Here is a 230,686-nt window from a genome sequence, read left to right as displayed (position 1 = left end):
CAAAACACACTGTCTAACTCGTCTGAGGAGTTTCCAGATAATGCAGAGATAGGTCCTCACGGTCTTTTATCTTTTATAGATTATGAAGCAGGTATGGCCTATGCGCGTCAAGAAAATAAACCTGTTTTACTTGACTTTACAGGTAAGGCGTGTGTAAATTGTCGTCGTATGGAGGAGCTGGTGTGGTCTAAGCCTGAGGTGCTTAACTTGCTAAAGAACGATGTTGTGCTTATCTCTCTCTATGGAGACTCACAAGAGGAGTTACCAAAAGAGGAGCAAGGCGTGAGTGCTTCTGGCCGCCGTATTAAAACGGTAGGTAATAAGTGGAGCAACTTCCAGATAGAGCGTTATAACATTGTTGCTGCGCCTTATTACGTAATGCTAGATCACGACGAAACACTCCTAAATAAACCTGTTGGGTACACACCTAATGCAAAAAAATATGAAAAGTGGCTAGAAAAAGCCATCATAACTTTTAACAACCAATAAATGAATAACATCTTCAAACTACTTTGTGTAGTATGCTTTTTTGCTTTCGCGAAAGCGTCATCTGCACAATCACGAGAAACTATTTTAGACACTACTTATCAGGTTTCTGAGCATTATAATAAACAAGAAGTACGCATCAAAATGAGAGATGGCGTGCATCTTCATACTACTATTTACTCGCCAAAGGATACTTCAAAAACGTATCCTATTTTAATGCAGCGCACGCCTTATAGCTCTAAACCTTATGGAGAAGGAAAGATGCGTACGGCGATAGCGCCTAATGCTTATTTAATGCAAGAGGGTAATATTATTGTGTATCAAGATGTACGTGGTCGCTGGATGAGTGAGGGTAAGTATGATAATATGCGTGCTTTTATACCTAATAAAACAGGTACTCAGGTAGATGAGGCAAGTGATACTTATGATACTATAGAATGGCTTGTTAATAATGTAGAAAATAATAATGGTAATGTAGGTACTTGGGGAATTTCTTACCCAGGTTTTTATGCAACCTACTCGCTCTTGAGTGGACACCCTGCGCTTAAAGCAGCGTCACCACAAGCGTGTATAGGTGATTTCTTTTTTGATGATTTTCACCATAACGGAGCTTACTTGTTAAGTTACTGGAGAGTTACGGCGGTTTTTGGTTATCAAAAAGATGAGCCTACTACAGAGTCTTGGTATGATTTTCCAAAGCTTGATAGTGATGATCAGTTTGACTTTTTCTTAAAAACAGGTCCTTTGTCAAACTTAGATAAATATTATGATGAGACTAATGAGTTCTGGACGCAATTAAAAGAACACCCTAACTATGATGAGTTTTGGCAATCTAGAGGGCTTATACAGCACCTAGAAAATATAGAGCCAGCCGTAATGGTTGTAGGAGGACTATATGATGCCGAAGATTTATACGGACCTTGGGAGACGTACAAAAACATCGAGAAACGTAGTAATAATTACAATACGGTTGTTTTCGGACCTTGGAGTCACGGAGACTGGGCACGTAACAAAAAGAGACAGGCTGTAGGTAATGTTTATTTTGGCGACAATATTTCAGACTATTTTCAAAGAGATATTGAGACAAAATTCTTTAATCACTTCTTAAAAGGAGGTGATAAAGGTGGAGCAACAGGATTACCAGAAGCACACGTTTTTGACTCAGGAAGTAAAGAATGGAAGTCTTTTGAGCAATGGCCACCTAAAAAGGCAATGAAAGCTTCTTTCTTTTTAGGAAAAGATAATGCACTTACGGGAAGTCCTTCTACAAAGTATGATGCAGAAAAGTTTGTAAGTGATCCAGCAAACCCAGTACCATATGCAGAAGGTAAAAAGATGGTATTTACACCACGTAAATATATGTCTGACGATCAAAGATTTGCTGCGGCTCGTGAGGACGTACTTGTGTATGAAACGCCTGTGCTAGAAGATGATCTTACTCTTGTAGGTGATATAATGGCAAAGCTTAATGTAGCTACCACCGGAACATCTGCAGACTGGATTGTAAAAATTATAGATGTTTATCCAGATGATGTACCTAACACTGAAGAAACAGAGGAAGGAGTAGAGATGGCTGGTTACCACCAGATGGTGCGTAGCGAGGTGATGCGTGGTCGTTTTAGAAAAAGCTTTGAGCGTCCTCAACCTTTTGTAGCCGGAAAAAAAGATGAGGTTTTTGTTAAGTTACAAGATGTGCTTCACACTTTTAAAAAGGGACACAAGTTACAGGTGCAGATACAGAGTACTTGGTTTCCACTTATTGATTTGAATCCTCAAACCTATGTAGATAATATTTTTAAGGCAGAGGAGAAGGATTTCACAAAGCAGACACACTCAGTATTTCATAATTCTAAGATTGAGTTTAGTATTTTAGTGGAATAGTATAGACGAGTTATTACATAAAAAAAGGTCTGAGATAAAATATATCTCAGACCTTTTTTTATGTAATAATAATTTACTTGTAAAAAAGAAAAACACCCCTGCTAAGCAGGGATGCCTTTCACCCCTAAATTTATGATAGCTAAATAAATAGCTCCCAAGCCTTAATGTCTTAAGGTGGGCCAAATATAGCTTTGTTTTTTTTAAAATAAAATGTTAATAAGTTAATTTTTAACTTGTAAAAAAGAAAAACACCCTTGCAAAGCAAGGATGCCTTTCACCCCTAAATTTGTAAGTTTAAAATCTTCATTGTGACCTAAGCAATAAGACAAATGAAACGCAAACTCTAAAAAAAACTTACTATAACAAATCGTAGTTTTAATTTATAGTAAATGTAATATGCTATACATTCCCAAAGTAGGGGTGTTTGCCCCTATATGTATGACTAAGTCTAAAAATTTGTTCTATTAAGAATTATAAAACAAATTTCAAGTAAAGTAAAAGCTATCCCTGTAGTTTATACTTGTATAATTTGAGTTTTAATAATGTAACGAAGAAATTTCCTTACTCGTATTACTTCATTAGAAATACTCAGCCTTTAATGTTAAGAAACTTGTGGATATAGATGAGAAAGACATTTTAGCAAGTAAGCAGTATTTGCTAGTTAATTCTAAAGAATAGCTGTATCCCAGATTAATATTATAATCACGATAAGGAGATAGTGCTTTAAGCTTTCAATCTACTTTCCTATATTTAAGCAAATTATAAAGCTAATGCTCACAAAAGTTTATGGAAGCGCCGTTTTTGGTGTGGATGCTACAACTATTACTATTGAGGTAAATGTAGATAAAGGTGTAGGATACCATCTAGTAGGACTTCCGGATAATGCTATAAAAGAAAGTAGCTATCGTATTGCCGCAGCACTTCAAAATAACGGCTATAAAATACCAGGAAAAAAACTTATTCTTAATATGTCACCGGCAGATCTTCGCAAGGAAGGATCTGCATATGATCTTTCACTCGCAATAGGAATTCTCATCGCAACAGAGCAAATAAAAGGTGACGAGGTAGATAAGTATGTGATAATGGGAGAGCTATCTCTTGATGGCGGACTACAACCTATAAAAGGAGCATTACCTATCGCAATAAAAGCCCGTGAAGAGGGCTTTAAAGGATTTATACTTCCATCGCAGAATGCAAAAGAAGCAGCCATAGTAGATGGTCTTGAGGTTTATGGAGTAGAGAACATAAGCGAGGTGATACAATTTTTTGATAAAGATGTACCCCTTGAAGCAACCGTAATAGATACCCGCGCCGAATTTTATAAAAGTCTAGAACATCCAGAATTTGACTTTGCAGATGTAAAAGGCCAGGAGTCTATAAAACGTTGTATGGAAATCGCTGCTGCTGGAGGTCATAACATTATTCTTATAGGCCCTCCAGGATCTGGTAAAACAATGTTGAGTAAGCGATTACCCAGTATTTTACCACCTATGTCATTGCGAGAAGCGCTGGAGACTACAAAAATACATTCGGTAGTAGGTAGGGTAAAAGATAATCAAGGTTTAATGAGCGAGCGACCCTTTAGAAGCCCGCACCATACTATATCTGATGTAGCGCTAGTAGGGGGCGGTGCTTACCCTCAGCCTGGTGAGATATCGTTATCTCATAATGGTGTTTTATTTTTGGATGAATTGCCAGAGTTTAAAAGGTCTGTTCTTGAAGTGATGAGACAACCGCTAGAAGATCGAGAAGTAACGATATCAAGAGCACGATTTACGGTTACATATCCATCTAGTTTTATGCTTGTGGCAAGTATGAACCCTAGCCCAGGAGGTTATTTTAATGATCCAGACGCACCGGTAACAAGCAGTCCTGCAGAGATGCAACGATATTTGAGTAAAATATCTGGACCATTATTAGACCGTATTGACATTCATATTGAAGTGACACCAGTTCCTTTTGAAAAACTGAGTGATGAGACTAAGGCAGAGTCTAGTGCAGATATACGTAAACGTGTGACAGCTGCGAGAGAGTTGCAGGTAGACCGCTTTCGCGAAAGCGAGAAAATAAACTATAACGCACAGATGAATGTGAAGCAAATACGTAAATATTGTGCACTAGATGACGCATCTAAAGATTTACTTAAAACGGCTATGGAGCGATTAAATCTTTCTGCACGAGCATATGATCGTATTTTAAAAGTTGCAAGAACGATTGCAGATCTTGAAGCTTCAAAAGTCGTAACGGGTACTCATATATCTGAGGCAATACAATACAGAAGTTTAGATAGAGATGGCTGGTTAGGATAGTTTTAACAAACGTTAAAATCTCAAAACAAGCTTTTTATCGATAAAATACGTAATTTTGTCGATGTTTTTGATGGTTTGTGTGATCTGTAAGTAAATCAGATGTAAAGCCAAAAATTAAGAGTAATTTGACCTAAACTTGCACCCCCTATGTTTCAAAAAATAAACACCCAGAATCTTGATGAGACCTCTAATGAGTCTCAGCAAAGTTTAGAAAAATATTTGAATCATTTAGAAGGCTTCTTTTTTGATTTAAATTTTAATCACATTACTAAGGAATTCAATTTTCCTTATGTAAGTCATAATGCTATGGAGCTTTATGACTTAAATGTTCCCGATCTTTTGAAAGATGGTAGATCTGCCTATGTAAGTATACATCCAGAAGATCAAAAATTACTTCGGTCAAAAGGAAGAAAGTCTTTTGAAGAATTAACTCCACTTAAACTTGAGTGTAGATATACTCTCAAATCTGGTAGAAGTGGCTGGATAAAAATTCTTGCAACACCTGAGCGTTCTTCTGAGTTTAGCACAAACTGGATAGGTCACGTATCTGATATCACAGATGTAAAGGCTACAGAAGAGGAGTATGCTATAATGAAGGAGCGTTATGAGTTTGCTATAAAAGGTTCAGATTTAGGGTTATGGGATTGGGATATTGAAAAAGGGAGTGTATTTTATTCTGACAAGTCATTGAGTCTTTTAGAAAAAACTCGTGAGAGTATAGATCCTCACGAAGATACCTGGAACAATCAAGTTCACCCTGATGACAAGGAGATGTATTATAAAGATATAGAAGATCACTTTAAAGGTGAGGTTCCTTATTATTTTAATGAGCATCGAGTATTTACTACTAGTGGCAGTTATAAATGGATACAAGATAGAGGTAAGGTAGTAAAGTGGGATGATTCTGGTAACCCGATGCGAGTTATAGGTACACATACAGATGTTACAGAGTCAAAACATAGGGAGCAACTTATTTTAGAAAAAAATAAGCTTATAGAAAGTCATAACAGTAGGCTCAAAAATTTTGCGCTTATTGTCTCTCATAACTTAATTACCCACGCCGGCAACCTTAAGAATATATTGCAGCTTATGGATATGGCAGAGTCACAAGAGGAGAAAATTGAGCTGTCTAACTACCTTAATGATGTTTCTGCTGGCTTGAGCAATACAATAAGCAATCTGAACGAGATTGCAACGTCAAATAGAAATCTTGAAGAGACTCCAAAACTTCTTTTTTTAAATGATTATGTAAACGGTGCATTAAATAACCTTAAAACCCAAATTAAGGAGAAGGATGTAGTTATTGTAAATGATATTCCAGACGATATACAGATTAATTATAATGCAGCTTATCTTGAGAGTATCTTATTTAATTTGATTTCAAATGCTATAAAGTACAGTGATAAAGAAAGACAGTCTAAAGTCTTCATATCTGCAGAGATTACCTCAGCAAGTGATATTACATTATCTGTAATGGATAATGGAGTAGGTATAGATTTAGAGAAATATGGAGACAAACTCTTCGGGATGTACAAGACTTTTCATCAGAATGAGGACGCTCAAGGTCTGGGACTTTTTATGACAAAGAATCAAATAGAAGATATGGGTGACCAGATTTCTGTAGATAGTAAAAAGGATGAGGGTACGATATTTAGAGTGCGTTTTATTAATAAACTCCCATAGTTCATTATCTTGACGCAGTATATATACTGCAAATAATGAAAATTAAAAGAAAGACAATATCAGGCCCAGGAGTGCTTGTTGCTGCTGCATTTATTGGTCCTGGTACGGTAACTGTTTGTACTATAACTGGAGCAACATATGGATTTACACTCTTATGGGCTATGCTTCTCTCAATTATTGCTACCATCATACTACAGGAGATGGCTGCGCGTATAGGTCTTGTAACTGGTAAAGGACTAGCAGGAGTAATAAGAGAAACAATTTCAAATAAAACATTTAAAGCTTTTGCCATAGGGCTTATGTTATCTGCTATAACACTGGGTAATGCTGCTTATGAAGCAGGAAACCTTAGTGGTGGAGTTTTAGGTATTGAAGCTCTAGGAATTTCAGGATGGTTTACTGTAGGTAACTTAACCTTTAATGCTTGGAGTATCTCACTTGGTATACTTGCTGCTATTATTTTATTTATAGGTAATTATAAGGTGCTAGAAAAAATACTCGTAACGCTTGTAATTATTATGAGTTTGGCTTTTTTAATCACAGCTGTGATGACTAAGCCAGATGTAATAGCACTTTTAAAAGGAAGTTTTACTCCTTCATTTCCAGAGGGGAGTTTATTAACTATTGTTGCTTTAATAGGTACTACTGTAGTGCCTTATAATTTATTTTTACACGCTTCTCTTGTGTCAGAAAAGTGGAGTGGTAAAGAAGCAATACCTGCTGCTCGTAGAGATACTATTGTGGCAGTAGTTGTAGGAGGGCTGGTGAGTATGGCTATTATAGTTTGTGCAGCTGCTATACAAGCAGGAGAGGTAAAAAATGCTGGTGATCTTGCAAGAAGTTTAGAGCCCCTGTTTGGCGATTATGCAAGATATTTTATAGGTTTGGGGTTAGGAGCTGCAGGGTTAACCTCTGCAATTACAGCACCTCTTGCCGCAGCATATGTTGTGCAAGGTTGTATGGGGTGGGAGTCTAATCTTAAGGCTACCAGATTTAGAGTAATATGGATCTCTATATTGGTGCTGGGGGTCTTCTTTTCGTCTGTAGGCTATAGCCCAGTTGAGATTATACAATTTGCCCAAGTGGCAAATGGAGTTTTATTACCGATAATTGCTGCATATTTAATTTGGATAGTAAATAAACGTTCGGTGATGGGGCGTGATACAAATTCTCTTGTACAGAATGTTATTTCTGTCATTATCTGGTGTGTGGTTTTTATGCTAGGAGCACGCACAATTCTCAAAGTTTTTGGTATACTATGAAAACGATAGACATAAATAGTGATGTAGGAGAGGGAGTAGGTAATGAGGCTCTTTTAATGCCCTTATTAAGCTCTTGTAATATAGCCTGCGGTGGTCACGCTGGTGATGAGGATATAATGAGAGAGGTGCTCGCTTTCGCGAAAGCGTATAATGTAAAAATAGGTGCACATCCCAGTTATCCAGACAAGGACAATTTTGGTAGATCTATAATGGAAATCTCAGATAATGTACTTAAAGAATCTATAATTGATCAGATTTCAAAACTCAAACACCTTGCCGAAGAAAATGGCCAGCATTTACATCACGTAAAACCGCACGGGGCATTGTATAATCAAGCAGCAATAGACAAAAGGGTAGCAATGCTCATCATTGAAGCGATACGTAGTGTAGATGAAAATCTCGCAATTTATGTGCCTTATAAATCTGTCATTGCAAAACTTGCAAAACCCTATTTGACCACCATTATTGAAGGCTTTGCAGACAGATCATACCATCAAGATTATACCCTTGTGTCACGCACCCACGCAGAGGGGGTCTTAAATAATGCGCAAGATGTGGTTGCTCACGTTTTACCTATGATTATGAAAGATAATTTGATATCACTAGAGGGTCACATACTACCCTTTAAAGTTGATACATTATGTGTACACGGTGATACAGAAAATGCCATAGATATTGTGCGTGCACTTCGCTCGCAACTACATTCAGAAGGGATACAAATCATATAAGTGATGTATAACTTTACCATATCAAGACTAGGAGAATATGCTATGTTAATACAAGTAGCAGAAAAACCTTCACAAGATTTATTACAATGGCTTGTGTGTAAAAAAGAACAACTACAATCCTTACCAGCGGTTGAGGTTGTGTTTACCTATAATGAGATATTGGTAAAGTTTCTTTTACCTTTAGAAGGTCGATATGACACCATTAGAGCTAGTGTAGAAGAAATATTAGAGTCATCTATAGAGAGTATAGGCGTTAATGGAGTATTACATAAAGTGCCGGTGTGTTACAATAGTCAAGTAGCTCCAGATCTTGAAGAATATGCATCACAAGTAAACCTTAGAGTAGACCAAGTTGTAGCCTTACATACATCACCAGTATATCCGGTATATTTTATAGGCTTTTTACCAGGATTCCCATATTTAGATGGGCTTGATAGTAAACTTTATTTAGAAAGAAAGGCTACACCATCACAATTTATACAACCGGGTAGTGTGGCTATAGGTGGTACACAAACGGGTATTTACCCTCAACGAAGTCCAGGAGGGTGGCACGTAATAGGAAGTACGCCGGTTCAATTATTTGATATTAATAAAAACCCGCAATCACTTTTTAAAGCTGGAGACTCCATAAAGTTTTATGCAATCACATTAGAAGAGTATAAAGTTTATGAACGCTAGAGTAGAGATAATTAATAAAGGTTTCTTTACGACTGTGCAAGATGGTGGTCGTATTGGCTATGCTGCTATGGGGGTGCCAGAAAGTGGAGCTATGGATAGGCACTCTTTTTTTCAGGCAAATGCACTCCTTAACAATACTAAAGATGCGGCGATGCTAGAATGCACGCTAGTAGGGCCTACTATAAAGTATTATCAAAACACATATTTTGTAATTACAGGTGCTCACGTTAAAGCTACGCTCGAAGGGGAGCCTGTAAAAATAGGTGTACCAACTCTCGCACGTGCGTCACAAACTCTTATTACCTCAAAAATAAGCCAGGGAACTAGGTGCTATATAGCCTTTGGCGGTGGTATAGAATCTGCAATCACTCTTAACAGTAAGAGTTGGTATACACCCATAACTCCTAATAATCATATTAGAAATGGGGATACATTCTCGTTGGGTATTAGTACGTATGATATTTCAAAAGGGGCGCATATAAAATATAAATATGCATATGCCAGTGCGGGTAGGGTTCACACCATTAAAGCGTATAAGGGGCCAGAGTATACATTACTGGATTACAACCAGCAGCAACTCTTACAACAGCCATTTACCGTTTCAAAACTCTGGAACAGAATGGCCATCCAGCTCCAAGAGCCAGTATATAATAAACTAGAGGGCATAATGACGAGCCCTGTAATTCCAGGAACGGTGCAACTCACTCCCTCAGGTAAAATAATAGTATTAATGCGTGATTGCCAGACTACAGGAGGGTATCCTCGTATTCTTCAGATTGCACAACCTAGCATTGATACTCTTGCACAGCTACAACAAGGCGATACTGTTTTATTGTCCGTTACTTGATTGACGATGTTCCATAACGATATCGCTTAGTATTTGTACAGCATCACCTGTACCTAGCATTTCTTCTAGTTTTAAAGCTTCCTCCTTCAGGGCTTTATGCTTGAGCATTGTGGCCCATAGATTATTAATATAATCTGCATAATCTTGGTCTTCGTTCCAGTGCGTGAGTTGTAATCTTCTACTACGTGCATAAAGCTTTTGTAAATTTAATTTGCAAAAGGTCAATGTTGATTGCATAATAAGAGGTCTAGCACTTTTTAAACGTTCTGTTTTTGACGGTCTACCCATAATACTGTGATTATAAGGGGGAAGTTAAACATACGTAAAGATAGCAGGAAGGGGAGCATTTCGCTAGGGGTAAATGCCCCATTTTTATAGCTTTACAGCCAGTTCATAAATTTTTTAAGAAGGCTCAATTTACCCTTATATGGAGCATATCTTACTGGCACATCGAGCCAGGTGCCTCTTTTTACCACAGACTTTGCGTGACTAAATGTGTAGAAGCTCTTCTCACCGTGATAGCTACCTATACCAGAGTGTCCCACACCACCAAAGGCGAGCTTGTCATTTATAAAATGAATAAGTGTATCATTCATAGCACCGCCTCCATAAGAAAAAGTTGTGTTAAACCAACTCTTAAAAGAACGCTTTCGCGAAAAAACGTACGCACTCAGCGGTTTTTCCATAGCGTTGATAACTAGCGCGATATCTTCCTTTTTATCATAAGTAAGTACTGGAAGTATAGGGCCAAAGATTTCATCTTGCATTACAGTATCTGTTACAGACACATCATTAAGTACAGTAGGAGCAATATATAGGTCGTTTTTATCTGTTTGCCCACCTTTATAAATAGTTGCATTCTCAAGCATCTCAGAGAGTCTTTCAAAATTTTTCTCATTGATTATGCGAGCAAAATCTTTCGAAATCTTTGGGTCTGCTCCATAAGCCTTAGTAATTTCTATATCTATAGCTTTGAGCAAAGCATCTTTAACAGAGGAGTGCACCAGTATATAATCTGGAGCAATACAGGTTTGTCCTGCATTTACAAATTTACCCCATACAATGCGTCTTGCTGTTTGTTGTATACGCGCTGTCTCGTCTACCACACAAGGACTTTTACCACCTAGTTCTAGGGTAACTGGTGTAAGATGTTCTGCGGCTGCTTTGTAAATTATTTTTCCTACGGGTACACTACCAGTAAAGAATATGTAATCCCAGCGTTGTTTGAGAAGTTCTTGGGCAACCTCTTTATCACCTTGTACAATGTTTACATAAGCCGGGTCAAACACTTCGGTAATTATTTTTTCTAAGAGATTTGCCGTGTTAGGTGTAAGTTCGCTAGGTTTTAAGACTACTGTATTTCCTGCAGCAATAGCGCCTATCATAGGTCCTACGGCAAGTTGAAAGGGATAGTTCCAAGGAGCAATGATTAATGCAGTACCATAGGGCTCATAATGTACGGCGGCACTAGAGGGAAAATTAAGTAAAGAAGCCTTTACTTTTTTTGGCATCTGCCATTTCCAGATTTCCTTTATGGCGAGATTTATTTCTTTAATAACAACACTTATCTCGGTAGCGACTGTTTCAAATGCTGGTTTTTTAAAATCGGCTGCCAGTGCATCTATAATATCTTGCTCGTGATTTTTTATGCTTTCGCGAAAGCGTACTAAAGCAGCTTTCCTATATGCGATATCCTTAGTTTGACCCGTCGCAAAAAAGGCACGCTGATTTTCAAGAATGGATGGAATTTTCAAAATATGTGTGTTTTCTATAAAAATAAGCTGTTTTTACGGCATCTCTTCTTCATTGACAAAGTTTTAGGAATTTTTATGGTACGTGATAAATAAGATCACAGCACATAACTCAGATTATGAAATATTTAAAATCTCACAGTTTATACTGTGATAATTAGCGTTATGATAAAAATGCTAAGACTAGAATTAGGGTAGGATTCCATTTTAAATTGATTTAAAAAACTGATTTGCAGCATTTTAAATGTTTTAAGTGCACGTTGGTTGTCGGGTGTAGTTTATACTGAGTCTGTAGGTGCCGCAAGAGAGTAATAATTTTAACCAGTCAAAACCACAAACCATTGAAAGAACTTAATAAATATAGTAAAGCGGTAACTCAAGATCCTACGCAGCCAGCTGCTCAGGCAATGTTGCACGCTATAGGACTTACAGATGAAGATTTTAAAAAGCCACTTGTAGGTATTGCAAGTACAGGTTATGAGGGTAATCCTTGTAATATGCACTTAAATAACCTTGCACTAGATATTAAAAAAGGAGTACAAACTTCTGATCTGGTAGGTCTTATTTATAATACCATAGGTGTAAGTGACGGTATCTCAATGGGTACTCCTGGTATGCGGTACTCACTACCTAGTAGAGATATTATTGCAGACTCAATGGAGACTGTAGTACAAGCTATGTCTTATGATGCACTGGTTACAGTGGTAGGTTGTGATAAAAATATGCCGGGTGCTCTTATGGCACAGCTTAGGCTAGATAGACCATCTATACTCGTCTATGGGGGAACTATAGCACCAGGATTTCACGAAGATAAAAAGCTAGATGTAGTGTCTGCTTTTGAAGCTTGGGGAGAAAAAGTAGCTGGTAGTATTACAGAGCAAGAGTTTAAAACGGTGGTAAAAAAAGCCTGTCCAGGTGCTGGTGCGTGTGGTGGTATGTATACTGCAAACACGATGGCAAGCGCGATTGAGGCACTAGGGATGAGCTTACCCTATACAAGTTCTAACCCTGCAGTGTCACCTAATAAAACTGCGGAGTGTGCTAGAGTAGGAGCTGCTTTAAGAAACCTAATAGAAAAAGACATAAAACCCTCAGACATTGTTACTCGCAAGTCACTAGAGAATGCGGTGAGACTTGTAACCGTACTTGGAGGATCTACTAATGCTGTGCTGCACTTTCTCGCTATAGCAAAGGCTGCACAAGTATCATTTACACTAGAAGATTTTCAAAAAATAAGCGACACCACACCTTTTCTAGCAGATCTTAAACCATCAGGAAAATACCTTATGGAAGATTTACATAATGTAGGAGGAGTGCCGGGCGTATTAAAGTATATGCTAGAGCAAGGTATGTTGCACGGTGACTGTATGACCGTAACTGGTAAAACTATTGCAGAGAATCTAGCAGTTGTAGACCATCTTCAGGCACATCAAGATGTTATTCATTCGGTTGAGAATCCTATTAAAGAGACGGGACACATTCGTATTCTTTATGGAAATATTGCAAGTGAAGGATCTGTGGCAAAAATTACAGGTAAAGAGGGATTACATTTTCGCGGAAGCGCAAGAGTTTACAACGGTGAGTATGCTGCAAACGCGGGTATAGGTGCAGGAGAGGTGAAAAAGGGTGATGTAGTAGTTATACGCTACGAAGGGCCACAAGGAGGACCGGGTATGCCAGAAATGCTCAAACCTACAGCGGCTATTATGGGTGCTGGCTTAGGTAAGGATGTGGCACTTATTACAGATGGACGTTTTTCTGGAGGTACACACGGCTTTGTTGTGGGGCACATTACTCCAGAGGCTCAAGTAGGTGGTGGGATTGCGCTTATAGAAAATGGAGATACCATTGTGATTAACGCTGAGACTAACACAATTAATGTTGAGATAAGTGAGAGCGAACTAGAAGCACGTAAAAAGAACTGGGTAGCTCCAGAGCTTAAAGTAAAACGTGGCTCACTTTATAAATATGCTCGTATGGTCTCATCTGCGAGTGAGGGATGCGTGACAGACGAGTTCTAGCACAACACAAGCACAATAAACAGACGCCTAGCGAGCGTGATAGAATAGAAATAACATTTAAAGCGTACAACCTATGGACGTGAAGACACAAAATACATCAGACACTACAACTACCACAATGAGCGGTAGTGAGGCATTGATACACTGTCTTGTAGCAGAGGGAGCAGACCTTATTTATGGGTATCCTGGCGGAGCTATAATGCCATTTTATGATGAGCTACACAAGCATCAAGATAAAATCAAGCACGTGCTTACCAGACACGAGCAAGGAGCGACACACGCTGCACAGGGATTTGCCCGTGCGACGGGTAAAGTAGGAGTTGCCATTGCCACTTCTGGTCCTGGAGCGACTAACTTGATTACGGGTATTGCAGATGCTCAGATAGACAGTACACCTATGGTTTGTATCACAGGTCAAGTAGGGTCTCACTTATTGGGTAGCGATGCTTTTCAAGAGACAGATATCATAGGTATCTCTACACCAGTCACAAAGTGGAATCATCAAATAACCAGGGCAGAGGAGATACCAGAGGTACTTGCAAAGGCATTTTATATAGCGAGATCTGGAAGACCAGGACCCGTACTTATTGATATTACAAAAGATGCACAGTTTACAGAGTTTGATTTTGCTTACGCGAAATGTGAATACATACGCAGTTATACGCCCACTCCGGCAATTAATGAAACAGAAATAGCTCGCGCTGCTCAACTTATAAATGAGGCCAAAAAGCCAATGATAGTATGGGGGCAAGGCGTGATACTAGGTGAAGCCGAAAATGAGTTTAAAGCCTTTGTTGAGAAATCTGGTATACCAGCTGCTTGGACTATTTTAGGTGTCTCTGCAATTCCTACAGAGCATCCTCTTAACGTAGGTATGGTAGGTATGCACGGTAATTATGCACCGAATGTGTTGACAAATGATTGTGATGTTCTTATTGCTATTGGGATGCGTTTTGACGACCGTGTTACGGGTAATCTCGCGACCTATGCAAAGCAAGCTAAGGTCATACACTTTGAGATCGACCCGGCAGAGGTAAATAAAAATGTAAAGGCAGATATTGCAGTACTAGGTAACTCAAAAGAGACACTGGCAAAAATCTTACCTCATATAGAACAAAAGAGCCATAAGGCGTGGCACCAAAAATTTAAAGATCTCTATGCTATCGAGTATGAGAAGGTCATAAAGAATGACATTTTACCTACTAAGGAAGGCCTCACAATGGGTGAGGTTGTAAACCTTATCAATAAACAAACTAATGGTGAAGCTATTATTGTAACAGATGTAGGACAGCACCAGATGGTAGGTATACGCTATGCAGACTTTAAAAAGTCTAAGAGTAATATCACTTCTGGAGGGCTAGGTACAATGGGATTTGCATTACCAGCAGCCATAGGGGCAAAAATGGGAGCGCCAGAGCGAGAAGTCGTGGCCATTATAGGTGACGGTGGTTACCAGATGACTATACAAGAGCTAGGTGTCATCTTTCAGGCAGAGGTGCCGGTTAAGATAGTTGTGCTTAACAATGAATTTTTAGGAATGGTGCGCCAGTGGCAACAGCTATTTTTTGATAAGCGATACGCTAGCACCACTATGAAAAATCCTAACTTCTGTAAAATAGCAGAAGCTTATGATATAGATAACCAGAAGGTAAGTACTAGAGAAGAACTAGGGCCAGCTGTAGAGAAGATGATTGCCTCAAAAGACAGTTTCTTCTTAGAAGTAATGGTAGAGAAGGAAGATAACGTTTTCCCTATGATACCTACAGGAGCATCTGTATCAGATATAAGATTAGAATAATAACCAGTATATACAGCAGTACAAAGTATACATAAACAGGTTACCTATGAGTGAAGTAAAAACATTTACCGTAAACATATATACCGAAAATAATATTGGGTTATTAAACCGTATTTCGGCAATATTTCAGCGCCGTAAGATTAATATAGAAAGCCTTTCTGCCTCAGAAAGTGAGATAGATGATGTGTTTAAATTTATCATCGTAGTAAATGTCACAGAAGAGCAAATGGCAAAAATACAGGGACAGATAGAACGTCAAGTTGAGGTGATAAAGGCATTTTATCATACAGATGAGGAAACTGTCTTTACAGAAAGTGCGCTATTTAAAATTAAGTCAAATTTACTTTTTGACGAACCTCAAATTCAGAATATTATTAAAGAAAGTCAGGCGCGTATTGTGACTGTAAATAAAGACTTCTTTGTGCTTGAAAAAGCAGGAAGACGCTCAGAGATTGAGCTTGTACATAGAGAGCTTAAACCTTTTGGGATAATGCAATTTACACGCTCTGGTAGAATAGCAGTCACAAAAACAGAGATGCCTATTTCTACATTATTACAACGTATAGAAGAGAGCAATGAGGTCGCCTTTAGCAAAGACCAAGCTTAGATAACTTATATAAACGAACTAATCCAACAACCTAGGAGGGTAAGACCGCTTTCGCGAAAGCAAAAAAAGAATTCTCCGCAATGTAATTACAATGAAAAATTATTTTAACACATTACCACTAAGGGATCAATTATCACAACTGGGAAAATGCCGCTTTATGGATGCCAGTGAGTTTGAAGATGGTATTGCTGCCATTGCAGATAAGAAAATCGTGATTGTAGGGTGCGGTGCACAAGGACTTAACCAAGGTCTCAATATGAGAGATAGCGGATGTGATATTTCTTATGCATTAAGAGAAGGAGCAATTACAGAAAAGCGCCAGTCTTATAAAAATGCAACCTCAAATGGTTTTACGGTAGGAACTTATGAAGAATTAATCCCTAAGGCAGATCTAGTTTTAAACCTTACTCCAGACAAGCAGCACACGGCCGTAGTAAAAGCAGTTATGCCACTTATGAAGCAAGGAGCAACACTTGCCTACTCGCACGGTTTTAATATTGTAGAAGAAGGGATGCAGGTACGTGAGGACCTTACGGTAATTATGGTAGCGCCTAAGTGTCCAGGGTCTGAGGTACGTGAGGAATATAAAAGAGGTTTTGGAGTACCTACACTTATTGCAGTACACCCAGATAATGATCCAGAAGGAAAGGGGCTTGCTCAAGCTAAGGCATATGCAGCGGCTACAGGTGGTCACAGAGCAGGAGTACTAGAATCTTCTTTTGTGGCAGAGGTAAAGTCTGACCTTATGGGCGAGCAAACCATCTTATGTGGTGTGTTACAAACGGGATCGATACTCTGTTTTGATAAAATGGTAGAGAAGGGTGTAGACCCGGCATATGCAGGTAAACTCATTCAGTATGGCTGGGAGACTATTACAGAAGCACTCAAGCACGGTGGTATTACAAATATGATGGATCGTCTAGACAACCCGTCTAAGATTAAAGCATATAACCTCTCAGAAGAGCTTAAGGATATAATGAGACCGCTTTTTGAGAAGCATATGGATGATATTATCTCTGGTCACTTCTCAAAAACTATGATGGAAGACTGGGCTGCAGATGATAAAAATCTTCACACTTGGAGAGCTGCCACTGGAGAAACAAACTTTGAAAAACAAGAAATCACATCGCAAGAGATAAGTGAGCAAGAGTATTTTGACCACGGTGTGCTTATGGTAGCAATGGTAAAGGCTGGTGTAGAGCTAGCGTTTGAAACGATGACAGCAGCAGGTATTATAGAAGAAAGTGCTTATTATGAGTCACTACACGAGACACCACTTATTGCAAATACCATCGCAAGAAAGAAGCTTTTTGAGATGAATCGTATTATTTCTGACACGGCAGAGTATGGTTGTTATCTTTTTGATCACGCTTGTAAGCCGCTCCTTACAGACTTTATGAAAACGGTAGATACAGATATTATAGGCGCTGCTTATGCTCACGATAATGGAGTAGATAATCAAGAGCTTATTGCTGTAAATGATGCCATACGTAACCACCCTGTAGAAGAAATAGGAGCAACCCTACGTAAAGCAATGGTTGCAATGAAAAAGGTAAAAACCGAAGAGCAAGAAGCTGTTCTAAGCTAGTACTTATTGCCACCTCGCGGTGGACACTTATGGAAGAAACGCTCAAAACATACATACCCACACTCAAATCTGTAACAGATGCGGCAAACAGGGTGCGCAAAGTGGTCTCAAAGACACCGTTTATGCGCAGTTTTACATACTCAAAAAGGTATAAGGCAGAGGTATTTTTAAAGCGAGAGGACTTACAACAGGTACGTAGCTATAAAATACGTGGTGCGTTTAATAAAATAAGTACGCTTACAGATGAGCAGCAGCAAGCAGGTATTGTTTGTGCAAGCGCTGGTAACCACGCACAAGGTGTAGCCCTAAGTTGTGCAAAACTTCATATAAAGGGGACCATCTATATGCCTGCAACTACCCCAAAACAAAAGGTAGAGCAGGTACAAATGTTTGGTGACACTTGGGTTGAGGTTGTACTCACTGGTGACACCTTTGACGATGCTTATGCAAAAGCAAGTGAAGCTTGCATATCGCAAAACAAAACCTTTGTACACCCCTTTGATGATGAAAAAATTATAGAAGGACAGGCAACTGTAGGTCTTGAGATGGTAACTCAGTCAGAAAAGCCTCTGGATTATGTGTTTGTACCAGTAGGTGGCGGTGGCCTTATCGCGGGATTATCTAGTGTGTTTCATCATCTTTCTCCCAAAACAAAAATTATAGGTGTAGAGCCTGGAGGAGCACCTGCGATGATGAATTCTCTTTTACAAAAAGAGAATATCACCTTAACAGAGATAGACAAGTTTGTAGATGGTGCCGCTGTACAACGAGTAGGGGAGCGCAACTTTAGTATCGTCCAGCAGCTAGTAGATCAAGTTGTGAGCGTGCCAGAGGGTAAAATATGCCAGACTATACTAGATCTTTACAACAGAGATGCCATTGTAGTAGAACCTGCAGGAGCACTTACGCTCGCAGTTTTAGATCAATTTAAAGAGGAGATACGTGGTAAGAATATAGCCTGTGTAGTAAGTGGTAGTAATAATGACATTACCAGAACTCCAGAGATTAAAGAACGAGCACTCTTATATCAAGGGTTAAAGCATTACTTTATTATTAAATTCCCGCAGCGAGCGGGTGCTCTTAAAGAGTTTGTGGCAGATGTACTCGGTAATACAGATGATATCACTTATTTTGAATATTCAAAAAAGACCAGTAGGGAGCAAGGGCCAGCTATTGTGGGTATTGAGATAAAATCTCCAGAAGATCTGGAATCTCTAGTAGAGAGAATGCATAAGCGTAAGTTCTTTGGTGAATATCTTAATGATAAACCCGAGTTGTTTCAATTATTGGTTTGAGTTATGCTTTCGCGAAAGCGTAATTATCTATAAAAATAAAAAGCCCTCATTAATAATAATGAGGGCTTTTTTTAATACATCGTACTTATGCTGCTTGTGGTAAACTACGTGTTAACCAGCCGCTTTTACCTGCGGTGGCAATGGCATATGGAGTTATCCAGAATAAACCAAAGGTATAGACAAGACTGTAAGTATATGCCCAGAATGATTCAGATGGCGTGTACTTTCTTGCATAAAATAATGCGGGAAAGGTGGTGACAATTAAAATGCTTACAAGAGTTGACGTTAAAAATAAAATGGGATGTGTTGCTACAAATAGGAGCATAAATATAAGAAACGGGTAGCTCATTAAAATAGTTAAAAACTGATTTACAAATAACAATCTTGCGCCTACTTTAGACTCTTTTCTAAAGTTTGTAAACACATACTTTGCCATAGCTAGGTTTTCTCTTACGTTGCTACGTCCCCATCTTATGTACATTTTATAAAGACCTTTATACTTTTCTGGAACATTAGTATAGGCATATGCATTTTTTTGGAAAAGCACGTGCAGTCCTTGTTTTAAGATCATATTAGTAAGCGCTCTGTCTTCTCCTATATCTGAAGATTTGCCCATAAACTTTTGATCAATCCATTCATCTAGGCAAGCAAATACTGCATCTCTTCTGTATGCTGCCAGTGCTCCTGGTGTACATAATACTGCATTTACGTTACTCTCTGCGCTTCTCACAAACTCAAAACTAAGGGTGAAGCTCACATCTAGCATTTTTGGTAATAGAGCTCTTTCTTTATTGAGCACGCGTATGTTTCCTGCTACAGCTCCACACTTTTTATTACCTATAAAAGGGCTTACTAATAGTCTTAAGGTATTTGCATCTACTATAGAGTCACTATCTACTGTGATGAAGATGTCACCTTTGCCTTCATTAAAACCTCTGTATAAGGCGTGACGTTTCCCCATATTTTTAGGCTGCTGGCAGATAGAAACTCGATCACCTAGCTCTTTTTTTGCTTTTTGCATCCAGTACCAAGTGTCGTCTTGACTACCATCGTCTATAGAAAGTAGTTCTAGTTTGTGCATAGGGTAATCACTAGCTGCAAGACTTTTGAGGGTTGCATATACTTGTTTTCCTTCGTTGTATGCAGGGACAATAACTGTACAAGTAGGTAGCTCTTGATCACTTACTGATGCTACAGGTTTGTATTTAAAATAGTGATATAAAGTATAGATAAAGAAGCCACTTTTAAAAACGAGTAGGGTAGAAGCAAAGGTCATAAAGCCATAACCAATTATCGAGCTCTTACGCTCAAAGTCTAATTGTGAAAAATCATAACGAAGCATATATGCGATATATGCCGAAACGGCTAGAAGTAAAAAAGTTGCTAGAAGTACAAATACTCCCCAAGGGTTTTTTGAGTTTTTCTGTAAAGAGTTTTGTGGGTTATGTTCTTTATTATGGGATACAGTTTTGGGAATTTCTCTTGATGGATTGGTTGTTATATTCATATCTGGATTCATTCAAGTTTAACAATGGTTTGAATGGTTTTACGCCAGTTGAGAATCTTTGGACTACCGAATGAATGTTATTTAACATCTATATACTGTAATTAACTTTACCCTAAGATTTATGAGTGCTAGATGTTAAATAATGAAGACAGCATAAAAAAAATAAAGGCTTCCAGATGGAAGCCTTTATAATACCTTGCTTATATAAGCAATGCTAGTGAATAATTAATTTTTGAGTCTCCATAGTTTGTGGCTTTTCTATATTAAGAATATATGCCCCTGGAGCGACGTCTAGAACAGGGAGTTCTATATGTGTAGCTTCATTATCTGGAGTCCAATCTTTTATAAGTTGCCCTAGAATATTGAACAACTGCAGCGATTTTATTTCGTAATCTTGCGATTTGTCAATTATGATTGCTTGTGAATCTGTATTAAAATACACACTAATAGAGTCAGATTCAAAAGTGTCTTCTATTACGACTTCTTCTTCTACATCTGTATCTTGAGCTACTTCGTCATCTTCTGTAGTTTCCTCATCAGTTTGATCTTGCTCTTCTTCATCTGTAGTTTCTTCTTCCTCTTGGTCTTCACTTTCTGCTCTTTGGAAAACGATGTAAAATCTATCTTCATAAGTGCCAGCAGAGAGTGTTATGGTATACTTGTCTTGAAGATTTGTAATTTCTGTTGTAGTACCTAAAAGTTCATCAAGAACATAAACAGATACATTATCTGTATTAACATTTTCTAAGTCATCTAGTCCTATTGATATCTCACCATCTATAGGTAAAGTAACTCTTACCGGAAATTGACGATCGTTTTCTATAGCAGGTACTCCTAGTATGATAGCCATTTCATCTTCGAGCATCCAAGTCATATCCTCAGTAGGATTTGATGTGATAACACCATCATAAGCTCTGTCATAGTCAAAAGTTGTGTTTTCATCAATTGTCATAAGCAATTGTCTATGGAATTGACTAGGTGAATCAAATCCTATTCTAAACTTTTCTCTAAGATCTTCTTCTTGTACTACGGCATCCTCAATGTTACTATCATCTGTATCTTCTTCTTGATCAGAATTAAAGAAGAATGTAGAAGAAGTACTCTCTTTTGCAAACGCTCTCTGTGTGTTGTTAAAAGTAGTAGTGCCGGTTGATACAGCCTCAACAAAGAACCCTTGGCCAACTGCTATAAAACGAGTTGGTGTTTTAGTTCCAGATCCAGTTTGACTCACAGCTGGATGGCTTACTGCTGGTGTACCACCACTTAAGGTATATAAAGCATACCCTGCTTGATAATCTGACAGGTAGTGACTTCCGCCTCCCCAGTGCTCCCAGAAAAGTAAGGTTCCAGTAAGATGAGGGTTATCGTTTATAAATGTATTTGCATCTATAGCCGATGGGAATGGATTACCAACAAGATATTGATTACCTGCATTAATTGTTTTGTTTATAGGCTGTGCTGTTGTTCCATTATTAGGTTTTCCTATAAATGTATAGTTCTGTGGGTCTGGTACTGCTCCAGTTCCTGGTCCCTTCATCGTGAATCCATCACCCGCAACTAAGTTCCCGGCGTTACCTATATGCTCCCAAGCACTGTAGGTATTTGCAAGATTGTTTCGGTATGTAAATAACCAAAAGTCACTTATTGTTACAGGAGAGGTTGGTGCTCCATTATATCCAGTTGCAAAAGTCATTGCTGCTGGGCTATTAGGGTCTGTACCATCATTCATTATAGTAGAAATAGAATGACCTTGATTTATAGTGCTTGTATTTACAAGACCAACAGGCGAAGACCAGACGTTATATGAGTAGGTGTCTGATGTTCCTTGTTGATCTCTTTCTAGCCTACCAGAACTAGCTAAGTCAAGGTCACTATTTTCTGTTTGGATAAGTTGAGACTCGCCAACTAAATCCATTAAACCATCTAGTTTTAAATAGTGAGAGACTTCAATTTTACTATCGTTCTCAATACTTAATTCATTTGCTATAACATCTAGGCCTAAGACTGTGTTATTTTCATTAGTAGTTACATTATGTGAAGTTTGAACAATGTTCCAGTCTATAGTCTCATTAGAATCTACTATGGAAACAGCGCCAGGTATCTGTTGTGTACTACCATTCTCCCAAGTGTTGCTATTAGTCCAGTCCCCATTAGTTTCAGAAACATATGGTAGAGGAGCTGTTTGAAAATCTACAGTTTCTAGATTTTTTATAGCAGCCACGTGGTTGTTGTCAGACTCATCTTTAACATTTGTAAACGTGTACCTATTCATAGGTAGGTATAATTCTAGGTTACTCCAAGGAATAGTAGCTACTTCATTTTTAGAAATATTTTGAGGTATAATTTTCCCTACTACAGAGGCATCTGTAAACCTTTCAATTTCTTGGTTCATAATGAACTGTAATTGCTGTTGCGTAAGGTCATCATTCCATATCCTTACTTCGTCTATGGTTCCATCAAAAAAGTTTGAAGGACTTGCGTGGTCTGTAGCCGCTATAAGGAGATGTTGATTTGAAGCAACAGGTGATGGTAAATTACGACCTGTATCTTCAACTCCATCTATATAAAATGTAACTCTAGTACCATTGTAGATTACTGCTATATGGTGCCATTCATCTTGAGGGAGTGCTGTAGAAGCATTATGCACGCGAGTTGTGCCACCTGTATCTTCCCACAATATACGTGGTATGAAAGCTCCATCTAAACCTAGAGAATAACCTTCTGTTAAAGAAGTATTACTTTTTGAAATAATCTCTCTGTTACCGGAGTTGGGTCCTCTTTTTACCCAAGCGGATATAGTAAAAGGTCCTGACAGATCTGCAACATCTTCTGCATCCATATAATTTTGTACTCCATCAAAGGTGATAGAACGTTCATAGTAGTATTCTGGAGCATAACCGAAGGTTATATATTTAGTACCATCAAAATCGTAAGTCGTCTCAAGATTATCTCCATTGATAGCTAAAATTCTATATTCAGATGTTGGGCTAAATGAAGGTGTGTCAGATACAAACATTAAATAGTTCCCTGGAGGAGTTAATGTTGCTGAAAGGCTAACCTCAGGAATAGAAATTTTCACATCTCCTACAGAGCCTGTTTCTACAACTTTCCACGTTTTTCTCACAGAGGTAAAATCTACCAAGGTAGATAGTCCAGCAATCCCATTACTAAGATCAACAGAAATTGGAGATGCAGCTGCGAGGGAGCGATTATCGTTACCCCACATAAGAAAGTTTTTATCTGCTATTCCTGTTGGATTTGCGGCAACATTATCTGAGTTTGTAGCATATAAATCTTCTATGCCTATAGATAAAATAGTGTCAGAATTACTACTTATTGATTGATTTTGAGTTAATCCAGATGCATCATCTCTACCTATACCAGCTATATCAAAATTAAAGCCAGTGTGCAGTGCAGTATTCCATATAATGTTTCCATCTGTATCTATGTAGTTTTCGTCACCCTCCCTAGAAATTGTGGTACTAGTGTAATTATGTAATGTAACTCCATTTTTTATTGCTAAGTATGATTGTATTCTTTTTTGATCATATGTAGAGTTAGGAGTAGAAAAACTAATAACTTCTGTTATTTTTCCATTCATCCAAGTAGAGATATCATTTCTGTTTAAACCAGCTCTACTAACTCCAAGAGCAAAAGGTGAATTAGTTAATTCAGCATAGGGAAGATCTTCAAGACTGCTTGAAGATCTAGCAGTAACATTATCTACTTTAATACCATTTTTATAAATTTCAGTAACATCGCCTGCATTATTTGCTTTCACATTAATGATAATTACTTCATTTGTATAAGAATCTGTAGGACTGGAATAAGCCCTTCCATAAGATTCCCTTGTACTTGCGGTAACTGTTCCTGGTGTTGTACCTATCATATGCGAAAGCATATTGTCAGTGCCATTAAATCTTAGGGAAATTTTACCCGTCCAAAAGCCACTTCCATCTTCAGAGAACTGAGTATCCCCGGCACGACCTGCTAAAATGCCCTCATAAACCCCAGTGGTAGTTCCATTAATAGTACCTTCTTGCTGCATTACGACCCAATAATCAGTACTATAAAGACCTCCCTTTCCTTTGAGTTGGGTCTTATCTGCTTCTGAAAATTTTAATACTGGATTGTAATTTATATTTTCATCTGTAGAGTTGAAAAAGATAGGTGCATTTTCATTACTTATCTTGGCATCATTATCTGCCGCTTGGTCTTCCCAAGTTGTAGCCTGGGTGCCATTAGTAGAAGTAATTCCTTCATCAGATTTCAGCCATAATTTTAAATTTGATGCTACATCACCGGGACCTAGGGCTGGATCTGTAGGTAATGTTAAGGGGTTTCCAGTAACGATTACATTATCAAAGTTTGCACCATCATCTACAGTTGTATCACCATCAGATGCAAAACGCACTCTAAATCGTACCTGAGGGTTATTGTACAAGGTTGAAGGTAGATTAATAAATGATCTAGAAAATCTAGATTTAGAGGTTACCGTACTCGTACTATTATTACCGGCCCATCCATCTACATTGTTTCCTAAACCATCTGCGTCTGTCTCATTATACCAAAGGTTTTCAGTAGCCTCACCAGTTGTACCTAAAATTGTCCAAGATGTTCCTCCATTAGTAGAATATTCTACATTCATCGCATCATCTACATCATTGTTTAGGTCATAGCGTACATCTAGTTGTAACTTTAAATCTGTGTATCCCGAACAATCTATGACAGGGCTAATGGCATAGGTGTCACTATTTCTCTGGTAATTATTATAATTATCTGTATACCAGAAATTCCCTTCACCTGCAGGTTCATCGGCATTCTGGCCGTAAGTCCAGACTGTTCTATTACCGGGGTTTGTAACTGTCCAGCCTCCATCTGAGGCGTCAAAATTTTCATTATAAATAGTATATTGTTGTATAAGTGGGTTGACAGAATTACCCCTTATGTTAAAATTATAAGTTGCTTCAGTTGTATCATCACTTGTGACAGTTACTACAGCATTGTGAGTACCCAGAACTAGTGGTTTATATCTTATTTGAAAAATGGTACTTTCGCCAGCTACTACGGTGTTACTAGTTGGAAAAGTTTCAAGTATAAACTGTCCAGCGTCTGCACCAGTAATTGTTACATACGGACTTCCTCCTGTTAATGTTAAGGGACCCGTTCCAGAGTTTGTAATGGTAAAATCGTTTACATTGGAGTTACCTAACTCAATAGTATTAAAATCTGTGTCATCATTAATAGAGGGGGTTGGATCACCATCAACTATCGTTACACCTTGTCCTGTAATATCTATTTCTGGCAATAAGGCTACAGCTGCAAGACCTTCTATATCAAAGGTGTAACTACCCTCATTAGAATCATTGTTATTAATAGTAACGGTAGCCGTATGTGTTCCTACTAAAAGTGGATCATACGTTATACTAAAAGTGGTAGAGCCCCCACTGGATGGGATAGTTCCACTTGGAGTTGTGGTAAGTGTAAAGTAAGGAGATCCTGTTATTGTTACATATGGAGATCCATCTGTAAGTAGTAAATCGGCTGTTCCTGTGTTTGCTATAAGAAATGTTCTTGTAACTGTATCTGTGAGTAATATATTTCCAAAATCTGTCCCATCATATATGCTTGGTGTTGTGTCACCATCATTTATATTATTCCCTAGGCCAGAGATGCCTATTTCTGGTTGTGCTCCTACACCATTTGCAATTATGTCAAAGTTATATACACTCTCATTTGCATCATTATTAAGAATGGTTATTGTTGCTGTATGCGTTGCAACGGCAGGGGGAGTATATAGTATGGCAAAGGTTGTTGAAGAAAAACCAGCAATGGTTTGATCTGGAACAACAGATACACTAAAGTATGCAGCATCAGGCCCCGTAATAGCGACATAAGGTGCTGTATCAGTGAGTGATAAAGGTTGTGAGCCCAGGTTTTGGATAGTAAAAAAACTCGCACTGTTAAGACCTACAACAACATCACCAAAATCTGTACCGTCATCAGTATTTGGTGTGATATCACCATCTAGAATATTAAAACTATTTCCCGTTATGTTAATTTCTGGTACAGGAAGCAAATCTGCAGTAATCCTAAAATTATCAACAGCCATATCACTACGGAAATTGAAACCCCTTGTTGAATTAAATCTTAACTGAATGTTTTGGCCATCATAAGCACTTAAATCAATAAAAGCATTGTTCCAAACATCACCCTTATTTCCTATTTCATCAAACAGTGTAGTCCAAGTGGCCCCATTATCATCACTAATTTCTAATCTCAGTCTTCCCATTAGATCACCATACATATGATAGTCAAACGTAAGTGCAGCATTCTGATAGTTTCCAAAATCAAAACAAGGGCTTGTCATAATAGCCGTATCATTGAAGACTTGCGGATTTGAGGATTCGGTATACATATAAAAGAAGCCCTCACTAGCAACAGATGGCCCTGTGTTTCCAGATGGGGTTCCATTTGAGTCTCTTGTCCAGTCAAAATTATCATCTGTATTCTGTGTCCAGTCAGATGCAGCTGCTTCCCAACTTTCAAAATAGGGAAAGGCATCTATCACAGGTCCAGTACAAGCAAAAGAGGCTGGTTTTGTTTCTTCAGAAGCAAATGAAGACATTATTGATACTAAGGATAGTACAATAAATAAAAGCGTATTAACGCTTGTGAGGGTATTTTTTTTCATCTTACAATATTGTCTTTTAAAGGGGCCTTAGGATCTTTAAAAATAGTTGGGATCGCTAAATTACTAATTTTCATCATTAAAACAGTTAAAAAGTGTTAAAATTGCGTAATTCAACTATAATTTGTGTATTTCATCGATGTTTTTTGAGAAATTACCACTTAATTTATACTTGTTTATTTTAGATAAGGTGCATTTTATCATCGATGAAATACATATGTATTCCAATAAATTTTACAATTAGAGTGTTTACGCTTTCGCGAAAGCGCAAAAAAAAAAGGAGAAGTTATACTAAGATAACCTCTCCTTTTTTATAATAATAAATAACATTAATCTTTAAATCTTTTCCGTAAACCTAGGAATGCTCCAGCTACAATACCTACGGTTACAAAACCGTCTATAGGTGCAACAGGTGCTTGATCATTTACATCATTTGCAAATGTTATCTGAGCAGAAGCACTTGTTGATATACAAACGATAAACAAGGTGCTTAACATATATTTTTTGAATATTGAATTTTTCATTATTGTAAGTTTAAGTTGGTGTTTTTATTGAATTACAATTCTGTGCGATATAGCTACATCTTGACTTGTAATGGATAAGATATAAACACCCGCTTTTAGGTTATGTAAATTAGTTAAGGTAGCGGTAGCGCCAGTAAATGAAACTGGTTGTGCAATGACTTGCTGCCCTAAGAGATTTGTAATGGTAACATCTACAGTTAATCCTGCAAGTTTTGTGGCTGTAAGAGACAATGTTCCATCTGTTACTGGGTTAGGGTACATTGCAAAATCTATGGCATCATTACCTTCTGTAGATAGCGCTTGAGCTTGATAAACTATTTTAAATCGAGTAGCGTCTATACTTGCATCTATAGTTTCATCTACAGAAAAAGTTATCGTGTTAAGACCATTATCTAGCATTGTAAGCTCCCCTGTGTAGGTATCCTCTAGATAAGGTGTAACTTCATTAAAACCGTTTACTGTAATATCTAATGTATAATTAGATACTCTGTATAAGGCATTATAGAGTTGTACTTCATCATTTTCTGTAGGCATAGCAAGTTTATCTACACTAAGTAGGGTACCTTCCTTTAAGATTCCCATATTTTCATCGATGTTATAAAGCTTTGATACATCTTCATTAGTTAACTCATTACTGTAATTGTTATCATAAAGAATTACAAAATTGTCTTGTAAACCTGCATCGGTACCGTACCTGTCAGTTCTATAAAGTTTTGCGATAAGCTGTGACGAGCTAGCAAACGTCGTTGCATTATTGTTGAAAACAGTTACATCGTTACCAACAGCTTTGTCTGTCTCATTAAACACAATAGAGGTAGAGTTATCGCCTACAGTATTTTCAGTAGCTGTAAAGAATGACTGTCCTGGCTGTATGTAATGGTAGCTTTTTGAAGTAGCACCATTGCTAGAGCCAGTTCCATCTAGTAATACGGTTACATACTGTCCTCTAGCACCAAGGGTTGCGTCCCATACCCATACTTCACTTGCCTTTATGTTATTAGATCCAGCAAGTACATCGTTTACGTTTACAGATGCCTGATATGGATTACCAATAAAGTTAAAAGCTCCTGCATTATGGTTTAGGTCTGCTCCAGTGGTTTGGATAGTTGCAGTTGCCAGCGTTCCAGTGCTTCTAAGTGTCGTGTTAGAAGGTGTAGCAGCATTAGTTGTTAGGTCTATACTTCTATCACCTCGTACCATAAGTCGTAATGGAGTTCCCGCTGTAAGTGTCGTTACATCCGTATTTGTAATAGCCTCCCAAACTTGTGCTCCATTATTAAGAGCAAAGAGTGAAGGGTTACCAGAACCTGTAGCGTCAAAACCATTTTCTCCAGTGGTAGAGCCTGTAATGTGGGTACCATAACCTGGATTAGGATCTACATTATCTGCTGGGTAGTTAATACCTGTGTTGTTACTACCTTCTTGCCAGTTTGTATTAATACTTGATGAAGAAGTAACAGGGCTTGATAGTAATCTAAAGGCTCTTCTTGCTGGTATATAACGTTCTGTTGTCACGTTACCTACAATGCTTCCTCCAGTAATAACATCTACCATAGCCGTACCATTTACATCACTGCCTAGCGTAAGTAGGTTACTTGTGTTAAGTTGACCATTTGTAAGTGTTAGTAACGTTGTAAGTTTTAAGGGTGCAGAAAGTATAGCGCCTGCTGGATTATTTAGCGTAAGTGAACCTAGTTCAAACTCATTACCAAAAATACTTTGAGCGCCTGTACCATTTAGTTCTACAGTTGCATCGCTAGCTGTAAGCGCACCGGTATTTGTGATATTACCCGTTGTAGATAAGGTAGTAGTGCCTAGATCAAGTGTTGCACCTGGGCTTACAGTTACATTATTTATAAAAGTATTTGCCGTTAGGACTGTGGTTCCAGATAGGACTTGAATGTTATGATCTATAGTAGATAAGCCACTGGGGTCAAAAGGAGACCAAGTACCTGCATCATAAATAAAATCATTACTCACACTAATTATAATATTATCTACAGCAATATCACTAGCAAATGAGTCTCCTGTTTCTCCTATGATACGCACTTTAATAATCTCTCCTACGTAAGCGTTTAGGCTCACATCTACTGTTGTAAACGGATCTGCATTTGCAGTTTGTTCTTGAGCTCCTGTTCTAGTTAATACTGTATTCCAATTTGCTCCTCCATCTGCACTAATGTCTATTTTTAAATTTCCTATATCTGCACCAAATCTGTGATAATCAAATGTTAAAGTCGCACTCGCTGGAGTAAGCAAGTTTATACAAGGAGATTCTAATGTTGCGGTCTTGTTATTATCACCACCAGATGCTTCTGTGTAGATATATACACTACCATCAGATGCTTGATCCGGTCCTGTAGTATCTGCAGGGTTTCCTCCAGTGTTTGATGGGGTAAGTCCAGATATGCGCGTCCAGTCTATATCTATTGCAGCATTACTTTCATTTATTTGTGTCCAGTCTCCAAATCCTGTTTCAAAACTTTCGGTATACGGTGTAGCCTCTGTAGGTGTAACTTCTGTCCCAGGGCAAATAGAGCTTGTAGTAAAGTTTACTGTATCACTGTACGGAGAATTCCCACCCGCACAGTTTGTTCTTACCTGCACATCGTAGGTAGTGACACCGGTTAAGCCTGTTAGGTCTATAGAGTTTGTTGTGACATCACTTGCTGTCCAGGTAGTTGTTCCGCTTTCGCGAAAGCGTACTCTATATGAACCACTTTCTGCTTGAAACCAGCTTATTGTTGCTGTAGTCTCAAAAATATTACTTGCGATTATATCTATAGGAGCCTCGTCATTAACCACTGTTACTGTAGCTGTACAAGTATCTGTATTTCCTTTAAAATCAGTAACCGTTAGTGTGACTGTGTTAGTGCCAATATTTGAACAATCAAAAGTATCTATGTCTAAGGAATAAGTCTCAATTCCAATATTATCTGTAGAACCATTCTCAATTTGATTTGCTTGAAGCACCGCTATTCCATCATACCCTAAACCGATAGTAACATCCTGGCAAACAGCAGTGGGGCTAGTAGTGTCATTAGGGTCAATTCTCAAATTATCTATAGCAATATCACTAAGGGCACCATTTCCAGTGATAATTCTAAATCGTAATTGAAATACTTGGTTTGTGTATGCATTAAGGTTAACAGACCCGTTTTTCCAATCTGTACCATTTGCACTTTGTGCACCATTTCTTGAGAACACAGTTGTCCAGTTATTACTAGTACTTGGTTTTGCTTCGACTATAAGAGATCCTGTGTTTGAACCTCGCATATGATAGTCAAAATCAAATGTACCAGTAAGGCCGCCATTCCAATCTATACAAGGGCTTGTTATAATAACCTCTGCATTAGCTCCTACACCTATCGTATTATCAGTAGCCTCAGCAAAGTAATAGTAAGTGCCTTGCGAGGCGACAGATGGTCCTGTATTATCAGAAGGAGTGTTTCCAGAACCTCTTGAGAGGTTACCGTCATCTCCTACGTTTTGAGTCCACGCACCGAGACCTACTTCAAAGTCTTCGTGATTAACAGGTGAGGTACCTGCAATACAAGATCTATCATTATCTATGCTAAGTATTTTAAATTCGTCAAAAGAAAATCCAGCAAATGATGTTGTATAACCATCATCATTGTTTGAAGAGTCACTATCAAACACAAAACGTAATTGTAAATCTTGAGCTCCAGATAAAAATGTATTTGCAGCTGGGCTTATTTCAATTTCTTCAAAAACCCACTTTTCACCTTTAAATCCTTCAAAAACCGGTTCTAATCCTGGTTGGTTTTCTCTATCTGCAGTTGATTTTGTAGTTCCTCCAGAGCCGCTTGCAGGACTATACCTATTTGAACCAAGCGTGGTTCCTGGTTTTGTGTACTTGCCGCTTAGAGCCATCCATTGCCCTGTATTACCATCTCGACCTTGCAATTGTACGTAGTCAAAACTACGCTCTAAATCCCATTTAGCAAAAAACTGAATAAGAGTAGTTTTAGAAAGGTCTGATATATCGAAACTTTGATTAAGAGCTAGATTTACATTCTTATTATTTGCATAAGGAGGCGTCGCGTCAAAGGTTATTCCCCTTGAGTTTTCAAAACCACTTGTAGATGTAGTTACCCACTCTCCTGTTGTTCCAGAGCTTGTCCAGTTATTTAAGCTTGTCGGATTTAAATCTTCTGCAAAGAGAGTTGTGGTTTGATATGTTTTTTGAATCGTTGCTTGATAAATGATATGAGTATCATTACTCAAAGTAACCTCATACTCAATGGTGTCTCCACTTGCTATACTATTGTCTAAAGTGTAAGTCACGGTAACATCAGATTGTTCTTGTTTATTGATGTTCAGAGTAGGTACTGTGCCTATTGAAGTAATATTACTTGATACTGGTGTAACTGTTAAGGTTACAGGGCTGGCTGTCATTCCTAAATACTCGATTCCAAATTTAAGGTCTCCCGTAGTGCTTGTAATATTAGAAGGCGTTTCATCGTGTAGTTGAGCTAGTTTACCCGCATATAAAGCATTTACTAAGTTCATACGTGTTGCTCTAGCTGCAATAGACACAATTTGTGAAGGTAATGGCCAGAAGCCTGTTCCATATTGTGAATCTGCCTCAGCACCAGTAGGATCACCGTTTTCTGGAGCTAGTGCTAGTATGCCCTTACCAGATCCTACAGAGTTACTGTTAAGTGGGTCTGGTGCTCCACCCAGCATCCAGTCGCTCATATCTCCATTTGCAACTGTAAGAATATTTGGCGCTTCACCATATATGTACCTATTAAAGTGTGTTAGGTCGTGGCAAAATTTTACATAATCGTCTTCACGCCCAGAAGATGGAGACCCTGGGTATGCATTGTAAGCGTGTGGTAATAGGTTTGAGGTCGCGTGATGATTTAATGCTGTCTTGGTCTCGTGATTTGCTGTAAAGGCTCTAACTATTTGAGTTTCTGGTTCAGAAAAAGGCGTTGCTCCTCGGTATACATTTGAAGAAGGCGTGCCACTAGAACCCGCACCATTACCAGTATAAGTAGTATTTGACCCCCAGAAGTACTCATAGTTTCTATTAAGGTCTACACCTCTTGAAGAGTTATTACCTGTATTTGCAGAAGGATTGAGATTCTTACGTTGTAGACCACCACCATTAGGGTTAGTTTGCTCATTCCATAAGAGACCATCAGGATTTGCTACTGGTACAAAATACATCTCGTGATTATCTACGAGGTTTTTAATATCTGCATCAGATTCATAGTTTTCTAGTACATACCACATATAGTATATGATATTCATCATACTACTTACCTCACGAGAGTGAGTCATACCACTATAAAAAGATTCTGGCTCATTAGGTTCGTCTGTATTAGGATTATCAGAAATACGGACATAGTAAATAGTTTGGGGTTCCCAAGTATCGTATTGCCCACCATTAGTAAACTGGTTACCGTGAGTTTTTATAGGTGTTCCTGAGCCATCTTCGGCAAGTGACGCATCTTTACGTACAGATATGAGGTGTGGGTATAGTTGTCTCATTCTGTCAAGTTCGGCAAGCATCTCATTATAAGTAAGACATCCATTCATAGAGCCTAACTCAAAATTTTGGGGCGTTTGCCAGTTTACTTCAGATTCTCCTTCGTACTGTATAATATTTGAGATAGAAGTTTCTACCGTGCTTACAGAACGCGATACATCTTGAGACGCACCTTTTGCCTTTAAAAGTTCAAGCTCCTGCTTAGCCTTAGGGAGATCTACTTCATTAAGTTCTTGATAGTAGGCTCTTGTATCTTCTATAATGGTTGTAAATGGAACGCCTTGACTTTCTATTTCGGCAACCTCACTATTAGAAAGTTCTAAAATAAGATCGGTTCCCATAAAACTAGCGCCACATTTTAAATCAATACCAGTGGTTGCTATAGTTTGTAATTGAGTTTGGGAGGGGTTTATAATTTTAATGCGCTTACCATTATGCTCAAGAGCACTATGATTATGACTTTGTGAAGGTGAATGAACTTCTTGTGCTTTACTATAAGTAGTTGTAATTATGAGTAAAGAAAAAAGGGTTAAAACCTTGAGGTAGGTTTGTTTCATAATTTAAGTAGGTTTAGTTTTTAATTTGGGTTGTTTAAAATCTTGGGAATTTTAGACGCGTAAAACTAGTTAAATATCTTAACGATACATTAAGATAAATGTTAAAATTGTGTATTTGGCGGATGCTTTGGTGTATTTCGTCGATTAGACGAGTGTTTGGATGTATGATTTTTTTTGTTTGTAGTATAATATCAAAAAATTGTAACTATTTGATAATTAGCGTGTTGATTTTAGTGGTATTGACATAATAACGGATATATGAACTTTAATAATGTAGCTTCACAATTGTCAAATTAAAGTGAGTAAAGGACTATATTTACCTTACTTTAGAAGTATAATTGGATCTTTTTATTAAAATTTAGATAATTTTAGTCCAGCAATAAGTAATATAGAAAGTATGAAATTAAGAATCTTTGGTGCGGTAGTGCTTGTGTTTTTGACCTTGCAATCTTGTTCTGATGATGAGGTGACGTTACCTGAGGTGCTAGAACCCTCAGACATTGCTTTTAATCAAATTACAGTAAGTAATCCCACAACACAACTTGTTTCAGATTGGACTAACCTTTGGCTAGAGATTGATCAATATGCATACGGGATGAGACCTACCGCCACCTCTAGAGCACTCGCATATATACATCTTGCAGGCTACGAGACGGCCGTATTTAGTATGGATGGTTATGTATCAAATGCTAGTAACTTAAATGGTCTCACCATAAACAATTCAGAAAGAGCTAGTAATGTATCTCTCAATGTGGCACTCAACACGTGTTACAGTCTTGTTTTTGACCATTTTATGTATAATGTACAAGCAGATTATGATGCTAAAATTACTCAGTATAGAGATGCACAGGAAGAACAGCTAGTAGAAGGTCTTAGTGCAGAGACCATTGCAAATTCAAAAAGCTGGGGAGCCTACGTGGCACAACAAATTATTGCATATAGTCAAACAGATACAGCTGCCGAATCTCAAATAACAGACCCGCAGCCCTTTAGTTATGAACCTCCAGTAGGAGAAGGGTACTGGACCTATAGTGCAGATGAGGAAAGAGCTTGGTTTCCATATTGGGATCAAGCAAGAACTTTTATAATCTCTTCAGAAGAGACTACTACAGTTGCACCACCGGTAGCATATAGTACAGAAGTTGGGAGTGAGTTTTATACTCAAATGATGGATGTATACACTACTAATAATACAGCTAGAGAAGATAATAATGAAGATTTATGGATTGCAGAGTTTTGGTCTGATGATGTAGAGGGACTTATGACAAGTCCTCCCGGACACCAAGTGTCTATAGCAAACCAGCTCATAGGGCAGTATGATACTAGCCCTACAGCATCTCTTGTACTATTACTCAAATTAGGTTTTTCCCTTAATGATGCCGCGGTATCTACTTGGGCAGATAAGTATGAGTATATGGTAATGCGACCTAGTGTTTATATACAAGAATATATCGACCCCACTTATGAAACTAACCTTTACAGATTTATAAACTGGCCTAACCCGTCATTTCCAGGGTATCCCTCAGGACACTCAGCATTTGCATCTGCAGCGGCAGGAGTTTTTATAGGTGCATTTGGTAACGATATAAACTTTACAGATAGATCTCACGAGGGGAGGACAGAGTTTAGAGGAGCACCTAGACAGTTTACATCTTTTACAGATATGGCACAAGAAAATGGCTACTCTAGAATACCGCTAGGTGTGCATATAGAGATGGACTGTACAGAAGGATTGCGACTGGGTTATGAAGTCTCAGATGCGGTTAACGCCTATAATTTGACTAACTAGGGAGCATTGTTATAAAGGGGCCTTTGTACGCTTTCGCGAAAGCGTAATACCCACTCACATTATAAATTTACTTACAATATAGCTTAGACCAGTAAAAAAATTATCTCCTCGGGGCTGATTAATATCATAGTTTCAATAAAAAGTTGCCATTAGATTTGGCCTTGTAAAACGGATACTATGAAAAATATTCTCCTTCTCACAGACTTTACACTTAAGTCAGATAATGCACATCACTTTGCTTTTCAATTTTTTAAAGGTCAAGATTGTACCTTTCACCTGCTTAGTATTCAAAAAGTGTGGGACTTTACAATGGACGACCTTATGGCTGCAAATCCCAAAAGCAGTGTAGATGTAGCCTTACTTAAAGACAACCGAAGCGAACTTACAACACAACTTCAAACCTATAAAAGCACCTTTAAAGACAGTACTTTTACCTTTGAGAGTCACGTAGATTATGATGTGTTTACAGATGCTGTCACTCAGGCAGTTCAAAATCATAATATAGACATCATAGTATGTGGTACAGATGGAAACTCTGGAATTCTGGAAGCTATTTTTAGTTCACATACAATACGCATTATAAATAAGGTAAATTGTCCCGTACTGGTCATTCCAGAGCATTATAATTATCAAGAACTTGAGCATATACAATACCTGCTTGATTATGATGATACGTTTGAGAGCTGTGGCAAACAATTATTTGATGAGGTGATTACACGTTATAGCCCTAAAGTAAGTGTACATAGATTAACCTTTGCGTTAGAAATGCAGCCCGAGGCTTGTGATGCAGAGAGTGAAGTGATACAGCAATTATATCCCGAAGTATCATTACATTATCACGTAATTACTAGTGATGACCCTATAAAGGAGTTAAATGCTTTTATAAAAGAAGAAGGCATACAGCTCCAAATACTTTCGGCAAGGAGGCAAACGTTTTTAGAGCGTTTCTTCTCACACTCTCATCTTTCTAAAATTGTAAATTCAACAGAAGTGCCTTTGCTTATTTTATGCGACTGTAGTGATGAATAGGTGTTTATTTACGCTTTCGCGAAAGCGGTACACAATACATTAAAACATCATATATATTAAGACACTGTAAAATGCTTCTCAAGCTCCTTGCAAGCAGACTCATATCCTATTTGAAAAATACGCTCAACATTGCGCATACTAAAAGTGCCAAATTTGGAGAGCTCATCTGGGCAAACAAGAATATCGCACATATCAAACTTGTTTTTTACACGATGATGTAGATTTATCTCATAAGCTCTGTTAAGTACTTGGTATGAGTGCTTTAGGGAAGTGATGCTCATAGCACTGAGAGGATTTACATAACTCCCTATAATGTAATCACAATTTTGAACTAGCGGCTCTACAGGAAAATCATCTATCACACCGCCGTCAAAGTATAAAGTCCCATCTATATCTATAGGAGTAAACACTCCAGGAAAAGATGCCGATGCGATAATAGGTTTAATGAGGCTACCACTATTAAAAATATGTTGCTCCCCAGATATGACTGTGGTTGCTGTTATAGAGAGTGGCAATTGCAAGGTTTCAAAACTATCTTCTGGAAAATATGTGGCAAGATCATTTGCAAACTTTAAGGAGTCAAGTATTCCGGGTTTACTACGAGCATAGCGGCTTAGTTTAAAAATAGAAGTTTTTCTAAAAAAGTCTAAGATAATCTCCCAGTCATAACCTGCAGCATAAAGGCCACCTACAATGGCACCAGCACTTGTACCCGTTACAAACGCGGGTTTAATGTTATACTCATCAAAAGCTTTGAGGAGACCCACGTGAGCAACTCCTTTTATACCACCTCCAGATAATGCAAGTCCTATTTTCATAATATATGGTATTGAGTATGCAAGATAGTAGATTATGGTTGAAACTACGGGGTCACTAGGAGATCTTAACTATGATAAATATCATTTGCTTATAGCGCAACACCGTTTAGATTTGAGTATGAAAATATCACGTCATCGTCTCGCTATAAAAATTGGGTTTTTAATGTTATGTAATCTTATTGCATTAAAAACTTATGGGCAACAGTATAATGTAGAGTTACGTCCTACACTTCATTTTTCTACACGTACTGTACTAGATCAAAACTTACGTATAGGTAATGGTATAGAACTCACTGGTGTCTATAATGTAAGTAATCGTACAGATGTATATGCAGGTGTATTATGGAGTCGTTTTGATACCGATGAGTCTCGCAATGAAGAAGATATAGAGTATACTCAAAAGGGGATTGTCTTAGGTACACTTTTCAACTTTAAAATTATAGAGAAGCAGAAGCATTTGTTTTATGTAAGAACAGGATTTTCCTACTCAAATATTGCTTCTAGTAGCGTTATTGAAACTGCAAATTTTGAATCAAAAAATGCCATAGGTACGCAATTAGGTTTAGGTATGAGTATTAAGAGTCTCGGGTATTGGTCCATACTTCCAGAGTTGAGGTACAGTAGTTCTTCTCACCGCATAGATGTTACTTCTGGAAATGATTTTTTATCGTTTAATACAGTCGCCATTACAGTAGCTATACGAAGATCATTGTAGCTGATATATATCATATTATACCTTATAAATGAGCCGTACTTTTAACTCATAACCTTTTAAAATTAAGTAAATATGGATGTACAGATAGCATATGTTAAGATAGATAGAAGTGAAGCACTCACAACATATATAGAAGATAAACTAGTCAAACTTTTTAAGAGGTATGACTGGCTCATAAAGGCAAACGTTATTATCAAAAAAGAAACCGCACAAACGCATCATAACGCTATATGTGAGATAGAATTAAGCGTGCCTGGGCCCCGCATATTTGCTCAATCACAAGAGAAAAATTTTGAGGTGGCTGTAAAGGAAACCATTTCAGATCTGGATGTGCAGCTCAAAAAACGAAAAGCACAATTTACTAACCAAAACATAAGCTCATAATGAAAAAGATTTTAGTTCCAGTTGATTTTTCAACTCAGTCAGAAAATGCACTTGAGACGGCTTCCGCTTTCGCGAAAGCGTACAACGCAGAGATTTTAGTTCTTCATATGATGGGCTTATCTGATGCTGTACTCACTCACGGCGAAGGTGATAGTATTGCTCAAGGAGTGTACCATATGAAACTAGCCGAAAAGCAGTTTGAAACCTTTCTTGATAAACCTTATTTGGAGGGCGTAAAGGTCACAGAAGTTGTTCAAAATTATAAGATATTTCAAGAAGTTAATACACTCGCTCAAGAACAAGATGTAGACCTCATTGTAATGGGTTCACACGGAGCAAAGGGATTGCGAGAAGAGTTTGTAGGTTCAAACACAGAAAAAGTAGTAAGAAGCTCAGAGATACCTGTGCTGGTAATAAAAGATAGAGAAGGGGAGTACATACCACAAAATATAGTGTTTGCTTGTGATTTTAAAACAGAAAATGTGACAGCATACAGAGAAGCTATCCCATTATTTGAAAAGCTGGGAGCAAGGGTACACCTGGTGTATATAAATCTACCTGCAGATCGTTTTAGAAGCTCTAAAGAGATAGAAGAAGATATGACATCGTTTATGCGTATTGCAGAATTTGGAAAACCGTTACATCAAGAAGACCTTGTGATTATAAATGGATACTCTATAGAAAGTGGTCTTTATGAATATGCAGAAAAAGTTAATGCAGATGCGCTGGCTATACCTACTCACGGTCGTAAGGGCTTGTCTCACTTTTTTAGAGGTAGCGTTGCAGAGGCATTAGTTAATCACTCTAAAATGCCAGTGTTTACGTTTAAAATGTAATTGTAAACTATCTATTCTAATAAAAGGCTCTCAATCGAGAGCCTTTTTAGATTTTAATATAATTAATAGCTCTATGCTTAATGGGAGCCATATTACCATTTATGTAAAAGTGTCCTAAGGTCTATAGTTGTAATTAATTCTTTGTGTAATTAGATTCCATATTTCTTAATGATACCTATTTGCCCCGCGTGATAAGCTGTATGGGATACAATGCGACCCAGTGCTTCTGCCTTGGTTTTGATACCAAACTCGGTAGTTTCTATCTCAGTCTCCCAGTCTTCTTCGGTTTGCGATTCTATAATAGCACCAAGGTCATACCTAGCTTGTGCTAGTAATTTTGTGATACTCTCAAGGTTTGTCCACTCACCCGTGTCACGTTTTGCAATAACTGTTTTTGCAATAATTTTTATGCTACTTGCACCAAAAACGTTTTTTGCAAACAGCAGTTCTACCTCTGCTATATGGCGCAATAAAAACCCAATAGAATTTTTTGAGGGAGTTAAAGCCTTTGTAAGGTCTTCTGGGGTAATATATTTTATTTTTTCTTCTAGTCTCGAGCGAGCTTCCAGCCATAACTCATATAGGAGTTGTGTTTTTGTATCCATAACAATATTTATTTTGATAACGCTTTCGCGAAAGCGTGTTCACCCATTTCTTAAGAATTAGAAAAAAGTTTGTTTAACTTTAAGCAGCCTCACTAAGGGCTATTTCTAACTTACCTAGCATTATTAATTCTGACTTATTTACGCCTGAAAATGAACGAGCAAGTTCCCATCCCGTTTGTAAAATAATGTTCTTAATCTCAATAGTAAAAAAATGAGGATGCTCATCTTTATAATCTAGAAAGTCACTGAACATTTTTTGAGGGTCTTCATTAAAAGCTTCGACTCCTTCAAATACAATCTCGATGAGATATGCCGCATCAGTTCCAAAGGCATCTTGTAAATCATCTATTTCTAGCCAATAATTTAAAACACAATATTGTAATCTAGAAAACTCTTCATCCCGCACGACCTTATCTGCAGCAGCGATGGCATAAAAAAGTTTGCCTAGGTTATGATAGAAAGTAACATCTTTATTATTAGTTGTTTCCATAATATTAGTTTTAAGAATCAAAAATAGTCTTGAGCCTGACCGCCATCTATGATATATATCATTTACAAGACTTTTTTTAAGTAATAAAATAGGAAACAGCTGATTGTTTTAATAGTTGTATTTTTAGTTTATGAAATTTTTAGAAGAGAGTATAGAAGAGGCATTTTTTATTCTATTTGAAGGCGCTTCAGAGGGTATTGTAGTAGTAGATTCCTCCCAGATTATAGTCGCTACAAATGAGTCTGCTAGAACTATTTTTGGGTATGAGTCAAATGAGCTAGAAGGTAGCAAGCTAGAGACTCTTATACCTATGCGTTATCACGGATCACACGGTGGTCATTTTAAAAAATTTATGGACCATAGTGACAAGCGGGAGATGGGTACTGGGAGAGACTTGTACGGCTTGCGTAAAGATGGGTCACAAATCCCTGTAGAGGCTGGGCTCAATCCATTTGTACTGCACGATAAGCAATATGTGATGGCGCTCGTTACAGATATTACAGTACGTAAATCACAAGAGGAGCAAATCTTAAACCTAAATAGCACTCTAGAAGAAAAAATTGCATTAAGAACAGAATCTCTTAGAGATGCTGTAAGTAAGCTTAAAGAAGAGGTGCAACTGCGAGTAGAAGCAGAGAATAATGCAAAAGAAGCACTTCAAAAAGAGAAAGAGCTCAATGAACTTAAAACTAAGTTTTTATCACTAGTATCTCACGAGTTTAAAACCCCTATAAGCGGTATACTTACCTCTGCCACACTAGCCGGAAAATATACAAGAGAAGACCAGCAAGATAAGAGAGAAAAACATCTCAATATTATAAAGAGTAAGGTTAAATATCTTAATACTATAATTGATGATTTCTTGTCTGTAGAGCGATTAGATACTGGTAAAACTAACTATAAGTTTACAGAAGTTTATTTAAGTAAAGTGCTAAGTGAGGTGATTTATGATGCAAATATGCACCTTAAAGATGGACAGCAAATACATTACCCAAAAAAGGCAGATGATGTTGTTATTGAGTTTGATGAAAAAATACTAGAACTTGCTCTTACAAATCTGGTTCATAATGCTGTAAAATATTCTGGCGAAAACACAAACGTCTATATAGATATACAACAGGATGAAAAGCAGCTTTTTATAACAATAAGAGATCAAGGAATAGGAATACCAGAGCACGAACAAAAGTTTATATTCAACCGTTATTTTAGAGCAGAAAATGCGTTACTTAACGCGGGTACAGGTATAGGACTCAATATTGTAAAAAGCCATATAGAAAACCTAGGAGGTAGCCTTGTCTTTAAAAGTATTTTAAATCAAGGTTCTACCTTTACCATTATGATACCTACCACTCAAAACTGATTTTATGAAAAGAGTACTTATTATAGAAGATGATGCCGCTTTACGCGAAAACACAGCAGAGCTGCTTGAGTTATCAAACTATGATGTAACCGCTGCGCCCAATGGGCGCGTGGGTATTGAGTATGCAAAATCATCACCACCAGATGTGATTGTCTGTGATATTATGATGCCAGAGGTAGATGGTTATGGCGTGTTAGAGGCACTCTCTAGTGATACTACTACAAGTCACATTCCATTCATATTTCTCTCTGCCAAAACTGAGCACAAAGAGATAAGAAAAGGAATGGATATGGGTGCAGATGATTATCTCACCAAACCTTTTGAGGAGGAAGAATTGATAAGCGCTATAGAGAGTCGTATAGCAAAAGCCACTATACTTAATGCAAAAAACCAAGAACAATCTCAAATAGGAGATGATGAGTCACTAAGAAGTCTTAATGAGCTCAAAAACTTTTTTGATGATGAGGGTGAAGAGTTTACATTTAAAAAAGGAAAAGAAATTTATAAGGAAGGAGGACATTCTAATATGGTGTACCTCATACTTAAGGGCATAGTTAAGACTCATAAAATGGATGAGAGTGGTAAAGAACTCATTACAGCTCTCTTTAAGGCAGACGATTTTTTAGGCTTTACTTCATTTTTAGATAACCTTGCATATCAAGAGTCTGCCACGGCAATGGAGGAAGTGACAGTAGTAGGAGTGAGTAAAAAAGAACTCAAAGCCATTCTAGAAAAAAGTAAAAATGTCTCACTAGAGCTTATGGAGCTCCTCACAGATAATCTTGCAGATATTAAAGACCAGCTTTTACAAATGGCATATAGCTCTGTGCGCAAAAAAACGGCTCAAACCATTTTACAGTTTGCAGAGATTCTCAATAAAACACCTCAAGAAGGTATAAAAATAGCGAGAAATGATCTCGCAAGTGTCGCAGGTATTGCTACAGAGAGTTTAATAAGAACGCTGTCTGGATTTAAAAAAGACGGACTCATAGCCATAGAGGGTCGTAATATCAGGCTACTTGATGTAGATGGTTTACAGAGTGTAGAGTAATTTATTCTAAAACTGATTTTTATCATTCTTTAACCACTTTTCATAAAATACATTTGTCCCACTCAATGTATTTATGATGAAGCATATTCTTATTCCTGTTGATTTTTCTGAGCAATCTTGGCAAGCTGCCTTGTGCGCGCTCAATCTATATAAAAATGCGGGAGTACGATTTTATTTGTTTTTTTCTGAAGAGCACGACTATTGTAAAGGTGATAGTGATGTGATTACTCAAGCACCATTAGTAAGACTTTCTTCTTGGGTTAAGAAGTTAGAACTTAAGAAAGCTAGTGGTCAGGTATTAATACCTCTTAAATGGGAGGGTGAGTTTATAGCAGATGTACGATCTGCCGTGTCAGAAAATCAAATAGATCTTATAGTAATGAGCACAAGGTATCCTAATATATTTTGTGAGGAGTTGAGCGATAGTCACGTGCGTCACATTATTGCTCGAGTAAAATGTCCAGTACTTATCGTACCTAGGGATTTTAGTTGTTTTATTCCACAGCAAGTTGTCTTACTCACTGACTATAATTTTAAGCACCGCACAGAGGCTACAAATCATATAAAAGAATTTGTAAACCGCACAAGAGCACATCTTAATGTGCTTCAATTATCAAAAAAAGGTAATGCCCTTACAACGGCACAACAGGCTAATAAGTCTATTCTTAAAGGAGCATTAGATAGTATACAGCATAGTTTTCACTTTGTGATTCAAAAAACTATGGATGAGGCACTACAGTTTTTTATAGATGTACAGCAGGTAGATATGGTTATTTTATTTGCAAAAAATATAAACCTATCAGAAAATATACTTTTCTCTCCCTCACTTCATACAGAAATGGACTATCATAAAAATATTCCCTTTCTCATCGTACACGAGTAGATCTGTGAGGTGACATAAGTCATAGTTTAAGGCTAGTAAAGCGCATAGATTTGAGTATCAAAAAAGGATACATTATGCGAGTAATTATAGTACCAACAGATTTTTCAGAAAATGCTTTTAATGCACTTACCTGTGCGATGGAATACTTTAAGTATGAGAGGAGCAAGTTTATTTTATTACATACGTATGCAGATGAGGTGTATGAAAATAAAGCCGTAATCTCTAGAGATATACTTGATGAGTATAAGGAGATTAAACGCAAAGAAAGTGAGGTAAAACTGAGCACTACCCTTGAAAATGCACGCCAAGTATCTCCAAACCCAAACCACACTTTTGAGACTCTTGCGCTTTTTGGGACGCTACTAGATGAGGTTAACACACTTGTTAATAAAGAAAATGCAGACCTCGTTGTTATGGGTACACAGGGTAAAACTGCAGACAGAAATATCACCTACGGCAGTAATACATTACAAGTAATACGATATGTAAAGTGTCCGGTTTTAGGAATTCCACTTGATTATAAGTACCAGAGACCAGATCGTATATTATTCCCTTCGGCACTTATAATTCCTTATAAAAATAGAGAACTCAAGCTTGTGAGTTGCCTAGCACGTAGTTTCAGGTCAACGGTAGATTTACTTTATGTCTCAAACTATGATAGACTCTCCCTACGACAAGAAGATGTAAAAACGTTGTGGGAATACCGCTTTCGCGAAAGCGTAATAAACTACACTAGAAAAGACGAGGGTAATGTCGCTTCTATTATAAATGAGTACATCAAAGACCAAGGTGTAAACCTACTGGTTATGGTAAACTCAAAGCATACGTATATGGAAACCTTACTTCATACATCTGCCATAGATACAGTGGGGCTTAATACCAAAATACCCTTCCTTATTTTACAAAACTTACCTAGATAAAACGCTATGAAACATATCTTACTACCTACCGACTTTTCTGATACTTCATATGAAGCAATAACGTATGCGGTTCAATTATTTATTAATGAAGAGTGTACATTTTATGTGCTTAACACATACACACCTGTAGCACTATATACGACTACAATTTATGACCACCAGTCATCACTTAATGTAGATATAGGTGAGCTTTATAAAAATAGCTCGAAGAGTAATCTAACTCAAATTATAGAAAAAGTGACAGATGCATACCCTAATAAATTGCACACTTTTGAAGCTATCTCCAGTTATAATATCCTCAGTCAAGAAATAGCACATCTGGTAGAGAGTCGTCATATAGACTGTATAATTATGGGTACAAAAGGCGCTTCTGGTCTTAAAGAAGTATTTATAGGCTCACAAACTATGCAGGTTATAAAAAGTGCTACTGTACCCGTTATAGGTGTGCCTTCGGGATATAAGTATACTCAACTTAAAGACATACTCTTTGCAACAGATTATAGGTCTGGAGTTACCCAACCAGGTCTCAAATTACTAGAAGAAATCTGTCGTACGCATATATCTCGTTTAATATTTCTTAATGCATATTATGGAGTTGAGTTAGATACTGAACAATTAAGTAATAAAACGGCGTTAGATACCTATTTTGAAAGAGATGCTCATATCAATGAGATGGCAAATGGTATGGATGTGCTGGAGGCTATAGATGATTTTCAATCTAGGCATAAAGTAGATTTACTAGCGCTGGTTCATAACAAACATAACTTTTTTGAAAACTTATTATTTACTCCTGTAGTAAGTAAGATTGTGCACCATACTACAACACCTTTTATGATACTTCCACCTCAGAAATAACAGTTATGATACGAGTTTTAATACCTACAGATTTTAGTGTAAACAGTCTCAATGCATTGACTTATGCACATATGCTTTTTCAAGAAGAGCCTGTAACTTTTACACTATTGCACGCTTATGAACCTACTGCGCTACAAATATTAGGACACCAGACGCCTGTAAGGCTAGCATCTTTATATCATAGTCTCAAAGTACAAGCTATAGAAGAGCTTGAGTCGCTTAAAGAAGAGATATTAATTAAAAATGAAATAGCACATCACAGCTATGAGGTAGTGGCATATGGTGGTCATCTCAATGATGCAATTAAGAGTATGAGTGATCAAAAAATTGATTACATCGTTATGGGAAGTAAAGGCGCAACAGGGCTTAAGGAGATGTTTATAGGGACAATAACTCATAGTGTGATAAGTCATCGCCATAACATACCATTGCTTGTTGTGCCAGAGAAGGTAACATTTGTCATTCCTAAAAGTATAGGCTTTGCGACAGATTTTGAAAAACCGTATCACAAAGAAGAGTTTGAGCCTTTATTATTACTCACTCGATTATGGCAGGCCACTATAAGAATGGTTGAGGTTTATGAAGAACATAACCTTAATCAAAACCAGAAAGAACATATACAAGATCTTGAGTCCTTATTGCAGGAAATGAAATATCGTTTTCACGTAATTCCAAAGTTTTCAACGCTCGAAAACTGCATTCATATTTTTGATGAAGAATTGCAAATAGACTTACTTGTGATGATAGACTACCCAAAATCATTTTTTGAAAAGTTAATGAGAGAGCCTGTTATTAAAAAAATGTCCTTTCATATATCTCTACCTTTTTTAGTACTTCCTTCTCATAGCTGATTAATGTCATAGAATGGGTAGATATATGCGCGTAGTTTTATCACATAAAATAAATAATAATGGCACATATACTAGTACCCACAGATTTTTCAGACTATGCTTATAATGCATTATACTATGCAACTCGATTGTATCCAAATGAGAAATGCGAGATTACATTAGTACATACGTTTGAAGATCAATTTTCTACATCTACCAGTCGTATTGATATAGGTCGTAATGAAAAACTTTATGACGAGTTAGAACATAAAGCACTGGACAAGCTTAAATCTCAGAAAGAAAAAATTATAAGAGATCGGGATGATATAGATCTTGATGTACATATACTAGCAAGTGCACAACCATTATTTAAAATGGTAAATAGACTTATAACTCAATCCTCTATAGATTTTATAGTTATGGGCACAAAAGGCGCTTCTGGTCTTAAAGAAGTTTTTGTAGGAAGTCAAGCTGTAAAACTTATTAATAAAGTAAAACCTATACCATTATTTTTAGTGCCAGTAGCCTCAGAGCTGGGCGAGCCTTCAAATATTGCTTATGCCACAGACCTCAAGATAGACTATGCACAATATCCTCTAGAAATTGTAAAAGAGGTAATGCGAGCTCACAAGGCAAAGCTGCACATCACACACATTTATAATCAAATAAGTCCAGGTAACACGGTAGAGAATAATTACAGAAAACTCAAAGATAAACTGGCAGATGTAGAGTACAACACACACTGGTTGTCTAGTGAGACTGGTATGGAAACAGCGGTAGCAACCTTTGTTGCAGAGCATAAAATTAATCTCTTAGTACTTATGTTCCATAAAAGAGGTTTTCTTAAAAAACTATTTAAAAAGTCATTTGTAGAGACAAGCTGCTTTCATACAGATATACCACTCCTTGTATTACCAGAGAGCTACTAATAGTTATCAAAGTAGCGATATACTTCTTAAACTACATTAATCATATAATTTAATACCCATTGTGATGAAAAAGAAAATACTTATTCCAACAGATTTTTCAAAAAATGCCTGGAATGCACTTACCTATGCTTCAGATCTTTTTGAGCACGTAGAGTGTATGTTTTATGTGCTTAATGCATATGATGCAAAACCTTACAGTATAGGAGACTTAATGGTGCCAGAGCCAGGATCTCCATCTTACGAGAGTGCAAAAGATCAAGCCGTAAATGGACTCGCAAAAATTATGGATATGCTAGACTTTAGGGAAACTAATCATAAACATACATACGAGTTTATAGCAGAGCTTAATGACCCACTTACTGCTATGAAAAACTTTATAGAGCAGCGTGATATAGAACTTGTCGTAATGGGTACAAAAGGCGCTTCAAACTCACGCGGATCATTATTTGGCAGTAATACCATAATGGCGATGGAAAAACTAAGAGCTTGCCCAGTAATGGGAGTCCCGCTAGATGCGAGAGTGGCTTATGTAAAGGAAATTGTATTACCTACCAGTTATAAAACATATTATAAAAGAAGAGAACTTACGCACCTCGTAGAGATTGCTAGATTGCACGATGCAACCATCTCTGTCATACACGTAAATACCACAGAGGTTCTGACAGAAAAACAAGAAAAAAGTAAAACATTACTAGAGGAGTGTCTTGAAGGGGCTACCTATAGCTTTCATCACGTGCACGGCACAGACGTTGCTGCTGGCGTGCGTGATTTTACAGAGAGTCGTGATAGTGATATGCTTGCTATCATAAATAGAAAGCACGCATTCTTTGGCAGTGTCTTTACTACGCCTATGGTAAAAGAGCTAGGGCTTTTTAGCAAAGTGCCCTTACTGGTTATGCACGATGTACGTGTTTAATTTTTTTTGGATGCGCTTTCGCGAAAGCGTAAAACACTCACCCTAATTTTTTTGATGAATTAAAAATGTATAGTACTGATAATTGTCATAGTCTACCATTATATCTGGGCTTACATTTATAGTGTAATTAATTAAAAATCAGTTTTATGGAAACTTCATTGCCACTCTCAATAGATCTTTATCACAATGATGTAAAGGTATGGAAATCTAATATTTCTCTCATCAATCACGAGATAGCCTTTATTGAAAACCTAACTAATTCATACATTTTTGAGCCTCGTACACCTAACTTATTTGAAAAGTTAGAGCACTTTAAAACTCATATAAGAAAAATTAAAAATAGACTTGATACTCTCGTGCAATCACTTACAAAACACGATGCAGAACTAAGCGGAATGTTAGAATGTGATACCGTGTCTTGTGATGTGTTTTTTGAGACAAAACATCTATCTATAAAAGAAGAGTATCGCGATTTTATAGATACTTATAGTGAAATCAAAACTGAGATTTTTAACTATTGTGGCGCTATTTTGAAAAGCAATAAGTGTCAAGATAATAAGTAATGTAAGTCTTAATGAGTTTATACAGTTGGACTCATTAAGCATTTGCTGGCATTACTAATTCTTTATGTAATGTCTTATACAACTCCCATTAGAGAGGGTAATGGGAGTTGTTTTTTTTATTAAATAACCTAATATGTAAGCAATGAAATACTTCTACACTTTATGCATACTGGCAACTACATTACTACTTGGGAGTTGCAATAGCTCAGAACTTATAGAAAACTGGAAAAATCCAGATATAGAGACTTTTGAAGCACAAAAAGTGCTCGTACTAGCTATGACTAGCGATGTCAAAAATAGAGAGCTCTTTGAAAAAAAGCTTGTTGACAAGCTGCAAGAAAAAGGAGTAAACGCATATAACAGCTCAGCATTTTTTAATTCAGAGTTTACCTCAAGGCCTAGAACAGAAGAGGAACTCGATAATCTAGAAAGAGAGATGCTCACAGAAGGCTACGATGCCATACTGGTGTCAAAAGTACTAGGAGCAGAAGATAAGGTGACACTCGTGCAGTCTTATCGTAACTGGGATAAAAGATTCAACGGTTTTGAAGACGATTACTACACAAGTCAAAACATCTATGTAGAAGACGAGAGGGTAGAGAAGTTTACCGTCTATCACGCAGAAAGCGCACTCTATTGTATTTGCCCTACAAAGGATAGGGAGATTATCTGGAAAGGCTCTATAGATGTGACTGAGCCAGATAGTGATCGCAAGGCTATAAAGGACTACATAAACCTTCTGGTGTGGGTTCTTGAGGAGCAAGATGTACTTGTGTCTATGGAGTAGTAAATGTTTTTTATTACGCTTTCGCGAAAGCGTAATCCCTAGCAACTATTATCATAAAGCTGACATATGTCATAGTAAAAGCACTTACATAATCACACATTTGCTATAAGTATAATGGCTGTAAAGCCTGTATAAATTAATAGTATATATGTCAAGTTGTTATCATTGTGGCGATGTTTGTGAGACAGAAATAATACATCAAGAAAAATCTTTTTGCTGTCACGGCTGTAAGACTGTCTTTGATATCTTAAATGATAATGACCTTACCTACTATTATGATATTGAGCGTGCTCCAGGTATATCTCCATTAGATCAAGAAGCAAAGTTTGACTTTTTAGGCAATAAAGATATAGTAACAAAGCTCATAGAATTTGATGAGCAAGATACTCAGGTTGTCTCTTTATTAATACCTTCTATACACTGCAGTTCTTGCATATGGGTTCTTGAGAATCTCAATAAACTTAATGCGGCAGTAAAGACGGCACAAGTAAATTTTCCAGAAAAGACCGTTCGTATTACATATAACTCATCAGAGATTACACTTAAAGATCTGGCCATACTTTTATCAAGAATAGGGTATGAGCCATATATCTCGCTAGAGGACGCAACAGAGAAGAAGATAACGGTAGATAGAAGTCTTATCTATAAACTTGGTGTTGCTGGCTTTGCCTTTGGTAATATTATGTTCTTATCCTTTCCAGAGTATTTTGAGGTAGGTGAGTTCTGGTTAGATAAGTTTAAGTACGTTTTTAGATGGTTGATGTTTCTCTTTGCTCTGCCCGTAGTTTTTTATTCTGGTCGTGATTATTTTATATCTGCATATAAAGGATTACGATCTAAAGTTTTAAATATAGATGTACCTATAGCCATAGGTATTACCGTACTATTTGTAAGGTCAAGTGTTGAGATTATGATGGACTGGGGTACTGGCTTTTTTGATAGTATGGCCGGGCTCGTTTTCTTTTTATTATTGGGAAGATTTTTCCAGCAGAAAACGTATGCCTTTCTATCATTTGAGAGAGATTATAAATCTTACTTTCCTATTGCTGTTACTAGACTTATAAAACAAGTTCAAGATAAAACCAAAAATTCAGCTACTCACAATCTTAACGAGCAAGAGCAGTCTAAGGTTATAGAAGAGCAAGCACAAGTCTATGAGCTCAAGACTAAGGATCGCATACTTATAAGAAATGGAGAGCTTTTACCGGTAGATGCTATCCTTATTAAAGGAAATGCTCTAATAGACTATAGTTTTGTGACGGGGGAAGCAGCTCCGGTTACAAAGCAATCTGGTGATCAACTTTTTGCTGGAGGGAGACAGCAAGCAGGTCCTATCGAGGTTGAGGTGCTCAAGCCTGTAGAGCAGAGCTACCTTACCCAGTTATGGTCGAATGAAATCTTTAGTTCAAAAAATCAAAGTCCGTTTGAAAATCTAACAGACCGTATAAGTAGGAGGTTCACCATATCACTGCTTGCTATAGCTGTTATTGCAACTTTAGTTTGGGTTTTTATAGATATAAGTACAGCGCTTAATGTGTTTACAGCAGTGCTCATTGTTGCCTGCCCTTGTGCGATAGCTCTTGCTGCACCCTTTACACTAGGTAATTTACTGCGCATTTTTGGGCGTCATAAGCTATATATGAAAGATAGCTCAGTCATAGAACGTATGTCACACATAGACACCGTTGTTTTTGATAAGACAGGTACGCTTACAACAAGTGTAAAGAACACAATAACCTATGAAGGTATTGCACTTACTACACAAGAAAAATCACTTCTCACCAGCACACTTAGAGCTTCAAACCACCCTTTAAGTAGATCACTATATGAACTATTAAATACTCACAATATCCAAACGCTGGATGAATATACAGAAGATGTAGGCCAGGGTATCACAGGGACTATAAACAACCACCAGATTAAGATAGGGTCTTACGGTTTTGTAAGTGATAATGCGGCTCATAAAACTGCACAACCACATACCCGTACTGCGGTTCATATAAGTACAGACAGTATGTATAAGGGGTGTTATTTATTTTATAATGACTACAGGTCTGGTGTACAAACCGTTTTTGATCAAATAGGTAAAAAAGCTAAGGTTATTATTCTCTCTGGTGATAATGATGGAGAGCGTGAGCATCTTGCAGAATTATTGCCACAAGATGCTACGTTACTATTTAATCAAAAGCCAGAAGACAAGTTACAATTCATAAAGTCCCTTCAAGATAGTAATCGCAAAGTATTGATGATAGGAGACGGTCTTAATGACGCAGGAGCTCTAGCACAAAGTGATGTAGGTATTTCTATATCAGAAAATGTAAATGTCTTTTCTCCTGCTTGTGATGGTATACTAGACGCACAAAGATTTAAAGATATACCCACTTTTATGAGCTTATCACGTAAGGGAGTAGAGGTCATTAAATACGCCTTTATTTTCTCAATATTTTATAACCTCATAGGTCTAGGTTTTGCTGTGACAGGTAATCTAGCACCAGTGGTGGCAGCTATATTAATGCCGCTTAGTTCTATAAGTATCGTTGTATTTACGACGATAGCCACCTCAATTTTGGGTAACAAACTTAAAACAATATGATTACACATTTACACATCCCTTCGGTAGTAGGGTCGTCTCATAATATAGCAGTATTACCTGTGTATACAGAGAGACAGCTTATAACTATGTTTTACAAATCTGTGCACCACAATGAGCCACAAGAAGGTTTTGATAGCTGGTTAAGCGCTGTGCAAAATCAACTCTCAGTAGTAGAGCAATTACCATCTAGAGATCAATCTTTTTATCTAGAGGCTCACGGTGTCATTTTACAAGAATTTAAAACCACATTGCAAGCCATTACAAGATTTGAGCATCAGTTTATGATGAGTTGTCCTTGTGCTGTACAAGGGGCTGGAGTGCTGCTTTCATCGCTACAGAAAGTATCAAAAAGACTTCAAAAAGTGATTGTGTAAAAGGTGTGTGTATGAGTTGTTTTACGCTTTCGCGAAAGCGCATTTAAAACTATTTAACAGTAACTGACATTTGTCATATTTCACCTTGAAGTTCACACGTAGTTTTACACCATAATCCTATCAGGTATGAGTATTATTTATATGCTTCTTGCAATAAGTGTGGTTGTCGCACTCATCTTTTTTGCAGCTTTTATACTGTCTGTAAAAAAAGGGCAATATGACGACACTTATACGCCATCTGTGCGTATGCTTTTTGAAGATGAGGTAATAACAACTAAGGCTTCTGAGAGTGATAATAAAGATCAAGCAAATTCAACCAATTTAAAACAGTAACCCATTTTTTTTATGGAAATACAAAAATTCTATTACGATAATAAAATCGTACGTAAGTTTATAATCGCGACGATGTTTTGGGGCATTATAGGGATGAGTGTGGGGCTTCTTCTAGCTTTTATGTTTCTTTTTCCTAACCTTACAGACGGCATCTCTTGGTTAAGTTTTGGTCGTTTGCGTCCGCTGCATACTAATGCTGTGATTTTTGCCTTTGTAGGTAACGCTATTTTTGCGGGTGTTTATTACTCTACACAACGACTTCTCAAGGCTCGTATGTGGAAAGACTGGCTTAGTAATCTTAACTTCTGGGGATGGCAGGCTATCATTGTAGGTGCTGCAATCACGCTACCTTTAGGTTTTACTACCTCAAAGGAGTATGCTGAGCTAGAGTGGCCTTTTGACATTGCTATCGCATTAATTTGGGTCGCTTTTGGGGCAAACTTAATAGGTACTATTCTTAAAAGAAGGCAGCGACACCTTTATGTGGCAATCTGGTTTTATTTAGGAACATTTGTAACAGTAGCGGTATTACATATTGTAAACAGTATGGAGCTGCCAGTAAGCGCGCTTAAGAGTTATTCTATGTATGCTGGGGTGCAAGATGCACTGGTACAGTGGTGGTATGGTCACAATGCGGTGGCTTTCTTTTTAACAACACCATTTTTAGGTCTTATGTACTACTTTGTGCCTAAGGCGGCAAATAGACCGGTATACTCATACAGATTATCTATTGTACACTTCTGGTCTCTTATTTTTATTTACATCTGGGCAGGGCCACACCACTTGTTATATTCTGCACTACCAGACTGGGCACAAAACTTAGGAGTAGCCTTCTCTATTATGCTTATTGCTCCATCTTGGGGAGGTATGATTAATGGACTACTCACACTAAGAGGGGCTTGGGATAAAGTACGTACAGACCCTGTTCTTAAGTTTATGGTAGTAGCAATTACAGGCTACGGTATGGCAACCTTTGAGGGGCCTATGTTATCGCTTAAAAATGTAAACGCAATCGCTCACTTTAGTGACTGGGTTATCGCACACGTGCACGTAGGAGCACTTGCTTGGAATGGCTTCTTAACATTTGGTATGGTATACTGGATGGTACCTAGATTATTTAAAACTACACTCTGGTCTACTAAGCTTGCAAACGTACACTTCTGGGTAGGTACATTGGGTATCATACTTTATGCTTTACCTATGTATGTTGCTGGTTTTGTACAAGCATCTATGTGGAAACAATTTAATCCAGATGGTACACTTACGTACGGTAACTTTCTTGAGACAGTGAGTGAGATCATCCCGATGTACTGGATGCGTGCTATAGGAGGAAGTATGTTTATAGTAGGAGCGCTTATAGGAGTGTATAACTTAATAATGACAGCACGCTCGGGTAATGAAGTAACAGATGAGCTTGCAGAGGCTGCGCCACTGCAAAAAGTAACTAGAAAACGTACCTCAAAAGAGGGATACCACACTTGGTTAGAAAGACGCCCGGTAAAGCTTACCATTTTTGCAACTATTGCCATCCTTATAGGTGGTATGGTACAAATTATACCGTCACTTATGGTAGATGATTATGTACCTGTAATCTCAAGTGTAAAACCATATACACCACTAGAACTCGAGGGGAGAGATATTTATATACGAGAGAGCTGTGTATCGTGTCACTCACAAATGATACGACCTTTTAGAAGTGAGGTAGAGCGTTATGGTGAGTACTCAAAGGCAGGAGAGTACGTATATGATCATCCATTTTTATGGGGAAGTAAACGTACGGGACCAGACCTTATGCGTGTAGGTGGTAAGTATAGTGACAACTGGCACTTAAACCACTTTTACGACCCGCAGAGTACATCGTCTGGTTCAATAATGCCATCTTATAAATGGCTTATTAAAAATGAGTTAGATAAAGATCTTACAGAAAAGAAAATGGAAGCAATGGTCACGCTAGGTGTACCCTATACTCAAGAGGAGATAGATAATGCACAAGAGCTTATGACAGCACAAGGAACGCAAATAGAGAAAAATCTTTATGCAGATCCAGACTTTGCAAACACCTATGAAGCAGATAAAAAATATGCCGAAGAGAATGGGCTAGATTTTATCGAGATGCGTAATCGTGAAGTGGTAGCTCTTATAGCTTACATACAACGATTAGGAACAGATATAAAAGTTAAAAACACAGACGGTACAACAACCATCATAAACGACTAAGCGATGTTAAAATTTGTAAAAGGAAATCTAGAAAATATTGATGGGGTTGAAATATACCCTATCATCTCACTACTTATATTCTTTGTCTTCTTTGCAGCCCTTTTCTGGTGGGTGTTTACAGCAAAGAAGAGCCACATAGCAGAGGTGAGCAACATACCACTTAACGACAATACACTTAATTCAAATAATTAAATCTATGAGAACAGTAGCATCATTTTTAAGAATCTTAGGCTTCTCGATACTGGGTTATTTTATCATAGATATTGCAGGGTCTACTGGAGAGATATCTATTTTTTTACAAGAACCTTGGATCTGGGCAGTACTGGGAGTAATCATTCTTTTTTATACCGCTGGTGAGATAAGCATAGAAGCCCTAAGAAGTATTCTCTATAAAAGCCTCAAGCCAGACGCACAAAAAGTATATGATCAAGAGGCAGCTCTCGCAAAAGAAAACCAGTTTAAGTGGTTTAAGGAGAAGTACAAAGCCTCTCTAGGAAGTAAAGCAGTAGAGGATGAGCACGAGATCATACTTGACCATAATTATGATGGGATCAAGGAGCTTGATAATAATTTACCGCCTTGGTGGGTATATATGTTTTATGCAACGATTGTCTTTGCGGTAATATACCTAGTGCGATTTGAAGTGCTTAACGACTATGATCAAGAAGAAGAATATCAAGTTGCGGTTGCAGAGGCAAAAGCAGAAATAGAAGAATGGAAAAAAACAGCTAAGGATCTTGTAGATATTAATACAGTAACACTACTTACAGATGCTAGTGATATCAATGCTGGTAAAGCCATTTTTACAAATAACTGTATTGCCTGCCATAAAGCAGATGGTGGAGGAGGTATAGGTCCTAACCTTACAGATCAACACTGGATTCTAGGTGGAGGTATAAAAAATGTATTTAAAACCATTTCAGAAGGTGGTCGTGATGGTAAGGGTATGATCTCTTGGAAATCTGAACTTAAACCTGCAGAAATGGCTCAAGTAGCCAGCTTTGTACTCTCATTACAGGGTACTACTCCGGCAGAGCCTAAGCAAGCAGAAGGTGAGATCTGGATAGACCCAGACGCAGCACCTGTACCTGTACAAGAAGTAGACTCTCTAGTGGTAGAAGAGATTACAGTAGCAGCAAGTAATTAGAAAAAACAAGCACCTCATAATACCCAGTATGGCAGAGCAAGGACAAGATAACTTTAGAGACACTATAGGTACTCTTAATGAGGAGGGTAAACGTGCTTGGGTTTTTCCTAAAAAGCCAGACGGTAAGTGGTATGAGTACCGCAAGTATGTAAGCTATGTATTGCTCTTATTTTTATTTAGTGCGCCTTTTATTAAAATAGGTGGTAACCAGTTTTTGATGTTTAATGTATTAGAGCGTCGCTTTAATATTTTTGGCTACCCATTTTGGCCACAAGATTTTCACCTGTTTGTAATAATGATGATTATTGGGGTGGTTTTTGTGATTTTGTTTACCGTTGCCTTTGGTAGATTATTTTGTGGCTGGGTATGCCCACAGACCATATTTATGGAAATGGTTTTTCGTCGTATTGAGTACTGGATAGATGGTGATAGAGGGAAACAAATACGACTTAAAAAAATGCCGTGGACAAAGGAGAAAATAAAAAAAAGAGCCCTTAAGTGGTCTATATTTTTTCTCATCTCTTTTCTTATAGCAAATGTATTTCTTGCCTATCTCATAGGTAGTGACCAGCTTATAAGATATATCACAGATGGACCGTCTAAGCACATAAGCACACTAGTATCATTACTTATTTTTACAGGTGTATTCTATTTCATATTTGCGTGGTTTAGAGAGCAAGTATGTATTATCGCTTGTCCTTATGGTCGTCTACAAGGTGTGCTGCTAGATAATAAATCTATTGTTGTGGCTTATGATCACAAACGAGGAGAAAAGGAAGAAGGTCGCGCAAAATTTAAAAAAAATGAAGAACGCGCCACTACAGGTAAAGGTGATTGTATAGACTGTTTTGCCTGTGTGCACGTATGTCCTACAGGTATAGATATACGAAATGGTACCCAGCTAGAGTGTGTAAATTGTACTGCTTGTATAGACGCCTGTGACCATATGATGGAGGCTGTAAATCTTCCCACAGGGCTTATACGCTATGCGAGTGAAGATAATATTGAGAAAAAAGAAAAGTTCAAATTTACACCTAGGCTCAAAGGCTATACAGCTGTACTAGGTATTCTTATAGCGGTGCTTATAGGGATGCTCTTTTTACGTAACGATGTAGAGGCGCGTATCTTAAGATTACCAGGGCAACTTTATGAGCACAAGGCAGATAATATGATAAGCAATGTGTACACCTTTAAGCTAGTTAATAAAACCATAGAAGATATAAATGATGTGCACTTTAAACTTGCTTCTCACAAAGGGACTATAGAGGTTGTCTCAGGCAATTTTTTTGATATAAGCGGTCAAGGTCTTGCAGAAGGTACATTGTTTATTGAGATAAATGCAAGCGCTATTAAGAGTGATAAAGAACAACTAGAGGTTGAGGTGTATAGCGGTGATGAGCTTATAGAGACAACGGTTACCTCATTTTTAGGACCAAGAACGTATAGATAGTATAACGCTTTCGCGAAAGCAAAAAAAGAACAATTATGAAGTGGAACTGGGGAAAAGGTATTGTAGTGGGAATGATCTCATTTATGGCTTTCATACTATATATGGTCATCACAATGAGCACAGATAAGAAGTATAGTCACGATCTGGTAACCGAAGAGTATTATGCAAAAGAAATGAAGTATCAAACCGAAATAGATGCCGAAACTAATGCAAATCTTCTTGAAGGTAAAATTAATGGAATACTTACTCCAGAGGGGTGGTTACTTACATTTCCAGCATCTATAGATGCTAGTTCTATAAAGGGTACTGTCTTCTTATATAGACCGTCTAATGAGCTGTTAGATTTTGAAATGCCGCTTGCTATCACAGATGGTAAACAGCTTATACCCGATCATAAACTCATTGCTGGAAGATGGAATATCACAATCACCTGGAGTGACGGTGATCAAGAGTATATGTATAAAAAATCAATAAGTTATTAAATGCTTTGGTCTGCACTCATATTCGGCTTATTAGGGAGTTTTCACTGTGTAGGGATGTGTGGGCCTATTGCGTTTATGTTACCTGTAGATCGTAAAAACCCCGTAAAGCGCTTTTTTCAATTATCAAGTTATCACGCTGGAAGAATTCTCACCTACAGCGTGATAGGTCTCATTTTTGGGGTAGTGGGGAAGAGTCTTAACCTCTTTGGTTTTCAGCAAAACTTGTCTATTGCTATAGGTGTTTTAATGATTGCTGTAATACTTATTCCTTCACGATTTTTAAGTAAGTATAGCATTTCAAAACCCATATATAAACTAGTGGGAAAAGTAAAAAGTAATATGGGAGCTGCGCTTAAAAAGAAAGATCCAGCAACGTTTTTTACCATCGGGTATCTTAATGGGTTGTTGCCTTGTGGACTTGTGTATATGGCAGTTTTTGGAGCGCTGGCTTCTGGAGATGCTTTACAGGGTGGTCTTTATATGGCCATTTTTGGACTAGGGACCATACCACTTATGACAACAGCTATTTACTTAGGTAACTTTTTAAAAGGAACGATTAAACAGCGCATAGTAAAAGCGATTCCTGTATTTGTAGTTATAATAGGAGTGCTGTTTATACTGCGTGGTATGGGCTTAGGGATTCCTTATATATCTCCCTCAGAAAATGTGCGTATAGAAAAAATAGCCGCGCAGCACGCGTGTCACTAAGAGATATTACTAAACATAGATTTTTTTACAACCTCTAAACTTTAAACTTATGAAAAATTCATTATTACTACTCGTAGACTGGGGAATGGGAGCAATGTTAATAGGCGTTTTTGCCGTGGTGTGTATTGCGATGGTACTTATCGTATATAGTATGTCTCGCAACGGTAAATCTGCTACAAACCAAGAAGAAGATGATGCAAATAATAGCTAGTATAGTGGGCGCTTTATGTACCCGGGTAGTCTATAAAGTGATAGATATACGCATTGCTTTAATGTTTATTAAAGTGCAAAGAGGAGCTTAGGTTTAGACCGCTTTCGCGAAAGCGTTGTTTAAAAAAACAAAAAAGGAGGAATCATCTTAATAGGTGATTCCTCCTTTTTTTATTGTTGTGACTTTTAGATTATACGGTCATAGAGAATAATTGTGTCTCTGGCTTTTTGCGCTGTAGGCGTAGGTCAAATGGTAGGCATATGTTACGCACAAAAGGTCTTCCTTTTTCTGTAATTTCAATACCAGTTGCATCTATTAGTACTAAACCATCATTTTCTAACTCTTTAAGTTTTATAAGTACATCTGGTATTTCTGGAAAGTGTAGTTTTTGATCTGTCCACGAGGTTTTAAACTCACACATTAAGTTAAGAATATGCTGTCTTATGGTGAGGTCTTCTTCTGTAAGTAAATGCCCTCTAAAGATAGGAAGAATACCGTCTTCTACTAGCTGCTGGTACTCCTCAATATTTTTTACATTTTGAGCAAAGCTGTACCAGCTATCACTTATAGCAGATACACCTAGACCTACCATTACTTGTGTCTTACTGGAGGTGTACCCCATAAAATTGCGATGTATTTTACCTTCTTGTTGTGCAGTGTGTAAGCTGTCATTTTTTAAAGCAAAATGATCCATACCTATCTCTACATAACCTGCCTCTACAAGCATTTTTTTACCTATCTCATATTGCTTTCTCTTTTGCTCTGCAGAGGGTAAATCTTGATCAGAAAAGCCACGCTGGCCGTTACCTTTCATCCACGGTACATGCGCATAGCTATAAAAAGCGATGCGGTCTGGACGTAAGCGTGTGGTCTGTGAGATGGTAAAAATCACATCATCTTGCGTTTGGAATGGTAAGCCATATATAATATCGTGACCTACAGAGCTGTATCCTACTTCTCTTGCGGCTGTGGTTGCCGTTTTTACATTATGATATGGCTGTACTCTGTTTATTGCTTTTTGTACATTTTGGTTATAATCTTGTACACCGTAGCAAACTCTGGCAAAGCCTTGTTTATAGAGCGTTTCAAGATGTTTTTTTGTGGTATTGTTAGGGTGTCCTTCAAAACTTAGCTCAAACTCTGTGGCTTTGTTGGTGAGGCTGAAGACACCATCTAGAAGTCTATCTAGGTGCTCTGGAGAGAAGAAAGTAGGAGTTCCACCACCTAGATGTAATTGCTTAACTAGGGGAGTGCTACCTAAAAGCTTTACATAAAGTGTGAGCTCTTTGAGTACAGATTGTATGTAAGGAATCTCCACACTGTGATTTTTTGTAATACGTTTATTACAGCCACAAAAGGTGCACATACTCTCGCAGTAGGGTAAATGTATATAAAGACTTATACCTTCTATAGTGTTACTTTCATTAAAACTTTTTACTAAGGTTTCTTTCCACCCTTTAAGGGTAAATAGCTCTTTATCCCAGTAAGGAACCGTAGGGTAACTCGTATATCTGGGTCCAGCAACGTTGTATTTTGATATAAGTGTGCACATAAAAATTTTTTTTTCAAAAATAATATGTGAGCAAGATCTAGTTTATGACAATTGTCATATGGAGAAAATAGTAAATGGCTTTAGTGAGGAACAAGTAGGGATAAAAAAAGGCTTCACATAATTGTGAAGCCTTCATATTTAAGTAGCGAGAGGGGGGCACGATCCCCCGACCTCCGGGTTATGAATCCGACGCTCTAACCAACTGAGCTACCTCGCCATCTTACTTAGATTTTTAAATTACTGGTTAAGTAAATTTATGTTTTTAAAGATAAAACTATAAAAGCATCTGTCTAAGCGGGTGCAAATATAAAATATAATAGCGGTAGTGCAAACCTCTTTCTCAAATAAAATTAATTTAATTGCTTTGTTGTAGACTTTAATATCAATATATTGTCGTTTATAATTATAAGTTTATATGAGCGATAAAAAGAAATATGTGATAGAGTTTGTTGTAAGAGCGTCTCCTTCACTATTATACCAATATATGGCAACACCATCAGGAATGAGTGAGTGGTTTGCAGATAACGTAAATTCTAGAGGTGAGTTTTACACTTTTATCTGGGATGGAAGTGAAGAAAAAGCTAAGCTTTTAAGTAAAAAGAGCGGAGAGTACATAAAATTTCAATGGCTAGATGACGAGGGAGAGGAGTATTTCTTCCAGTTGCGTATTCAAGTAGACGAGATTACAAAAGATGTATCTCTTATGATTACAGATTATGCCGAAGAAGATGAAATAGATGAAGGTAAAATGTTTTGGGAAAATCAAATTTCAGAACTGAAACAAGTAATAGGCTCAGTTTAACTAGTGTCTAATTAATATCTTTGCACCGCCTTACAATAGGCGGTTTTTTTATGATTAATCACAACGGAACAATATCGGCAGTAACAGAAGCTAGGCTTGACCCATTTAATAGAGGTTTTCTCTATGGTGATGGACTCTTTGAAACTATAAAAGCAGTAAATGGTAAACTTCTCTTTTGGGAAGATCATTACTTCAGGCTTATGGCCTCTATGCGCATCTTACGTATGGATATCCCTATGGAGTTTACACCAGAGTACCTAGAGGAGCAGCTCAAAAGCACGATAGACGCCGCCGGATTACTCAATGAGACTGCGCGAGTACGTATTACAGTCTATAGATCTGGAGGCGGCACTTATCTCCCAGAAGAGAGAGGTGTGGGGTTTTACGCTTTCGCGAAAGCGCACTCAGAACCATTTTATCTTCTCAAAGATGCTCCATATGAAGTAGAGCTATACAAAGATCACTATATAAGCGCAGATCTTATTTCTACACTTAAAACGACTAATAAAATCGTGCACGTGACAGGTAGTATTTATGCGCAAGAAAATGGTTATGATAACTGCCTGCTTGTAAATAGTGATAAAAATATTGCAGAGGCATTACAGGGTAATCTCTTTCTTGTAAAAGGTACAACTATAAAAACTCCACCGCTTGCCGATGGTTGTTTACGAGGTATTATAAGAAAACAGTTAATGGGTATTATAGAACTTATGGATGAGTATACGCTAGAAGAAGCGTCTATCTCTCCTTTTGAACTGCAAAAGGCAGATGAGCTCTTTATAACAAATACGATTAAGGGTATACAGCCTATAACAAAGTACCGTAAGAAACAGTATACAACAAATACTGCAGCGGCATTGCTTAAAAAATTAAACGTAAAAGCTCGCTTAGGCTAGTTATATTGAGGATTTGCAGGAGCATTAGACCATAATGCATAAGATCCACCCAGTTCTCTCAACTTATCACTCCATAATGCAAGGTGATCGCTCTTAAGGAGTTCTTTACATAAATCATTGTTTGTGATAACCCAACTGTGCTCACTTATTTCTTGATCAAGTTGTTTACTTCCCCAGCCACTGTAACCTAAAAAGAATTTTATGTTATCGCAGCTTATTTTTTTTGCGAGTATAAGATCTACAGCACGTTGAAAGTCACCTCCCCAGTATATTCCAGAAGAGATCTCTTGACTTCCTTCTATAAGCTCTGGCGCTGTGTGTAGAAAGTATAAATTTTCTTGCTCTACAGGACCTCCATTATAGATGGGCATCTCGCAATCTTCCATTCCTTCTATTAAATCTGCTAGGGTAACATCTAGAGGTTTGTTAAGTATAAAACCTACAGATCCCTCTTCATTATGGTCTGCTAGTAAAATTACAGATCTGGTGAAAGAAACATCTCCAAGTACGGATGGCTCGGCAACTAATAATTGTCCTTTTGTCGGTAGTTTAGTCATATTTATCGCCTTTTGTATACTAAAGCTACCTATTTTTTATAGCAATACAAATTATTTATCATTAAAAAATAGTTACATAAAATTTCTTTTTAACATATTGAAAATCAATAAAATACAATTTTTAGAGTCAATAATTTGTTCTTGATAACTATTTATTAAACTATGCACACATAGGATAATGGTGTTAAAAGAGCGATTTTTAATAGTTAAAAACCTAATAATGTCTGCACATACTAGCGTTAAGAGTGGACTGCAATAGCTATTTTTACGATAAAAATTGACTTTTGAAAGCAAGTTATAAAAAACATATACTAGAGTTTAAAAGACCTAGTGGCACCTCTAGAGGTGTATTACGCACAAAAGAGACCTGGTATTTAATTATACAAGATGGCAAGAATTATGGTGTAGGGGAGTGCGGTATTTTACGGGGTCTTAGTTATGATGATGTTCCAGAGTATGAGTCTATGCTTAAATGGACGTGTGATCACATCTCACAGGGTCCAGATAAATTATGGGAAGCACTAAGAGATTTTCCCAGTATACAAGCTGGTGTAGAAATGGCATTTATGTCACTTAAAGCAAAAGATCCTTACCATATATATTCTTCTGAATTTACAACAGGCAAAGATGCAATTTCCATTAATGGATTGGTATGGATGGGAGACGAGTCCTTTATGCGTGAGCAAGTCTCAGAAAAATTAATGCAAGGCTTTAATTGCATTAAAATGAAAATAGGAGCCATAGACTTTAAAGAAGAGCTTGCCATATTATCTTCTATACGTAAAGATCACGACGCTAGTAAACTCACGTTGCGTGTAGATGCAAATGGAGGTTTTACAAAGGAAACTGTCCAAAGCGTATTAAAAGAACTTGCAGCTCTTGATATACACTCTATTGAGCAACCTATCGCTACAAAGCAGTGGGATGATATGGCTGCACTCTGTGCGAGTACTCCAGTACCTATCGCGCTAGATGAAGAGTTAATAGGTGTAACAAACCTGGAAGATAAGCGTAAGGTACTAGACAGTATTAAACCACAATATATAATTTTAAAACCTAGCTTTGTAGGAGGTTTTAAAGGAAGTGAGGAGTGGATAGAAGAGGCAAAAAAGCGCGACATAGGCTGGTGGATAACCTCTGCTCTTGAGAGTAATGTAGGGCTTAATGCCATAGCCCAGTGGACGTATAAGCTAGGTGCGCAAGGACCTCAAGGTCTAGGCACGGGGAGCCTATTTACAAATAATATATCTTCGCCACTAGAAGTAACAAACGGAACCTTAAAAATGAACCCTGAGCTATCTTGGGATTTTAAAATATAATTTATGTTTATAGAACAAGCCTATAAAGGAGAAAACGAAACTTGGAAATTTGTCATAACCTGCATACTTACAATGGGTATTTTTATTTCAAACCTGTTGTTTTTCCTTTTCGTAGATGTAGACCCACAAGCTGCGATGGATGATATGATGCGACTTTTTAAGTCAAAAAACTTATTGCTCGCATTTAATCTTGCCGTATTTATACCTATCCTAGCAGTATTGTTTTTACTCGTCTGGGCACTACATAAACGCAGTATATTAAGCTTAACAACAGCAAGAAAGAAAGTAGACTGGAGTCGCATTTTCTTTAGTTTTATGATGGTGTTTATTTATACAGTGGTAAGTTTTGGGATTGTCTATTATATGACACCAGAAGATTATGTACTACAGTTTGATAGTTCTAAGTTTGGTATACTTGTTCTTATAGGTTTAGTGTTTTTTCCTTTTCAGATAGGTCTAGAGGAGTACCTTTTTAGGGGGTATGTGATGCAACAAGTAGGTATAATGGCGCGCAATAGGTGGTTCCCACTTGTATTGACATCGGTACTTTTTGGTATTTTTCATTGGGCAAATCCAGAAGTGGCAGAGCTGGGGGCAATCACTATGGTCTTCTACATAGGTACTGGCTTACTATTAGGTATAATGACACTTATGGATGATGGTATGGAGTTAGCTCTAGGTTTTCATTTTGGTAATAACTTACTAGCAGCAACATTACTTACCTATGAGTACTCAGCATTGCAAACAGATGCTATTTTTAAATCTGTAGGTCAGGCAGATACGGGTGTGGAGCTCGTACTACCAGTACTTATAGTCTACCCTATATTTCTTTTTATACTAGCCAAAAAATATAAATGGTCTAACTGGAAAGAAAAATTAACAGGTGCAGTACACCCACCAGCCACTACTATTTCATAATTTAATACAAGGTTTACATCTTACTAACTTATATTTTACAAGTAAGACTTATTTTTAATGCATATGTTATATGCAACAGATAGACATAAATTTTTGCACCCTAAGTTTAAACTTAACGGATCTTCTCATACAAAGGCCACGCTCAAGGCGCAGGCCTATGGTTTTATAAAAGAAGGAGAACCTTATGAGGAGTCTGTAGGCGAGTTTTTACTAGAGTGGCTTGATAAAAAGAAGTACGTAACCGTACAAACTTCTGGTTCTACCGGTGACCCTAAGCCTATTAAAATAGATAAGCTTCATATGATTAATAGTGCTAGAGCTACGGCAAAGCACTTTGATGTGTATGAAAAAACCACAGCTCTTTTATGTTTGCCAGCACATTATATAGCAGGTAAAATGATGCTTGTACGAGCAATGGTTTTAGGCTGGCGTATTGATATGGCACAACCTAAGTCAAATCCACTAGATAATATATATAGGAGATACGACTTTTGTGCTATGACACCTTTTCAACTAGATAACTCCCTGTCTAGATTGCATCTGCTCTCTAAACTCATTGTAGGTGGAGGAGCAATTTCACCAGCGCTTAAAAGTAGAGTGCAGGGACTCGCAACTAAGATTTATGAAACTTACGGAATGACAGAAACCGTAACTCATATAGCCGCGAGGCGTGTCAACTCAAAAAAGAATAAAGACAGCCTTATACCTTTTAAAGTACTAGATAAAGTAACTATAGAGGCAGATGAGCGCAGTTGCTTAGTAATAAAAGCACCTTACGTGAGCTCAGATCCTGTGGTGACTAATGATATTGTAAAAATTATAACCTATAAAAAATTTATCTGGCTAGGCCGCATAGATAATGTCATTAACAGTGGTGGTGTTAAATTACATCCAGAGCAAGTAGAAGGAAAACTAGCTACCTATATAGATGTACCTTACTTCATTACAGGTATGCCAGATGATCGTCTGGGAGAACAGTTAGTTCTCTTTGTAGAGCAAGAAGAACCATACGATTTTCACATTAGTGAAGAAGATATGAAGGTGTTTAAGCCTTATGAGTTTCCTCGTAAAATTATTTCGGTTCCTCAATTTCAGCGCACTAGTACTGGTAAAATTCAGCGAGGTCAGACCTTAACAAAATACCTAGATACGATATAGGTTTTAAGTACGCTTTCGCGAAAGCGTAATCACATTCATACCACTTTACTCAACACCAAGGCTCGTTTACTCATTACTAATAGGGTGTAAATCACATTTGAGATAAGTTTATACTAAATTTAAAACCAAGCAAGTATGAAATATCTAGCACAGGCAGTAGTCCTTTTTGTAATGATGCAAATGACTGCGCAGACTCAAGATCAAACCCAAACAACTGTACTCAAAGCCGAACAATTAATCACCTATGCGGCAGATAATTATCCGGCAGATGATCCGGTTCAGATTTATATACTAGTAGAGACAGGCAGTGCAGGTATACATCAAGATCACAAATTTTATATTGAGCAAGGTGTAAAACTACTCACAAAGAGACTTGAGCCAGAAGATAAAATTGCTATAGGAACTTATGGTGCTGTAAGTGCAGTTGTATTACCGTTTACAGAGGTAAGCGTAGGCAAAGTGATAGAGGAAGGAGTAGAGAAGCTGTTTTCTGGCTCATTTAAAGAGGTTAGTAAGGCAGATGGTATAGCTCTGGCATATGATCTTACAGAAGCAAATTATGATGAAGATGTAGTGAGTAATGTGATAATGATACGTGGTAGTGGCGTACATCAAGAGCCAGCGCAAGCAAAATCTGTTACTAGCGTTTATAAAAAAGTAAGTGAGACAAATCTTGTAGTACAAGAAGTTGAGGTAGCCAAAGTTCCAACAACCCCAAAAGAGGAGAGACAAGCACAAAGAGCACAACGCAAGCAAGCAAAAGCCGCAGAGCACAAAAATCTAGGGGGTGCTATTGCACTCACGGCACTTACTATTTTACCAGAAATTTTAGATGTAATTAAGGATTAGAAATAGTTAGGCACCATTATTGAAAAGAGAAAAGAAAAAATAAATATGCATATTTGCAAAAAATATAGAACAATGAATTTTCGTTTATTCGCACTTATCTTTTTAATCGCTGGCTCGTCTACCATATACGCGCAAAACCTCGGGAGCATACAGAGAGGACAACGTGGATACTCACCACCCGCAAGACAGCAAGACGCTGGAGAACCAGAAAAACCAGACGTAAATTTACTTAGTATAGAGCGTGCAGATATGTATCAAGAAATACTAGATATAGATGTCTTTACAAAAGAAGTACTTAAAAGTTACCTCAAAGATTATTATACAGCTACTGTAAATATAGGGTATGATGAGAATCTCAAATTTGATGCAAAAAGAGAGCTTATTAATGCAGAACGCAAAAAATTTGAAACGTCTTTAAAAGAAGTATTTACAGAAGAGCAAGTAGAAAAAATCCTTACCGAAGAGGAGTTTGGTAAAGAAAAAAAGAAATACGATAAAGAGAAAAGACAAGAGAAGCGCAAAAAGAAAAAGCGTAAAAAGAATAAAGATGACGATGGTAAATAGCATTTATTGATCTAAGTTTATAAAAAGGAGCATTTTTTTTAAAATGCTCCTTTTTGTTTTTAGTACATTTAAGTCCATAAAACAGATCACCTTATGAGAAGATTAATAGTACTAGCGCTTTTATTTATAACAACCATTAGCACCAGTCAGGTTTTATCAGAAAGAGATAGAGCAACTGTAATAGATGAGGTGCTGGCAGATAGGTTTAATAACTTACTCCCTAAGCTTATGGATCGTGTAGATATAGATATGTGGGTGGTTATCTCTAGGGAGTATAATGAAGATCCAGTACTTAAGACGATGTTACCATCTACCTGGCTCAACGCCCGTAGGAGGACAATCTTAGTTTTTTACAGAGATAAAAAGGCAAACACGATAGAAAAACTAGCAGTAGCTCGTTATAATGTGGGTAAAAATATTATCTCTGCCTGGGATAAAGAAAAGCAACCAGACCAGTGGCAGCGACTACTAGAGATTATAGAAAAACATAGCCCTTCTAAAATAGGTCTTAACTACTCAGATAATTATGGACTTGCAGATGGTGTTGTAAAAACAGATTATGATGCTTTCATAAGTAGACTAACTCCTGCACAACAAGCAAAAGTTGTCTCTGCAGAGCAGCTTGCCGTAGGCTGGTTAGAAACTCGTACTGCTCTAGAGGTAGGCTACTTTGAGCAGCTAGTAGATATCACCCACGATATTATTAAAGATGCCTTTAGTGCAAAGGTCATAACGCCAGACGTAACTAGTACAGATGATGTGGTGTGGTATTTAAGACAGCGCGTAACAGATATGGGACTTGAGACCTGGTTTCACCCTACGGTAGATATACAACGCTCAGAAGAGAAGCTAGAGAGTCACATCGTTTCTTTCTCAAACAGGCCAGAGGGTAAGATTATACAAAAGGGAGATTTAATACACTGTGATTTTGGGATCACTTACTTACGTCTTAATACAGACTGCCAGCAGCACGCTTATGTGCCAAAAGATGGTGAGACAAAAGCGCCAGATTTCTTAATTAAAGCTTTTAAAGACGGTAATAAGATACAAGACATACTCACTTCTAATTTTGAGACGGGTAGATCTGGTAACGAGATTTTACTCGCCGCACTTAAAGAAGGTAAAGAAGCAGGCTTGAGACCATCTATTTATACGCATCCGCTAGGGATGTATGGTCACGCTGCGGGCCCTACTATAGGTATGTGGGATTCTCAAGGAGGTGTGCCAGGTACGGGTGATTATCCGCTTTATGAAAATACGGGCTACGCCATAGAGCTTAATACGACGGTAAAAATACCAGAGTGGAATAAAGACATACGTATTATGCTAGAAGAAGCAGGCTTTTGGGGCGAAAACGGTTTTAGATACGTGTCTGGACGACAAGAAGAACTTATGCTTGTAGACTAGTTGTAAGTACGCTTTCGCGAAAGCGTAATAAAACCTCTTTCATACCATATAACTGCTAAGTCTAGCTATTATTTACCACGTGGGTGAAATTTTGCCATCTCACGGGCGAGGTCATTACGGTCTACGTGCATATAGATTTCTGTGGTGGTGATACTCTCGTGACCTAGCATTTGCTGTATGCTTCTCAAGTCGGCGCCATTTTGTAACAAGTGTGTAGCAAAACTGTGTCTAAACGTATGCGGACTTATATTTTTCTTTATATCTGCCTTGATCGCAAGATCTTTTATAATTGTAAAAATCATTGCCCTGGTGAGCTGTCTCCCACGTCTATTTAAAAATAAAATATCTACGTGCTCTGGTTTTACATCTATGTGATTGCGCAATTCATTACGATAGATATTAATATACTTCTGGGTATGCTCGCTTATGGGGACAAAACGTTGCTTATCTCCTTTACCTACAACGTTTATAAAACCTTCTTCAAAGTATAGATCAGAAAGTTTAAGAGAGATAAGCTCTGTTACACGTAGCCCGCAAGAATAGAGTGTCTCTAGCATTGCTCTATTGCGTTCTCCTTGAGGTTTACCTAGGTCTATGGCATCTATAAGGGCATCTATTTCTTCTTCAGATAAGGTATCTGGTAGCTTGCGACCTATTTTTGGCGATTCTATAAGATCTATAGGGTTATCTGTGCGATAATCTTCAAAAACTAGATAATTAAAAAAACCTTTAAGACCAGAGATAACACGTGCTTGTGATCTTGCTTGAACTTCTTTTGCGATAGTATAAATAAACTCTTGAAGGTCTTCGCGAGTAATTTGCAACGGGTTTATGGAGTTTTCTAGTTGCTCAAGGTAGCGCGTGAGCTTTTTTAGATCACGGGCATAATTGTCTATAGTATTGTCAGACAGGCCACGCTCTATGCGTAGATAATTCTTATAATTAGTTATTGCGGTCTCCCATTTCACGTAAGTGAAAATACAACCTCAATGTATAATTTAAAACCTCTCTTCACTTTTTGTGCTAGTAAAATTCATTTAACAACTGTTTACAATGGGCGTAACACCATATTAACAACTCGCTGGGTAGCTTTGTATAAAATTTTAAAAAAGAAATCAAATGAAAAAATTAATTGTAGCAGCAAGTGCCATTTTATTATCTGTAACAGCAGTACAGGCCCAAGAAGAGGTGTCGTTTGGAGCAAAAGGAGGCGTTAACTTTGCAACCGTAGGAGGTGATGATTTTGATGATCCAGATGCAAGAACGAGTTTTCATATAGGAGGCTTTGTAGAGGTGCCGTTAACAGACAAATTTTCACTTCAACCAGAGGTGTATTATTCAGGGCAAGGGTATGATATCCAAAGCAATGAAGATGCAGATGATGTAGAGTTTCAACTAGATTATATTAACGTGCCTGTGCTTGCAAAATATTATTTTGTAGATGGGTTTTATGGTGAGGTAGGACCACAAATAGGTTTTAACATAAACAGCGAGATTGATTCTAATCCTGATGGAGACTCTGGCGATATAAACTTTAATAGTGATGCCATAAACACTGTAGACTTTGGTGTTGTAGGAGGTTTAGGTTATAAGTTAAACAATGGTTTGTTTTTTAATGCACGTTACAACTTAGGACTCTCTGACGTTTTTAGTAGTGAAGATCTAGGAGGTTTTGACATAGACGCACGTAATAGAGTATTTATGATAGGAGCTGGATTTGCGTTTTAAAAACTTGAAAAGACAAAATGTAGAAGAGCGCCTCGATATGAGGCGCTTTTTTTATGCGTGAGATTACTGTATTTTTATGCTTTCGCGAAAGCGTACATCAACCATACTTTATGAAAATTCTTATAATAAACGGTCCTAATCTTAATATGCTAGGGAAGCGCGAACCAGAAATTTACGGTTCTGAAACTTTTGAAGATTATTTTACCCGGTTACAGTTTAAGTATAAAGATACTGAGCTTAGTTATTATCAAAGTAATATAGAGGGTGAGCTTATCTCAAAATTGCACGAGGCAAATGAAAGCTTTGATGGGGTAGTGCTTAATGGAGCGGCTTATACACATACTTCTGTGGGCCTAGGAGATGCTGTGGCGTCTATCTCGATACCGGTGATAGAGGTACATATCTCAAATACTTTTGCAAGAGAGGAGTTTAGACATCACTCATACTTATCTAAGTATGCAAAGGGTATCATTGTAGGTTTTGGGCTTAAAAGCTACAATCTTGCAATAGAGAATTTCTTAATGGAGCAATAACAATCCAGTTAGTATAGCATAAAAAAAGCCTCGCAATGCGAAGCTTTTTTTATGTTCTTAATGTAAGAAGCTTATAGGTGAATTACTTCATCATAAGCATCTGCCACGGCTTCCATCACAGCCTCACTCATAGTAGGGTGTGGGTGAATGGTTTTAAGTACTTCGTGACCTGTAGTTTCTAGTTTACGACCTAGTACAGCCTCTGCAATCATATCTGTTACACCAGCTCCTATCATATGGCATCCTAGCCACTCTCCATACTTTGCGTCAAAGATTACTTTTACAAACCCATCTTTTGCACCAGAAGCACTTGCTTTACCAGAAGCAGAGAATGGGAATTTACCCACTTTAAGTTCGTAACCAGCTTCTTTTGCTTGCTTTTCTGTCATTCCTACAGATGCAATCTCTGGTGATGCATAAGTACATCCTGGAATGTTTGAGTAGTCTATTTTTTCGGCGTGCATACCTGCGATTTTCTCTACACAAGTAATCCCTTCTGCAGAGGCAACGTGTGCGAGTGCAGGTCCAGGAGTTACATCACCTATTGCGTAGTAACCTGGCATATTAGTCTGGTACCAGTCGTTTACAATGATCTTATCTTTATCTGTAACGATGCCTACATCTTCTAGTCCTATATTCTCGATATTAGTTTTAATACCTACAGCACTAAGAACGATATCTGCCTCTAGTGTCTCTTCTCCTTTTTTAGTTTTTACAGTTGCTTTTACTCCAGATTTAGTTTTTTCTACCTTCTCTACAGATGATCCTGTCATTACTTTTACACCCGCTTTTTTAAGAGAGCGTTCAAATTGTTTTGACACATCCTCATCCTCTACTGGTACAACGTGAGGCATATACTCTACAATGGTAACCTCTGTACCCATTGAGTTATAAAAGCTTGCAAACTCAATACCTATTGCTCCAGAACCTACAACAATCATAGATTTAGGCTGCTCCTTAAGCGTCATTGCTTCGCGGTATCCTATTACCGTCTCACCATCTTGTTTAAGGTTAGGTAACTCACGTGAGCGAGCTCCCGTTGCGATAATAATATGGTCTGCGCTATATTCTTTACCGTCTACATCTATCTTTTTACCTGGCTTTATTTTTCCAAAACCATTGATGACGTCTATCTTATTTTTCTTCATTAAGAACTGAACACCTTTGCTCATTCCTTCTGCAACACCACGACTACGTTTTACAACTGCTGTAAAGTCTTTATCAACACCTGTTGCTTTAAGACCATAATCTTCTGCGTGATTTAGGTATTCAAAAACCTGAGCACTTTTAAGAAGTGCTTTTGTAGGGATACATCCCCAGTTCAAACAAACGCCTCCTAGGCTTTCTTTTTCAACAACCGCCGTTTTTAAGCCTAACTGGCTTGCACGTATTGCTGTTACATATCCGCCTGGACCACTTCCTAAAACGATTACATCATATTTGCTCATATCTAGAATTTTTTAAGTCTAATTATTGGAGATCAAAAATACGGATTATCCCGTCATATATAAAACACAAAAACCGAAGCTTTTACCTTCGGTTTTTTATTAATTTAAGTTCATTTACTTAGAGTACTATTTTTCAAAATCTATGCTTAATGAGTTTACACAATAGCGCTGCCCGCTTGCTGTAGGTCCATCATCAAAAACGTGACCTAGGTGTGAGCCACAGTTTGAACATAAAATCTCTGTACGTATCATACCGTGTGTGGTATCACGTACATACTCTACCGTACCAGGTATAGACTCATCAAAACTAGGCCACCCACAACCACTGTCAAATTTACTTGCACTTTCAAATAGCTTCTGGTCACAAGCACCACAGTGATAGGCACCTTCTTCATTATGTAAATTATAGGTGCCCGTAAAAGGACGTTCTGTGCCCTTCTCTCGTAATATTTTATAGCGTTCTGGACCTAATTCTTCAAGCCACTCTGCTTCGGTTTTTTGTATAGAATATGCCATTATTCTTATTTTGAAGATGGTACAAATACAAGTGCATCACCGTTTATGCAGTGTCTTTTTCCGGTAGTTGCTTTTGGACCATCGTTAAAAACGTGACCTAAGTGACCTCCACAGGTAGCACAGTGCTCTTCTGTTCTGGTATACCCTAGATTGCGATCTGTACTGTAAGCTATGTTACCTTCTATACCTCTATCAAAACTTGGCCAGCCTGTACCACTGTCAAATTTATGTGCTGTTTTAAAAAGTGGTGTGTCACAACCAGCACAGTGAAAGGTGCCTGCCTCCTTTATATAGTTAAGTGGGCTAGAGCCTGGACGTTCTGTACCCGCCTGGCGTAGCACATAATATTGTTCTTGGGTGAGTTGCGCTTTCCACTCAGCATCTGTTTTTGTTACCTCAAAAGTTTCTTTTTTAGTCTCTTGAGCAGATCCTTTACAGCTGGTAAATAGTGCTGCAAATGCCATTAAAATAAATACCTTTTTCATTGTATGTTCTTTTTTATGTAAAGTTACTGTAAAGCTATAAAGTGAGTCGTTAATGAACTCAGAAAATTACATCCCTTAAATGTAACTGTGAGGGTGTACGCTTTCGCGAAAGCGTAGAAATAGCAAAAGATTGGCTTTTTTAACCATATTTTATTGCAAAGGATGCCTGTAGATTAAATACTTACGTTAAATTTAACAAGACTATTACTAACAATCTCTCTATGAAAATACTTCACATAAGCGCCGAGTGTTATCCTGTTGCAAAAGTAGGAGGTCTGGCAGATGTTGTGGGAGCACTGCCAAAATATCAAAACCGCATAGGCCATAAGGCTGCCGTTATTATGCCTTATTACAAAACAACGTGGGTAGAGCGCGCTACCGGTAGAGTGGTTTTTACGCACCAACTTGTAGTAGATGGCACAACGTACCTAGCAGAAGTTATAGATGTAGATAATGAGTTGGGCTTCCCGCTATTTGTGATACGCGTGCAAGGCCTTACAGATAGGGCTGGCGTGTATGGTCATCAAGATGATGCGCTGCGTTTTATTGCTTTCCAGCGTGTGGCTTTGCAATGGATACTCACCTTTGAGACCTTACCAGAAGTGGTACACTGTCACGATCATCACACAGGTTTTATCCCGTTTATGATGCAGTATTGTCCAGAGTTTGACAAGTTAATGTCTGTCCCTACAGTACTCTCAATACACAATGCCCAGTATCAAGGTAATTTTGATAAAAGCGGTGTTGCAATGTTACCACGCTTTCGCGAAAGCAGGTATGGGCTCCTCGACTGGTATGGACAGATTAATCCTCTAGCCGCTGCGATAAAATGCGCCTGGAGAGTAAACACGGTTTCTCCATCATATATGGAAGAATTAAAAGAGCAGGCAAATGGACTGGAAGGTTTACTAAGAAGCGAGTCTCAAAAATGCGTAGGTATTCTCAATGGCATAGATACCGAAACTTGGGATCCCAAAACAGACGAATATTTAGTTAAAAATTTTACCATTAGATCAAGAGCTTCTGGTAGAAAAGCAAATAAAGAAGCTTTATGTGAAGAGTTTGGACTTGATGCCACAAAACCGCTTTTTGGGTTTATAGGCAGGCTTGTGTGGGAAAAAGGAGCAGACTTGCTTCCAGAAGCCATAGAGCAAGCGCTCAATGAGTATGATATAAACATCATTTTACTAGGTAGTGGAGCACCAGAGATTGAGGGACAGTTAGAACAATTGAAATTCACCCATAAGGGAAGGTTTAATGCCCACATAGGGTATGAGGAGCGTATGTCACACCAGGTTTATGCCGGAGCAGATTTTCTCTTAATGCCTAGTAGAGTAGAGCCTTGTGGTCTTAACCAGCTTTATAGCTTGCGTTATGGATGTGTACCTATTGTAAGACGTACCGGAGGGCTTAAAGATACAGTGGTAGATATAGGAGATGGTGGTCACGGTCTATGCCACGATCAGACTTCTGTGTTTGATATTGTTTATAGTATAGGCAGAGCCGAAGTGTTTTTTAGAGAAGAGAAACAGTTTAAAACAAATCAAAAACAAATGATGGAGATAGATCATAGCTGGGAGAATACAGCAGGAACTTATGTGACTCTCTATGAAGAATTACAACCTAAGCCAGTAGCAGTAAAAACAGGCAAGTCAATAAAAAAATAGCAAGTAATCCAACCTCAAAAAACGATTAGAAATGAATAAAAAAGTAGTAGCCATTATATTAGGAGGCGGTCAAGGAACAAGACTATATCCACTCACAGCAGAGCGTTCAAAACCTGCCGTGCCTATTGCTGGGAAGTATCGCCTTGTAGATATCCCTATCTCAAACTGTATAAATTCTAATATAAAGAGAATGTTTGTGCTCACGCAGTTTAACTCTGCATCGCTTAATAAGCATATCAAACATACCTATCAGTTTTCTTACTTTTCTGAGGCTTTTGTAGATATACTTGCAGCAGAGCAAACACCACATAATAAAGGTTGGTTTCAAGGTACTGCAGATGCGGTAAGGCAAAGTTTACATCATTTTAAAGGATATGAGTCTGAGTATATAATGATACTCTCTGGTGACCAACTGTACCAGATGGATTTTAATGCTATGCTTGAGGCGCATATTGAAGCAGATGCAAAGATTAGTATCGCATCATTACCTGTTAATGCAAAAGACGCTACTTCTTTTGGGATTCTCAAAACCGCCGAAGACAATACTATAGCATCCTTTATAGAAAAACCATCTGCAGATTTACTTCCAGACTGGGAGTCACCAGTCTCAGATGCTATGGCAGCACAAGGTAAACACTACCTTGCCTCTATGGGTATTTATATCTTTAATAAAGATTTACTTATCGAGTTGCTAGAGGGAACAGATACAAATGATTTTGGTAAAGAAATCATTCCTCAGTCTATAGAGAATCACAAGGTGTTAAGTTATGCTTACGAGGGATACTGGACAGATATAGGAAATATAGACTCGTTTTTTGAAGCAAATATTGATCTCACATCAGATTTACCAAAGTTTAATTTATTTAACAAAGGGCAAAACATTCTTACACGACCTCGTGTATTACCTCCCACAAAAATCTCTGGAACTACACTTGAAAAATCTATCGTGGCAGAAGGGAGTATCGTGCACGGCAGCCGCATTGAGAACTCTATTATAGGTATACGATCACGTATAGGAAAAGGCACTGTTTTAGAGAGTTGTTATGTAATGGGAAGTAACAGATTTTTAGACCTAGAAGAAATAAATCAAGCCAGAGCAAAGGGAGTACCGCACGTAGGAATAGGTGATCGCTGCTTTCTTACCAATTGTATTGTAGATAAAAATGCAAAAATAGGTGATGACGTGCGCATCACTGGTGGCAAGCACCTCAAGGATATAGAGACAGATACTTACGTGGTGCGTGACGGTATTGTTGTGATTAGAAACGGAGCTACCATACCTTCTGGAACTATTATTTAATGAGCAACGTACTATCACATAGCTTGCTTACAGATTTTGATGTTGATCTATTCAAATCTGGTAAGCATTACAAACTATATGAAAAACTGGGAAGCCACATTTGCGAGCGAGCGGGTGTAAAAGGAACCTACTTTGCAGTATGGGCACCTAGTGCTCAACAAGTATCTGTAGTTGGAAATTTTAATCACTGGCAAGATGGAGAGCATAAGCTTAACGTGCGCTGGGATAGTAGCGGTATTTGGGAAGGCTTTATACCAGATATCGGCCACGGAGAGTTATACAAATATAAAATTCACGCTACGCACAACGGCGTTATAACAGAAAAGGCAGACCCTTATGCACGTAGAGCAGAGCATCCTCCACAAACAGCATCTGTAGTTTATAAAACAAACCACACCTGGAAGGATAAAAAGTGGATGGACAAGCGCCATAAACACAACGGCCTAGATGCGCCTATTTCTGTTTATGAGCTACACCTGGGCTCCTGGCGTCGCAAGCAAGAAGAAGGTAATCGCAGCCTGAGTTATTCAGAGCTAGCAACAACACTTGTAGACTATGTAAAAAAGCTAAATTTTACTCACGTAGAGTTTATGCCTATTATGGAGTATCCATATGACCCTAGCTGGGGATATCAAGTAACTGGTTATTTTGCACCTACCTCAAGATTTGGATATCCAGAAGAATTAATGACACTCATTGATGCCTTGCACGCAAGTGATATAGGTGTAATTTTAGACTGGGTGCCATCACATTTTCCAGAAGATCCGCACGGGCTGGGTAACTTTGATGGGACAGCCTGTTACGAGCATCCAGATAGAAAAAAAGGATATCATCAAGACTGGAAATCACTCATCTTTAATTATGAACGTAACGAGGTACGTAGTTTTCTCATAAGTAACGCAATGTTCTGGCTAGAGCAATACCACGTAGATGGGCTTAGGGTAGATGCAGTTGCATCTATGCTATATCTAGATTATAGTAGAGAAGATGGAGAGTGGGAACCTAATGATCAAGGAGGTAGAGAAAACCTAGCCGTTATCTCTTTACTAAAAGAACTTAACGAGGCGCTTTACGGTGCTTTTCCAGATATCCAGATTATAGCAGAGGAGTCTACTAGTTTTCCTATGGTGAGCAAGCCGGTATTTTCTGGAGGCTTAGGCTTTGGTATGAAGTGGATGATGGGGTGGATGCACGATACACTTAACTACTTTAAGAGAGATGCTATTTACAGAAATCACCATCACAATGAGATTTCCTTCTCAATGACCTATGGTTTTACAGAAAACTTTATGCTACCATTATCACACGATGAGGTAGTATACGGTAAGGGTTCTATATTGGGGCGTATGCCTGGTGATGAGTGGCAGCGCTTTGCAAACCTTAGATTACTCTACACATATATGTATACTCATCCAGGAGCAAAGTTACTCTTTATGGGGAGCGAGTTTGGACAAGGTACAGAGTGGAATTTTCAAGATCAGTTAGACTGGTATGTGCTAGATTATGAAATACACAGCAATATGCAAAAGGCTTTTGCTGCTATAAACGGATTGTATACAAGTACACCTACACTGTACGAAAAGCAGTTTGATCCCGCAGGTTTTGAGTGGATTGCTCACGATGATAGTAAGAATGCCGTACTGAGTTACATACGTAAGGGTAATGATCCCAAAACGGTGATTGTGTGCGTGTTTAATATGACACCAGTACCGAGAGAAGATTACCGCATTGGAGTACCATTTTTTGGACGCTTTCGCGAAATTTTCAATAGCGACGCGTTAGAGTTTTCGGGTACAGGGGCTTATAAAAATGTAGACCTAACTGTTATAAACGAAGGCTGGAACGGAAAAACACATAGTACATCTATTACAGTACCGCCCTTATCGGGAGTGATTTTTGAATTAAAGGCAGATTAATAATGCCATAATAATAAGGTTAAAAGAGATTGAATGAGATAGAATTTTCGCGAAAGCGGAAATCAACGTCGCTTTTTATAGTACGAAAACGTTAGAGTTAATAAGTATTTAATTATTAACGAGGTAACTCAAAGAGTTAGCCTTATTTTGAAATCTCCAAATTTTAGAAATATGATTACAAATACAGAGTTGCAGCAAAAAGGCAACCAGTTTCCAAATAAAGTCGTTGATTTTAAGAAGGATGCAGATATATTATATTTTACAACTCAAAATGAAGTAATTCTCCAGCTCACGGTATTGCGTGACAGTGTGATTAGATTTCGCTTTGGAACAGGCGGTGTTTTTGAGCCAGACTTCTCTTATGCGATAGATGAGGATGGTATACGAGGGTACAACCACCTCGAGCTTGAGGAAGATGATGCTTATTATTTTGTGCATACTGCAAAGCTCAAAATAAGGATAGAAAAAAATAGTTTACAAACTTCCATATTTGACATAGAAGGTAATCTTATAAATGAAGATGAGTTAGGTTTTCACTTTGAGGAGAGCTTTGAGTACGGAGGGAATATTGTAAAAATGAGTAAAAAGGCACAACACGCAGAGTCCTATTATGGGCTGGGTGATAAGCCTATGCACTCAAACTTAAGAGGAAAGAGAGTACACAACTGGGCGACAGACCAGTATGCCTTTGGCAAGGATCAAGATCCTATTTATAAGTCGGTTCCTTTTTATATAGGTCTTACTCAAAAGAGGGCTTACGGGATATTTTTTGATAATACGTTTAAAACGTTTTTTGACTTCTGTCAAGAACGTATGGGTGTTACAAGCTTCTGGGCACAAGGTGGTGAGATGAATTACTACTTTATTTATGGTCCAGAAATGGCAGATGTTGTAGGTAGTTATACTAACCTAACAGGAGTGCCAGAGCTACCACCATTATGGGCACTGGGTTATCACCAGTGTAAGTGGAGTTATTTTCCAGAAAGTAACGTAAAAGCAATAGCAAATAAATTTAGAGAACTAAAAATTCCTTGTGATGGTATTTATTTAGATATCGATTATATGGACGGCTGGAGATGTTTTACTTGGAACAAAGACTACTTCCCAGATCCAAAACGTATGGTAAAGGAGCTTGCAGATGACGGCTTTAAGACAGTCGTTATTATAGATCCAGGTATTAAGATAGACAAAGATTACTGGGTATATCAAGAAGGAATAGAAAATGACTACTTCTGTAAACGTGCAGATGGTCCTTATATGAAAGGTAAGGTATGGCCAGGTGAATGTAACTTCCCAGATTATACAAACCCTGAAGTACGTGACTGGTGGGCTGGATTATTTAAAGAACTCATACAAGAAGTAGGTGTAAAAGGTGTTTGGAATGATATGAACGAGCCCGCAGTGATGGAGGTTCCAGGAAAAACTTTTCCTGCAGATGTGAGACATAATTATGACGGGCATCCTTGTAGTCATAATAAGGCGCATAACATCTATGGTACACAGATGGCGAGAGCCACTTATGAGGGTGTTAAGAAATTTGCTTACCCTAAGAGACCATTTGTAATCACACGATCTGCTTACTCTGGCGCGCAGCGTTACACAAGTAGCTGGACGGGAGATAATATCGCAAGCTGGGAGCACCTATGGGTAGCAAATATACAGGTACAGCGTATGTGTATCTCTGGTATGAGCTTTACAGGTACAGATATAGGAGGCTTTGCAGAGCAACCTACAGGTGAGCTATATGCAAGGTGGATACAGCTAGGTGTTTTTCACCCGTTTTGTAGAACACACTCTTCTGGTCATCACGGTGATCAAGAGCCTTGGACTTTTGATGAGGGTGTGACAGACATTGCACGTAAGTTTATAAGCTTACGATATAGGTTACTCCCATATTTATATACAATGTTTTATGAGTATATAAAGAAGGGGACCCCTTTACTAAAGCCTCTTGTATATTTTGATCAAGAAGATGCACAAACGCACTATCGTACAGATGAGTTTATCTTTGGGCATCACATCCTTGTATGTCCTATTTTAGAACCTAATGCAAAAGGTAGGCGTATGTACGTGCCTCGAGGAGAATGGTATAACTACTGGACAAAAACTCCTGTAAAAGGAGGTAAGGAGCAATGGGTAGATGCAGATATAGATGAGATCCCAATGTTTGTAAAAGAAGGAACTATCTTACCTAAGTACCCTATACAGCAATATGTAGGTGAGCTCGAGATAGAGCAAGTAGAACTTGAGGTGTATTACGGTCTTGGTAAAAATGCTTCAAAATTATATGAAGATGCTCAAGATGGATACGATTATAAAAAGGATCGTTACAGTTACCGCACTTTTAAAATGGTAGGTAGAGAAAAAGACTGGATTATACAGCAACACAAGCGTGGTGACTTTATCACTACATATGATACCTTTAGAATTCACCTCATAGGATTACCATTTGAGATAACGACTATAGAGTTAGATAATGAAGTAATTTCTATGGAAGATGTGCAGTTTGACCCGAAAGCTTGTGCTTTAATCATTAAGAAAGATTTCACAGAGCTTCATCTAAGTGGTATTTAACATTTCTGTATTTTTATAAATAATATCAAACCTTATTACAATGAAACTTAAAAATACATTTGTTCTTATAATGACCGTACTCTTAGTATGTGCTTGTAAGACGAGCCCTTTTACAGGAAAAAAGACACTTAACTTCGTAAGTAACGATCAGCTGTTTCCGATGGCTTTTCAACAATATGATGCCTTTCTTTCAGAAAATAATGTCATCACCGGTACGGCAGATGCAAATATGGTAAAGAGTGTAGGTGAGAAAATTGCTGTAGCTGCAGAGCGTTACCTTACAGCTCTGGGAGAGCCAGGTTATTTACAAGATTATCGCTGGGAATATAACCTAGTAAAAGACGAAGCTGTAAATGCGTGGTGTATGCCAGGTGGGAAGATTGTAGTGTATACAGGTATATTACCTATCACACAGTCTGAGACAGGTCTTGCAATGGTGATGGGGCACGAGCTGGCGCACGCACTTGCAGATCACGGTGCACAGCGTATGAGTGCTGCACAGTTACAGCAATTTGGTGCCGTAGCCACTGCAGTAGCAGTAAGTGGGCAAGAGCAAAGCAAGCAACAACAGATAATGCAACTTTACGGTGTAGGCTCACAAGTAGGGGGTATGCTTCCTTTCTCACGTAGTCACGAGACACAGGCAGACGAGATAGGTATTGTAATTGCTGCTATAGCAGGTTACAACCCAGATGAGGCTGCAGAGTTATGGAAACGTATGAAAGCTGCTAGTGGAGGTCAAGCACCACCACAAATATTAAGCACGCACCCATCATCAGACTCGCGTATTGCAAACCTCACTGCAAAAGCGCCTATGGCAAGAGCAGAGGCAGCAAAGTTTGGAGTGACAAGTTTCAAATAAGAATTTACAATAATATATAGTTTAAAAAGCTGTGCACTCGCACAGCTTTTTTATTTTAGTGCTATGAAAGAACAACTCAAAAAAGGTGATAAGAAGTTATTAAACGCTTGGGCGTTTTATGACTGGGCAAACTCTACATACAGTCTTGTCATCGCATCTGCTATATTCCCTTTGTTTTATGGTGCTCTGTTTAGAGGAGCAGGTATAGAAGAGATTGAGATTTTTGGGATGATGTTACGTCGTAGTCCGCTTATTTTTTACACCACTGCTATTGCATTTTTAGTCGTGGCTATCATATCTCCCATACTCTCTGGTGTGGCAGACTATCTGGGTAACAAAAAGTTCTTTTTAAAACTCTTCTGCTATCTAGGAGCTTTCTCTACAATAGGTTTGTACTGGTTTAGCCTTGAGCATATATACCTGAGCCTTACGTTATATGCCTTGGGACTTATAGGTTTCTGGGGGAGTCTAGTTTTTTACAATTCATACTTGCCAGATGTAGCATATCCAGAGCAACACGATAAGATAAGTGCAAAAGGGTATTCCCTAGGCTACATAGGGAGCGTGCTATTACTTATAGCTTGTCTAGCAATGATACTTGGGTATGAAACATTTGGTTTTGAAGACGAAGGTTTCCCTACGCGACTGTCTTTTGTGCTTACTGGTGTCTGGTGGATAGGTTTTAGCCAGTATACCTACGCTTACTTACCTCAAGGAAATCAAGCGCAAGGAAAGCTTACCAAAGATGTGTTCTTTAATGGTTTTAAGGAACTAAGAGCCATTTGGTCTTCTATGCAAGACCAGCTACGTCTTAAAAAATATCTTATTGCCTTCTTTGTATACAGTATGGCGGTACAGACAGTGATGCTTGCTGCAGCATATTTTGGAGAGCAAGAACTAGAGTGGGGTAGCGATAGCGAGCGCACGACGGGATTAATTGTGAGTATACTTTTAATACAACTTGTGGCAGTGCTGGGTGCTATACTTACTTCAAAACTTTCGGCACGTGTGGGTAACATAAAAGCACTGGTCATTATTAATGTGATCTGGATTGTAATTTGTGCCTGGGCATACTTTGTGTATACGCCCTTCCAGTTTTATATTACTGCCGGTTTTGTAGGTTTAGTAATGGGAGGTATACAATCACTCTCAAGGTCTACGTATGCAAAGTTTTTACCAGAGACAGATGACACAACATCATACTTTAGCTTTTATGACGTTGCCGAAAAAATAGGGATCATCATCGGGATGTTCTTATATGGTTTTATAGAAGAGATTACCGGCAGTATGCGTTACTCTATCGTGTTTCTTATACTGTTTTTTGCAGTAGGAGTAGTGCTTCTGTACAGAGTCCCAAAAGAGAATAAATAAACATAAGGTTTCCGCTTTCGCGAAAGCGTACAACAACACACTCTTTGCAAGCAATTAATCCGTTTATTAAACAGCCTAGAATTGCTTGAAGCGTTTTTCTAACATTTATATACTATGAAGAGTTTTATACAAGAATTTAAAGATTTTGCCGTAAAAGGTAATATGGTTGATATGGCAGTGGGTATCATCATAGGTACTGCTTTTAATAATGTGGTAAATACTATAGTAAAAAAGGTGGTAATGCCACCACTTTCTTTACTTACCGACGGTATTAATTTACGGGAGCGAAAATACATTTTACGAGACGCCGAAAATGAGGCAGATGTTGTTGCGATAGGCTATGGTGAGCTCATAGAGGTGGGGATAGATTTTGTTATCATAGCTTTGACTATATTTATAGTCATAAAAGGGATTAACAGATTTAAAGACAAATCTGAAGACCCAAAAAATACGGAAGAGAAAACACCAAAAAACATTGAACTCTTAGCAAATATTGAGCACCTAATGCAAGAGCAAAACAAGATTCTTAGATCACATAAGGAGTCATAAATTGCTTGTATAACAGTCCAAATAAAATGATTATGTTTGTGTTTAAGGTTACTAAAATCCTACAATGATGAAAAAACTATATTTCATATACTTATTACTTATACTAGCCTCGGTTACTACAACCTCTTGTGAAGACGAGCAGCTAGAAGGTGAGTTTGCGGCAGACCCGGTAAGCGTTGCGACTGGGAGTTTTACCGCCAGCGTTAATGGAGAGGGGTTCTCTTCTCAAGCTATCGCATCTACAGAAGGAACCATAGGGACAACAACTATAGAAGCCTTTAGTATAATCGCCGCAAACAGCACTGGTCAAGGCATTTCTATAATATTAAACACTTACGACGGTGTAGGTACGTATGCACTAGATCTAGAAGCTGGTAATATAGGTAATAGCGGAGCATACTCAGACGTGGGAGATTTAAACGACCCAGTGTTAACAACTTATATCACGAGTCTCTCTGGAGGCACGGGATCAATAACAATTACCGAAATAGATCTAGATAATCTTGTCACTTCAGGAACATTTTCATTTACAGCGGTAAATAATAATGGTGAGGGTGACACTGCCACCATTACTAACGGTGTATTTTCTAACATCCCAATTATAAATAATTAAACGTCATTGATAGTGAAGAAGTACTTACGGTAGATGGAGTTATTAATATTGCCTATTAGTATCCATAAACGACATATTTTTAAAGAGCATCTGTAACCAGATGCTTTTTTTATGTGCGCTTATTAAGGATGGCTCATTTATTGTACTTTTAATTTTATGAAGAATAGATATATAAAGAGTTTTGTGGTTGCAATACTTCTGGTTGTAACTACAAGTGTCGCTGCACAACGCGAGCGAGTAAAAGGTAGTCGTAATGTCATAGATGTTTCTGACAGACTAGATGGCTTTACCGCAATCAAGGTGACAGATGGTCTAGAGGTGACACTTATGGCAGATTCTCAAACCGGTTATGACCTAGAGATGGATGATAACCTAGTTGAACTTATAGATTTTGACATTAAAGATAGTCTACTTGTGGTCTCAACCCGCAAGGATATACGTAGTGCAAAAAGACTTAACATTACTGTGCGATATACAGCACTGAGCGCTGTAAGTTTAGATTCAAAAAGTAGTGCCTTTGTATCTACAGCCATAGAGGGAGATATGTTTACGGGTAGTTTTCTAGACGGAAGTCGTTTCAACGGAGAGCTTAAAACAAGAGAGGCAGATATTATGGCAAACGGCAACTCAAAGTTTGAGATAGATTACACTGGAGACGATATACGTGTGAATTTAAGTGATAACGCTTTCGCGAAAGCGGATATAAACACCGTAAAACTCTCAATTATTGCTTCAGGACGATCTGATATAGCGTTTACAGGAAACGCTAGTGAAGCTACTTTTACAGTAAATGAAACCGCTCAATGTAAAGGACTCTCCTTTGATGCAGACATAGTGCAGATAGTAGGAAGAGAAAGCGGTAGCGTGACGCTTAGTGTAGATGAGAAGGTAACACTTGACCTTTCAGATAAGAGTATGGTACAACTTTATGGCGAGCCAAAAATTATAGTAGAACGATTTTCTGGTACCGCGAGACTACTTAAGAAAGAACTATAATATGTTATAAGTAAAAAAGCCCTCGCAAGAGGGCTTTTATTGTATTTGGGACAAAATAGTTTTATCCTCTAGAGATATCTCCAGATCCAGAAACCTTTGTGTCTTGCTTTGTAGGGTTACCTACATATTCTATATCTCCAGATCCTGTTACTCGAGCGCGTATGCTCTTCTCACAACTTACTCTTATATCTCCAGACCCTGTAACCTTTGCATCTACATTATCTGCTTTAAAGCGTCCTGCTTCAAGATCTCCAGATCCCGTTACACTTGTCTCGTGATCTCTTGTGCTACCTCGTAATACCAGATCACCAGATCCAGTAACACGACTCTCTGTGCTGCTAGCTTCTACTACAAGATTTATATCACCAGATCCAGATACAGAAACTCTAAAGTTATTTGCCTTTATAACATCTGTACTCATAATCTCGCCAGATCCAGATAATGATACTTGGTTTAAATCTCTAAAAGGCACTCGTATTTTAATATCTTTTCCCCAGCTCGTTTTTAGGTTTTGCTTATTTTTCACCTTGATAGTAAGTCTGTCCCCATCTACTTCGGTCTCAATGTATTCAAGCAGGTTGCTCTCTCCTTCAATAGTAAGTTCTCCTTCATTACCGGCAACAAGTGTTACGTTAAAGAAGCCTGCAACATTAATTGCATCGTAGTCACCTACATTACGAGTTATGGTTTGTAATTCACCATTACCTTTTACGCTTTTTCCCCACCATTGGGCGTGTATTTGAGTACTTGCAAAAAGGACTAAGCTGAGTGTGATTAATTTTTTCATAATAGATTGTTTAGTTGATGATTGAATTTAGTTTTTAAATAATGTAACACCCCCATACTCTGAGTTGATGTTTATGTTGTTGTTAGTAGAAGATGATCCTTTGTACCCTTCATAATATTTGTCTGAAGATTCTACACGCTCTACATTAAAAGTAAGCTCATCTTTACCACTCAAGCCTGCATACTCAAGTTTTATATTAAAGGTAAAATCATAAGCAGGACTGTATCCCACCTTTATGCCTGTATAATCGCTCTGAATCTTGACGTCTCCAGCATCACTAGCAAGTTCTTCTACACGTATACTACCATAATCTGCATTAATATTTAAGTCACCGTGTACAACTCCTATCTTTGCAGAGAGGTAATCACCACGACCTATAACGTCATTACTTTCTGTCGTTTTTACAGATCCATAATCACAGTTGTAGTTCAGATTTTCAATTTTTCCAAATTCAGACTTCGTATAATCTGCATTGAGTTCTATATCACCACCACGTTCTAACATAAAGCTTGAGTAGTCTGCATTAATACGGCCACTTTTCATATAAGAGATGGTACTGTTTTTTGTGTAGTCAAAGTTGAGGTAGTTATCCTCTGCAAGTAACTCGCCTATAGTAATTTTACCATAGTCACAGTTTATTTTTGCATTGCCCTCAAGACGGTCAAGGCTTATACCCCCGTAATCATTGCTTATATCTATCATATTAGTAGCTGGGAGTTTTATGGTGTAGTTAATTTCCATATTTACGTTATTGTTTTTCCAGCTATTCCACCAAGAGCGACTGCTACTTCTCTCAAAATTAGTCTTAGCACTTACGTAAGATGGGGAGCCTTCAAAACGTACATCTATCTCATCTAGCTTTTCTTGCACGCGCTCTTCATCATTGCCATTAGTTTTTACAAGCACTTCTATGACAATACGGTTTTCATTCCAGCTTACCATATTTACATTGCCGTATGAGTTATCTATAACCAGTTTTGCATCTGCATTTACGTTATATTCTTTTTTGATTCTTTTCTCCTTAGTATATTTCCCTTTAGGGTAGTTGTCACTTGCCATTACCATAAAAGGCATAGCGAGTACAAAGAGTAGGAGGTGTGTAATTTTTGTTTTCATAGTAATAGTATATTATTTAAGTAACTAGAGAGTTACTGCTTTTTCAATTTTTCTTAATTCTTCGATGGCTTTCATTTGCTCTACTACATTTTGTAGGAGGTCAATGCGGTTCTGGAAGTTGTCTATCATAGCGTAGATCACACGCTTATCTTCACCACTCTCAGAAAGGTCAATTTTAAGTTTATCATATTGCTGCTCTAGCACTTCCAGCTGGCTTATGGCATCTTCTACCATAGCTTGATTTTCTGGAGTCATCTTTTCTTTAATGTCAAAAAGCTCTCGTTCTATAGTCTTTGTAAAGAAGTCTTGTGTTTCCTGCATTTCTGGTGATACATCTGCAAGTTCTTTATCACTCGCGCTCGTATTAAACTGAGTAAAAATCACTCCGGCAAGCAAGAGCATACTCGCTGCTATAAAAAGAGGACGCATCCACTTTATGACCTTAGTTTCTTTCTCTGGAGTTACGGGAGCAGCTTGCGCCTGTAGCTTTGCAAGAAAGTTTGCTTTGTGATCTGCACTAGGTGCAGCTGTATCTAGCTTACCTTCTAGGCGCTTAAATACTTGATCTATAGGTTCCTTTTTCATTTTTATTTAAAATTCTTCGTAAGCTGTCTTTTGCTCTAGACACCATCGTTCTGCAGTTTGCATAGCTTACATTCATTATTTCACTCATTTCTTCATAGTCATAACCCTCTATAAGATGTAATGACAGAGACTGTCTGTAATTATCTTTTAATTCACTCATTGCGTTTACCACTTCTTGAGCACGTACACTAGAGAGATCCATCTCTGCTACACCAGCTGCATCGTCTTCTATTTTATATAGATGGTCATCTATAGAGGTTTCATCTAGTCGCTTACTTTTATTGTAAGCATTGAGGCTATTATTTACAACGATACGTTTTAACCAACTTCCAAAAGATGCCTCACCCTTGTAGCTGTCTAGTTTTGTAAAAGCACTTAAGAAGGACTCTTGCATAATATCTTCTGCTTCTGCTTCGTGTTTTACAATGCGCAATGAGGTGTTATACATCGCCTTGTAGTAGCGATTGTAAACTTCCATTTGTGCACCCTGCTCACCTTGCTGGCATAGTGATAATAGATCGGTTATTTGATGGTTGGTAAAATTCACTTTTGGTTAATTCTATAGTAAAGATGTGGTAATTTTTAAGTTGTTACACTTTCGTGAAAAATTTATTTTATTTTTTTTGATTTCCCTTTTGACCAATAGCGGGCTAGTCTCCCTAAAGATGGTTCTTCCGGCCAAAGTTTTTACTATAATTATAAGGTAAGATAAGGGTTGTGGTTTATATTTTCGCGAAAGCGTACTTCACTTGGCATAAGAATTGACTTAAAGTAATCGTGAGTGACTATATACCATACATTACAGGGTCACTCGCCGTTTTTAAATAGAATAATAATACTTAGATAGTCATAATGAGCGTAGCAATACCCGACATTGTGGCACATATATTATATGGCAAAACCAAAATTTACAACATTAGACAGATTGTCACTGCAAGAGATAGATGGAGATGCAGAGCTTATCCCGTTAATGACCCCAGAAGATGAGGAGGCGATTAACAATGAAGAGCTCCCAGAAAGTCTAGCGATATTACCTTTACGTAATACGGTACTTTTTCCTGGAGTTGTGATTCCTATTTCGGCAGGGAGAGATACTTCTATAAAACTTATAGACGAGGCAAATAAAGGAGGAAAGGTAGTAGGCGTAGTAGCTCAAAAAGATGAGTCTGTAGAAAACCCTACGGCAGATGATATAAATAAAGTAGGCGTGGTAGCACGTATACTGCGTGTTCTTAAAATGCCTGACGGTAATGTAACCGTAATCATACAAGGTAAAAAACGCTTTGAGATTAATGAAGTGACTCAAACCGAACCTTACTTAAGAGCCACGATAAAAGAATTTCCAGAAACGCGTCCAGATAAAGGAAGTCAAGAATTTAAGGCTGCGATAGATTCTATAAAAGATCTTGCTCTTAAAATTATTCAAGACTCGCCAAATATCCCATCTGAGGCATCTTTTGCAATAAAAAACATACAGAGTGATTCTTTCTTAATAAACTTTGTGAGTTCTAATATGAATCTCACGGTGGCTGAGAAGCAGGAATTACTTCACATAAACGATTTACATAAGCGCGCTATCGAGACGCTTAAGTTTATGGATATGGAGCGCCAGAAGTTGGAACTCAAAAATGATATCCAAAACAAGGTTCAAAATGATATGAGCCAGCAGCAGCGCGAGTACTTCTTGCACCAGCAAATGAAGACCATTCAAGAAGAACTAGGAGGATCTACCTCTGAGGATGATCTTGAAGAGATGCGCGAGCGTGCAAAGACAAAAAAATGGGGAGAAAAAGTAGAAAAGCATTTTAAGAAAGAGCTTTCTAAAATGCAACGTATGAATCCCCAAGTAGCGGAGTATAGCATACAGCGCAACTATCTTGACCTCTTTTTAGACCTTCCTTGGAACGAGTTTAGCGAAGATAAATTTGATTTAAAACGTGCTATGAAAATCTTAGACCGTGATCACTATGGTCTTGATGATGTAAAGCGTCGTATTATAGAATACTTAGCAGTATTAAAATTACGTAACGATATGAAGTCACCTATACTCTGTCTTTACGGACCTCCAGGTGTGGGTAAAACTTCACTAGGTAAATCTGTTGCAGAGGCACTTGGTCGAGAGTACATACGTATGAGTCTAGGTGGTATGCGTGACGAGTCTGAGATACGTGGTCACAGAAAGACTTATATAGGAGCAATGCCGGGCCGTATTATACAGAGCCTTCGTAAGGCGGGTACAAGTAATCCAGTCTTTGTACTAGATGAGATAGATAAGTTAAGTATGGGGAGTCAGGGAGATCCATCTTCTGCATTACTAGAGGTACTTGACCCAGAGCAGAATAGTGAGTTTCACGATAACTTCCTTGAGATGGGGTTTGACCTTTCTAAGGTGATGTTTATCGCAACTTCAAATAGCCTTAATACCATACAGCCAGCATTACGGGATCGTATGGAGATTATAAATGTGACGGGTTATACTATAGAAGAAAAGACAGAGATTGCAAAGAGACACTTATTACCTAAGCAACTTAAGGAGCACGGTATGACGCCAGAGCAGCTTAAGATTGCAAAGCCACAACTAGAAAAAATTGTTGAGGGGTACACTCGTGAGTCTGGAGTACGTGGTCTTGAGAAGCAAGTTGCAAAGATGGTGCGCTACGGTGCCAAAAATCTTGCAATGGAGGAGGAGTATAACGTAAAAGTTTCTAACGAAGACATTATAGAGGTTTTAGGATCTCCTAGAATGGAGCGTGACAAATATGAAAACAATGATGTTGCTGGGGTAGTAACAGGTCTTGCTTGGACACGTGTAGGTGGTGATATTTTATTTATAGAGTCTGCCTTATCAAAAGGAAAAGGAACACTATCTATCACAGGTAACCTTGGTAAGGTGATGAAGGAGAGTGCTACTATTGCAATGGAGTATATAAAAGCAAATGCAGAGCTTCTTGGTCTAGATTCAAAAATATTTGACAGCTATAACGTACACATTCACGTGCCAGAAGGAGCGACTCCTAAGGATGGTCCTAGTGCAGGTATCACAATGCTTACCTCTCTAGTATCTTTATTTACACAGCGCAAAGTCAAGAAGAGCATCGCAATGACGGGTGAGATAACCCTGCGTGGTAAAGTATTACCAGTAGGAGGAATCAAAGAAAAGATTCTTGCTGCAAAGCGTGCAAAAATTAAAGAGATCTTACTTTGTGAGCAAAACCGTCGCGACATAGAAGAGATAAAGCCAGATTACTTAAAAGGTCTTACCTTCCACTATGTAAAAGATATGAGTGAGGTATTAGAACTTGCTCTTACTAAGCAAAAGGTTAAAAACGCAAAGAAGCTATAAGCTTGAGACTATAAATAATTCCGCTTTCGCGAAAGCGTACAAATACCATAAAAAGGAACCCGTAATAAGGTTCCTTTTTTGTGTTTACATATGGTTGTAAGAATTCTTAAATCTATTATTGATTAGAGAACTTCATAATTATTTCCCATCCCTATCAAAATATACTATCATTGCAATCGTTTACCATTGTGTTGCCACCTTGTATGATGAGAAAAGTTTGTTACATACTCTTATTTCTAACCGCAGTATCTGCTTACGGGCAGTTAGGAGGGAGAGCAACATACCAGTTTCTCAATTTAATGTCATCACCTAGGCAAGCAGCCCTGGGCGGAAAAATAATCACAAACTATGATTATGATCCAGACTCTGCCCTTTACAACCCTGCAAATATTAATTACAGAATGGATAACCAGCTTTCTGTAAACTATGTAAACTACCTTGCAGATATAAACTATGGTACCGCCTCATATGCCTATTTATGGGACAGACGCACACAAGTACTTCACGCCGGCATAACGTATGTAAACTACGGGAGCTTTGACGGGCGAGACGAAAACGGAAATGCAACAGGAGAATTTGGTGGTAGTGAGGCAGCGCTCTCGCTAGGCTATGCGACTAATATTCCTTACACAGACTTTTATGTAGGAGCAAATGTAAAACTCATCACCTCCACACTGGCCGAGTATACCTCTGCCGGCGGAGCGATAGACCTGGGTCTAACTTATAATTATGAAGACTGGGATCTTAACGCGGCCGTAGTAGTGCGCAATATAGGCACGCAGTTTACACCCTATGTAGACACCATAGAGAAGTTGCCACTAGAGATAGATGCTGGTATCTCCCAGATAGTGCCTAATGTACCCATACGCTGGCACCTTACCCTTGAAAACTTACAACTCTGGAACATCGCTTTTGAGAATGAAGCCCGCGGCACCACAGATCTAGACGGAAACACCACTGCTGAGAAAATAGGTATTCTAGATAACGTCATACGCCACGCCATTGTGGGTGTAGAACTCTTTCCACGAGGAGGCTTTAACCTGCGACTAGGTTATAACTTTAGACGCAGTGAGGAGTTGCGTATTATAAACCAGCGCAGCTTTGCAGGGATAAGCGCCGGTTTTGGTATTAAGATTAATAAGATGCGATTTAATTATGCCTACGCACGTTACAATAGTGCTGCCGCTAGTAGCTTTTTTGGCATAGGTATAGATTTACAGTAATTCTCTTTGTGGGAGCACACACTTATTTTTGAATCTTCACGGCAGTATCCCGCTTTACATTACAATTCCTCACGGCGCTCACGCTTGTTGCGGGATTTTCATTACAATAGGGGCTAGAGACTTGAGATAGTCCGTGTTTGTAATAGCTGTATTGTGCGTATCTATATACCTTTTAAAAGTACTTTTGGAGTTCCTTACATCTCATAATCATATTCCCTATTTTTGCTCAAAACACACCATACGTGAAAATAACCATCGCCATAGACGGATATTCCTCAACCGGAAAAAGTACCGTAGCAAAACAACTAGCAGACTGGCTAGAATACATATATGTAGATACCGGCGCGATGTATCGTGCAGTAACCCTTTATGCAATGCGTAAAGGCCTTATATCTGATGGTTTTTTTGATAAAGAATCACTTATCAATAAATTATCAGACATTAATATTTCATTTACCAGAGACACCACTTCTGGAAAGGCAGAAGTCTGTCTTAATGGAGAAAATGTAGAGCAATATATTAGAACACTAGAGGTATCTTCTTTTGTAAGTCCTATAGCCACCGTATCAGAAGTGCGAGCAAAGCTTGTAGAGCAGCAGCAACGTATGGGTGAAGAAAAAGGTATTGTGATGGACGGTCGTGATATAGGTACTGTAGTATTTCCTACGGCAGAGCTTAAGATATTTATGACAGCCAGTGCAGAAGAGCGTGCAAAAAGGCGATATAATGAGCTTGTAGAGCGCGGTGATGATGTAAACTATGATGCCGTGCTATCTAACGTAGTAGAGCGTGATCACATAGATACCACTAGAGAAGACTCTCCACTAGTAAAAGCAGCAGATGCTATTGAGATTGATAATACAGAAACTAATATAGAAGACCAGTTTCATACCATCTTACAACTCGCAAAAGATCGCATTGCACAACGCATATAATGTCAAAACTTCCTAAACAAGCCCACCTTATACTCTCTGCGAGCATAGTTATCGTGATGGCATTTGTTTATGGATCAAACCCCAGTGTTATACTGTTTGATATTTTTGGATTTAAGGTTCAAGATCTTGAGCTCAAAAATATTTTTAGAGCCATAATGGGTGTATACTTCGCACTAGGAGTTTACTGGCTTTATGGTGTTATAAAGCCTAAGCACTGGGAGCGTGCTACCTTATTTAATGTATTATTTATGGGAGGTCTTACTGCAGGCAGGCTTATAAGCACTTTGCTAGACGGCTGGTCTCCACAATATGGATTAGGTATGATAGGAGAAGCCATACTCACCGTATGGGGTTTGTGGAATCTCAATTATTATACACAAAAAAACCTACGGTCTAGATCGTAGGTTTTTTTATTAATAGCCTTTATAATTATTTTTTTATTTCACGAGCTCTAGAGCAGTGATAGAGAGCATATCATACTCCTCATCATCTTCATTAAGTTCTGTAGAACTTGTAAATGTAATTTTAAACTGCTGTCCTTTATAAATGTCTTGGGTAAGGTCAAATTCTTGAGCAGCCGTAGCACTTATTGACTCAAAAGCATAAGTTAAGTCGTCGCTATCTGTAAAGTAATACGTCTCGTCACTATAGCCAGTAAAGGTTGCGGTTACTGTTTCAGAAGTTGTGTTGTAAGCAATAGTAGCAAGTGTAAATAAGGCAATAAAAAGTGTTTTCATAATAGTGTAAATTAAAAGTGTTTGTTAATTCAAAAAGCCGCGTGTGCGACCACTATTGTTCAGATTTTCCAACCTAGGATTTTACCCTGCACCTTATACGTTATGAATATAGAGAAGGTTACAAAAACGCATAAAAAAAGTGGGTTTAAGGTGTGATTTTTCTAAGAGTGGTTGTTAAGCCCTGTAAATATTGGGTTTCTTACTATTAGTAGTGAAGAGGATTTTTATCGTTTCGCGAAAGCGTACTTATAAAAACTACTCTACAGGCTTGTAGCGTAAAAAATAATCACAAAATTATCGTTAAAGCGTAAGTGCGGTTTTTAGTTAAATTATTGTAAAAAGAGAGGCTTCTATTTCTTAAAAAGTTAAAGAATGTTAATAGTGTAATGTTGCCAAAACCAAACTTCAATTCACTGCGTAACTATGCTAGAAATTAAAAACAATTAAACCTTTTATTTATGAAATTAACTAGCAAATTAGGAATACTACTTATCGCATCTGCAGGATTTATAGCCTGTGAAACTGATGATAACGGATTATCAACAACAACAGATGATGATGGATCTGCAAACCTAGAATTAGATAACTCACTGTTTGCAACAAGTAACACAAGTGGTGACATTACAGTATATGATGTAGAAGATATAGCGAGTGTAACGGCATCTACTTTTGGGACAGCAGCTACAGATACAGAGGGTATCTATTATGATAGTAGTGATGATGAGGTGATACAGATCTCACGTTCTGAGTCACAGATACAAGCTTTTAGCGATCTCTCTCTTAATGTTGCAGGGATTACTCTTAGTGCAACTGTAAGTAGTACAGCTTCTTTATCAAGTCCTCGTGATCTTGCTGTAAATGATAATATTTATGTTGTGGCAGATAATGCAGATGTAGATGGTGATGATAGTACAGATGATGGTCGTTTATTTATCTACACAAGAGGTGATGATGGATCTATCACATTAAGAAACACAGTGACAGTAAACTTTGCTGTATGGGGAATCGAGTTTGATGGAGATACTCTAATCGCAGTTGTAGACAAAACGTCTGACGTAGCAATCTTCGAAAACTTTGCAGACTCAAACACAACAGATGCTACAGTAGAAGCTACAAAAAGAATAACTATAGAAGGTATTGTAAGAACTCACGGTCTTGCTGTAGATGGTGGTACACTTATCCTTACAGATGTAGGTAGCGCAATGGATGATGCAGATGGTGCTTTTCATATCATATCTGACTATGCTTCAAAATTTGCAGGTGTAGCAAACGGTGAGACACTTGCAGTAGTAGGTAACCAAGTACGTGTAGCGGGTGACGCAACATTTTTAGGAAACCCAGTTGCAGCCGAGTATGATGCAGAGTCTAACGTAGTGTTTATTGCAGAGCGTGCAAACGGTGGCGGAAGAATTCTTGCTTTCTCAAACGCACAAGCTGGAGGTAACCTTACTCCATCTGTAAATAATGAACTAGAAGGAGCTTCTTCATTATACCTAAACGAGTAATCATTTACCCAATGATTATTTTATAATAAAAGCCTCTCAGTATTTCTGAGAGGCTTTTTATTGTGCCACTATGGGGAGAAATAAAAAAGGCGCGCTAGATATCTAGCGCGCCTTTTTTATATATAGTGTGGTAGATTTATTCTTCTACCTCGTTTGCTTGCATTGTTGAGAAAACGTTCTGTACATCATCATCTTCTTCTAGCTTGTCTATAAGCTTGTTTACATCTGCCTCTTGTTCTGGTGTAAGTGTTTTTGTTACTTGAGGTATGCGGTCAAAACCAGATTCTAATATCTCTATACCCTTTTCTTCTAGAGCGCTTTGTATTGCTCCAAAACTCTCAAAAGGAGCATAAATATGTATGCCATCTTCATCTTGAAAAACCTCCTCGGCACCAAAATCTATAAACTCAAGCTCTATCTCATCTACATCTTGTCCCTCTGCATTTACTCTAAAGGTACACGTGTGATCAAACATAAATACAACAGACCCAGAAGTACCTAGGTTACCATCACATTTATTAAACGCTGCACGCACATTTGCTACTGTACGGGTGTTATTATCTGTAGCGGTTTCTACAAGTATTGCAATACCGTGCTGTGCGTAGCCTTCAAAGATTACCTCTTTATAATCACCTTGACTCTTATCTGAGGCACGCTTTATTGCTCGCTCTACATTATCCTTAGGCATATTTACTGCCTTAGCATTTTGTATTACGGCACGTAACCTTGAGTTTGAGTCTGGATCTGGTCCTCCTTCTTTTACCGCCATCACGATATCTTTACCTATACGTGTAAAGGCTTTAGACATTGCGCTCCAGCGCTTCATTTTACGTGCTTTTCTAAACTCAAATGCTCTTCCCATAAATAATAAGGATATAGTGATTATACCTGCAAAGGCAGATATCTCTTGTTAAATGTAATTGTATAAACTAAAAAAACGATCTGCACTTTTGCACAGATCGCTGTAAAAATATGAAATCGCTTGATTTCTTTAAAATTTATAGTTCCTTAAGCGCCCAAAATATCGTCTATTGCCGCTGCAAGATCAAAATCTTTTTCTGTCACACCATTTGCATCGTGTGTATTGAGTGAGATTTCTAGTTCATTATACGTATTAGTCCAGGTAGGGTGGTGGTCCATTTTTTCACACTCAAAAGCAATACGTGTCATAGTTGCAAATACTTCTCTAAAGTTTTCAAACTCTATTGTGGTATGGATGGCGTTATCATCAAACTCCCAATCTGGAAAATCCTCTAATCTGTTTTTAATCTGATCGTCTGTAAGTTTCATAATATTAATTTTACCTTTGTATAATAAAGATACTCAATTACGCTTTCGCGAAAATGCTATTACGATTAAAAATTTGTTAAGTATTACATTTATAGACTAAACTCAGTAGTAGCATCTCCCGTATCAAAAATATGTGGGTAATGTTCTTTAATATTTTTCATCATAAACACTAGCGGTACATCGTCAAAAAAGCCATAGTCGTCTATATACTCCATAAAGCGATTACCTTCACTATTGTATTGCTGTAAGAAAGAATTATTTTCACCATCAAATTCTAGCGGAGCAACATTCATCTTGTGACATAATGAGGCATTAAAGGCTGGTGACATTTTGAGCCATTTACCATTTATATATGCATTTACCATACCGTGAGGAGTTAGCTCATTTGAGCCAAATTTTTCTACCAGACGCTCTACAGCAATGTGATTTTTCACCTTCCCTAAGTGTAGACGTGCAGGTATTCCTAAACCACGTAAACAAGCAATGAGTAAGATGGATTTTGTAACACAATTACCTATGTTTTTTTGAGCAATTATACTAGCTCTATAATTGTCTTGGTTGAGGCTTATAGCATATGCATTATACATATAGCCATCACGTATCTTTGTATAAATGCCCACTGCCTTCTCCTTTTTAGATAAAGTATCTATATCAAACTCTGCTATGAGTTGCTGTATAGTGCTACTGTTGTAATCAAAAAAATATGAAGGCTCTAGATATGTCATTGTGTAGGGAATTAGACAGGCTTAAAAATAGTAAAAAAGTAGATAAAGGTTTGTAATGTCTATTATAGACGCTGCTGTTTTCTCTTTTTCTTTTTTTGTCTTTTGAGATATTTATGGTGGACCTTAATTGTTTGATTATTGAGTTTACCCGTGATCTCTATTTTATATCCTAAGTCTTTAAGTTTCTCTTGGTATTTCGTTAATTTTATTTTGGCTTGACGAGCTTTTATAATGGCTTCTTTTGTCTTACTTTTTTCGGCGCGCATTGCAAGAGTATCGCAGTTTATTTCTTTCCAAGTAAATTTTTTATCATACTCAAAGCAGCGCTCATAACATTTGCCAGATTCAGCATTTAGAGGAAAATCATAGTTCTGGGCGTTTAGATTTAGAGCACAAAAGAGCGTAAAGATTATGTATAAGGTACCTTTCATTTGATTTGATTGATTTTTTAAATATACAGGTATGTGTAAGCTTTACGCTTTCACGAAAGCATAAAAACACTAAATCTAACACGTAAATTCTTACAGCTACAAAACCACTTCAATAACTCATCGTATTTTATCTTGTAACCCCTTTGTAAATCAATATAAAGGGTGTATTTTTGCACACCTTTTTGACCACCGGTAGAAAGCTGTCACAGAGGATTTATAAAAAACAAAACAAACCCTTTTACGGTTTCTTGGTTTATCTAGCTTTCGGAGAAACGTAAAATACAAAACCCATCCCGCTTTAAAGCACTAGTTTTAAGTGAGATGTAATTTTAGCACAAATGGCTGAAGAAACAAAAAATCCTGAAGTTCAGGAAGAAGCTGCAGTAGCAGCACCAAAAGTTGAGCTATCTCCAGCTCAAGAAAACCCAGAGCAATTTCTTAAAGATTTTAACTGGGAGAAGTACGAAGAAGGAATCGATACAGTAGATGACAAGCAGCTTGAAGAGTTTGAAGCACTTGTAGAAAACAACTTTGTAGACACTCTTGATGACGACGTAGTAGAAGGAACAGTGATTACAATTACTGATCGTGATGCAATTATCGACATTAACGCAAAGTCTGAAGGTGTAATCTCACTTAACGAGTTCCGTTACAATCCAGACCTTAAAGTAGGTGATAAAGTAGAAGTACTTATCGATGTACGTGAGGATGCAACTGGGCAATTGATATTATCACACCGTAAGGCACGTGTTATCAAGGCTTGGGATCGCGTTAACGCTGCACACGATGAGGGAACTATCGTAAACGGATTTGTAAAAGCACGTACTAAAGGAGGTATGATCGTAGATGTTTTCGGTATCGAAGCATTCTTACCAGGATCACAGATTGATGTGAAGCCTATACGTGATTACGATCAGTATGTAAATAAAACTATGGAATTCAAGGTTGTAAAAATCAACCACGAGTTTAAAAACGTTGTAGTATCTCACAAAGCGCTTATCGAAGCAGATATCGAAGAGCAGAAGAAGGAGATCATCGGGCAGCTTGAGAAAGGACAAGTACTTGAAGGTGTTGTTAAAAACATTACTTCTTACGGTGTATTTGTTGATCTTGGAGGTGTTGATGGACTGGTACACATTACAGACCTTTCTTGGTCACGTATCAACCACCCGAATGAAATCGTTGAGCTTGATCAGAAACTGAACGTAGTAATCCTTGACTTTGATGAGGATAAAACACGTATCCAGTTAGGTCTTAAGCAACTTTCTAAGCATCCTTGGGAAGCTTTAGGAGACGAGCTTAAAGTAGGAGATAACGTAAAAGGTAAGGTAGTTGTAATCGCAGATTACGGTGCATTTATCGAAGTAGAAGAAGGAGTAGAAGGTCTTATACACGTATCTGAAATGTCTTGGTCTACACACTTACGTAGCGCTCAAGACTTTGTAAAAGTAGGAGACGTAGTAGATGCACAAATTCTTACACTAGATCGTGAAGATCGTAAGATGAGCCTAGGTATCAAGCAACTTACGCAAGATCCTTGGACAGATATTACTTCTAAGTATCCAGTAGGGTCACGTCACGAGGGTATCGTACGTAACTTTACAAACTTTGGAGTGTTCTTAGAACTAGAAGAAGGAATTGATGGATTAATTTACATCTCAGACCTTTCTTGGACTAAGAAAGTGAAGCACCCATCAGAATTCTGTGAGGTAGGAGATAAGCTAGAAGTAGTGGTTCTTGAACTTGACGTAGATGGACGTAAACTTTCATTAGGACACAAACAGATCGAGGCAAACCCTTGGGATAAGTATGAAGATGAGTTTAAAGTAGGTACAACACACAAAGCGGCTATCACAGAGATAGTAGACAAAGGTGCTACAATAGACTTTAATGAAGATATCACTGCATTTGTTCCTACACGTCACCTTGAGAAAGAAGACGGTACAAAACTAGGAAAAGGAGAAGAGGCTGAATTCCAGATTATAGAGTTCAACAAAGACTTCAAGCGTGTAGTAGCTTCACATATGGTAATCCATAAAGAAGAAGAAGCAAAAATCGTTAAACAAGCAGCTAAGAAAGCTAAAGCTCAAGCAGATGAGTCTAAGCCTACGCTAGGTGATGCAAACGATGCTCTTGCAGCTCTTAAAAAGAAAATGGAAGGAGGAGAGTAATCTCAACCACACATTTTTAATACATAAAACCTCTCAAGTAATTGAGAGGTTTTTTTATGCCTTTTCAAAGAGGATAAATTTATCTTTTTTCTTACAAAGTGATTATTTATATTCGCTCGCCCATTCATATTTAGCTTGGGTTTTAATCAATCAATTAACAATCATTTATTATGAAAAAAATTATTTTAACAGCTGTAATAGCTGTAGTATCAATGACGGCTGTAATGGCGCAAGAGGCTGTTTTCGGAGCAAAAGCTGGTTACACTCTAATAGGATCTAAAGTTACTACTGATGGTCAAGAGTTCACAGGTTCTGCAAGTGGATTTCACGTGGGATTTACTACAGACGTTCAAGTAGGCAACCAGTTATATGTTGCACCAGAACTTCTTTTTACGATGGTGTTTGAAGGAGGCACAGATCTTAAGTTTTTACAGGTGCCACTTTTCTTAAAGTATTATGCCGCAGATAAGTTTTATGTAAATGGAGGACCTCAAATTACCTATACTCTTGAAGAGATCTCTGACGATTTTACAAAATTTAATGTAGGGTTTGGAGCGGGTCTTGGTTATGAGTTTACAGATAATTTTTATGGAAACTTTAGAACCGTATACCAACTAAATAATTATTATACTGGTGATGCTGATGTAAAAAGTAGAAATAATATCTTTAATTTAGGCTTTGGTTTTAAATTCTAGATTTTTAAAACTTTATTCTCGTAAATAAGAAAAGCACCACATTGGTGCTTTTCTTATTTATGATTTAGAGTACGCTTTCGCGAAAGCGTATTAAGACTTTCTATCAAACAATCTATTAATCTTACGTCTTCGTAGCCAAGAAATTTTACGTTTTTCTGGCACACCGTGCTGAGAGATATGCTCCTTAATTGCAGCAACTACTCTTGCTGATGAATTTCCATCTGCGTAGGGGTGATATTGAGCTATGATACTAGCACGCTCTGATGCATAATTATCTTGAGTGCGTATTTTTAATATACTAGGAATTAAATCTTTTGGATTTCTGATATTTTCCCACCGTATAGCATCCGAAATATTGTTGAGAGTGATAACCGGCTTGTCTAATAGTAAAAATTCATATATCACAGAAGAGGTGTCACTTATTAAGAGATCTGCCAGGACAAGTTGTTTTACGATATCCTTTTCTTCTATAAAATAAATAGTATCATAACGAGCTGCTAGATCTTTGTAATAAGAGATAAGCTCTGGATGCATTAAATCGTGAAATTTAATATGTATCACGTATTCCCTATGCGATGCGAGCGTCTCAATTTCTTTCTTTAAAACGTGGGCAGAGGTGAGTGATGGAGAAAATGTAGGTGCGTAGAGAATGATGTTGCTAGCATTATGGCGATCCAGTATTTCTAGTTTGTATGCAGAAGTATCATCTTTGATTTTCTGATAGCTATCTAACTTGGGCCAGCCAGTTTCTATTACAGATATATTGTAGTGCTTTTTCTTGAGCTTATTAAAACCTTCTGTAAAATAGGGGCCTTGGGTAAGGTAAAGATCAAAGTAGTCACGTATTCTAAAATGCCCTTTTTTTTCTCCTGCAAGTCCGTGAAAGATTTGCACCTTAAGGCCACGCAAGTAATAAGGTACTTCATTACCAGGACAAATTATAGCGTCACTATTAAAGGCTATTAATTCTTTTATGCTCGTAGTTACAGCATCATTATGAAAAGGAAATACATCAAGAAGTTTCGGCATTATGAACCATAGTACTTGGTCTCCACTTTGAGCAAGTTCTTCTCTTATGGTTTGCATAATCCCAAAGGCATATGCGTTTTGACAGAAGAGAATAACTTTCATTTATAAAAAACTATTTACGTGTTCTAGATCTTCTTTAAAATCTACCTCCATACAGTTGAATTTTGAGATGTCTACCGCCTTTATTTTAGTTTGATGCTTGGCAATCATAACCTCTAGTCCTTTTTCAAAATAGTCTTGTGCTTCACAGGCTTCTAGTTCTTTTATAAAGAGCGGAACATCTTTTGCCGAGATGTAATTTATACCTACAGCTTCTCCCAGTCCATTTATTACTTCTTTTGAGAGATTTTGTATGTACCCGTTTTCAAGAGTATACTTTACCTCCTCATCTGCTACAGAGCAGGTATTTACAGCCACAAAGCTTTGATCCTTTTCTATATATGGTACAAGCTCGTTGAGTAGTAAGGGATCAAAAACCACATCTCCATTTAACCATAATACAGACTCGTTACGACATTTTTTAAGCGCGCATAAAAGACTCTTAGAAGTATTTGTCGTGTCAAAATATGGGTTGTAGATATAAGTAATGTCTGGAAAACGTTCCATAATACTATTCTTCTTAAAGCCTACTACGGTTAATAAGTCATTTATAGAAAAGTAAGATGATAAGCTTTCTATCATCATTTCCATAATGCTTTTTCCATTCTTGAGAGGGGTAAGTGCTTTAGGGTAGGGATTGCCTAGGCGTGAGCCTATGCCAGCTGCGAGAATGATTGTTTTCACTAGTTGGGTGTTTTCTTTTGTAATCTAAGCCTGCGTAGCTTGCAGTACTTTAAGTAGGTTGTCTTCGCACTAAATGTACAAAGAATAAAACCATTACGCCCATCTAAGAATCCCATCCTTATAATGTATGATCTTATAAAAATCCACGTGGGTTTTATAATGAGGTCAAGTATACTTGCTTTACGCCCTCTTTTGTAGTACTCTTTTGAAGCGATGGTGGAGAATTTTTCTGTCTTTTGTCTATGCTCCTCGTGAGTTGCGTGTACCCAGTGCAGTATCTCTCCCTTTAAAGAGCCTACTGTAGCCCCATCATTCATCTGTACTTTATCGTGCGGATTTACACCGCCCCATCGAGCCTTTGTTTTGTCAAAAACACGTAATTTTTTATCACGACTCCAGTCTGTATGGTTAATCCACTGGCCGCAGTAGTTGTTGTATCGTTTTACGATGTAGCCGTCCTTGTTAAAATCTCTTTTAACACGCTGTATAGCAGTTTGTAATTCTTTGCTCAAAGCCTCATCTGCATCTAGAGATACAATATGGTTATGGGTAGCAAGGTCAAGGGCTACGTTTTTTTGCTGTATGTGTCCCTCAAATGTATGCTGTATAAATCGCACAGGATATTGCTCGCAGATATATTGGGTCTTATCTGTACTGTATGAATCTACTATCACAACTTCGTCTACCACGGGTAGTAGCGACTCTATACACCTTGCAATGTTCCTTTCTTCATTATAGGTGATAATTGTAGCAGACATCTTTATACTACCATCGTTAACCACCGCGCTTTCTTTTAAAAAGGCACTGAGTTTTGGTACAATGAGCTCTGGTTTAAACTGCTGGTAGTTTGCAGCTACCTTTTGAGGTGCGCGCTCACGTTTATTAAATCTAGGGTTATAATCTATGTAATCATATAGATGTGCAGAGACGTGCCTTTTATGATCGTCGTAGACACTCCATTCTTCTTTATTAATCCACGGGCAAAAGATGGCAAACGTAGGGATATCTATAGCCTTTGCCATATTTATAGCTCCGCCCTCGTTACCTATAATAGCATCACAGTGACTTGTGATAGCTATAAACTCTCTAAGGCTTTTACCATAACAGTCTAAAAATATATGAGCTCTGGTCTTTACTGTACAGAGATTGTATAAGGTAGTTATTAAATCTACCTGTGAGGGTATGTAATTAAAGATGAGTTGTGCATCTGTGCTTTCTACAATATAATCTAGTAAGGTTGCTAGATAGGGTAGTGGATATGTTTTTGTAGATCCGCTGCCTAGGGCACTTATCTGGTACAACTTTTTTGAAAGGTCAATACCGCAAGATTCTATAATATGTTTTGCGTTTGCCTTTTCCTTTTCAGTGAGGTAAATTTTTGGTGCAATAGCATCAAATTGTTTACCTGTGATTTGCTCTAGTAAGAGCATTCTATTCTCTATGGCGAGGCCAGCTAGAGTATAAGACTTCTTTCTTCGACGTAGGGTGTCTGTATAAAAAAGGTGGGTGTACCATTTATGATAACCCACGCTGTTTTTTGCTCCAGTAGCTTTAGTTAAAAATGCGCTACCTATTTTAGAGTACACATCTATAACGGTATCATAAGCTTCTGCCTTGAGCTGCTTTTTAAATTGTGATTTTGCCTTTGCACTCTTTTCTATCTCTGGTGTATAGATAATGAGCTTGTCTATAAAAGGATTATTCTCAAGTACGGGTGTAGTGTGGGCGTTTATGAGGTAGTGTATCTCGCTTTCGTGAAAGCGTAATTTTATCGCTTCACATAAGATAGACGATGTCAAGACATCGCCTATCATTTTCTGTTGTATGATGAGAACTTTTTTCAATAGATCGTTTATACGGCTACATCATACTCTCTTAGTGCGTCATTAAGAGATGTTTTCTTATTTGTACTTTCTTTACGTTTACCTATAATAAGTGCACAAGGTACTTGGTACTCTCCGGCGGCAAACTTTTTTGTATAACTTCCTGGTATCACTACAGAGCGAGCTGGTACGCGACCTTTCATCTCTACTGGCTCGTCACCTGTAACGTCTATAATTTTTGTACTCATAGTAAGTACTACGTTTGCGCCTAGTACGGCTTCTTTCTCTACGTGTACACCTTCTACTACGATACATCTAGATCCTATAAAAGCACCATCTTCTATAATTACGGGAGAGGCTTGTAACGGCTCAAGTACACCACCTATACCTACACCACCACTAAGGTGTACATTTTTACCTATTTGAGCACAGCTACCTACTGTTGCCCAGGTGTCTACCATTGTACCCTCGTCTACATAGGCACCTATATTTACATAGCTAGGCATAAGGATAACTCCTTTTGATATGAATGCTCCGTGTCTTGCGACAGCGTTAGGTACTACACGTATACCACGGTTTTCGTAATCTCTCTTGAGAGGAATTTTGTCGTGATATTCAAATATACCAGCTTCAAGAGTTTCCATTTTTTGGATAGGGAAATAAAGTACTACAGCTTTTTTTACCCACTCGTTTACTTGCCATCCATTTTCTGTAGGCTCTGCAACACGCAGGGTACCGCGGTCTAGCATATCTACCACCTCACGTATGGCGTTTATAGTTACAGGGTTAGTAAGGTGCGTACGGTCGTCCCACGCTTCTTCAATAATATTCTGAAGTTGTGTCATTGTATATTCTTTTAAGTTTTATAAGTGAGTATAGTGGCTCACGGTGCTATAATCTTTGGCCCAAAGATAAAGTATCAATTGAGTTTATAAAGGTACTCTTTGTTGTAAAAGCTGCACAAGGAAGTGCTTTTTTGTTATATATGTTACAATAAGCAAAGCCTATAGTAAGTAATAGACTGTTGCTTATGGGTGTGGGTTTATGTATCGGTGTGCATATCGCTTATATTCTTGCTTGTTTTTACTTATTTTTGCACCAAATTTTACAGATGGCACGCATCATTGCAATAGATTATGGAACAAAGCGCACGGGAGTCGCGGTGACAGATGAGTTGCAACTTATTGCTTCTGGCTTAACCACGGTGCCGACTAAAGATATTTTTAAATTTTTAGCCACCTACCTAGCCGAAGAAAAAGTAGAGGCAATGGTCATAGGAGAGCCTAAACGTATGAATAATGAGGCGAGTGATGTTGAGGAGCATATAGTACGCTTTCGCGAAAGCGTAGAAAAAAAACATCCCGAGCTTAAAATCATTAGGCAAGATGAACGTTTTACCTCAAAGATGGCTTTCCAGACAATGATAGATAGCGGTATCGGTAAAAAGAAGAGACAAAATAAAGCACTTGTAGATCAAATAAGTGCAACCATTATACTGCAGGATTACCTGTATAATAAATAGATATGATATTACCTATAGTAGCATACGGGAGTCCCGTGCTTAAGAAAAAAGCAAAAGATATTACTCCAGAGTACCCTAACCTGAGTGAGCTCCTTGAGAATATGTATGAGACAATGTATGGAGCGCACGGTGTAGGCCTTGCAGCACCACAAGTGGGATTACCTATACGCATCTTTCTTGTAGATACAACACCCTTTGCAGATGATGAGAGCTTTACACCAGAGGAGCAAAAGCAACTATCTAGCTTTAAGAAAACCTTTATAAATGCAGAGATTCTAGAAGAAGAAGGAGAGGAGTGGGCATTTTCTGAAGGATGTTTGAGTATACCTGGTATAAACGAAGATGTTTTTAGAAAACCTACGGTAACCATCAAGTATCAAGACGAAAACTTTAAGGAGCATACAGAGACCTATGAGGGGCTTATAGCACGTGTGATACAGCACGAGTATGATCACATAGACGGTATACTTTTTACAGATAAACTATCGAGTCTTAAAAAACGTTTAATAAAAGGAAAGCTAGCAAATATCTCAAAAGGGAAGTGCAGTGCAGACTACCGTATGCGTTTTCCTGCGGCGTCAAAAAAACGCTAAAACGTTAAACCCAAAAAACTAATTTGTAAATATGTGGTGCAAAGTGCATCTTTGCCACCCAATAAAATAATATATGAGTTTAGATAAAGTAATCGCAATCGCAGGAAAGCCTGGTATATATGAGTTAAAGCAACAAACACGTAGTGGTTTTGTAGCAGAGTCACTCGTGGATGGTAAGAGAATTACCGTAGGGATTCGTCACAATGTGAGTGTTCTGTCTGAGATAGCCATCTATACACTAAGTGCAGAAAAGCCGTTAAGAGAGGTTTTTCAAGCTATAAAGGAAAAAGAAAACGGTGGTCCTACCATACACCACAAGGTGTCAAAAGATGAACTCGAAGAGTTTTTCTTTAACGTAGTACCAGATTATGATGAAGACCGCGTGTATGCCAGCGATATAAAGAAGGTAGTGCAGTGGTACAACATCTTACAACAAAAGGAGATGCTCAACTTTGAAGCTCCAGTAGCTTCAGACGAAGAAGAATAGTGCATAACTTTTTATAATATTAAACAGCCTTTACAATCTATATGTGAAGGCTTTTTTAGTTTTAAACTTTAGTACGCTTTCGCGAAAGCGTAACATAAACCCTCATTATATCTACTATAAAAAGAACCATTATGAAGTACTCAAGAGAAGCACAGCTCAAAGCCATAGATAGATTACTCACCATTATGGATGAGCTTAGAGTAGGATGCCCTTGGGATAAAAAACAAACGATGGAGAGCCTGCGCCATCTCACCATAGAGGAGACTTATGAGCTAGGCGATGCCATACTAGATAATGACCTAGAAGAAGTAAAAAAGGAACTGGGAGACCTTTTATTACACATTGTCTTTTATGCAAAAATAGGAAGCGAGACCCAAGACTTTGATATAGCAGATGTGGCAAACAGTATCTCAGAAAAGCTTATCTCTCGTCACCCACATATATATGGTGATGTAGATGTAGCAAATGCCGATGAAGTAGCTACTAACTGGGAGAAACTCAAACTCAAAGAAGGTAAAAAATCTGTGCTAGAAGGTGTGCCTAGAAGCCTCCCGGCACTTGTAAAAGCAAGCCGCATACAAGATAAAGTAGCAGGTGTAGGTTTTGACTGGGAAGAGCCACAGCAGGTTTTTGAAAAAGTACAAGAAGAGCTAGAAGAACTACAACACGAAGTAAACGAAAATAATCAAGAGAAGATAGAAGCCGAATTTGGCGATGTACTGTTCTCTATGATTAACTATGCTCGTTTCTTAAAAGTAGACCCAGAAAGCGCTCTTGAACGCACTAATAAGAAGTTTATAAAACGCTTTCAGTACCTAGAAGGTAAGGCCAAAGAACTTAATAAAGACCTTTCAGATATGACGCTTAAAGAGATGGATATCTTCTGGGAAGAGGCAAAGCAATTGTAAAGGCGATATAATCTTGATGATTATGATGGCGTTAGGGCACTTGCCTAGCTCAAAAGATGTGTTCACTCATTGTAGGTTTAGTTTAGAGTATAGCTAAGATAGTTTTACCTCATACTTAAAAACCAAACATTATGAGAGCTATCATCACATCTATCTTAATATTTCTTAGTCTTGTTTCTTATGCTCAAGAAGTAAACATCACAGGAACAATCACTGCAGAGGGTAACCCAGTTCCGGGTGCAAATATCTTAGTAAAGGGGAAGGATCGTAAATCAGTCTCAGATTTTGATGGTAATTATGAGATCAGAGCGGCAAAGCTGGATACGCTCGTATTTTCATTTGTAGGTTTTGATACTCAAGAAATCATTGTAGGAGATGCTGCCGTAATTAATGTCGCGATGCTAGGCAGTCCTGAGCTAGAAGAAGTAATTGTAACAGCTTCTGGAGTAAAGAGAGAGAAACGTGCTGTAGGGTATGCCACCTCAGATGCTAGTATCGTTATAAGAGGTAAAGTTTCTGGCGTTGCAGTGACAGAAGGTTCTAGTCATCCTTCTAGATATAATGATCCTGCTTATGGACAGCTTACGGCAGGTGAGATTAATGACTTAGAAAAGTGGTCTGAGTATTATGAGATTTTCTCTAGTGGGGAGGCACAAAAAGTTGCCGGCCGCTGGGGATTTATCCATAAAAATAAAATAGACATTACCCTCAAGAATAAAGATCACACTCCGGTAGCAAATACAATGGTTGCTCTCTATAAAAATAAAAAGCAGCTTATGAAAGGTCGTACAGATGTTAATGGATCACTAGTACTTTATAAAGGAGCACACAACCTGAGTGATCGCTTCTTATTACAAGTGTATAGTGAGGGTACTGTAGTGGGAAAATCTATAAGCGGTGGGCAACACGCGGTAGAGATTACCATAGCGTCAAGTGTTGCTGCGACTAATACAGTAGACGTTCTATTTGCTGTAGATGCTACAGGCTCTATGGGTGATGAGATAGCTTATCTCAAATCTGAGCTTAAAAATATTATGAATAGAATAGATGCACAAATCGCACAAAAACGGGTAGCGCTCACAGTGTATAGAGATCACGGTGATAGCTATGTAACTAGATCGATAGATTTTAAAGAAAATGTAAATGAGGTAAAAGATTTTTTATCACAGCAAGATGCAAATGGGGGTGGAGATTATGAAGAGGCAGTAGAGGAAGCTTTAAAAGTATCCCTCTCTCAATCTTGGAATGTGGATGCAAAGGCAAAGCTACTATTCTTGATGCTAGACGCACCCCCACACTACACGGAGCAAAATGTAGCACTCATAAAATCACAGATTAAAAAAGCGCAAGAGATGGGCATAAGAATAATACCTGTTGTAGCTAGTGGAGCAAATAAAGAAGTAGAATTCTTGATGCGATCATTTAGCGTTGCTACAAATGGAACGTATGTTTTCCTTACAGATGATAGCGGTATAGGTAATGACCATATGGAACCTACTACAGAAGATGTAAAAGTAGAAAAGCTCAATGACCTCATAGTACGTCTCATTGAGAAGTACGCAGGTGTAGAGAGCGCCTTGTAGAAGAACTGTTTTTTAGTTTGTTTGTAAACGCGTTATTCAGTTATTGATAACGCGTTTTTTTTATATAGACTGCAGGTATAATTGCTCTACTTTTTCTCTAGCCCAAGGAGTACGTCTCAAAAATTTGAGACTAGATTTTATAGAAGGATCTTTTTTGAAACAATTTATATCTACCTGTAGACTCATTTCTTTCCAGCCATAATTCGTTACCAGAAACTCTAAGATGTCTACAAGTTTTACCCCGTGTAACGGGTTATTAGGTTGTTGCTGCTTCTCTTCCATAATAGCAAAGATAATGCAATCTAGTGTCTAAAGAGGTTTACGGTTACTGTTGCAGCATCATTATTTGGAAATTTTTTACTTAATTTTTCATCTCTCTTCATACCTATACTATCTAACACTTTATGGAAAACAGGTACTTCTACTATAAATTGATCTGAGTAGCCGTGCGTAGCATCATAGGCGGTTACGGCTGTTTTTCCTATATAATCTGCCGCGATTGCTGGAGGTACACTATGTAACTCTATGAGTAATAAACCGTGTTTTCCAGTATATGGAGACCATTTTCCAAAATGTTCTGCAAGTGAGGCTTCAGCATCGTTATTTGAAATGCGAGCGCCCTCATATGCAAAGGCTCCAGTAGATGTGCTTGGACTCTTTGTAGATTGCGCTGGGGCTTTCCATACACGATTATGATCTAAGAAAGAACGCACATTAAGAAGATCTCCTAGCGTGATGTCATACTCCTCCTGTAAGTCGGCAGCAAGTCTGTCTGGGTCACCTATATCTCCCCACATCACTTTTGCCCATATTTCGGCTTGGATGAGATTTTGCTTAGTAATATCTATTGCTGTCTGGTTATAATCTGCTCCTACTAGTATAAGTGGGTGTTCATCTAGATGCTTGCCACGTAGTGTGTGACGCTCAATAAGATTATAAAGGTGTATTAAAAAAGCACCGTTACCGCAGCCCATATCTAATATTCCTTTGGGTTGCTCGTCTAGAGGTTTGTTGAAAATATCAAGTATAATAGTATCTACCACTTTAAAGTAGGTAGCGTGCGCACCACCGCTTCCCCATACATTCATAGCTCTGTCTACGTGTCCTTCTTGGCTACCGTCACCTTGTGATTTTGCCGCCAACGCATTACCAAAAAGCAGGTCGTCAAGCTTACGCAAGGTAGGTATGTAAGAAACAGTCACGCCGTATGCGCTGGCTCTCTTTGCAAAGAACAGTCCTTTGTCTGTAAATTGATACGTGTGTTCTTTGCGAGTAAACAGTTCAAAATAAGTGAGTATGTCTAATAGTTTTTTAAAGTTTTCTCCATCTGCGTGAAACTCTTCTGGCCTAAAGCTTGCCTGCATAAAGTATTTATGAAAAGCCCCATTCATAGACAGATGTACAAGTGTAGGACCTAGTATACTTCCTTCTATATGAGCAAGTACTTGTTCTTGTATTGCTCGCTCTGTTGGATCTTGAGATAGCGTAATACCATAATGATCACGGTATTTTGAAAAAATATCTTGTAACATTTTAAAAGGAGCTACCTCAAATTTTCTAAAATGGTAATTTTCAGAGAGCTTTTGTAATGCTGTCACCTCTTCATAAAGCGGGAATAGTGCAAAAGCTTTTGCTGTATGCTCATTGATACTATAAGTAACCGTATTTGTGCTGTTATCTATGTGCTGCACGAGCCATCCTTGTGAGGCTAGTAGTCGCAATGCCACGTTGAGGTATCCCTCATTTGCATCAAAGGTTGATGTCAAATCACCAATTTTGACCTCTTTTTTGTCTAATATATATGTGGTCACGCCCTTTTTGTGAAGCGAAAACGCAGATGGAGCGGTAACGATACCGTCTAAGTGTCTAAAAAGTCGCTCTCTATAGGTGGCTTGTAATGCTTTGGATACCATAGTATCAGTGTGTTATGTGTTTAAATATTTATTAGTCTACCAGACCACTAGGTTAATAACTTTTTTTCAAATAAAAATGTTTTTAACATCAATTTATATCCGTCTTATTCTTGTGTATTTTTACCGCTGTGAATCGTACTATTAAAACCATAACTATAACGGACCTCAATGCCTTTAAGAAACAACTACTTTCTTGGGCACAGCAGTATGAAGACATTGTGTGGCTTGATAGTAATAGTTACGAGCGACAAAATTATCCTGAGTACGAGGCCATACTAGCAGTAGATGCTTTTACAAGTTTAAAGACCGACTATCAAGGAGCTTTTGATCAACTGGAGGAGTATCAAAGTACAACAAAAGATTGGATTTTTGGATACCTCAGTTATGATCTTAAGAATGATAATGAGCGACTTACGTCAAAAAATGATGACAGTCTCGACTTTGCAGACTTATATTTCTTTCAGCCCAAAAAGGTTTTTTTACTCAAAGGTGGCACCCTCGAGATGCACTACCTAGGTATGGTAGATGATGAGATAGAAGAGGACTTTAAGGAGATAATAAATGGTGTAAACTATCAACCATATATCCCTGCAGACCCATTATCTATTAAACTTAAGATTCACAAAGAGGCTTATAAAGAAAAGGTACGTGAGATGCTTGCCCACATACACAGAGGTGATATTTATGAGGCAAATATGTGTCAAGAGTTTTATGCAACAGGTACCATAGCACCGCTAGAAACCTATGAGCGTCTCAATGCAATAAGTACCCCACCGTTTGCCACCTACTTAAGGATGGAAGACCAGTACTTACTGTCGGCAACGCCAGAGCGGTATATTAAAAAAATAGGAGAGAAGATTGTTACCCAGCCCATAAAGGGAACGGCTAGACGTAGTGATAATAAGGAGGAGGATTACGCTTTCGCGAAAGCGTTACAACAAAACCCAAAAGAGCGCTCAGAAAACATAATGATTGTAGATCTCGTGCGCAACGACCTGTCTCGCACCGCTCGCAGAGGATCTGTTGTAGTAGAGGAGTTATGCGAGGTATACCCCTTTAAGCAAGTACACCAAATGATCTCTACCGTTACCTCACAACTAGCCGTAGGTATCTCACCGGTAGATGTGATACGTAGCACCTTCCCAATGGGAAGTATGACCGGTGCGCCAAAATTGCGAGCAATGCAAATCATCGAGTCCCTAGAAGAGTCAAAGCGGGGTTTATACAGCGGCTCAGTGGGCTATTTTACCCCAGCAGGCGATTTTGATTTTAATGTAATCATACGCAGTATACTCTACAATGCAGAGAATAAATACATCTCATACTCAGTAGGCGGCGCCATCACCGCTGGTTCTGACCCAAATAGTGAGTATGAAGAGTGCTTACTCAAGGCTAAGGCGATGCGTGCCGTTTTAGAGGGAGAATAGTAGCGATATTTTGTATTTTTGCCTTCCGCTTTCGCGAAAGCGTACTAACAATAAAACAACTAGCTTAAAGCATACAGCTTAGAGCCAAAAGCCAAATTATGAGCGACGATAAAAAGATCATTTTTTCAATGCAGGGCGTTTCAAAAACGTTTCCTGGAGCACAGACACCTGTACTTAAAAAGATATACCTAAGCTTTTTTTATGGAGCAAAAATAGGAATCTTAGGTCTTAACGGTTCTGGTAAATCTACCTTGATGAAAATCATCGCAGGATTAGATACAAACTTTCAAGGAGATGTAACTTCAGACAAAGAATTTTCTGTAGGGTATCTTGAGCAAGAGCCTAAGCTAGATCCAGAAAAAACGGTTCTTGAGATTGTAAAAGAAGGAGCTGCCGAAACGGTTGCTATTCTTGATGAGTACAATAAAATCAATGATTCATTTGGTCTAGAAGAAGTATACTCAGATGCAGATAAGATGGATAAGCTTATGGCACGCCAGGCAGTTTTACAAGATGAGATAGATGCTCGCGGTGCCTGGGAGCTAGATACAAAACTAGAGATCGCGATGGATGCACTACGCACCCCACCGGCAGATCAAAAAGTGGGTGTACTCTCTGGAGGAGAAAAGCGTCGTGTGGCTTTATGTAGATTATTATTACAAGAGCCAGATGTGTTATTACTAGATGAGCCTACTAACCACCTTGACGCAGAGTCTGTACACTGGTTAGAGCACCACCTTGCACAATATAAAGGAACGGTAATAGCCGTAACACACGACCGTTACTTCCTTGATAACGTAGCAGGATGGATATTAGAGCTGGATAGAGGAGAGGGAATCCCTTGGAAAGGAAATTACTCTTCTTGGCTAGACCAGAAGTCTAAGCGTATGGCGCAAGAGAGTAAGACCGCTTCAAAAAGGCAAAAAACATTAGAGCGAGAGCTAGAGTGGGTACGTCAAGGAGCAAAAGGTCGCCAGACTAAACAAAAAGCTCGTTTACAGAACTATGACAAGATGATGAGTCAAGATCAAAAGCAAGTAGATGAGAAGCTTGAGATTTATATCCCTAATGGGCCACGTCTTGGTACTAATGTTATTGAGGCATCTGGAGTGAGTAAAGCCTTTGGCGATAAGTTACTCTATGAAAACCTTAACTTTAACCTGCCGCAGGCTGGTATCGTAGGTATTATAGGTCCTAACGGAGCTGGTAAGACTACTATCTTTAAAATGATTATGGGTGAAGAGGCTCCAGATAAAGGAACCTTTAACGTAGGAGAGACTGCTCAAATCGCATATGTAGACCAGAGTCACAGCAATATAGACCCCGAGAAAACTATCTGGCAAAACTTCTCAGACGAGCAAGAGCTTGTAATGATGGGAGGTAAGGAAGTAAACTCTAGGGCATACCTAAGTAGATTTAACTTCTCAGGTAGTGAGCAAAATAAGAAAGTAGCAACACTATCTGGTGGTGAGCGCAACCGTTTACACCTTGCGATGACTTTAAGAGAGGAAGGAAATGTACTATTACTGGATGAGCCTACAAACGACCTTGATGTAAACACACTAAGAGCCCTAGAAGAAGGACTAGAGAACTTTGCAGGCTGTGCCGTAGTGATTAGTCACGACCGCTGGTTCTTAGATCGTATATGTACTCACATTCTTGCTTTTGAGGGAGATAGTCAAGTGTATTTCTTTGAAGGTAGCTTCTCAGAATATGAGGCTAATAAGAAAAAGAGATTAGGTGGTGATTTAATGCCTAAGCGTATTAAATACAAGAAGTTAGTAAGGTAAGTAATTACATACAATGAGAAACGCCCCATACATAACTGTATGGGGCGTTTTTATTTTAAGTGTTAATTGTAAAATACCGCTACATAAAGAAAAATAGCATAGCACATAAGGCGAGTATAATAACAGATACAATAAGTATTGACTTATTAATTAGGATCAGTTTGTTATTAAATTCAATGCGTATCATCTTGATAGTTTTATGGTTTCACTTTATAGATACTAAAATATGTAAAAGGTTGCGTCTAAGTAATTTAAAAATTTTTGAACACTACATTTTACGATTAATTCCTTTACAGCGATAAAATTATGTAGTTTATCTGATGTGAAATCACAAAATATATTATTCAATCATTAACACCCGGTTGTTTTAGTGTGAAGTTTTCTTCCTTTTTTGCCTTATCTACTTGGCTTTTTACATCTCTCAAAAGTTCTTTTGCATCATAGATTATCCCGTCTTTTATGGTGTACTTAACTCCACCTACGCGCACTACTTCATTATCATCTGTTAGTTTTATAGCGCCTGTTCCATAAAGTACTTTGAGATTTTGTAATGGGTTTTCTTCTACAATGACAAAGTCTGCAAGTTTATTTACTTCTACAGAGCCCACTTGGTCGTCCATATTAAGCAATTCTGCGCCATTGAGGGTTGCCGCTCTTATCACTTCCAGAGGATGAAAACCTGCTTCCCTAAGTAGCTCTAACTCTCTAGGGTATGCAAATCCATACAACTGAAAAATAAAGCCAGAATCTGTACCTACAGTTACACGACCACCTCTGTTTTTATATTCATTTACAAAAGCCATCCACATACGGTAGTTGTTTTTCCAGTGTACTTCTTCTTCTGTGCCCCAGAAGTGCCAGTAGCTACCGTGTGAGATTTTACTAGGTTGATAAAATCTCCATAAGGAAGGAAGGGTGTAGTCTTCGTGCCACTCGGCTCTTCTCGCTCTCATCAAATCCCTACTGGCTTCATAAATATTAAAGGTAGGATCTAGTGTGAAATCTAGCGTGATAAGCTCTTCCATCACTGCATTCCATCTTTCAGACCCTGGCTTAGCCGCTTGTGCCCATAGGCGTCCTGCCTCGCCAAAACGGTGTTGCTCATTATTATAATTATAGTCAAGCGGATAGTTTTGTACCGTCGTGTTTTCAAACAGTGCTTCTGGTAGTCCGTACCAGTGCTCCATAGACGTAAGTCCAGCTCGTGCGCTGTTAAGTACATTCCAGCGTGCGACGCTCATTTGAGCGTGGTGCATAGATGAGGTAAGTCCGAGTTTCTTGTTTTCTTCAAGAGCTGCTTGCATAACCTCTGGTGGAGCGCCAAAAAACTTAATTCCGTCTGAACCATTTTTGCTATTATTTTGAACCCACTCTCTTGCTTGTTGTGCAGTAGTTATAGTCTCTTTACTACCTTGGCCAAAGCCTGTATGCGAGATGATACGTGGAGCAATGATGCTATTGCGTGCAGATTTTTTCTTGAGATCTAGGGTAAAGTCTCTTCCTCTTCCAGAAACCTCACGTACGGTCGTAACGCCGTGCGCCATCCATAATTTAAAAACATAATCTGGATCTGCTCCTTGAGCTTCTCCGCCTATATGCACGTGACAGTCTACAAACCCTGGTAAAAGGTACATTCCATTTGCATCTAGCTCTTTTCCGCCTGCACGTAGTTTTGGCCGTTTTGCCTCATTAATCGCTACACCTGGATATCCTACTACTTTAATTTCGGTGATTTTATTTCCTTCTACTACGATATCTACAGGGCTTATGGGTGGTGCTCCATTACCATTTATGAGCGTTACGCCACGTATGATGAGCTGATTAAAAGGACCTTCTTGTAGGGGTGATTGCGCTTTCGCGAAAGCGGAAAAAAACAACACTCCGCATATAAATGTGATAATAGATTTATACATATCTAGTTTATTAAACTCCCGAAGAAGATTGCGTTAAGAAAGAGTTTATTGGTACCGTACCAGCTTCCTCTAAAGTTAGGATTATCTGCAAAAAGGACTACACGACCTCTACCTTGCGGAGAAACGATCAGTGAGGCACTCTTTTTCATAAAGTCATTTAAGTTTTTATCAGATATAAATCCGTCTATATGAGGTGTGTCTGTGTATTGTGCAACGGTATTATACTCACTTTTTGAAGGTTGTAACCACACGTTATTGTTCTTATAAACAGGTAGTGTATTATATCTGTAGCCAAAAGCGAGTGGGTGTGTTAAGTCTAGATCTACCTCAAAAATGGCTCCACCTAGACGCTCCTTACCACGGTTAGGACCTTTGTTTACATAAGGTTTGCGCTCTTCGGTCTTTGTGGAGTCTTCTTTCTTATCTTTTGTGAGTTTACCCGTAGCAATTTTTGATTTTATAGACCAGCTACTCGCAGTTCCCGAAGTAATAAGAGTATTGCCTTGAGCAATCCAAGCTTTCAAGTTTTTTTGCTGTCTATCTGATATGGCGTTGTAGTTACCAGACACCATCACTAGCGTGTTGTACTTACTTAAATCTACACGGTTAAAGTTGCTCATCATCACTTTTGTGATAGGCATATGCACACGTGTGTCAAGCAAGTGCCATACTTCTCCAGCCTCATAAGAGCTAGTACCGTTACCTATAACCATAAGTGCTTTAGGAGCGTCTATTTTTTGAAAGTTGCGGCTTCCTAAATCAATTCCTTTTATGCTAAAGCCAGTATTTGCCGCATAAATAGGGACTTGATATTTTTGTTGTGCAGCTGCTAGTATGTCATATACTTCATCTTCGGTCTCATCTTGACGACTTACTGGTAGCATAAGTGTACCATAATTAAAATCCCTTATACCACTTGTAGTATTTGCTGTAAATGGTTTAAAAGCGGTGGCAAGCACGAGTCCTTCTTTTTGTAGGTAATTAAGTAGTGCTGGTGCATTATAATCATCATAATCTATAAGGTAGGCATAGCTTGTTTTTGTAAGTGGCGCTACGCGTACTAAATTATCTGTTGTGGTGATCTCTTTTCCTAAACTCGGGGTGCTGTTTAAACCTTTATAACGCATATTGTAAAAGTTACCTACAGACCACGCGCTGGCATCATAGTATACACTATCACGGTAGCTACTATAAGTTTCAAAAAATGATTGTACCATTCTTTTTTGAGCTTGGTTAGTAGGTACTACATAACGACCATCACCTTTATCATATAGTTTAATACGATGCTTTAAGAGTTTATCTATAAAAGCCTTTGTTCTATTTGCATCATAAGGATCACCAAACTCGTATGCGGCTGCTTGATCTGTTTTTCCCTTCTTAAAGGCGCTTTTAAAGAACTCTTGTTGATACTCGCGTAGTCTAGCTTTATTCTCTACAGCAGCCTTCACGGTAGCCATTCCAGATGTAAACTGGTTTCTTATTGTAAATGGAAAACTAATGGTACCAAAATCTGTGTCTTGTAAATGACCACGGCTACTTGCTTGCTCAAAAAGTAAGGCGAGCGCTCCTTGTAAATCTGGATATGAAGATCCGTAGCCTGGGTAGGTGCCGTCAAAGGCTTCTTTTGTAAAATAAAAACTCCCTATCTCATCTAGCGCGCTAGAAAAGTATGGCGCAAAAAGGTTGTTGAGCTCCTCATAATTTTCCTTAGGCATAATAGGGTCTTTACTTCCTATAGGCAGCATAGGCTCAAAGAAGTGTGTACTATTTGTACCCATCTCGTGAAAATCTGTAACCACGTTAGGATACCAGTCGTGATACCAGTCTAGTTTACCACGGCTCTCTGGGTTAATAGCGAGTAACCAGTCTCTGTTGAGGTCAAACCAGTAGTGATTTGTCCTTCCGCGTGGCCACATCTCTGTATGCTCTGCGTCTATATTATCAGAGACTAGTGGTGAGCCTTTATAACTATTTGCCCACTGTGTGTGGCGATCGCGACCATCTGGGTTTATGGTAGGGTCTAAAAAGATAACACTGTTTTTACGGTAGTTTACAATATCTGGATGCTGTGATGCTACTAGTGTGTATGCGGTAAGCAATGCCGCCTCAGAACTTGATGGTTCATTACCGTGCACATTATACCCTAGTTGTATAAAAACGGGAACTTCATTATAATTAGTCACATTTTGCTTTGTGTCTACAAAGGCGAGATGCTGTTTTTTAATGGCCGGTAAGTTTGCAAGGTTTTCTGCAGTAGATATGGTGAGCATAACAAGCTTTCGGCTTTCGTGTGACTTGCCGTATTGTGCTATTGTAGCCTGGTTTGATACCTCTGCTAGTTCTTGCAAGTACGCTACAATCTGGTCGTGACGGGTATGTTGCTCGCCTATGTCGTACCCCAGAAACTCTGCAGGTGATGGGATGGCGGAGTCAAAAGGAGCATACTTGCCTGTAAAATAATCTTGTGCGTGTAGTTGTGGTGATAACGCTTTCGCGAAAGCGTAAAAAACCACAGTCAGTAATAGAATCTTATATTTCATTTGGATTGATTTGTACCACTAAAAATACGGAAATAATTATTGTACAATCATCTTAAAAGAACGTTTAGAATGTGCTACCTTTATTTTGTGCACGGTTTTTGATACCTGCAATATTCATTTTATACTGTATGCGCAATTTTTATTTTTTACTCCTTATTACATCTATCACTTTTGGGCAATCTGCCATTACGCCTGGTATGGTGCACCCCAAGGTGAAGCAAGACCCTACTTCTGATAAAACATATGCGATATATCTACCTAGAGATTATGATGCACAGAGCACATATCCTGTAGTGTTTGTTTTTGATGAGAAAGGAAGGGGAGATCTCATTACACAACAGTTTTCTATAGGTGCCGCGCTCACTAGTAGTATTGTTATAGGAGCAAATTATGAGCTAGATAGCACGATAAAGCCGGCACTAAAACAGATGGAGGAGTTGATAAACCGCTCTTATGATGAGTATGCTATAGATCGTGACAAGATAATTCTTGCGGGTTTTGGGGATGCAAGTTTAGTGACGAGTACCAGCGCGCAGTTGTCTAATAGTACTTATGGTCTTATTGCGGTAGGAGATGCATTTTTAGACAAGAAGCTTCTTAGTAAAAACCCAAAACTTAAGGTGTCTATACTCTCACCAGATGAGGGTAAGCAGTTTTATAAGCTACGTGCTTATGGTACAGGGTATAGCTTAGATAAATTTATAAAGGGTTATCACGTGTATGATGGAGGCGACTTACCAGAATCTGGTTACCTGGCGACAGCGCTTACAGATATTCTAATAGACGAGGACTTAAAAGAAGAGCGCGTGCAGCAATTTTATGATACAGATATGGCCTTTGCAGATTTATTGTACAAGAAGCAAAAGCACGTTTATGCGTATAACTTTGTGACAGCGCTTAAGGATAAGTACAAGAAGATCCTTGATATAGACAGCCAGAAAGAACTCGCAAAGGAGATACGTTTTAATAAAGCTTTTCGCGCTAAGCGTGATAGGAGTACTGTAATTACGTATGGTGAAGGTCTGCTGGCAGAAGATTTTAAGTATTACCTAGCAGAAGACACGCAAAAGGCATTTTTTGATAACCTAGGCTGGTGGAGTTACCAGATGGATGAGCTAGATGTAAAAATAGATAGTACTGCAAGCAGTAAACAAGAGCGTAAGGCGGCTATACGTCTCAAAGGATTTGTACAAAACACTGTAGAGCAGCAATATGAGATTGTAAAGGCACAAAATAGCACCCCAGAAAAATTACTTTTTGTAAATATTTTACGCACACTGGTAAACCCGTCTAACCAAGATGCTTTTATACAAGTTATTGGACTTAGTGCTCGCGAGGGAGATATTAATGCTTCTCTTTTTTATCTAGAAGAATTATTAAAATCTGGATATACAAATTATGAAAATCTATATGCCATCCCTTACACAACAGCTTTACGCATAGGCCCTGAGTGGAATGAGATTATAAAAGATTACCTAGGTAAGTCTAAGTATTACTAATGCTTTGAGCTTTTTTTATAGCTTCTTTTATGGCATCAGTACGGTCTGTTACTACAAAAAACTCTGAGCTTTTATTTTTAGTTTTAATGTGAAGAGCCTCACCCACACGTGTATTAAACAGTGTGCCGTGAGGTGTAAATCTATAGCCTATTCCCCAGAGCAATGTTGTCTTTACTATTTGAGCGGTCTCAAGGTCTAATTGGTTTACAGGGAGTTTTCTTTTTACCAGACCCACTCCAAAACTCAAAATCGCATTCCTTTCTGTGATAATTATATCTAGCTTATAAAACAATATAGTTATTACAATAAATAATAGGGACGTCGCTATGTAAATAGAGCTTCCGCTAGATGCTTCTTTACTAAAAAATGCAGATACACCCACGAGTAAAGTAGTTATTATAATAATGAGCGATCGAAAGTATTGTGTCTCTTTATATAGGATGTTTTTCATAACTTTTCTTGTAATGATATGATGCAAATTAATGTAATATGTTACAGATGATTTTTTTTGTGATTATATTTTTGCCTCATAATCAGAAGGTTAACGTTGTGATTGTCATATATTCAGTTTGGCGCGATTATTGGCTGTTCATTACTATGTTGACAACTAAGTAGTAGAAGCTCAACATCACTCTTAACTATTATTACATTTATAGTAAGAGTAATTTTTAAAATGTCGCCTATGGATTTTAGCCAAGAAGGAAATAGTGTATCGCTCACTCGTTTTGAGTCTATGTTAAAGACGAATGATGTTCTTTTTTTTGACGCAGAGGAGTTTGAGAATATTGCAAATTACTATATCGAGAGTGGTAAAATTGCGCTTGCGCGAAAAGCTGTTAAGCTTGGTCTAGAGCAGCATCCCACATCGTCAAATCTTAGACTTTTTAAAGCAGAGCTTTTCATCTTTGAAAATAAATTTGAAAAAGCCGAACAAATACTAACAGAGCTACACGAGCTAGAACCACATAATGAAGAAGTTTTTATCCAGAAGGCAAATATTTATAGCAAGCAGGATGATCACAAAAAGGCGATTTACTTACTAGAGCAGGCTATAGATCTTACTAATGATCCTGCAGATGTTTATAACCTCATAGGGATGGAATATCTTTTTATAGAAGATTTTCAGAATGCTAAGCTTAGTTTTATGAAGTGTCTAGAGGTAGACGATCAAGATTATAGTGCGCTTTATAATGTAATTTATTGTTTTGATTTTTTGGAGCAGCACACAGAGGCTATAGATTACCTCAATATGTTTTTAAACAATAATCCTTATTGTGAAGTAGCGTGGCATCAAGTGGGTAAACAATATTTTGGACTTAAGGAGTATGAAAAAGCTCTTTCTGCCTATGATTTTGCCATCATAAGTGATGACCGTTTTGTAGGAGCTTACCTTGAGAAAGGTAAAGTGCTAGAAAAATTAGGGCGTTATAATGAGGCATTAGAAAATTACCAGATTACACTAGAGCTTGAAGATCCCACGTCTTTTGCATTACTTCGTATGGGTAAATGCTATGATAAGTTAGGAAGTGATGAACTTGCTATAAAGCATTTTGAGCGTTGTGTGCACGAAGATCCTTTACTAGATAATGGGTGGATTGCCATTACAGATTTCTATAAAAAACGTCTTAACTTTCAAAAGGCATTATATTATATAAACAAAGCGATTAATATAGATAGCGATAACGTACTTTACTGGAAACGTTATGCAAAAATTAATCACAGGCTTAAGTTTTATGAAGAGGCAGAAGAAGGGTATCGCCGTACGCTAGAACTGGGTAATTATGAACTTGATACCTGGTTAAACAGAGCAGATATACTTATACAGCTAGGTGAACATAATGCTGCAGTTATTAATTTAACGCAGGCTATGGAGTTTTATCCAGAAAATGCCGAGGTAGCTTTTAGACTGGCAGGTCTTAACTATATGCAAGGAAGTGATATACAAGGACGCTACTTTTTGAAAAATGGTCTAAAACTAGATGCCGAATTTTCTATAATTATAGATGAACTTTTTCCTTATGTGGCGGCAAAGAAGGAAGTGCGTGAGTTAATTGAGAAACACTCAAACTAGCAAATTCTAAAATTTTGTTTAAAAATAGGTGCATAAAGTGAAAGCTAGTATTTTAGCTTAGACTTTAAAAATAATCCTATGCCCAAAACTTCACTCGCTTACGTATTTGTTATCTTAAAAGGAATGGCGATGGGAGCAGCAGATGTAGTTCCTGGGGTATCTGGAGGTACCATTGCATTTATATCTGGTATCTATCAAGAACTTATAGAAACAATAGATAAACTAGACTTTGGAATTTTTAAAGTTTGGAAAAAAGAAGGGATAAAAGCTGCAATAACTCAATACAATCTTAAATTTTTAGGAAGTTTATTTTTAGGAGTAGCCATAAGTATACTCTCACTTGCTAGGGTTATATCTTACCTTTTAGAATCGTACCCTATACTAGTCTGGTCTTTTTTCTTTGGTCTTGTACTTGCAAGTATTGTTTATATAGGAAAACAAATTACAAAATGGAATGTGGCTACTATTATTGCCCTCATAGCAGGTGTTGCAGTAGCATATTTTATCACAATAGCCGTACCTACAGAAGCGCCTAACGCGTGGTGGTTTTATTTTGTTTCTGGATGTATTGCTATTATCGCAATGATTTTACCAGGAGTTTCTGGTTCATTTATACTCGTATTACTGGGTTCTTATGGGATGGTGCTAGGCACAATTACAGATGCGCAAGACGCATTACTTACCAGAGACTGGGCCCTGCTAAGAAGTGCTATCTGGAAAATTATACTTTTCGGTTTAGGCTGCATTGTGGGTCTCAAACTCTTTTCAAAAATTCTTAAATGGATGTTTGAGCATAAAAAAGAAATTACACTTGCCGTACTTACTGGTTTTATGATAGGGTCTCTTAATAAAATATGGCCTTGGAAAAAAGTGTTATCTACACGTATAGATAGGCACGGAGATGAGGTTGCAGTAGAGGCAAAAAGTATACTCCCGTCCAGCTTTGATGGAGATCCGCAGGTGCTATATGCAGTGATATTTGCTATTGTTGGATTTGCATTAATCTTATTGCTGGAAAGAGCAGCAGGTAAAAAGAAGGTATATGCAGACTGAGACTAGATCGCTTTCTGATAAGCTCTGGCTCGTTCTTAAAGGTCTTGCTATGGGTGCTGCAAATAAAGTTCCGGGAGTATCTGGAGGTGTCGTAGCCTATGTAGCTGGGTTTTATGAAGAGTTTATATACTCGCTTCAAAAGGTAAATGGAAAAGCCTTGCGACTACTTTTTGGAGGGCGTTTTCGTAGTTTCTGGCAATACATAAATGGACGATTTTTAGGGCTTCTTATTTTAGGGATGCTCATAAGTTATTTTAGTGTTTCACTATTACTAGATCTCGCTATAAGAAATTACCCCTTGTTAGTATGGAGCGCTTTCTTTGGTATGATAATAGGCTCTATATATTATATAGGTAAAGATTTTGAAGAGTGGACTAATCGAAATATTGTAATGCTTATTTCGGGGGTTATTTTTGGTGTAGCCATAAGTCTTATGGAGCCCGCACAAGAAAATGATAATCTTCTCTTTGTATTTATTTGTGGTATTATAGGTGTTTCTGGGATGACATTACCAGGCCTCTCTGGTTCCTTTATACTTATCTTATTAGGTAATTATGTACTACTGCTTGTAGATTCTGTAAACGCATTATTTGTAACGATTACAAAAACATTTTCTGGAGACTTTTCTTTTATAGATGACCCTATACATATGCGACTCCTTACAGTGCTTGCTGTTTTTGCCTTAGGCTCACTTACAGGGCTAGTGACGATATCGCACTTCTTAACTTTTTTATTAAAAAAGTTTAAATGGGCTACTAACGCTGCTATACTTGGGTTCATAATAGGTTCGCTAGGTGTTGTATGGCCTTGGAAAACAGAAGTCTTTGAGCGCGATCTATCGGGAGAGATTGCACTAGATATAAACGGAACCCCAATTTTAGATAATTACGATCGTTATTTACCCACAGCTTTTAATATAGAAAATGTGCTTGCTATATTTTTTATACTTGCTGGTATCTTTATGATTGTTGCACTAGGTAAATATGGAGAGAGAACAAGACAAGGTAAATAAATATGGCCTTTTTGGTAAGGATATAGGATATTCATTTTCTAGAGGATACTTTAAGGAAAAGTTTGATAGGCTTCAAATTAATGCACAATATGTAAATTTTGATGTGCCAGATGCAAAGGCTTTACACGAGGTACTCCTAGTGCAATCTGCAATAGGTTACAATGTTACTATTCCTTACAAGCAGGATATTATTCCATTTTTAAATAGGCTTGACACACACGCTGCTGCTATAGGTGCTGTAAATACCGTAAAGACAGAAGATGATGGCACACTTACGGGGTATAATACAGATTATATAGGTTTTAGAGATTCATTATTAGAACGTTTTGGTGAGAGTCATTTTTGTGATTTTGACGAGACAGTTCTTTCAGCATCTTCTTATAAATGTTTGATTTTAGGAACAGGAGGTGCCTCAAAGGCTGTTCATTATGCAATGCAACAGCTGGGGGTAGACTGCACTTTTGTTTCGCGAAAGCGTTCTAATAACTCATTACAATATGAAGATCTTAATGAGCAAATTATAAAGGACCACACTTTTATAGTCAATACTACACCTGTAGGAACTTTTCCCGAGGTTGAGATGGCGCCAGCGATACCGTATCAATATATAGGTGATTCTCATATAGCTTTTGATCTTATTTATAATCCTGAGCAATCTACTTTTCTTACAAAAGCATTGCAGCAAGGTGCTCAAATTATAAACGGATTTAGAATGTTAGAATTGCAAGCAGAGGCCTCTTGGAGCATCTGGAATAGCTAGCTCTAGATTATTGTCCTATGTGCGCACTAAATAGTATATTTACTTCTTATAAAATAGAACCCTAACATTGAAAGATATGTCTGAAGAGAAGAAACCTCAAGACCCAAAAGTAGAAGAACATCTAGAAGAAACAGCGCCAGCAACAGATCGCACTATGAATGATGAAATAGAAGCACTGGCTGCAGAAGCAAATGCTACAGAACTTCCAGATGACGCTGAGGTAGCATCTGAGATTGATGCAGAAGAAGTTGCTTCTCCAGATCAGGCTGCTGCAACACCAGAAACTACAGAAGTGGCACCGGCTGCTCCAGTGGTAAAAGAAATCCCTAAAAAAGACTATGCAACTCTTACAAAAGAAGAGCTTATAGAGGAGTTACAATCGCTTATTAAAAGTGAGAAAGTAACCGCTATAAAGGAGCACGTAGAGGAGATAAGTACAGTTATAAATGCTCAGTTTGATAAAGAGCAAGAAGAGGCTAAGGCTGCTTTTCTAGAGGAAGGTGGTAACATTATAGATTTTAGATACTTCTCGCCACTTAAAAAGGCATATAATGAGGTATACTATGAGTATAGAAACAAGCGCCAAGAGTTTTATGAGCGTAAGCGTAAAGATCAAAATGCAAACCTTGCAGAGCGACAATCTCTTATTGATGAAGTAAAAGCATTGCGCAATGAGCTAGGTGGGGCTGAGAGTGTAAACACGACATTTAATAAATTTAAAGAAATACAAGAGCGCTGGAATAATGCTGGTAACATACCGAGAGATCGTTATAACCTTGTGTGGAATGACTACTATTTTCACGTAGATGCGTTTTATGAACTGCTGCACCTTAACCGTGACTTTAGAGATAAACACTTTAAAGAAAACCTAGATAAAAAGCTACTTCTTATAGAAAGAGCAGAGGAGCTTGGAGCAGAGCCTAACATTAATAAGGCTTTTAAAGAACTACAACTCCTACACCGTATGTGGAAGGAGGAAATAGGTCCTGTAGCACGTGAGCACAGTGATGCTATCTGGGATAAATTTAGCGCTGCTACAAAAAAAATACACGATGCTCGTGATGAAAAGCAAAAGGAGATAGAGCTCGTATGGGTGAAGAATCTTGAGACTAAAAATGATATCATAGCGCAAATTAATGAAGTAGCACAAGATGATATTAAATCTCACAGGAGCGTACAAGACAAGATTAAAAAAGTAGAAGCACTACGTGAGCAATTCTTTAAGGCAGGTAAAGTCCCAAAAGAAAATAATGAAGACACCTGGGCAGCTTTTAAAGCAGCTACAAAGCTTTTTAACCAGAAAAAGAATGGCTTCTATAAATCTCAAAAACAAGAGCAGTACGATAACCTTGCAAAAAAGCAAGAGCTTGTAAAAATAGCCGAAGAACACAAAGATAGCGATGATATAAAAGGAACGCTAGATGTGATGAAGCGCATACAGGCAGACTGGAAAAAGGTAGGTCACGTACCACGTAAAGAAAGCGATAAGGTATGGAAGCAGTTTAAAGATGCTTGTAATCACTTTTTTGACCGTCTTAAAGATTCTAAAAAGCAGGCAAGTGCTGGCGAGCAAGAAAACTTTGATAAAAAACAAGCCTTAATGAATACCGTTAAGGAAACAAAGATGACGGGTGAGCGCACTGCAGACCTTGCGACTATTAAAGAATTTATAGACCAGTGGAAAGGTATAGGTCGTGTTCCTTATTCAAAAAAGAATATAGATCAAGACTTTAATAAAGTACTAGACGGCCTCTTTAAACAACTTGATATAGACAAGAAAGAAGCAGAGCTCATTAAGTATGAAAACCGTGTGCAAATTATGGCAGGTGGAGCAGATGACCGCGCTATAGAAAAGGAACGTTTCTTCATTAGAAAGAAAATAGATGAGACTAAAGCAGAGATTAACCAGCTAGAGAACAATCTAGGTTTCTTCCAGCACGTGGCAGACGATAACCCGATGGTAGTAGAGGTGCATAAAAACATTGCACGTCATAAAGAAGAACTTAATGTATGGACTTCAAAACTACGTAAGATAAAAACCTTAGTAGCTCAAAATCAAAAAGCCGAAGAGGAGGCAGCTGCTGCTCAAGAAGCCGCAGAAAATGCTCAAAATGAGACTTCTGAAGATAATTCTGAAGCATAATTGTAACAATTACCCTCGTGCTTCGTCTTTATAGTATCAATCAATAAAAACAGATATTATGAAAACGCAAGCAAAAACAGCAACAGCACGAGATCCTAGACAGGGAAGAAACACCATTTTGGGGATATATGTAGTCCTCTCAACATTTTTCATTTCTGCCTACACACTGGTACAGTATTTCTCAATGTAGAGCAAATCAGACAAACTAAAAAAACACAGCCTTCATCAAGCTGTGTTTTTTTTTTTACGCTTTCGCGAAAGCGTAATACTCCTTAATATATTAAAACACAAAATCCGTTTCTTAATAAGAAACGGATTTTGCTCTTTCATAGCAGATTTTTTTATCTGTCACGCATATAAGGGCGAAAGACATAATAAAAGTCGCTTAGAAAGAGAAGACCTTACAAAAATGTATATTTGAGTATAAAATTATTTTAAAGATGCGCAAACTCTTAGTGTTACTCGTATTAATTACCGTCTCTGTAAGCTGTGATGGACAGAAGAAAAACAAAGCTACTACCGAGCAGGTGACTAATTATTACTTCATTCGTCACGCCGAAAAAGTGCTAAGTGATCCGTCTAATAGTAATCCAGATCTCACTCCAGAAGGAGAGGCACGAGCAGAGCGCTGGAAAGATTTTTTTACAGATAAGGATATAGATGCTGTTTACTCTACAAACTATTTACGCACTATGCGCACGGCAGAGCCTACGGCAAAGGCAAATAGCCTAGCTATAAAAAAATATGATCCCAGAGCTTTAAACGACGGAGCTTTTAAACTTGCGACGACGGGACTTAATGTTGTGGTAGTAGGCCACAGTAATACAACACCAAACTTTGCAAATGCTGTATACGGTGAGCCAGACGCGTTTAAAGAAATAGACGAGTCTGAGTATTTTCATCTCTACCACGTGCAGCTTGCGGGAGAAGGTAAAGACCTGGTTAAGAAAAAAGAAGCGCTTGTTATAGACTAGCAAGCAGAACAACTAGATACCTCCACATCCTCTAGTTCAATAATGCTAAGTAAATCAAGATTATTGTTTTCATAAAGTGCATCTAGTGTTTGCAATGGTGGATACTGCTCTTCTGGCTTGTAATTGCGATAATCTACAAAGCGTATGCCGCTTATAATGCGTTCATTGTAAGCCTCTCTAAAACGTGTTCCACCTTCTGCGGTTTGGTAATTATATGCAAGATAGTCTACCGTGTAGCGGTTTTTGTGAATCCAGTACATATACTCATCTTGAAAATCTTCACCACCACCTTCTTGGGCAAAAGTCACCTTGATGCGGTAGTAAGGCTCTCCTTTTACAACGCTTTCATCTACAAGTGATTTACGCACCGCTGGGTCATTAAGACCATAAGGTAATACAGAAAAGTAGTGTACAGAATTTACACTATTTGCATAGCGATTTTTCATACTATCTGGAAGGGTTGTAGGTGCGTTTTCGCGAAAGCGTACAAATTCCCCATTATTTTTTATAACATCCTGTTGTACTTGACAAGCAGCATCTGTGCAACGTTCTAATGTTCTCAATCCGTCTTTTCTAGTAGCTCTATAGTAATACTTTCTAAATTTAAAATGTATGCTAGAGTTTGCAATTACCTCGCCACCAGACGCGGCGATGGCCTTATCTACAATCTCTTGTGCAGTAGGCGCTGGCGTTGTACAACTTATAGCAAGTAGTAATAAAAAAGCGATATAAAATAATCTGTGCATAGTGCTAATTATATGGAGGATATAGTCGAGGAATAATGGATGTGCTTACATTTATATGAAAGGGATGCAAAAATACAATCCATAATTTTAAAAGTGCTCAAGACGGGCTGTGCATTAGTATTTTTTAAGAGCGTAAATGAGTATTAATCGTGTAACATTGTATCTTTGTAAGAATGTCAAATACTGTAAACATAAAGAACAGAAAAGCTCGTTTTGAATACGAGATACTTGATAGGCTCGTTGCAGGTATTGTACTTGCTGGTACAGAGATTAAGGCTATAAGAGAGGGTAAAGCCTCTATAGCCGAAAGTTTTTGTGAGTTTAATGATCAAGGGGAGATGTTTGTAATTAATATGACCGTACAAGAGTACTCACACGCTACTTACTTTAATCATAACCCTAAGAGTGAGCGCAAGTTACTTCTTAACAAGCGCGAACTCAAAAAATGGGAGCGTGAGGTTAATAAATCTGGTCTTACTATTGTACCCTTAAGACTTTTTACAAATGAGAAGGGTTTTGCAAAACTCGAGATTGCACTAGCTAAGGGTAAGAAAACGTACGACAAGCGCGAGACAATTAAAGATCGTGACAACAAGAAAAATCTTGATAGAATTAAAAAGGCATTTAATAATTAACGACCACAGTTAAGAGTTTAACAATTTGTTGGGCAGCTCTTTATAAATTTCTAGCTTTTTTTGAGTTAGAAATATTCTTATGGTCATTAGACTTTTTGTTCTCTTTTTATGCTGTGCTCAGGTATGCCTTGCCCAGTTCCCACTATCTACCCAAGGAGAGGTAAAAATAGGCGACTTTAAACTAGAAGGCGCACACGTAAATAATCTTAACTCGCAACAAAGTATTACTACAGATAGTGATGGTCGTTTTGTAATGGCTGTAAATAAAGGTGACGTATTACTTGTTACTCACTTAAGTGCCAGAGATCAATATGTTGTAATATTTGAAGAGCTGGCATCACATCCATTTTTAAATATAACACTTAAAGAAAAAGAGAACACCCTTGATGAAGTCGTTTTAAATAGTAGTGATAAAATCACAGTTCAAAGCGTGGGGATTATACAAGAAGAGCGCCCCATCCCCACCACAAATGAGCGTAGGCTACAAACAGCTGGTGATTTTAAACCAGTTCATCTACTTGGTCTTTTAGGGGGGAGTCTCCAGCTGGATCCTATTATAAATGCTATAAGCGGTCGTACCAAACGACTCAAAAAATATGTGGCTATAGATAAAGAAATAGCAGCTTATGACCTTATGATGGAAAAATATGCACAGTTTTTGAGAGAACGTTTTGAGCTTACAGAAGATGAGCTTAAACAGTTTATAAATTACCTGGTAGACCTACCAGAGTTTCAAAGTAAAGCGCATCAAGAAAATGAGTTGCAGGTACAGCTTTGGCTCTGTGAGCAGTATCTTAGGCTTGTAAAAGAGTAAACATTTCATCAAATCAAAAATCAGCATATGCGTACACATTACTTTATCATTTTTCTGACACTGTTGTCATCAACCCTCACAGCCCAAATTACAGGTGTTGTGACAAGCCAAAATGGAGAGCAACTCCCATTTGTAAACGTATACATAGAAAACTCAAATAGAGGAACTACTACAAATGGTGATGGGGCTTACGAGCTCCTTCTAGAAAGAGAAGATCAAGGTAAGGAGATGGTCGTGGTTTTTCAATTTTTAGGTTTTGAGACCATCACACGTATGGTAGAGATAGGGTCGCCACAAGTAGTCTTAGACATTGTAATGACAGAGGCAACAACCTCTCTAGATGAAGTTATAGTTGAGGCAGGTGTAAACCCTGCCGATAGAATAATACGTGCAACCATAGCAAACCGAAAGAAGAATCTTGACGTCATAGGAGAGTATACTGCAAAGTTTTACTCTCGTGGGCTATGGCAAGTACAAGATGCTCCAGATAAAATACTAGGGCAAGAAGTAGGCGACCTGGGTGGTGGTCTAGATTCCACACGTACTGGTATTATCTATCTTAGTGAGACTATATCAGATATAAAATACCAGCGTCCAGATAACTTTAGTGAGGTTATTGTGGCAAGTAAAGTAAGTGGTGATGACAATGGTTTTAGCTTTAATACGGCTAGTGATGCAAATTTTTCTTTTTATGAAAATACATTAAATCTCAATGCTCAGATCGTATCACCCATCGCTTCAAATGCGTTTGCTTATTACAAATACACCCTAGAAGGTACCTTTTATGAAAACAACCAGCTCATAAATAAGGTAACTGTAACACCTAGACGTGTTAATGACCGTGTGTTTACAGGCACAATTTATATAGTAGAAGATAGCTGGCAATTGTACGGTGTAGATTTACATACAGATGGTGCCGCCATACAAGTGCCTTTTATAGAATCTCTTAATTTTAAACAGAATTTTAAATATGAGGATGAGCTTAAGCAGTGGGTAAAAATCTCTCAGGTCATAGATTTTAGTTTTGGATTTTTAGGGCTTAAAGGCGACGGAAGATTTACAGCAGCTTACTCAGATTATAATTTTAACCCAAAATTTGGCAAAGGCTCTTTTTCGGCAGAGATCTTGTCTTTTTCTCAAAATGCAAATAAAAAAGACAGTACCTTCTGGGATCAAAAACGCCCAGTACCACTCACACTGTTAGAGCAGGAAGATTATGTAAAAAAGGATAGCATACAGGTCATTAGAAAATCAAATAAGTACCTAGATAGTATAGATGCACGTGGTAACCGTTTTAAGATAACCTCACCTATTTTCGGGTATGATTATACAGACACATATAATAGATGGAGAGTGGGAGTTTCTTCACCTTTACAGGCTATTCAATACAATACCGTACAGGGCTGGAATGGTAGCCTGCAAGCCAGTTATTCAAACTGGAGCGATGATGATTATACAAAGACTTTTTACGCTTTCGCGAAAGCGAACTACGGATTTTCTGAAGACCAACTACGTTATACCTTAGGAGTCACAAGGCGTTTTAATAGAACAAATAGGGCAGTGGTAAGCCTTACAGGAGGTGTAGATCTACAACAGTTCAATAATGCCGAACCTATACGTCCTATATTTAATACTGCATACTCACTCCTTAGAGAAAAGAATTTTGCTAAGTATTATGAAAAAGAATTTGCACAAATAGGCTACGGGCAAGAGCTCGTTAATGGTTTACGAGTAAATGCAATTCTAGCTTATGAGAAACGTAACCCCGTTTTTAATACGACAGACCAAACATTTTTTCCTAGTGATGATCGCGAGTTTACCAGCAATAATCCTCTAGCTCCATCAAGTAACGGGAGCGCTGCAATCACAACACATCGCATAGGGAAGTTTTTTACAAGTGCAACGATAAACTTTGGGCAAAAATATTATAGTTACCCTAGCGGAAAGTTTAATGTACAGTCTGAAAGATATCCAGCTATAACGCTAGTATATGAGAAAGGCTTTGGAGCCTCGGTAGCCGATTATAATTTTGATCAATTACGCATTGTTGCTCAGCAAGAGTTTAATGTGGGTAATAAAGGTAGGTTATCATATGATTTGCGTGCAGGGACATTTTTGGGCACTGGAGATGAGATAAGCTTTGTAGATAGGCAGCATTTTAATGGTAATGAGACCGTGCTCTTTGAGCCTGGTGCTATAAATAGGTTTAATGTCTTGCCTTATTATGAGCGCAGTACAAATACCGGTTACTTTGAGGCACACGCAGAGCATAATTTTAAAGGTTGGATTCTAGGTAAAATACCAGGTATTAATAAACTCAATTTTAACCTTGTAGCCGGCGCACACCTTTTAAGTACTCAAGACCAAAGACTGTATCGTGAGTTTAATGTAGGTCTGAGCAATGTAGGCTGGGGTAAGTTTAGATTACTGCGTGTAGACTACGTTTATGGACAAGGTGCACTAGGAGGAAATAAGGGTGCTTTTCTTATAGGCTTGAGTCTATAATTTATTCTGGAAAAAGGATGCTCTCATAAGCACCTATATCTGGAGCCAGTGTTCTGTTAGTCCCAATAATATCTGTAGGAACTGCATTTGCAGCGCTCTGTAAACCAAAACCGTTACCAGCAGTATCTTCACCTACTTGTAACATATTTTCTGTGGGGAGTAAAAAGTCTGGTTCTTCACCACGTATGATATCTTGATATAAATTTACATTTGTAAAATCATAAAGTGGCTCCCCTATAAAATCACCAAAAACATCATCAAATCGTATTTGTGAGTTTGTAAATTTAAAATTAAAAGTAGCGTCGTTATCTTGGTTAAAACCTATTTCTTCGCCTTGATTACCGTACACTATACAATTAGTAAAATTAGCTTGAGCAAGGTCTCCTACGAGTAAGGTTTCTTGCGTTTGTAAGGTGTTGTCTAAAAATACAGCAGGCGTATCTCTAAAGCTTTGCGTCCAGTAGTTTGTAAAGGTACAGTGCGTAAAATTGTAAATACCGCCTAGTTGTACCAGCATAGAGAACTGCCCGCAGTTGTTAATTACCGTATTTGAAGCCTCAACAGAGGTAAATCTATTAAGTAAGCCTACAGCAGAGGCGTTATAAATCTGAGAGTTAGTAAGAGTGAGGCTAGCTGAAGCGGCGTTAGGGCTCGCCTCATTAAGTATACCTACAGTTGCATTTTTTATGGTTGCATAGTTAATTGTGTTATTTACACTACCATCTGTAAGTAATATAGTTCCCCACTGGCCAGGCACGTTAGAAAATGCAGGCTCTAGTCTATCACTTTCAAAAATCACTTCATTCTCTAGGGCTATGGGATCTGCGCTTAGTGCACCATTTATATTTAGTGTTGCATTATCTGCTATGAGTAAACCACTATCTGCGTGAAAATGCACTCTGGCTCCAGCTTCTATCGTTAAGGTTTTTGCTGTTGAACCGTCTGGATCACCTACAGCCATATAACCGTATATTACGTAAGGTTTATCATTTGTAAAAGTAAGTTCGTCATCCATAAGGTAACGTCCTTCAAGTGTAGTTTCTACATTATTTACAGTAAGTGTTTCTACCATACCTGTAGCACCGTCACGCTCCGGAAATAGAAAAATGGCATCTTTTACTAAGGTAACCAGTTCTACATTTTGAGTAGCGCCCACGCTATTAAATTCTATAGCGTCTGTATATAAAAACTCTTCAGAAGCATTGCTTACTTCATTAATATCTAAGGTGGTTTCTACAAAAACAAAAATACTGTCGTTTGCGAGAATTTCTACCTCTTCAAATTCTTTACCAGCTACACCATCTACATTAAGTCTATAGTCTGAGTCTTGACCACGACCTAGTCGTACAGATGGTATAGAGATTGCCTCATCACTGCGATTATACACCTTAAGGTTATACGTGCTAGAGCCTATGTTTGTAAACACCGTATCAAGAAAAATGGTATCTCTTGAGAATTCTAAATTACCTGTACTAGGAGTGGTTTCAAAATCATTACGGCAAGAGCTTACCGTAATTATACCGGCAAGCGCAATAAGAAAGTAGAGACTGCGCATTAAGTTATAGTTTGTAACAAATATAACTTTTTAAGAGCGGTGTTATTGCTTCTTGTTTTTTTTCTTTTGGCGTTGCTCTTTTTTGAGTTGCTTGTAGTCTTTAATCGCTATTCTACCGGCAACAACACTTTTTACTGTATGAGTGTCACTTTTGAAATATATGTTTATTTCAAGTTGTGAGTTGATTGGTATCTCTCGCATTTCATAATTTAATGCTTGATATACAATCACGTCACCTGGAGCTACTTCTATCGAGTATCGACCTAAGGAATCTGTTTGGGTATATGTAGATGTACCTTTAATTGATACATAAGATCCGCTTAATGGACCTTCTCTATTTGCCACAACCCCGGTTATATTTTTGGATTTCTGCGGTGCATTTTGCTTTCGCGAAAGCGTACCTATACCTAAACTATCATATTTTTTTACAGGAAGTTCTATCGGTGCAATATCACCCATAATTATAGTCTCAGGTGTAGTCTGTCCAGATGCCTCTGCAACCGAAAGCATTGCCATAGGGACAAGCAGTGCCGCTGCTGCTTGAGCAAAGCTCCTGCCTTTATCACGCGTTGCATAGATAGGCGTATCGAGCTGGTCTTTTCTAAAACGACCACAAAGATGATCGCCTTTTGTGACGCGTTTATACAGGGCATCCTTAGTAAAGGCTGTAAAGTCTACAACCTCTTTATTGCATACAGTGCAGTGTTTACCTTGCTGTACAGGAGTCATTTTTGCCCAGTCTTCGTGACAAGGTTTTGGGATGGTGATGGCGATAGGCTTTTTCATAATGTCTTGATTAACTGATGTAAATCTAGTTAATCAAGCACCTTGCCAGCATCGTAAATGAGTAAACGGGCTGTTGTGGTGAGTGAACGACCTATTTTTCTACAATCTCTATTTCAAAAAGTGTGTTCCAGTGTTTACCGGTTACAAAAAGGCGTCCCTCGTTTGCTTTATAGGCAATACCATTAAGTACTTCATTTGCTGGATCTGTAAGTCTTTGCACTTCGTTTTTGAGCGTGCGTAAATCAATAAGACCTTCTATCGCTCCTGTTGTAGGGTCAATGATAGAAATAAGGTCTACTTGATAATTGTTTGCATATATTTTACCATTTACCCATTCTAGTTCGTTCAGTTTGCTAGTAACCTTTGTATTGTCAGTAGGCTCTATATACGATTGTTCAGATAGATTAGAAGGGTCTAAGGTCCAGATTTTACTAGTTCCGTCAGACTTGTAAATTACTTTACCGTCATTTGCAAGTCCCCAGCCTTCTCTACTTTTATTGTAGGTAAAAGTTCCGGTAGTCTCAAATGTATTACGGTCGTAAATAAAACCAGTATTACCCTTCCAGGTAAGCTGGTATATATTATCTCCTATAATGGTCATCCCTTCGGCAAAGTATGCTTTGTCTAGTTTTTCTTCCTTAAGTACTTTTCCAGTTTTGTAGTCTACTTTTCTCAGGTTAGACTCGCCATAACTACCATTGCTTTCATACAGTGTATCACCTACAAATTCTAGCCCCTGTGTATAGGCATCTGTCTGGTGTGGGTATCTGTTTATGATTTTATAGCCATATACTTTTGGCGCTTTTGTATGTAAAATGTTTAGTTTTTGTGTGGTGGTCGTACTTTCTCCTCCGGCATAAATAGTAGCGCTCAACTCGCGTTGCCCCAGTTTTTGAGAAGATAGGGTAGTGGTGACACCCTCAAGACCGTTACTTGAACCTATGCGCTTCCCGTCAAAGGCGTATGAAACAGAGTCAAATGCGATATTTTTTGTCGCTTTAAGCGAGATGGTTATTTCTCCACCATTTTTGATAGCATTTCTTTGTGCATCTGTAGTAATAGTATAGTTTCCATCTAGAGACCCTGTGTCGCTACAAGCGATTAAAAGTAGCGGTAATATGAATAGAATGAGGTGCTTAGCTTTTGCTGTCATTTTTTGTTGAATTTTATAGCAATTTAAAACAAAAAATCGGGCTAAAAAACCTTGTGACTTCTCAAAGAAGCTATATCTTTGCAGCGGCAAGTCCTACACAACCAGCTCCTGTCGAATCCCCCAGGGTGGGAACGCAGCAAGGGTAGATGGTCGTAGCGGTGTGATGTAGGTAGCTTGCCTTTTTTTGTGCGCACAAGTCAAGTAATTTGACAATGATATATAACAGTCTCAAACCTCAGTAATGATGTTTGAGATTTTCTTTTTTACGCTTTCGCGAAAGCGTAATTAAAACCCATAAAAAAAACCATCTCTTTATTAAGATGGCTTTTTAAGTATATGATAAATAGGTCTTAGTACCCTACGCGTTCTACAATCTCAAGACCGTAGCCTACGATACCGATACGTTTAAGTCCCTCGCTGTTAGTCATAAGTTTTACTTTAGAAATGCGTAGATCGTGTAAAATCTGTGCACCTATACCAAAGTCTTTTGAGTCCATAACAATATTAGGAGCTTTCATTACTCCATCTTTTTGAATGTTTTTGAGCTCACTTAATCGTCCCAATAAATTTGCCGATGCATTTTCTTGATTTATAAAAACTATAGCTCCTTTGCCAGCCTCATTTACGGCTTTAAACATATCGTCTAGTTTGGCATCTGGATTATTGGTAAGCGTGCCTAGTAGGTCGTTGTTAATTTGAGTAGAGTTTACACGTACTAGTACTGGCTCATCATCTTCCCATCCACCTTTTGTAAGTGCGATATGCACAGTGTCATTTGTGGTTTGCTCATAAGCGCGAAGTCTAAAATCTCCAAAACGAGTTTTTATCTCAAAGTCTTCTTTCTTGTCTATAAGGCTATCGTGGTTCATACGGTAGGCCACTAGATCTTCTATAGAAACAATTTTGAGGTCAAACTTTTCTGCCACCTCCATAAGTTGTGGGAGTCGTGCCATTGTACCATCTTCATTCATAATCTCTACGATGGCTCCTGCAGGTTTAAAACCAGCAAGTCTGGCAAAATCTATTGCGGCTTCTGTGTGACCTGTGCGACGCAGTACGCCACCTTCCTTTGCCTTAAGGGGAAAAATGTGTCCTGGTCTACTTAAATCATAAGGTTTAGTCTGCGGGTCTATAAGTGCTTGTACGGTTTTTGCCCTATCTGAGGCAGATATGCCGGTGGTTACCCCTTGACCTTTTAAATCTACAGAGATAGTAAAGGCCGTCTCCATAGGGTCTGTGTTGCTCGTTACCATCATATTGAGTTGTAACTCTTCACAACGATCCTCAGTAATAGGAGCACAGATAAGACCACGCCCGTGCGTAGCCATAAAGTTAATCATCTCTGGTGTTACTGTCTCTGCTGCCGCTACAAAGTCTCCTTCATTTTCTCGGTCTTCATCATCTACTACTATGATTACTTTGCCATTTTTAATATCTTCTATGGCTTCTTCTATAGTGTGTAGTTGTATCGTTTTGGGTGCTGTCATTTGTATGAGTAACGTTTTGCACAAAGATACAAGAACGTGTGTATATAATGGATATTCATTTAGCCCAGATAGCCCTATAGATTATCTGTAAAATATCCTTGAGTTTTTAAATTATCTAAGGTAATACCTAGCTTGCCTAGTCTTGAGATAGCAGCCTTGCGCACATCTGTAGAGTGTCCAGATTCTTTGTAGTTTTTTACAATGTCCTTGAGCTGGTTTGAAGAAAGGCTGTCTAGCATTTTTTCTTCTTCATCACTTATTGAGTAACTTAAGTCTAGCGCGTCAATATTGATAGCTTTCTTTTTAGGTCTTGCAAATAGTTTTTTAATAAACTTAGGCATAATATCTACATCAAAGATGCCTTGGTCTGTCGTTGCACGATAGGTGAGATACACCCCAAGCGGGAACAAAATAAATGTACTTAACCAGCTCGCTATAAACGGACTAATTGAGTTGTCTTCTGCACTATTTTTTGCAAAAATACCTATGAAGTGAAAGGTAAGAAAGAGCACCACACCTATTACAATAGGCAAGCCAAGTCCACCTTTACGTATAATAGCGCCTAATGGAGCTCCCACAAAAAAGAGAAGAATACAGCTAAATCCTAGTACATATTTCTCGTGTAGTGAGATTTCAAATTTGCTTAATCGCTTTACATCTATTTTGAGAATCTTTTTTCTGTTCTCTATATCTGCAATGGTGTTACTTATATTAGACTTTGCAATTTCTAAGATACGCACGCGGTCTTTAATCTCGTAGTTGTCTAATATGGCCTCTTTTATCTCTGCGCTTTGTTGTTTTACATTACCTTGATAAAGAGTATCTACAGGCGGTGGTTTTATGCGGCTTACATACTTATTTGTAAATTTTGTTCTGTCTTCAACAAATCTTTCAGATAGGGCTGTAATACTAGAATCTAGCAGTACAATATCCATCATCTGGTAAGTGTTGTCTATATCTCTGGCATCTAGATCTTCACTGTCTAGCGCGCTTAGGTCTATGTTGAGCGTGTAGGTCTCAAAATAACTCTTTGCAAAAGGCTCTTTAAGTTTTTCTTTAGTCTTCTTCTTCTGTACTTCTGTGTAGTAGTTACCTTCCTTGAGTTGTAGTGAGAGGGTAGGGGAGTCTATAGAACTTATAAGCTCTCCTTCTTTTGCAACGATAACCGTATAATTACCTAGGCGTCCTTTTTCCTTTTGATGTATAACAACATCTCTGAGATATTGATCTCTATCACCATACTTCTCTGCAACACGCATATTAAAGTCGTCACCTACTTCATTAAACTGGCCACTACGTATGAGCATAGCAGGTTTCATCTTACCTATATTATTACGTAGGTTTCTAAACTCATATTGAGATGCAGGAATCACATAGTTTGCAAATAAGAAGGATGCAATACCTAAAAATATAATAAAGAATATAACACTCTTCATAGCCCGCTGTAGTGAGATCCCAGTAGACTTCATTGCTGCAAACTCATAATTCTCTGCAAAGTTTCCAAAGGTCATTATGCTCGTAAGTAGTACAGATAGGGGTAGTACAAGCGTTACAAGGCTAGGCATTGCAAAGAGTAAAAACTTTAATATTACATCAAAGTCCAGATCTCTACCTGCTAGTTCTTGTATATATAACCATACACTCTGTAAAACAAAAATGAACATCAATATAGTAAAGATGCTCAGAAACGTTTTTACAAACGTAAAGAAGATATAGCGGTCAAGTATTTTCATTTATAAATGATAAGGGCGCAGACAAAAATAAGAAGTCTGCGCCCTTAGCTCTAGTATCTACTGTTATAATTTATTGATATAATAGTCTGTGTATTTACCCTTGTCAAAAGTAAAGGTATTCTTTGCAAGTGGCTGGTTAGTCTTAAAAGAGTTTACCGTTATAGTCACTTTAGTACCATTGTTTTGCGTAATAATAAGTTTGTGTATATGCTTAGTCTGAGCATCTACACCTAGCAAAGTATACTTCACATCACTATTAGAATCCATAGGTGTGAGTTTTACAAATTGTATCTCTCTACCATTTACTTTTTGCTTGATGTCCATCTTTTGCGTGTATCCTTCATTAAAGAAAGAAAGCATTTTAGACGGTGTGATTGCGTTTTCATCTTGATCACTCATCGCGCTTATGGTTACCTCTTCATCTTCTGGTACAATCGTGTATACGTTTGTCCCGTCAAATAATTGAGTCGTACCCATAAGTGATAACTTATAATTATCACCTGCCATTACTACGTTACCTTTAGTCTCTTGATTTACACCTTCGGCTTCATTGCTAAGGGCATATTTAAAGTCTATTGCTATATTATCGTAGCTCTTAACTTTAGTATCTACCTCTTTAAGGAGTGTTTGTACAGATTGCGCTTTCGCGAAAGCGGTCATAAATAACAACAATACCACTGGCATTGCACGCTTTGCAAATTTTCTGTACCCTTTTACTGCGACTGGAACTAAGACCTTCTTAAAAAGTATAGGTGCCAGCCAAAAAATTAATCTCTTCTTCATCTTGGTTTATTCATTGTTAAGGAGTTGATCGAGAGCCATCATATCTGGAACCAGAACCTGTCGTGCTTTACTACCTTCAAAAGGTCCTACCACACCTGCAGCTTCTAGTTGATCTATGATTCTACCTGCTCGATTATATCCTAATTTAAGTTTACGTTGCAATAGTGAGGCACTACCTTGTTGAGCTATTACCAAAACTTCGGCAGCATCACGAAAAAGTGCATCTCTATCTGATGCATCTATATCAAGACTTGTGCCACTCTCTTCACCTACATACTCTGGCAGTAAGTGTGCATCTGGATATGCTTTTTGATTACCTATATACTCTACAATGCGCTCTACTTCTGGAGTGTCTACAAAGGCACATTGTATACGCACTACATCATTACCCTGAGTATATAACATATCACCACGACCTATAAGCTGGTCTGCTCCAGAGGTGTCAAGTATGGTGCGACTATCAATTTTTGAAGTTACTCTAAAGGCGATACGCGCCGGGAAGTTTGCCTTAATAATACCTGTAATAACATTTACAGAAGGACGTTGTGTTGCGATTATAAGGTGTATACCAATGGCACGAGCAAGCTGCGCAAGACGAGCAATAGGAGTCTCTACTTCCTTACCAGAAGTCATAATTAAATCTGCAAACTCATCTACTACTAGTACAATGTATGGTAAAAACTTGTGGCCGTTTTCTGGATTGAGTTTTCTTGCTTTAAACTTTGCATTGTACTCCTTAATATTACGGCACATTGCATTTTTAAGAAGGTCATATCTCGCATCCATCTCTATACACATAGAGTTGAGCGTGTTTATCACCTTAGAGTTGTCTGTGATAATGGCCTCGTCTGTATCTGGTAGTTTTGCCAGATAGTGGCGTTCTATTTTATTGAACAGTGTAAGCTCCACCTTTTTTGGATCTACCAGTACAAATTTTACCTCTGCAGGGTGCTTTTTGTATAGTAGTGAGGTAAGGATTGCATTAAGACCAACAGATTTACCTTGTCCCGTAGCACCTGCCATAAGTAGGTGAGGCATCTTTGCAAGATCTACTACAAAAGTCTCGTTTGAGATGGTTTTACCTAGTGTAAGTGGTAACTCCATCTCTGCTTCTTGAAACTTCTTACTAGCCACCGCAGAGCGCATACTTACAATACGAGGATTCTTATTAGGAACCTCAATACCTATGGTACCACGACCAGGAATAGGAGCAATGATACGTATACCAAGGGCACTTAGTGATAGTGCAATATCATCTTCCAGATTCTTAATTTTTGAAATACGTACACCCGCTTCTGGTACAATCTCGTATAGGGTTACGGTAGGACCTACGGTTGCCTTTATGTTTGAGATTCCTATTTTGTAGTTGTTGAGTGTCTCTACAATACGGTTTTTATTCTCTTCAAGTTCTTCTTGATTAATGGTAATTCCTTGTCCGTTTGTGTAGTCTTTTAATAAGTCTATAGGTGGGAATTTAAATTTTGCCAACTCTAGCGTAGGGTCAAACTCACCAAAATCTTCTACCAGTTTTGAGCTCAGGTTATCTGTAAGTTCTTCTTCTTCGACTGGTTTTTCGACCTCTACCTCGACTACAGTTTCTGGGGTAGGGATGACTTCTTCCTCTTCTGGAGCTTGGGTTACTTCAAAGCTACTTGCTACCTCAGGTGTCTTTTTAGTAAGTGTAGGTTGCAAGTTTTGTACATTTTGTTCAAATGTTGAGGTGGTTGTAGGAGGTGTTTCTGTTTCCGCTTTCGCGAAAGCGGTCTCATCTCCACCAGTAGTACTTCCCTTAAGTATTTCTTGTGCCTCATAAGTAGATGAGTTATCTACAATAACAGGCTCTGGAGTCGCATCTGAAGCAAACTCGCCTGCAAGGGCATTTTTCTTTTCTTTAAAATAGGTGCTCACACGCTCTGGTGTAAGTCGTAAACGTAGCACGAGGTAAATAATCGCGAGGAAAGTCATCACGATAATGGCACCTGTAAGCCCTAGGTAGTCTTGTAAAAAATCGTTTATTTCATAACCTACGGTACCACCCATTATGTCATTACTGTTACTAAAGAAGCCTAAAAAAACAGCAAGCCATAACATTAAAAGGATACCCCAAAACCAAAATTTCTTAAGTGCAGCTTTTGCATAATCAAAAAAGTAATAGACACCAGTTAAGGCAGTAAGTATAGCGATGGTGAGTGCAGGAATCCCAAAACCTTTGTAGACAAAGAAGTGACTTATGCGAGCTCCTACAAGAGAGAGCCAGTTAGACGCATTATCTTCTCTAGTACCTGTTTGTAGTAGGCTCTGGTCTGCTTTCCACGTAAAGAGATATGAGATAAAAGAAAAGAGTAGGGCAAGGCCTAAAAAGAATAGAAAACTCCCAAGTATAATCTGTTGCTGGCGCGACAGTTTAAAGGAAATAGGTTTTCTAGGAGTTTTAGGTTTGGTTTTTTTTGCCGTGGTTTTCTTTTTTGCCATAGAAGCGCTCGAGGTTGTTTTTTGAGTGGATATAAAAATACAATATTGAAACGGAATTTTTATGGGTTTATGCGCCCTTGTTTAACGTTTCTGTATAAGTATATTTTTAGGGTAATATCCTCTTGAGATGCTGCTATTTAAAAGCGGCTTGTCACAAAAAATGTATGTAGATTTTTTAAAAAATTCTAGGGATGTAGATAATGCCGGCAATTATAACAGCTATTAAAGCAGCGATACCTACAGCACCTGCAGCAATATCTTTAATGCGGCCTATTTTCTCGTGAAAATCTGGGTGTATAAAATCTGCAATACCTTCTATCGCAGTATTGAGTCCTTCTGCAGTCATAACCAAGCCTATGCATAGGGTTTGAGCAATCCACTCTGTACGGCTTATGTTGTAATAAAAACCAGCAATGGTAATAAGTATAGCCACACCAAATTGTACCTGTATGCTTGCCTCAGAGCGTATGAGTTGTATACCGCCTTGTAGCGAGTATTTCATCCCTTTGAGTCTTCCCGTTATAAATTTTATAGGCACGTGTGTTTGGTTTTTTATGGTTTGAAGTGGTTACAATAGTACATAAATAAACCTGCCAGATTATACGTAGTTGTACAAGCTCAGGCAGGTTTATGTATATTCTATATTATTTAAGAGCGTTCATTGCACCTTCATAGTTAGGCTCTTGACCTACTTCTGGTACTTGCTCTGTGTAAACTACTTGCCCTTCTTCGTTAAGAACAACTACGGCTCTTGAGTGTAAGCCGTCAAAACCACCATCTGCGATAGTAACTCCATAGTCTTCACCAAATTTTCCTGTCTTGAAATCAGATAAGGTGTGTACATTATCTAGACCCTCTGCTGCACAAAAACGTGCTTGAGCAAATGGTAAGTCACGAGAGATACAAAGTACCTCCGTATTTTCTGCGCTAGAAACTTTTTCATTAAACGTACGTACAGATTGTGCACATACACCTGTGTCTACAGATGGAAAGATGTTAAGTACCACACGCTTCCCTTTATAGTCTGATAAGCTTGCTGGAGAAAGATCGTTTTTTGATAACGTAAAATCTGGAGCTGCTGTTCCTACTTTTGGAAGTTCGCCTACGGTTTGTGTTGCGTTGCCGCCTAGTGTTATTGTTGCCATTTTATTTTTTTTGTTGTCTCGTAAAAGTAAAACAAAAACTACCATTTACCACTCGCTTAACAATTGTTTATCAAGTTGCTCTGGTATACTTATATTGAGAATAAAAAAAAGTACAACTGCCAGTGGCGGTTGTACTTTTAGTAAGGTTGTGTGAGTAGGAAATCTTAGTTGTCTATAGACCCCATTACACGTTTCATAAAGCCGTTAAGAGCCTCTTTTTTTGCGGTACCGCTACGCATATCTTTATGCACTTCTAGCGCTCCATACATATTTGAGATAAGTTCACCTATCACATCTAGCTCTTCATCTTTAAGAGAAGGAACCTCTGTAAGGTGCTCAAGTGTCTCTACTGTTTCAATAAGAAAATCTTGATCGTTTTCTTCTATAAAACCTACGAGGTGCTTAATTACTGGTAACTTCATTTACAAGGTCTTTAAGTACATCAAATTTATTAGTCTGTACTTGATTAGTAAATGATCCCTTTGTAAACGTTGCAAATGTAGGAAGGTTATCTACTGTAGCCATTTTACGTGACTCAGGATTCTTCTCTGCATCTACAATAACAAACTTTACGTTTTCGTTTTCTGAAGCTAGTTTCTTGAACTTAGGCTTCATAATACGACAGTTACCACACCAGGTAGCACTGTATTGTACGACAACGGTCTCATTTTCGGAAACAATCTGGTTAAGATTATCTTGATCTAATTCTTGAATCATAGCTTCTGTTTTTTTAGTTTGCGTGAGCAGCAAGGTAGCTAGCTACACCATCACGGTTTGCGTTCATCGCTTCTTTACCATCTTCCCAGTTTGCAGGACAAACTTCTCCTTTTTCTTGTACGTGCGTGTATGCATCTACAAGTCTTAAAAACTCAGATACGTTACGACCCAGTGGCATATGGTTTACACCTTCGTGAAAAACAGTTCCCTCTTCATCAATAAGGTAAGTCGCTCTGTAAGTTACATTGTCACCATCTACAAGTACAGTTCCAGTCTCTTCATCAAAACGCTCGTTAGTCACGTCAAGAATACCTAACTGGTTTGCAAGGTTACGGTTAGAGTCTGCAAGTATAGGGTATGTTACACCTTCTATACCTCCGTTATCTTTTGCAGTGTTTAACCACGCAAAGTGTACTTCTGGAGTATCACAAGATGCACCTATCACGATTGTATTACGGTCTGCAAATGCTTGCTTTGCTGCTTCAAAAGCGTGAAGCTCTGTAGGACAAACAAATGTAAAATCTTTTGGGTACCAGAAAAGAATGATTTTCTTTCCTTCTTCTTTTGCTTTTTCTAAGATGTTGATCTTAAAAGTATCTCCCATTTCATCCATTGCATCTACAGCAAGGTTTGGGAATTTTTTTCCAACTAGTGTCATTATTTTAAGGTTTTTATGTTCGTAATTTGAAAGTGCAAAAGTACCCCCAAATCAAGCTCAATAAAAGCCTGTAAAATCCAATAATCTGATAGTAGTATTAGTATTCTTTATGTAACCTTGTTAGGTGTTGTAAATGTGTGGGTTACGCTTTCGCGAAAGCGTAAAAAAATCCTCCTTATGCTTTTCTAGCATCCTTAATTTGTCTAATCTTAATATTAAATCCTGCAAAAATGAGTGTCATAAATGGCGAGAGCCAGTTAAAGATGGCAAAAACAAAGTACTCTAATACCCCTACATTAAGTACTTCACTTTGGTATGCTCCACAAGTGTTCCAAGGGATGAGTACTGAGGTAACCGTCCCAGAATCTTCTAGTGTACGAGATAAGTTTTCTGGAGCAAGACCTTTGTCTTGGTAAGCTTTCTTAAACATTTTACCAGGGATGACAAGCGCAAGATATTGATCTGAAGCAATAGCATTGAGACCCAGACAAGAAATCACTGTACTTGCAAAAAGACCAAAAACCGTGTCTGCGACACTTAGTAGTGCTTTTGTAATTCTAGATAGTGCACCTATACCATCCATAATTCCTCCAAAAACCATCGCACAACATATAAGCAATATCGTCCATAGCATACCCAGTATACCTCCCGCGCTAAAGAGTTCGTTAAGTGTAGCGTTAGGTGTTTCTATAGCAGTATTTGTCCAGATAGCTGTGGCTATGGCATTTATTTTTGATGTAGATAATCCCTCTAGTATTTCTGGTTGAAAGATATATGCAAACACTGCTGCAAGCACGACACCTATTCCTAGGGCAATGAGTGGTTTTGTCTTTGTAACGATTAATGAAATTACCACACCTGGAACGATAAAAAGCATAGGAGTAATATTAAAGGTGTCATCTATTACACCTAGTAACTCTGTGACATCTGCCGTACCTGTTGTGTCTATATTAAGGCTTATAATAATAAATACGAGTAGCGTGATTACTATAGTAGGTACTGTGGTAATGGTCATATATTTTATATGCGTAAAGAGATCTGTACCTGCCATCGCTGGAGCGAGGTTAGTCGTGTCACTTAGTGGTGACATTTTATCACCAAAGTATGCACCAGAAATCACAGCTCCGGCTATCATACCTGCATCTATACCCAGCGCTTGACCTATACCTATAAGCGCAATACCTACAGTGGCAGAGGTGGTCCAAGAGCTTCCCGTTGCAATGGAGATAATGGCAGCAATAATGACTGAGGCTGGTAAAAAGATAGTAGGGTTTAATACCTGGAGGCCGTAATATACCATTGCTGGAATAATACCACTCACAAGCCAGCTACCGGCAAGAGCTCCTACTAGAAATAATATGACAATAGGTACAAAAACACTTTTGAGGTTTTCCCAAACTTCGGCGAGCATTGTGCCTAGTGTAGATTTATTAAGAAAGCCTACTACTGCGGCTGCAGCTCCTCCCATAAGAAGGATATATTGATTAGAATATTCACCCAGCCACACACCATCTTTAAGAAAAATGTTATACGCTAGAAGCCCCATTAAAATAACAACTGGGATAAGAGCCTCCCACAAATTGAGTTCACGATTATCTACAATATGATGGTTTTTTTGCTCTTCTAGATTGTTATTCATTGTGTGTGTTTTGTATAGGTAATGTTACAATAATAGCCTGTATTTTGCAAGGTGTGAGAGCAAATAGCTCATAGCTCTCATTACACGCTCATCTATTAGATTAAAAGAGGTGAGAATCTATCACTCTTTGTTATAGTTAGTTAGACTGTGTAGAGCGATACTTCTTATGTTATAAAAAAACAATGCGAGCTTACAGTAGGTTACCATAAGCTCGCAAAGATTTCTTTAAAGATAATGTGTTATGCCATTTTTGGAACCAAAACGCCTATCTCTTCCATACAAGATTTCATCATTTCATAAGTACGTTCTATATCTGCATCAAGGCCTATTGAGAACCTTATAAGACCATCTGTAAGTCCCATCGCTGCTTGCTCATCTTCTGGAATTTCTGATGAAGTAGAAGTTCCTGGGGCGCTAAAGAGGGTTTTGTAAAATCCTAAACTCACCGCTAGATAACCTAGGTTCTTTTCTTGCATTAACTCCATAAGTGCATTTGCCTTATCTAGAGAGCCTACATCTACTGTAAGCATACCGCCGTAGCCGTACTTATCATTCATATGTCTATTAAAAACCTCGTGACTAGGGTGAGAAGGCAGTCCAGGGTATACCGTTCTTAGTCCGAGGTTTTCAAAACGCTCTGCGAGATACATAGCATTGTGACTATGTTGCATCATACGTATATGCAGGGTGCGCAAGTTCTTGAGTACAGAGGCTGCTCTCAGACTATCCATAGTAGGGCCTAGTAGCATACTTGCTCCATCATTTACATTACGTAACTCATCTATAAATTCTTGTGTACCGCACACCACGCCACCTACCGTGTCTGAAGATCCGTTTATAAACTTAGTAAGACTATGTATCACCACATCTGCACCGTGGTTTACAGGAGATATAGAGAGTGGTGAGAATGTATTATCTACCACTAGTTTAAGGTGATGTCTTTTTGCAATAGCAGAGAGCCCTTCAATATCTGCAATCTCAAGTAGTGGGTTGCTCACAGACTCACAGTAGAGCACCTTCGTGTCTTTTGTAATAGCAGCTTCTACCGCTTCCAGATTTGTAATGTCTACAAAGCTCGTCGTGATGCTTAGTCTAGGAGCAAAGTTTTTTAAGAAGGCATATGTCCCTCCATAAATGGTACGGCTTGACACTACGTGATCACCAGCCTGGCATAGTTGTAATAGGGTAGGAGTGATAGCACCCATCCCACTGGCAGCAACGTTTGCTGTTTCTGTTCCTTCCATTGCAGCTAGGGCTGCACCTAGATAAAGATTAGACGGTGTGCTGTGTCTTGAGTATAAATAACAACCATCTGCATTTCCTTCAAAGGTGTCAAACATTGTTTTTGCCGATAAAAAAGTGTAGGTTGAGCTATCTGAAATAGAAGGATTTACTCCTCCAAATTCTCCAAAATACTGTAAATCTTGAATCTCGTTGGCGGGTTTAAATTTCATAAGGCGCTAAGTGTTTGAATAGATTAGTTTATGTAAATACTTGTTATTTATAACGTAAATGTATGTATATGTAGATATTTAATCAATAGTGAGTTAGATATATAGATAATTAAACTGTATTATTGTAAATAATTAGAATTTCGCTTTCGAGAAAGCATAAGTTTACCCCAAATACTGATAATTTTTCTATGATGAAACTTGATGAACTAGACAAAAAGATTTTAGGATACCTACAACAGGACGCCAAAATCACAAACAAAGAGCTTTCTGCAAAGCTTAATCTTTCTGTAACTGCTATTTATGAGCGTGTAAAAAAGATGGAGCGCTCTGGAGTGATCGCACAGTATATCACTCTTCTTAATAAGGATATTGTAGGGCTAGGTTTTCAGGTGTTTTGCCACGTAAAGCTAGAGAAGCACGCTCAAAATGCAATAGACTCTTTTGAGAAAGAGGTGACTGCGCTAGATGAGGTGCTAGAGTGTTTTCACGTAAGTGGTGACTATGATTATTTACTCAAAGTGCTGGTAAGAGATATGGAGCATTTTCGTAATTTTATGGTAACCAAGCTTACTACGCTTAAGTATATAGGGAGTACACAGAGCTCGTTTACTATAAGCGAGGTAAAAAACACTACAACAATCACGGTATGATGAATGGCAAGTATTATGTACTCACAGAGTTTTTTATATTATTCATAATACTACCATTAAGTCTATTATTACCCTATGACTTTAAGATTAAAGGAGTTTCGGTTTTAATAGGTTTTACATATTTACTGGTGATGCTTTATAGAAGTAAGGCGGTAAAGTTTAAGGTCGAGCGGTCAATAAACTGGCCGTCTTTTTTTAAGGAGACAGCTGTGAAGCTTTTTGTTATAGCCATTGTTACCACCATTTACGTGTACATATTACAGCCTTCTAGCTTGTTTTGTGTACCACAGAGCAACCCAAAGTTATGGGTGATGATATTGCTAGTGTACACCTTCTTATCTGTATGGCCGCAAGAGGTGATTTATAGAACTTTTTTCTTTAACCGTTATGATGGTTTCTTTAAAGACAAGCGACTGCTTATCGTGGTAAATGCGATTGTATTTGCAATGGCGCACTTGTTTTTGCGCAACACCTTAGTCATTGTACTCACCTTTATAGGTGGATTATTATTTTCTTATACCTTTAAGAAAACTAGATCTACCACACTGGTATCTATAGAGCACGCTTTATATGGTAACTGGTTATTTACAGTAGGGATGGGGCAGATGCTTGCCTTCCCAGGGATGGAGGCGTGTTAAATGTCATTGTGTATAACTGAGAATAAGTAGCTATTCTTTTTGTTTCCGTTTGTTTATTAGGGAGTTATATTTGAGATATGCATTTCAGGTTTCTTTCTTATTAAAATACAATTCAAATTTATGGCATCTAGATTAGAATACGAGCTAGCTAAAAGAAAATATAGTAGCGTGAAGTATTTCCCTTTCCCAGTCGACCCAGGAGAATCATTTATGCTTACTTCTAACCCTTGGAATTTTTTGAATACCTGGCTAAATAATGAAATTAGAAAGTTTAAAAGATCATCTGATAACTCTAAGAGAATCGAAAAAAGCTTATATTTTCTTGAGTTGGCAGAGAATTTTTATTTAGCGTCAGAAAAAGCGAGGATGCCTACTCGTGGTACTTTGATTTACTATTCCACTCTTAATTTGGTGAAAGTTTTTTTGCTTAATTCAGGCATAGACTTGGAGGTCTCGATGGAGCATCACGGACTCGTGTTACAGTCAAACGAAAAAAGACGCTTAAGGATAAGTCCATCTAATGATGATTGTATTAACATCTTTGCAAAATTCTCGGAGTTAATTGGTTCAGATGTTGTCTCCGGGGAGTTTATTGATATAGATGAAATGATATCTGAAATACCAGAAGTACACGAAATGACTTATAATATAGGTAAATTAAGAACAAAGAAACGTAAGTTTCTGCCAGTTGAAATAGAAATAAAAACGAATAAACCTAGAAGATCCCATCTCATATACGAGTTGAAGTTTGAAAAGAAAAACTCAAATTTAATGAGATGTGAAAAGTTTAACACAGGTGTACTATCTGAAAAATTAGATTTATACTCTGATAATGGTGAGTTTATGGTTTACAGATCTAAAAAACGGTTTAACTACACATCAACCTCAGATTCTAGTTGGAGGCTTAGATACAAAGAAATTCAAGATGAAATACAGCAGTTAGGAGTCTCTGTTATTTTAACAAGAAGAGGCTATAGGTACTATTTGAATTTACAGCCAAACAAATATAAACCTATTGTTTATTATTTATCGTTAATGTATTATGTTGGATCTGTTGCCAGATATCGACCGACCCTTTATAAAGATATATTATCGGGAGAATATCAAGCAGTATTTAATGAAACTATAGAAACGTGTTCTACTCAATTTCTCTATTATATTTCTAGTTTAATCACTAAAAAGATCTGTGCTGTACCGATGGCAAAACTGAAATAAATTATAAGGTAAATTAATATTTAAAAAGCCAATCGAGAGATTGGCTTTTTTTAATTATACTTCAGATTCTTTATAGCTCATCACTCGCTTCTTCTTGCCCCATCATCATTAGGTATCCTTTTAAGAAGAGGTCTATGTTACCATCTAGTACAGCATCTGTATTACCCGTCTCTACAGCGGTGCGTACGTCTTTTACAAGTTTGTAAGGATGTAATACGTAATTGCGTATTTGTGATCCCCACTCAATGGCTTTCTTATCTGCTTCTATCGCGTTACGGGCTTCCATTTGCTTGCGTAGTTCTAGCTCGTATAATTGAGAACGGAGCATCTGTAACGCTTTTGCACGGTTATCGTGTTGCGATCGTGAGTCAGAACAAGAGATTTGTATACCCGTAGGGTGGTGAGTAAGTTGGACCTTAGTCTCAACCTTGTTTACATTTTGCCCTCCAGCACCAGAAGATCTTGCCGTCACAATATCATAGTCTGCTGGGTTGAGTTCAATCTCAATACTATCATCTACAAGTGGATATACATATACCGAGGCAAATGAGGTATGACGCTTTGCATTACTGTCAAAAGGGGAGATGCGCACCAGTCTGTGTACACCGTTTTCACCTTTAAGCCAGCCAAAGGCAAACTCACCTTCTATCTCTAGCGATACCGTTTTTATACCCGCTACATCACCTTCTTGAAAGTTAAGCTCTTTTACCTTCCAGCCTTGTTTTTCTGCATACATTAAGTACATACGCATAAGCATAGATGCCCAGTCGCAACTCTCAGTACCACCGGCTCCGGCGGTAATCTGTAAGACACAGCTTAGCTCATCACCCTCTTCAGAGAGCATATTTCTAAACTCGATATCTTCTATAAAACTAGCCGCTTTCTCATAGCGTGCTTGTACATTTTCTTCTGGAGCTTCGCCTTCTTTTGCAAATTCATAGAGCACCTCTAGGTCTTCTACAAAGGTTTGAGCCTCCTCATAATCTGTTACCCATTTCTTTTTAGAACGTAAGGTTTTCATAAAGGCCTCAGCCTCTTTTGGGTCGTTCCAGAAATTTGGGTCAAAGGTTTTTTCTTCTTCGTTTTGTATCTCGATACGTTTACGATCTACGTCAAAGATATCTCCTTAAGCCGTCTACGCGCTCTTGGAGTGATTTTATGTGGTCTGTTGTAATCATATGCTTCCCTTGCTGGGTATGTAATTTAAAATGCTATAAACTTCTAGGTGTTGAGAATGTGGGTTGTTACGCTTTCGCGAAAGCGTACTCATTACTCCTCTAGTAAGTCTGGTCTTCTTTCTTTTGTTCTTATATATGCTTGTTCTTCTCGCCACTCTTCTACCTTAGGAGTATTGCCACTGGTGAGAATCTCAGGAACTTTCCAGCCTTTATAATCTGCTGGGCGTGTGTAGATAGGTGGGGCCAGTAATCCATCTTGAAAACTATCTGTAAGCGCCGAAGTCTCATTACCTAGCACCCCAGGAATTAAACGTATCACCGCATCACAGAGTATCAGAGCGCCTAGCTCGCCACCGCTCAATACGTAGTCTCCTATGGAAATTTCTTTGGTAATAAAATGATCTCTCACACGCTGGTCTACACCTTTGTAATGACCACATAGTATGATAATATTACCTTTAAGCGATAGCGTGTTTGCCATCCCTTGGTCTAGCGTCTCACCATCTGGAGTCATATAGATCACCTCGTCATAATCACGCTCAGATTTGAGCTTAGAAATACATTTATCTATAGGCTCAATTTGCATTACCATACCTGCACCACCGCCAAACTGGTAGTCATCTACCTGCTTGTACTTAGTATCTGTATAGTCTCGCAAATTGTGAAACTGTACTTCTACCAGACCTTTTGCGATAGAGCGTTGCATTATAGAGGCCTCAAAAGGACTCTTTAACAACTCTGGTACGACGGTAATAATATCTATTCTCATAAGTATACAATTGTAATGCGAGGCGGGTCTTGCGCTAGCGAGCCCAAAAGTAATGTAAATCGGGGTCTTTTGTAAAGCCTAGACGCTCATAAAGTTTTTGTGCCGGGTTTGTAGTACCCGTTTGTAATGCAATGCCTTTGTGCCCAGTGGCTGTACATAACTCTTTAACACGATTTATAAGCAAGGTACCTATACCTTTTCCTCTGTGGTCTGGATGAATATATAAATCATTGAGCAATAACATACGCTCCATACTTACCGAAGAAAATAGGGGGTACACTTGCGTGAAACCTACTAGCTCCTGCGGATTACTTGCAGTATGAGCGACATAAATGGTACTCTCATTATGCGCAAACCGTTCTTTAAGAAAGGAGCGAGCCCCTTCTATATCTGACGGTTGTTTATAAAACTGTCTATACCCATCAAAGAGCGGGATGATAAACTCAAGATCTGTAAGTGTAGCCTGGCGTATATGCATAAAAAAATCTATACCCTAAAGTACAGATTTTAAAGTATTAATAAAACGAGTGCTTATCCTTTTGAAGATTTAAGCGCTCTGTTGCGCTCATCTTGTAGCTGGCGACCTAGTTTTTGCTCTTTCTCTAAGGCTTTACGGCGGTAATCTTCAAACTCTGCCTCTGTCTCATCTAGTTTGTGCTGTGCCGTTTTAGTAAGTACGTTACTACTTCTAAATTTGAATATAAAAAATAACAACGCAAGCAATAATACTCCAGCAATACTCCATACCATCGTGTTGTAGTTGCCTTTACTCATTTGAGCTCCAAAAAAGTTCATTGAGTCTTTCTCACCTTCTGTTGTTTCTAGTATAGCCTGCGTTTGAGCAAGGTCTGTGCTTACCTGTGCTGCAGCCGCTTGCTGCTGTGCCATTTCTGACTTAAGATTTTCTATCTCTGCCTGTAGGCCGTCTATGCGTTTTTTTGTGTTTTGCTGTAGGCGGGTCATTTTTACTTTTTCAATCACCTTAAATTGCTGGTAATTGTTTGAACCATCTATAACCTCTGTAAATTGATCATCAATGCTCTTTGAGGCATCTTGTGCTTGTACAGCGGTAAAAGAAAGGAGGAATATAAAAGCAAAAGCCTTTGTAATAGCGTTCATAAATCTGAAAAATTAAATGATATTTTATATAACAATGACGATGTACCCCATCGCAGTTTACAAAAGTACGTGAAAATACATCTTTTGGACTTTTTAAATAAAATTATATCTCAAGATGTTGCTTCTTTTTATGGAGTAGGAGGGAAATAGTAGAGGGGTTTTGCCTGAGATGACAGAGCAGATTTGATTAAGACTAGCTCTAAAACCGATTTTGAAGCGTAGCCATACGATTGCGGTAATAACCAAATATGCAACTGCCTTTTGTGAAGCTTATTTTGTCGTGAACTGCGAGCTCTTGGGCAATCAGCCGCCACGGTTTTGTGTATGATTTCGTTGCGTGTTTGTATGCAAGGACTTTCGTAAATAGGCTGAAACCAGCAATTAATTTTATACGGTGTTGGCAGTAGTATTTTATTCAGTCTGTAATTTATAATCAATGTATGAAATAAAATTCCATATTCCTTCTGTTAGGCGTTGAGTGCATTTAATGGTTTTTGTATATCGGTTTGTTTTTATATTTAATTCATAATCTGCTCCATCGAAACCAGGGTATTCATAAATGTCTTCGTATTTATCAAATTTCAGAATTTCCAAATATTGTTTAATTTGATTGAATGTTGAATCAGAAAAAGTTAGTGTTTGTAATTCATTATAATTCTTTGCTCTTCGGTATTTTATTGTTTTATCATCAGAGATAGTGAATTCAGCTAAATTTGAAGAGAACTTAACATAGTATGTTATTTCGTGTATTTCTAGTTCAGGTTTATTAATTAATTTTTTTTTAAATAGAATAATATCATTACTGAATTCGGATACAACAGGTTTGAACACTAATTCTCCATTTAGATTACTTTTTAGATAGTACTTTTCAATTTCATCAAAATCGTTTATAAACTGTAGTTCAATTTCATTCGTTAATTTCAATTTACCAACTTCGTCAAGATTTGATACTTTTTCAAACAAGCGTTTTTTTACAAATGTTGAATCTTTGAAACGAAATTCATTACACAGCGAATCAATCCAAACAGTATTTTTTAAATCATTAAATGTGTTCAGCTTATCCGACTTCCAATTGCAATTTGAAAACAGAACACAACTAAATAAAATAATAATTATTCTCATAGATTGGTTTTGCGATATTACTGCCAACAGGCCACTACATAAAGCGAGTGCGGCATTTTGCTGGTGTGCCTGTTTTTTGTTTTTTAATTGATTGTTTAAATATACACTTATTTGTGAATCTGTCGCCGCGCGTAGAGCTTTCAAATCCCAATGTACTTCGGGACGCGTTATGTAATACTTCTTGCATCTGACGAAAGAGGGACAAACGAGAGGAAGGCACCGGTCTCGGCTAAGTGTAGTGTTGTACTAAGGAAACGTTGAGTTTCCGTCTGCGCACGAGGCTAAAGCTTTTGGTTTTGATTTATTTTTTCTAGTCTAAAGCTAAATCCCAAAGATTTAGCGACATCATAAATATACACAGACCTTTCATTTTTACCGTAAAGTCCGTATTACGTTTAGGCATTGTTATCTGCTGGCTTTTTCCGCACGATTTGTATTTTTCCCAGCATTTCAGTCCCTTCTTGATTGAAAAAATAAGTTGTAGCTGAGTTTGGATTTTGATTGTTGAAAATATGTAAACTTAATAATTCGTATTCATCTTCGTATTTTTTCAATTCTGTTCTAAGCTCCTCAAGTCCAACAACTTTTAAATAGTCCAAATTTGATTTTAATAAAGAATCGTAGATGGATAAATTCAATTCTTTACTTTGAGACCCTATATTTTTTGTCAGTCCGTTTTGTCCATTATACTCTTCAAGAGTTTTTTTGATAAGGGGAAGATTAATTCTATCATCTGAATATAAATCATCTCTATTCAGATACATTTGAAGCATTTTCTTGAACAAGTTTGTGTCGTAAATTAAGTCCTTACTTCTGTATTCAAACGAATCTCTAGTAACTTTTAGCTTAGTTAGTTTAGTGACTGGTCCATTCGTTTCATACGATACTTTGTAAATACACTTATCCGACCAGCTCCGTGCAAAATATAGAAATCCATTCGTAACAAATATGTTCCATTTTTCATCCATACTGTCCGCAAAAATTCCACGCTCAAGAAGTCCAAACTCACTTTCGTTTAAATCGATGTCCAATTCCGCTTCAGCAAATTCAGAGGAGAATGATTCGGCAATTTGTATTTGTCTTTCTGGTGTCATTTTTGAGCTTGCAGATAACAGGCCACTACACAAAGCGAGTGCGGCTCCCGATAGCTATCGGGATTGCTGGAGAGGCTCTGTTGATTGTTTTTTAATTGATTTTCTAAATATACGAGTATTTGAGAAAGTTGACGCTTTCGCGAAAGCGTAAAATCAGGAAGGCTCTACGATAAGAGTTAGTAATTAAGATAGGGGTAAAAAAGCTTGATCATAGCGCTTACAATCGCTCTTAAACCGATTTTGAAGCGTAACCATACAATTGCAGGAATTACCAAGTATGCAACTGCCTTTTGTGTGGCTTATTTTATCGTGAACTGCGAGCCCTTGGGCAATCAGCCGCCACGGGTTTGTGTATGGTTAGTTGCGAATAAAAGCGCGAGAACTTTCCGATATATAAATGGAGTAAATTAGAAAAGATGGAACAAATGGAAAGTACAAAAGCAGCAATTTTATTTACACGATGTTGGGTGTATTTTTTATTCGGTTAATCTATTTTTTAAATCCATTCTTTCGTGTAATATTCTTATGATTTCAATTCTGTCTTCAGAAATTAAATCGTAAAATATTATGTGTTTTCCAGATTTAAGACCGAGTAAATTGTCAATTACTCCAAAATATTCTTTTCCTACATCAGGATTATCACCTATTCCTTTACAAGCAAGCTTGATTGTTGCATAATATTTGTCAGCTTGTTTTTCCGACCATTTTTCGTAAGTATAGTCCCAAATGTCATTTAAGTCATCTATGGCTTCTTGTCTTAAAACAACTTTAGCCATTCTTTCTTTTTTCAGCTTTTAATCTTTGTAGGTTTTTTTCAAAGTCGAAATCTTCCACTATTGGACTATTCAGTCCTTCTTGGATAGCATTTCTTAAAGCAATCATTTTGTTTTCTTCATTTTCCAAAAGTCGAAGTCCAGCACGAATTACCTCGCTCACATTTTTATATCTTCCAACAGAAACTTGTGAACTCACAAATTGGTCAAAATAATTTCCAAGTGATATAGACGTATTTTTCATATTTTAATGATTTACTCAAATTTACCAATTTTTGGTAAAAACTCCAAATTTATCTCGATTTTGAAATTACACCTAACAGACCACTACATAAAGCGAGTGCGGCTCCCGTTAGCTATCGGGATTGATGGTTTTAATTTTTAATTAATAATCTTATTATATCAAAAAGGAGAATCAAAAAGATTGCTACCATAAAGAAATCTATTATAGCCCTATTATTCCTCGTAATAAAACTGTAAATCACAATGCCTATGATTATAAGGTCATAAGTCAGTCTTATTATTTTATTAATTTTAAATTTTCTCAAACTTTTGTTCTTAATCACAAATGTGTTGGATAGTTTATCGTGAATAGCCCTTTCATAATCAGTTATTCCAGATAAAAGACTCCAGAACCTAGAAACATTCCTTATAAATAAATTTAAAACAGATGGTTTTTCTCCTTTCTTATTTACGACTTTTGTCTGTGTTTGTAATTTAGAAATTGTCTGACCTAAAATCATTTCTAAACTGAAATAGTACATAAATCGCACAATGTAAAATGTCAAAATTCCAAAAATCAAGTTTTCGTAAGTCAGAATAGAGATGAAGATTCCAAGAGTTGACGAAATCAGAAAGTCTATTCTAAAATTTTCTGACCTATCATCTTCAGATGCTAAATCCAAGTTTCGATAAATTTCGTTTGTTATTTTCATTTCGCAAATTACAGCTTACAGGCCACTACATAAAGCGAGAGTTCCTCTCGATAGCTATCGGGAATGATGGAGTGCCTGTTTTTTTGTTTTCAACTCAGTTCTTTGGTGTGTGTAGTTAATTAAATTAATCGATCCTTTAAAGACTCATATTGTTTTCTGAGTTTACCCACTTGAAATAACAAGAATATGGCAATAATATTGAAACTTATCATAAACTGACTCCTATCAGCCAATTGGCCTATTTCAAAATAGGAAGTCCAGAAAATGAAGCCAGTAATAAAATCATCAGTAAGATCGAACTGAACACACATAATTAACCCTGACCCAAAAACATACATTAAACCGCTTATTTTAAAACCCAGAATTTGAATCAATTGATTGACTTTCGAGTAGGCTAATCCCTTAGAATAATGTTTGCCGATTAGTAAGTTCCCGGAATAAATAGAGAACACAAAAAGTATCAATGGAACTGTAGAAACAAGTAATTCACGACTTTGTAAATTTTCAATCATTATCAGTGTATATGACATAAAAACAATTCCGATAAAGCCACCGGCAATTTGGTAAATTGCGAGTAATTTATTTCTTTTCTTGAATTCATTCATCTTGTATTCGTATTACATACAACAGGCCACTACACAAAGCGAGTACGCCTCCCGATAGCTGTCGGGATTGTTGGTTTTAATTTTTAATTGATTCTTCTAAATTATTGACACAAAGAGGGCCTATTTAATTTTATCCATTTTGTCGGTAAACAAATTAATTAATCCCTCTTTATAAGGGTGTCCATCTTTAAAGCAATCCTTCTCTTCAGAGTCAAAAACTATTAAGCAAGTAAAATAATCATACATTGTTTCAGTTCCGTCAGTTACTACAGTAAAGGTTTTATCATTTCCGTCTATGAGCTTTACATCCTGCCAAACAATTCTTTTAATAATTTGGTGATGTAATCCACTTAACTTTTCGCTCCATTTACCATAATTCTGACGCATTAGTTTCTTTGCATCTGTAGCTGATTCCATTTTGTAAAATCGGAGTTCGTTTACATAAATTGTATCGTTTTCAACTACGACTGGTGTATTCACTATTTTAAAATCAGAATACTTTGGTTCTATGATGACATCCTTTGAAGATGAACAACTCCAGCCGATAACTGCCATTAATATACAGATGTATTTTTTCATAATTACTTGTTACAGGCCACTACATAAAGCGAGTGCGGCTTCCGATAGCTATCGGGATTAATGGAGTGCTTGTGTTGGTTGTTATTTAACTCAGTTCTTTGTTGTGGCTGTTTTTATAATAACTTCTTTATTCTTTTTTTTAACTTCTTTTCATCCAATTCTTTGTATTCATCAAGAATTCTGATCCTAAATTCTGGATTTTTTTCGAGAATTAACGTATAAGATTTAATCACTTGATTTATAGAAAAAACACAAGCGTTCAGTTTATTATATTTCTTGCTTTTTAGTTTGTATAAAAGTTGGTTATAAGAATAAACTATTAAAAAATGCTTTTCATATTTGTGTCCTTTCCATTCTTTATTAATCTCTTTAGTTCCACTTACATTAATAGGGAAGCTTGGGTAATTGAAAAGTTGGAACTTTATTAGATTTGCTGATTTAGATACAAACTCAGTATTATCAGACTCAGATGGGTTTTCATTAATCCATTCAATAGTTTTCTCAAACTCTTTCTCACTTATCTGGCCAAATGTGATAAAAGGAAGTGTTAATAAGCTTAATACTAAAATTAGTTTTTTCATATAGCTTCTTTCAAATTACAGCTAACAGGCCACTACATAAAGCGAGTGCGGCTCCCGATAGCTATCGGGATTGATGGAGAGGCTCTGTTGATTGTTTTTTAATTGATTCTCTAAATATACGAGTATTTGAGAAAGTTGACCCTTTCGCGAAAGCGTAAAATCAGGAAGACGCCACGATGAAAATTATAGATCAAAACTAGCTTAAGAGCCTGTGGTGAGCTTTGCCGGAAGAGGATAGTTGTTTATGTTGGTTTTTAGTTGGCTACTTTTTTTATTCATTACGGTAATATTTTTGGTCCAATAATATTCATCCACAAAATATAACCTGCTATTCCACCAATAAATCCGCATAAAATAAAAGTCAGACGTATTTCTTTAGGTATTATTTTAAAAACTACATAAATAGCAATTACAGTTCCAAGAGTAGCTAAAATTAATGGAATTGTTCCTGACCATAAATTCAAGCCTTGTGAAATACGTAATTCATCTCCACCAAACCAAGTTCCGTTTGGCGAAATTAATTCTTTACCAATTGAAGTAACAATATTAAATATTTCTCGTAACCAGAATAATGAAAGGAAAATAGCAAACCAATCTAAAACTCTCAATCCCTTTTTATAAATATATTTCCTACGCCATATTAAAATTAATAATCCAATAGTTCCTGTCAAAGTTGTTTGTAAAGGACCTCCAATTGTAACAAGTAAACTACTATTTGATTTTTCACTCCAATAGCGTTTCTGTAAAATATTATTGTATTCTTCTGTTTTTTCTTTAATCTCCTTTGGCCAAGAGTCATATTCAATATCCGAATAATCTTTTGTTAAATTTCTAACCGCTATTACATCTTCATCCTCTAAATATCCTTTTGGTAAATAACCCATACTACCATAATGTAGTGTAGTTTCATAGTTAAAGGATTTAGCTACAATTATATGTCCGTATTCGTGACTTATGGTGCCGATTACTGTGAACAGAATAAATCCAATAGTGAGAATTAAGAGTGATTTTATGTTGATTGAAATGTTCATTTAAATGAGCCACAACAGGCCACTACATAAAGCGAGTGCGGCTCCCAATAGCTATCAGGATTGATGGAGAGGCTCTGTTGATTGTTTTTTAATTGATTGTTTAAATATACACTTATTTGTGAATCTGTCGCCGCGCATAGAGCTTTCAAATCCCGATGTACTTCGGGACGCGTTATGTAATAGTTCTTGCCTCCGACGAGAGAGGAATGACCGAGAGGAAGGCACCGGTCTCGGCTATGATTAGTGCGGTGACAAGCAAACTTTTTGTTTCCGTCTGCGCACGAAGCTACATTTATAAGATATAGCAACTTCAATAATAAACTCAGACCTTTCGGTTTTGCCTTAAAGACCGCACTGCATTTAGCTTTAGTTGTTATCAGAAATGATACACAAACGTAAGAACGTTTTTCTTTAGTATTTATGTCCGTCTAGACAAACAATCTTTAGACTCAGAACAAAAATCACACTAGGTAATAGAAGACTTCAATTGAGATTTCTCAATAGATTCACACGTCTTATTGAAAAATTTTTGTGGTTGGTCTACATAAAATGAGATTGTTGTATAATTATTTTTAATGCCATATAAGCTGTAGAGCGTTTCAGTGTTCTTAAGAGTTAAGATTACATTATGAGCCTCATATCTACCAAAAATGGAGAGGCTACTTGTTTTTTGTTGCATATTTTTAGAAGAAAGTACAATACTCTTAATGTTGTTTAACTCAATAGAAGTTTCTTTCATTATCCCATATCTCAAACGAAGGATATCTTCTTCAAAAGAGATTGGTCTTTTAATAATAGATTTTAGTAAACCTAGAATTTGTAGTAATGTATAGATGCTTAAAAAGGTAATCAACCAAGCTTTTGGATTGCCCTCTTGTTCTAAGATATAATGAAAGACTGTAGCCTCTACGCCTATGATGAGCATAATGCCCAGTAATATTGAAATAGATGCGCTTTTTTTATGAATTGAAAATTCTCCATTTTTAAGTGGGCGGCGTTTCCAATTTATAATTGCATAGTACACTACTGTAATTTCTGTAGCAATTATTCTAGCCATAAACTTAGGGAGAAGATCTTGAGAAATTGTTTTTACAGTCGTATAAAAATCTATATGGTTATCTCTATTATGTCTATAATTCAGTCGTGCCTTTCGAAGGTTTACTATGATATATACGAGAATTCCAACTTCTAAAATAGGCAACAACCAGGTTCCTAATACTGGCAATACGGTCTGACTTTCTGCGGGTATTATTTTGTAACAGATAAATAGACCAATAAGTAAAGCTATAACAACTGTGCTCTTTGAGACTTCCTTTTTTCGAATTAAAAGAAAATAAATTAATGGAACGGTTAGAATTAAGTCTATAGTTATCCACACAGAAATTAAACTAGGGTTTGCTGTAAACTGATTTGATTTTGAAATAAAAATCAACAGGCTTAAAAGAGCAAGAGGAATTAAGAAGGGTATAACTTGATTCTTAATATCGATGTTTCTAATGTCCATATAGAGATATATTAAAATTCAATTATTTTTTTTGAGCTTTTAACTCAGTTCTTTGTTTGCGGTAGTTTTTATTTTTTCATTCCTGTATTCTATATGATATTCTCTTTCCTTATTTTCAATAACCGCTTCAAAAGGTTCAGGCTTTATTTTTATGGATGTTGGAAACCAAATATCTTTTAAATTATAGTTTGGTAAAAGAAAAATTCCTTCTTGTGAACCATTTGTTCCAAATCGATCTATATCTCCTTTCCAATATTCTGTTTGTAATTCATTTTGAAGTTGGTCATTTGTTTTTTTAACATCTGCTGTAGGCATTCCCATTTCATTTACTCCCAAAACTTTTGAAATATCAAATTCGTCAAAATCATTATTATTCAAATCATATCTTACAATAAACTCAGCTATGTTTCCACTTGCATCATAAAAGTAAAATGAGTCAGCATTCCAAGATTCAAAGTTTTGAGTTTTTCTGCCATTTTCAATATTTACAATTTCAGTTCTTTTTTCCATCCATTTTAAAGCTTCGTTTAATTTATTGGAAGGGATTAAAAAACAATAATGATATTTATATTCTCTTTCTGTTTTTTCGAATACTAATTCACTCCAACCAATTTTTACAGAAAAATGATTAGCAGTCTGTTTTAAAACTTCAAACCCTAAAGTCTTTGAGTAAAACTCTAATTCTGACTCTAATTTATTAGTGTAAAGTTTTAGTTTCTTAAATCTCATTGTCTATTCTATACAGTTTTTTAATTACAGTTTACAGGCCACTACATAAAGCGATTACGACATCCTTATACAAGCTCAGCACAAGTTTTGCTGCTGTGCCTATATTGTTGTTTTTAAATTGATTGCTTAAATATACGAGTATTTGATGAAGATGACGCTTTCGCGAAAGCGTAAAACCACGATGACGCTACGAAGAAGATTATAGATTGAAATAGAAGTGAAGAACCTTGATTTTATTATTAATTTGCCAATTTTTTATATGCATAGTAGTAGAGTGTTTTTTATTTCATTTCGTAAATAGGAATACTCTCTTTAGAGTCTGAAATTAGTATCGCATAATCTAAAAAATCTAAAGTAGACATTCCTTTTACAGCATCTCCATTAGACTTTTGATCCTTCATAATAACCTCAATTAGGTCAGGTTCATTAATTAGGTATGGCGATTCTTTTTTATTTAACCTGAAAAGAGTTTTTTCTGATATTTTATGGTCTTTCAAATTTTGAATACCTCTAAAATATTCCTTTTCATAATCCCCTATTCCATAACCTGCTTCCACAGTATAACCACTGTAATTTCCTTTATCATCATAAGTTTCGTCCCAAACGACCATACTATTTGTAAGATATCCTATTATTGACAACACTTTATCTTTTGGGTATACTTCGTTCTCGATAAGTCTTGTAAAAAATGAAGGATTGCCCTTTTTTCCTTCTCTAGATTTCTCTATGTGAAAAAAGCCAACTCTCATAAATTGAGGTTTATTTTTAAAATCATAGATTGAGCTAAGGTTTAAGTAATTTTCATAAATGACCTCTTCTCTGTTTACTTTCTTTTCAAAAGAGATTTTTATGTTTTTTAATATATGTTCAAATACTTTGATATCATTGATTTTTGATTTGTACAACTCTTTATTTTCTTCATAATCAACTATAAGTCCTTTCAGTTTATGATGAGCAAAACTTAAATCTCCTAAGCTATAACTTGTAGTATCTATCTTAACCATTTCTTTAATTTCCGTAATTGGAGTTAAGGTTTCATTGTCATCTTCAACAAGTTCTAAAAGGTGTTTTGAAACATATTTGTAATTCCTTATCCATTCTATGCCCAGTACTTTAATTTTAGATTCTAGCGGTAGAGAATCATTTAGAGTTTTTATTTTTTTCCATTTCTCATAAAATTCAATAGTACGTTCTTGAGGTGTGTGATATCCATTATACACAACTAGTTCTTTTAAAAGCGTTGTATCTCCTGTTTGTAAGAAATGATTAAAAAAGTGAGCAGTACTATAATCGACCTCGGGTAAATAATATTTAATTGTTCCTTCTTTTGTAAGAGATTCTAGAAGTTTCAATTCTACATTTTCAGTCTCAGCGCTTCCGTGATAAGCCCCAAACCCAATTATTTTAAATTCTTTTTGTGGAAATTCGAATTTAGATGAAGTTAAGTCAAATCTATTTTTTCTTAAATAATCCGTTTTCGTTTGTGTGCAAGATTGCAAAATCACAAAAGATAAAAGTAAAATGAATATTTTTCTCATTGTTATTATTTCTCATATAGACAGTCCTTTTTTCAAGATGTAACAGTTTAGTGAGTATGTTTTTTCTAATGCTCTAAAACCAGCCACTACATAAAGCGAGTGCGGCATACTTCGACAAGCTCAGTACAAGCTTTGCTGGTGTGACTGTATTGTTGTTTTTTTATTGATTGTTTAAATACACGAGTATTTGAGGAAGATGATGCTTTCGCGAAAGCGTAAAACCACGATGGCGCTACGATGAAGATTATAGATCGAAATAGGAGTGAAGAACCTTGATTTTTGCCCTTACAATATCTCTAAAACCGATTTTGAAGCGTAGCCATACGATTGCGGTAATCACCAAGTATGCAACTGCCTTTTGTGTGGCTTATTTTGTCGTAAACTGCGAGGCTTTTGGTAATCAGCCGGCACGTGTTTGTATATAGAAAGTTGCGTGTTTGCGTGCGAGGAATTTCCAAAGTAAAATCAGAAGCTAGCAAAAGTGCAACGACCAAACGGTAAAACTAAAATAAGCAATGTTTTTTACACGGTGTTGGCAACTGGCTTTTTATGCATTCACTCTAATAATTTGTCCGTTAACTTTTCCTTTTACACTTTTTACATATGCATTAATTACTTTACTCATCGGTACTGGATTATGCCCAGGAAAAACATCTTTATATTTTTCATAAGCATCTTCTACCATATCTGAAGAAACTGCATTTACTCTCAGATTATTCTTCATTTCCAAAACTACAGCTTTTACAAAACTGTGAATACCACCGTTTACCATTGCTGCACTCGTTGTTTGAGCTACTGGTTCATCTGCCAAAATACCTGTGGTAAGCGTAATTGAACCTTTCGGGTTTAAAAATTCTTTTCCAATTCTTACAAGATTTACTTGCCCCATAAGTTTACTTTTTAAACCAATATAATAATCGTCTTCGGTTAGTTGTTCAAAATCAGCCCATTTAGCTTCTCCAGCGATACAAATAATTGCATCTAACTTTCCTGTTTTCTCGAACATTTCTCTAATCGAGTTACTATCTGCAAGGTCTAAAGTTACATCTCCACTTGTTCGACCTGCGATTAAAACTTCATTGTCTTTTTTAAAGTGCGAAGAGACCTTTTTACCTATCGTTCCATTTCCTCCTACTATTAAAATTTTCATATTATTTTTTTTAAGTTAAACATTTATTTTTATTGCATTTGCGTTTTTCTTTTTGTCTTTTATAAATTGTCAATGTAGCTATTACGCTCCAAAGTAGGTTGGTTACAAATGACGGAATTGCATTGTAATAATAGCAATTGAACGCAATAAACAGACCACCTAAAAGATTCATATACTTACCTAATTCTAAATACTTTTTATTTTGAAGAAGGGTAAGAGCATACGCAAGAATTATTAATCCTGAACCTGACCAACCTAATATGTCAAATAATATTTTCATAGTTTGTTATATCTCGAAATATAGATGTATTTAACTAAATTTTTTTAGGTGATAAAATCTATATATTCCTTTATTGTTTCTTCGTTTCTTTTTAAATAAGACCATTTTCCGTGTCTTGTAGAAATTAATAATCCACATTTTTCCATATTGGTTAAGTATGTTGAAATCGTGGATTGAGAAAGTCCAGCTTTTTCTTGAATATAAGTAACACAAACACCATCGTTAAAATGTTTTAATGTTTCGTGTGGTGGAAAGTTAATTTCGGGTTTTTTTAACCATTCCATTATTTGCACTCTGGTTTCATTAGATAAACATTTTCCTATTTCTGTGGCCGTTTTTAATTTCATATAACAAATGTATCTATAAATCTCGATATATAAAAATGAAAGTGTTGTTTTATTTGAAGTACATTGTTTTTTTAGCTTGTTGCCAACAGGCCACTACATAAAGCGAGTGCGGCTCCCGATAGCCATCGGGATTGCTGGTTTGCTTTACTTTACGGTCTTGATTTGTTTGGACTAAATATACAATGAATTTTGGATTTGTGCGCCGCGCATAGAGCTTTCAAACCTGCCTCTCTCATCATCGACGAAGGAGTCAGCGACTGAGAGGATGATGGTGGATGAGATTTATAATAAGGCATAAATTCGCGTTATGTATTAGTTCTTGCATCCGACGAGAGAGGGACGAGCGAGAGGAATGCACTCTTGCAACTACGTGTGAGCTTTCTATACTTAAGATGTATGCCCTAGGCATTTTTGAGTCCTGCCTCCGACGAGAGAGGAACGACCGAGAGGAAGGCACAAGGTGGCGGCTGATTGAGTAGGGTGGGAGCTTTAAAATCCTAGCAGATTTGCTCTATGATCTATCTGTGCCAGATCCTTGATTATAGCGCTTACAATCGCTCTAAAACCGATTTTGAAGCGTAGCCATACGATTGCGGTAATTACCAAGTTTACAACTACCTTTTGTGTGGCTTATTTTGTCGTGAACTGCGAGCCCTTGGGCAATCAGCCGCCACGGTCTCGGCTATGAGTAGTTGCGTGTTTTAGCACTTAACTTTGCAAGTACACACCAAACTGAAAATCCGCGAGGATTTTCAGAAGTAGGCGAGTACAAGCAATTACTTATAGCCATTGTTGTGCTTTCGTTATTTATCTATTCGTTCATTAATTAATTTCCTTATATTTTCCAATTCTACTATACCATATTCCAAAATCGGTATATAATTATTATATAATTTGTGGTAACTACTAATTACGTAATGCCTATATTCTTGACTATTTACAAAATAATCTTGTAGCTCCTTACTGCTATTATCTTTTGTTATTGTTTTACTTATCCATTCGGGATACCAACTGTAATTGTCTCTAAATGAATTTATAACTAACCAAATTTCATCAGAAATTTCTTTCTCCATAGTATTAATGACTGTTCCAGTATCATATATTTCAATCAAATACAATGATAGACTATCTTTAGAAGCAATTGATTTTAAGCGTTCAACACCGCCTTTATTCATATTAGTTGCTGTAATTCTGTTCATTAATCGAGATAAACCGTCGTCCAATAAATCTATAGTTCTAGTATCTGAAATGACAGCATCGTAAACGGGTTTTATAGAATCGTAATATTTGATAACGTTAGAAAATTCGTTAATATCATTATCTAAATCGAGTACAATCTGCTTATAAATATCAGTAATTTCAGCTTGTTGCTTTCTATTTTCATTCCAGTTGTTGATTTGTAGTGCAATTAAAATTCCAATGACTACAAGAACAATTTCTCCTATGGCATATTTAAAATACTTTCCAGTTTTTCCCTCTGAAAGTAAATTTTGTCTAATTTTTCTAAAGAATTTTAACATTGGTTAGCGGTTTGTCATAATGAAACACAACAGGCCACTACATAAAGCGAGTGCGGCTCCCGATAGCTATCGGGATTGCTGGTTTGCTTTACTTTGTGGTCTTGATTTGTTTGGACTAAATATACAATGAATTTTGGATTTGTGCGCCGCGCATAGAGCTTTCAAAAATGTCGTATTCGCGTTATGTAATAGTTCTTGCATCCGACGAGAGAGGGACGACCGAGAGGAATGCACTCTTGCAACTACGTGTGAGCTTTCTATAATTGAGATTTGTAACCTTTAGGCATTTTTGAGTCCTGCCTCCGACGAGCGTAGCGAGAGGAAGGCACAAGGTGGCGGCTGATTGAGTAGGGTGGGAGCTTTAAAATCCTAGCAGATTTGCTCTATGATCTATCTGTGCCAAATCCTTGATTTTTGCTCTTACAATCGCTCTTAAACCGATTTTGAAGCGTAGCCATACGATTGCGGTATTTACCAAGTATGCAACTGCCTTTTGTGTAGCTTATTTTATCGTGAACTGCAAGCCCTTGGGCAATCAGCCGCCACGTTGTTGTATAAGATTTGGCGGACTTAGTTTAAAGCTCTAAACTTTGGGTTAAGCACCAAAACTCGTATTAATTATAGCCATTGTTGTGCAACGGTTTTTATTTCGCTTTTGCCAATGCCATTTTCACAGCAAGTCCAGTTAATACCGAAGCCATAAACCACTTCTGTATTCTTAACCAAATTGGCTTTTTCGAGAACCAGCTTGCCATTTTAGCAGCTGATATAACAATTAAAAAATTAACTGAAAAACTTATTATTATTTGTATAATTCCAAGTTGAAAACTTTGACCTAAGATAGAACCATATTCAGGCTTTATAAATTGAGGAAAAAATGAAAGATAAAATACTGCCATTTTTGGATTTAGGATATTTGTCAAAAGTCCAATATTAAAGAGTCTAAGTGGTTTGTCCGATTTCAGATTTTGGTCAGCGTCAAAAATTTTGTTTTTGGATTTCACAGTATTATAGGCTAAATATAATAAGTAACCGACTCCAAGAAATTTAACTACTACAAAGGCATAAGGAATAGCAAAAAATATTGCAGTCAGTCCAAAAGACACCAGAAGTATATGGAACAAAAATCCACACATAACTCCAAAAAGAGATATAATTCCGGCTTTTTTTCCTTGCGATAATGACCTTGAAATTAAATAAATCATATTCGGTCCAGGAGAAACAACCATAATCAATGCAGCTAATCCAAATAGTAATAAATCGTTAATTGGTATCATATTTCAATTTTCAGTAGTTCATTTTTCAACTGTTGCACAACAGGCCACTACATAAAGCAAGTGCGGCTCCCGATAGCCATCGGGATTGCTGGTTTGCTTTACTTTGTGGTCTTGATTTGTTTGGACTAAATATACAATGAATTTTGGATTTGTGCGCCGCGCATAGAGCTTTCAAACCTGCCTCCCTCATCATCGACGAAGGAGTTAGCGACTGAGAGAATGATGGTGGATGAGATTTATAATAAGGCATAAATTCGCGTTATGTAATAGTTCTTGCATCCGACGAGGAAGGAACGAGCGAGAGGAATGCACACTTGCAACTACGTGTGAGCTTTCTATACTTAAGATGTATGCCCTAGGCATTTTTGAGTCCTGCCTCCGACGAGGAAGGAACGACCGAGAGGAAGGCACAAGGTGGCGGCTGATTGAGTAGGGTGGGAGCTTTAAAATCCTAGCAGATTTGCTCTATGATCTATCTTTACAAGATCCTTGATTATAGCTCTTACAATCGCTCTAAAACCGATTTTGAAGCGTAGCCATACGATTGCGGTAATCACCAAGTGTGCAACTGCCTTTTGTGAAGCTTATTTTGTCGTGAACTGCGAGCCCTTGGGCAATCAGCCGCCACGTGTTTGTGTATGGTTAGTTGCGTGTTTAAGCAACTAATTTAGTAAACAAAAACGAACGCGAGAAAATTCCGAAGGAATTTTCCAAGTAAGCAACGACCAAAGCAATTAATTATACACATTGTTACCACACGTTTTTATTTTCCTTTTCGTCTATAATATTCCGCCATTTCTTTTATATATTCCGACTGAATATTATTCTTTTTATTATCTTTTTGCTTTATTAGTTTTTCGCCTTTAAAATAAAAGTTCGAATCAGTTATAGTATCTGTTCCAGCATCATTGAATTCAACAATCCGAGAATAAATTAATAAACTATCTCTAAAGTAAAATTGAAAATTCGCAGGTTTACGATTTGATTCATTTTCATCTGCTACAATGCGCTTTACGATTCCGTTTTTATCAGTTAGCACATAAATTTCAGAACCGCCAGTTATTTCGTGTTCAGAACTTTCCTCAACAACATATTCAACAATTAGTTCAGAGTAATCTTTTCGGTTGTCAACTTTTTTTACATATCTGTCAATTTTTGATACGGAATAATTACTTCCGCAAGAAATCAGGAAACTATAAATTAATGCTATGACGATTGTTTTTCTCAAATGTGTGGTAACAGGCCACTACATAAAGCGAGTGCGGCATTTTGCTGGTTAGCCTGTATTTATTTGTTTTTTAATTGATTGTCTAAATATACACTTATTTGTGAATCTGTCGCCGCGCGTAGAGCTTTCAAACCTGCCTCCGACGAGCGTAGCGAGAGGAAGGCATAAATTCGCGTTATGTAATAGTTGTGGCTGGTTGCAACTACGTGTGAGCTTTCTATAATTGAGATTTATAATCTTTAGGCATTTTTGAGTAGTGGCCTGTGGCGGCTGATTGAGTAGGGTGGGAGCTTTAAAATCCTAGCGGGTTTGCTCTATGATCTATCTGTGCCAGATCCTTGATTATAGCGCTTACAATCGCTCTAAAACCTATTTTGAAGCGTAGCCATACGATTGCGGTAATAGCAAAGTATACAACTGCCTTTTGTGAAGCTTATTTTATCGTGAACTGCGAGCCCTTGGGCAATCAGCCGCCACGGTCTGGTATAAGAATAGTAGGGCAGAAAGTAAGTTGTTTCCATTCGGTTGAGCCACAAGCCCTTTTTTTGTTTTATTGGTTTTACCATTTACATTAATTAAAAGCTAAAACAAAAAAAGGGCGACTTTGCAAACACAAAAACCCTTTTAATTAAGCCAAAAATGCCCTATTATTTTTATACTTTGTTGTGTGCAGTACTTTTGCCCTGTGTTTATTCCAAATTCCGTCTCACAATTTCTTGTCCAGTTTCTCCAAAATATTCTGAAATAATTTTTTGCCAAAGAACCATTCCATTTTCTGAATTTGAAAATAATACTAAACCTTGTTTGGAATTTTTTAAGATTAAAGCAATGGTTTTTGTTCCATAATCTCCACCAGTATGCATAAATGCAGTTTCGTTATTTGGTAAATCCATTAGCATTTGCATTCCCAAACTCCAATCAATACCCGGTTTTTCGTGAGATTGAGGTGTTAAAAATTCATTATATAGATTTTCTGATAAGCCAGCTCCATTCAATATATGAACCAAAAATTTAGAATAATCTTCTGCTGTAGTCATCAAATTTGCGGCAGCATTTGTATTTGTGTACTTTTCATAGTTTATAGAGTTTCCATTTTCATCGTGTTCTACTGCGTATAAATTTTCATCGAAATTTGCTGTCCAATTAAAAAATGTTTTATTCATTCCAAGTGGATTGAATAATTTTTCTTGTGCAATTTCATCAAATGGACGACCCATTTTTTTCTCAATTGCTTTTCGAAGATATTCAAAACCTTCTCCAGAATACTTCCATTTTGTTCCAGGTTCATACTGAAAGAACAATTTTTTGTCTTTTGTTAAATACCTCCAATTAGGAAAACCAGACTGATGCGATAAAATATGTCTTGTAGTGAGTTTATTAAGAAATTGGCTTTTTGCTATATCATCATCTATAAAGTATTTCGAAACAGGTTCATCCAACTTCCAACTTCCATCCTCAATTAATTTTAATACCACCATTGCTACAATGGGTTTTGTTAATGAAGCTACTTTATATATACTTTGAGAAGAAATAGGCTTACCTTTTTCTTGATAACCAAAATTTCGAACTTGTTGTAATTTTCCGTTTTTTATATAACCAATTGAAATCGATGGAATTTTATGTTTTGCTAATAATTTTTCAATTTGTTTGTCGTTGTCAAATAGTTCGTAAGTATAATCAGCATTGAATTTAGCTCCATATTCTTTTGCTGGTGGACTATGTTCGTAGCTCAATATTCTTTTTACTTTCCATTTTCCGTTGTCTAATACCCAAGTGTGTATAAACTTTCCTTGTTCGGTTGCATAAATTTCTTTGTTAGGTTCTTTAATATAAAATATATGCTCTCCCGTTTGTATGGCTCCATAAATTTTACCTTCGTTTTTGAGAGGATAAATTTGAAGCGTTTCATTGATTAATCTTCTAATTGGTTTGAAATTTACGTTTGAACAAATGCTTTTAGAAAATGAGTTGTAAAATTGTTCTAAATTTTGAGTTCCATTTTGGTCGTGAAAAAATTCTAAATCCTTATGAAGGACTTCTCTTAAAGCATCGTAATTACATTTGTTAAACCCTTCATTAAAGATAAGGCTGTCTGCTTTTTTAAGATTTAGAAAAATTGATGAGTCCTTGCTTACTTGAGAAAAACTCAATTGTAGAGTAAAGGATAAGATAATTGCTAAAATCGATTTGTACATTTTCATTATTAATTTGATTGATGTTTTACTTTACAATTATCTTAAAACCTTTTGACAAAAGGCTGCGAAAACACCTGACAATGAAACGACAATAAGCTGACAGTTTTTATAAAAAACTGAAATTCAAGCAAATATAGAGTCTTTGGTTTTTATCAATTGAAATAGTATTTCTAACAATAATAAACAAGTTTACAAGTACAGAAAGTATGATTATTACAAGGGTTAATTGATTGCTAATGCCAAACCACTTTCTCACAAATGGGCTTAATATGAAGCAAGTAAATGCAATTATTGTCCATAAAATTTGAATAGAAATAATTTGTTTTGTGACTTCGTTGATTTCTTTATTACGTTTCATAATGAAAAAAGGAAGTAGTATGTTAATTGGTGGAAAAACAATACCTACAATTGATGAAAGATTAATGATTTTGACCAATTTAAAATCGATGAGTTTAGTTTCTAATTTATTTTCTCTTAAATCATTTTCGGAAATCTTTAATACTTCTGACAATGTTCTCAAAGTATGTCCTTTTGGTTTTGCTCCAGATTCAATTCTTTGAATAGTACGGACTGATATGCCTGCCTTTTCAGCCAGTTCATCTTGTGTGAGATTAAGTTTTTCTCTATATTCAGAAAGTTTAGACATTTTTTAAATCAGTAGTTGGATTTTTCAATCATTAACGGTTTTTCGTGTATTGCACACAACAGGCCACTACATAAAGCGAGTGCGGCTCCCGATAGCTATCGGGATTGCTGGTTTGCTTTACTTTGTGGTCTTGATTTGTTTGGACTAAATATACAATGAATTTTGGAGTTGTGCGCCGCGCATAGAGCTTTCAAAAATGTCGTATTCGCGTTATGTAATAGTTGTGGCTGGTTGCAACTACGTGTGAGCTTTCTATACTTAAGATGTATGCCCTAGGCATTTTTGAGTAGTGGCCTGTGGCGGCTGATTGAGTAGGGTGGGAGCTTTAAAATCTTAGCAGATTTGCTCTATGATTTATCTGTGCTAGGTTCTTGATTATTGCTCTTACAATCGCTCTTAAACCGATTTTGAAGCGTAGCCATACGATTGCGGTAATAACCAAGTATGCAACTGCCTTTTGTGTGGCTTATTTTATCGTGGTCTGCAAGCCCCTTGGGCAATCAGCCGCCACGTATATATAAACGCAAGTTATTAAAAACATATAAGTTATCATACCCATACTAGTTGTATAAACGAATGTTTTGGTGATTTTTTACCAATCTCGATTTTCAGCGTATAAACGAATGTTTTAACTTATTAACACAACTCTCACAGTTAGCTATCTCAATCACTAGCAGGTTTACTTGTATTGCATCTTTTATTTTCTTTCGCGAAAGCGTAAAAACAAACAAACTAGCTACACAATCTACTTAAACATATATCTCACTTCTTAAAAACAGTAAAGCCATCTTATAAAGATGGCTTTACTTAAAAAGTATGTTACAATCACATACTTAATGGAAGAACGTCTCATTCTAGTAATACGTAAACCTACGTACTTTAGAAATGTATTTTGCAAGGCGTATTACCTGGTGGCTGTATCCATACTCGTTATCATACCAGATGTAAAGAAGTACATTTTTACCATCCTTACGTACGATAGTGGCATTACTGTCATAAATACTAGGAGCAGATGAGCCTATAATGTCGCTAGACACAAGCTCATTATCTATAGAGTACTTAATTTGCTCTACAAGCTCACCCTCTAGTGCATACTTTTTAAGAAGTGTATTTATCCCTTCTATGCTTGTCTCTTTTGTAAGCTCAAGGTTAAGTATTGCTAGAGATCCGTTAGGCACAGGTACACGTATCGCGTTTGAGGTAAGCTTCCCTTCAAAATGTGGTAGCGCCTTACTCACTGCCGCACCAGCACCAGTTTCTGTAATCACCATATTAAGAGCAGCGGCTCTACCACGGCGGTACTTACTGTGCATATTATCTACCAGATTCTGGTCGTTTGTATATGCGTGTATGGTCTCTAGGTGACCTGTTTGTACACCTAGGGTGTCATCTATGGCTTTAAGAATAGGTGTAATTGCATTTGTAGTACAAGATGCTGCACTAAAGATTTGTACCTCATCTGGGTTGTGCTCTTGGTGGTTTACACCGTGCACAATGTTAGGGATTCCTTTACCAGGAGCGGTAAGTAATACCTTTGCCACACCCTTGCTTACTAGGTGCCTGCTTAGTTGCTCTTTATCTCTAAAGGCACCCGTGTTATCTATCACAAGGGCATCTTTTATACCATAAGCGGTATAGTCTATATCTTCTGGTGCATTTGCACTTATAATATTTACCGTAGTACCGTTTATAATGAGGGCTTGATTTTCTACATCTACAGAGACGGTACCTGTAAAGTCACCGTGTACGGAGTCACTTTTAAGAAGACCTGCTCTTTTCTCAAGTATACCGGCATCTATCTTACCTCTTGTAACCACAGCTCTTAGTCGTAACTGGCTACCTTTACCCGTGCGTGTCATAAGCTCTCTGGCTACAAGACGCCCTATACGGCCAAAACCGTAAAGCACCACATCCTTAGGCTCAATAGGCGCTGCCTGCTGTGCAGGTTTAAGGCGTTGTGCAATAAAGCTCGTTGCGTTTTCATTTTCTTCTAGGTGGTACTCATACGTAAGCTTACCTATATCTAGCTTAGATGGTGGCAAGTCTAGTTGCTTTATAGCCTGCGCGATCTCTACACTATCAAATATAGAGATAGGCTTCCCTACAAAGGCTCCTGCATACTCGTGAAGGTCTAAAATCTGACTCACGTTGCGATCCATCACTTGGTTTCTAAATAAAACAAGCTCTATAGCATTGTCATACCATAGGTCGCTAGCTATTTTAATAAATTCTACAGTGGCTCTTCGGCGGTCTGCTTGAAAGGAAAGTTCTTTTTCGTATGTTTCTGATTGACTCATAGTAAGATACTAAACGTTACATTGTTTTTTTGTACGCTTTCGCGAAAGCGTAATTTTTCAAATTTTGTGCAAAAGTAGCCATTTCTGTCTGTTACTCAAACGTTTTCGTAAATGAATTTCTCACACAAAAAAATAACCCCTCCAGAAACTGAAAGGGTTATAATATTAAAGTGTGTATTGCTTAGTCAAAAATAAAGCGGTTGCGCTCGCCTCTTTTGTCATTAAAAACAATGCTTACAGGCTCGTTTGGGCTTTTATTTTTAAATATTTCTTTTACGTCATCTATAGAGTTTACCATAACATCATCTATTTCAGATATCACAAGACCTTCTATACGGTAACGCTTCATTGCTTCTGTGAGCGTCTGGCTTATCACAACACCATTTTTGGCTTTGTACTTGTCAAGGTCTTTTGGGGAGGCATTTTTAACCTGTATCCCTAGTCGCTCTATGTCAAAGGTGACAGACTTTACTAGTTTTACAGGTAAGGTCATAAGCTCATCGTCACGTAAAATCTCTACTTGTATAATGTCATTAGGTCGCTTGGTATTAATGTATCCAGAGAGGTCAGAAAACTTAGTAATTTTTACATTATCAAGTTTTTTGATAATATCACCAGTGGTGATACCTGCTTGCTCTGCACCACTCTCATACTCTACGCTGGCTACATAAAAGCCTTCTGTAGTATTAAGGTCTTGATCTTTTGCAATGGCAGCATTAAGTGTGCCTCCAGTAACACCTAGTATTCCTTTTTGTACAGAGCCATATTGCATAATGTCTTCCATAATCTTACGAGCATTGTTAGACGGTACGGCAAATGCATACCCTACATAAGATCCCGTTTGTGAGGTGATGGCCGTGTTAATCCCTACCAGCTCACCAAATATATTTACAAGTGCTCCCCCACTGTTACCAGGGTTAATAGCCGCATCTGTCTGTATAAAAGACTGGAAGTTTGCATCACGCTCATCTATATCTCTCGCCTTTGCAGAGACTATACCTGCGGTAACGGTAGAGGTAAGGTTAAAAGGGTTACCTACGGCAAGTACCCATTCTCCCACCTTTGTAGCATCACTATCGCCAAAGGGGATATAAGGCAACTCCTCACCAGCATCTATTTTAAGGATCGCAATATCTGCCTTTGCATCTTTACCTATCACTTCTGCCATAAAGGTTTTATTGTTATTAAGCGTGACCTCTACCTCAGAGGCGCCATCTATCACGTGGTTATTTGTAATAATGTATCCATCTCCAGAGATAATCACACCACTACCGGCACCTACAATGCCTTTATTAGTTTGCCCGCCACCACGTAAATATTCCATCATATTACGCGGTTGCTTGTACACTTGTACATTTTTTACGTGCACCACACCATTTACCGTGCGCTCTGCCGCTTCTGTAAAATCTACACCGCTGGCAGCTGCCGCAAGTGCTTCATAATTTACTGGGGTATAGGCAGGGGTGGTTTGGGTTTGTACTGGGGTTGAGACTACTTGTGTAGGCTCTTCTATAAATAATTTATAAGATCCTAGCGTTATTGCGCCGGCTAGTAAGGCGATTAAGAATGTTCCTCCGATTTTTTTCATAGTCCTTAGCATTTTATCAATAATCGTTAAAATTAAAAATTTAGTATTCTGTCGGTTTCTATTTAACTGGCATTTAACATCAAAAAGGAGTTTGATATTTGCTACTTTTGTCGCTTATATTGAGCATAAATGACAATTTCTTTTTCAAAATATCAAGGCACCGGTAATGATTTTGTAATCATAGATAACCGTCTAGATATATTTCCCAAAGATGATACCAAACTTGTTGCACAACTCTGTGACCGTAAATTTGGCATAGGGGCAGATGGTTTAATGCTGCTAGAAAGTCACCCTTCGGCAGATTTTAGAATGGTGTATTATAATGCAGATGGTAATGAGAGTAGTATGTGCGGTAATGGTGGGCGATGTTTGGTCGCTTTCGCGAAAGCGTTATCACTCATAGATACCCACGCTACCTTTGAAGCGGTAGATGGAATGCACGAGGCCACCGTAAAGGATGGAATTGTACACCTTAAAATGCAAGATGTTGCAGAAATTAAAACAACACCAGAATATAGCTTTCTAGATACCGGGTCGCCACATCACATTAAAATGGTGAGTGACGTAAAAACCGTTGCGGTAAAAGAAGAAGGTGCAGCCATACGTTATGGAGCGCTTTATGGAGAGGCTGGAAGTAATATAAACTTTGTGCAAGAGCTAGAAGATGGTCACTTTGCCGTGCGCACTTATGAGCGTGGGGTAGAAGATGAGACCTTGAGCTGTGGTACGGGAGTTACCGCTGTGGCAATTGCAGCTCATAATAATGGTGTAACTTCAAAAAATAATATACAGCTGGATGTAGAGGGTGGTAAACTAGCGGTGTCTTTTACAAAAACAGCTACGGGTTATACAGATGTATATCTTATAGGTCCTGCGACCTTTGTTTTTAAAGGGGAGTGGCAATGTTAACACTACGAGGTACACGTGCGGCTTTACGAGCCCTAGAGCTAGAAGATCTAGAGGCACTTTATGAGATAGAAAATAATGAGGCACTCTGGTTTGTAGGTGAGACGCTAGCGCCCTACTCAAAGTTTGTACTTAAAGAATACCTGGCAAATGCGCATAAAGATATATTTGAGATGCGACAGTTGCGTCTTGCTATTTGTGATGTAACTTCTGGAGCTTTTTTGGGTCTTATAGACCTCTTTGACTTTGATCCTCATAATTTACGTGCGGGAGTGGGCGTTGTGATTGCAACAGAAACAGAAAAGCGCAAGGGATATGCTAGTGAGGCGATAGCCTTACTTAAAAAGTATGCAAAGACACATCTCCATATGCACCAGTTATATGCAAACATAGGAGATGAGAATAAAGCAAGCATAGCACTTTTTGAAAAAGCAGGGTTTGAGCTTGTGGGCATAAAAAAAGAATGGAGACGCAGGCGTGACCTCACCACAGGTGAAGAATCATTTACAAACGAATTATTATATCAACACATATTATAAATGTACATCAAGAGAATACTTTTAATCATCGGGATAGTGGGCGTAGTAGTAGGCGGTATTTTTGCCTACACGGTTTACGACGCTATTTTTTCTGATAACACAGCGTTTAATAATGAGCGCGCTCATTTATACATTCCTACGGGAGCAGATTTTAATGATGTAACGGCAGAGCTTACGCCATTACTTAAAGATGTAGATGCATTTGCATCTGTTGCTCAGAAAAAGGGATATGTGTCTAACGTAAAACCGGGTCACTATATCATTAAGAAGGGTATGAGTAATAATGATATTATTAATACCATTCGTGTTAAAAATGCGCCTGTAAAGGTGGCTTTTAATAACCAAGAGCGCCTAGAGGATATGGCCGGCCGTATCGCTACACAGATAGAGGCAGACAGTACCTCACTTATTAATGCAATGCTAGATGTAAACTTTTTACGTGAGCACGATTTTAATAAGGACACGGCACTTACTATGTATATTCCTAACAGTTATGAATTTTTCTGGAACACTAGCGCCGAAGATTTTAGAGCGAGAATGCTTAGTGAGCACAAAAAATTCTGGAATAAAACCAGACTCGCAAAAGCCGAAAAATTAAACCTAACGCCGGCAGAGGTGTACTCACTTGCATCTATCGTACAGAAGGAAACCGCAAAGACAGATGAGCGACCACGAGTAGCAGGCGTATACCTTAATAGACTTAAAAAAGGAATAAAACTAGACGCAGACCCTACCGTTATATATGCCGTAAAGCGTACTAAAAATGACTGGGATATGGTGATAAAGCGCGTGCTATATAAAGACCTTGAGACAGACTCTCCTTATAATACGTATAGAAATAGAGGGATACCACCAGGGCCTATATTTATGCCAGACGTAACAGCAATACAGGCGGTTCTTAACCCAGAGAAGCACAACTACTATTACTTTGTGGCAGATGTAGAAAATTTTGGCTACCACAAGTTTGCAAAGACACTATCGCAACATAATGCAAATAGCGCCGCATATAGAAGGTGGGTAAATAGCAAGAAGATCCATCGTTAAGATAGCATCTCATAAAATTATATAAACCCAAACTTAGTGTTTGGGTTTTTTTATACCCGAGCTTAGAGAGGTGCAAAAACAGGTAGATGCCCGTATGTTAAAATGGTGTTATACCTTATAGTTGGTCATATTTTCTGAATTATTTTTGCGTTGTAATGTATGATAATTGACGTTTTAGGTAATTTTATACTTGTATTAAATTACATTAAAATATGCTAAAACGTTATAGTTGAACTTATTTTGTGAGTGTAAGTGTCATAAAATCAGTGACTCATAAAGTTTTGCTAAAAAATTAAAATAAGTTTTTCTGGTAATCTTTAAAGGTTGTATTTTTGCGCGCCGAAACAGACAGCACCCTAAGAGAAATTTAAATAGTAATTTCTTGGCTGTCGAAATGTATTTATATGGTTAGGAACTTGATAAAAGTTACTGTATTGCCTCTTATGTTAGGTATTCTGATAGTGTCAAACAAATCAGAAAAAACATATGATTTTTCCCACTATACCACAGATGGTATAGCTATGGACTTTAGTGTTCCTCTTCCAGAGGAGACGGTTCAAACCCCTTTTGTATTTAACCCTACACCGCTTACTGGTAAAAATTATACCGGTTTTAAAGAAGCACTTGCTTTTAAAGAATCTCGCGGTGATTATCTTACAATAAACAGATTTGGATATCTAGGTAAGTACCAGTTTGGTGCATCTACATTAGATCTTTTAGGTATTCAAGATGGCTCTGAGTTTCTAGAGAATCCTGTACTGCAAGAGCAAGCCTTTTTACTTAATGCCTCTCGTAATAAATGGGTCTTACGTCGTGATATAAAACGATATGAAGGTCGCTGGATCTCTGGCGTGCGCGTTACCGAGTCTGGTATACTTGCAGCAGCACACCTTGCTGGGCCTGGTAGTGTAAAGAAGTTTTTACGCTCTGGTGGAGCTACTGGTTTTCAAGATGCCTTTGGTACAAGTATACGTAGCTATATGAAGCGTTTTTCTGGCTATGATGTGTCAAATATAGAAGCGATTAAAAAGCCTTCATTAGAAAATTTATCAGCTAGTTTATAATAGCATAAACATACACTTATATACAAACCCCCAGTATCATTATGATGCTGGGGTTTCTTTTTGTTACGCTTTCGCGAAAGCGTAATAACCCACCTCACCATCACTTCATAAAGCCATTGCTACTAGACAGTAATCTCTATAAAGTACTGTCGTAAAATGTCAGTTTGTCACATATCGCATTGTGGTACTTTTTTCGCTTTAAGCAAGACTCAAATTTTACACTTTAAAACATATATACAATGTCAACAGGAAAAATTAATGTATCGGTAGAGAATATCTTTCCGCTTATTAAGAAGTTCTTATATAGTGATCACGAGATTTTCTTACGTGAGCTTATCTCAAATGCAACAGACGCAACCCTTAAGTTAAAACACCTTACCTCTATAGGTGAGTCTAGTGCTGAGTATGGAAATCCTCAGATAGAAGTAAAAATAGACAAGGAAGGGAAGAAGCTTCATATTATAGATCAAGGTCTTGGTATGACGCAAGAAGAGGTTGAGAAGTATATTAACCAGCTTGCATTTTCTGGAGCAGAGGAGTTTTTAAACAAGTATGAAGATGGTGCAAAAGATACAGGAATCATAGGGCACTTTGGTCTTGGTTTTTACTCGGCATTTATGGTGGCAGAGAAGGTAGAGATTATTACAAAGTCACATAAAGATGAGCCAGCAGCACACTGGACGTGTGATGGTAGTCCTAACTTTACACTAGAAGCGGCAGATAAGACAGAGCGCGGTACAGAGATTATCTTACACATCGCAGAAGATAGTACAGAGTTTCTCGAAGAAGGACGCATCGCGGGACTGCTTTCTAAGTACAACAAGTTTATGCCAGTGCCTATTAAATTTGGTATGAAAACAGAGACGCTTCCTAAGCCAGAAGATGCAAAGGAAGAAGATCCAGCTCCTACACAAGAGGTTGATAATATTATAAACAACCCTAACCCAGCCTGGACAAAGCAACCAGCAGATCTTGAAGAGGAAGATTATAAAAACTTCTACCAGGAGTTGTATCCAGCAAACTTTGATGAGCCGTTATTTAATATACACCTTAATGTAGATTATCCTTTTAACCTTACAGGTATCTTATACTTCCCAAAACTTGGGCAGGATATGAATATGCAGAAGGATCGCATACAGTTATATCAAAACCAAGTTTTTGTTACAGATAACGTAGAGGGTATCGTGCCAGAATTCTTAACGATGCTACGTGGAGTGATAGACTCTCCAGACATCCCACTTAACGTATCTCGTAGTTACTTACAGGCAGATGGAGCAGTAAAGAAGATATCTGGCTACATCTCTCGTAAGGTGGCAGATAAGCTTAAGTCACTCTTTAATAACGACAGAGAAGACTTTGAAAAGAAATGGAATGACATCAAACTCGTTATAGAGTACGGTATGTTATCTGAAGATAAGTTCTTTGAGAAGGCAGATAAGTTTGCACTATACCCTACAGTAGATAATACATTCTTTACTTGGGAAGAGCTTGAAGCAAAAATCAAAGAAAACCAAGTAGATAAAGACGGGAAGACTGTTGTACTTTATGCAAGTGATACAGATGCACAGCACTCATACATACAGAGCGCAAAAGACAAAGGATATGAAGTATTATTGCTAGATTCTCCTATTGTATCTCACTTAATCCAGAAGCTAGAGACTAGCAAAGAAAACGTAACTTTTGTACGTGTAGATGGTGATCATATAGATAACCTTATCAAAAAGGACGAAGAGCAAATCTCAAAACTCTCTGACGATGAGAAGGAGACTGTAAAAACAGCTATTACAGATGCTATTGCAAACACGTCTTACACGGTACAAGTAGAAGCAATGGATAGTAATGCTGCACCATTTATCATCACACAGCCAGAGTTTATGCGCCGTATGAAGGAGATGCAACAAGCCGGTGGTGGCGGAGGTATGAATATGTTTGGTAATATGCCAGAGATGTACAACCTAGTAGTAAATGGTAACCACGAGCTGGTCACAGAGATACTCAATGCAGATACAGATGAGACTAAAAAGCGTCTAATCACACAGTCTTTTGACCTAGCAAAACTATCTCAAAATCTACTTAAGGGTGAAGAGCTTACTAGCTTTATAAAACGCTCTTATGAGATGATTAAATAATGTGAGAGTGCCTAGCACAACACATTAATGTAAACCACCTTTTTCATTTTTGAAAAAGGTGGTTTTTTTATTTTAGCTATGATTATACGTAACGTCTAGCATATTGTTGCGTCTTATCATACAGTATGAGAACACCTACATAGTGCGGGTGTTAATTATTAAGATTACAAAAGAAATTATATGTCACTTACTCCATCTAATATGTTACCGCTAGGTACAAAGGCTCCAGAGTTTCAACTGCTTGATACGGTTACAAACCAGCTTTGCAGTTATCACGATATTAAGGGTGAGCGCGGCACAGTGGTGATGTTTATATGTAATCATTGCCCCTTTGTAGTACACGTGGTAGATGAGATTGTGCGCATCGCAAATGATTATCGTGTGCTCGGTTTTGGCTTTGTGGCGATAAGTAGTAATGACATTGTAGCATACCCGCAAGACGGCCCAGAGATGATGTGGGCAAATGCTCGTAAAAACAGCTTTACATTTCCGTATCTACTTGATGAGACACAAGAGGTGGCAAAAAACTATGATGCTGCCTGCACACCAGATTTCTTTGTTTTTGGACCAGATGATCGTCTTGTGTATAGAGGGCAGCTAGATAACAGTAGGCCAGGTAATGGCATCCCGGTAAACGGCAGAGACCTGAGAGAAGCACTAGATAATATCTTTAACAGCAAGCCACAAGCAACCCTGCAAAAACCAAGTATGGGTTGTAACATTAAGTGGAAATAGTAGGGGAGAGTTACTAGGTACGCTTTCGCGAAAGCGCACTCAAAACCACTATTAATTGCAGTGATCGTTCAGATTGAAAACGTAAGTGTAGGCATACTATTAAACTTGATGTCATATAATTGAGTAATTATTATCCTCGCTTTTTATGGCTTAGTATTTTGTGCTTAGGCTATTTCTGCTATTTTTACGTAAATCTCACATTTTTGGAAATCTTAGAAAATTTACGCATCCTAGACGGCATCGATATTTTACTCGTAGCCATCTTAATGTTTTACCTCTATAGACTGGTAAAAGGTACGGTTGCGATAAACATTTTTATAGGTATTGTAGTTATTTACTTGATCTGGCAACTTACCGTCTTGCTTAAGATGGAGATGCTTAGTACCATATTGGGGCAGTTTATAGGTGTGGGGATGTTTGCACTTATAGTCGTTTTCCAGCAGGAGATACGTAAATTTTTACTCCTTATAGGGAGTACAAATCTCACTAAGGGCGGGCTCTTTAAAAACTTTAATTTTTCTAAAAAGGAAGGTACACTGGCTTTAGATCTTAATGCAGTTCTCACTGCTTGCGAGAATATGGCTGCTTCAAAAACGGGAGCACTTATTATCATAAGAAGAGATACCAGTCTAGAGTTTGTAAAAGATACGGGAGACAGGATGGAGATAGAAGTAAACAGACCTATTATAGAAAGTGTTTTTTATAAAAACTCAACCCTACACGACGGGGCGATGATTATAGAAGAAAATAAAATTACAGCTACAAGAGTCATATTACCCGTAACACAAGAGCGTGACATCCCACTACGTTTTGGACTTAGACACAGAGCTGCCGTAGGTATTACAGAAAAGACAGATGCGCTCGCACTGGTAGTGAGTGAGGAGTCTGGTGCGATAAGCTATATAAAGGACGGAGAGTTTGTACTCTATAAAACGATAGACGATTTACGCATACTACTAGAGACAGAACTTACGTAAACAATGGCAGATAAAAAGTCTAAAAAGCTCCCTAAAAAGGCAAAAGCAAAAACGCCTAAGAAACAAAAGCGAGAGCTACTTGTCATCTCAGAGAGTTGTAAAAACTGTGGTACTCCGTTAGACTTAGACCAGCGCTTTTGTTCTCATTGTGGCGCAAAGCGTATGCACAACAGGCTTAATACCCGCAACTTACTAGAAGATTTTACAGAGCGTTTTCTCAATATAGAAAATGTCTTTCTCAAAACGTTTATTGACCTTTTTACAAAGCCAGAAGTTGTTATAAATGGTTATATAGGTGGGTTGCGAAAGCGCTATATGTCTGCCTTTAGCTACTTTGCGGTGGCACTTACTATAGGGAGTATTTACATTTTCTTATTTAGAAATTGGTTTTTAGATACAGAAAACGGACTGTATAATGGATTCTTTACAGGTCTAGAAGCCGGTGCACAATCTAATGGTGGTGATGGCGTGATGGAGCTTGTAAATTTTATATTTGATTATAACTCCTTTATAAGCTTTCTATACATTCCATTTTTTGCAGTGATTTCAAAAATTGTTTTCTGGAATTATAAGGAGGTAAATTTTATAGAGCACATTGTGATATATCTCTATGCATACTCACAAACTCAAATTATAACTAATGTACTTTTTATACTTGCGGGCTGGTCTGCTGCTGGGCAAATTATAGTAAGCCTGTTTGTATCTACATTACCGTTTTTTTACACGGCATATGTCTTGTATCGCGTGTTTAATTTAAGTATCAAAAGTCTGGTTCTTAAAACAGGTATTTTCTTGTTGATTATAGTGCCTTTCAGCATTTTGTTAAGTGCCATTATAGGTACAGCAATGTATACAGCAGGTTCTTTTGACCCGCTTATAGAATCTGTAAAGAAATCTCACGATGCAAGAAGAGCAAAGAGAGATAGCATAAAGCAAGATAGCCTAAGGCTTAAATCTCTTACCCCACAATCTTTGCCTATACCATTACAGAAAACTCAAGATAGTATAGAGTGACTTTAACATACTTGTAATTTTAGTATTATTGTGATTCTAAATCAATCAATCAAATGAGTAAACTCTCCAGGGCAGAAAAAAAAGCTTTAAAGAAGCAAAACAATCTTTTAAAAGTAGAGGATACTTGCATAAACTGTGCAGAGTATATAGCCCTAGACCAGCGTTTTTGCTCACACTGCGGTGGTAAGCGTATTTATAATAGACTCACCTGGCGTAATCTTATAGAAGATTTTGTAGATCGTTTTTTAAATCTGGAAAACTCCTTTCTTAGAACATTTGTAGCGATGTTTACACGCCCAGATGAGGTTATAGGAGGTTATATGAATGGAATGCGTAAGAAGTACTTACCCGCATTCAGTTACTTTGCTATTGCACTTACCATTGCAGGAGTTTATAGTTTTTTACTTAAAAACTATTTTGCAGATGTGTTTACAGGTATGCAGGCAGATGCATCTACAATGTTCGTTTCAGACCCAGAACAACTCGCAATGCAAAAGAAATTTGCAGAGGGCTGGGCAGAGGAGTGGATAGAGCTAGCTACAGACTATCAGTCTATGTTTTATTTTGCTGCAATACCACTACTTGCAGTTATCTCAAGAATTGTTTTTTGGAATTATAAGAAGTATAATTTTGTTGAGCATCTGGTCATCTATTTATATGCCTACTCACATACAGCTATGATAACCTCAGTATTATATATATGTTTTATGTGGAGTGAGACTGCTTTTCAAATTATAGGTTTTGCTGGGATGCCACTTGCTGTTCTTTATATAGGTTATGTACTTAAAAGACTCTTTAAATTAGATGCTGCTGGGATTATACTTAAAACGGCATTGTTTGGAGTAGTATTAACTGCAATCACCGCAGTGGTAGGTGGAATTTTCGGTGGGTTGCTTATTTTTAATCTTCTCAAAAATGATGGAAAACCGGCAGAAAATGAATCGTCATTTGTAAAAATTATGCGAGAGTCCTTTGAGCAAGGTAAGAAGAAAGGAGAGGAAATTGCTAGGGAAAAGAAAATCAAAGACTCCATAAAGCAAGACAGTGTAAAGCGACTTGAAGATATACTGGAGATTACTCCAGATATGATTAAAAATAGACCGCAGTAGGAGTACGCTTTCGCGAAAGCATTATTAAAACCTCATAAATCTCTCTTAATAAGTACATCTTTCTGATAGGAGTATACCTATATTGATACCAGATATTGTAGTATGAAGATTTTTAGAAAAGAGTTAACTAACAATGAGATCATATTCTACGTGCGTAGAGCACTGTGGATCTTGCTTGCGTGGACACTTATATCAAATATTATTTTCTTGTATGATTATGCGACGCTAGTATCTGCAAATGCGCTTACGTCTAATTTTGATTTGGAAGTATCATTTAAGGCTAACTTGCTTGTGTCTATCGTTGCTGGACTTTTTGGTGGCATTTTTACGGTAAATATAATGGAGCTCTGGCTACGTAAGTATGCCTTCTGGAAGGCGCTTATTTTTATCACCATACTTTATGTGGTGATTGCTATGGTAGTGGGTACCATAGGGGCTTATTATTTTTATAGTGATTCGCTAGGTCTCGCCGTAGGTAGTCAAGAGCTTTTAGATAGAGTATTACAGTTTTATACAGAGCACATATTTATAAAGAACTTTGTAATATGGTTGTTTATCGTACTGCTCACACTTATCGTTTTAATGATAAATGATAAGTATGGTCCGGGCGTTTTTCCAGACTACTTGATGGGGCGTTACTTCTTGCCAAAAAATGAAACCCGCATCTTTATGTTTGCAGATATAAGAGATGCAACACGCATTGCAGAGAAGCTAGGCGAGCAAGAGTATTTTAACTTTCTCAAAGATTTTTTTAATGATATCGCTCCCGCCATAATGCAAACTAAGGGCGAAGTGTATCAGTATGTGGGTGATGAGGTGGTTATCACTTGGAAGATGAAAAACGGTGTTAAAAACGCAAATGCGCTGCGCTGCTATTACCGTATGAAAAATATTATCTATAAGAAATCTGTGCGCTACTATAAACGCTATAATGCCTTACCAGATTTTAAGGTAGGTTTTCACTATGGTCAAGTAATGGTAGGGGAGCTGGGCAAGATAAAGCGTGACATTGCATTTTCTGGAGACGTACTCAATACAACAGCACGTATACAAGGTATGTGTAATGATAAAGGCGTAGATATACTGGCGTCTAAAGCCTTTGCAGACTTGCTTAAAAAACTACCTAAAAACACAAGAGTGGTAAAAGTAGGAGATGAGCTTCTTAAAGGTAAGTCTGAGCAAGTGTCGCTTGTGACATTTGACAGGGATGTATCTGCAAAGTAATGTGTAGTTTGATTTAACTTGCCTCAGCCTGCATAAACTGTACTTCATAAAGATTGCGATAATGACCGTTTTCTTTTTTAAGTAGCTCTTTATGTGTGCCTTGCTCGATGATTTTTCCTTTCTCCATCACGATAATTTGGTCAGCCTTTTTGATGGTCGCTAGACGGTGTGCAATAACGATAGAGGTACGTCCTTTTGTTATTTTCTTAATAGCTTTCTGTATAAGCTGCTCACTGTGTGAATCTACAGATGAGGTAGCCTCATCTAGCACAAGTATAGATGGATTACTTACATAAGCTCTTAAGAAAGCAATAAGCTGTCGCTGGCCGCTAGAGAGCATAGAGCCACGCTCTTTTACGTTATAGTGATATCCATCTGGTAGACTAGATATAAATTTATGTACGCCTATAGCCTTAGCACTTTCTATAACCTCCTCTTCTGTGATAGATGGGTCTTGTAGCGTGATGTTATTGAGTATAGTATCTGCAAATAAGAATACATCTTGCAATACCACAGCAATTTCCTTACGTAAATCTGTAAGCTTTATGTCTTTAATATCTTTGCCGTCTAGTAAGATCTGTCCGCTATCTATCTCATAAAATCTACTTAGTAGATTGATAATGGTAGATTTACCTGCACCAGTAGAGCCTACAATAGCAATGGTTTCTCCAGCAGCAGCTTCTAGCGATATTCCTTTGAGTACTTCTTCACCGGGTACATACGAGAAGTGTACATCTTTGAAATCTATAACACCTTTTACATCGTTTAATTCTAGAGTACCTGTATTTGTTATAGAAGACTCTGTATCTAGTATGGTAAATACCCTATTTGCGGCCACCATACCCATTTGCAAGGTGTTAAACTTATCTGCTATCTGGCGTAGTGGTGTAAAAAGCATCTGTATGTAACTTATAAACGCAGTAATTAAACCTATCGTTACAATATCACTTTGTGCTGCTTTAAGACCGCCATACCACACAATAAGACCTATAGTAACGGCTGTACAAATCTCTGCAATAGGGAAGAAAATAGAGTTATACCACACGGTCTTGTTCCAGGCATCTCTGTGCTTGTTATTAATAGCATTAAACTTTTTGTGCTCTATGGCTTCTCGATTAAAAATTTGTACAATTTTCATACCTGTCACGCGCTCTTGTACAAAGGTGTTGAGGTTAGAAACCTGTGTGCGCACTTCTTCGAAGGCAAGCTTCATCGCTCGCTGAAAAACGCGGGTGGCATATAATATAATGGGGAATACAGCAAGTACAATAAGTGTGAGCCTCCAACTCTCATAAAACATAAAACCTAAAACGACACTCATTTTAAGTAAGTCTGCAATAATCATAAAAAGCCCTTGAGAGAAAATACTAGAGATGGTCTCTATATCACCTACAGCTCTAGTCACTAGACGCCCCACTGCAGATTTGTCAAAATATTGCATTTTGAACCCAAGCATATGGTCAAAGAGTTTAACACGTATATCTTTTATAACCTGCTGGCCTATCCAGTTTGAGAAGTAGATAAACATAAGCTGGAAAACGACCTCACCAACCAGTACAACCGCCATAAGGCGTAAGTAAAAAAATAAATCTGTGGCAGAGCGTTGTGAGATCCCTAGATCTATGGCGTTCTTTAAAAAGTAAGGGCGTAACGCTGCACAAACAGATAAGATAATCGCTCCCGCTGCGGCTATATAAAGCCTGCTACGATAAGGTTTCGTAAAGGCAAGTAATCGTTTGAACAACTGTGTGTCAAAAGCTTTTCCTTTAGTCTCTCCCATTGTTTATATAAATTGTTTCTGGATATATAATCTCTGTTAAATATAAGCCGTGCCCCGGTACAGAAGACCCTGCTCGTGATCTACTCTTTCCTTTTACTACGTCGTGTATCCACGAGACAGGTTTTTTGCCTTGACCTATCTCTAGTAATGTGCCTACAATGGCACGTACCATATTGCGCAAAAATCGGTTTGCCGTAATATGGAAGTGGTACTCATCTTCGGTTTCTAGCCACTGCGCTCTAGTAATATCACAAAGATACGTGTTGACCTCTGTCTTTGATTTAGAAAAACATTCAAAATCTGAATAATCTAGTAACGCTGCCGCTGCTTCATTCATAAGGCTTAGATCTATATCATATGCTATAGCGTGTGCTTGTTCTGTACTAAAAGGATTTTTACGTTTTGCAATGCGGTATAGATAAGATCTCGATGTCGCGTCAAAACGTGTATGAGCCTCATCACGCACATTAAAAATGCGATCTATGGCAATGTCTGGAGGCAAAAACCTATTGAGTTTATAGGTAAGATTTCTTAATTTATTATCAAGACTTAAATCATCATCCCAGTCAAAGTGGGCATACATCTGCGTAGCGTGCACCCCCGCATCTGTACGTCCTGCACCCATTATGAGTACAGGTTTTCTTAAGATGGTACTCAGTGCTTTTTCTATGGTTTCTTGCACGGTAACAGCATTAGGTTGCCGCTGCCAGCCGTGGTAGTCTTTTCCAAAATAAGAAAGCTCAATAAAATAGCGCACCGTGTTGTAGTTTTGTAGCAAATATACGCTTTCGCGAAAGCGCACTCAAATGAAAAAAATCCTCCTCCTTAGCGATACACATAGTTATATAGATGACCACATTATAGGCCACGTAAAATGGGCAGACGAGGTCTGGCACGCAGGTGATATAGGTGATCTAAAAGTAACAGACACGCTTAAAAAATTAAAGCCGCTACGCGCCGTTTATGGTAATATAGATACCACAGAAGCACGACAAGAATTCCCGCTTAACAATCGTTTTATATGTGAAGGCGTAGAAGTATTAATTACTCATATAGGAGGCTATCCTGGTAGATACTCGCCTGCTATAAGGGAAGAAATTTATGCACGACCGCCTAAACTGTTTATATGCGGGCATAGTCATATCTTAAAGGTGATGCCAGATAAAAAACTGGGACTATTACATATGAATCCGGGTGCAATAGGGAAGCACGGTTTTCATAAAGTGCGCACAATGCTCAGGTTTACCATACACGAGGGTCGCATCGAGAATCTTGAAGTAATAGAGGTTGCTAGGTAATTATAAGAGTTCCAGTCTTTAAGGCAAGTGCTAAGATTATATTAAACTTAGTATATTTTTAAACCTGCTCATTTGCCTTCCCAAAGGTAAATAGTATCTTTGCACCTCATTAAAAACAAGGATAATGCAAGACGGTATTTACGCAAAAATTCATACGCCAAAGGGCGAAATAACACTTAAGCTTGAGCACGAGAAAACTCCTGGAACAGTAGGAAACTTTGTTGCCCTAGCAGAAGGAAACCTAGAGAACTCTCAAAAACCTCAAGGAACACCTTACTATGACGGATTAAAATTTCACCGTGTCATTCCTGATTTTATGATCCAAGGGGGTTGCCCACTTGGGACTGGAACTGGTGATGGAGGATACAAATTTGACGATGAGATTCATCCAGATCTTAAGCACGATGCTCCAGGTAAATTATCTATGGCAAACGCTGGACCAGGAACAAATGGAACTCAGTTTTTTATAACACACATCCCTACAGACTGGTTAGACGGTAAGCACACTGTTTTTGGAAACGTAGTAGAAGGGCAAGACGTAGTAAATAGCGTAGCACAAGGTGATGAGATGGAAAAAATCGAAATCATACGTGTAGGAGCAGAGGCAGAGGCTTGGAACGCGGTAGAAGCATTTAGAACCTTTGAAGGATCTAGAGCTAAGCGTATAGAAGAAGAGAGAGCAGCACAAGCAGCAGAGATAGAAGCACTAGCAACAGGATTTGATACTACTGATAGCGGACTACGCTACCAGATTATTCAAAAAGGAGATGGTGTAAAAGCAGAAAAAGGTAAAACAGTTTCTGTACACTATAAAGGAGCACTTCCTGACGGAACTGTTTTTGATAGTTCTTTTAAAAGAAACCAACCTATAGATTTTCAACTAGGAGTAGGTCAAGTAATCCCAGGGTGGGATGAAGGTATCGCTTTATTAAATGTTGGAGATAAAGCGCGTTTAGTAATTCCTTCAGATCTTGCTTACGGTAGTGCAGGAGCTGGTGGTGTAATACCACCTAACGCTACACTCGTATTTGATGTAGAGCTTGTTGCTGTAAAGTAAGGAGTACACTTATAATAGTTTTAAAAGGTCTGGTGTTATGCCAGACCTTTTTTGTTTTTAATAGCTTCTATATTTACATAGCCTCGTGGTTGTTAATAAGGTGTGATAACAATTATGTGTAAAGGCGCAGAGACTTTTCTATTTTTGAGACTATGGAAAAGTTAAGATACCCAATAGGAAAATATTCGATGCCCACAGATATCTCAAACGAGAAACTTACAGAGTGGATTAACATTCTAGAAGTAATGCCAGCTCAGTTACGAGATATGACAAGTGAGATGAGTGATGAGCAGTTAAACACGCCTTACAGACCAGAAGGATGGAATGTGAGACAAGTAGTGCACCATCTAGCAGATAGTCATCACAACAGCTATACGCGTTTTAAATGGGCACTCACAGAAGAAAACCCAGTTATAAAACCCTATGATGAAAATGCGTGGACGGCACTCCCAGATCTAGAAGGGATGCCAGTAGAGTGGTCACTACGTCACCTTGAAGTGGTTCATTATAAACTTGTACGATTATTAAGAACGCTCACAGATGAGCAACTGTCTAAAACATTTATTCACCCTGCAGGTGATAAAACTTATAACTTGAAACAAAATGTAGGGCAATATGCCTGGCACAGTATGCATCACTATATGCACATTGCAAACCTAGTGAAAGAGAAAGGCTGGAAATAATAGTAGACCTAGCACAAAAAGAAAGTCCGCAGTAGTATTATACTACTGCGGACTTTTTTTCATTAAAATCTCGATGCGAGATTATACTACCACTTTATAATAGAGCTGGCCCACGTAAAGCCACTACCAAAGGCAGCTAGTACTACAGTATCTCCTTCTTTTATCTTCCCATTCTCCCAAGCTTCTGTAAGGGCGATAGGGATAGAAGCAGCCGTTGTGTTTCCGTACTTCTGGATGTTATTATACACCTTATCATCACTAAGCTTAAACTTTTTCTGCACAAACTGTGAGATACGTAAGTTAGCTTGATGCGGTATAAGCATATCTATATCACTTACATCTAGTTTGTTTTTCTGTAAACCTTCCATAATCACCTCAGAAAAGCGTACCACGGCATTTTTAAATACAAACTGCCCATTCATATACGGGTAGTAAGGGATATCTTCTTGCGGGTTAGTCTCTATAAGTTCTGGTACCCATTGCTCTGTGCTTGGTCCTTTAAGAGATAGCTCTAGTGCGTGCTCTCCCTCACTGTGTAGGTGAGATGATAATATACCTTTAGTCGTATCTTCTTCTCTAGAAAGTACTGCAGCACCTGCACCATCACCAAATATTACAGACACACTACGTCCTCTAGTGGTAAAATCTAAACCTCCACTATGATTTTCAGATCCTATTACCAGTACATTTTTATACATACCAGATTTTATAAACTGGTCTGCCGTTGCAAGTGCATAGATAAATCCAGAACACTGGTTTCTTACATCTAGCGCAGGTACGGTTTCCATACCCATTAAGTGCTGTACTTGCACACCACAGCCAGGGAAGTAATAGTCTGGGCTGAGTGTCGCAAAGACTATCATATCTATATCCTTATTAGTAAGTCCAGCACGCTCTATAGCAATGGTTGCAGCTTTTACACCCATCTTTGCGGTAGAGTTACCATCTCCTTTTTTGATATGTCTACGCTCTTTTATTCCGGTGCGTTCTTGTATCCACTCATCATTAGTATCCATCAGTTTTGATAGATCATCATTTGTCACCACATTTTCTGGGACGTATTTACCTAGTCCGGTAATTTTGGAATTATACATAAGCTGTGTTTGAAAATTGTTTGAGGGTAATTACGCTTTCGCGAAAGCGTAAAACTCCCAGCGTGTAAATATACTTTATCTTAAGGGGTAGATAAAGTGTCTATAATAATTTTAGTATGCACGCATAGTATGAATGACTTATAAACACAAAAAGAGCGCCCGACTAAAAGCGCTCTTTTCAAAAAACAACCTAACCAATAACATGTCACAAAAAGTAACACAATTATTAACCTTTATGCCACAGAGTCTGTGGGTACATAGTTCTTAAAATTATTGACCTTTATTTGTGCCTTGAGATCGTGCATCAAGTTATAAAGTCCAAAAAATGTTCTGTTTATATATAAGAAGTGTTTACTACCTCTGTTACCATTCATCTTACGTATTTCTGTATCCTTACTATACTTCTCGCTTAGCACGGCAATTTGATCAAAAAATGTACTGTCTCTAAAATCAAATTCTTCTTGATGCATAGGCTGTGTGAAGAGGCTGAGCATCTCGTGAAATAGTGCTGAGAAGAACTTTACGGTCTCTGCATCATCATCATCTCGTAATATTTCTAGCTCGTATAATTTTTGCTTAAAAATATTAGGGTCATTTATATTTGACGGTTCTGCAAGGTCAAAGTAAGGTATGTAAAAGTCTTGCGGTACGTGCTTAATACAACCAAAGTCTATAGCAATAAGATTATGGTCTTTATCTACCATAAAGTTACCTGGGTGAGGATCTGCGTGTATGCGCTTTAAAATATGCATCTGGTACATATAAAAATCCCATAGTGCTTGTCCTAGCTTATTTGCCGCTTCTTGATCTGTATTATGTGCTACAAACTCACTTAAGTGTTCCCCATCCATCCAGTCCATAGTGAGTATACGCTCACTAGATAGGTCTGGATAGTACCTTGGGAATACAAGATTAGGGATGGTAGCACAGTCTTCTGTCATTGCGATACTTTGTGCTAACTCTAGATTGTAATCTGTCTCTTCTAGTAGTTTATCTTCTACCTCTTTAAAAAACTTCTCTTTACCCTCGCCTTGAAGATTAAACATCTTCTTTGCAATAGGTTTTACGAGAGCAAGATCACTACTGATACTGTCTGCGACTCCTGGATATTGGATTTTCACAGCAAGTTTTTTCCCATTTAATGTCGCCTGGTGCACTTGGCCTATACTGGCCGCGTTAACACTCTGAGCCGCAAACGTATCATAGAGATCTTCTGGGTATTTACCCAGATATTTTTTAAAGGTTTTACGCACTAAAGGTGGAGATAGGGGAGGAACACTAAATTGTGATAGAGAGAACTTTTCTACATATGCCTTAGGCATAATGTTTTTCTCCATACTAAGCATTTGCGCCACCTTAAGTGCGCTACCTTTTAGACTTTTTAAGCCATCATAAATATCTTCGGCATTATCTTCATTAAGTTGCTCTTTTGTGAGCGATGGGTTAACGACCTTCTTACCGTAATATTTTGCATAGTTTGCACCCACCTTTACGCCAGTCTTTACAAGCTTTGAGGCTCTCTGGAGTTTATTAGTAGGTATGTGGTCTATTGTTTTCATATATTGATGCCCATAGGGCTTATTTTCTTGTTGAGTTGAGGTAAAACCTCGTGCGTACTTCTAGTACTACTTTGCCATTGTAAAATTTTCTTTAAATAAAAATTTTCCAAAGTCTATAATGCTTTCTAGCGGTGTGGTTTCAAAAATGTCAAAAATTGCATTTACAGATTTCTCAATAGCCACATCTGTTTTTTCGAAGGCAGGAGAGTTATCTTCCATCCAGTATTTAAGTAAGAATAAAAACTGTACCCAGGCTCCTTCTTTAAAAAGACGTACAGGATTTTTTGTAATCTTATAATTCTTATCATCATTACCAGCCTCTATAAGATCTGCTGCAAAAGAGGTAAGGTGACCTCTCAACTCCTTGAGCTGGCTCATATTTTTGAGCATATTTTTATGCTGGTCTAGTGCTACAAGCACATAACTTCTGTTTGCAGTAAGCATCTCAAACATTGTAAAAAAGTATGAGAGCATTTTGTCTTTATTGGTGTAAAATTCAAAATCACTGTTTTTGTGAAGCACACCTACGGTATTTGTGTGGAATGCATTCCATATACCTGCTTTAAGATTTTGAAAAGAGCCAAAGAATTTATAAAACTCTGCTTCTTCAATATTATGTTCTTTACAAAATTTGTAAATCGTTTTTGGTTCTTCTCCGTGCTCTAGCACGTACTCCATATATGCTGTAATAAGCATTTGTGCGTTTACTGTCTTCTTCTTGGCAGTAGTCTTTTTAGTCGTTTTCTTTACAGTTGCCATAATATGCGTTGTTTTATGTAAAGATACATTATGTTTAATCTTACAACAATACTATTAAACAAAACTTACGTTAAAATTATTTCAAATTATATGAAATCCATTTTCACACCTGCTTGTATGAGGTTTGCTTTCTGATGGTTAATTGTTGTTTGATTAGAGTAGTGGGTGGTGATAAGAGTTTTTACGCTTTCGCGAAAGCGTAATTAAAACCTTTATTTTTTAATAATGACACCTTGTCATACTTTGACCGATGGCATACTCCTTGTCTATTTGTGAGTGTTGAAAAAATTAAATAACACTTAAATACATATATAATGAGTAAAATAATAGGAATTGACTTGGGTACTACCAACTCGTGCGTTGCTGTAATGGAAGGTAACGAGCCTACGGTAATCCCTAATGCAGAAGGTAAGAGAACTACTCCATCTGTCATTGCCTTTGTAGAAGGTGGTGAGATTAAAGTAGGAGACCCTGCAAAAAGACAAGCTGTAACAAACCCTACAAAGACTATCGCTTCTGTAAAGCGTTTTATGGGTAACAAATTTTCTGAATCTAGCAAAGAGGCAGAGCGTGCAGCATATAAAGTAGTAAAAGGTGACAATGATACACCACGTGTAGACATAGATGGCCGTTTATATACACCTCAAGAATTATCTGCAATGACTCTTCAAAAAATGAAGAAAACGGCAGAAGATTACTTAGGACAAGATGTAACTAGAGCTGTAATTACGGTTCCAGCATACTTTAACGATTCTCAACGTCAGGCTACAAAAGAAGCTGGAGAGATTGCAGGTCTTAAAGTAGAGCGTATCATAAATGAGCCTACAGCAGCAGCACTTGCTTATGGTCTTGATAAAAAAGATACAGATCAAAAAATCGTTGTTTTTGACTTTGGAGGAGGAACACACGATGTATCTATACTAGAACTAGGAGATGGCGTTTTTGAAGTATTATCTACAGATGGTGATACACACTTAGGTGGTGATGACGTAGATCAAAAAATCATAAACTGGCTAGCAGAAGAGTTTATTGCAGATGAGGATATGGACCTACGTAAAGACCCAATGGCTTTACAACGTCTTAAAGAAGCTGCAGAAAAGGCTAAGATTGAGCTTTCTTCTTCTACACAGACAGAAATTAACCTTCCTTATGTTACTGCTACGGCTTCTGGGCCTAAGCACTTAGTACGTACTTTAAGCCGTGCAAAATTTGAAGCGTTAATAGACGACCTAGTAAAAAGAACAATAGAGCCTTGCCAGACAGCACTTAAATCTGCTGGATTAAGTACAGGAGATATCGATGAGATTATTCTTGTAGGAGGATCTACTCGTATCCCTGCAGTACAGGCAGCGGTAGAGAAGTTCTTTGGTAAAGCACCGTCAAAAGGTGTAAACCCAGATGAGGTTGTTGCCGTAGGAGCAGCAATACAAGGAGGAGTACTTACTGGAGATGTAAAAGATGTATTACTACTAGATGTAACACCACTTTCATTAGGTATTGAGACTATGGGTAATGTATTTACAAAACTTATAGAAGCAAACACTACAATACCTACTAAGAAGTCACAAGTATTCTCTACAGCGGCAGATAATCAGCCTAGTGTAGATATACACGTACTACAAGGTGAGCGCCCTATGGCGGCAGATAACAAAACGATAGGTCGTTTCCAGTTAACTGATATTCCACCAGCACAAAGAGGTGTACCACAAATTGAAGTAACTTTTGATATTGATGCAAATGGTATCATTAAAGTAAGTGCAGTAGATAAAGCAACTGGAAAATCTCAGGATATCCGTATCGAGGCATCTTCTGGACTATCTGAAGAAGAAATTGCAAAGATGAAAGCAGAGGCAGAAGCAAATGCAGAGTCTGATAAAAAAGCAAAAGAAACTGCAGATAAGATAAACGAGGCAGATGGTATGATTTTCCAAACGGAAAAACAACTTACTGAGTTTGGTGATAAGTTATCTGACGATAAGAAGAAGCCTATCGAAGATGCACTTGCAGAGCTTAAAGCAGCTTACGAGACTAAGTCTGTAGACGCGATTACTCCAGCACTAGATAAGATTAACGAAGCTTGGAAGGTTGCATCTGAAGAGATGTATAAAGCACAAGCAGATGCTGCTGGGCAACCAGGACCAGATGCACAAGCTGGACCAGATGCTGGCGGAGATACTGCTAGTGATGTAGAAGACGTAGACTTCGAAGAAGTCAAGTAGCCTGTACTGAGCTTAGTCGAAGTATAGACTTCGAAGAAGTTAAGTACTATTTACTAAGTGTAGTCGAAGTATAGATTTTTGAAGAAGTGAAATATTTGCTTAACAAAAAGCAATAATTTACTGAGACACTATATATATGAAAATCCCTTTAACGTGAAGTTAAAGGGATTTTTTTTTGCGCTTTCGCGAAAGCGGTGTTGCACACATCTCTACAAAATCTAATTTATAGAAGATAATGTATGGCTTTTTTGTAGTATTAATCATACAGTAGTGTAGTACAACTGTATAAATATGCACTATAACGAGTTTTTTATAGAGGTCTCACCTATATTTGCGACACTAAACCAGTCTAATTATGGGGAAATTATACCTGTTTCTTATCTTTTTTGTAACCGTAGCTACAACAACATTTGCACAATGTGGTGACACAGAGACTTTTACTGTTTGTGATATGACTGTTGTAGATGGTGATAGCAACGGTACTCCAGATGGAATCATAAATCTATATGAAGAGTTCTCTACACTGAGCGGTACAACTATCACTGCTGCAGACGGTATGTGGTTTGATCCAAACTTTAACTTTGCCCTAGATGTAGTTACTGGTGACCTTTATTTATGGGATCTTGATAGCTCTTCAGAACTTGATACAGATTATCAATTTGAATTTTTGAGCGGTACATCTGGCTGTCCAGAAGATGTGCAATACTTATTTAATATCGTACTAGGTCCTTATTCTGGAACTGTTGCAAACACGATGGATGGTGCCATAAACTTACAGGTATGTCAACCAGCTCCACCAGCAGAGTGTATGCAGTTTACAGAGATTGACTTGTTTCAAACTATGCTTTCTAATCCTAGTCCACATAGCAATGGGGAGTGGACATATACTGGGTCGAGTGCTAACTTTGTTTCTATAACTGGCAACCGTTTTCTTAACGTAAACATTCCATATCAAGAGGGTCCACCGCTAGTAGATGAAGAGACATTTGAGCTAGTTTATACAGTGCCAGGTATAACACCTTGTGATGCAGAGCAATCTACAACCGTTACAGTATCTGTGGTTAGGGAGCCTTTTGCTGGATTTGCAAATCAATTTAATATCTGTGATACAGAACTTATAGCTGGTAATTATGATGGAGATATTGATTTACTAGAAGATGAGTTTCTAGTAAACGAAAATATAGAAGGAATATGGCTAGATGCGACAGACCCTACAGGTCAAATCACGGGTCCAGCAGATTCTGTAATTAATCTTGCTCAGGTGTATGCAGATCTTGTAATGAGTAACCCTAGGTTTGGATCACAAACTTACGAGTACCAATATTTTGTAGAAAGTAGGTCTACCGTTTGTAATGATGCGACAAGCACCATAGGTTTTACATTTTATGAATCTGTAAGGCCATTTAGTCAAAATGAAAATGAAGCAACATTTTGTACTACAGATGAAACATTAGGAAGTGTTAATCTATATGATTATGTAGAATTTACTACAGAAAATGGAGTGCTTTTTGATTATCCTAATAATGATTACACTAACTGGACATTGATTTCTGGACCTTCAGATTTAGGATTAGTTTCTAACACAGGTGATATCGCTACAACGACAGAAGATCCAGGGTATACAAGTCAAGGTACTATAGATTTATCAAATCTCGATCCTCTCACCGCTGCTGGAACATATGTTTTTGAGTTTACTGTAGATGAGGAGTATAATGCAGAGGCAATAGAAGAACAAGTTTTTGATATTCCTGACGGTTGTTCTTCAGAAATAAATGAGAATCACCCTTGTGATACTCAAACCGCTCAAATTACTATAGTCATTACAAATCCAAACTATGCAGGAGAAGACACTGCAGATCTTGAATTTTGTGAGAATGAAGAAACACTTACACTTACAGATTTACTAGAGACAGATGGTGTACAAACAGTATATGTTGGGCCAGATGGTGTATGGACAGACACAGCAACATCTATTGTGATAGATAATAACTTTGTTATTCCAGAAATTACTGGAGGTTCACAAACCTTTGATTTTGTATACAACACAACAACTAGCGCTAGTGACTGTGCAGATAGCGCTACATTGAGCTTTACTATTTATGAGCAATATGATGCTGGGGAAGATACTCTGGTAGATATTTGTGCAAATAGTGAAGAGGTAGATCTTTTTACACTACTAGAAGGTAGTCCAGATACTAATGGAACTTGGACGGGTCCAGAAGGATACACTACTACAGATAATGTTGCAAATTATGATCCAGCGACTAATGCCGCAGGAGATTATGTATACACCGTGCCTAGCAATGAAAGTTGTGATGAAGATATGGCAACATTAAGTATAACGCTACTCGAGTTTCTGTATGCAGGAGAAGATACTGCAGGCGTAGAGATATGTGATGTAGATGCAGAGTCTCCTATTAATCTTATCAATTTATTAGATACAAATGGTACAGATACTATTTATGAAGGAACACAAGGAGTCTGGACAGATACGGTAAGTGGCGAGGAAGTTGCAAATCCATTTTTATACGCAGAAATAGATGGGCAAGCAACCTTTAATTTTACTTATACGACAACTTCAGATGATGGTTGTATAGATAGTGCGACACTAGAGTTTACCATATTTGAAAGTGTAAGTCCAGGTGTAGACGCAATTTATGAGACCTGTGCTGTAGATGATGTTGTAAACTTATTTGACTTTTTAGAAGGTACTCCTGCTACAACGGGAACTTGGACAGGTCCTGAGGGATATATAACCACAGATAATGAAGCAATTTTTGACCCTACAATAAACGCCGAGGGTAACTATATATATACTACACCAGCAAATGGTGTTTGCGAAGCGTTAAGTGCAACAGTTACGGTTTCCTTTTTTGAAAATAATTATCCTGGAGAAGATACTGCTGGTGTTACTATTTGTGACGAGGCTGGATTTGTGAGTCTTATCTCTTTGCTAGAAACAAACGGTGTTGAGGTTATTTATTCTGGACCTCTAGGTGAGTTTACAGATGCGGTAACAGGTGAAGTGGTAGATAACTTCTTTTTCTTTCCGGAGATAGATGGTGAGCAGGATTTTAGTTTTATTTATGCGACCACTACAGAAAATGGTTGTGATGCCCAAGCTACATTAGACTTTACAGTCTTTGAGCAAGAAGATCCGGGTATTACATCAAGTATTGTACTGTGCCAAGATGATGCGCCACTTGATTTATTTTTATCACTCTCTGGTACTCCAGATATAACAGGAACTTGGACGGGGCCTGGTGGTTACGTTTCTTCTTCAAGCGAGGCGATATTAGACCCTATGACCGCGCTAGACGGAGATTATATTTATACCATTGCTGCTACAGATGTGTGTCCAGAGGCCTTTGCTTGGGTAAATGTCACTGTAAACGGAATCGCAAATGCAGGAGAAGATCTAGACACCTTTGTTTGTCCTGGTGATTATACACTCTCGCTTTTTGACTTTTTGAGCGAAGGGGCAGATGTAACGGGACAGTTTATAAATCTAGATACGTCGCTTACTATAGAGGATGGGCTACTGTATATAGGCGATTTTGAACCTGGGACGTTCTCATATATGTACCTCGTAGAAAATGACAACTGTGGTGATGATGATGCGACTATCACTTTTACTATAACAGCGATAGATGCGCCTTCGGTAGCAGATCCAGAGACGTTTTGTATTAATGATGATCAGACTTTGGGAGATATTTTAGTTACTGGAGCGGCAGTTTATAATTGGTACGCTTTCGCGGAAGCGGGCTCCCCCTTACCATTATCCACATTGCTAGAAAATAATGTCACGTATTATGTGGCTGCCATAGATGAAAATGGTTGTGAGTCTGAAAGAGTTTCATACCTAGCCGATATCTTGCCACTTACTGATGGTAGCTGCCAGCAAGAGATATCTGACGGGGTGTCTGACAATGGTGATGGTCAAAACGATTTTCTAGACTTAGGAACGTACCCAGATTTATATCCAAATTTTGATATTCAAATCTTTAATAGATACGGTACCATTGTGTATAGAGGAAATAAAAATACTCCAGCCTTTGACGGAAGTGCAAACACTGGCTCAGGACTAGGAGATCAATTACCTACGGGTGTGTATTTCTATATCCTTTATCCAAACGACTCGGAGACAGAACCTATAGACGGTAACTTTTACTTAAGTAGATAAAATAAAAAGCATATTATGAAATTTAGATTATTCATACTAGCGGCATTTTGTAGTTTATCTACGCTCGCACAACAAGAACCACAGTACACGCAGTATATGTACAATCAGGGTGTGGTAAACCCTGCATATATGATTAATGAGCCAGGACTCATACGCATAGGGAGTCTATACAGATCGCAATGGGTAGGTCTTGAAGGAGCTCCTACCACAGCAAACGTTTTTGCAAACATCCCACTCAACGAGCGAGTAGAGATAGGTGTTAATTATGTAAATGACCAGATAGGAGATGTACTTACTACAAATAATTTTAATGTAAACTTTGCTTACAGAATTAATGTAGCAGAAAGTACTAATCTGTCATTTGGGTTAAAACTAGGAGTAGATAACCAGAGTCTTGATTTTACGGGGCAAAATATTACAAGTGACCAAGCCTTTCAAAATGGCCAGACAACATCTCTTAATGTAGGTGCTGGGGTATTTCTCTTTAAAGAAAATTATTATGTAGGCTTAAGTTCTCCTAGTGTGATTCCTTATAAAATAGAAAATAGATTTGAAGATGGAGGAAGCTCTGTACTTTATAAAAAAGATCCTACTGCTTACTTAATGGCTGGATATGTTTATGAGGTGACAGATATGCTCAAGATCAAGCCTTCTGGTGTAGCAAAGTGGGTGAGTGGTGCACCACTTACTTTTGACCTCTCTGTAAACGCACTTTATGATGATAAATTTGAGCTAGGTGTCTCATATAGACATCAAGATGCTATCGCAGCTCTTGCCGGCTTTAATATCACAAACAGTCTCAAATTAGGTTATAGCTACGATTTTAATGTAAGTGATCTTAACAGCTTTAATAATGGGAGTCACGAGATTGTATTGTTATACACTTTTGACATATTAGGCTTACAGAAAAGATACATCTCACCTAGATTTTATTAAGATGAAAAATATATACCTACTACTTGCAATACTGTGCCTGAGTACAACAGTCATTGCACAATCTAAAAAAGGAGATCGGTTCTTTAAGAGAGGAGATTATATAGGTGCTGCACATTATTATGAGCAAGCACTTAAGGATAATAACTCTAAAGAAAATTTAAGTAAAGTAATAGATGCCTACTACTTAGGTCAAGATTATAAAAGCGCAGCCTTATATCTTAATCAACTTGTAAATGAGCGTTTTAATGATCAAGATAGAACGTTTGATAATGAATTTAATTTTAAAATGTACCACGCACTAACGGTCACCGGTGAGGGCGTAGAAGCATTAAACTACCTTGAAGCTTATTATAAAAACAAAGGAGAAGATTTTGATAAAACTAAAGCGCTAGAAACAGTCAAAGCCTTATCTAGCAGTAATCCTAAATTTGATGCTACAAAGAGTAACATAAGCTCTGAGGCAGATGATTTTGGACCTGTACGTGTAGGTGATAGTGTGTTCTTTACCTCAGACCGTCTCAATGATGAGGTTTTTAGAACTTTATTTGCAAAACGTTTTAAGTCTACGCAAAGACCTTTTCTCGATATTTATGGAGTCCGAGTAAATGATAAAAATGAACTAGCTGGTGAAGCCGTTCGTTTAGGTCAAGGTGTAAATTCTTCATTGCACGATGGTAACATAAGCTTTAACGCTGCAGGTGATGAGATGTACATCTCGCGTAGCGCCTATGAAAAAAGTGATTCAAAAAGAATTTTTGATGAAGAAGGGACTAACCGAGTTCACTTATATAAAAGTGTGCGCATAGACGAGGTTTGGAGAGAGGCAGAGCGATTACCTTTTGTAAAGGAGGAATTTTCATATATGCACCCTACCCTCACTAAAGATGGTAAGCGACTTTACTTTGCTTCAGATATGGATGGCGGTCTAGGTGGTTATGATATTTATTATGTAACGGTACATCTTGATGGCTCTTATGGTACACCCGTAAATTTAGGACCTACCATAAATACAGTTCACAGAGAGCAATTTCCTTATGTGTCAGACAGTGGGGACTTATACTTTGCTACAGACGGAAGATTAGGACTGGGATTATTAGACATCTTTGTAGCCCCACTTACCGTAAAAGGATTTACAGAACCTATTAATCTAGGCGCACCTGTAAACTCGCCTTATGATGACTTTAGTCTCACATACTACTCTCAAAATGAAGGTCTTTTTGCAACAAGCAGAAGCGGAAAAGATGATGATATTTATAGTTTTGTCCAGACAGGTGAGCTTATTACTAGAAAGTTTAACACACGATTTGAAATAAGAGATGCTGTAACAAATGAGTTAATAAGTGATGCAACTATTAAGATTATAGGATATCAAGGAAAAGAAATTTACAAGAAGACACAAGCCGTTGCGGGCACTTTTACCGTGCCACTTACTGTAGATGATTATACATTTATAGGCTCTGGAGATAATCACGAGCAAGGTAGCCTAGACTTCCAGATAAGAGGCGTGCAAGAGGCTCCTTATGTGATTAAAGTAAATCGCATATTTACCGAGTCAGAACTCACGATGATGAAACAAAAGAATCTTGCAAAAGATCTTAAAGATAAGGACCCTAGTCGCTTTGAGTTGCTCACAGACACACAGTCGCCACAAGTGGTGGAAAAAGAAGGTAAGCTATTTATAGATGTAGCTCCTATTTACTTTGATTTTGATTTATACAGTATAAGAGAGGATTCTCAAGTTGTACTCGATGAGCTTGCTGCAAAGCTTATAAAGTATAAACGCATCAAAATGAAAATACAATCTCATACAGATAGTCGTGGGCCAGAGGCATATAATGTTCCGTTATCACAAAACAGAGCAAAAGCTACCTTTGATTACCTTGTAGAAAAAGGAATAGACCCTACTCGCATACAGTATCAAGGTTATGGTAACAGCCAGCCAGTAGTAGAGTGTCCAGCGGGGCAATGTACAGAAGAAGAGCACCAGCTCAACAGGCGTAGTGAGTTTGAGATAACAGGTTACTAGAGATATAATCATTCATAAAAAAAAGCAACAGTTTATGTTGCTTTTTTTGGTTTACGCTTTCGCGAAAGCGTACTCATAACCAGTACTTACATAAGTTGAGTACTTATCTCATTTATAAATGGGACGTGCACCTCGTGCTTTCCTTTAAACACCTGCACATTTAATCTATTACCAAAAAGCGCCGAACCTTTGAGCTGTTGCTCTGTCTTACGGGCTTCTGTGATGTACTCATCCTCATCTCCATAGAGATAAGTTACTGTAGTGCTTTGTGGTAAATAATTAAAGTCTGTTGCTTCGAGTTCTTGAGGTATCGCACCAGAGTGTAGCAGTAGATAATCACAAGATAGCGCTCTGTGTGCCATCCAGCGTGTGAGTATAGAGACTCCTTGCGAGTAACCCATAAAGATAAAGCGTACTTCTTGATTTCCTATTTTCTCAAGTTCTTTGCTCCACATTGCATCTAGATAGGCAAAGAGATTTTCCTTCTCGGTTTCTATATTTTCTCTAGTAAGCCAGCTTGCACCTATGTATTTAAAACGTTTATCTTGATAGTACTTACTAGGCGCCTGTGGTGCTATGATATAATTCTCAGTAGTATCTAGAGCCTTAAAGTACTTGATAAAATATTTTGATAAATACCCCATACCGTGTAGTGCTACCCATACATTTTTAGTCTGTGAGGTTACATCATTAAGTGTGGTATACGTATTAGTATGTGTGTAGGTTATACTATTTTCTTCCATAGGTTATAAAAGTAGAAAAGCTTGTAGAATCTTGTTAGTAATAAGGCATAAAAAAAACCACTCGATAGAGTGGTTTTAGGTTGCTTTGAGAGCAACTTATATGTTAATACCTACTGGTAGTAGCTTTTTGTACTTACGACGGTTAGAGCGCATAAATTTTGCAATTTCTGGACTTGTAGGGACGAGGTTAATCTCTCTATCTGCTACTTCCTTAAAAACGGCTATTATAAACTCGTTCATATGGTCTTCTGTGCCTTCTGGCATAAATATTTTAGTGAGGAAGATCTTACGCTCTTGTAAGGAATATTCCATTTTTGCAAGCTTTCCGTCAAAGGTAGTTTCGAATTGTCTTAGAAACTCATTGTCTGTCAATTCAATTGCTGTTGTAGCCTCCATAAATTTTGAAAAATATTTAGTATTTGTAATATAATTAACACGTAATAAGAAATCAGTCTTTAGTTTTATGCGCTGTAAACGCTGGTATCTGAGAATATTTTTAAAACATATGAATTTCTTAATAAGAAAGTGTTGCAAATTTACAAAAAATTCCCGAAATAGGCCACTACTTCTATGTTAAACCCTTATTCCTAAGTAAGATGATACACGTGTATTTGATGCCTGGTATGGCTGCAAATCCTTCTATATTTGAAAATATAAGCTTACCGAGTGCTTCTTATACTACGCATTTACTAGAATGGCAGCTGCCAGAACCTGGGGAGTCACTATCACAGTATGCGCTACGTATGACACAGTTTATAAAGCACGATGATATTGTATTGCTAGGCGTGAGTTTTGGTGGAGTGCTCGTACAAGAGATGGCAAAGCATATCAAGGTGCGCAAGCTCATACTAGTAAGCACTGTAAAAAGCAAGTATGAATTACCGAGGCGAATGAAGCTTTCGCGAAAGCTAAAACTCTACAAAGCACTTCCAGCCAGTCTTATAGAAGATGTTGATAAACTTGCAAAATATGCCTTTGGAGAAACCATAAAAAACCGCGTAGATTTGTACCAGAAATATCTATCTATGAATGATAGAAGATATATGAAGTGGGCAGTAAAAGAAATGGTGTGCTGGGATCAAGAAACCCCTACAGAAAATGCGATACATATACACGGAACGGCAGATAAGGTGTTTCCAGTCAAGTATATAGATAATTGTATAGAGGTTCAAGATGGAACACATATAATGGTGATAACTCGTGCAAAATGGTTTAATGAACATTTGCCGAAACTCATTGAAAATGAGTAAATTGATTTAAAATAGAAAAGACGATGATAATGATGAAGAAAATTTTTGCAGGTGTGGCGATAGTCGCAGTTGCCGGTCTTGTTATAAACTCTGCAAAAGCTCCACAGGAGCAAGAGGAAGAACAAGTACCCGTAAAAGATGAAAAAGTACGAAGCGAAAAACTAGTAAACGATTATAATGTATATGCCATCCCTATGCCAGATGGACTCAACTTTGCTGGTGAGGAAGTGCCTGTACAAAATCCAGACATTAAGGAACGTATGGATCGCGAACTTCTGGTAAATACATACTGGCAGTCTAATGCGTTATTGCTTTTTAAAAGAGCGCATAAATACTTTCCTATCATAGAGCCCATACTTGCCGAAGAGGGCGTACCAGATGATCTTAAATATCTTGCAGTTATTGAGAGTGGTCTTACGCAGGCGGTATCACCTGCAAGAGCTACAGGTTTCTGGCAAATTATGAAAGAAACGGGTAAGGAGTACGGTCTAGAAGTAAACAGCAATGTAGATGAGCGTTACCACATAGAGAAGTCTACAAGGGCTGCTTGTCAGTACTTAAAGAAGTCTAAAGAGCGTTTTGGAAACTGGACGGCTGCTGCTGCTGCATATAATGCAGGTAACTATGGTGTGTCACGTCGCTTTGAGGAGCAAAATGTAAATGATTATTATGACCTACTTTTAGGGGAAGAGACAGGGAGATATGTCTTTAGAATTATCGCGCTTAAAGAGATTCTTAGTAACCCAAAAAAGTATGGATTTAATTATAGAACAGAAGACCTATATACAGCTGTACCTACATACAAGGTAGAAGTTGATACAGCAGTCACAGATTTTGTAAAATTTGCTGAGCGTTTTGGGATTAATTATAAGATTTTAAAAATACATAACCCTTGGTTGAGAGAGCCTAAGCTCAATAACAGCTCAAGAAAGAAATATTATATAGAGATACCTAAACAAGGAGCATACTCTTTAGGGAGATAACAATGTAACAACACATTGTTGTAAATGAAAAGCCTGACAGAAATATTACTGTCAGGCTTTTTCTATTATTCAAGATATAATGAAGGTGTTATTTGTTTATCACGATGGGAGCCTCGCTCAGTGTTTCTTGTTTAAAAAGAAGCTCTGTGAGTAAGTTTTTGTAAAGGTCATAATTCTCAAGGGCGGCATCTTTTTCATCTTTTGCCATTTTATTAGAGAGTCTTCTTTTTATATTAATAATTGTCTTGTCTGATGTGATGGTATAAGCAAGAGGCAGGCCTAAGGAGTGCTTAAGATTTTTAATAATCTGTGTGTACTTGTTATCTGAGTCATCTACATAAAGCACGTCAATATTACGATGATATCCTTTTGCTAGTTTTTTTACCTCCTTGTTGTTTCCCCAGTGCAGTAATATTATAGATACGTCATCTCCATACTGGGCTGCTAGTTCATTAAGAGCCGCTTGTTCTCCTTTACAATTTATACGCCAGCTAGAGTAGGTGAGTAGCATTACTGGTTTTGTATAGTCATTAAGTGTTACCGCTTTTTTAGAAAGTTTAGTCACCGTAAAATTGTCCATTAGAGACCCTGCGATTTTATCTTGAACAAGATTATCAAAAAGTACTTTGACTTTGTCTTGTTCTAAATTTCTAATAGCGTCTTCGGCTTGTAAAAGATAGGCAGGTAGGTGCGTGTCTAGCACATCAGAAAAAAACAGTTGAGAGTTTTGAGCCGATAGTGTAATGTGCGCAGTAAGAAGGAGTGTAAGTAATAATCTTCCCATAGTCATACCTTTATACTAGCAAGGTATGTGAGTAGGATGTAAAAAAGAAATTTTTTCGCTTAAGCGCTCAAAAATCGGGTTAACAAGTAAATTTTTGGTACTTAATTAATCAAAATAGTGATAAATAGCTGGTAAAATCTATTTTTATTAAGAATATGATATTTGTCAAGGGGTTTAGTTATTCCCGCCCTTTTTTATAAGAGGAGACACATTTGGTTTATTTTTGGTTGGTTTGTCAGTATTTGCTCTTTCTAGCGCTGCCTTTTGATTACGTTCTATTAATGACTCTCTTTGTTTTGTGCTTTCATCATCAGAAGATTCAGTACCGTATTGTGGTTTGTTTTCCTCTCTGTTCTGCAAGGTGCCTTCATCTATATCAGAGTTTTCTGAAAGTGGAGGTTTCTCGCCATCATCTGGTGTGCTAAAGAAACCTTCATCTATTTCTGGAAGAGGTATTCCCTGTATCTTTGTAAGTGTAAAAGGTGCCTCACCTTTAAAAATATCTTCTTTACTAAGAAGTCGCTCATCGCCACGCCAGTTAAACCCTTCAAAGGTTTGTGGCTCGTCTAAAAATTGAGACTCAGGAAAAATATTCCCGCCAGGACTCTTTATTTTATTAATCTCATCTATGGTGTTCTCAAAGAAAGTAATCTCTATTCTTGCAGATTTGCCCCTATCTATCCCTGTGAGATCTCCATTATCTTCACGCATATACATTATGGTCTCAGCATTGTTTATAATATCTACCTGTTTAAGTGCATTTTCATCATCAAAAAAGCCATAAAGTTTCTGGCCCTTAATCTGATTGAAACCAGAGATAGTATCCTTTTGAGCAATAAAAGCGTTATTAAAAACTTTAAGCGAATCTATTTTTTCTGTCTCTGTATTGCTTATGAGGTGTATGCTATCACCCGTGATTTGGCTTTCTTCACTCCATAAGATAGGTTTGCGAATCATTTGCGTAAGTCCCGTACGCTGGTTGCTGTGTAGTGAGTCACTCTTACCACTCATATTACTCTTATAGAGTTTTACATTTTTAAAAGCTCTGAGTATACGATTATCTGGCTTACCTGTAAGTAGCAGTTTATCGCCGTGTACATATACAGAGTCATTATCTTCTACAGTAATAGCAACGGCTCTTTGCGTTATAAGTACGGAGTCTTTGGCTCTATAAACCTCTGCATAATGCCCTTTTACTAGACTTCTATTAAGCGTGTCAAGTACTTTTATGTTGTTAGTAGCACTTGCAAAATTGCGATTTCTATCAAAATAAAGACTATCCCCATATACTTGCCTGTTATCATAATCTATACGAGAGTTTTTTACAAAATAGCCATAATCATTTGCGGTATCATAAAACCCACGTTCACAATACACCTTAGAAGTCTTACTTGTAATCGTTGTGGGGCCATATAGATAAGCGTGCTCTGGCACACTATAAAAATCTAGTTGCTCACTGTTTATAGTATACTCAGGGTTTTTTACCACCACATCGCTTATAAATGAAATTTTATCTTGCTCTATATAATAACGACCTACACGGCTTGTAATCTTACTATTAGGGGAGGTTACAACACCACCAGTTCTGTAATATGCCTGCTGAGTGGTACGGTTAAAATACATTGTATCTGTAGTGACGGTGGTCGTATCCTTTTTTAGAAATACGTCACCAGCGGCATAGGCAAATTTTGTTTTACCATTATACTCGATGTATTTGCTACGCATAGAGACAGAGTCGCCTTGTTTGAGTCTTACATTTCGGTAAGCTTTTACAAAGTTTTCTTCTTTGTAAAAAAAGGCAAGATCACACCACATCTCTGCACCTTCGTGCTCTATGTAAACTTGCTCGTTATTGTTTTTCTGTAAAAGGATTGCCCCAGGAAACTCCTCTTCATTTATACGCTCTATGGGAGATTCTATATAGATGAGCTTTGAGGGTTGTTCTTGCGCTTTCGCGAAAGCGGAAAAAAATATAATCCCAGCTAGTAAGATGTAGTACTTGTAGTTCATTAATTCCAAAAATAATCAAATTGCTAGCCTTAACCGTTAGCGCTTTATCAAAAAATAGATTGTAAAGATTAAAACGTTGCTATAAGTCAAAGCGTATGTAGCAATGTGTTTATATATAAAAAGAGCCTTCAGATATAATTCTGAAGGCTCTTTACGTATTGTAGATACTTACTATCTAAGGATAGTTTGTGTTCTATCTGGTCCTACAGATACTATCTTGATAGGAGTCTCTAGCTCTTTTTCTAGATAGTCTATATAGTCATTAAGCTCTTTAGGTAGTTGGTCTGCCTTAGTCATACCTGTAAGGTCTTCAGACCATCCTGGCATTTCTTTATATACAACTTCTACGTTTTCTGGCTCTATGTTATATGGAAGGTGCTCAATAGTCTCTCCTTTATATTTATAAGCCGTACATACTTTTAAGGTTTTAAAACCAGAAAGCACATCACCTTTCATCATCATAAGTTGTGTTACACCATTAACGCGCACAGCATATTTAAGTGCTACTAGATCGAGCCATCCACAACGACGCGCTCTACCCGTAGTTGCTCCAAACTCGTTACCTACACGTCCCATAGTCTCACCATCCTCATCAAAAAGTTCTGTAGGAAATGGTCCAGAGCCTACACGTGTTGTGTATGCTTTAAATATCCCGAATACTTCACCTATTTGATTAGGAGGAACTCCAAGACCGGTACAAGCACCAGCCGCAGTCGTGTTTGAAGAAGTTACAAAAGGATATGTACCAAAATCAATATCTAGAAGTGATCCTTGTGCTCCCTCTGCAAGTATAGATTTACCGCCTTTTTGAGCTTGGTATAGGTACTCTTCTGAGTCTATAAATTGTAAGGTCTTAAGCGTCTTTATTGCTGCAAAAAATTCTGATTCTAGTTCTTCTAGATCGTACTCAATTTTTGCATCATAAAAGTCTATCATAGAGATATGCTTATCTCTAAGAGTTGCATAACGATCTTTCCAGTCTGCAAGTTCTAGATCACCTACACGTATACCGTTACGACCTGTTTTATCCATATAAGTAGGTCCTATTCCTTTAAGAGTAGATCCTATTTTTGCTTTTCCCTTTGAGGCTTCAGAAGCAGCATCAAGTAAGCGGTGGGTAGGAAGTATAAGGTGAGCTTTACGCGAGATTACCATTTTTGCTTTATAATCAAGACCTTCAAACTTGTCTAAGTTTTGTAGCTCTTTCTTAAAAATCACTGGATCTATTACCACACCATTGCCTATGACATTCATAGCGTTGTCGTGAAAAATTCCAGAAGGAATCGTATGTAGTACGTGTTTTATACCATCAAACTCAAGTGTGTGACCAGCGTTAGGTCCTCCTTGAAAACGTGCAATGATATCGTAGTCTTTTGTAAGGACATCTACAATTTTTCCTTTTCCTTCGTCGCCCCATTGGAGGCCTAGTAGTAAATCTACTGCCATTGTTATATTAGTTAGTCGTGTTTTTCTTTCCGTAAAAGTATAGGGAGTGCTTGTCTATAGTAATATCAAAAACCTCTTCTATGGTTTTTTTTATAGACTGTATGCGAGGGTCACAAAATTCTATAACCTCTCCAGTATCTGTAAGAATTACGTGATCGTGCTGCTTGTCAAAATATGATTTCTCATACTGCGCTTGGTTGTTACCAAACTGGTGCTTACGCACAAGTCCACATTCTAATAAAAGTTCTATAGTGTTATATAGTGTTGCACGGCTCACACGATAGTTCTTATTTTTCATACTAATGTAAAGCGCTTCTATATCAAAGTGCTCTTCATTGCTGTATATTTCGTGTAGTATGGCAAAACGCTCTGGCGTCTTGCGGTGGCCTTTTTCTTCTAGATAGGCTGTAAAAACGCCTTTTACAACGTCTTGATCCTTATTGATAGTAGCTTTTAGTGGCATCGTTTATAATAAAGGACGAATTTACGGATTTAAACTCTAGTCACTTGATCGATACCATCTATTTTTTTGAGATTTTCTATTAAGGTTTTCAACAATGCATTGTTTCTTACAACAACGGTTATTTTACCCTTAAAAATACCTCCTTGTGTGGTAAAGCTCAGGCCTTTTATATCTACATTAAGATGGTTTGATATCTCTGCTGTAACTGTATTTACTAGACCAAGATTATCTATCCCTGTAAGTACGATATCTGTTTGATAACCCGTGTCTGATGAGTCTACCCACTTTGCTTTTATAATTCTATAGGCGTAGTTGCTACGCATAGCAATAGCATTAGGGCAGTTATTTTTATGAACCTTTATGCCATCTTTTATAGTAGTAAACCCAAAAACTGGATCACCCGGTATAGGGCTACAGCACTTTGCAAATGTGTAATCTAGCTTTTGATCTTCAGGTCCAAAAACAAGAGAGTCAAAATTATTTGTAATCTCATCTTTGTGTATATCTGGCGGAGTGTTAGGTTTTCTGATCTTACTTTTAATAAAACTCATTAAGGCATTGCTGCGTTGTGCTGCAAACTCTTTAATCATTTTATTATCAATCGTTCCATTACCTACACGGTAAAAGAGGTCTAAGCTTGTATTGAGTTTAAAGTAAGAAACGAGCTCATTTATAGTTTTTTCGTTAAGCGGGATTTTTTGTGACTTTAGTTTTCTGGAGAGTATCGCCTTCCCATCATCTGCTAGTTCTTTTTTCTCGTCTTTGAGTGAAGATTTTATTTTTGCTCTCGCTCTAGCCGTAGTTGCATAGTCTAACCAGTTGTTTGTAGGCTGCGCAGACTCAGAAGTAATAATCTCAACTTGATCACCACTTTTAAGTGTATGACTAAGTGGTACTAGCTTTCCATTTACTCTTGAGCCACGTGTATGCAAGCCTACCTCAGTATGAACACTAAAAGCAAAATCAAGAGGGGTAGCGCCTTTAGGTAAAGATTTAAGATCACCTTGTGGGGTAAATACAAAAATCTCTTTGTTGTAAAGGTTGAGTTTAAAGTTTTCTACAAAGTCTACCGCATTTTGGTCCGGATTTTCTAGTGCTTCTTGAAGTCTGTTTATCCACTCATCTAGGCTTGATTCTCCTTCTTTACCTTCCTTATATTTATAGTGTGCCGCATATCCTTTTTCGGCAATTTCATTCATACGGTCAGAGCGTATTTGTACTTCTACCCATCTACCTTTAAGCCCCATAACAGTAATGTGTAAGGCCTCATATCCCGTAGATTTTGGTGAAGAAATCCAGTCGCGTAGTCTCGTAGGGTTAGGTCTAAAGTGATCTGTAACAATAGAGTAAATTTTCCAAGCAAGGAACTTTTCATTTGCCTTATCGCTTTTATAGATAATACGTATCGCAAACTTGTCATAAACCTCCTCAAAGGTAACTCCTTGAGCAAGAATTTTACGTCGTATGCTATATATAGATTTTGGTCTACCTTTTATCTCATAATTAAGACCTTCTTCATCAAGAGAGTCTTCTATAACTTTTTTAAAGTCTTTGATATATTGATCTTGCTGCGCTTTGCTTTCTGTGATTTTACTCGCAATATCTTTATATACATCTGGTTCTGTATATTTAAGACTAAGGTCTTCGAGCTCAGTCTTGATATTATACAAGCCCATTCTGTGCGCAAGTGGAGCGTAGATGTAGAGTGTCTCGCTGGCAATTTTAGATTGCTTATCTGCACGCATAGCATCCATTGTTTGCATATTGTGCAATCTGTCTGCTATTTTAATAATGATCACACGCGGATCATCATTAATAGTGAGGAGCATTTTTCTAAAGTTTTCTGCTTGCAGCGATACGTCCCTATCCTTTTTAAGACTTGATATTTTTGTAAGGCCATCTACAATACGGGCAACCGTCTCGCCAAACATTTGTTCAAGATCTGCAAGGGTGTACTCTGTATCTTCTACCACATCGTGTAGTAGTGCACTCGCTATAGAGGTGGCATCAAGTCCTATCTCACTTGCAACTATTTGAGCCACAGCAAGTGGGTGAAAGATGTAAGCCTCACCAGACTTGCGGCGTTGCGATTTATGCGCATCTACCGCCACCTCAAACGCTTTTCTTATCATCTTCTTGTCCTCATCGGTCAAGGTTTGATAACTTATGCGCAAGAGCTTTTTGTACTGTCTTGTCAGCTCTTTGTTTTCTGCTTCTATAAATTCTGCGGTTAACTCCATATGATATACTAAAAGTACCAAATTCTCTTTTATGAACAACACATTTTTACGACATCTTGAGTAGTTTTAAAAATTGCAGATAATTTGATAATTCTTCAAAAAGTGTCTTTTTCCGCTTTCGCGAAAGCGTAACAATAATACCACATCACCTACTTATAAATGACAGCATACTGAGCGAGTATAATTATTATCTTCGCCGTAATAAAAAACATTATATGAGCATATTTTTTATCCTAGTTGGATTAGTACTGTTAGTAGTGGGAGGGGAGTTTTTGGTACGAGCATCTGTGGGGTTATCTTTTAAACTGAACCTGTCTAAAATGGTGATAGGGCTTACAGTTGTATCATTTGCAACCTCTGCTCCAGAACTACTGGTAAGCGTGCAGGCAGCTCTAGAAGGTAGTTCTGATATGGCCTTAGGTAATGTTATTGGGTCTAATATTGCAAACATAGGGCTTGTGCTAGGTATAACGGCAGTAATATCTGCCCTGGCCATAGACCGAGATTTTTACAGATTTAACTGGCCGGTGATGGTGCTATTCTCACTTGCGCTTTACTTCTTACTTTCTAACGATGGTAAGCTTACAGCAGTAGAGGGTGGTGGTCTACTTGCGGCGCTGGGTGTGTACTTGTTTTTCTTAATACGTCGCGCTCGTAAAAGTAGAGAAGAAGATGCAGATGGTGTAGATGAGGGGCTAGGGCAGGCGTCTTATTTTAAAATATTTATATGGTTAATTATAGGTGCACTTGCGCTATATTTTGGGTCAGAATGGCTAGTCTCTGGAGCAAAAGATCTTGCTACGGCTGTAGGTGTTAGTGAGTATGCAATCTCTGTTACCGTGATTGCCATAGGTACGAGTGTGCCAGAACTTGCGGCTTCTGTCATCGCAGCGCTCAAAAAGGAAAAAGCAATCTCATTAGGTAATCTTATAGGTTCTAATATTTTTAATATTGCATCTGTTCTTGGGATTACATCTTTAATAAGAGATATTGAGGTCACAAGTGATGCTATATTAGGGACTAATATTTACTGGATGCTAGGCTTTGCAATTGCACTCTTACCACTAGCATTTATACCAAAAACATTACAAATAGGTCGTTTTAAGGGCTTATTTCTTGTAGGTGCCTATATCTTATTTATTGCGCTTGCATTTGCGGCTTAGTTTCTTGACCTCGTTTATAAAATAAATATCTAGGCTTCTCAATTATTTAATTGCAAGGAATGTACGTTGTCTTCTATAGGCAATTTTAAGTCATCGTATACTGTCTATAGATATAGATAAAACTCCTTGTTTTATTATATAAGACGTGTTTACGCTTTCGCGAAAGCGCAAAAAAAAAATGCCCAACCTAAGTTGAGCATTTTTCACAATATAATTAAATCAGAATTAAACCTTTGCTGTTTTTACAGTCTCGATAATACGACCTGCTACTCTGTATGGATCTGCGTTTGAAGCTGGACGACGGTCTTCTAGCCATCCTTTCCATCCTTGCTCTACAGTGATAATAGGAATACGTATAGATGCTCCTCTATCTGATACTCCGTAAGAGAAGTCATTTATAGATGCAGTCTCGTGATCTCCTGTAAGGCGTTGCTCATTGTGAGCTCCGTATGCTTCTATATGTTCTTTTGTAAATGGACGGAAAGCCTCACATATTGTATTGTAAGTCTCTTCAGATCCACACGTTCTCAATGTTGTATTTGAGAAGTTTGCGTGCATTCCAGAACCGTTCCAGTCTCCTTTTATTGGTTTTGGGTGGTAATCTATGTACCATCCGTACTGCTCAGTAAGACGGTCTAGTAGGTAACGAGCAATCCAGATCTCATCTCCTGCTTTTTTTGCTCCTTTTGCAAAAAGTTGGAATTCCCACTGTCCAGAAGCAACCTCTTGGTTAATTCCTTCAAAGTTAAGACCAGCTTCTATACAAAGATCTGCGTGCTCTTCTACAAAGTCACGACCGTGAGTGTTTTTACCACCTACAGAACAGTAGTACATACCTTGTGGTCCAGGGTATCCACCTATAGGAAATCCTAATGGTAGTTGTGTAGCTGTATCCATAATGAAATACTCTTGCTCAAAACCGAACCAGAAGTCATTATCGTTATCATCTATTTTTGCTCTATGATTTGACTCGTGCGGAGTACCATCTGCACTTAAAACCTCAGTCATTACTAAAAATCCATTTGTACGTTGTGGATCTGGGTAAATTGCAACTGGCTTTAAAAGACAGTCTGATGCTCCTCCAGAAGCTTGTTTTGTAGAAGAACCATCAAAAGACCATACTGGACAATCTTCTAGTTTACCACTAAAGTCATTTACAACCTTAGTTTTACTTCTCATATTTTGTGTCGGTGCATACCCGTCTAACCAAATGTATTCTAATTTTGACTTGCTCATAATAGCATTAATGTTTTGAGTTAACGAGGGCAAAGATAAAATAATTTTGAAATGCAGTGCTATTTATAGGGTTGATTTATTAAAAATTACACCATCTTATTAACAACCCCTTAAATTTTAGGGGGTGTGTAAAAAAAGAGACATATTTTTGTAAATCCCTTATATTTGCAATGCTTTTAAGGTCTCAAATGGTTGAATCTGTAAACTCTTTGTCTAATGCAGAAGAGTAAATCTTAATAGTATGAACAATTTAAATAAACACGATAGTGACCTATATTAATGAGAACCACTATCATATAGTCATAAAAAGTTATGTCAAAATTACGTTTCCAAGCACTACACGATGTACAACATAGACCTGCAGTTACTTTTGAATCACTAGGACGACCATCGTCTTTATATAAGTCTAGTGTCTTTGGAGAGCAGGCTATGCGACAGTATTTATCAAAATCCACATTTGATAGTGTACAAACGGCTATACGTAAAGGAGATAATATAGATCGCATCACTGCAGATGCTATAGCGACGGGTATGAAATCTTGGGCGCTAGAAAAAGGAGCAACTCATTACACACACTGGTTTCAACCGCTTACTGGTGCTACTGCAGAGAAGCACGATGCTTTTTTTGAAGTTACACCAGAGGGGCACGTCATAGATAAATTTGATGGTGCACAGCTTGCACAGCAAGAACCAGATGCCTCAAGTTTTCCTCACGGAGGAATACGCAATACTTTTGAAGCACGTGGTTATACAGCCTGGGACCCTACGTCGCCCGCATTTATATATGATAACACACTTTGTATACCTACAGTTTTTGTAGCTTATACTGGAGAGGCGCTGGATTTTAAGACTCCGCTACTCAAAGCACTTAATGTAATAGATGAGGCCGCAACAGATGTTGCTCGCTATTTTAATAAAAATGTAAATAAGGTAACTGCCACATTAGGCTGGGAGCAAGAGTTTTTTCTTGTAGATGCATCACTTGCCGCTGCGAGACCAGACTTAACACTTACTGGGAGAACCCTTCTAGGTCACGCCGCGGCAAAAGGACAGCAGCTGGATGATCATTACTTTGGTTCTATTCCTATTCGTGTGCTAGCATACTTAAAAGAGCTAGAGCAAGAATGTCTACTGCTAGGTATCCCTGTAAAAACAAGACATAATGAGGTAGCGCCTAATCAGTTTGAGATGGCTCCGGTATATGAAGAGGCAAATCTGGCGGTAGATCATAATGCCTTACTTATGGATATTATGCAAAAGGTCGCACAGCGTCACCATTTTAAAGTCCTCTTTCACGAGAAACCATTTGATGGTATAAACGGTAGTGGTAAACATAATAACTGGTCGCTAGCTACAGATACGGGTGTCAACCTTTTAAGCCCAGGTAGCACACCTATGAAGAATTTACAGTTTTTAACCTTTTTTGTAAATACCATAAAAGCTGTCTATGAGCACGAGGCACTACTACGAGCATCTATTGCTAGTGCGGGTAATGATTACAGACTGGGAGCAAACGAGGCGCCACCGGCAATCATCTCTGTCTTTATAGGTTCACAACTTACTAGAGTACTAGACGAACTAGAAAAGGTAACAGATGGAAAACTCTCTCCACAAGAGAAAACAGAACTTAAACTCAATGTTATAGGTAAAATACCGGAGATTTTACTTGACAATACAGATCGCAACCGTACCTCACCTTTTGCTTTTACAGGTAATAAGTTTGAGTTTAGAGCAGTAGGAGCTACTGCAAACTGTGCAAACCCTATGACAGTTCTTAATGCTATAGTAGCACAACAGCTTATAGCTTTCAAGAAAGAAGTAGATACTCTGGTAGATACTAAGGATATGAAAAAGGATGATGCCATCTTTAATGTACTGCGCGAGTATATTAAGGACAGCAAGAAGATACGATTTGAAGGTGACGGGTATGGTGACTCTTGGGAAAAGGAAGCAAAAAAACGCAAGCTTAGCAACAACAGGACAACAGTCGATGCTTTAAAGGCTAGAGTGAGCAAAGCTAGTGTAGCGCTTTTTGACTCACTACAGATTATGAATACGGTAGAAATACAGGCGCGTTATGAGATAGAGCTCGAGGAGTATGTAAAACGCATACAGATAGAGAGCCGTGTTCTTGGAGATGTAGCGCGTAATCATATTATCCCTACAGCCTTGCGGTATCAAAATGTACTTATAGATAATGTACAAGGACTTAAAAGTATTTATGGAGAAGAGTTTTCCGCTTTCGCGAAAGCGCAAACATCCATCATAAAAGCCCTATCAGATCACATTGCGAGTGTTAATACACTTATTACAGAAATGATTGATGTACGTAAAAAATCTAATGGTCTTGAGTTAGAGAAAAAAGCAGCTGACTATGCCGATAAAGTAAAGCCTTATTTTGAACTTATTAGGAAACAATGTGATAAGCTAGAATTACTTGTAGAAGACGATTTGTGGCCTTTACCAAAATATAGAGAGCTTCTTTTTGTAAATTAAGTATAGTTTTCTGTAAGATTTTTCAATTATTTTTTGAAATTATTTCTCGGTGATAAGCTTTGTGTTTTTGAGACTTAGCCTATCTACTGAGTTTTTGGTGTGCTTGTAAATGAGTAATTTACACTTAGTCGAAAACATTGCATTTTATAATCATATATTATAAAATCACTCTTAACTTGCACATATACTCTTACCTATATTTCCCTCTTTGAGTATTCTTCCCCCGTAGTATTAAGTTTTGGCTTTCACATTTTGATGATGATGACGTTTTTGTTGTTGGCCTATATTGACGTGTTTTTATTAACCATTTATATATTAATCAATAACTTTTTTATTATGAAAAGAATTCTAATGAGCGCTGCTGCACTTGCTATTTGTTCTGTTGCTTTTGGACAGAATACTAGTACAGTAAGCCAGACGGGAACAACAAACGGACAACTTACCTTACAATTAGGAAGTAACACATCTACAATTACACAAGATGGATTAAACTCAGGTGCTACGGCTGGAGGAGATAGTAACGTGGCAGGAGTACTGCAAGTAGGAGCTAGTACATCTACTATATCTCAACTAGGAGATCGTAACCTAGCTGGGGTTGCTCAGTTTGGGTTAGGTAACAGTGCAAATATTGATCAAGGTGTAGGTTTTTCTGAAGATAACGTTGCTGGAACACTACAAATAGGAAACGGTAATACCGCTTCACAAAAGCAGCGTTATGATAATAATACCGCAGGAATACTTCAAGTAGGAGATGATAACACGGCAACACAAGACCAGTCTACATTAACAAACGGCGCTATGGGTAGTACTGCTACTATAGATCAAGATGGTGATGATAATACAGGTACACAAGTACAGAGAGGAGAAGAAAACTTAGCAACTCTTGAGCAATTTGGAGATAATAACGCAAGTACAGAAAACCAGACAGGTGATCTTAATAGATCTAAAGTGGTTCAGAATGGGAATGATAACACGTCTGACGTAGATCAGTTGGGAATCAATAATAGTTCAGATATCGCTCAGAATGGAGACCGTAATGACGCTTCTTCTGATCAAATGGGTGATAACAACATTAATGGGATGACTCAAAATGGAGTAGACAATAAAGCATATAATGTTCAAACTGGTGATGATAACCAGAGCTATTCTTTACAATTTGGTGATCGTAATGATGCAGAAACTATTCAGGAAGGAGATGGTAACCTAGCAGATACATTCCAATCTGGAAACGATAACGATTCATATACTCGTCAAAGAGGAAACGACAATGATTCTGATGTAAATCAAATAGGAAATGACAACGATTCAAGAGTTATCCAAGGCGGTGGTTTTGGAGATCGTAATGATGCTATTGTAAATCAAAATGGGGATGATAACAAATCTGTTGTTCGTCAGTTTCAAGATGACAATGTTGCCACTGTAGATCAAAATGGAAACGATAATGATTCTAATATATTGCAAGTTGGAAACTTTAATAATGCAGATGTAGATCAGGACGGAAATGAGAACGAAGCTCGTGTAGATCAACTAGGTGATATGAATACTTCTCAAACTATTCAAACAGGAGATGATAACGATTCTGATATTGATCAACAAGGAGATAATAATAGAGCTGGAATCTTTCAAAGTGGTTACTTTAATCCTACCGTAGTAAGTAATAACAACATAGGTTCTGTTTCTCAAACGGGGGATAGAAACAATAGCAGGTCTTGGCAACAGGGGGATTTTAATGAGGCTAGTACAGTTGTAGTTGGTGATGATAACCTCGCAATAACCATACAAACGGGTAATAATAATGATTTAAGTATTACTCAGACTGGTAATCGTAACAACACGTATGGTCTTTACTTTGGTGTTCAGCAGATTGGTGATAATAACTCTGCTACTGTTGATCAAATGGGAGATGATAACGATGCAGGTATCATATCAATAGGAGATGACAACGAAGGTGTTATTTCTCAAACTGGAAACCGTAACACTGCAAATGGGTTGACAACTCCTTACTCTCACGGAATACAACAGACTGGAGACGAAAACTTTGCTCAGATAGTTCAAGATGGTGATGACAATACTGCAAGTGCAACTCAAACTGGAGACAGCAATGACTCTGAGACACTTCAAGTAGGTGACTTCAATACTGCAGCAACGGTTCAATTAGGAAATGACAACATTTCTATTATAGATCAAAATGGCGATAGTAATACAGCCACTACAACTCAAACAGGAGATGATAACGGTTCATTTGTAGGTCAGTTTGGAGTAGATAATACCTCTACGGTTACCCAAACAGGAGATGACAATGGGTCTATTGTGCTTCAAGCTGGTGGTTTCTTTGGTGGTAATACTTCTACTGTGACCCAAACTGGAGATAGTAACTTATCTATCGTAGGTCAATTAGGAAGTATGAATATCTCTACAGTTACACAAATGGGTATGTCTAATCTTTCTGCAGTAGGTCAAGCAGGGTTTGGAAATACATCTACAGTAATGCAAGATGGAACTGCAAATGCTCAGATCACTGGCCAGTTAGGAGTTGGTAACACAGCTACTACTACTCAGGTGGGAACAGGTAACGCTTCTATAACATTACAAGCTGGGTTCTAATAAATGATAATCGCATACTGCGTGGGTATGCGCAGTATACCCTTAGAATCTCCGTACCCAACTACATAATTATTTCATAATAATTATATGAATGGATAAAGCACCGCCTCGCGGTGCTTTTTTCATTTAAGCTGGAAAGCCTAGCTAAGAATTTATATTGTTTATACACGCTTTCTCGAAAGCGTAATTCATTACAGGGTACTTTAGGGTAGGTCCATAGACTTAGAGCATATGTGATGATTAATAAAATAAGTGCTATAAGTAAGGTAATAACTTACTATTTGTCACTTGTGTGAAGTGAATTTTTAACTTGTAACTATTTGATTTTGAATAAAAACAAACAGTTATATCTGTAAGAATTATCTTAATCTCATTAGACCGTGTTTATTAAAGGGTATTTGCCCCTTCTTTGTGAGACCCTGTTTTTACTGGTGGTTTAAAGATTTAAGTTATACAGTAAGCTTCCCTTTGTCGAAAACTTAGGTTTCGATGTTGACTAAGACAACAATTTGCATAATTTAGCACTGTATTACAAAACGATCTTCCCCCACGTAATATAACTCCCCCGTAATAAAAGTATTGGTATAGCGCACATTATAGATGATGCTGTTGACGCGTATGGCCATTATTAAACTGTATTTATTAACCATTTATATATTTTTTAATTAAACCTTTTTATTATGAAAAAATTATTATTAAGTGCTGCGGCACTCGCATTTTGCACTGTAGGTTTTGCACAAAACAATGACAGTGATGTAGATCAAAGAGGAACACTTAACACATCTGGAGTTCTTCAAGTAGGAGGAAACAACACCTCTGTAGTTGACCAAGATGGTAGAAACAACGCGGCTGGTGGAGATTCTAACAGTGCTCTTGTAGTGCAGTTAGGAAACCGTAACGCATCAGATGTATCTTCACAGGGTGATCGTAATACAGCTGGTGTATTACAAGTAGGTAATCGTAACGGCGCTACGATAGACCAGGGAGTTGGATATGCAGAAGACAATGTTGCTTCTACAGTCCAGTTAGGAAACAGAAACACTGCTTCACAAAAGCAACGTTATGATAATAACCAGGCGTTTATAAACTCTAATGGTAATCGCAACACGGCTATGCAAGATCAATCTAGTATGAGTGAAAATGCTCCTGGAAACTTTGCAGACATAGATCAAGATGGAAACCGTAATATGGCATCTCAAACGCAAAGAGGAGAGGCAAATATGGCATTCATTACCCAAGATGGAAACCGCAATGATGCTACTCAGACTCAAACTGGAGATATGAACTCTGCAACTAGTACTCAAACAGGTAACCGTAACACTTCTTTAGAAAGTCAAGATGGAGACTTAAACGTTTCTATTAATACACAGTTAGGAGATGATAATATGACAGATCACGCACAGAAAGGTGATTCTAACTTTGCATCTACTACTCAAACTGGAACTTTTAATGACAGTAGTATTGATCAAGATGGTACAGGTAACGGTGCTATTACAGCTCAGTTAGGTACAGCAAATGATTCTGACGTAGAGCAGGATGGAACAGGTAACGGTTCTTTTGTAGCGCAGGCTGGTGTAGGTAACATTTCTGACGTAAAGCAGGATGGAACAACAAACGGATCTTTAGTATTACAATTAGGAGTTGCAAATAATTCTGATGTTGATCAAGTAGGAACTTCTAATGGATCTTTTGTAGCACAATTAGGAGCTGCAAACAGTTCTATAGTATCACAAGATGGAGCTGGAAACGGATCTGCAGTATTACAAGCAGGAGCTCTTAATAACTCAACAGTGAGTCAAGTAGGAGGTCTTAATGGATCACTAGTAGCACAAGCAGGTGTTGCAAACGGTTCTCTAGTAGCACAAGCTGGTATTGGAAACGGATCTACTGTTGCTCAAACAGGTTTTGGTAATGGTTCTATAGTAGGGCAGTTAGGTCTTGGAAATGGTTCTTCAGTTACTCAAACAGGAGCGCTTAACGGATCATTAGTAGGTCAAGCTGGTGGGTTTAATACATCTACAGTAGATCAGAACGGTATTCTTAATGGATCTGCAGTTGGACAATTAGGAGTTGGAAACACTTCAAATGTTGATCAAGATGGTTTCTTAAACGGTCAAGTAACTGGACAGTTAGGAACTGGTCACAACGCAGATACTAAGCAATTAGGAGCTGGAAACGGATCTATTACACTTCAAGCTGGATTCTAAGAAATAATATTTCTTAAGACACAAATAATCACTACATTTAAGAGTGATTAAAAATAACCTGAAAAGGGTGTAGTGATCAATAAATCTCACACACCCTTTTCTTTATATAAAAAATTATGAAAATCTATAGTTTATTAATTTTCGCATTTCTTTTTACTGTGTCACTAGCTGCTCAGACTAATGAGGCTGCACCAGAAACTATAAGTCGTTCTAATATTGTTAACCTTGTAGCTACAGAGCAATTACCTAGAGTAAATAATAATTTTCCTAATAATAGTGTATTGATTCAACAAGTAGGTCAAGCTAACTCATCATATGTAAATATTGCTTCATCTAGTTCTTCTGTTACAGTTTCTCAAAATGGTAATAGTAATGATGTTGCAATTGCCTTAAGAGGTAATAATATTTCAGAGAGCGTGTATCAATTAGGAAATGGAAATTCAGTAATAGATGTTTCTACAAGCAATGCATCTGGATCTGGTATGCAAGTGATTCAAAAAGGAAATAATTTAGAATTAGAAAGATATGGCACCAGCCGTACCTCTGGACCTATAAAAGTAACTCAGACAGGTAATGGTTCAGGTCAAGCAGTGATAGTTCGTCAGTTTAACTAGTTTATTACTTAGCTCATAATAGCATACTTTAATGATGTTACGCTATAGTACATACATATTACTTATTGCGCTCATATTCTTAACAGATACGGTGAAGGCGCAAAAATTCTACAATACAGAAATTGCTGCAAAAATTGAAATAGTTGAGTCTAATGGACTTTATTTAATAACAGCAAATGCTTCTAACCTAACAGGTTTAAACAGAAGCATACGGTACAAATTCTCAATTATACAAAGAGATGGTACAAATAACCCCAAAAAAGAAGAGGCAGAAGGAAGGTTTGTAATTGAGCCTTCACAAAAAGTCATACTCAATGACTATGCAATGCTTATTGAAAAAAGTAAGGACGCACTTATCCTACTTCTCGTTTACGATGGAGAAAATTTAATAGGTAAGGATCGCGTCATTGTTGCCGAAATTATTGATGAGATACCCAAAGTAGGAGAGCGTACTATATTAAGCCAGGCATTACAACAAGGGCAGTCTATAGGTCTCACGGGTTTAATTATAGAAGATACTAAAACAAAAGCAGGTCGTGATTTTTATAGATACTTTTTTCAAAAGTGTAGTATCGATAATATAAAATGGTCTAAGGATATTATTATAAAAGAAGATTTTGGACTAGGTAGGAGTACCGTTATAAAAGTAATAGAAGGAACGACTACAATTGTAAAGTTTAATGCACAGCCTAGAGATGAGTTTTTGAGGAAAGCCTCAGAGGAGTGCATACGACAGGTTCAAGGACATTTTAATCAACTAGCAAGAACAAAACAACTCTTAACATCATATTAATTCCAGACTACTTATGAAAAGTTTTATACTTATCGCAGGACTGTTTGTAACAGGTGGTTGCTTCTCACAGCAGCTTGTATATACTCCTAAAAACCCGAACTTTGGAGGAAGCTCATTTAACTATGCTTGGCTACAATCATCTGCAGATGCTCAAAACTCATTTACAGATCCTAATGCGGTAGATCCATTTGCACAACAAACCGACCTTGAGCGATTTACAGAAGATATTAATAGAACACTACTTAACAATATAAGTAATAGTATCACAAGGTCACTATTTGGAGAAGATGGAGAGCTACAAGAAGGTACGTTTACATTTGGTAGTCTAGAAGTAGAGGCTTTTCAAACTGCAGAAGGACTTGTTATAAACATATTAGATATAAATACAGGGGAGACCACACAGGTTATTGTTCCTAACTAAAAGCAATTATGAAGTATATCTTACAAACAGGTCTTTTAGTTTTAATGCTTAGCACACTCTCAAGCTGTGGTACTTATTTTAACCAGCCATTGGGTCCAGAAGAGGCAAGAACTGGAGAAAAACTCGCAACTACAGATTCTCTTATGGCGTTACCTCCTACATCTAGAAGGATAGACGTAGGTGTATATAATTTTAGAGATCTTACAGGGCAATTTAAGGCAAGTGCGACTGCAAGTACATTTAGTACAGCGGTAACGCAAGGCTCAACCGCTATATTATTAAAAGCGCTTGAAGATTCTAAGTGGTTTAGAACCTTAGAAAGGGAAAACCTGGGTAATTTATTACAAGAGCGTAATATTATAAAGCAAACCAGAGAGGAAGCTAGAAAAACCACAAACCCAAACGAACCTAGATTACCAGGTCTCTTATTTGCAGGTATATTGCTTGAAGGAGGTATCGTTTCTTATGATACAAATATTATAACAGGGGGACTAGGTGCAAGATACTTTGGTATAAGTGGTTCTACACAATACCGTCAGGATAGAGTCACTGTTTATTTACGAGCAATAAATACTCAAAGTGGTGAGATTTTAAAAACTATTTACGTGTCAAAAACCATATTGTCACAATCACTTGATGCTAGTTTGTTTAAATATGTAAACTTTCAGAGGCTGCTAGAGGTAGAGACTGGTTTTACACGTAATGAACCTGTACAACTAGCAATAAAGGAGGCTATAGAAAAATCTGTAAGAGGTCTTATTATAGAAGGTATAGAAGATAATTTATGGTCTACTAGTAAGGGTAGAGAACTTAATGAAAAGGTAGTAGCACAATATTATAAAGAAAAAGAACTAGAAGAATCTACACGTTTATATGATAGAGTGTATAAACCTAATGTTGCAAACTCACATTTTGACTTTGCTATAGGAGCAAACCTTTTTGATGGTGATCTGGCAGATAAGAAATTTGGTGAATTTGCGCAGCTCGGTTACGAGACCGCTCTTGGCTCTACATTTGGGTTACATTTTAACGGGAGGTATCAAAGATTTAAAGCGGGTAATGAGTTTGAGCAAGCATATACAAGTCTTAACCTCAATCTTACTTATGAAATTTTACCTACAGATAATTTTACACCCTTTATCTATGCTGGAGGTGGTTACCTTTTTGGAGATAATGATGTAAGCGCTCCCAAAATGCAGTACGGTGGCGGCGTACTTTACAAAGTAAGTGATAGAGTAGGGCTCAAGTTATTTGCCGAACAGAACTTGACTTTTGTAGATGATGTAGACCTTGCCATAAATGGTAGAAGAAATGATTTTTACTTCAACTTTGGTTTTGGTTTGAGATATAGCATTTTAAAAGATAAAAAAGAAGAGGTAGAAGACGAGGTAATCCCATTAAATTAATCAAAATGAAAACAGGTTTATATATATTCTTTTTATGTTGTACACTAAGCTTACTAGTAAGTTGTAGTGAAGAAACATTAGGAGAAACAGGTATCGGTAATATAACGGGGGTGGTAGTCTTTGAAGGAGATAATGCCCCACAGGCAAATGTAAAAATATCTACAAATCCACCATCAAATACTGTTTTTACAGGTGAAGATGGAAGCTTTGATCTTGGAGAAGTAGTAGTAGGAGATTATTCTGTGCAAGCAGAAAAGAGTGATTTTATTACCGCTTTTGAGCCTGCAACGGTTACAGAGGGAGCTACTACAAACGTTATTTTTGAATTGCAACCAGAAACAGCCAATAATGTAGCGCCGTCTATACCAATTTTAGTCACTCCGGCAGATGAGGCAGAAGATGTGGCTCAAGACGTACTTTTTACTTGGACAGTAACAGATCCAGATCCTTTTGATGAGTTAGTGTATCAACTAGAACTACGTAATGATATGACTAATGAAATACTCAATTTTCAAAACTTAAGTGATACCTTCTTATCAGTAAATGACCTTGCATTTTCTACTAAGTACTTCTGGCAAGTAACAGTAAATGATGGCATAAACCCAGATGTAAATAGTGAGTTTAGTTCTTTTAATACCATTGATGAGCCTAATAATAGATTAGTATTTGTACGTAAAGAGAGTAACGGTAATAATGTAATCTATTCTACAGATGACGGTTCTGAAACTGGATTAGGCCCCCTTGCTCTTACCTCGCAATCGTCTAATAGTTTTAGACCTAGACGTAATACAGAAGTAAATAAAATTGCTTTCTTACGCACCGTAGGAGGAGAGACACAATTATTTACTATGAATGAGGATGGTAGTGACGTTTTTCAAGTAACAGCATCACAACCTGTAAATGGTTTTAATCTAGAAGAAGTAGACTTTGCTTGGGAACCTACTGGAGAGAAATTATACTTCCCTAGTTTTGATAAGTTATTTTCTATAAATACAGATGGAGGAGGGTTAGAACTTGTTTATACCACGCCAGATGGTAGTTTTATCACAGAAGTAGAAAGAGCAAGATTTAACGATTTTTTCGTTATAAAAACTAATAACGTATCTGGTTATGCGGCAGAGATTCTTGTGCTAGATCTAGATGGTAACCTTATAGAGACTGCTGTAACAGGTTTTCAAGGAGCCCTAGGAGGCCTTGATATTTCTATCACCGGTAGTACTATCGTGTTTACAAGAGACATTTCAGAATTTGAAAATCCTAACTATTTACAACTAGACACACGTGTATTTACCTACGAGTTAGGCACGGGAAATGCTCCAGTAGACCAGTCTGGAGATAAACCTGCCGGAACAAATGATCTAGACCCTCGCTTTACACCTACTAATGCGGGTATTGTTTATACAAATACGCCTAATGATGAGGTATCTGTACGTGATATTGTAACATCACAACTAGGCGATGCATCTAGAACAACCCTTGTAGAGGATGGAGCTATGCCAGACTGGCAATAAGCTAGAGATATTAATACTAAAAGCTCCTTTATATCATTATAAAGGAGCTTTTTTGTTCAAGTAAAATCAAAGAGTTTTGTTTTGATTGTTTAGCTCTCTTCTGTTGTTTTGGCTAACCAAATCTTGCGGTGTTTTACATTATCAATATAATTACGC

200 protein-coding genes, 1 tRNA gene and 1 other RNA gene (1 of these 202 cut by a window edge) are annotated in these 230,686 nt (G+C 37.7%); 114 read left to right on the top strand and 88 right to left on the bottom strand.

Annotation, left to right across the window (positions count from 1 at the left end; translation table 11 throughout):
* The 8 genes from MED134_RS04790 to MED134_RS04755 form a co-directional block, all read left to right on the top strand.
* A protein-coding gene (locus tag MED134_RS04790) for a protein-disulfide reductase DsbD family protein (protein ID WP_021778493.1) crosses the window boundary here: on the top strand, window positions 1–489 show its 3' portion. It extends 1,527 nt beyond the left edge of the window; the window shows 489 of its 2,016 coding nt (coding positions 1,528–2,016); its start codon lies beyond the left edge, outside the window; its stop codon occupies window positions 487–489.
* A complete protein-coding gene (locus MED134_RS04785; protein ID WP_021778494.1) occupies window positions 490–2,367 on the top strand; it encodes a CocE/NonD family hydrolase in 1,878 nt (625 codons plus the stop codon).
* Between the two features lie 770 nt (window positions 2,368–3,137).
* Window positions 3,138–4,676, top strand: coding sequence for a YifB family Mg chelatase-like AAA ATPase (locus MED134_RS04780; RefSeq protein ID WP_021778495.1), 1,539 nt, complete (start codon window positions 3,138–3,140; stop codon window positions 4,674–4,676).
* A gap of 147 nt (window positions 4,677–4,823) precedes the next feature.
* Window positions 4,824–6,359: a PAS domain-containing protein gene (locus MED134_RS04775; RefSeq protein ID WP_021778496.1), complete on the top strand. Its 1,536-nt coding sequence runs from the start codon at window positions 4,824–4,826 to the stop codon at window positions 6,357–6,359.
* Window positions 6,360–6,394: 35 nt separating this feature from the next.
* On the top strand, window positions 6,395–7,621 hold the full coding sequence (locus MED134_RS04770) for an Nramp family divalent metal transporter (RefSeq protein ID WP_021778497.1): 1,227 nt from the start codon (window positions 6,395–6,397) through the stop codon (window positions 7,619–7,621).
* The gene (gene pxpA / locus MED134_RS04765) at window positions 7,618–8,349 is read left to right on the top strand and encodes a 5-oxoprolinase subunit PxpA (protein ID WP_021778498.1); all 732 of its coding nucleotides are present in this window, start codon (window positions 7,618–7,620) and stop codon (window positions 8,347–8,349) included. The genes MED134_RS04770 and pxpA overlap by 4 nt, the downstream gene beginning before the upstream one ends.
* Before the next feature lie 3 nt (window positions 8,350–8,352).
* Window positions 8,353–9,027 (top strand): 5-oxoprolinase subunit PxpB, encoded by a 675-nt coding sequence (pxpB, locus tag MED134_RS04760; RefSeq protein ID WP_021778499.1) that lies wholly within the window; start codon window positions 8,353–8,355, stop codon window positions 9,025–9,027.
* Window positions 9,017–9,874: a biotin-dependent carboxyltransferase family protein gene (locus tag MED134_RS04755; protein ID WP_021778500.1), complete on the top strand. Its 858-nt coding sequence runs from the start codon at window positions 9,017–9,019 to the stop codon at window positions 9,872–9,874. The genes pxpB and MED134_RS04755 overlap by 11 nt, the downstream gene beginning before the upstream one ends.
* Here the strand turns inward: MED134_RS04755 and MED134_RS04750 are convergent.
* Window positions 9,857–10,111 (bottom strand): hypothetical protein, encoded by a 255-nt coding sequence (locus MED134_RS04750; protein ID WP_148305631.1) that lies wholly within the window; start codon window positions 10,109–10,111, stop codon window positions 9,857–9,859. The two genes, MED134_RS04755 and MED134_RS04750, sit on opposite strands and share 18 nt — an antisense overlap.
* A gap of 143 nt (window positions 10,112–10,254) precedes the next feature.
* Complete coding sequence (locus MED134_RS04745; protein ID WP_021778502.1) at window positions 10,255–11,628, bottom strand: aldehyde dehydrogenase; 1,374 nt, start codon at window positions 11,626–11,628, stop codon at window positions 10,255–10,257.
* A 338-nt stretch (window positions 11,629–11,966) separates the two neighbouring features.
* On the opposite strand from MED134_RS04745, the gene ilvD reads away from it, so the two are divergent.
* The 5 genes from ilvD to ilvA all read left to right on the top strand — a co-directional run bounded on the left by ilvD (window position 11,967) and on the right by ilvA (window position 18,934).
* Window positions 11,967–13,646 (top strand): dihydroxy-acid dehydratase, encoded by a 1,680-nt coding sequence (gene ilvD / locus MED134_RS04740; RefSeq protein WP_021778503.1) that lies wholly within the window; start codon window positions 11,967–11,969, stop codon window positions 13,644–13,646.
* A gap of 73 nt (window positions 13,647–13,719) precedes the next feature.
* Window positions 13,720–15,444, top strand: a complete 1,725-nt coding sequence (ilvB, locus tag MED134_RS04735) for a biosynthetic-type acetolactate synthase large subunit (RefSeq protein WP_021778504.1) — start codon at window positions 13,720–13,722, stop codon at window positions 15,442–15,444.
* Window positions 15,445–15,490: 46 nt separating this feature from the next.
* Complete coding sequence (ilvN, locus tag MED134_RS04730) at window positions 15,491–16,051, top strand: acetolactate synthase small subunit (RefSeq protein WP_021778505.1); 561 nt, start codon at window positions 15,491–15,493, stop codon at window positions 16,049–16,051.
* A 91-nt stretch (window positions 16,052–16,142) separates the two neighbouring features.
* The gene (gene ilvC / locus MED134_RS04725) at window positions 16,143–17,639 is read left to right on the top strand and encodes a ketol-acid reductoisomerase (protein WP_021778506.1); all 1,497 of its coding nucleotides are present in this window, start codon (window positions 16,143–16,145) and stop codon (window positions 17,637–17,639) included.
* Between the two features lie 29 nt (window positions 17,640–17,668).
* Window positions 17,669–18,934, top strand: a complete 1,266-nt coding sequence (gene ilvA / locus MED134_RS04720; protein ID WP_021778507.1) for a threonine ammonia-lyase — start codon at window positions 17,669–17,671, stop codon at window positions 18,932–18,934.
* An 85-nt stretch (window positions 18,935–19,019) separates the two neighbouring features.
* Here the strand turns inward: ilvA and MED134_RS04715 are convergent, their stop codons facing one another.
* The 4 genes from MED134_RS04715 to MED134_RS04700 form a co-directional block, all read right to left on the bottom strand.
* Window positions 19,020–20,453 (bottom strand): glycosyltransferase family 2 protein, encoded by a 1,434-nt coding sequence (locus tag MED134_RS04715; RefSeq protein ID WP_021778508.1) that lies wholly within the window; start codon window positions 20,451–20,453, stop codon window positions 19,020–19,022.
* A 202-nt stretch (window positions 20,454–20,655) separates the two neighbouring features.
* A complete protein-coding gene (locus tag MED134_RS04710; RefSeq protein ID WP_021778509.1) occupies window positions 20,656–27,135 on the bottom strand; it encodes a choice-of-anchor D domain-containing protein in 6,480 nt (2,159 codons plus the stop codon).
* A gap of 326 nt (window positions 27,136–27,461) precedes the next feature.
* Entirely contained in the window at window positions 27,462–27,656 is a 195-nt protein-coding gene (locus tag MED134_RS04705) for a hypothetical protein (RefSeq protein WP_021778510.1), read from the bottom strand.
* A gap of 24 nt (window positions 27,657–27,680) precedes the next feature.
* Window positions 27,681–33,734 carry a M14 family zinc carboxypeptidase gene (locus MED134_RS04700; protein WP_021778511.1) on the bottom strand — a complete coding sequence of 2,018 codons (6,054 nt, stop codon included), beginning with the start codon at window positions 33,732–33,734 and terminating at the stop codon, window positions 27,681–27,683.
* A 397-nt stretch (window positions 33,735–34,131) separates the two neighbouring features.
* Here MED134_RS04700 and MED134_RS04695 point away from each other — a divergent pair, with 397 nt between their 5' ends.
* The gene (locus MED134_RS04695; protein WP_021778512.1) at window positions 34,132–35,523 is read left to right on the top strand and encodes a vanadium-dependent haloperoxidase; all 1,392 of its coding nucleotides are present in this window, start codon (window positions 34,132–34,134) and stop codon (window positions 35,521–35,523) included.
* 177 nt (window positions 35,524–35,700) lie between these two features.
* On the top strand, window positions 35,701–36,552 hold the full coding sequence (locus tag MED134_RS04690; RefSeq protein WP_021778513.1) for a universal stress protein: 852 nt from the start codon (window positions 35,701–35,703) through the stop codon (window positions 36,550–36,552).
* 56 nt (window positions 36,553–36,608) lie between these two features.
* Here MED134_RS04690 and MED134_RS04685 read toward each other — a convergent pair whose 3' ends face one another.
* Window positions 36,609–37,370, bottom strand: a complete 762-nt coding sequence (locus MED134_RS04685; RefSeq protein WP_021778514.1) for a patatin-like phospholipase family protein — start codon at window positions 37,368–37,370, stop codon at window positions 36,609–36,611.
* Between the two features lie 34 nt (window positions 37,371–37,404).
* Between MED134_RS04685 and MED134_RS04680 the strand changes: the two genes are divergently transcribed.
* The 3 genes from MED134_RS04680 (at window position 37,405) to MED134_RS04670 (ending at window position 39,305) form a co-directional block, all read left to right on the top strand.
* Complete coding sequence (locus MED134_RS04680; RefSeq protein WP_021778515.1) at window positions 37,405–38,085, top strand: outer membrane beta-barrel protein; 681 nt, start codon at window positions 37,405–37,407, stop codon at window positions 38,083–38,085.
* A 72-nt stretch (window positions 38,086–38,157) separates the two neighbouring features.
* Window positions 38,158–38,469 (top strand): ribosome hibernation-promoting factor, HPF/YfiA family, encoded by a 312-nt coding sequence (hpf, locus tag MED134_RS04675; RefSeq protein ID WP_021778516.1) that lies wholly within the window; start codon window positions 38,158–38,160, stop codon window positions 38,467–38,469.
* Window positions 38,469–39,305: a universal stress protein gene (locus tag MED134_RS04670; RefSeq protein ID WP_021778517.1), complete on the top strand. Its 837-nt coding sequence runs from the start codon at window positions 38,469–38,471 to the stop codon at window positions 39,303–39,305. Before hpf ends, MED134_RS04670 begins: the two co-directional genes overlap by 1 nt.
* Window positions 39,306–39,454: 149 nt before the next feature.
* Here the strand turns inward: MED134_RS04670 and MED134_RS04665 are convergent, their stop codons facing one another.
* Window positions 39,455–39,910 carry a DinB family protein gene (locus tag MED134_RS04665; RefSeq protein WP_021778518.1) on the bottom strand — a complete coding sequence of 152 codons (456 nt, stop codon included), beginning with the start codon at window positions 39,908–39,910 and terminating at the stop codon, window positions 39,455–39,457.
* 79 nt (window positions 39,911–39,989) lie between these two features.
* The gene (locus MED134_RS04660; RefSeq protein ID WP_021778519.1) at window positions 39,990–40,400 is read right to left on the bottom strand and encodes a hypothetical protein; all 411 of its coding nucleotides are present in this window, start codon (window positions 40,398–40,400) and stop codon (window positions 39,990–39,992) included.
* A gap of 130 nt (window positions 40,401–40,530) precedes the next feature.
* Between MED134_RS04660 and MED134_RS04655 the strand changes: the two genes are divergently transcribed.
* From MED134_RS04655 to MED134_RS15320, 20 genes are all read left to right on the top strand, one after another.
* The gene (locus MED134_RS04655; RefSeq protein WP_021778520.1) at window positions 40,531–41,760 is read left to right on the top strand and encodes a PAS domain-containing sensor histidine kinase; all 1,230 of its coding nucleotides are present in this window, start codon (window positions 40,531–40,533) and stop codon (window positions 41,758–41,760) included.
* Between the two features lie 4 nt (window positions 41,761–41,764).
* A complete protein-coding gene (locus MED134_RS04650) occupies window positions 41,765–42,811 on the top strand; it encodes a response regulator (protein ID WP_021778521.1) in 1,047 nt (348 codons plus the stop codon).
* A gap of 73 nt (window positions 42,812–42,884) precedes the next feature.
* Window positions 42,885–43,694, top strand: coding sequence for a universal stress protein (locus tag MED134_RS04645; protein ID WP_021778522.1), 810 nt, complete (start codon window positions 42,885–42,887; stop codon window positions 43,692–43,694).
* Window positions 43,695–43,744: 50 nt separating this feature from the next.
* Complete coding sequence (locus MED134_RS04640; RefSeq protein ID WP_237747149.1) at window positions 43,745–44,614, top strand: universal stress protein; 870 nt, start codon at window positions 43,745–43,747, stop codon at window positions 44,612–44,614.
* 6 nt (window positions 44,615–44,620) lie between these two features.
* Window positions 44,621–45,469, top strand: a complete 849-nt coding sequence (locus MED134_RS04635) for a universal stress protein (RefSeq protein ID WP_021778524.1) — start codon at window positions 44,621–44,623, stop codon at window positions 45,467–45,469.
* Window positions 45,470–45,474: 5 nt separating this feature from the next.
* Window positions 45,475–46,320: a universal stress protein gene (locus MED134_RS04630; RefSeq protein WP_021778525.1), complete on the top strand. Its 846-nt coding sequence runs from the start codon at window positions 45,475–45,477 to the stop codon at window positions 46,318–46,320.
* 59 nt (window positions 46,321–46,379) lie between these two features.
* On the top strand, window positions 46,380–47,228 hold the full coding sequence (locus MED134_RS04625; protein WP_021778526.1) for a universal stress protein: 849 nt from the start codon (window positions 46,380–46,382) through the stop codon (window positions 47,226–47,228).
* 64 nt (window positions 47,229–47,292) lie between these two features.
* Window positions 47,293–48,144 carry a universal stress protein gene (locus tag MED134_RS04620; protein WP_021778527.1) on the top strand — a complete coding sequence of 284 codons (852 nt, stop codon included), beginning with the start codon at window positions 47,293–47,295 and terminating at the stop codon, window positions 48,142–48,144.
* A gap of 146 nt (window positions 48,145–48,290) precedes the next feature.
* Window positions 48,291–48,707, top strand: coding sequence for a hypothetical protein (locus MED134_RS04615; RefSeq protein ID WP_021778528.1), 417 nt, complete (start codon window positions 48,291–48,293; stop codon window positions 48,705–48,707).
* A 142-nt stretch (window positions 48,708–48,849) separates the two neighbouring features.
* Complete coding sequence (locus MED134_RS04610) at window positions 48,850–49,494, top strand: hypothetical protein (RefSeq protein ID WP_021778529.1); 645 nt, start codon at window positions 48,850–48,852, stop codon at window positions 49,492–49,494.
* Between the two features lie 148 nt (window positions 49,495–49,642).
* Window positions 49,643–52,087: a heavy metal translocating P-type ATPase gene (locus tag MED134_RS04605; RefSeq protein ID WP_021778530.1), complete on the top strand. Its 2,445-nt coding sequence runs from the start codon at window positions 49,643–49,645 to the stop codon at window positions 52,085–52,087.
* Entirely contained in the window at window positions 52,084–52,461 is a 378-nt protein-coding gene (locus MED134_RS04600) for a hypothetical protein (RefSeq protein ID WP_021778531.1), read from the top strand. The genes MED134_RS04605 and MED134_RS04600 overlap by 4 nt, the downstream gene beginning before the upstream one ends.
* A gap of 126 nt (window positions 52,462–52,587) precedes the next feature.
* The gene (ccoS, locus tag MED134_RS04595; RefSeq protein WP_021778532.1) at window positions 52,588–52,794 is read left to right on the top strand and encodes a cbb3-type cytochrome oxidase assembly protein CcoS; all 207 of its coding nucleotides are present in this window, start codon (window positions 52,588–52,590) and stop codon (window positions 52,792–52,794) included.
* 12 nt (window positions 52,795–52,806) lie between these two features.
* Window positions 52,807–55,011, top strand: coding sequence for a cytochrome-c oxidase, cbb3-type subunit I (ccoN, locus tag MED134_RS04590; protein ID WP_021778533.1), 2,205 nt, complete (start codon window positions 52,807–52,809; stop codon window positions 55,009–55,011).
* 3 nt (window positions 55,012–55,014) lie between these two features.
* A complete protein-coding gene (locus tag MED134_RS04585; RefSeq protein WP_021778534.1) occupies window positions 55,015–55,203 on the top strand; it encodes a CcoQ/FixQ family Cbb3-type cytochrome c oxidase assembly chaperone in 189 nt (62 codons plus the stop codon).
* A gap of 4 nt (window positions 55,204–55,207) precedes the next feature.
* Window positions 55,208–56,158 (top strand): cbb3-type cytochrome c oxidase N-terminal domain-containing protein, encoded by a 951-nt coding sequence (locus MED134_RS04580; RefSeq protein ID WP_021778535.1) that lies wholly within the window; start codon window positions 55,208–55,210, stop codon window positions 56,156–56,158.
* 28 nt (window positions 56,159–56,186) lie between these two features.
* Window positions 56,187–57,608 (top strand): cytochrome c oxidase accessory protein CcoG, encoded by a 1,422-nt coding sequence (ccoG, locus tag MED134_RS04575; RefSeq protein WP_021778536.1) that lies wholly within the window; start codon window positions 56,187–56,189, stop codon window positions 57,606–57,608.
* A gap of 35 nt (window positions 57,609–57,643) precedes the next feature.
* Window positions 57,644–58,090, top strand: a complete 447-nt coding sequence (locus tag MED134_RS04570) for a FixH family protein (RefSeq protein WP_021778537.1) — start codon at window positions 57,644–57,646, stop codon at window positions 58,088–58,090.
* On the top strand, window positions 58,091–58,798 hold the full coding sequence (locus tag MED134_RS04565) for a sulfite exporter TauE/SafE family protein (RefSeq protein ID WP_021778538.1): 708 nt from the start codon (window positions 58,091–58,093) through the stop codon (window positions 58,796–58,798).
* A gap of 49 nt (window positions 58,799–58,847) precedes the next feature.
* Complete coding sequence (locus MED134_RS15320; protein WP_021778539.1) at window positions 58,848–59,009, top strand: hypothetical protein; 162 nt, start codon at window positions 58,848–58,850, stop codon at window positions 59,007–59,009.
* 190 nt (window positions 59,010–59,199) lie between these two features.
* Here MED134_RS15320 and hemN read toward each other — a convergent pair whose 3' ends face one another.
* Window positions 59,200–60,561: an oxygen-independent coproporphyrinogen III oxidase gene (gene hemN / locus MED134_RS04560; RefSeq protein WP_021778540.1), complete on the bottom strand. Its 1,362-nt coding sequence runs from the start codon at window positions 60,559–60,561 to the stop codon at window positions 59,200–59,202.
* Between the two features lie 143 nt (window positions 60,562–60,704).
* A tRNA-Met gene (locus tag MED134_RS04555) sits at window positions 60,705–60,778 on the bottom strand.
* 198 nt (window positions 60,779–60,976) lie between these two features.
* Here MED134_RS04555 and MED134_RS04550 point away from each other — a divergent pair.
* Entirely contained in the window at window positions 60,977–61,363 is a 387-nt protein-coding gene (locus MED134_RS04550; protein WP_021778541.1) for an START-like domain-containing protein, read from the top strand.
* Between the two features lie 50 nt (window positions 61,364–61,413).
* Complete coding sequence (locus MED134_RS04545) at window positions 61,414–62,259, top strand: aminotransferase class IV (RefSeq protein WP_021778542.1); 846 nt, start codon at window positions 61,414–61,416, stop codon at window positions 62,257–62,259.
* Here MED134_RS04545 and MED134_RS04540 read toward each other — a convergent pair.
* Window positions 62,256–62,816, bottom strand: a complete 561-nt coding sequence (locus MED134_RS04540; protein ID WP_021778543.1) for a YqgE/AlgH family protein — start codon at window positions 62,814–62,816, stop codon at window positions 62,256–62,258. The two genes, MED134_RS04545 and MED134_RS04540, sit on opposite strands and share 4 nt — an antisense overlap.
* Before the next feature lie 284 nt (window positions 62,817–63,100).
* Here MED134_RS04540 and MED134_RS04535 point away from each other — a divergent pair, with 284 nt between their 5' ends.
* The 6 genes from MED134_RS04535 (at window position 63,101) to MED134_RS04510 (ending at window position 69,031) form a co-directional block, all read left to right on the top strand.
* Window positions 63,101–64,135: an o-succinylbenzoate synthase gene (locus tag MED134_RS04535; RefSeq protein ID WP_021778544.1), complete on the top strand. Its 1,035-nt coding sequence runs from the start codon at window positions 63,101–63,103 to the stop codon at window positions 64,133–64,135.
* A gap of 3 nt (window positions 64,136–64,138) precedes the next feature.
* Window positions 64,139–65,053 (top strand): CPBP family intramembrane glutamic endopeptidase, encoded by a 915-nt coding sequence (locus MED134_RS04530; protein ID WP_021778545.1) that lies wholly within the window; start codon window positions 64,139–64,141, stop codon window positions 65,051–65,053.
* Between the two features lie 57 nt (window positions 65,054–65,110).
* Complete coding sequence (locus MED134_RS04525; RefSeq protein WP_021778546.1) at window positions 65,111–66,211, top strand: AMP-binding protein; 1,101 nt, start codon at window positions 65,111–65,113, stop codon at window positions 66,209–66,211.
* A 135-nt stretch (window positions 66,212–66,346) separates the two neighbouring features.
* A complete protein-coding gene (locus MED134_RS04520) occupies window positions 66,347–67,060 on the top strand; it encodes a hypothetical protein (protein WP_021778547.1) in 714 nt (237 codons plus the stop codon).
* A gap of 72 nt (window positions 67,061–67,132) precedes the next feature.
* Window positions 67,133–67,624, top strand: a complete 492-nt coding sequence (locus MED134_RS04515; protein WP_038597108.1) for a hypothetical protein — start codon at window positions 67,133–67,135, stop codon at window positions 67,622–67,624.
* Window positions 67,625–67,717: 93 nt separating this feature from the next.
* Window positions 67,718–69,031, top strand: a complete 1,314-nt coding sequence (locus MED134_RS04510; protein ID WP_021778549.1) for a M24 family metallopeptidase — start codon at window positions 67,718–67,720, stop codon at window positions 69,029–69,031.
* Window positions 69,032–69,099: 68 nt separating this feature from the next.
* Here the strand turns inward: MED134_RS04510 and xerD are convergent, their stop codons facing one another.
* Window positions 69,100–69,999, bottom strand: a complete 900-nt coding sequence (gene xerD, locus MED134_RS04505; protein ID WP_021778550.1) for a site-specific tyrosine recombinase XerD — start codon at window positions 69,997–69,999, stop codon at window positions 69,100–69,102.
* A 151-nt stretch (window positions 70,000–70,150) separates the two neighbouring features.
* Between xerD and MED134_RS04500 the strand changes: the two genes are divergently transcribed.
* Entirely contained in the window at window positions 70,151–70,759 is a 609-nt protein-coding gene (locus MED134_RS04500; RefSeq protein WP_021778551.1) for a porin family protein, read from the top strand.
* 110 nt (window positions 70,760–70,869) lie between these two features.
* A complete protein-coding gene (gene aroQ, locus MED134_RS04495) occupies window positions 70,870–71,292 on the top strand; it encodes a type II 3-dehydroquinate dehydratase (RefSeq protein WP_038597104.1) in 423 nt (140 codons plus the stop codon).
* A 71-nt stretch (window positions 71,293–71,363) separates the two neighbouring features.
* Here aroQ and lpdA read toward each other — a convergent pair whose 3' ends face one another.
* The 3 genes from lpdA to msrB (MED134_RS04480) all read right to left on the bottom strand — a co-directional run bounded on the left by lpdA (window position 71,364) and on the right by msrB (MED134_RS04480) (window position 73,741).
* Window positions 71,364–72,740 (bottom strand): dihydrolipoyl dehydrogenase, encoded by a 1,377-nt coding sequence (gene lpdA, locus MED134_RS04490; RefSeq protein ID WP_021778553.1) that lies wholly within the window; start codon window positions 72,738–72,740, stop codon window positions 71,364–71,366.
* Window positions 72,741–72,866: 126 nt separating this feature from the next.
* The gene (msrB, locus tag MED134_RS04485) at window positions 72,867–73,256 is read right to left on the bottom strand and encodes a peptide-methionine (R)-S-oxide reductase MsrB (RefSeq protein ID WP_021778554.1); all 390 of its coding nucleotides are present in this window, start codon (window positions 73,254–73,256) and stop codon (window positions 72,867–72,869) included.
* A gap of 5 nt (window positions 73,257–73,261) precedes the next feature.
* A complete protein-coding gene (msrB, locus tag MED134_RS04480; protein WP_038597101.1) occupies window positions 73,262–73,741 on the bottom strand; it encodes a peptide-methionine (R)-S-oxide reductase MsrB in 480 nt (159 codons plus the stop codon).
* Window positions 73,742–73,962: 221 nt separating this feature from the next.
* On the opposite strand from msrB (MED134_RS04480), the gene MED134_RS04475 reads away from it, so the two are divergent.
* From MED134_RS04475 to MED134_RS04435, 9 genes are all read left to right on the top strand, one after another.
* Window positions 73,963–75,408, top strand: a complete 1,446-nt coding sequence (locus MED134_RS04475; protein WP_021778556.1) for a glycogen synthase — start codon at window positions 73,963–73,965, stop codon at window positions 75,406–75,408.
* Window positions 75,409–75,439: 31 nt separating this feature from the next.
* A complete protein-coding gene (locus MED134_RS04470) occupies window positions 75,440–76,708 on the top strand; it encodes a glucose-1-phosphate adenylyltransferase (protein WP_021778557.1) in 1,269 nt (422 codons plus the stop codon).
* Window positions 76,708–78,624 (top strand): 1,4-alpha-glucan branching protein GlgB, encoded by a 1,917-nt coding sequence (glgB, locus tag MED134_RS04465; protein WP_021778558.1) that lies wholly within the window; start codon window positions 76,708–76,710, stop codon window positions 78,622–78,624. Before MED134_RS04470 ends, glgB begins: the two co-directional genes overlap by 1 nt.
* A gap of 171 nt (window positions 78,625–78,795) precedes the next feature.
* On the top strand, window positions 78,796–81,198 hold the full coding sequence (locus MED134_RS04460) for a glycoside hydrolase family 31 protein (RefSeq protein WP_021778559.1): 2,403 nt from the start codon (window positions 78,796–78,798) through the stop codon (window positions 81,196–81,198).
* 40 nt (window positions 81,199–81,238) lie between these two features.
* Window positions 81,239–82,060 (top strand): M48 family metallopeptidase, encoded by an 822-nt coding sequence (locus tag MED134_RS04455; protein WP_021778560.1) that lies wholly within the window; start codon window positions 81,239–81,241, stop codon window positions 82,058–82,060.
* 63 nt (window positions 82,061–82,123) lie between these two features.
* Window positions 82,124–83,431: an MFS transporter gene (locus tag MED134_RS04450; RefSeq protein ID WP_021778561.1), complete on the top strand. Its 1,308-nt coding sequence runs from the start codon at window positions 82,124–82,126 to the stop codon at window positions 83,429–83,431.
* Between the two features lie 114 nt (window positions 83,432–83,545).
* Entirely contained in the window at window positions 83,546–83,980 is a 435-nt protein-coding gene (mscL, locus tag MED134_RS04445; protein WP_021778562.1) for a large-conductance mechanosensitive channel protein MscL, read from the top strand.
* A 64-nt stretch (window positions 83,981–84,044) separates the two neighbouring features.
* Entirely contained in the window at window positions 84,045–84,593 is a 549-nt protein-coding gene (locus MED134_RS04440) for a DUF6252 family protein (protein WP_021778563.1), read from the top strand.
* Window positions 84,594–84,749: 156 nt separating this feature from the next.
* On the top strand, window positions 84,750–85,589 hold the full coding sequence (locus tag MED134_RS04435) for a GIN domain-containing protein (RefSeq protein WP_021778564.1): 840 nt from the start codon (window positions 84,750–84,752) through the stop codon (window positions 85,587–85,589).
* Window positions 85,590–85,650: 61 nt separating this feature from the next.
* Here MED134_RS04435 and MED134_RS04430 read toward each other — a convergent pair whose 3' ends face one another.
* From MED134_RS04430 to MED134_RS04415, 4 genes are read right to left on the bottom strand one after another with little or no spacing between them, the layout of a single operon-like run.
* Complete coding sequence (locus tag MED134_RS04430) at window positions 85,651–86,376, bottom strand: head GIN domain-containing protein (RefSeq protein WP_021778565.1); 726 nt, start codon at window positions 86,374–86,376, stop codon at window positions 85,651–85,653.
* Window positions 86,377–86,403: 27 nt separating this feature from the next.
* The gene (locus MED134_RS04425; protein WP_021778566.1) at window positions 86,404–87,492 is read right to left on the bottom strand and encodes a hypothetical protein; all 1,089 of its coding nucleotides are present in this window, start codon (window positions 87,490–87,492) and stop codon (window positions 86,404–86,406) included.
* A 24-nt stretch (window positions 87,493–87,516) separates the two neighbouring features.
* The gene (locus MED134_RS04420; protein WP_021778567.1) at window positions 87,517–88,077 is read right to left on the bottom strand and encodes a hypothetical protein; all 561 of its coding nucleotides are present in this window, start codon (window positions 88,075–88,077) and stop codon (window positions 87,517–87,519) included.
* Window positions 88,046–88,624 carry an RNA polymerase sigma factor gene (locus tag MED134_RS04415; RefSeq protein ID WP_035325130.1) on the bottom strand — a complete coding sequence of 193 codons (579 nt, stop codon included), beginning with the start codon at window positions 88,622–88,624 and terminating at the stop codon, window positions 88,046–88,048. The genes MED134_RS04420 and MED134_RS04415 overlap by 32 nt, the downstream gene beginning before the upstream one ends.
* 345 nt (window positions 88,625–88,969) lie before the next feature.
* Between MED134_RS04415 and lon the strand changes: the two genes are divergently transcribed.
* From lon to MED134_RS04395, 4 genes are all read left to right on the top strand, one after another.
* The gene (gene lon / locus MED134_RS04410; protein ID WP_021778569.1) at window positions 88,970–91,420 is read left to right on the top strand and encodes an endopeptidase La; all 2,451 of its coding nucleotides are present in this window, start codon (window positions 88,970–88,972) and stop codon (window positions 91,418–91,420) included.
* Between the two features lie 203 nt (window positions 91,421–91,623).
* On the top strand, window positions 91,624–92,643 hold the full coding sequence (porQ, locus tag MED134_RS04405) for a type IX secretion system protein PorQ (RefSeq protein WP_021778570.1): 1,020 nt from the start codon (window positions 91,624–91,626) through the stop codon (window positions 92,641–92,643).
* A 242-nt stretch (window positions 92,644–92,885) separates the two neighbouring features.
* Window positions 92,886–93,578, top strand: coding sequence for a (d)CMP kinase (gene cmk, locus MED134_RS04400; protein WP_021778571.1), 693 nt, complete (start codon window positions 92,886–92,888; stop codon window positions 93,576–93,578).
* The gene (locus MED134_RS04395; protein WP_021778572.1) at window positions 93,578–93,982 is read left to right on the top strand and encodes a DUF4345 domain-containing protein; all 405 of its coding nucleotides are present in this window, start codon (window positions 93,578–93,580) and stop codon (window positions 93,980–93,982) included. The genes cmk and MED134_RS04395 overlap by 1 nt, the downstream gene beginning before the upstream one ends.
* A 33-nt stretch (window positions 93,983–94,015) precedes the next feature.
* Here MED134_RS04395 and MED134_RS04390 read toward each other — a convergent pair whose 3' ends face one another.
* A complete protein-coding gene (locus MED134_RS04390; RefSeq protein WP_021778573.1) occupies window positions 94,016–94,315 on the bottom strand; it encodes a hypothetical protein in 300 nt (99 codons plus the stop codon).
* A gap of 458 nt (window positions 94,316–94,773) precedes the next feature.
* On the opposite strand from MED134_RS04390, the gene MED134_RS04385 reads away from it, so the two are divergent.
* Window positions 94,774–95,820: a hypothetical protein gene (locus MED134_RS04385; RefSeq protein ID WP_021778574.1), complete on the top strand. Its 1,047-nt coding sequence runs from the start codon at window positions 94,774–94,776 to the stop codon at window positions 95,818–95,820.
* Window positions 95,821–95,956: 136 nt separating this feature from the next.
* Here the strand turns inward: MED134_RS04385 and MED134_RS04380 are convergent, their stop codons facing one another.
* From MED134_RS04380 to MED134_RS04365, 4 genes are all read right to left on the bottom strand, one after another.
* On the bottom strand, window positions 95,957–96,682 hold the full coding sequence (locus tag MED134_RS04380; protein WP_021778575.1) for a YebC/PmpR family DNA-binding transcriptional regulator: 726 nt from the start codon (window positions 96,680–96,682) through the stop codon (window positions 95,957–95,959).
* Between the two features lie 146 nt (window positions 96,683–96,828).
* A complete protein-coding gene (locus MED134_RS04375; RefSeq protein ID WP_021778576.1) occupies window positions 96,829–97,110 on the bottom strand; it encodes a 4a-hydroxytetrahydrobiopterin dehydratase in 282 nt (93 codons plus the stop codon).
* Between the two features lie 89 nt (window positions 97,111–97,199).
* Complete coding sequence (locus tag MED134_RS04370) at window positions 97,200–97,835, bottom strand: transglutaminase-like domain-containing protein (protein ID WP_021778577.1); 636 nt, start codon at window positions 97,833–97,835, stop codon at window positions 97,200–97,202.
* Between the two features lie 62 nt (window positions 97,836–97,897).
* Window positions 97,898–98,266: a hypothetical protein gene (locus tag MED134_RS04365; RefSeq protein WP_021778578.1), complete on the bottom strand. Its 369-nt coding sequence runs from the start codon at window positions 98,264–98,266 to the stop codon at window positions 97,898–97,900.
* Between the two features lie 338 nt (window positions 98,267–98,604).
* Between MED134_RS04365 and rpsA the strand changes: the two genes are divergently transcribed.
* A complete protein-coding gene (gene rpsA, locus MED134_RS04360; protein ID WP_021778579.1) occupies window positions 98,605–100,437 on the top strand; it encodes a 30S ribosomal protein S1 in 1,833 nt (610 codons plus the stop codon).
* Between the two features lie 170 nt (window positions 100,438–100,607).
* On the top strand, window positions 100,608–101,132 hold the full coding sequence (locus tag MED134_RS04355; protein ID WP_021778580.1) for an outer membrane beta-barrel protein: 525 nt from the start codon (window positions 100,608–100,610) through the stop codon (window positions 101,130–101,132).
* A 90-nt stretch (window positions 101,133–101,222) separates the two neighbouring features.
* On the opposite strand, the gene MED134_RS04350 is transcribed toward MED134_RS04355, so the two are convergent.
* Genes MED134_RS04350 through MED134_RS04330 form a run of 4 tightly spaced genes read right to left on the bottom strand, consistent with a single transcriptional unit; the run spans window position 101,223 to window position 105,612 of the window.
* Window positions 101,223–102,263, bottom strand: coding sequence for a CDP-glycerol glycerophosphotransferase family protein (locus MED134_RS04350; RefSeq protein ID WP_021778581.1), 1,041 nt, complete (start codon window positions 102,261–102,263; stop codon window positions 101,223–101,225).
* Window positions 102,264–102,944, bottom strand: a complete 681-nt coding sequence (locus MED134_RS04345; protein WP_038597090.1) for an NTP transferase domain-containing protein — start codon at window positions 102,942–102,944, stop codon at window positions 102,264–102,266. It abuts the gene before it with no gap.
* A complete protein-coding gene (locus tag MED134_RS15375) occupies window positions 102,944–104,788 on the bottom strand; it encodes a glycosyltransferase (RefSeq protein WP_237747147.1) in 1,845 nt (614 codons plus the stop codon). Before MED134_RS15375 ends, MED134_RS04345 begins: the two co-directional genes overlap by 1 nt.
* An 8-nt stretch (window positions 104,789–104,796) precedes the next feature.
* Window positions 104,797–105,612, bottom strand: coding sequence for a 2,3,4,5-tetrahydropyridine-2,6-dicarboxylate N-succinyltransferase (locus tag MED134_RS04330; RefSeq protein WP_021778584.1), 816 nt, complete (start codon window positions 105,610–105,612; stop codon window positions 104,797–104,799).
* Between the two features lie 266 nt (window positions 105,613–105,878).
* Here MED134_RS04330 and ruvX point away from each other — a divergent pair, with 266 nt between their 5' ends.
* From ruvX to MED134_RS14680, 5 genes are all read left to right on the top strand, one after another.
* Window positions 105,879–106,289 (top strand): Holliday junction resolvase RuvX, encoded by a 411-nt coding sequence (ruvX, locus tag MED134_RS04325; RefSeq protein WP_038600903.1) that lies wholly within the window; start codon window positions 105,879–105,881, stop codon window positions 106,287–106,289.
* 2 nt (window positions 106,290–106,291) lie between these two features.
* Window positions 106,292–106,882, top strand: coding sequence for a peptide deformylase (def, locus tag MED134_RS04320; protein WP_021778586.1), 591 nt, complete (start codon window positions 106,292–106,294; stop codon window positions 106,880–106,882).
* Between the two features lie 73 nt (window positions 106,883–106,955).
* Entirely contained in the window at window positions 106,956–107,369 is a 414-nt protein-coding gene (locus MED134_RS04315; protein ID WP_021778587.1) for a DUF5606 domain-containing protein, read from the top strand.
* 131 nt (window positions 107,370–107,500) lie between these two features.
* Window positions 107,501–108,277 carry a nucleoside triphosphate pyrophosphohydrolase gene (gene mazG, locus MED134_RS04310; RefSeq protein ID WP_021778588.1) on the top strand — a complete coding sequence of 259 codons (777 nt, stop codon included), beginning with the start codon at window positions 107,501–107,503 and terminating at the stop codon, window positions 108,275–108,277.
* A 131-nt stretch (window positions 108,278–108,408) separates the two neighbouring features.
* A complete protein-coding gene (locus MED134_RS14680) occupies window positions 108,409–109,860 on the top strand; it encodes a vWA domain-containing protein (RefSeq protein WP_021778589.1) in 1,452 nt (483 codons plus the stop codon).
* Between the two features lie 60 nt (window positions 109,861–109,920).
* On the opposite strand, the gene MED134_RS04300 is transcribed toward MED134_RS14680, so the two are convergent.
* Window positions 109,921–110,142 (bottom strand): VF530 family DNA-binding protein, encoded by a 222-nt coding sequence (locus tag MED134_RS04300; protein WP_021778590.1) that lies wholly within the window; start codon window positions 110,140–110,142, stop codon window positions 109,921–109,923.
* A gap of 20 nt (window positions 110,143–110,162) precedes the next feature.
* Window positions 110,163–111,773, bottom strand: coding sequence for a class I SAM-dependent methyltransferase (locus tag MED134_RS04295; protein WP_021778591.1), 1,611 nt, complete (start codon window positions 111,771–111,773; stop codon window positions 110,163–110,165).
* 128 nt (window positions 111,774–111,901) lie between these two features.
* Between MED134_RS04295 and MED134_RS04290 the strand changes: the two genes are divergently transcribed.
* Both MED134_RS04290 and ettA read left to right on the top strand, forming a co-directional pair.
* The gene (locus MED134_RS04290; protein WP_038600898.1) at window positions 111,902–113,200 is read left to right on the top strand and encodes an anthranilate synthase component I family protein; all 1,299 of its coding nucleotides are present in this window, start codon (window positions 111,902–111,904) and stop codon (window positions 113,198–113,200) included.
* Between the two features lie 98 nt (window positions 113,201–113,298).
* The gene (gene ettA / locus MED134_RS04285; RefSeq protein WP_021778593.1) at window positions 113,299–114,990 is read left to right on the top strand and encodes an energy-dependent translational throttle protein EttA; all 1,692 of its coding nucleotides are present in this window, start codon (window positions 113,299–113,301) and stop codon (window positions 114,988–114,990) included.
* Window positions 114,991–115,334: 344 nt separating this feature from the next.
* On the opposite strand, the gene MED134_RS04280 is transcribed toward ettA, so the two are convergent.
* Window positions 115,335–116,903, bottom strand: a complete 1,569-nt coding sequence (locus MED134_RS04280) for an amidohydrolase family protein (protein WP_021778594.1) — start codon at window positions 116,901–116,903, stop codon at window positions 115,335–115,337.
* A 2-nt stretch (window positions 116,904–116,905) separates the two neighbouring features.
* Window positions 116,906–119,443 carry a M14 family zinc carboxypeptidase gene (locus MED134_RS04275; RefSeq protein ID WP_021778595.1) on the bottom strand — a complete coding sequence of 846 codons (2,538 nt, stop codon included), beginning with the start codon at window positions 119,441–119,443 and terminating at the stop codon, window positions 116,906–116,908.
* Window positions 119,444–119,571: 128 nt separating this feature from the next.
* On the opposite strand from MED134_RS04275, the gene MED134_RS04270 reads away from it, so the two are divergent.
* Complete coding sequence (locus MED134_RS04270; RefSeq protein ID WP_021778596.1) at window positions 119,572–120,942, top strand: hypothetical protein; 1,371 nt, start codon at window positions 119,572–119,574, stop codon at window positions 120,940–120,942.
* Here the strand turns inward: MED134_RS04270 and MED134_RS04265 are convergent.
* Window positions 120,929–121,393: a hypothetical protein gene (locus MED134_RS04265; RefSeq protein WP_021778597.1), complete on the bottom strand. Its 465-nt coding sequence runs from the start codon at window positions 121,391–121,393 to the stop codon at window positions 120,929–120,931. The two genes, MED134_RS04270 and MED134_RS04265, sit on opposite strands and share 14 nt — an antisense overlap.
* 231 nt (window positions 121,394–121,624) lie before the next feature.
* Here MED134_RS04265 and MED134_RS04260 point away from each other — a divergent pair, with 231 nt between their 5' ends.
* From MED134_RS04260 to MED134_RS04235, 7 genes are all read left to right on the top strand, one after another.
* Entirely contained in the window at window positions 121,625–123,013 is a 1,389-nt protein-coding gene (locus MED134_RS04260) for a tetratricopeptide repeat protein (RefSeq protein WP_038597085.1), read from the top strand.
* Between the two features lie 78 nt (window positions 123,014–123,091).
* Window positions 123,092–124,066: a DUF368 domain-containing protein gene (locus tag MED134_RS04255; protein WP_021778599.1), complete on the top strand. Its 975-nt coding sequence runs from the start codon at window positions 123,092–123,094 to the stop codon at window positions 124,064–124,066.
* Window positions 124,056–125,078, top strand: coding sequence for a DUF368 domain-containing protein (locus MED134_RS04250; protein WP_021778600.1), 1,023 nt, complete (start codon window positions 124,056–124,058; stop codon window positions 125,076–125,078). Before MED134_RS04255 ends, MED134_RS04250 begins: the two co-directional genes overlap by 11 nt.
* Window positions 125,050–125,838 (top strand): shikimate dehydrogenase family protein, encoded by a 789-nt coding sequence (locus MED134_RS04245; protein WP_021778601.1) that lies wholly within the window; start codon window positions 125,050–125,052, stop codon window positions 125,836–125,838. The genes MED134_RS04250 and MED134_RS04245 overlap by 29 nt, the downstream gene beginning before the upstream one ends.
* 76 nt (window positions 125,839–125,914) lie before the next feature.
* On the top strand, window positions 125,915–127,981 hold the full coding sequence (locus MED134_RS04240; protein WP_021778602.1) for a DUF349 domain-containing protein: 2,067 nt from the start codon (window positions 125,915–125,917) through the stop codon (window positions 127,979–127,981).
* Between the two features lie 58 nt (window positions 127,982–128,039).
* The gene (locus MED134_RS15425) at window positions 128,040–128,171 is read left to right on the top strand and encodes a hypothetical protein (protein ID WP_262485472.1); all 132 of its coding nucleotides are present in this window, start codon (window positions 128,040–128,042) and stop codon (window positions 128,169–128,171) included.
* A 250-nt stretch (window positions 128,172–128,421) separates the two neighbouring features.
* The gene (locus tag MED134_RS04235; protein ID WP_021778603.1) at window positions 128,422–128,955 is read left to right on the top strand and encodes a SixA phosphatase family protein; all 534 of its coding nucleotides are present in this window, start codon (window positions 128,422–128,424) and stop codon (window positions 128,953–128,955) included.
* Here the strand turns inward: MED134_RS04235 and MED134_RS04230 are convergent.
* The gene (locus MED134_RS04230; RefSeq protein ID WP_021778604.1) at window positions 128,952–129,701 is read right to left on the bottom strand and encodes a DUF6503 family protein; all 750 of its coding nucleotides are present in this window, start codon (window positions 129,699–129,701) and stop codon (window positions 128,952–128,954) included. The genes MED134_RS04235 and MED134_RS04230 overlap by 4 nt on opposite strands.
* Before the next feature lie 173 nt (window positions 129,702–129,874).
* Here MED134_RS04230 and smpB point away from each other — a divergent pair, with 173 nt between their 5' ends.
* From smpB to MED134_RS04215, 3 genes are all read left to right on the top strand, one after another.
* The gene (gene smpB / locus MED134_RS04225) at window positions 129,875–130,336 is read left to right on the top strand and encodes an SsrA-binding protein SmpB (RefSeq protein WP_021778605.1); all 462 of its coding nucleotides are present in this window, start codon (window positions 129,875–129,877) and stop codon (window positions 130,334–130,336) included.
* Between the two features lie 79 nt (window positions 130,337–130,415).
* The gene (locus tag MED134_RS04220) at window positions 130,416–131,150 is read left to right on the top strand and encodes a hypothetical protein (protein WP_021778606.1); all 735 of its coding nucleotides are present in this window, start codon (window positions 130,416–130,418) and stop codon (window positions 131,148–131,150) included.
* Between the two features lie 27 nt (window positions 131,151–131,177).
* The gene (locus MED134_RS04215) at window positions 131,178–133,655 is read left to right on the top strand and encodes a DUF5686 and carboxypeptidase regulatory-like domain-containing protein (protein ID WP_021778607.1); all 2,478 of its coding nucleotides are present in this window, start codon (window positions 131,178–131,180) and stop codon (window positions 133,653–133,655) included.
* Between the two features lies 1 nt (window position 133,656).
* Here the strand turns inward: MED134_RS04215 and MED134_RS04210 are convergent, their stop codons facing one another.
* The 3 genes from MED134_RS04210 to MED134_RS04200 all read right to left on the bottom strand — a co-directional run bounded on the left by MED134_RS04210 (window position 133,657) and on the right by MED134_RS04200 (window position 137,149).
* Entirely contained in the window at window positions 133,657–135,210 is a 1,554-nt protein-coding gene (locus tag MED134_RS04210; protein ID WP_021778608.1) for a hypothetical protein, read from the bottom strand.
* Window positions 135,211–135,252: 42 nt separating this feature from the next.
* The gene (locus MED134_RS04205) at window positions 135,253–135,996 is read right to left on the bottom strand and encodes a carboxypeptidase-like regulatory domain-containing protein (RefSeq protein ID WP_021778609.1); all 744 of its coding nucleotides are present in this window, start codon (window positions 135,994–135,996) and stop codon (window positions 135,253–135,255) included.
* Window positions 135,997–136,087: 91 nt separating this feature from the next.
* A complete protein-coding gene (locus tag MED134_RS04200) occupies window positions 136,088–137,149 on the bottom strand; it encodes a glutaminyl-peptide cyclotransferase (RefSeq protein ID WP_021778610.1) in 1,062 nt (353 codons plus the stop codon).
* An 84-nt stretch (window positions 137,150–137,233) separates the two neighbouring features.
* Here MED134_RS04200 and ffs point away from each other — a divergent pair.
* Window positions 137,234–137,332, top strand: an RNA gene (gene ffs / locus MED134_RS14865) — signal recognition particle sRNA small type.
* Between the two features lie 167 nt (window positions 137,333–137,499).
* Here ffs and ribB read toward each other — a convergent pair.
* The 11 genes from ribB to MED134_RS04145 form a co-directional block, all read right to left on the bottom strand.
* On the bottom strand, window positions 137,500–138,636 hold the full coding sequence (gene ribB, locus MED134_RS04195) for a 3,4-dihydroxy-2-butanone-4-phosphate synthase (RefSeq protein WP_021778611.1): 1,137 nt from the start codon (window positions 138,634–138,636) through the stop codon (window positions 137,500–137,502).
* A 74-nt stretch (window positions 138,637–138,710) separates the two neighbouring features.
* Entirely contained in the window at window positions 138,711–140,369 is a 1,659-nt protein-coding gene (locus tag MED134_RS04190; protein ID WP_021778612.1) for an LptF/LptG family permease, read from the bottom strand.
* A gap of 63 nt (window positions 140,370–140,432) precedes the next feature.
* Window positions 140,433–141,152 (bottom strand): LolA family protein, encoded by a 720-nt coding sequence (locus tag MED134_RS04185; protein ID WP_084811635.1) that lies wholly within the window; start codon window positions 141,150–141,152, stop codon window positions 140,433–140,435.
* A gap of 6 nt (window positions 141,153–141,158) precedes the next feature.
* Window positions 141,159–143,624, bottom strand: coding sequence for an FtsK/SpoIIIE family DNA translocase (locus tag MED134_RS04180; protein ID WP_038597076.1), 2,466 nt, complete (start codon window positions 143,622–143,624; stop codon window positions 141,159–141,161).
* 175 nt (window positions 143,625–143,799) lie between these two features.
* Complete coding sequence (locus MED134_RS04175) at window positions 143,800–144,126, bottom strand: diacylglycerol kinase family protein (protein ID WP_021778614.1); 327 nt, start codon at window positions 144,124–144,126, stop codon at window positions 143,800–143,802.
* Between the two features lie 142 nt (window positions 144,127–144,268).
* The gene (tpx, locus tag MED134_RS04170; protein WP_035328708.1) at window positions 144,269–144,769 is read right to left on the bottom strand and encodes a thiol peroxidase; all 501 of its coding nucleotides are present in this window, start codon (window positions 144,767–144,769) and stop codon (window positions 144,269–144,271) included.
* Window positions 144,770–144,933: 164 nt separating this feature from the next.
* Window positions 144,934–145,191, bottom strand: a complete 258-nt coding sequence (locus MED134_RS04165; RefSeq protein ID WP_021778616.1) for a DUF6952 family protein — start codon at window positions 145,189–145,191, stop codon at window positions 144,934–144,936.
* Complete coding sequence (locus MED134_RS04160; RefSeq protein ID WP_038597073.1) at window positions 145,172–145,486, bottom strand: thioredoxin family protein; 315 nt, start codon at window positions 145,484–145,486, stop codon at window positions 145,172–145,174. Before MED134_RS04160 ends, MED134_RS04165 begins: the two co-directional genes overlap by 20 nt.
* Window positions 145,487–145,499: 13 nt before the next feature.
* Complete coding sequence (locus MED134_RS04155) at window positions 145,500–146,144, bottom strand: peroxiredoxin (RefSeq protein ID WP_021778618.1); 645 nt, start codon at window positions 146,142–146,144, stop codon at window positions 145,500–145,502.
* A gap of 175 nt (window positions 146,145–146,319) precedes the next feature.
* Entirely contained in the window at window positions 146,320–147,783 is a 1,464-nt protein-coding gene (locus tag MED134_RS04150) for a Na+/H+ antiporter NhaC family protein (protein WP_021778619.1), read from the bottom strand.
* Window positions 147,784–148,022: 239 nt separating this feature from the next.
* The gene (locus MED134_RS04145; protein ID WP_021778620.1) at window positions 148,023–149,237 is read right to left on the bottom strand and encodes an aminotransferase class I/II-fold pyridoxal phosphate-dependent enzyme; all 1,215 of its coding nucleotides are present in this window, start codon (window positions 149,235–149,237) and stop codon (window positions 148,023–148,025) included.
* Window positions 149,238–149,428: 191 nt separating this feature from the next.
* On the opposite strand from MED134_RS04145, the gene MED134_RS04140 reads away from it, so the two are divergent.
* The 3 genes from MED134_RS04140 (at window position 149,429) to MED134_RS14675 (ending at window position 151,740) form a co-directional block, all read left to right on the top strand.
* Window positions 149,429–149,887, top strand: a complete 459-nt coding sequence (locus MED134_RS04140; protein WP_035325086.1) for an Lrp/AsnC family transcriptional regulator — start codon at window positions 149,429–149,431, stop codon at window positions 149,885–149,887.
* Window positions 149,884–150,525, top strand: coding sequence for a CPBP family intramembrane glutamic endopeptidase (locus MED134_RS04135; RefSeq protein WP_021778622.1), 642 nt, complete (start codon window positions 149,884–149,886; stop codon window positions 150,523–150,525). The genes MED134_RS04140 and MED134_RS04135 overlap by 4 nt, the downstream gene beginning before the upstream one ends.
* Window positions 150,526–150,645: 120 nt before the next feature.
* Window positions 150,646–151,740 (top strand): YaaC family protein, encoded by a 1,095-nt coding sequence (locus tag MED134_RS14675; RefSeq protein WP_021778623.1) that lies wholly within the window; start codon window positions 150,646–150,648, stop codon window positions 151,738–151,740.
* 70 nt (window positions 151,741–151,810) lie between these two features.
* Here the strand turns inward: MED134_RS14675 and prfB are convergent.
* The 26 genes from prfB to MED134_RS04000 all read right to left on the bottom strand — a co-directional run bounded on the left by prfB (window position 151,811) and on the right by MED134_RS04000 (window position 177,825).
* Window positions 151,811–152,918, bottom strand: a protein-coding gene (prfB, locus tag MED134_RS04125; RefSeq protein WP_148305630.1) for a peptide chain release factor 2 whose coding sequence is annotated in 2 segments (ribosomal slippage) — window positions 151,811–152,854 and window positions 152,856–152,918 — 1,107 coding nt in all. Because the reading frame shifts where the segments join, the coding sequence is not laid out codon by codon here.
* Window positions 152,919–153,009: 91 nt separating this feature from the next.
* Window positions 153,010–153,687 (bottom strand): tRNA (guanosine(37)-N1)-methyltransferase TrmD, encoded by a 678-nt coding sequence (gene trmD / locus MED134_RS04120; RefSeq protein WP_021778625.1) that lies wholly within the window; start codon window positions 153,685–153,687, stop codon window positions 153,010–153,012.
* A 34-nt stretch (window positions 153,688–153,721) separates the two neighbouring features.
* Window positions 153,722–154,165: a GNAT family N-acetyltransferase gene (locus tag MED134_RS04115; protein WP_021778626.1), complete on the bottom strand. Its 444-nt coding sequence runs from the start codon at window positions 154,163–154,165 to the stop codon at window positions 153,722–153,724.
* Between the two features lie 53 nt (window positions 154,166–154,218).
* Entirely contained in the window at window positions 154,219–154,806 is a 588-nt protein-coding gene (locus MED134_RS04110) for a hypothetical protein (RefSeq protein ID WP_021778627.1), read from the bottom strand.
* Window positions 154,807–155,217: 411 nt separating this feature from the next.
* Window positions 155,218–156,072, bottom strand: coding sequence for a hypothetical protein (locus MED134_RS04105; protein ID WP_021778628.1), 855 nt, complete (start codon window positions 156,070–156,072; stop codon window positions 155,218–155,220).
* Window positions 156,073–156,323: 251 nt separating this feature from the next.
* Window positions 156,324–157,022 (bottom strand): hypothetical protein, encoded by a 699-nt coding sequence (locus tag MED134_RS04100; RefSeq protein ID WP_021778629.1) that lies wholly within the window; start codon window positions 157,020–157,022, stop codon window positions 156,324–156,326.
* A 476-nt stretch (window positions 157,023–157,498) separates the two neighbouring features.
* A complete protein-coding gene (locus tag MED134_RS04095; protein ID WP_021778630.1) occupies window positions 157,499–157,798 on the bottom strand; it encodes a type II toxin-antitoxin system RelE/ParE family toxin in 300 nt (99 codons plus the stop codon).
* The gene (locus tag MED134_RS04090; protein WP_021778631.1) at window positions 157,791–158,039 is read right to left on the bottom strand and encodes a type II toxin-antitoxin system ParD family antitoxin; all 249 of its coding nucleotides are present in this window, start codon (window positions 158,037–158,039) and stop codon (window positions 157,791–157,793) included. The genes MED134_RS04095 and MED134_RS04090 overlap by 8 nt, the downstream gene beginning before the upstream one ends.
* A gap of 130 nt (window positions 158,040–158,169) precedes the next feature.
* Complete coding sequence (locus tag MED134_RS04085; protein WP_021778632.1) at window positions 158,170–158,730, bottom strand: RDD family protein; 561 nt, start codon at window positions 158,728–158,730, stop codon at window positions 158,170–158,172.
* Window positions 158,731–158,849: 119 nt separating this feature from the next.
* Window positions 158,850–159,335, bottom strand: a complete 486-nt coding sequence (locus MED134_RS04080; RefSeq protein ID WP_038597060.1) for a hypothetical protein — start codon at window positions 159,333–159,335, stop codon at window positions 158,850–158,852.
* A 120-nt stretch (window positions 159,336–159,455) separates the two neighbouring features.
* Window positions 159,456–159,914 (bottom strand): hypothetical protein, encoded by a 459-nt coding sequence (locus MED134_RS04075; protein WP_021778633.1) that lies wholly within the window; start codon window positions 159,912–159,914, stop codon window positions 159,456–159,458.
* A 113-nt stretch (window positions 159,915–160,027) separates the two neighbouring features.
* Entirely contained in the window at window positions 160,028–160,495 is a 468-nt protein-coding gene (locus MED134_RS04070; protein ID WP_021778634.1) for a hypothetical protein, read from the bottom strand.
* A 278-nt stretch (window positions 160,496–160,773) separates the two neighbouring features.
* Complete coding sequence (locus MED134_RS04065; protein ID WP_237747145.1) at window positions 160,774–161,379, bottom strand: hypothetical protein; 606 nt, start codon at window positions 161,377–161,379, stop codon at window positions 160,774–160,776.
* A 613-nt stretch (window positions 161,380–161,992) separates the two neighbouring features.
* Entirely contained in the window at window positions 161,993–163,030 is a 1,038-nt protein-coding gene (locus MED134_RS04060) for a hypothetical protein (RefSeq protein ID WP_021778636.1), read from the bottom strand.
* Between the two features lie 39 nt (window positions 163,031–163,069).
* Window positions 163,070–163,759 carry a VOC family protein gene (locus MED134_RS04055; protein ID WP_021778637.1) on the bottom strand — a complete coding sequence of 230 codons (690 nt, stop codon included), beginning with the start codon at window positions 163,757–163,759 and terminating at the stop codon, window positions 163,070–163,072.
* Window positions 163,760–164,040: 281 nt separating this feature from the next.
* Complete coding sequence (locus MED134_RS04050) at window positions 164,041–165,297, bottom strand: hypothetical protein (protein WP_021778638.1); 1,257 nt, start codon at window positions 165,295–165,297, stop codon at window positions 164,041–164,043.
* A gap of 547 nt (window positions 165,298–165,844) precedes the next feature.
* Entirely contained in the window at window positions 165,845–166,447 is a 603-nt protein-coding gene (locus MED134_RS04045) for a short chain dehydrogenase (RefSeq protein WP_021778639.1), read from the bottom strand.
* Between the two features lie 10 nt (window positions 166,448–166,457).
* A complete protein-coding gene (locus tag MED134_RS04040) occupies window positions 166,458–166,727 on the bottom strand; it encodes a CBU_0592 family membrane protein (protein ID WP_038597053.1) in 270 nt (89 codons plus the stop codon).
* Window positions 166,728–166,771: 44 nt separating this feature from the next.
* A complete protein-coding gene (locus tag MED134_RS04035) occupies window positions 166,772–167,074 on the bottom strand; it encodes an ArsR/SmtB family transcription factor (protein ID WP_038597050.1) in 303 nt (100 codons plus the stop codon).
* 803 nt (window positions 167,075–167,877) lie between these two features.
* The gene (locus tag MED134_RS15190) at window positions 167,878–168,594 is read right to left on the bottom strand and encodes a DUF6090 family protein (RefSeq protein WP_021778640.1); all 717 of its coding nucleotides are present in this window, start codon (window positions 168,592–168,594) and stop codon (window positions 167,878–167,880) included.
* A gap of 644 nt (window positions 168,595–169,238) precedes the next feature.
* The gene (locus MED134_RS04025) at window positions 169,239–169,871 is read right to left on the bottom strand and encodes a LysE family translocator (RefSeq protein WP_021778641.1); all 633 of its coding nucleotides are present in this window, start codon (window positions 169,869–169,871) and stop codon (window positions 169,239–169,241) included.
* Window positions 169,872–170,634: 763 nt separating this feature from the next.
* Window positions 170,635–171,099 (bottom strand): hypothetical protein, encoded by a 465-nt coding sequence (locus MED134_RS04020; RefSeq protein WP_021778642.1) that lies wholly within the window; start codon window positions 171,097–171,099, stop codon window positions 170,635–170,637.
* Between the two features lie 689 nt (window positions 171,100–171,788).
* Window positions 171,789–173,300 (bottom strand): serine hydrolase, encoded by a 1,512-nt coding sequence (locus MED134_RS04015; protein ID WP_021778643.1) that lies wholly within the window; start codon window positions 173,298–173,300, stop codon window positions 171,789–171,791.
* 100 nt (window positions 173,301–173,400) lie between these two features.
* Entirely contained in the window at window positions 173,401–173,940 is a 540-nt protein-coding gene (locus MED134_RS04010) for a helix-turn-helix domain-containing protein (RefSeq protein ID WP_021778644.1), read from the bottom strand.
* Between the two features lie 854 nt (window positions 173,941–174,794).
* On the bottom strand, window positions 174,795–176,237 hold the full coding sequence (locus MED134_RS04005) for a glyceraldehyde-3-phosphate dehydrogenase (protein WP_021778645.1): 1,443 nt from the start codon (window positions 176,235–176,237) through the stop codon (window positions 174,795–174,797).
* A gap of 181 nt (window positions 176,238–176,418) precedes the next feature.
* Complete coding sequence (locus MED134_RS04000; RefSeq protein WP_038597046.1) at window positions 176,419–177,825, bottom strand: trypsin-like peptidase domain-containing protein; 1,407 nt, start codon at window positions 177,823–177,825, stop codon at window positions 176,419–176,421.
* Window positions 177,826–177,954: 129 nt separating this feature from the next.
* Between MED134_RS04000 and dapF the strand changes: the two genes are divergently transcribed.
* The 10 genes from dapF to MED134_RS03950 all read left to right on the top strand — a co-directional run bounded on the left by dapF (window position 177,955) and on the right by MED134_RS03950 (window position 188,566).
* On the top strand, window positions 177,955–178,734 hold the full coding sequence (gene dapF / locus MED134_RS03995; protein WP_021778647.1) for a diaminopimelate epimerase: 780 nt from the start codon (window positions 177,955–177,957) through the stop codon (window positions 178,732–178,734).
* On the top strand, window positions 178,728–179,270 hold the full coding sequence (locus MED134_RS03990; protein ID WP_021778648.1) for a GNAT family N-acetyltransferase: 543 nt from the start codon (window positions 178,728–178,730) through the stop codon (window positions 179,268–179,270). Before dapF ends, MED134_RS03990 begins: the two co-directional genes overlap by 7 nt.
* Window positions 179,271–180,314 carry an endolytic transglycosylase MltG gene (gene mltG / locus MED134_RS03985; RefSeq protein ID WP_021778649.1) on the top strand — a complete coding sequence of 348 codons (1,044 nt, stop codon included), beginning with the start codon at window positions 179,271–179,273 and terminating at the stop codon, window positions 180,312–180,314.
* Between the two features lie 404 nt (window positions 180,315–180,718).
* Window positions 180,719–181,378: a hypothetical protein gene (locus tag MED134_RS03980; RefSeq protein WP_021778650.1), complete on the top strand. Its 660-nt coding sequence runs from the start codon at window positions 180,719–180,721 to the stop codon at window positions 181,376–181,378.
* Between the two features lie 239 nt (window positions 181,379–181,617).
* Entirely contained in the window at window positions 181,618–183,507 is a 1,890-nt protein-coding gene (htpG, locus tag MED134_RS03975; protein WP_021778651.1) for a molecular chaperone HtpG, read from the top strand.
* A 180-nt stretch (window positions 183,508–183,687) separates the two neighbouring features.
* On the top strand, window positions 183,688–184,242 hold the full coding sequence (locus MED134_RS03970; RefSeq protein ID WP_021778652.1) for a thioredoxin family protein: 555 nt from the start codon (window positions 183,688–183,690) through the stop codon (window positions 184,240–184,242).
* Between the two features lie 203 nt (window positions 184,243–184,445).
* Window positions 184,446–185,219, top strand: coding sequence for a diadenylate cyclase (locus MED134_RS03965; protein WP_021778653.1), 774 nt, complete (start codon window positions 184,446–184,448; stop codon window positions 185,217–185,219).
* Window positions 185,220–185,222: 3 nt separating this feature from the next.
* Window positions 185,223–186,233: a DUF3667 domain-containing protein gene (locus MED134_RS03960; RefSeq protein ID WP_021778654.1), complete on the top strand. Its 1,011-nt coding sequence runs from the start codon at window positions 185,223–185,225 to the stop codon at window positions 186,231–186,233.
* 53 nt (window positions 186,234–186,286) lie between these two features.
* Window positions 186,287–187,342 (top strand): DUF3667 domain-containing protein, encoded by a 1,056-nt coding sequence (locus MED134_RS03955; protein WP_021778655.1) that lies wholly within the window; start codon window positions 186,287–186,289, stop codon window positions 187,340–187,342.
* Between the two features lie 102 nt (window positions 187,343–187,444).
* The gene (locus MED134_RS03950) at window positions 187,445–188,566 is read left to right on the top strand and encodes an adenylate/guanylate cyclase domain-containing protein (protein ID WP_021778656.1); all 1,122 of its coding nucleotides are present in this window, start codon (window positions 187,445–187,447) and stop codon (window positions 188,564–188,566) included.
* A gap of 13 nt (window positions 188,567–188,579) precedes the next feature.
* Here MED134_RS03950 and MED134_RS03945 read toward each other — a convergent pair whose 3' ends face one another.
* Both MED134_RS03945 and truA read right to left on the bottom strand, forming a co-directional pair.
* Entirely contained in the window at window positions 188,580–190,346 is a 1,767-nt protein-coding gene (locus MED134_RS03945) for an ABC transporter ATP-binding protein (protein ID WP_021778657.1), read from the bottom strand.
* The gene (truA, locus tag MED134_RS03940) at window positions 190,333–191,103 is read right to left on the bottom strand and encodes a tRNA pseudouridine(38-40) synthase TruA (protein ID WP_038600880.1); all 771 of its coding nucleotides are present in this window, start codon (window positions 191,101–191,103) and stop codon (window positions 190,333–190,335) included. Before truA ends, MED134_RS03945 begins: the two co-directional genes overlap by 14 nt.
* 49 nt (window positions 191,104–191,152) lie before the next feature.
* Here truA and MED134_RS03935 point away from each other — a divergent pair, with 49 nt between their 5' ends.
* The 3 genes from MED134_RS03935 to MED134_RS03925 all read left to right on the top strand — a co-directional run bounded on the left by MED134_RS03935 (window position 191,153) and on the right by MED134_RS03925 (window position 193,384).
* On the top strand, window positions 191,153–191,644 hold the full coding sequence (locus MED134_RS03935; RefSeq protein ID WP_021778659.1) for a metallophosphoesterase family protein: 492 nt from the start codon (window positions 191,153–191,155) through the stop codon (window positions 191,642–191,644).
* Between the two features lie 124 nt (window positions 191,645–191,768).
* Window positions 191,769–192,701 (top strand): peptidylprolyl isomerase, encoded by a 933-nt coding sequence (locus MED134_RS03930; protein WP_021778660.1) that lies wholly within the window; start codon window positions 191,769–191,771, stop codon window positions 192,699–192,701.
* A 152-nt stretch (window positions 192,702–192,853) separates the two neighbouring features.
* Window positions 192,854–193,384, top strand: a complete 531-nt coding sequence (locus MED134_RS03925; protein ID WP_035324490.1) for a YfiT family bacillithiol transferase — start codon at window positions 192,854–192,856, stop codon at window positions 193,382–193,384.
* An 86-nt stretch (window positions 193,385–193,470) separates the two neighbouring features.
* Here MED134_RS03925 and MED134_RS03920 read toward each other — a convergent pair whose 3' ends face one another.
* The 3 genes from MED134_RS03920 to MED134_RS03910 form a co-directional block, all read right to left on the bottom strand.
* On the bottom strand, window positions 193,471–194,478 hold the full coding sequence (locus tag MED134_RS03920; RefSeq protein WP_021778662.1) for a 3-oxoacyl-ACP synthase III family protein: 1,008 nt from the start codon (window positions 194,476–194,478) through the stop codon (window positions 193,471–193,473).
* Window positions 194,479–194,711: 233 nt separating this feature from the next.
* Window positions 194,712–196,037, bottom strand: coding sequence for an ABC1 kinase family protein (locus MED134_RS03915; protein WP_021778663.1), 1,326 nt, complete (start codon window positions 196,035–196,037; stop codon window positions 194,712–194,714).
* A gap of 66 nt (window positions 196,038–196,103) precedes the next feature.
* The gene (locus tag MED134_RS03910; RefSeq protein ID WP_021778664.1) at window positions 196,104–196,796 is read right to left on the bottom strand and encodes a TetR family transcriptional regulator C-terminal domain-containing protein; all 693 of its coding nucleotides are present in this window, start codon (window positions 196,794–196,796) and stop codon (window positions 196,104–196,106) included.
* 314 nt (window positions 196,797–197,110) lie between these two features.
* On the opposite strand from MED134_RS03910, the gene dnaK reads away from it, so the two are divergent.
* From dnaK to MED134_RS03890, 4 genes are all read left to right on the top strand, one after another.
* Window positions 197,111–199,015 carry a molecular chaperone DnaK gene (gene dnaK / locus MED134_RS03905; protein WP_021778665.1) on the top strand — a complete coding sequence of 635 codons (1,905 nt, stop codon included), beginning with the start codon at window positions 197,111–197,113 and terminating at the stop codon, window positions 199,013–199,015.
* Window positions 199,016–199,370: 355 nt separating this feature from the next.
* Complete coding sequence (locus tag MED134_RS03900) at window positions 199,371–203,198, top strand: gliding motility-associated C-terminal domain-containing protein (RefSeq protein ID WP_021778666.1); 3,828 nt, start codon at window positions 199,371–199,373, stop codon at window positions 203,196–203,198.
* Between the two features lie 15 nt (window positions 203,199–203,213).
* Window positions 203,214–204,134, top strand: coding sequence for a type IX secretion system membrane protein PorP/SprF (locus MED134_RS03895; protein ID WP_021778667.1), 921 nt, complete (start codon window positions 203,214–203,216; stop codon window positions 204,132–204,134).
* A 1-nt stretch (window position 204,135) separates the two neighbouring features.
* A complete protein-coding gene (locus MED134_RS03890; protein ID WP_021778668.1) occupies window positions 204,136–206,160 on the top strand; it encodes an OmpA family protein in 2,025 nt (674 codons plus the stop codon).
* A gap of 86 nt (window positions 206,161–206,246) precedes the next feature.
* On the opposite strand, the gene MED134_RS03885 is transcribed toward MED134_RS03890, so the two are convergent.
* Both MED134_RS03885 and MED134_RS03880 read right to left on the bottom strand, forming a co-directional pair.
* The gene (locus MED134_RS03885) at window positions 206,247–206,903 is read right to left on the bottom strand and encodes an alpha/beta hydrolase (RefSeq protein WP_021778669.1); all 657 of its coding nucleotides are present in this window, start codon (window positions 206,901–206,903) and stop codon (window positions 206,247–206,249) included.
* Window positions 206,904–206,999: 96 nt separating this feature from the next.
* Entirely contained in the window at window positions 207,000–207,299 is a 300-nt protein-coding gene (locus tag MED134_RS03880) for a hypothetical protein (protein ID WP_021778670.1), read from the bottom strand.
* A gap of 200 nt (window positions 207,300–207,499) precedes the next feature.
* Between MED134_RS03880 and MED134_RS03875 the strand changes: the two genes are divergently transcribed.
* Window positions 207,500–208,153, top strand: a complete 654-nt coding sequence (locus MED134_RS03875; RefSeq protein ID WP_021778671.1) for an alpha/beta fold hydrolase — start codon at window positions 207,500–207,502, stop codon at window positions 208,151–208,153.
* A 29-nt stretch (window positions 208,154–208,182) separates the two neighbouring features.
* A complete protein-coding gene (locus MED134_RS03870; RefSeq protein WP_410470303.1) occupies window positions 208,183–209,136 on the top strand; it encodes a lytic transglycosylase domain-containing protein in 954 nt (317 codons plus the stop codon).
* 88 nt (window positions 209,137–209,224) lie between these two features.
* Here the strand turns inward: MED134_RS03870 and MED134_RS14665 are convergent, their stop codons facing one another.
* The 5 genes from MED134_RS14665 to MED134_RS03845 all read right to left on the bottom strand — a co-directional run bounded on the left by MED134_RS14665 (window position 209,225) and on the right by MED134_RS03845 (window position 216,079).
* Complete coding sequence (locus MED134_RS14665) at window positions 209,225–209,920, bottom strand: TlpA family protein disulfide reductase (RefSeq protein WP_021778673.1); 696 nt, start codon at window positions 209,918–209,920, stop codon at window positions 209,225–209,227.
* A gap of 174 nt (window positions 209,921–210,094) precedes the next feature.
* Window positions 210,095–211,930: an OstA-like protein gene (locus MED134_RS03860; RefSeq protein WP_021778674.1), complete on the bottom strand. Its 1,836-nt coding sequence runs from the start codon at window positions 211,928–211,930 to the stop codon at window positions 210,095–210,097.
* Window positions 211,931–212,101: 171 nt separating this feature from the next.
* On the bottom strand, window positions 212,102–213,376 hold the full coding sequence (locus MED134_RS03855; protein WP_021778675.1) for an adenylosuccinate synthase: 1,275 nt from the start codon (window positions 213,374–213,376) through the stop codon (window positions 212,102–212,104).
* A gap of 7 nt (window positions 213,377–213,383) precedes the next feature.
* On the bottom strand, window positions 213,384–213,839 hold the full coding sequence (locus tag MED134_RS03850) for a Fur family transcriptional regulator (protein WP_021778676.1): 456 nt from the start codon (window positions 213,837–213,839) through the stop codon (window positions 213,384–213,386).
* 29 nt (window positions 213,840–213,868) lie between these two features.
* Complete coding sequence (locus MED134_RS03845; RefSeq protein WP_021778677.1) at window positions 213,869–216,079, bottom strand: RelA/SpoT family protein; 2,211 nt, start codon at window positions 216,077–216,079, stop codon at window positions 213,869–213,871.
* Between the two features lie 215 nt (window positions 216,080–216,294).
* On the opposite strand from MED134_RS03845, the gene MED134_RS03840 reads away from it, so the two are divergent.
* Window positions 216,295–217,242: a calcium/sodium antiporter gene (locus MED134_RS03840; protein WP_021778678.1), complete on the top strand. Its 948-nt coding sequence runs from the start codon at window positions 216,295–216,297 to the stop codon at window positions 217,240–217,242.
* Between the two features lie 225 nt (window positions 217,243–217,467).
* Here MED134_RS03840 and MED134_RS03835 read toward each other — a convergent pair whose 3' ends face one another.
* The gene (locus tag MED134_RS03835; RefSeq protein WP_021778679.1) at window positions 217,468–218,478 is read right to left on the bottom strand and encodes a glutamine synthetase beta-grasp domain-containing protein; all 1,011 of its coding nucleotides are present in this window, start codon (window positions 218,476–218,478) and stop codon (window positions 217,468–217,470) included.
* A gap of 312 nt (window positions 218,479–218,790) precedes the next feature.
* Between MED134_RS03835 and MED134_RS03830 the strand changes: the two genes are divergently transcribed.
* From MED134_RS03830 to MED134_RS03795, 8 genes are all read left to right on the top strand, one after another.
* Window positions 218,791–220,974, top strand: coding sequence for a glutamine synthetase III (locus MED134_RS03830; protein WP_021778680.1), 2,184 nt, complete (start codon window positions 218,791–218,793; stop codon window positions 220,972–220,974).
* A 336-nt stretch (window positions 220,975–221,310) separates the two neighbouring features.
* A complete protein-coding gene (locus tag MED134_RS03825) occupies window positions 221,311–223,578 on the top strand; it encodes a beta strand repeat-containing protein (protein ID WP_158407699.1) in 2,268 nt (755 codons plus the stop codon).
* Between the two features lie 680 nt (window positions 223,579–224,258).
* On the top strand, window positions 224,259–225,785 hold the full coding sequence (locus MED134_RS03820; RefSeq protein WP_021778682.1) for a hypothetical protein: 1,527 nt from the start codon (window positions 224,259–224,261) through the stop codon (window positions 225,783–225,785).
* Window positions 225,786–225,901: 116 nt separating this feature from the next.
* Window positions 225,902–226,399, top strand: coding sequence for a hypothetical protein (locus tag MED134_RS03815; protein ID WP_021778683.1), 498 nt, complete (start codon window positions 225,902–225,904; stop codon window positions 226,397–226,399).
* Window positions 226,400–226,430: 31 nt separating this feature from the next.
* A complete protein-coding gene (locus MED134_RS03810) occupies window positions 226,431–227,192 on the top strand; it encodes a CsgE family curli-type amyloid fiber assembly protein (protein WP_021778684.1) in 762 nt (253 codons plus the stop codon).
* 13 nt (window positions 227,193–227,205) lie between these two features.
* A complete protein-coding gene (locus tag MED134_RS03805) occupies window positions 227,206–227,613 on the top strand; it encodes a curli production assembly/transport component CsgF (RefSeq protein WP_021778685.1) in 408 nt (135 codons plus the stop codon).
* A gap of 8 nt (window positions 227,614–227,621) precedes the next feature.
* The gene (locus tag MED134_RS03800) at window positions 227,622–229,019 is read left to right on the top strand and encodes a CsgG/HfaB family protein (RefSeq protein WP_021778686.1); all 1,398 of its coding nucleotides are present in this window, start codon (window positions 227,622–227,624) and stop codon (window positions 229,017–229,019) included.
* 5 nt (window positions 229,020–229,024) lie between these two features.
* A complete protein-coding gene (locus MED134_RS03795; RefSeq protein WP_021778687.1) occupies window positions 229,025–230,530 on the top strand; it encodes a carboxypeptidase-like regulatory domain-containing protein in 1,506 nt (501 codons plus the stop codon).
* Window positions 230,531–230,686 lie beyond the last annotated feature (156 nt).

The sequence above is a fragment of the Dokdonia sp. MED134 genome (assembly GCF_000152925.2).
Lineage (GTDB): Bacteria > Bacteroidota > Bacteroidia > Flavobacteriales > Flavobacteriaceae > Dokdonia.
Note: the sequence above shows the minus strand (reverse complement) of the source record. Positions and strands in the feature narration are given on the sequence as shown.

Coding starts and splice junctions, on each gene's coding strand:
- MED134_RS04610 (WP_021778529.1), top strand. CDS start 48,850: ATGAAATACTTCTACACTTTATGCATACTGGCAACTACATTACTACTT.
- MED134_RS04700 (WP_021778511.1), bottom strand. CDS start 33,734: ATGAAACAAACCTACCTCAAGGTTTTAACCCTTTTTTCTTTACTCATA.
- MED134_RS04540 (WP_021778543.1), bottom strand. CDS start 62,816: ATGACTAAACTACCGACAAAAGGACAATTATTAGTTGCCGAGCCATCC.
- MED134_RS04550 (WP_021778541.1), top strand. CDS start 60,977: ATGAGCGATAAAAAGAAATATGTGATAGAGTTTGTTGTAAGAGCGTCT.
- MED134_RS04525 (WP_021778546.1), top strand. CDS start 65,111: ATGCATATGTTATATGCAACAGATAGACATAAATTTTTGCACCCTAAG.
- MED134_RS03835 (WP_021778679.1), bottom strand. CDS start 218,478: ATGAGCAAGTCAAAATTAGAATACATTTGGTTAGACGGGTATGCACCG.
- MED134_RS04175 (WP_021778614.1), bottom strand. CDS start 144,126: ATGAAATACTCGCTACAAGGCGGTATACAACTCATACGCTCTGAGGCA.
- ettA (WP_021778593.1), top strand. CDS start 113,299: ATGAGCGACGATAAAAAGATCATTTTTTCAATGCAGGGCGTTTCAAAA.
- MED134_RS04115 (WP_021778626.1), bottom strand. CDS start 154,165: ATGCATATACGCCAGGCTACACTTACAGATCTTGAGTTTATCATCCCG.
- MED134_RS04455 (WP_021778560.1), top strand. CDS start 81,239: ATGAAACTTAAAAATACATTTGTTCTTATAATGACCGTACTCTTAGTA.
- MED134_RS04635 (WP_021778524.1), top strand. CDS start 44,621: ATGAAACATATCTTACTACCTACCGACTTTTCTGATACTTCATATGAA.
- MED134_RS04080 (WP_038597060.1), bottom strand. CDS start 159,335: ATGAATGAATTCAAGAAAAGAAATAAATTACTCGCAATTTACCAAATT.
- lpdA (WP_021778553.1), bottom strand. CDS start 72,740: ATGAGCAAATATGATGTAATCGTTTTAGGAAGTGGTCCAGGCGGATAT.
- mazG (WP_021778588.1), top strand. CDS start 107,501: ATGAAGTACTCAAGAGAAGCACAGCTCAAAGCCATAGATAGATTACTC.
- MED134_RS04775 (WP_021778496.1), top strand. CDS start 4,824: ATGTTTCAAAAAATAAACACCCAGAATCTTGATGAGACCTCTAATGAG.
- smpB (WP_021778605.1), top strand. CDS start 129,875: ATGTCAAATACTGTAAACATAAAGAACAGAAAAGCTCGTTTTGAATAC.
- MED134_RS04500 (WP_021778551.1), top strand. CDS start 70,151: ATGAAAAAATTAATTGTAGCAGCAAGTGCCATTTTATTATCTGTAACA.
- MED134_RS04715 (WP_021778508.1), bottom strand. CDS start 20,453: ATGAATCCAGATATGAATATAACAACCAATCCATCAAGAGAAATTCCC.
- MED134_RS03930 (WP_021778660.1), top strand. CDS start 191,769: ATGCAAGACGGTATTTACGCAAAAATTCATACGCCAAAGGGCGAAATA.
- ilvB (WP_021778504.1), top strand. CDS start 13,720: ATGGACGTGAAGACACAAAATACATCAGACACTACAACTACCACAATG.
- ilvC (WP_021778506.1), top strand. CDS start 16,143: ATGAAAAATTATTTTAACACATTACCACTAAGGGATCAATTATCACAA.
- MED134_RS04165 (WP_021778616.1), bottom strand. CDS start 145,191: ATGAAGTTACCAGTAATTAAGCACCTCGTAGGTTTTATAGAAGAAAAC.
- MED134_RS04395 (WP_021778572.1), top strand. CDS start 93,578: ATGTCAAAACTTCCTAAACAAGCCCACCTTATACTCTCTGCGAGCATA.
- MED134_RS04210 (WP_021778608.1), bottom strand. CDS start 135,210: ATGCGCAGTCTCTACTTTCTTATTGCGCTTGCCGGTATAATTACGGTA.
- MED134_RS03880 (WP_021778670.1), bottom strand. CDS start 207,299: ATGGAGGCTACAACAGCAATTGAATTGACAGACAATGAGTTTCTAAGA.
- MED134_RS03810 (WP_021778684.1), top strand. CDS start 226,431: ATGATGTTACGCTATAGTACATACATATTACTTATTGCGCTCATATTC.
- MED134_RS04155 (WP_021778618.1), bottom strand. CDS start 146,144: ATGACACTAGTTGGAAAAAAATTCCCAAACCTTGCTGTAGATGCAATG.
- MED134_RS04160 (WP_038597073.1), bottom strand. CDS start 145,486: ATGATTCAAGAATTAGATCAAGATAATCTTAACCAGATTGTTTCCGAA.
- MED134_RS03920 (WP_021778662.1), bottom strand. CDS start 194,478: ATGTATAATTCCAAAATTACCGGACTAGGTAAATACGTCCCAGAAAAT.
- mscL (WP_021778562.1), top strand. CDS start 83,546: ATGAAGAGTTTTATACAAGAATTTAAAGATTTTGCCGTAAAAGGTAAT.
- def (WP_021778586.1), top strand. CDS start 106,292: ATGATATTACCTATAGTAGCATACGGGAGTCCCGTGCTTAAGAAAAAA.
- MED134_RS04615 (WP_021778528.1), top strand. CDS start 48,291: ATGGAAACTTCATTGCCACTCTCAATAGATCTTTATCACAATGATGTA.
- MED134_RS04705 (WP_021778510.1), bottom strand. CDS start 27,656: ATGAAAAATTCAATATTCAAAAAATATATGTTAAGCACCTTGTTTATC.
- MED134_RS04005 (WP_021778645.1), bottom strand. CDS start 176,237: ATGAGTCAATCAGAAACATACGAAAAAGAACTTTCCTTTCAAGCAGAC.
- MED134_RS04470 (WP_021778557.1), top strand. CDS start 75,440: ATGAATAAAAAAGTAGTAGCCATTATATTAGGAGGCGGTCAAGGAACA.
- MED134_RS04475 (WP_021778556.1), top strand. CDS start 73,963: ATGAAAATACTTCACATAAGCGCCGAGTGTTATCCTGTTGCAAAAGTA.
- MED134_RS04070 (WP_021778634.1), bottom strand. CDS start 160,495: ATGAAAAAACTAATTTTAGTATTAAGCTTATTAACACTTCCTTTTATC.
- MED134_RS04460 (WP_021778559.1), top strand. CDS start 78,796: ATGATTACAAATACAGAGTTGCAGCAAAAAGGCAACCAGTTTCCAAAT.
- MED134_RS04385 (WP_021778574.1), top strand. CDS start 94,774: ATGAAATTAACTAGCAAATTAGGAATACTACTTATCGCATCTGCAGGA.
- MED134_RS15320 (WP_021778539.1), top strand. CDS start 58,848: ATGAAAAATTCATTATTACTACTCGTAGACTGGGGAATGGGAGCAATG.
- MED134_RS04145 (WP_021778620.1), bottom strand. CDS start 149,237: ATGAAATTTAAACCCGCCAACGAGATTCAAGATTTACAGTATTTTGGA.
- MED134_RS04530 (WP_021778545.1), top strand. CDS start 64,139: ATGTTTATAGAACAAGCCTATAAAGGAGAAAACGAAACTTGGAAATTT.
- MED134_RS04750 (WP_148305631.1), bottom strand. CDS start 10,111: ATGCAATCAACATTGACCTTTTGCAAATTAAATTTACAAAAGCTTTAT.
- MED134_RS04220 (WP_021778606.1), top strand. CDS start 130,416: ATGGTCATTAGACTTTTTGTTCTCTTTTTATGCTGTGCTCAGGTATGC.
- MED134_RS04650 (WP_021778521.1), top strand. CDS start 41,765: ATGAAAAGAGTACTTATTATAGAAGATGATGCCGCTTTACGCGAAAAC.
- MED134_RS03925 (WP_035324490.1), top strand. CDS start 192,854: ATGGAAAAGTTAAGATACCCAATAGGAAAATATTCGATGCCCACAGAT.
- ribB (WP_021778611.1), bottom strand. CDS start 138,636: ATGACAGCACCCAAAACGATACAACTACACACTATAGAAGAAGCCATA.
- MED134_RS03955 (WP_021778655.1), top strand. CDS start 186,287: ATGAGTAAACTCTCCAGGGCAGAAAAAAAAGCTTTAAAGAAGCAAAAC.
- pxpB (WP_021778499.1), top strand. CDS start 8,353: ATGTATAACTTTACCATATCAAGACTAGGAGAATATGCTATGTTAATA.
- MED134_RS04255 (WP_021778599.1), top strand. CDS start 123,092: ATGCCCAAAACTTCACTCGCTTACGTATTTGTTATCTTAAAAGGAATG.
- MED134_RS03795 (WP_021778687.1), top strand. CDS start 229,025: ATGAAAACAGGTTTATATATATTCTTTTTATGTTGTACACTAAGCTTA.
- MED134_RS03870 (WP_410470303.1), top strand. CDS start 208,183: ATGATGAAGAAAATTTTTGCAGGTGTGGCGATAGTCGCAGTTGCCGGT.
- MED134_RS04205 (WP_021778609.1), bottom strand. CDS start 135,996: ATGAAAAAGCCTATCGCCATCACCATCCCAAAACCTTGTCACGAAGAC.
- MED134_RS03855 (WP_021778675.1), bottom strand. CDS start 213,376: ATGGCAGTAGATTTACTACTAGGCCTCCAATGGGGCGACGAAGGAAAA.
- MED134_RS04050 (WP_021778638.1), bottom strand. CDS start 165,297: ATGAGAAAAATATTCATTTTACTTTTATCTTTTGTGATTTTGCAATCT.
- MED134_RS04040 (WP_038597053.1), bottom strand. CDS start 166,727: ATGAAAATATTATTTGACATATTAGGTTGGTCAGGTTCAGGATTAATA.
- MED134_RS04435 (WP_021778564.1), top strand. CDS start 84,750: ATGAAGAATAGATATATAAAGAGTTTTGTGGTTGCAATACTTCTGGTT.
- MED134_RS04520 (WP_021778547.1), top strand. CDS start 66,347: ATGAAATATCTAGCACAGGCAGTAGTCCTTTTTGTAATGATGCAAATG.
- MED134_RS04280 (WP_021778594.1), bottom strand. CDS start 116,903: ATGTATAAATCTATTATCACATTTATATGCGGAGTGTTGTTTTTTTCC.
- dnaK (WP_021778665.1), top strand. CDS start 197,111: ATGAGTAAAATAATAGGAATTGACTTGGGTACTACCAACTCGTGCGTT.
- MED134_RS03845 (WP_021778677.1), bottom strand. CDS start 216,079: ATGGAGTTAACCGCAGAATTTATAGAAGCAGAAAACAAAGAGCTGACA.
- MED134_RS03990 (WP_021778648.1), top strand. CDS start 178,728: ATGTTAACACTACGAGGTACACGTGCGGCTTTACGAGCCCTAGAGCTA.
- MED134_RS04450 (WP_021778561.1), top strand. CDS start 82,124: ATGAAAGAACAACTCAAAAAAGGTGATAAGAAGTTATTAAACGCTTGG.
- MED134_RS04235 (WP_021778603.1), top strand. CDS start 128,422: ATGCGCAAACTCTTAGTGTTACTCGTATTAATTACCGTCTCTGTAAGC.
- aroQ (WP_038597104.1), top strand. CDS start 70,870: ATGAAAATTCTTATAATAAACGGTCCTAATCTTAATATGCTAGGGAAG.
- MED134_RS03875 (WP_021778671.1), top strand. CDS start 207,500: ATGATACACGTGTATTTGATGCCTGGTATGGCTGCAAATCCTTCTATA.
- MED134_RS03860 (WP_021778674.1), bottom strand. CDS start 211,930: ATGAACTACAAGTACTACATCTTACTAGCTGGGATTATATTTTTTTCC.
- MED134_RS04240 (WP_021778602.1), top strand. CDS start 125,915: ATGTCTGAAGAGAAGAAACCTCAAGACCCAAAAGTAGAAGAACATCTA.
- MED134_RS04270 (WP_021778596.1), top strand. CDS start 119,572: ATGCGCAATTTTTATTTTTTACTCCTTATTACATCTATCACTTTTGGG.
- pxpA (WP_021778498.1), top strand. CDS start 7,618: ATGAAAACGATAGACATAAATAGTGATGTAGGAGAGGGAGTAGGTAAT.
- MED134_RS04350 (WP_021778581.1), bottom strand. CDS start 102,263: ATGAAAGTTATTCTCTTCTGTCAAAACGCATATGCCTTTGGGATTATG.
- MED134_RS04090 (WP_021778631.1), bottom strand. CDS start 158,039: ATGAAAAATACGTCTATATCACTTGGAAATTATTTTGACCAATTTGTG.
- MED134_RS03960 (WP_021778654.1), top strand. CDS start 185,223: ATGGCAGATAAAAAGTCTAAAAAGCTCCCTAAAAAGGCAAAAGCAAAA.
- MED134_RS04135 (WP_021778622.1), top strand. CDS start 149,884: ATGATGAATGGCAAGTATTATGTACTCACAGAGTTTTTTATATTATTC.
- MED134_RS03830 (WP_021778680.1), top strand. CDS start 218,791: ATGTCAAAATTACGTTTCCAAGCACTACACGATGTACAACATAGACCT.
- MED134_RS04655 (WP_021778520.1), top strand. CDS start 40,531: ATGAAATTTTTAGAAGAGAGTATAGAAGAGGCATTTTTTATTCTATTT.
- MED134_RS04085 (WP_021778632.1), bottom strand. CDS start 158,730: ATGAAAATAACAAACGAAATTTATCGAAACTTGGATTTAGCATCTGAA.
- MED134_RS04365 (WP_021778578.1), bottom strand. CDS start 98,266: ATGAAAGGTACCTTATACATAATCTTTACGCTCTTTTGTGCTCTAAAT.
- MED134_RS03945 (WP_021778657.1), bottom strand. CDS start 190,346: ATGGGAGAGACTAAAGGAAAAGCTTTTGACACACAGTTGTTCAAACGA.
- MED134_RS04065 (WP_237747145.1), bottom strand. CDS start 161,379: ATGGGTTATTTACCAAAAGGATATTTAGAGGATGAAGATGTAATAGCG.
- MED134_RS04300 (WP_021778590.1), bottom strand. CDS start 110,142: ATGGAAGAGAAGCAGCAACAACCTAATAACCCGTTACACGGGGTAAAA.
- MED134_RS04545 (WP_021778542.1), top strand. CDS start 61,414: ATGATTAATCACAACGGAACAATATCGGCAGTAACAGAAGCTAGGCTT.
- MED134_RS04035 (WP_038597050.1), bottom strand. CDS start 167,074: ATGAAATTAAAAACGGCCACAGAAATAGGAAAATGTTTATCTAATGAA.
- MED134_RS04780 (WP_021778495.1), top strand. CDS start 3,138: ATGCTCACAAAAGTTTATGGAAGCGCCGTTTTTGGTGTGGATGCTACA.
- MED134_RS04685 (WP_021778514.1), bottom strand. CDS start 37,370: ATGAAAATAGGACTTGCATTATCTGGAGGTGGTATAAAAGGAGTTGCT.
- glgB (WP_021778558.1), top strand. CDS start 76,708: ATGAGCAACGTACTATCACATAGCTTGCTTACAGATTTTGATGTTGAT.
- MED134_RS04010 (WP_021778644.1), bottom strand. CDS start 173,940: ATGTCTAAACTTTCTGAATATAGAGAAAAACTTAATCTCACACAAGAT.
- htpG (WP_021778651.1), top strand. CDS start 181,618: ATGTCAACAGGAAAAATTAATGTATCGGTAGAGAATATCTTTCCGCTT.
- MED134_RS04140 (WP_035325086.1), top strand. CDS start 149,429: ATGAAACTTGATGAACTAGACAAAAAGATTTTAGGATACCTACAACAG.
- MED134_RS04230 (WP_021778604.1), bottom strand. CDS start 129,701: ATGCACAGATTATTTTATATCGCTTTTTTATTACTACTTGCTATAAGT.
- MED134_RS04100 (WP_021778629.1), bottom strand. CDS start 157,022: ATGACACCAGAAAGACAAATACAAATTGCCGAATCATTCTCCTCTGAA.
- MED134_RS03885 (WP_021778669.1), bottom strand. CDS start 206,903: ATGGAAGAAAATAGTATAACCTACACACATACTAATACGTATACCACA.
- MED134_RS04250 (WP_021778600.1), top strand. CDS start 124,056: ATGCAGACTGAGACTAGATCGCTTTCTGATAAGCTCTGGCTCGTTCTT.
- MED134_RS04785 (WP_021778494.1), top strand. CDS start 490: ATGAATAACATCTTCAAACTACTTTGTGTAGTATGCTTTTTTGCTTTC.
- MED134_RS03950 (WP_021778656.1), top strand. CDS start 187,445: ATGAAGATTTTTAGAAAAGAGTTAACTAACAATGAGATCATATTCTAC.
- MED134_RS04390 (WP_021778573.1), bottom strand. CDS start 94,315: ATGAAAACACTTTTTATTGCCTTATTTACACTTGCTACTATTGCTTAC.
- MED134_RS04185 (WP_084811635.1), bottom strand. CDS start 141,152: ATGAAGAAGAGATTAATTTTTTGGCTGGCACCTATACTTTTTAAGAAG.
- MED134_RS04045 (WP_021778639.1), bottom strand. CDS start 166,447: ATGAAAATTTTAATAGTAGGAGGAAATGGAACGATAGGTAAAAAGGTC.
- MED134_RS03895 (WP_021778667.1), top strand. CDS start 203,214: ATGAAATTTAGATTATTCATACTAGCGGCATTTTGTAGTTTATCTACG.
- MED134_RS04000 (WP_038597046.1), bottom strand. CDS start 177,825: ATGAAAAAAATCGGAGGAACATTCTTAATCGCCTTACTAGCCGGCGCA.
- porQ (WP_021778570.1), top strand. CDS start 91,624: ATGATGAGAAAAGTTTGTTACATACTCTTATTTCTAACCGCAGTATCT.
- MED134_RS04245 (WP_021778601.1), top strand. CDS start 125,050: ATGGAGAGAGAACAAGACAAGGTAAATAAATATGGCCTTTTTGGTAAG.
- MED134_RS15425 (WP_262485472.1), top strand. CDS start 128,040: ATGAAAACGCAAGCAAAAACAGCAACAGCACGAGATCCTAGACAGGGA.
- rpsA (WP_021778579.1), top strand. CDS start 98,605: ATGGCTGAAGAAACAAAAAATCCTGAAGTTCAGGAAGAAGCTGCAGTA.
- ruvX (WP_038600903.1), top strand. CDS start 105,879: ATGGCACGCATCATTGCAATAGATTATGGAACAAAGCGCACGGGAGTC.
- MED134_RS03935 (WP_021778659.1), top strand. CDS start 191,153: ATGAAAAAAATCCTCCTCCTTAGCGATACACATAGTTATATAGATGAC.
- MED134_RS04430 (WP_021778565.1), bottom strand. CDS start 86,376: ATGAAAAAATTAATCACACTCAGCTTAGTCCTTTTTGCAAGTACTCAA.
- MED134_RS04015 (WP_021778643.1), bottom strand. CDS start 173,300: ATGAAAATGTACAAATCGATTTTAGCAATTATCTTATCCTTTACTCTA.
- MED134_RS04060 (WP_021778636.1), bottom strand. CDS start 163,030: ATGGACATTAGAAACATCGATATTAAGAATCAAGTTATACCCTTCTTA.
- MED134_RS04600 (WP_021778531.1), top strand. CDS start 52,084: ATGATTACACATTTACACATCCCTTCGGTAGTAGGGTCGTCTCATAAT.
- dapF (WP_021778647.1), top strand. CDS start 177,955: ATGACAATTTCTTTTTCAAAATATCAAGGCACCGGTAATGATTTTGTA.
- MED134_RS03970 (WP_021778652.1), top strand. CDS start 183,688: ATGTCACTTACTCCATCTAATATGTTACCGCTAGGTACAAAGGCTCCA.
- MED134_RS04295 (WP_021778591.1), bottom strand. CDS start 111,773: ATGGTATCCAAAGCATTACAAGCCACCTATAGAGAGCGACTTTTTAGA.
- MED134_RS03815 (WP_021778683.1), top strand. CDS start 225,902: ATGAAAATCTATAGTTTATTAATTTTCGCATTTCTTTTTACTGTGTCA.
- MED134_RS04330 (WP_021778584.1), bottom strand. CDS start 105,612: ATGACACAACTTCAGAATATTATTGAAGAAGCGTGGGACGACCGTACG.
- MED134_RS04665 (WP_021778518.1), bottom strand. CDS start 39,910: ATGGATACAAAAACACAACTCCTATATGAGTTATGGCTGGAAGCTCGC.
- MED134_RS04150 (WP_021778619.1), bottom strand. CDS start 147,783: ATGAATAACAATCTAGAAGAGCAAAAAAACCATCATATTGTAGATAAT.
- MED134_RS04025 (WP_021778641.1), bottom strand. CDS start 169,871: ATGATACCAATTAACGATTTATTACTATTTGGATTAGCTGCATTGATT.
- MED134_RS04570 (WP_021778537.1), top strand. CDS start 57,644: ATGAAGTGGAACTGGGGAAAAGGTATTGTAGTGGGAATGATCTCATTT.
- MED134_RS04200 (WP_021778610.1), bottom strand. CDS start 137,149: ATGACAGCAAAAGCTAAGCACCTCATTCTATTCATATTACCGCTACTT.
- mltG (WP_021778649.1), top strand. CDS start 179,271: ATGTACATCAAGAGAATACTTTTAATCATCGGGATAGTGGGCGTAGTA.
- MED134_RS03910 (WP_021778664.1), bottom strand. CDS start 196,796: ATGGCAACTGTAAAGAAAACGACTAAAAAGACTACTGCCAAGAAGAAG.
- MED134_RS03980 (WP_021778650.1), top strand. CDS start 180,719: ATGGTTAGGAACTTGATAAAAGTTACTGTATTGCCTCTTATGTTAGGT.
- MED134_RS03915 (WP_021778663.1), bottom strand. CDS start 196,037: ATGAAAACAATAGACCACATACCTACTAATAAACTCCAGAGAGCCTCA.
- tpx (WP_035328708.1), bottom strand. CDS start 144,769: ATGGCAACAATAACACTAGGCGGCAACGCAACACAAACCGTAGGCGAA.
- lon (WP_021778569.1), top strand. CDS start 88,970: ATGGCAAAACCAAAATTTACAACATTAGACAGATTGTCACTGCAAGAG.
- hpf (WP_021778516.1), top strand. CDS start 38,158: ATGGATGTACAGATAGCATATGTTAAGATAGATAGAAGTGAAGCACTC.
- MED134_RS04625 (WP_021778526.1), top strand. CDS start 46,380: ATGGCACATATACTAGTACCCACAGATTTTTCAGACTATGCTTATAAT.
- MED134_RS04215 (WP_021778607.1), top strand. CDS start 131,178: ATGCGTACACATTACTTTATCATTTTTCTGACACTGTTGTCATCAACC.
- MED134_RS04440 (WP_021778563.1), top strand. CDS start 84,045: ATGATGAAAAAACTATATTTCATATACTTATTACTTATACTAGCCTCG.
- MED134_RS04260 (WP_038597085.1), top strand. CDS start 121,625: ATGGATTTTAGCCAAGAAGGAAATAGTGTATCGCTCACTCGTTTTGAG.
- MED134_RS04315 (WP_021778587.1), top strand. CDS start 106,956: ATGAGTTTAGATAAAGTAATCGCAATCGCAGGAAAGCCTGGTATATAT.
- hemN (WP_021778540.1), bottom strand. CDS start 60,561: ATGTGCACACTTATATCAAAATACAACGTTGCTGGACCCAGATATACG.
- MED134_RS04645 (WP_021778522.1), top strand. CDS start 42,885: ATGATGAAGCATATTCTTATTCCTGTTGATTTTTCTGAGCAATCTTGG.
- MED134_RS04190 (WP_021778612.1), bottom strand. CDS start 140,369: ATGAAAATACTTGACCGCTATATCTTCTTTACGTTTGTAAAAACGTTT.
- MED134_RS04420 (WP_021778567.1), bottom strand. CDS start 88,077: ATGAAAAAGGAACCTATAGATCAAGTATTTAAGCGCCTAGAAGGTAAG.
- MED134_RS04565 (WP_021778538.1), top strand. CDS start 58,091: ATGCTTTGGTCTGCACTCATATTCGGCTTATTAGGGAGTTTTCACTGT.
- msrB (WP_021778554.1), bottom strand. CDS start 73,256: ATGGCATATTCTATACAAAAAACCGAAGCAGAGTGGCTTGAAGAATTA.
- MED134_RS04710 (WP_021778509.1), bottom strand. CDS start 27,135: ATGAAAAAAAATACCCTCACAAGCGTTAATACGCTTTTATTTATTGTA.
- MED134_RS04660 (WP_021778519.1), bottom strand. CDS start 40,400: ATGGAAACAACTAATAATAAAGATGTTACTTTCTATCATAACCTAGGC.
- MED134_RS03900 (WP_021778666.1), top strand. CDS start 199,371: ATGGGGAAATTATACCTGTTTCTTATCTTTTTTGTAACCGTAGCTACA.
- MED134_RS04755 (WP_021778500.1), top strand. CDS start 9,017: ATGAACGCTAGAGTAGAGATAATTAATAAAGGTTTCTTTACGACTGTG.
- trmD (WP_021778625.1), bottom strand. CDS start 153,687: ATGAGAATAGATATTATTACCGTCGTACCAGAGTTGTTAAAGAGTCCT.
- MED134_RS04180 (WP_038597076.1), bottom strand. CDS start 143,624: ATGGCAAAAAAGAAAACCACGGCAAAAAAAACCAAACCTAAAACTCCT.
- MED134_RS03850 (WP_021778676.1), bottom strand. CDS start 213,839: ATGCCACTAAAAGCTACTATCAATAAGGATCAAGACGTTGTAAAAGGC.
- MED134_RS04585 (WP_021778534.1), top strand. CDS start 55,015: ATGTTAAAATTTGTAAAAGGAAATCTAGAAAATATTGATGGGGTTGAA.
- MED134_RS04605 (WP_021778530.1), top strand. CDS start 49,643: ATGTCAAGTTGTTATCATTGTGGCGATGTTTGTGAGACAGAAATAATA.
- MED134_RS04630 (WP_021778525.1), top strand. CDS start 45,475: ATGATACGAGTTTTAATACCTACAGATTTTAGTGTAAACAGTCTCAAT.
- MED134_RS14680 (WP_021778589.1), top strand. CDS start 108,409: ATGAGAGCTATCATCACATCTATCTTAATATTTCTTAGTCTTGTTTCT.
- MED134_RS04265 (WP_021778597.1), bottom strand. CDS start 121,393: ATGAAAAACATCCTATATAAAGAGACACAATACTTTCGATCGCTCATT.
- MED134_RS04275 (WP_021778595.1), bottom strand. CDS start 119,443: ATGAAATATAAGATTCTATTACTGACTGTGGTTTTTTACGCTTTCGCG.
- MED134_RS03840 (WP_021778678.1), top strand. CDS start 216,295: ATGAGCATATTTTTTATCCTAGTTGGATTAGTACTGTTAGTAGTGGGA.
- MED134_RS04380 (WP_021778575.1), bottom strand. CDS start 96,682: ATGGGAAGAGCATTTGAGTTTAGAAAAGCACGTAAAATGAAGCGCTGG.
- MED134_RS04425 (WP_021778566.1), bottom strand. CDS start 87,492: ATGAAAACAAAAATTACACACCTCCTACTCTTTGTACTCGCTATGCCT.
- ccoS (WP_021778532.1), top strand. CDS start 52,588: ATGAGTATTATTTATATGCTTCTTGCAATAAGTGTGGTTGTCGCACTC.
- MED134_RS14665 (WP_021778673.1), bottom strand. CDS start 209,920: ATGGGAAGATTATTACTTACACTCCTTCTTACTGCGCACATTACACTA.
- MED134_RS14675 (WP_021778623.1), top strand. CDS start 150,646: ATGGCATCTAGATTAGAATACGAGCTAGCTAAAAGAAAATATAGTAGC.
- ilvA (WP_021778507.1), top strand. CDS start 17,669: ATGGAAGAAACGCTCAAAACATACATACCCACACTCAAATCTGTAACA.
- ilvN (WP_021778505.1), top strand. CDS start 15,491: ATGAGTGAAGTAAAAACATTTACCGTAAACATATATACCGAAAATAAT.
- MED134_RS04075 (WP_021778633.1), bottom strand. CDS start 159,914: ATGAAAAAATACATCTGTATATTAATGGCAGTTATCGGCTGGAGTTGT.
- MED134_RS04670 (WP_021778517.1), top strand. CDS start 38,469: ATGAAAAAGATTTTAGTTCCAGTTGATTTTTCAACTCAGTCAGAAAAT.
- MED134_RS03825 (WP_158407699.1), top strand. CDS start 221,311: ATGAAAAGAATTCTAATGAGCGCTGCTGCACTTGCTATTTGTTCTGTT.
- MED134_RS03805 (WP_021778685.1), top strand. CDS start 227,206: ATGAAAAGTTTTATACTTATCGCAGGACTGTTTGTAACAGGTGGTTGC.
- ccoG (WP_021778536.1), top strand. CDS start 56,187: ATGGCAGAGCAAGGACAAGATAACTTTAGAGACACTATAGGTACTCTT.
- MED134_RS03800 (WP_021778686.1), top strand. CDS start 227,622: ATGAAGTATATCTTACAAACAGGTCTTTTAGTTTTAATGCTTAGCACA.
- ccoN (WP_021778533.1), top strand. CDS start 52,807: ATGGAAATACAAAAATTCTATTACGATAATAAAATCGTACGTAAGTTT.
- MED134_RS04690 (WP_021778513.1), top strand. CDS start 35,701: ATGAAAAATATTCTCCTTCTCACAGACTTTACACTTAAGTCAGATAAT.
- MED134_RS04510 (WP_021778549.1), top strand. CDS start 67,718: ATGAGAAGATTAATAGTACTAGCGCTTTTATTTATAACAACCATTAGC.
- MED134_RS04620 (WP_021778527.1), top strand. CDS start 47,293: ATGAAAAAGAAAATACTTATTCCAACAGATTTTTCAAAAAATGCCTGG.
- MED134_RS04355 (WP_021778580.1), top strand. CDS start 100,608: ATGAAAAAAATTATTTTAACAGCTGTAATAGCTGTAGTATCAATGACG.
- MED134_RS04370 (WP_021778577.1), bottom strand. CDS start 97,835: ATGACATATCTAGAGCCTTCATATTTTTTTGATTACAACAGTAGCACT.
- MED134_RS04580 (WP_021778535.1), top strand. CDS start 55,208: ATGAGAACAGTAGCATCATTTTTAAGAATCTTAGGCTTCTCGATACTG.
- MED134_RS04095 (WP_021778630.1), bottom strand. CDS start 157,798: ATGGCTAAAGTTGTTTTAAGACAAGAAGCCATAGATGACTTAAATGAC.
- MED134_RS04055 (WP_021778637.1), bottom strand. CDS start 163,759: ATGAGATTTAAGAAACTAAAACTTTACACTAATAAATTAGAGTCAGAA.
- MED134_RS04375 (WP_021778576.1), bottom strand. CDS start 97,110: ATGAAACTTACAGACGATCAGATTAAAAACAGATTAGAGGATTTTCCA.
- MED134_RS04515 (WP_038597108.1), top strand. CDS start 67,133: ATGAATTTTCGTTTATTCGCACTTATCTTTTTAATCGCTGGCTCGTCT.
- MED134_RS04110 (WP_021778627.1), bottom strand. CDS start 154,806: ATGAACGCTATTACAAAGGCTTTTGCTTTTATATTCCTCCTTTCTTTT.
- MED134_RS03820 (WP_021778682.1), top strand. CDS start 224,259: ATGAAAAAATTATTATTAAGTGCTGCGGCACTCGCATTTTGCACTGTA.
- MED134_RS04770 (WP_021778497.1), top strand. CDS start 6,395: ATGAAAATTAAAAGAAAGACAATATCAGGCCCAGGAGTGCTTGTTGCT.
- MED134_RS03890 (WP_021778668.1), top strand. CDS start 204,136: ATGAAAAATATATACCTACTACTTGCAATACTGTGCCTGAGTACAACA.
- MED134_RS15190 (WP_021778640.1), bottom strand. CDS start 168,594: ATGTTAAAATTCTTTAGAAAAATTAGACAAAATTTACTTTCAGAGGGA.
- MED134_RS04695 (WP_021778512.1), top strand. CDS start 34,132: ATGAAATTAAGAATCTTTGGTGCGGTAGTGCTTGTGTTTTTGACCTTG.
- msrB (WP_038597101.1), bottom strand. CDS start 73,741: ATGAAAAAGGTATTTATTTTAATGGCATTTGCAGCACTATTTACCAGC.
- MED134_RS04680 (WP_021778515.1), top strand. CDS start 37,405: ATGGTTGAAACTACGGGGTCACTAGGAGATCTTAACTATGATAAATAT.